Origin of the sequence: Profundibacter sp., from assembly GCF_965277155.1 — a bacterium.
Lineage (GTDB): Bacteria > Pseudomonadota > Alphaproteobacteria > Rhodobacterales > Rhodobacteraceae > Profundibacter.
In genome coordinates, this window is sequence record NZ_CBDIBV010000005.1 from 170817 (window position 1) to 397158 (window position 226342).

At 57.3% G+C, this 226342-nt stretch carries 213 protein-coding genes, 4 tRNA genes, 16 pseudogenes and 1 riboswitch (2 of these 234 only partly in view); of the genes and pseudogenes, 122 read left to right on the plus strand and 111 right to left on the minus strand.

What is annotated here, in order from left to right; all coding sequences use genetic code 11:
• Together ACQY4M_RS04895 and ACQY4M_RS04900 are read right to left on the minus strand one after the other, a co-directional pair.
• Positions 1–535, minus strand: the 5' portion of a protein-coding gene (locus ACQY4M_RS04895; RefSeq protein WP_428541527.1) for an ABCB family ABC transporter ATP-binding protein/permease. 1304 nt of this gene lie to the left of the window's left edge; only the first 535 of its 1839 coding nucleotides appear in the window; its start codon is at positions 533–535; the stop codon falls past the left edge of the window.
• A gap of 177 nt (positions 536–712) precedes the next feature.
• A complete protein-coding gene (locus ACQY4M_RS04900; RefSeq protein WP_428541530.1) occupies positions 713–2146 on the minus strand; it encodes a LysM peptidoglycan-binding domain-containing protein in 1434 nt (477 codons plus the stop codon).
• A 102-nt stretch (positions 2147–2248) separates the two neighbouring features.
• Between ACQY4M_RS04900 and ACQY4M_RS04905 the strand changes: the two genes are divergently transcribed.
• A complete protein-coding gene (locus ACQY4M_RS04905) occupies positions 2249–2818 on the plus strand; it encodes a TIGR00730 family Rossman fold protein (RefSeq protein WP_428541533.1) in 570 nt (189 codons plus the stop codon).
• Here ACQY4M_RS04905 and rarD read toward each other — a convergent pair.
• The 3 genes from rarD to ACQY4M_RS04920 form a co-directional block, all read right to left on the minus strand.
• The gene (gene rarD / locus ACQY4M_RS04910; RefSeq protein ID WP_428541536.1) at positions 2755–3699 is read right to left on the minus strand and encodes an EamA family transporter RarD; all 945 of its coding nucleotides are present in this window, start codon (positions 3697–3699) and stop codon (positions 2755–2757) included. The two genes, ACQY4M_RS04905 and rarD, sit on opposite strands and share 64 nt — an antisense overlap.
• A 67-nt stretch (positions 3700–3766) precedes the next feature.
• Positions 3767–4153, minus strand: coding sequence for a DUF302 domain-containing protein (locus ACQY4M_RS04915; protein WP_428541539.1), 387 nt, complete (start codon positions 4151–4153; stop codon positions 3767–3769).
• A 55-nt stretch (positions 4154–4208) separates the two neighbouring features.
• A complete protein-coding gene (locus ACQY4M_RS04920) occupies positions 4209–4817 on the minus strand; it encodes a superoxide dismutase (protein WP_428541542.1) in 609 nt (202 codons plus the stop codon).
• Between the two features lie 421 nt (positions 4818–5238).
• On the opposite strand from ACQY4M_RS04920, the gene ACQY4M_RS04925 reads away from it, so the two are divergent.
• Positions 5239–6371 (plus strand): IS3 family transposase gene (locus ACQY4M_RS04925; RefSeq protein WP_428539245.1). Its coding sequence is split into 2 segments (ribosomal slippage): positions 5239–5491 and positions 5491–6371, totalling 1134 coding nucleotides; the frame shifts between segments, so codons are not numbered across the junction.
• Between the two features lie 79 nt (positions 6372–6450).
• Positions 6451–7230, plus strand: a complete 780-nt coding sequence (locus tag ACQY4M_RS04930) for a dimethylarginine dimethylaminohydrolase family protein (RefSeq protein WP_428541545.1) — start codon at positions 6451–6453, stop codon at positions 7228–7230.
• On the opposite strand, the gene ACQY4M_RS04935 is transcribed toward ACQY4M_RS04930, so the two are convergent.
• Together ACQY4M_RS04935 and ACQY4M_RS04940 are read right to left on the minus strand one after the other, a co-directional pair.
• Positions 7219–7881 (minus strand): SOS response-associated peptidase, encoded by a 663-nt coding sequence (locus ACQY4M_RS04935; RefSeq protein ID WP_428541548.1) that lies wholly within the window; start codon positions 7879–7881, stop codon positions 7219–7221. The genes ACQY4M_RS04930 and ACQY4M_RS04935 overlap by 12 nt on opposite strands.
• A gap of 198 nt (positions 7882–8079) precedes the next feature.
• A complete protein-coding gene (locus ACQY4M_RS04940; protein WP_428541551.1) occupies positions 8080–9615 on the minus strand; it encodes a bifunctional metallophosphatase/5'-nucleotidase in 1536 nt (511 codons plus the stop codon).
• Between the two features lie 104 nt (positions 9616–9719).
• On the opposite strand from ACQY4M_RS04940, the gene ACQY4M_RS04945 reads away from it, so the two are divergent.
• From ACQY4M_RS04945 to arsC, 3 genes are read left to right on the plus strand one after another with little or no spacing between them, the layout of a single operon-like run.
• Entirely contained in the window at positions 9720–10058 is a 339-nt protein-coding gene (locus ACQY4M_RS04945; RefSeq protein WP_428541554.1) for a DUF952 domain-containing protein, read from the plus strand.
• On the plus strand, positions 10055–11113 hold the full coding sequence (locus tag ACQY4M_RS04950; RefSeq protein WP_428541557.1) for a quinone-dependent dihydroorotate dehydrogenase: 1059 nt from the start codon (positions 10055–10057) through the stop codon (positions 11111–11113). Before ACQY4M_RS04945 ends, ACQY4M_RS04950 begins: the two co-directional genes overlap by 4 nt.
• Positions 11110–11448, plus strand: coding sequence for an arsenate reductase (glutaredoxin) (gene arsC, locus ACQY4M_RS04955; RefSeq protein WP_428541560.1), 339 nt, complete (start codon positions 11110–11112; stop codon positions 11446–11448). The genes ACQY4M_RS04950 and arsC overlap by 4 nt, the downstream gene beginning before the upstream one ends.
• A 41-nt stretch (positions 11449–11489) precedes the next feature.
• Here the strand turns inward: arsC and ACQY4M_RS04960 are convergent, their stop codons facing one another.
• The 3 genes from ACQY4M_RS04960 to ACQY4M_RS04970 are packed head-to-tail and all read right to left on the minus strand — an operon-like array spanning position 11490 to position 13691.
• The gene (locus ACQY4M_RS04960; RefSeq protein ID WP_428541563.1) at positions 11490–12812 is read right to left on the minus strand and encodes an MATE family efflux transporter; all 1323 of its coding nucleotides are present in this window, start codon (positions 12810–12812) and stop codon (positions 11490–11492) included.
• Entirely contained in the window at positions 12805–13302 is a 498-nt protein-coding gene (locus tag ACQY4M_RS04965) for a PaaI family thioesterase (RefSeq protein ID WP_428541566.1), read from the minus strand. Before ACQY4M_RS04965 ends, ACQY4M_RS04960 begins: the two co-directional genes overlap by 8 nt.
• Positions 13299–13691, minus strand: a complete 393-nt coding sequence (locus tag ACQY4M_RS04970) for a PaaI family thioesterase (protein ID WP_428542086.1) — start codon at positions 13689–13691, stop codon at positions 13299–13301. Before ACQY4M_RS04970 ends, ACQY4M_RS04965 begins: the two co-directional genes overlap by 4 nt.
• Before the next feature lie 233 nt (positions 13692–13924).
• On the opposite strand from ACQY4M_RS04970, the gene ACQY4M_RS04975 reads away from it, so the two are divergent.
• The 8 genes from ACQY4M_RS04975 to lexA all read left to right on the plus strand — a co-directional run bounded on the left by ACQY4M_RS04975 (position 13925) and on the right by lexA (position 22047).
• A complete protein-coding gene (locus tag ACQY4M_RS04975; protein ID WP_428541569.1) occupies positions 13925–15082 on the plus strand; it encodes a putative manganese transporter in 1158 nt (385 codons plus the stop codon).
• A gap of 60 nt (positions 15083–15142) precedes the next feature.
• Complete coding sequence (locus ACQY4M_RS04980) at positions 15143–15520, plus strand: MerR family transcriptional regulator (RefSeq protein WP_428541572.1); 378 nt, start codon at positions 15143–15145, stop codon at positions 15518–15520.
• A 208-nt stretch (positions 15521–15728) separates the two neighbouring features.
• Positions 15729–16127: a MerR family transcriptional regulator gene (locus ACQY4M_RS04985; RefSeq protein WP_428541575.1), complete on the plus strand. Its 399-nt coding sequence runs from the start codon at positions 15729–15731 to the stop codon at positions 16125–16127.
• A gap of 24 nt (positions 16128–16151) precedes the next feature.
• A complete protein-coding gene (locus ACQY4M_RS04990; protein ID WP_428541578.1) occupies positions 16152–17930 on the plus strand; it encodes an acyl-CoA dehydrogenase C-terminal domain-containing protein in 1779 nt (592 codons plus the stop codon).
• A 91-nt stretch (positions 17931–18021) separates the two neighbouring features.
• Positions 18022–18234: a hypothetical protein gene (locus tag ACQY4M_RS04995; protein WP_428541581.1), complete on the plus strand. Its 213-nt coding sequence runs from the start codon at positions 18022–18024 to the stop codon at positions 18232–18234.
• Between the two features lie 269 nt (positions 18235–18503).
• Positions 18504–19547, plus strand: coding sequence for an IS5 family transposase (locus ACQY4M_RS05000; RefSeq protein WP_428539227.1), 1044 nt, complete (start codon positions 18504–18506; stop codon positions 19545–19547).
• A 349-nt stretch (positions 19548–19896) separates the two neighbouring features.
• Positions 19897–21090: a molybdopterin molybdotransferase MoeA gene (locus ACQY4M_RS05005; RefSeq protein WP_428541584.1), complete on the plus strand. Its 1194-nt coding sequence runs from the start codon at positions 19897–19899 to the stop codon at positions 21088–21090.
• 261 nt (positions 21091–21351) lie between these two features.
• Positions 21352–22047, plus strand: a complete 696-nt coding sequence (gene lexA, locus ACQY4M_RS05010; RefSeq protein WP_428541587.1) for a transcriptional repressor LexA — start codon at positions 21352–21354, stop codon at positions 22045–22047.
• Here lexA and ACQY4M_RS05015 read toward each other — a convergent pair.
• Positions 22041–24143 carry a ComEC/Rec2 family competence protein gene (locus ACQY4M_RS05015; RefSeq protein WP_428541590.1) on the minus strand — a complete coding sequence of 701 codons (2103 nt, stop codon included), beginning with the start codon at positions 24141–24143 and terminating at the stop codon, positions 22041–22043. The genes lexA and ACQY4M_RS05015 overlap by 7 nt on opposite strands.
• Positions 24144–24219: 76 nt before the next feature.
• Here ACQY4M_RS05015 and gltX point away from each other — a divergent pair, with 76 nt between their 5' ends.
• The 3 genes from gltX to ACQY4M_RS05030 all read left to right on the plus strand — a co-directional run bounded on the left by gltX (position 24220) and on the right by ACQY4M_RS05030 (position 28218).
• Positions 24220–25623, plus strand: a complete 1404-nt coding sequence (gene gltX, locus ACQY4M_RS05020; RefSeq protein ID WP_428541593.1) for a glutamate--tRNA ligase — start codon at positions 24220–24222, stop codon at positions 25621–25623.
• 74 nt (positions 25624–25697) lie between these two features.
• Complete coding sequence (gene gltA / locus ACQY4M_RS05025) at positions 25698–26993, plus strand: citrate synthase (RefSeq protein WP_428541596.1); 1296 nt, start codon at positions 25698–25700, stop codon at positions 26991–26993.
• Between the two features lie 286 nt (positions 26994–27279).
• Positions 27280–28218, plus strand: a complete 939-nt coding sequence (locus tag ACQY4M_RS05030) for a helix-turn-helix transcriptional regulator (RefSeq protein ID WP_428541599.1) — start codon at positions 27280–27282, stop codon at positions 28216–28218.
• On the opposite strand, the gene ACQY4M_RS05035 is transcribed toward ACQY4M_RS05030, so the two are convergent.
• The 9 genes from ACQY4M_RS05035 to ACQY4M_RS05075 form a co-directional block, all read right to left on the minus strand.
• Entirely contained in the window at positions 28215–28991 is a 777-nt protein-coding gene (locus tag ACQY4M_RS05035) for an enoyl-CoA hydratase-related protein (RefSeq protein ID WP_428541602.1), read from the minus strand. The genes ACQY4M_RS05030 and ACQY4M_RS05035 overlap by 4 nt on opposite strands.
• 71 nt (positions 28992–29062) lie before the next feature.
• Positions 29063–29515 carry a cytochrome c-type biogenesis protein gene (locus ACQY4M_RS05040; RefSeq protein ID WP_428541605.1) on the minus strand — a complete coding sequence of 151 codons (453 nt, stop codon included), beginning with the start codon at positions 29513–29515 and terminating at the stop codon, positions 29063–29065.
• A gap of 4 nt (positions 29516–29519) precedes the next feature.
• On the minus strand, positions 29520–31499 hold the full coding sequence (locus tag ACQY4M_RS05045) for a heme lyase CcmF/NrfE family subunit (RefSeq protein ID WP_428541608.1): 1980 nt from the start codon (positions 31497–31499) through the stop codon (positions 29520–29522).
• A gap of 104 nt (positions 31500–31603) precedes the next feature.
• Complete coding sequence (locus tag ACQY4M_RS05050; protein WP_428541611.1) at positions 31604–32158, minus strand: holin family protein; 555 nt, start codon at positions 32156–32158, stop codon at positions 31604–31606.
• Complete coding sequence (locus tag ACQY4M_RS05055) at positions 32149–32760, minus strand: holin-associated N-acetylmuramidase (protein ID WP_428541614.1); 612 nt, start codon at positions 32758–32760, stop codon at positions 32149–32151. The genes ACQY4M_RS05050 and ACQY4M_RS05055 overlap by 10 nt, the downstream gene beginning before the upstream one ends.
• 55 nt (positions 32761–32815) lie before the next feature.
• Complete coding sequence (gene ccmE, locus ACQY4M_RS05060) at positions 32816–33274, minus strand: cytochrome c maturation protein CcmE (RefSeq protein ID WP_428541617.1); 459 nt, start codon at positions 33272–33274, stop codon at positions 32816–32818.
• A 9-nt stretch (positions 33275–33283) separates the two neighbouring features.
• Positions 33284–34312 carry an N-acetyl-gamma-glutamyl-phosphate reductase gene (gene argC / locus ACQY4M_RS05065; protein ID WP_428541620.1) on the minus strand — a complete coding sequence of 343 codons (1029 nt, stop codon included), beginning with the start codon at positions 34310–34312 and terminating at the stop codon, positions 33284–33286.
• A 55-nt stretch (positions 34313–34367) separates the two neighbouring features.
• Entirely contained in the window at positions 34368–35180 is an 813-nt protein-coding gene (locus tag ACQY4M_RS05070; RefSeq protein ID WP_428541623.1) for a glutamate racemase, read from the minus strand.
• 60 nt (positions 35181–35240) lie between these two features.
• Complete coding sequence (locus ACQY4M_RS05075; protein ID WP_428541626.1) at positions 35241–38645, minus strand: indolepyruvate ferredoxin oxidoreductase family protein; 3405 nt, start codon at positions 38643–38645, stop codon at positions 35241–35243.
• A gap of 159 nt (positions 38646–38804) precedes the next feature.
• Between ACQY4M_RS05075 and ACQY4M_RS05080 the strand changes: the two genes are divergently transcribed.
• Positions 38805–39710 carry a LysR family transcriptional regulator gene (locus tag ACQY4M_RS05080; RefSeq protein ID WP_428541629.1) on the plus strand — a complete coding sequence of 302 codons (906 nt, stop codon included), beginning with the start codon at positions 38805–38807 and terminating at the stop codon, positions 39708–39710.
• Positions 39711–39819: 109 nt separating this feature from the next.
• On the opposite strand, the gene ACQY4M_RS05085 is transcribed toward ACQY4M_RS05080, so the two are convergent.
• Together ACQY4M_RS05085 and ACQY4M_RS05090 are read right to left on the minus strand one after the other, a co-directional pair.
• A complete protein-coding gene (locus ACQY4M_RS05085; RefSeq protein ID WP_428541632.1) occupies positions 39820–40983 on the minus strand; it encodes an RNA polymerase sigma factor in 1164 nt (387 codons plus the stop codon).
• Positions 40874–41110, minus strand: a complete 237-nt coding sequence (locus tag ACQY4M_RS05090) for a hypothetical protein (protein ID WP_428541635.1) — start codon at positions 41108–41110, stop codon at positions 40874–40876. The genes ACQY4M_RS05085 and ACQY4M_RS05090 overlap by 110 nt, the downstream gene beginning before the upstream one ends.
• A gap of 177 nt (positions 41111–41287) precedes the next feature.
• Between ACQY4M_RS05090 and ACQY4M_RS05095 the strand changes: the two genes are divergently transcribed.
• Positions 41288–42514 (plus strand): IS256 family transposase, encoded by a 1227-nt coding sequence (locus ACQY4M_RS05095; RefSeq protein WP_428539582.1) that lies wholly within the window; start codon positions 41288–41290, stop codon positions 42512–42514.
• Positions 42515–42551: 37 nt separating this feature from the next.
• On the opposite strand, the gene ACQY4M_RS05100 is transcribed toward ACQY4M_RS05095, so the two are convergent.
• Together ACQY4M_RS05100 and ACQY4M_RS05105 are read right to left on the minus strand one after the other, a co-directional pair.
• Positions 42552–42863 (minus strand): YciI family protein, encoded by a 312-nt coding sequence (locus ACQY4M_RS05100; RefSeq protein ID WP_428541638.1) that lies wholly within the window; start codon positions 42861–42863, stop codon positions 42552–42554.
• 124 nt (positions 42864–42987) lie between these two features.
• Positions 42988–44031 carry an IS5 family transposase gene (locus tag ACQY4M_RS05105; RefSeq protein ID WP_428539221.1) on the minus strand — a complete coding sequence of 348 codons (1044 nt, stop codon included), beginning with the start codon at positions 44029–44031 and terminating at the stop codon, positions 42988–42990.
• 163 nt (positions 44032–44194) lie between these two features.
• Here ACQY4M_RS05105 and ACQY4M_RS05110 point away from each other — a divergent pair, with 163 nt between their 5' ends.
• Both ACQY4M_RS05110 and ACQY4M_RS05115 read left to right on the plus strand, forming a co-directional pair.
• On the plus strand, positions 44195–45280 hold the full coding sequence (locus ACQY4M_RS05110; RefSeq protein ID WP_428541641.1) for an ABC transporter ATP-binding protein: 1086 nt from the start codon (positions 44195–44197) through the stop codon (positions 45278–45280).
• 21 nt (positions 45281–45301) lie between these two features.
• Positions 45302–46555 (plus strand): vWA domain-containing protein, encoded by a 1254-nt coding sequence (locus ACQY4M_RS05115; RefSeq protein WP_428541644.1) that lies wholly within the window; start codon positions 45302–45304, stop codon positions 46553–46555.
• Here ACQY4M_RS05115 and ACQY4M_RS05120 read toward each other — a convergent pair.
• The 4 genes from ACQY4M_RS05120 to ACQY4M_RS05135 all read right to left on the minus strand — a co-directional run bounded on the left by ACQY4M_RS05120 (position 46544) and on the right by ACQY4M_RS05135 (position 50242).
• Positions 46544–46939: a Hint domain-containing protein gene (locus tag ACQY4M_RS05120; protein ID WP_428541647.1), complete on the minus strand. Its 396-nt coding sequence runs from the start codon at positions 46937–46939 to the stop codon at positions 46544–46546. The genes ACQY4M_RS05115 and ACQY4M_RS05120 overlap by 12 nt on opposite strands.
• 18 nt (positions 46940–46957) lie before the next feature.
• Positions 46958–48208 carry an IS256 family transposase gene (locus ACQY4M_RS05125; RefSeq protein ID WP_428539230.1) on the minus strand — a complete coding sequence of 417 codons (1251 nt, stop codon included), beginning with the start codon at positions 48206–48208 and terminating at the stop codon, positions 46958–46960.
• A gap of 329 nt (positions 48209–48537) precedes the next feature.
• A protein-coding gene (locus ACQY4M_RS05130) for an IS3 family transposase (RefSeq protein WP_428539245.1) occupies positions 48538–49670 on the minus strand; the annotation gives its coding sequence in 2 pieces (ribosomal slippage) (positions 48538–49418 and positions 49418–49670; 1134 coding nt in all).
• 119 nt (positions 49671–49789) lie between these two features.
• On the minus strand, positions 49790–50242 hold the full coding sequence (locus tag ACQY4M_RS05135) for an Lrp/AsnC family transcriptional regulator (protein ID WP_428541650.1): 453 nt from the start codon (positions 50240–50242) through the stop codon (positions 49790–49792).
• Positions 50243–50341: 99 nt separating this feature from the next.
• Between ACQY4M_RS05135 and ACQY4M_RS05140 the strand changes: the two are divergent.
• Positions 50342–50707 (plus strand): annotated as a pseudogene (locus tag ACQY4M_RS05140) (LysE family translocator); the annotation flags it as partial.
• Positions 50708–50783: 76 nt separating this feature from the next.
• Here the strand turns inward: ACQY4M_RS05140 and ACQY4M_RS05145 are convergent.
• The 3 genes from ACQY4M_RS05145 to ACQY4M_RS05155 all read right to left on the minus strand — a co-directional run bounded on the left by ACQY4M_RS05145 (position 50784) and on the right by ACQY4M_RS05155 (position 55772).
• The gene (locus ACQY4M_RS05145; protein ID WP_428541653.1) at positions 50784–53129 is read right to left on the minus strand and encodes an ATP-dependent helicase; all 2346 of its coding nucleotides are present in this window, start codon (positions 53127–53129) and stop codon (positions 50784–50786) included.
• Positions 53130–53362: 233 nt separating this feature from the next.
• Positions 53363–54406 carry an IS5 family transposase gene (locus tag ACQY4M_RS05150; RefSeq protein WP_428539227.1) on the minus strand — a complete coding sequence of 348 codons (1044 nt, stop codon included), beginning with the start codon at positions 54404–54406 and terminating at the stop codon, positions 53363–53365.
• A 233-nt stretch (positions 54407–54639) separates the two neighbouring features.
• Positions 54640–55772, minus strand: a protein-coding gene (locus ACQY4M_RS05155) for an IS3 family transposase (RefSeq protein ID WP_428539245.1) whose coding sequence is annotated in 2 segments (ribosomal slippage) — positions 54640–55520 and positions 55520–55772 — 1134 coding nt in all. Because the reading frame shifts where the segments join, the coding sequence is not laid out codon by codon here.
• A gap of 69 nt (positions 55773–55841) precedes the next feature.
• Between ACQY4M_RS05155 and ACQY4M_RS05160 the strand changes: the two are divergent.
• Positions 55842–56177, plus strand: a pseudogene (locus ACQY4M_RS05160) (integrase core domain-containing protein); the annotation flags it as partial.
• Positions 56178–56208: 31 nt separating this feature from the next.
• Here ACQY4M_RS05160 and ACQY4M_RS05165 read toward each other — a convergent pair.
• Positions 56209–56586, minus strand: a pseudogene (locus tag ACQY4M_RS05165) (transposase); the annotation flags it as partial.
• Positions 56587–56962: 376 nt separating this feature from the next.
• Here ACQY4M_RS05165 and ACQY4M_RS05170 point away from each other — a divergent pair.
• The 3 genes from ACQY4M_RS05170 to ACQY4M_RS05180 all read left to right on the plus strand — a co-directional run bounded on the left by ACQY4M_RS05170 (position 56963) and on the right by ACQY4M_RS05180 (position 63531).
• Positions 56963–58102, plus strand: a complete 1140-nt coding sequence (locus tag ACQY4M_RS05170) for an alpha-hydroxy acid oxidase (RefSeq protein ID WP_428541656.1) — start codon at positions 56963–56965, stop codon at positions 58100–58102.
• Positions 58103–58278: 176 nt separating this feature from the next.
• Entirely contained in the window at positions 58279–61719 is a 3441-nt protein-coding gene (locus tag ACQY4M_RS05175; RefSeq protein ID WP_428541659.1) for a pyruvate carboxylase, read from the plus strand.
• A 141-nt stretch (positions 61720–61860) separates the two neighbouring features.
• On the plus strand, positions 61861–63531 hold the full coding sequence (locus ACQY4M_RS05180) for a hypothetical protein (protein ID WP_428541662.1): 1671 nt from the start codon (positions 61861–61863) through the stop codon (positions 63529–63531).
• Positions 63532–63788: 257 nt separating this feature from the next.
• Here ACQY4M_RS05180 and ACQY4M_RS05185 read toward each other — a convergent pair.
• From ACQY4M_RS05185 to ACQY4M_RS05200, 4 genes and pseudogenes are all read right to left on the minus strand, one after another.
• Positions 63789–65038 (minus strand): annotated as a pseudogene (locus ACQY4M_RS05185) (IS256 family transposase).
• An 88-nt stretch (positions 65039–65126) separates the two neighbouring features.
• Positions 65127–65513 carry a hypothetical protein gene (locus ACQY4M_RS05190; RefSeq protein WP_428541665.1) on the minus strand — a complete coding sequence of 129 codons (387 nt, stop codon included), beginning with the start codon at positions 65511–65513 and terminating at the stop codon, positions 65127–65129.
• 15 nt (positions 65514–65528) lie between these two features.
• Positions 65529–66122, minus strand: coding sequence for a hypothetical protein (locus tag ACQY4M_RS05195; protein WP_428541668.1), 594 nt, complete (start codon positions 66120–66122; stop codon positions 65529–65531).
• Entirely contained in the window at positions 66109–66822 is a 714-nt protein-coding gene (locus ACQY4M_RS05200; RefSeq protein ID WP_428541671.1) for a MotA/TolQ/ExbB proton channel family protein, read from the minus strand. Before ACQY4M_RS05200 ends, ACQY4M_RS05195 begins: the two co-directional genes overlap by 14 nt.
• A 243-nt stretch (positions 66823–67065) precedes the next feature.
• Between ACQY4M_RS05200 and ACQY4M_RS05205 the strand changes: the two genes are divergently transcribed.
• The 5 genes from ACQY4M_RS05205 (at position 67066) to ACQY4M_RS05225 (ending at position 70921) form a co-directional block, all read left to right on the plus strand.
• A tRNA-Gly gene (locus ACQY4M_RS05205) sits at positions 67066–67140 on the plus strand.
• A 131-nt stretch (positions 67141–67271) separates the two neighbouring features.
• On the plus strand, positions 67272–68261 hold the full coding sequence (locus ACQY4M_RS05210) for an ABC transporter ATP-binding protein (RefSeq protein WP_428541674.1): 990 nt from the start codon (positions 67272–67274) through the stop codon (positions 68259–68261).
• 103 nt (positions 68262–68364) lie between these two features.
• Entirely contained in the window at positions 68365–68952 is a 588-nt protein-coding gene (gene hisB / locus ACQY4M_RS05215; protein ID WP_428541677.1) for an imidazoleglycerol-phosphate dehydratase HisB, read from the plus strand.
• Positions 68953–69591, plus strand: coding sequence for an imidazole glycerol phosphate synthase subunit HisH (gene hisH / locus ACQY4M_RS05220; RefSeq protein ID WP_428541680.1), 639 nt, complete (start codon positions 68953–68955; stop codon positions 69589–69591).
• Positions 69592–69694: 103 nt separating this feature from the next.
• Positions 69695–70921 carry an IS256 family transposase gene (locus tag ACQY4M_RS05225; protein ID WP_428539582.1) on the plus strand — a complete coding sequence of 409 codons (1227 nt, stop codon included), beginning with the start codon at positions 69695–69697 and terminating at the stop codon, positions 70919–70921.
• A gap of 228 nt (positions 70922–71149) precedes the next feature.
• Here ACQY4M_RS05225 and ACQY4M_RS05230 read toward each other — a convergent pair.
• The 6 genes and pseudogenes from ACQY4M_RS05230 to ACQY4M_RS05255 form a co-directional block, all read right to left on the minus strand.
• A pseudogene (locus ACQY4M_RS05230) lies at positions 71150–71289 on the minus strand (integrase core domain-containing protein); the annotation flags it as partial.
• 183 nt (positions 71290–71472) lie between these two features.
• Complete coding sequence (locus tag ACQY4M_RS05235) at positions 71473–72891, minus strand: FGGY family carbohydrate kinase (protein WP_428541683.1); 1419 nt, start codon at positions 72889–72891, stop codon at positions 71473–71475.
• A gap of 64 nt (positions 72892–72955) precedes the next feature.
• A complete protein-coding gene (locus ACQY4M_RS05240; protein WP_428541686.1) occupies positions 72956–74476 on the minus strand; it encodes a malonate--CoA ligase in 1521 nt (506 codons plus the stop codon).
• Positions 74473–75342 carry an amidase gene (locus ACQY4M_RS05245; protein WP_428541689.1) on the minus strand — a complete coding sequence of 290 codons (870 nt, stop codon included), beginning with the start codon at positions 75340–75342 and terminating at the stop codon, positions 74473–74475. The genes ACQY4M_RS05240 and ACQY4M_RS05245 overlap by 4 nt, the downstream gene beginning before the upstream one ends.
• Positions 75343–75407: 65 nt before the next feature.
• Positions 75408–76451, minus strand: a complete 1044-nt coding sequence (locus ACQY4M_RS05250; RefSeq protein ID WP_428541692.1) for an IS5 family transposase — start codon at positions 76449–76451, stop codon at positions 75408–75410.
• A 178-nt stretch (positions 76452–76629) separates the two neighbouring features.
• On the minus strand, positions 76630–77022 hold the full coding sequence (locus ACQY4M_RS05255; protein ID WP_428541695.1) for a DUF2147 domain-containing protein: 393 nt from the start codon (positions 77020–77022) through the stop codon (positions 76630–76632).
• A 148-nt stretch (positions 77023–77170) separates the two neighbouring features.
• Between ACQY4M_RS05255 and hisA the strand changes: the two genes are divergently transcribed.
• Genes hisA through ACQY4M_RS05275 form a run of 4 tightly spaced genes read left to right on the plus strand, consistent with a single transcriptional unit; the run spans position 77171 to position 79258 of the window.
• Entirely contained in the window at positions 77171–77893 is a 723-nt protein-coding gene (hisA, locus tag ACQY4M_RS05260; protein WP_428541698.1) for a 1-(5-phosphoribosyl)-5-[(5-phosphoribosylamino)methylideneamino]imidazole-4-carboxamide isomerase, read from the plus strand.
• A gap of 3 nt (positions 77894–77896) precedes the next feature.
• Positions 77897–78340: a DUF2867 domain-containing protein gene (locus tag ACQY4M_RS05265; protein WP_428541701.1), complete on the plus strand. Its 444-nt coding sequence runs from the start codon at positions 77897–77899 to the stop codon at positions 78338–78340.
• A gap of 28 nt (positions 78341–78368) precedes the next feature.
• Positions 78369–78797 carry a YqaA family protein gene (locus tag ACQY4M_RS05270; RefSeq protein WP_428541704.1) on the plus strand — a complete coding sequence of 143 codons (429 nt, stop codon included), beginning with the start codon at positions 78369–78371 and terminating at the stop codon, positions 78795–78797.
• Between the two features lie 56 nt (positions 78798–78853).
• Positions 78854–79258, plus strand: a complete 405-nt coding sequence (locus ACQY4M_RS05275) for a hypothetical protein (protein ID WP_428541707.1) — start codon at positions 78854–78856, stop codon at positions 79256–79258.
• Between the two features lie 5 nt (positions 79259–79263).
• On the opposite strand, the gene ACQY4M_RS05280 is transcribed toward ACQY4M_RS05275, so the two are convergent.
• The gene (locus tag ACQY4M_RS05280; protein WP_428541710.1) at positions 79264–79707 is read right to left on the minus strand and encodes a DUF302 domain-containing protein; all 444 of its coding nucleotides are present in this window, start codon (positions 79705–79707) and stop codon (positions 79264–79266) included.
• 203 nt (positions 79708–79910) lie between these two features.
• Here ACQY4M_RS05280 and ACQY4M_RS05285 point away from each other — a divergent pair, with 203 nt between their 5' ends.
• The 4 genes from ACQY4M_RS05285 to ACQY4M_RS05300 all read left to right on the plus strand — a co-directional run bounded on the left by ACQY4M_RS05285 (position 79911) and on the right by ACQY4M_RS05300 (position 82666).
• Positions 79911–80087, plus strand: coding sequence for a hypothetical protein (locus ACQY4M_RS05285; RefSeq protein ID WP_428541713.1), 177 nt, complete (start codon positions 79911–79913; stop codon positions 80085–80087).
• Positions 80088–80163: 76 nt separating this feature from the next.
• A complete protein-coding gene (hisF, locus tag ACQY4M_RS05290; RefSeq protein WP_428541716.1) occupies positions 80164–80925 on the plus strand; it encodes an imidazole glycerol phosphate synthase subunit HisF in 762 nt (253 codons plus the stop codon).
• Positions 80922–81230 carry a phosphoribosyl-ATP diphosphatase gene (locus ACQY4M_RS05295; protein ID WP_428541719.1) on the plus strand — a complete coding sequence of 103 codons (309 nt, stop codon included), beginning with the start codon at positions 80922–80924 and terminating at the stop codon, positions 81228–81230. Before hisF ends, ACQY4M_RS05295 begins: the two co-directional genes overlap by 4 nt.
• A gap of 209 nt (positions 81231–81439) precedes the next feature.
• Entirely contained in the window at positions 81440–82666 is a 1227-nt protein-coding gene (locus ACQY4M_RS05300; protein WP_428539582.1) for an IS256 family transposase, read from the plus strand.
• A gap of 142 nt (positions 82667–82808) precedes the next feature.
• Here ACQY4M_RS05300 and ACQY4M_RS05305 read toward each other — a convergent pair whose 3' ends face one another.
• From ACQY4M_RS05305 to rlmB, 3 genes are all read right to left on the minus strand, one after another.
• Positions 82809–83060, minus strand: coding sequence for a hypothetical protein (locus ACQY4M_RS05305; protein ID WP_428541722.1), 252 nt, complete (start codon positions 83058–83060; stop codon positions 82809–82811).
• A 98-nt stretch (positions 83061–83158) separates the two neighbouring features.
• Complete coding sequence (locus ACQY4M_RS05310) at positions 83159–83626, minus strand: CoA-binding protein (protein WP_428541725.1); 468 nt, start codon at positions 83624–83626, stop codon at positions 83159–83161.
• 349 nt (positions 83627–83975) lie between these two features.
• Positions 83976–84752 carry a 23S rRNA (guanosine(2251)-2'-O)-methyltransferase RlmB gene (rlmB, locus tag ACQY4M_RS05315; protein ID WP_428542089.1) on the minus strand — a complete coding sequence of 259 codons (777 nt, stop codon included), beginning with the start codon at positions 84750–84752 and terminating at the stop codon, positions 83976–83978.
• Positions 84753–84876: 124 nt separating this feature from the next.
• Here rlmB and ACQY4M_RS05320 point away from each other — a divergent pair.
• The 4 genes and pseudogenes from ACQY4M_RS05320 to ACQY4M_RS05335 all read left to right on the plus strand — a co-directional run bounded on the left by ACQY4M_RS05320 (position 84877) and on the right by ACQY4M_RS05335 (position 88670).
• A tRNA-Tyr gene (locus tag ACQY4M_RS05320) sits at positions 84877–84960 on the plus strand.
• Between the two features lie 132 nt (positions 84961–85092).
• Positions 85093–85977: pseudogene (locus ACQY4M_RS05325) on the plus strand (IS256 family transposase); the annotation flags it as partial.
• Positions 85978–86696: 719 nt separating this feature from the next.
• Positions 86697–87590: a hypothetical protein gene (locus ACQY4M_RS05330; protein ID WP_428541728.1), complete on the plus strand. Its 894-nt coding sequence runs from the start codon at positions 86697–86699 to the stop codon at positions 87588–87590.
• A protein-coding gene (locus tag ACQY4M_RS05335; protein ID WP_428539245.1) for an IS3 family transposase occupies positions 87538–88670 on the plus strand; the annotation gives its coding sequence in 2 pieces (ribosomal slippage) (positions 87538–87790 and positions 87790–88670; 1134 coding nt in all). Before ACQY4M_RS05330 ends, ACQY4M_RS05335 begins: the two co-directional genes overlap by 53 nt.
• Positions 88671–89134: 464 nt before the next feature.
• On the opposite strand, the gene ACQY4M_RS05340 is transcribed toward ACQY4M_RS05335, so the two are convergent.
• From ACQY4M_RS05340 to ACQY4M_RS05355, 4 genes are all read right to left on the minus strand, one after another.
• The gene (locus ACQY4M_RS05340; RefSeq protein ID WP_428539221.1) at positions 89135–90178 is read right to left on the minus strand and encodes an IS5 family transposase; all 1044 of its coding nucleotides are present in this window, start codon (positions 90176–90178) and stop codon (positions 89135–89137) included.
• Between the two features lie 297 nt (positions 90179–90475).
• Positions 90476–91222, minus strand: coding sequence for a class I SAM-dependent methyltransferase (locus tag ACQY4M_RS05345; RefSeq protein WP_428541731.1), 747 nt, complete (start codon positions 91220–91222; stop codon positions 90476–90478).
• 64 nt (positions 91223–91286) lie between these two features.
• Complete coding sequence (locus ACQY4M_RS05350) at positions 91287–91835, minus strand: NADPH-dependent FMN reductase (protein ID WP_428541734.1); 549 nt, start codon at positions 91833–91835, stop codon at positions 91287–91289.
• A gap of 92 nt (positions 91836–91927) precedes the next feature.
• A complete protein-coding gene (locus ACQY4M_RS05355; RefSeq protein ID WP_428541737.1) occupies positions 91928–92584 on the minus strand; it encodes a DUF938 domain-containing protein in 657 nt (218 codons plus the stop codon).
• A gap of 88 nt (positions 92585–92672) precedes the next feature.
• Here ACQY4M_RS05355 and gloB point away from each other — a divergent pair, with 88 nt between their 5' ends.
• Positions 92673–93494: a hydroxyacylglutathione hydrolase gene (gene gloB, locus ACQY4M_RS05360; RefSeq protein WP_428541740.1), complete on the plus strand. Its 822-nt coding sequence runs from the start codon at positions 92673–92675 to the stop codon at positions 93492–93494.
• A 96-nt stretch (positions 93495–93590) separates the two neighbouring features.
• Positions 93591–95912: an ATP-dependent Clp protease ATP-binding subunit ClpA gene (clpA, locus tag ACQY4M_RS05365; protein WP_428541743.1), complete on the plus strand. Its 2322-nt coding sequence runs from the start codon at positions 93591–93593 to the stop codon at positions 95910–95912.
• Between the two features lie 119 nt (positions 95913–96031).
• Here the strand turns inward: clpA and ACQY4M_RS05370 are convergent, their stop codons facing one another.
• The 3 genes from ACQY4M_RS05370 to ACQY4M_RS05380 all read right to left on the minus strand — a co-directional run bounded on the left by ACQY4M_RS05370 (position 96032) and on the right by ACQY4M_RS05380 (position 99618).
• Positions 96032–97843 carry a peptidoglycan -binding protein gene (locus ACQY4M_RS05370; RefSeq protein ID WP_428541746.1) on the minus strand — a complete coding sequence of 604 codons (1812 nt, stop codon included), beginning with the start codon at positions 97841–97843 and terminating at the stop codon, positions 96032–96034.
• Positions 97843–99015: a biopolymer transporter ExbB gene (locus ACQY4M_RS05375; RefSeq protein ID WP_428541749.1), complete on the minus strand. Its 1173-nt coding sequence runs from the start codon at positions 99013–99015 to the stop codon at positions 97843–97845. Before ACQY4M_RS05375 ends, ACQY4M_RS05370 begins: the two co-directional genes overlap by 1 nt.
• A 72-nt stretch (positions 99016–99087) precedes the next feature.
• Positions 99088–99618 (minus strand): gamma-glutamylcyclotransferase, encoded by a 531-nt coding sequence (locus ACQY4M_RS05380; protein ID WP_428542092.1) that lies wholly within the window; start codon positions 99616–99618, stop codon positions 99088–99090.
• Positions 99619–99699: 81 nt separating this feature from the next.
• Here ACQY4M_RS05380 and ACQY4M_RS05385 point away from each other — a divergent pair, with 81 nt between their 5' ends.
• Positions 99700–100713 carry a DUF2125 domain-containing protein gene (locus ACQY4M_RS05385; protein WP_428541752.1) on the plus strand — a complete coding sequence of 338 codons (1014 nt, stop codon included), beginning with the start codon at positions 99700–99702 and terminating at the stop codon, positions 100711–100713.
• A gap of 26 nt (positions 100714–100739) precedes the next feature.
• Here ACQY4M_RS05385 and ACQY4M_RS05390 read toward each other — a convergent pair whose 3' ends face one another.
• On the minus strand, positions 100740–101012 hold the full coding sequence (locus tag ACQY4M_RS05390) for a hypothetical protein (RefSeq protein WP_428541755.1): 273 nt from the start codon (positions 101010–101012) through the stop codon (positions 100740–100742).
• Between the two features lie 194 nt (positions 101013–101206).
• On the opposite strand from ACQY4M_RS05390, the gene ACQY4M_RS05395 reads away from it, so the two are divergent.
• Positions 101207–102250 carry an IS5 family transposase gene (locus ACQY4M_RS05395; protein ID WP_428541758.1) on the plus strand — a complete coding sequence of 348 codons (1044 nt, stop codon included), beginning with the start codon at positions 101207–101209 and terminating at the stop codon, positions 102248–102250.
• A 137-nt stretch (positions 102251–102387) separates the two neighbouring features.
• Here ACQY4M_RS05395 and ACQY4M_RS05400 read toward each other — a convergent pair whose 3' ends face one another.
• The 5 genes from ACQY4M_RS05400 to ACQY4M_RS05420 form a co-directional block, all read right to left on the minus strand.
• Complete coding sequence (locus ACQY4M_RS05400) at positions 102388–102990, minus strand: hypothetical protein (protein WP_428541761.1); 603 nt, start codon at positions 102988–102990, stop codon at positions 102388–102390.
• Positions 102991–103431: 441 nt separating this feature from the next.
• Complete coding sequence (locus ACQY4M_RS05405; RefSeq protein WP_428541764.1) at positions 103432–104232, minus strand: extensin family protein; 801 nt, start codon at positions 104230–104232, stop codon at positions 103432–103434.
• Between the two features lie 98 nt (positions 104233–104330).
• Entirely contained in the window at positions 104331–105245 is a 915-nt protein-coding gene (locus ACQY4M_RS05410) for a prephenate/arogenate dehydrogenase family protein (RefSeq protein WP_428541767.1), read from the minus strand.
• On the minus strand, positions 105245–106330 hold the full coding sequence (gene hisC, locus ACQY4M_RS05415; protein ID WP_428541770.1) for a histidinol-phosphate transaminase: 1086 nt from the start codon (positions 106328–106330) through the stop codon (positions 105245–105247). The genes ACQY4M_RS05410 and hisC overlap by 1 nt, the downstream gene beginning before the upstream one ends.
• A gap of 88 nt (positions 106331–106418) precedes the next feature.
• The gene (locus ACQY4M_RS05420; RefSeq protein WP_428541773.1) at positions 106419–107807 is read right to left on the minus strand and encodes an aminotransferase class V-fold PLP-dependent enzyme; all 1389 of its coding nucleotides are present in this window, start codon (positions 107805–107807) and stop codon (positions 106419–106421) included.
• 99 nt (positions 107808–107906) lie between these two features.
• Between ACQY4M_RS05420 and ACQY4M_RS05425 the strand changes: the two are divergent.
• Positions 107907–108370 (plus strand): annotated as a pseudogene (locus ACQY4M_RS05425) (Lrp/AsnC family transcriptional regulator).
• A gap of 70 nt (positions 108371–108440) precedes the next feature.
• Here the strand turns inward: ACQY4M_RS05425 and rpsD are convergent.
• A complete protein-coding gene (rpsD, locus tag ACQY4M_RS05430) occupies positions 108441–109061 on the minus strand; it encodes a 30S ribosomal protein S4 (RefSeq protein ID WP_118943482.1) in 621 nt (206 codons plus the stop codon).
• A gap of 366 nt (positions 109062–109427) precedes the next feature.
• Between rpsD and ACQY4M_RS05435 the strand changes: the two genes are divergently transcribed.
• The gene (locus tag ACQY4M_RS05435) at positions 109428–109634 is read left to right on the plus strand and encodes a YgaP family membrane protein (protein ID WP_428541777.1); all 207 of its coding nucleotides are present in this window, start codon (positions 109428–109430) and stop codon (positions 109632–109634) included.
• Positions 109635–109671: 37 nt separating this feature from the next.
• Here the strand turns inward: ACQY4M_RS05435 and ACQY4M_RS05440 are convergent, their stop codons facing one another.
• Together ACQY4M_RS05440 and ACQY4M_RS05445 are read right to left on the minus strand one after the other, a co-directional pair.
• The gene (locus ACQY4M_RS05440) at positions 109672–110304 is read right to left on the minus strand and encodes a class I SAM-dependent DNA methyltransferase (protein WP_428541780.1); all 633 of its coding nucleotides are present in this window, start codon (positions 110302–110304) and stop codon (positions 109672–109674) included.
• A 14-nt stretch (positions 110305–110318) separates the two neighbouring features.
• A complete protein-coding gene (locus ACQY4M_RS05445) occupies positions 110319–110777 on the minus strand; it encodes a hypothetical protein (protein WP_428541783.1) in 459 nt (152 codons plus the stop codon).
• A gap of 146 nt (positions 110778–110923) precedes the next feature.
• On the opposite strand from ACQY4M_RS05445, the gene ACQY4M_RS05450 reads away from it, so the two are divergent.
• The 4 genes from ACQY4M_RS05450 to ACQY4M_RS05465 all read left to right on the plus strand — a co-directional run bounded on the left by ACQY4M_RS05450 (position 110924) and on the right by ACQY4M_RS05465 (position 116265).
• A complete protein-coding gene (locus ACQY4M_RS05450; protein ID WP_428539221.1) occupies positions 110924–111967 on the plus strand; it encodes an IS5 family transposase in 1044 nt (347 codons plus the stop codon).
• Positions 111968–112410: 443 nt separating this feature from the next.
• On the plus strand, positions 112411–112989 hold the full coding sequence (locus ACQY4M_RS05455; protein ID WP_428541786.1) for a thymidine kinase: 579 nt from the start codon (positions 112411–112413) through the stop codon (positions 112987–112989).
• A gap of 155 nt (positions 112990–113144) precedes the next feature.
• Positions 113145–114155 (plus strand): TAXI family TRAP transporter solute-binding subunit, encoded by a 1011-nt coding sequence (locus ACQY4M_RS05460; protein WP_428541789.1) that lies wholly within the window; start codon positions 113145–113147, stop codon positions 114153–114155.
• A 73-nt stretch (positions 114156–114228) separates the two neighbouring features.
• Positions 114229–116265, plus strand: a complete 2037-nt coding sequence (locus ACQY4M_RS05465; RefSeq protein WP_428541792.1) for a TRAP transporter permease — start codon at positions 114229–114231, stop codon at positions 116263–116265.
• A gap of 65 nt (positions 116266–116330) precedes the next feature.
• On the opposite strand, the gene ACQY4M_RS05470 is transcribed toward ACQY4M_RS05465, so the two are convergent.
• From ACQY4M_RS05470 to ACQY4M_RS05490, 5 genes are read right to left on the minus strand one after another with little or no spacing between them, the layout of a single operon-like run.
• Entirely contained in the window at positions 116331–116612 is a 282-nt protein-coding gene (locus ACQY4M_RS05470) for a hypothetical protein (RefSeq protein ID WP_428541795.1), read from the minus strand.
• Position 116613: 1 nt separating this feature from the next.
• A complete protein-coding gene (locus tag ACQY4M_RS05475) occupies positions 116614–117570 on the minus strand; it encodes a 2-hydroxyacid dehydrogenase (RefSeq protein WP_428541798.1) in 957 nt (318 codons plus the stop codon).
• Positions 117570–117911: a tRNA-binding protein gene (locus ACQY4M_RS05480; protein ID WP_428541801.1), complete on the minus strand. Its 342-nt coding sequence runs from the start codon at positions 117909–117911 to the stop codon at positions 117570–117572. The genes ACQY4M_RS05475 and ACQY4M_RS05480 overlap by 1 nt, the downstream gene beginning before the upstream one ends.
• On the minus strand, positions 117908–118729 hold the full coding sequence (proC, locus tag ACQY4M_RS05485) for a pyrroline-5-carboxylate reductase (protein ID WP_428541804.1): 822 nt from the start codon (positions 118727–118729) through the stop codon (positions 117908–117910). The genes ACQY4M_RS05480 and proC overlap by 4 nt, the downstream gene beginning before the upstream one ends.
• 36 nt (positions 118730–118765) lie before the next feature.
• Positions 118766–119269 (minus strand): YbjN domain-containing protein, encoded by a 504-nt coding sequence (locus tag ACQY4M_RS05490; protein ID WP_428541807.1) that lies wholly within the window; start codon positions 119267–119269, stop codon positions 118766–118768.
• Positions 119270–119502: 233 nt separating this feature from the next.
• Between ACQY4M_RS05490 and ACQY4M_RS05495 the strand changes: the two genes are divergently transcribed.
• Positions 119503–120510 (plus strand): MBL fold metallo-hydrolase, encoded by a 1008-nt coding sequence (locus ACQY4M_RS05495; protein WP_428541810.1) that lies wholly within the window; start codon positions 119503–119505, stop codon positions 120508–120510.
• 170 nt (positions 120511–120680) lie between these two features.
• On the opposite strand, the gene ACQY4M_RS05500 is transcribed toward ACQY4M_RS05495, so the two are convergent.
• Positions 120681–120965, minus strand: coding sequence for an accessory factor UbiK family protein (locus ACQY4M_RS05500; RefSeq protein ID WP_428541813.1), 285 nt, complete (start codon positions 120963–120965; stop codon positions 120681–120683).
• 96 nt (positions 120966–121061) lie between these two features.
• On the opposite strand from ACQY4M_RS05500, the gene lgt reads away from it, so the two are divergent.
• The 4 genes from lgt to ACQY4M_RS05520 all read left to right on the plus strand — a co-directional run bounded on the left by lgt (position 121062) and on the right by ACQY4M_RS05520 (position 124204).
• On the plus strand, positions 121062–121946 hold the full coding sequence (gene lgt / locus ACQY4M_RS05505) for a prolipoprotein diacylglyceryl transferase (RefSeq protein WP_428541816.1): 885 nt from the start codon (positions 121062–121064) through the stop codon (positions 121944–121946).
• Positions 121943–123016 carry a class I SAM-dependent methyltransferase gene (locus ACQY4M_RS05510; RefSeq protein ID WP_428541819.1) on the plus strand — a complete coding sequence of 358 codons (1074 nt, stop codon included), beginning with the start codon at positions 121943–121945 and terminating at the stop codon, positions 123014–123016. Before lgt ends, ACQY4M_RS05510 begins: the two co-directional genes overlap by 4 nt.
• Positions 123013–123771, plus strand: a complete 759-nt coding sequence (pgeF, locus tag ACQY4M_RS05515) for a peptidoglycan editing factor PgeF (protein ID WP_428541822.1) — start codon at positions 123013–123015, stop codon at positions 123769–123771. Before ACQY4M_RS05510 ends, pgeF begins: the two co-directional genes overlap by 4 nt.
• A gap of 283 nt (positions 123772–124054) precedes the next feature.
• Positions 124055–124204, plus strand: a complete 150-nt coding sequence (locus tag ACQY4M_RS05520; protein ID WP_428541825.1) for a hypothetical protein — start codon at positions 124055–124057, stop codon at positions 124202–124204.
• Positions 124205–124274: 70 nt separating this feature from the next.
• Here ACQY4M_RS05520 and ACQY4M_RS05525 read toward each other — a convergent pair whose 3' ends face one another.
• Positions 124275–124775 (minus strand): Lrp/AsnC family transcriptional regulator, encoded by a 501-nt coding sequence (locus tag ACQY4M_RS05525; RefSeq protein ID WP_428541828.1) that lies wholly within the window; start codon positions 124773–124775, stop codon positions 124275–124277.
• 197 nt (positions 124776–124972) lie between these two features.
• Here ACQY4M_RS05525 and trxB point away from each other — a divergent pair, with 197 nt between their 5' ends.
• Positions 124973–125917 (plus strand): thioredoxin-disulfide reductase, encoded by a 945-nt coding sequence (gene trxB / locus ACQY4M_RS05530; RefSeq protein ID WP_428541831.1) that lies wholly within the window; start codon positions 124973–124975, stop codon positions 125915–125917.
• Positions 125918–126134: 217 nt separating this feature from the next.
• Here trxB and ACQY4M_RS05535 read toward each other — a convergent pair whose 3' ends face one another.
• Entirely contained in the window at positions 126135–126791 is a 657-nt protein-coding gene (locus ACQY4M_RS05535) for an IS1595 family transposase (protein ID WP_428539609.1), read from the minus strand.
• A gap of 48 nt (positions 126792–126839) precedes the next feature.
• Between ACQY4M_RS05535 and ACQY4M_RS05540 the strand changes: the two genes are divergently transcribed.
• The 3 genes from ACQY4M_RS05540 to ACQY4M_RS05550 all read left to right on the plus strand — a co-directional run bounded on the left by ACQY4M_RS05540 (position 126840) and on the right by ACQY4M_RS05550 (position 131084).
• The gene (locus ACQY4M_RS05540; RefSeq protein WP_428541834.1) at positions 126840–128546 is read left to right on the plus strand and encodes a bifunctional sulfate adenylyltransferase/adenylylsulfate kinase; all 1707 of its coding nucleotides are present in this window, start codon (positions 126840–126842) and stop codon (positions 128544–128546) included.
• 122 nt (positions 128547–128668) lie between these two features.
• Complete coding sequence (gene glpD / locus ACQY4M_RS05545) at positions 128669–130249, plus strand: glycerol-3-phosphate dehydrogenase (protein ID WP_428541837.1); 1581 nt, start codon at positions 128669–128671, stop codon at positions 130247–130249.
• A 74-nt stretch (positions 130250–130323) separates the two neighbouring features.
• Positions 130324–131084, plus strand: a protein-coding gene (locus tag ACQY4M_RS05550) for an IS5 family transposase (RefSeq protein ID WP_428541840.1) whose coding sequence is annotated in 2 segments (ribosomal slippage) — positions 130324–130642 and positions 130642–131084 — 762 coding nt in all. Because the reading frame shifts where the segments join, the coding sequence is not laid out codon by codon here.
• A 113-nt stretch (positions 131085–131197) separates the two neighbouring features.
• Here ACQY4M_RS05550 and ACQY4M_RS05555 read toward each other — a convergent pair.
• The 5 genes from ACQY4M_RS05555 to gcvT all read right to left on the minus strand — a co-directional run bounded on the left by ACQY4M_RS05555 (position 131198) and on the right by gcvT (position 136278).
• Positions 131198–131273, minus strand: a tRNA-Ala gene (locus ACQY4M_RS05555).
• Between the two features lie 34 nt (positions 131274–131307).
• The gene (gene thpR / locus ACQY4M_RS05560) at positions 131308–131856 is read right to left on the minus strand and encodes an RNA 2',3'-cyclic phosphodiesterase (RefSeq protein WP_428541843.1); all 549 of its coding nucleotides are present in this window, start codon (positions 131854–131856) and stop codon (positions 131308–131310) included.
• Between the two features lie 33 nt (positions 131857–131889).
• A complete protein-coding gene (gene gcvP, locus ACQY4M_RS05565; protein ID WP_428541846.1) occupies positions 131890–134730 on the minus strand; it encodes an aminomethyl-transferring glycine dehydrogenase in 2841 nt (946 codons plus the stop codon).
• A gap of 42 nt (positions 134731–134772) precedes the next feature.
• A complete protein-coding gene (gene gcvH, locus ACQY4M_RS05570; RefSeq protein WP_428541849.1) occupies positions 134773–135132 on the minus strand; it encodes a glycine cleavage system protein GcvH in 360 nt (119 codons plus the stop codon).
• Between the two features lie 18 nt (positions 135133–135150).
• Positions 135151–136278 carry a glycine cleavage system aminomethyltransferase GcvT gene (gene gcvT / locus ACQY4M_RS05575; RefSeq protein ID WP_428541852.1) on the minus strand — a complete coding sequence of 376 codons (1128 nt, stop codon included), beginning with the start codon at positions 136276–136278 and terminating at the stop codon, positions 135151–135153.
• A 156-nt stretch (positions 136279–136434) separates the two neighbouring features.
• A riboswitch (glycine riboswitch) is annotated at positions 136435–136523 on the minus strand.
• 74 nt (positions 136524–136597) lie between these two features.
• Here gcvT and ACQY4M_RS05580 point away from each other — a divergent pair.
• Positions 136598–137149: a gamma-glutamylcyclotransferase family protein gene (locus ACQY4M_RS05580; protein ID WP_428541855.1), complete on the plus strand. Its 552-nt coding sequence runs from the start codon at positions 136598–136600 to the stop codon at positions 137147–137149.
• Position 137150: 1 nt separating this feature from the next.
• Here the strand turns inward: ACQY4M_RS05580 and ACQY4M_RS05585 are convergent, their stop codons facing one another.
• Positions 137151–137909, minus strand: coding sequence for a LytTR family DNA-binding domain-containing protein (locus tag ACQY4M_RS05585; RefSeq protein WP_428541858.1), 759 nt, complete (start codon positions 137907–137909; stop codon positions 137151–137153).
• Between the two features lie 251 nt (positions 137910–138160).
• On the opposite strand from ACQY4M_RS05585, the gene ACQY4M_RS05590 reads away from it, so the two are divergent.
• From ACQY4M_RS05590 to glmM, 18 genes and pseudogenes are all read left to right on the plus strand, one after another.
• Positions 138161–139387: an IS256 family transposase gene (locus ACQY4M_RS05590; RefSeq protein ID WP_428539582.1), complete on the plus strand. Its 1227-nt coding sequence runs from the start codon at positions 138161–138163 to the stop codon at positions 139385–139387.
• Between the two features lie 125 nt (positions 139388–139512).
• Positions 139513–140040 carry a plasmid pRiA4b ORF-3 family protein gene (locus tag ACQY4M_RS05595; RefSeq protein WP_428541861.1) on the plus strand — a complete coding sequence of 176 codons (528 nt, stop codon included), beginning with the start codon at positions 139513–139515 and terminating at the stop codon, positions 140038–140040.
• Positions 140041–140055: 15 nt separating this feature from the next.
• Positions 140056–141188 (plus strand): IS3 family transposase gene (locus ACQY4M_RS05600; RefSeq protein WP_428539245.1). Its coding sequence is split into 2 segments (ribosomal slippage): positions 140056–140308 and positions 140308–141188, totalling 1134 coding nucleotides; the frame shifts between segments, so codons are not numbered across the junction.
• Positions 141189–141261: 73 nt separating this feature from the next.
• Positions 141262–141669: pseudogene (locus tag ACQY4M_RS05605) on the plus strand (IS1595 family transposase); the annotation flags it as partial.
• Between the two features lie 89 nt (positions 141670–141758).
• A complete protein-coding gene (locus ACQY4M_RS05610) occupies positions 141759–142802 on the plus strand; it encodes an IS5 family transposase (RefSeq protein WP_428539227.1) in 1044 nt (347 codons plus the stop codon).
• A 65-nt stretch (positions 142803–142867) separates the two neighbouring features.
• Positions 142868–142993 (plus strand): hypothetical protein, encoded by a 126-nt coding sequence (locus ACQY4M_RS05615; RefSeq protein WP_428539576.1) that lies wholly within the window; start codon positions 142868–142870, stop codon positions 142991–142993.
• Positions 142953–143048: pseudogene (locus tag ACQY4M_RS05620) on the plus strand (IS1595 family transposase); the annotation flags it as partial. The gene ACQY4M_RS05615 and the pseudogene ACQY4M_RS05620, both read left to right, overlap by 41 nt.
• 148 nt (positions 143049–143196) lie before the next feature.
• Positions 143197–144822 (plus strand): U32 family peptidase, encoded by a 1626-nt coding sequence (locus tag ACQY4M_RS05625; protein WP_428541864.1) that lies wholly within the window; start codon positions 143197–143199, stop codon positions 144820–144822.
• Positions 144823–144901: 79 nt separating this feature from the next.
• Entirely contained in the window at positions 144902–145831 is a 930-nt protein-coding gene (locus tag ACQY4M_RS05630; protein ID WP_428541867.1) for a glycine--tRNA ligase subunit alpha, read from the plus strand.
• Positions 145828–146298, plus strand: coding sequence for a DUF6446 family protein (locus ACQY4M_RS05635; RefSeq protein ID WP_428541870.1), 471 nt, complete (start codon positions 145828–145830; stop codon positions 146296–146298). Before ACQY4M_RS05630 ends, ACQY4M_RS05635 begins: the two co-directional genes overlap by 4 nt.
• Positions 146299–146301: 3 nt before the next feature.
• Positions 146302–148509 carry a glycine--tRNA ligase subunit beta gene (gene glyS / locus ACQY4M_RS05640; protein ID WP_428541873.1) on the plus strand — a complete coding sequence of 736 codons (2208 nt, stop codon included), beginning with the start codon at positions 146302–146304 and terminating at the stop codon, positions 148507–148509.
• A 163-nt stretch (positions 148510–148672) separates the two neighbouring features.
• Positions 148673–151216 (plus strand): putative PEP-binding protein, encoded by a 2544-nt coding sequence (locus ACQY4M_RS05645; RefSeq protein WP_428541876.1) that lies wholly within the window; start codon positions 148673–148675, stop codon positions 151214–151216.
• Positions 151217–151418: 202 nt separating this feature from the next.
• On the plus strand, positions 151419–152129 hold the full coding sequence (locus ACQY4M_RS05650; RefSeq protein ID WP_428541879.1) for a cell wall hydrolase: 711 nt from the start codon (positions 151419–151421) through the stop codon (positions 152127–152129).
• A gap of 38 nt (positions 152130–152167) precedes the next feature.
• Complete coding sequence (locus ACQY4M_RS05655; RefSeq protein ID WP_428541882.1) at positions 152168–153133, plus strand: dihydroneopterin aldolase; 966 nt, start codon at positions 152168–152170, stop codon at positions 153131–153133.
• A gap of 52 nt (positions 153134–153185) precedes the next feature.
• Positions 153186–154229, plus strand: coding sequence for an IS5 family transposase (locus ACQY4M_RS05660; RefSeq protein WP_428539227.1), 1044 nt, complete (start codon positions 153186–153188; stop codon positions 154227–154229).
• A 172-nt stretch (positions 154230–154401) separates the two neighbouring features.
• A protein-coding gene (locus tag ACQY4M_RS05665; protein WP_428541885.1) for an IS3 family transposase occupies positions 154402–155533 on the plus strand; the annotation gives its coding sequence in 2 pieces (ribosomal slippage) (positions 154402–154673 and positions 154672–155533; 1134 coding nt in all).
• Between the two features lie 68 nt (positions 155534–155601).
• Complete coding sequence (gene folP, locus ACQY4M_RS05670; protein WP_428541888.1) at positions 155602–156606, plus strand: dihydropteroate synthase; 1005 nt, start codon at positions 155602–155604, stop codon at positions 156604–156606.
• 2 nt (positions 156607–156608) lie between these two features.
• The gene (gene glmM, locus ACQY4M_RS05675) at positions 156609–157952 is read left to right on the plus strand and encodes a phosphoglucosamine mutase (protein ID WP_428541891.1); all 1344 of its coding nucleotides are present in this window, start codon (positions 156609–156611) and stop codon (positions 157950–157952) included.
• 63 nt (positions 157953–158015) lie between these two features.
• On the opposite strand, the gene ACQY4M_RS05680 is transcribed toward glmM, so the two are convergent.
• Positions 158016–158930 (minus strand): DMT family transporter, encoded by a 915-nt coding sequence (locus tag ACQY4M_RS05680; protein WP_428541894.1) that lies wholly within the window; start codon positions 158928–158930, stop codon positions 158016–158018.
• 70 nt (positions 158931–159000) lie between these two features.
• Positions 159001–160023 (minus strand): ketol-acid reductoisomerase, encoded by a 1023-nt coding sequence (ilvC, locus tag ACQY4M_RS05685; RefSeq protein ID WP_428541897.1) that lies wholly within the window; start codon positions 160021–160023, stop codon positions 159001–159003.
• Positions 160024–160162: 139 nt separating this feature from the next.
• On the opposite strand from ilvC, the gene ACQY4M_RS05690 reads away from it, so the two are divergent.
• From ACQY4M_RS05690 to ACQY4M_RS05700, 3 genes are all read left to right on the plus strand, one after another.
• Positions 160163–160618, plus strand: coding sequence for an Lrp/AsnC family transcriptional regulator (locus tag ACQY4M_RS05690; RefSeq protein ID WP_428541900.1), 456 nt, complete (start codon positions 160163–160165; stop codon positions 160616–160618).
• Between the two features lie 193 nt (positions 160619–160811).
• Positions 160812–161273, plus strand: coding sequence for an Lrp/AsnC family transcriptional regulator (locus ACQY4M_RS05695; protein WP_428541903.1), 462 nt, complete (start codon positions 160812–160814; stop codon positions 161271–161273).
• 149 nt (positions 161274–161422) lie between these two features.
• Positions 161423–162553 (plus strand): aminotransferase class V-fold PLP-dependent enzyme, encoded by a 1131-nt coding sequence (locus tag ACQY4M_RS05700; protein ID WP_428541906.1) that lies wholly within the window; start codon positions 161423–161425, stop codon positions 162551–162553.
• Between the two features lie 80 nt (positions 162554–162633).
• Here the strand turns inward: ACQY4M_RS05700 and ACQY4M_RS05705 are convergent, their stop codons facing one another.
• Positions 162634–163566 carry a patatin-like phospholipase family protein gene (locus ACQY4M_RS05705; RefSeq protein ID WP_428541909.1) on the minus strand — a complete coding sequence of 311 codons (933 nt, stop codon included), beginning with the start codon at positions 163564–163566 and terminating at the stop codon, positions 162634–162636.
• 295 nt (positions 163567–163861) lie between these two features.
• Positions 163862–164083 carry a hypothetical protein gene (locus tag ACQY4M_RS05710; protein WP_428541912.1) on the minus strand — a complete coding sequence of 74 codons (222 nt, stop codon included), beginning with the start codon at positions 164081–164083 and terminating at the stop codon, positions 163862–163864.
• 157 nt (positions 164084–164240) lie between these two features.
• Here ACQY4M_RS05710 and ACQY4M_RS05715 point away from each other — a divergent pair.
• A protein-coding gene (locus ACQY4M_RS05715; protein ID WP_428541915.1) for an IS3 family transposase occupies positions 164241–165373 on the plus strand; the annotation gives its coding sequence in 2 pieces (ribosomal slippage) (positions 164241–164493 and positions 164493–165373; 1134 coding nt in all).
• A gap of 185 nt (positions 165374–165558) precedes the next feature.
• Here ACQY4M_RS05715 and ACQY4M_RS05720 read toward each other — a convergent pair.
• Complete coding sequence (locus ACQY4M_RS05720) at positions 165559–166209, minus strand: pyrimidine 5'-nucleotidase (protein WP_428541918.1); 651 nt, start codon at positions 166207–166209, stop codon at positions 165559–165561.
• Between the two features lie 102 nt (positions 166210–166311).
• Here ACQY4M_RS05720 and ACQY4M_RS05725 point away from each other — a divergent pair, with 102 nt between their 5' ends.
• Positions 166312–166971, plus strand: coding sequence for a GntR family transcriptional regulator (locus tag ACQY4M_RS05725; RefSeq protein ID WP_428541921.1), 660 nt, complete (start codon positions 166312–166314; stop codon positions 166969–166971).
• Between the two features lie 9 nt (positions 166972–166980).
• Here ACQY4M_RS05725 and ACQY4M_RS05730 read toward each other — a convergent pair.
• The 4 genes and pseudogenes from ACQY4M_RS05730 to ACQY4M_RS05745 all read right to left on the minus strand — a co-directional run.
• Positions 166981–167178, minus strand: a pseudogene (locus tag ACQY4M_RS05730) (IS1595 family transposase); the annotation flags it as partial.
• A gap of 49 nt (positions 167179–167227) precedes the next feature.
• Complete coding sequence (locus ACQY4M_RS05735) at positions 167228–168454, minus strand: IS256 family transposase (protein WP_428539582.1); 1227 nt, start codon at positions 168452–168454, stop codon at positions 167228–167230.
• 100 nt (positions 168455–168554) lie between these two features.
• Positions 168555–168977, minus strand: a pseudogene (locus ACQY4M_RS05740) (IS1595 family transposase); the annotation flags it as partial.
• A gap of 44 nt (positions 168978–169021) precedes the next feature.
• Positions 169022–170869, minus strand: coding sequence for a glycosyltransferase (locus tag ACQY4M_RS05745; RefSeq protein WP_428541924.1), 1848 nt, complete (start codon positions 170867–170869; stop codon positions 169022–169024).
• A gap of 185 nt (positions 170870–171054) precedes the next feature.
• Between ACQY4M_RS05745 and ACQY4M_RS05750 the strand changes: the two are divergent.
• A pseudogene (locus tag ACQY4M_RS05750) lies at positions 171055–171426 on the plus strand (transposase); the annotation flags it as partial.
• Between the two features lie 120 nt (positions 171427–171546).
• Here the strand turns inward: ACQY4M_RS05750 and istB are convergent.
• Both istB and istA read right to left on the minus strand, forming a co-directional pair.
• Complete coding sequence (gene istB, locus ACQY4M_RS05755; RefSeq protein ID WP_428539322.1) at positions 171547–172278, minus strand: IS21-like element helper ATPase IstB; 732 nt, start codon at positions 172276–172278, stop codon at positions 171547–171549.
• Positions 172275–173774 (minus strand): IS21 family transposase, encoded by a 1500-nt coding sequence (gene istA, locus ACQY4M_RS05760; RefSeq protein ID WP_428539289.1) that lies wholly within the window; start codon positions 173772–173774, stop codon positions 172275–172277. Before istA ends, istB begins: the two co-directional genes overlap by 4 nt.
• 115 nt (positions 173775–173889) lie before the next feature.
• Between istA and ACQY4M_RS05765 the strand changes: the two genes are divergently transcribed.
• Positions 173890–174210 carry a transposase gene (locus tag ACQY4M_RS05765; protein WP_428541927.1) on the plus strand — a complete coding sequence of 107 codons (321 nt, stop codon included), beginning with the start codon at positions 173890–173892 and terminating at the stop codon, positions 174208–174210.
• A gap of 319 nt (positions 174211–174529) precedes the next feature.
• Here ACQY4M_RS05765 and ACQY4M_RS05770 read toward each other — a convergent pair whose 3' ends face one another.
• Positions 174530–174781, minus strand: a complete 252-nt coding sequence (locus ACQY4M_RS05770; RefSeq protein ID WP_428541930.1) for a helix-turn-helix domain-containing protein — start codon at positions 174779–174781, stop codon at positions 174530–174532.
• A gap of 121 nt (positions 174782–174902) precedes the next feature.
• On the opposite strand from ACQY4M_RS05770, the gene ACQY4M_RS05775 reads away from it, so the two are divergent.
• Genes ACQY4M_RS05775 through ACQY4M_RS05785 form a run of 3 tightly spaced genes read left to right on the plus strand, consistent with a single transcriptional unit; the run spans position 174903 to position 176533 of the window.
• Positions 174903–175721: a hypothetical protein gene (locus ACQY4M_RS05775; RefSeq protein WP_428541933.1), complete on the plus strand. Its 819-nt coding sequence runs from the start codon at positions 174903–174905 to the stop codon at positions 175719–175721.
• A gap of 12 nt (positions 175722–175733) precedes the next feature.
• Positions 175734–176120 carry a hypothetical protein gene (locus ACQY4M_RS05780; protein WP_428541936.1) on the plus strand — a complete coding sequence of 129 codons (387 nt, stop codon included), beginning with the start codon at positions 175734–175736 and terminating at the stop codon, positions 176118–176120.
• Positions 176120–176533 carry a hypothetical protein gene (locus ACQY4M_RS05785; protein ID WP_428541939.1) on the plus strand — a complete coding sequence of 138 codons (414 nt, stop codon included), beginning with the start codon at positions 176120–176122 and terminating at the stop codon, positions 176531–176533. Before ACQY4M_RS05780 ends, ACQY4M_RS05785 begins: the two co-directional genes overlap by 1 nt.
• A 512-nt stretch (positions 176534–177045) precedes the next feature.
• Here the strand turns inward: ACQY4M_RS05785 and ACQY4M_RS05790 are convergent.
• The 3 genes from ACQY4M_RS05790 to ACQY4M_RS05800 all read right to left on the minus strand — a co-directional run bounded on the left by ACQY4M_RS05790 (position 177046) and on the right by ACQY4M_RS05800 (position 178785).
• Positions 177046–177120, minus strand: a tRNA-Phe gene (locus ACQY4M_RS05790).
• A gap of 82 nt (positions 177121–177202) precedes the next feature.
• Positions 177203–177385, minus strand: a complete 183-nt coding sequence (locus ACQY4M_RS05795) for a DNA gyrase inhibitor YacG (protein ID WP_428542095.1) — start codon at positions 177383–177385, stop codon at positions 177203–177205.
• A gap of 173 nt (positions 177386–177558) precedes the next feature.
• Positions 177559–178785: an IS256 family transposase gene (locus ACQY4M_RS05800; RefSeq protein WP_428539582.1), complete on the minus strand. Its 1227-nt coding sequence runs from the start codon at positions 178783–178785 to the stop codon at positions 177559–177561.
• Between the two features lie 140 nt (positions 178786–178925).
• On the opposite strand from ACQY4M_RS05800, the gene ACQY4M_RS05805 reads away from it, so the two are divergent.
• The 4 genes from ACQY4M_RS05805 to ACQY4M_RS05820 are packed head-to-tail and all read left to right on the plus strand — an operon-like array spanning position 178926 to position 182318.
• Complete coding sequence (locus ACQY4M_RS05805; RefSeq protein WP_428541942.1) at positions 178926–179504, plus strand: acyltransferase family protein; 579 nt, start codon at positions 178926–178928, stop codon at positions 179502–179504.
• 35 nt (positions 179505–179539) lie between these two features.
• Positions 179540–180196: an IS1595 family transposase gene (locus ACQY4M_RS05810; RefSeq protein ID WP_428539609.1), complete on the plus strand. Its 657-nt coding sequence runs from the start codon at positions 179540–179542 to the stop codon at positions 180194–180196.
• A gap of 51 nt (positions 180197–180247) precedes the next feature.
• Entirely contained in the window at positions 180248–181270 is a 1023-nt protein-coding gene (locus tag ACQY4M_RS05815; RefSeq protein WP_428541945.1) for an acyltransferase family protein, read from the plus strand.
• 4 nt (positions 181271–181274) lie between these two features.
• Positions 181275–182318 carry an IS5 family transposase gene (locus ACQY4M_RS05820; RefSeq protein ID WP_428539221.1) on the plus strand — a complete coding sequence of 348 codons (1044 nt, stop codon included), beginning with the start codon at positions 181275–181277 and terminating at the stop codon, positions 182316–182318.
• Positions 182319–182739: 421 nt separating this feature from the next.
• Here ACQY4M_RS05820 and ACQY4M_RS05825 read toward each other — a convergent pair whose 3' ends face one another.
• The 3 genes from ACQY4M_RS05825 to ACQY4M_RS05835 form a co-directional block, all read right to left on the minus strand.
• On the minus strand, positions 182740–183966 hold the full coding sequence (locus tag ACQY4M_RS05825) for an IS256 family transposase (protein WP_428539582.1): 1227 nt from the start codon (positions 183964–183966) through the stop codon (positions 182740–182742).
• 121 nt (positions 183967–184087) lie between these two features.
• On the minus strand, positions 184088–184210 hold the full coding sequence (locus tag ACQY4M_RS05830) for a hypothetical protein (RefSeq protein WP_428541948.1): 123 nt from the start codon (positions 184208–184210) through the stop codon (positions 184088–184090).
• Between the two features lie 65 nt (positions 184211–184275).
• Positions 184276–185319: an IS5 family transposase gene (locus tag ACQY4M_RS05835; RefSeq protein WP_428539227.1), complete on the minus strand. Its 1044-nt coding sequence runs from the start codon at positions 185317–185319 to the stop codon at positions 184276–184278.
• A 144-nt stretch (positions 185320–185463) separates the two neighbouring features.
• Here ACQY4M_RS05835 and ACQY4M_RS05840 point away from each other — a divergent pair, with 144 nt between their 5' ends.
• Complete coding sequence (locus ACQY4M_RS05840; RefSeq protein ID WP_428539609.1) at positions 185464–186120, plus strand: IS1595 family transposase; 657 nt, start codon at positions 185464–185466, stop codon at positions 186118–186120.
• 28 nt (positions 186121–186148) lie between these two features.
• Here ACQY4M_RS05840 and hisI read toward each other — a convergent pair whose 3' ends face one another.
• On the minus strand, positions 186149–186508 hold the full coding sequence (gene hisI, locus ACQY4M_RS05845; protein WP_428541951.1) for a phosphoribosyl-AMP cyclohydrolase: 360 nt from the start codon (positions 186506–186508) through the stop codon (positions 186149–186151).
• Positions 186509–186574: 66 nt separating this feature from the next.
• Between hisI and ACQY4M_RS05850 the strand changes: the two genes are divergently transcribed.
• The 3 genes from ACQY4M_RS05850 to ACQY4M_RS05860 all read left to right on the plus strand — a co-directional run bounded on the left by ACQY4M_RS05850 (position 186575) and on the right by ACQY4M_RS05860 (position 188488).
• On the plus strand, positions 186575–187027 hold the full coding sequence (locus ACQY4M_RS05850; RefSeq protein ID WP_428541954.1) for an iron-sulfur cluster assembly scaffold protein: 453 nt from the start codon (positions 186575–186577) through the stop codon (positions 187025–187027).
• A gap of 54 nt (positions 187028–187081) precedes the next feature.
• A complete protein-coding gene (locus ACQY4M_RS05855; RefSeq protein WP_428541957.1) occupies positions 187082–187945 on the plus strand; it encodes a methyl-accepting chemotaxis protein in 864 nt (287 codons plus the stop codon).
• A 78-nt stretch (positions 187946–188023) separates the two neighbouring features.
• Complete coding sequence (locus tag ACQY4M_RS05860) at positions 188024–188488, plus strand: hypothetical protein (protein ID WP_428541960.1); 465 nt, start codon at positions 188024–188026, stop codon at positions 188486–188488.
• Between the two features lie 186 nt (positions 188489–188674).
• Here the strand turns inward: ACQY4M_RS05860 and ACQY4M_RS05865 are convergent, their stop codons facing one another.
• From ACQY4M_RS05865 to ctrA, 4 genes are all read right to left on the minus strand, one after another.
• The gene (locus tag ACQY4M_RS05865; protein ID WP_428541963.1) at positions 188675–188797 is read right to left on the minus strand and encodes a hypothetical protein; all 123 of its coding nucleotides are present in this window, start codon (positions 188795–188797) and stop codon (positions 188675–188677) included.
• Between the two features lie 113 nt (positions 188798–188910).
• Positions 188911–191001, minus strand: coding sequence for an ATP-dependent DNA helicase RecG (recG, locus tag ACQY4M_RS05870; protein ID WP_428541966.1), 2091 nt, complete (start codon positions 190999–191001; stop codon positions 188911–188913).
• Entirely contained in the window at positions 190998–193124 is a 2127-nt protein-coding gene (gene ligA, locus ACQY4M_RS05875; protein WP_428541969.1) for an NAD-dependent DNA ligase LigA, read from the minus strand. Before ligA ends, recG begins: the two co-directional genes overlap by 4 nt.
• Before the next feature lie 112 nt (positions 193125–193236).
• Positions 193237–193950, minus strand: coding sequence for a response regulator transcription factor CtrA (ctrA, locus tag ACQY4M_RS05880; protein ID WP_428541972.1), 714 nt, complete (start codon positions 193948–193950; stop codon positions 193237–193239).
• A gap of 153 nt (positions 193951–194103) precedes the next feature.
• On the opposite strand from ctrA, the gene ACQY4M_RS05885 reads away from it, so the two are divergent.
• The gene (locus ACQY4M_RS05885) at positions 194104–195126 is read left to right on the plus strand and encodes an IS110 family transposase (RefSeq protein ID WP_428541975.1); all 1023 of its coding nucleotides are present in this window, start codon (positions 194104–194106) and stop codon (positions 195124–195126) included.
• A gap of 300 nt (positions 195127–195426) precedes the next feature.
• Here ACQY4M_RS05885 and ACQY4M_RS05890 read toward each other — a convergent pair whose 3' ends face one another.
• Complete coding sequence (locus ACQY4M_RS05890; protein WP_118942673.1) at positions 195427–195705, minus strand: DUF1153 domain-containing protein; 279 nt, start codon at positions 195703–195705, stop codon at positions 195427–195429.
• A gap of 129 nt (positions 195706–195834) precedes the next feature.
• Between ACQY4M_RS05890 and mnmA the strand changes: the two genes are divergently transcribed.
• Positions 195835–196971, plus strand: coding sequence for a tRNA 2-thiouridine(34) synthase MnmA (gene mnmA / locus ACQY4M_RS05895; RefSeq protein WP_428542099.1), 1137 nt, complete (start codon positions 195835–195837; stop codon positions 196969–196971).
• A gap of 60 nt (positions 196972–197031) precedes the next feature.
• Here the strand turns inward: mnmA and lpxB are convergent, their stop codons facing one another.
• The 4 genes from lpxB to fabZ are packed head-to-tail and all read right to left on the minus strand — an operon-like array spanning position 197032 to position 200230.
• Positions 197032–198165, minus strand: coding sequence for a lipid-A-disaccharide synthase (gene lpxB, locus ACQY4M_RS05900; RefSeq protein ID WP_428541978.1), 1134 nt, complete (start codon positions 198163–198165; stop codon positions 197032–197034).
• Positions 198165–198968: an LpxI family protein gene (locus ACQY4M_RS05905; RefSeq protein WP_428541981.1), complete on the minus strand. Its 804-nt coding sequence runs from the start codon at positions 198966–198968 to the stop codon at positions 198165–198167. Before ACQY4M_RS05905 ends, lpxB begins: the two co-directional genes overlap by 1 nt.
• Before the next feature lie 3 nt (positions 198969–198971).
• Positions 198972–199769, minus strand: coding sequence for an acyl-ACP--UDP-N-acetylglucosamine O-acyltransferase (gene lpxA, locus ACQY4M_RS05910; protein ID WP_428541984.1), 798 nt, complete (start codon positions 199767–199769; stop codon positions 198972–198974).
• Positions 199769–200230, minus strand: coding sequence for a 3-hydroxyacyl-ACP dehydratase FabZ (gene fabZ, locus ACQY4M_RS05915; RefSeq protein ID WP_428541987.1), 462 nt, complete (start codon positions 200228–200230; stop codon positions 199769–199771). The genes lpxA and fabZ overlap by 1 nt, the downstream gene beginning before the upstream one ends.
• Before the next feature lie 184 nt (positions 200231–200414).
• Between fabZ and ACQY4M_RS05920 the strand changes: the two genes are divergently transcribed.
• The 4 genes from ACQY4M_RS05920 to ACQY4M_RS05935 all read left to right on the plus strand — a co-directional run bounded on the left by ACQY4M_RS05920 (position 200415) and on the right by ACQY4M_RS05935 (position 203394).
• Positions 200415–201458 carry an IS5 family transposase gene (locus ACQY4M_RS05920; protein WP_428539227.1) on the plus strand — a complete coding sequence of 348 codons (1044 nt, stop codon included), beginning with the start codon at positions 200415–200417 and terminating at the stop codon, positions 201456–201458.
• A 65-nt stretch (positions 201459–201523) separates the two neighbouring features.
• Positions 201524–201658 (plus strand): hypothetical protein, encoded by a 135-nt coding sequence (locus tag ACQY4M_RS05925; protein ID WP_428541990.1) that lies wholly within the window; start codon positions 201524–201526, stop codon positions 201656–201658.
• A 70-nt stretch (positions 201659–201728) separates the two neighbouring features.
• The gene (locus ACQY4M_RS05930) at positions 201729–202385 is read left to right on the plus strand and encodes an IS1595 family transposase (protein ID WP_428539609.1); all 657 of its coding nucleotides are present in this window, start codon (positions 201729–201731) and stop codon (positions 202383–202385) included.
• 418 nt (positions 202386–202803) lie between these two features.
• Complete coding sequence (locus tag ACQY4M_RS05935; protein WP_428541993.1) at positions 202804–203394, plus strand: lytic transglycosylase domain-containing protein; 591 nt, start codon at positions 202804–202806, stop codon at positions 203392–203394.
• Positions 203395–203428: 34 nt separating this feature from the next.
• Here ACQY4M_RS05935 and ACQY4M_RS05940 read toward each other — a convergent pair whose 3' ends face one another.
• The 3 genes from ACQY4M_RS05940 to miaA form a co-directional block, all read right to left on the minus strand.
• A complete protein-coding gene (locus tag ACQY4M_RS05940) occupies positions 203429–203971 on the minus strand; it encodes a VOC family protein (RefSeq protein ID WP_428541996.1) in 543 nt (180 codons plus the stop codon).
• 284 nt (positions 203972–204255) lie between these two features.
• Positions 204256–205020: an AraC family transcriptional regulator gene (locus tag ACQY4M_RS05945; RefSeq protein WP_428541999.1), complete on the minus strand. Its 765-nt coding sequence runs from the start codon at positions 205018–205020 to the stop codon at positions 204256–204258.
• A 155-nt stretch (positions 205021–205175) separates the two neighbouring features.
• Entirely contained in the window at positions 205176–206024 is an 849-nt protein-coding gene (miaA, locus tag ACQY4M_RS05950) for a tRNA (adenosine(37)-N6)-dimethylallyltransferase MiaA (RefSeq protein WP_428542102.1), read from the minus strand.
• Between the two features lie 127 nt (positions 206025–206151).
• Between miaA and pyrH the strand changes: the two genes are divergently transcribed.
• The 10 genes from pyrH (at position 206152) to ACQY4M_RS06000 (ending at position 217361) form a co-directional block, all read left to right on the plus strand.
• The gene (gene pyrH / locus ACQY4M_RS05955) at positions 206152–206901 is read left to right on the plus strand and encodes a UMP kinase (protein WP_428542002.1); all 750 of its coding nucleotides are present in this window, start codon (positions 206152–206154) and stop codon (positions 206899–206901) included.
• Positions 206902–206955: 54 nt separating this feature from the next.
• Entirely contained in the window at positions 206956–207519 is a 564-nt protein-coding gene (gene frr / locus ACQY4M_RS05960; protein ID WP_428542005.1) for a ribosome recycling factor, read from the plus strand.
• 30 nt (positions 207520–207549) lie between these two features.
• Positions 207550–208275, plus strand: a complete 726-nt coding sequence (gene uppS, locus ACQY4M_RS05965; RefSeq protein ID WP_428542008.1) for a polyprenyl diphosphate synthase — start codon at positions 207550–207552, stop codon at positions 208273–208275.
• Positions 208272–209060, plus strand: coding sequence for a phosphatidate cytidylyltransferase (locus ACQY4M_RS05970; protein WP_428542011.1), 789 nt, complete (start codon positions 208272–208274; stop codon positions 209058–209060). The genes uppS and ACQY4M_RS05970 overlap by 4 nt, the downstream gene beginning before the upstream one ends.
• 4 nt (positions 209061–209064) lie before the next feature.
• Positions 209065–210237 (plus strand): 1-deoxy-D-xylulose-5-phosphate reductoisomerase, encoded by a 1173-nt coding sequence (gene dxr / locus ACQY4M_RS05975; protein ID WP_428542014.1) that lies wholly within the window; start codon positions 209065–209067, stop codon positions 210235–210237.
• A gap of 11 nt (positions 210238–210248) precedes the next feature.
• Positions 210249–211586 (plus strand): RIP metalloprotease RseP, encoded by a 1338-nt coding sequence (rseP, locus tag ACQY4M_RS05980; RefSeq protein WP_428542017.1) that lies wholly within the window; start codon positions 210249–210251, stop codon positions 211584–211586.
• 124 nt (positions 211587–211710) lie between these two features.
• The gene (locus tag ACQY4M_RS05985) at positions 211711–212754 is read left to right on the plus strand and encodes an IS5 family transposase (protein WP_428539221.1); all 1044 of its coding nucleotides are present in this window, start codon (positions 211711–211713) and stop codon (positions 212752–212754) included.
• Between the two features lie 309 nt (positions 212755–213063).
• A protein-coding gene (locus tag ACQY4M_RS05990; protein ID WP_428539245.1) for an IS3 family transposase occupies positions 213064–214196 on the plus strand; the annotation gives its coding sequence in 2 pieces (ribosomal slippage) (positions 213064–213316 and positions 213316–214196; 1134 coding nt in all).
• Between the two features lie 233 nt (positions 214197–214429).
• Positions 214430–216787, plus strand: coding sequence for an outer membrane protein assembly factor BamA (bamA, locus tag ACQY4M_RS05995; protein ID WP_428542020.1), 2358 nt, complete (start codon positions 214430–214432; stop codon positions 216785–216787).
• A gap of 1 nt (position 216788) precedes the next feature.
• A complete protein-coding gene (locus ACQY4M_RS06000) occupies positions 216789–217361 on the plus strand; it encodes an OmpH family outer membrane protein (RefSeq protein WP_428542023.1) in 573 nt (190 codons plus the stop codon).
• 156 nt (positions 217362–217517) lie between these two features.
• On the opposite strand, the gene ACQY4M_RS06005 is transcribed toward ACQY4M_RS06000, so the two are convergent.
• The gene (locus tag ACQY4M_RS06005; RefSeq protein ID WP_428542026.1) at positions 217518–218561 is read right to left on the minus strand and encodes an IS5 family transposase; all 1044 of its coding nucleotides are present in this window, start codon (positions 218559–218561) and stop codon (positions 217518–217520) included.
• A gap of 137 nt (positions 218562–218698) precedes the next feature.
• Positions 218699–219355 carry an IS1595 family transposase gene (locus tag ACQY4M_RS06010; protein ID WP_428539609.1) on the minus strand — a complete coding sequence of 219 codons (657 nt, stop codon included), beginning with the start codon at positions 219353–219355 and terminating at the stop codon, positions 218699–218701.
• Positions 219356–219424: 69 nt separating this feature from the next.
• On the opposite strand from ACQY4M_RS06010, the gene ACQY4M_RS06015 reads away from it, so the two are divergent.
• Positions 219425–219649, plus strand: a complete 225-nt coding sequence (locus ACQY4M_RS06015) for a hypothetical protein (protein WP_428542029.1) — start codon at positions 219425–219427, stop codon at positions 219647–219649.
• 70 nt (positions 219650–219719) lie between these two features.
• Here the strand turns inward: ACQY4M_RS06015 and ACQY4M_RS06020 are convergent.
• A pseudogene (locus ACQY4M_RS06020) lies at positions 219720–220946 on the minus strand (IS256 family transposase).
• A gap of 113 nt (positions 220947–221059) precedes the next feature.
• On the opposite strand from ACQY4M_RS06020, the gene ACQY4M_RS06025 reads away from it, so the two are divergent.
• From ACQY4M_RS06025 to ACQY4M_RS06040, 4 genes and pseudogenes are all read left to right on the plus strand, one after another.
• Positions 221060–221209, plus strand: coding sequence for a hypothetical protein (locus ACQY4M_RS06025; RefSeq protein WP_428542032.1), 150 nt, complete (start codon positions 221060–221062; stop codon positions 221207–221209).
• 268 nt (positions 221210–221477) lie between these two features.
• On the plus strand, positions 221478–223298 hold the full coding sequence (locus ACQY4M_RS06030; RefSeq protein ID WP_428542035.1) for an extracellular solute-binding protein: 1821 nt from the start codon (positions 221478–221480) through the stop codon (positions 223296–223298).
• A gap of 407 nt (positions 223299–223705) precedes the next feature.
• Positions 223706–223804: pseudogene (locus ACQY4M_RS06035) on the plus strand (arsenate reductase ArsC); the annotation flags it as partial.
• 148 nt (positions 223805–223952) lie between these two features.
• Positions 223953–224102: pseudogene (locus ACQY4M_RS06040) on the plus strand (aquaporin family protein); the annotation flags it as partial.
• A gap of 32 nt (positions 224103–224134) precedes the next feature.
• Here the strand turns inward: ACQY4M_RS06040 and ACQY4M_RS06045 are convergent.
• Entirely contained in the window at positions 224135–225385 is a 1251-nt protein-coding gene (locus tag ACQY4M_RS06045; protein WP_428539230.1) for an IS256 family transposase, read from the minus strand.
• 93 nt (positions 225386–225478) lie between these two features.
• Here ACQY4M_RS06045 and ACQY4M_RS06050 point away from each other — a divergent pair.
• Together ACQY4M_RS06050 and ACQY4M_RS06055 are read left to right on the plus strand one after the other, a co-directional pair.
• Positions 225479–225991: pseudogene (locus tag ACQY4M_RS06050) on the plus strand (aquaporin); the annotation flags it as partial.
• Between the two features lie 64 nt (positions 225992–226055).
• Positions 226056–226342: the 5' end (the start) of a class I adenylate-forming enzyme family protein gene (locus ACQY4M_RS06055; protein WP_428542038.1), read on the plus strand. It continues 1234 nt past the right edge of the window; the window shows 287 of its 1521 coding nt (coding positions 1–287); its start codon is at positions 226056–226058; its stop codon lies off the right edge, out of view.

Below are 226342 nucleotides of genomic sequence, written 5' to 3' on the forward strand. Positions count from 1 at the left end.
CCACACCAATCATCAGCAGTTCCAGAATCAGCGGTCCCATGCTGAACAACAGGAACCGCAGCAGGAATTCCACCCCCTTGACCCCGCGTTCAATGATCCGGCTAAGACCGCCGGTTTTGCGGGTGATATGATAGCGCATTGATAAGCGGTGCATATGTTGGAAGGTTTCCAGCGCCAGAGCCCGCAAGGCCCGTTGCGCCACCCGGGCAAAGGCCACATCGCGCAATTGCTGAAAGCCGACAGTCATCAGTTTGGCCACACCATAGGCCACCGTCAAACCGATCGCCCCTGCCCCCAGCATCCATGCCGGATTGTTGGCCTCCCCTGAAAGCGAATCCACCGCAGCCTTGTAGAAAAACGGGGTGAGCACCGAGACCAGCTTGGCCAAGACCAGCAACATCATCGCCACAACCACGCGCCGTTTCACCCAAGGCTGATCCTTGGGCCACATATAGGGGGCCACCTTGCGAATGGTGCGCCAGTTCTGGCGGCGTTCCTCGGGGGTGAATTCGGTTTTAGTGATCCGGCTGACCATATCGCGGCTTTCCTATAGGGTGGACACCCGAATGTAATGGCCCCCGCACCGGATTACCAGCACCTATAGCGTTTCGACTTAATATTGCATCATGCCCTGCCAGTGAACGCCATTGCTACGCAATCACTGCCTCGCTGGCAGGGCATGATACCTGTTTCAACAAAAAGTCGAAACGCTTTAATCGGGCACTGCAAACACTTGTCCGGGGTAGATCAGATCAGGATCGCGGATGCTGTCGCGGTTGGCCTCGAAGACACGCACATACAACATTCCATCACCATAGGTTTCCCGCGCAATCGCCCAAAGGGTAGAGCCGGGTTGCACTGTGACCGAAATTGCCGGGGCCGTTGCCGTATTCTGGGTGCTTTGCAGGGTTTCGGCTGTTTCGCGCTTGAACGGTGTTTCGGTGCGCGAAACCACGGCCCCCGTCGCATCGACCTGATCCACCCTTAGCGTATAGATGCCGCTATCGACATCGGGCAATTCGGTGTGCCAGCCACCACCGGCGTCAATCGGTGTGGTCAGCACAGGCTTGTTATCCAGATAGACCCGAACAAAGCCCTCATCAGTGCCACGCCCCGATAACTGGACTTCGCCGGCGGCATCATAAGTGATCGCGTCGATCACCACGTTGGTTGTCATTTCCGGGCTGCTGTCGGCAGGCTGCAAGACACGCACGCCGTCTTTTGTGGCCAACAGCACGGCAGGGGCTTTGGGTTCAGAAGCGTTGTCAGCCACAGAATCCGCGCCCTCAACCGGTGCAGGTGTGGTGCTAGCAGGCGATGTCGCGGTGGCCACCCGGGCTGGGTTGTCGGAACTTGCCCCAGTCGCAGTGTCAGGCGTCGTTTCGGTTGTTGTGCCTGTGACCACAGCCCCTGCAACTTCGGTTTGTTCAGGCTTGGGTTCTTCATCTGATGGGCTGTTCCGAGTTGGTTGTGCCACGGCCTGTCCATCCGTCAAAGCGGCTGTTTCAGAGGTTGCGCCCTCGGGCATAGGTGTTTGGGGGGCGTCTGTTTGATCAGGTGTTGCCGCAGCTGTGTCCGCTTGCATTGCGCTGGCAATTTGTTCTTCCGGCTCTGCCGGGCTGGTCACCGGGGCCAGAATAACGCTGTTGTCAGATGTAACAACAGCATCCCCTTCACCGGGAATGGACAGGGTAATAACACGGGCCGTATCGCTGGGTGGAAGTGTCAGAAGCGCAACGAAATTGCCTTGCTTATCAGCGGATGCACGGGTGACTTCGCTGCCATCCAGCAGGATTGTTACTTCTGTCCCCGGTTGGGCAAGTCCGGCAATAACCGAACTGCCATCCGGCTCAACCCGCACCACATCAAACTCGGGGGCTGGAATAGTGGCTGTCTCTGCCCCTTCTGAATGCGCCTCACTGGGGGCATCGGTTTGCGCGTTTTCTACAGCCGTTTGCGGCGCGGTTGCATCCTCACCGGCATTCTGCACGGTTGGGGTATCCGCAACAGGTTGCATCACCGTTACCGGTGCCTGTTTGTTGCCAAAAAACTGATAGCCCAGATAGGCCGCCAACGCCAAGGCAACAGCAGCGGCCCCTCCGGCCACCATTTGAATTCCGGACCCAAGCGCAGTCTTGTTTGTCATCTTGTTCTTCCCTTTACGCACAGCCCCCAACGGCCCCGTGCTTGCACGACCATAGCAACAGCGGTATCAGCGGTCAAAAGCCCTTTTCAAGGAATTTGTCGCATGTCTGTTCCCCCATCCCCTGCCCGCCTGTCTGTCTGCGTTTATTGCGGCTCCCGGTTTGGTGCCAACCCCGCCTATAAAGCTGCCGCAACCGAATTGGGACAGACATTGGCGCAACAGGGCTGGCGGCTGGTTTACGGTGCGGGCGATGTCGGGTTGATGGGGGCCGTGGCCTGCGGGGCGCAAGCGACAGGCGGCGAAACCTTTGGCGTGATCCCCGAACATTTGTTGAAACGCGAAGTGGGCAAGCGGGATTTGTCGCAATTCATTGTCACCGAAAACATGCACGAGCGCAAAAAGGTAATGTATATGAATTCGGACGCCATTGTGGTGTTGCCCGGCGGGGCGGGATCACTGGACGAGATGTTCGAGGTTCTGACATGGCGCCAGTTGGGCCTGCATGAAAAACCGATCTATCTGCTGAATGTCGATGGCTATTGGCAGCCCCTTTTGGCGCTAATGGACCATGTGATTGAACAGGGGTTCGCCGATACCAACCTGCGCGACTATTTCGATGTGGTGGAAACCGTGCCTGCGCTGGCCGCAGCCCTGCGCAACGCCCTTTCCTGACGCAGCGCGTTCAGCGAATAGATCGCCAACGCCAGCCAGATCAGCGGGAAGGCAATCATATGCCAGCGGCTGACCGCTTCGCCAAAGGCGACAACTGCGACGATGAATTGCAGGGTCGGGTTCAGGTAGAACAGCAACCCTTGGGTGGCGAACCCCAGCCGTTTGGTGGCATAGGAAAACAGGATCAGCGGCAAGGCTGTGATCAACCCCAGCCCCATCAGCATGACAGTGTTGTACCAGCCATCGCCAAATGCCGCGACCGTGCGCCCGTCAAAATCGTTCCAGCCCCGCGCATGAATGCCCCACAGCCAGACAATGGCCAGCGGCAACAACAGCAGCACTTCTGTGGTGACCGACACCACCGGCCCCACCGGCACCTGTTTCTTGATCACCCCGTAGGCGACAAAACTGATAGCCAGCGACAGCGATATCCAAGGCGTCACCCCCAGACCCCATGTCAGCAGGCCCACTGCGCCTGTGGCCAGCGCCACCGACAGGATTTGCACCCGGTCCAGCCGTTCATGAAACAGCACCGCCCCCAGCAAGACCGAGATCAGCGGGTAGATGTAATAGCCCAGACTGGATTCGACCGTGCGGCCGACCTGAATCGCCCAGATAAAGATGCCCCAGTTCACCGCGATCAGGATTGACGAAGCCAGCATCACCGCCAACAACCCGCGCGCGCGGAAAATCACGCCGATTTCCCCCAGCCGCCCCTGCACCGCCAGCACGATGCCAAAGAACACCAGCGACCACAGGGTGCGGTGCGACAGCACTTCCAGCGGGGGAACATATGACAGAGCCTTGTAATACAGCGGTGACAGGCCCCACAGGACGCAGGCCGCGATCATGGCGGCGATACCTTGTTGTGTGCGTGTCATCGGCTGCTCCAAATGAAAACGCCCCCCGCATCGCGAAGGGCGCCGACGATCAACACTGTTGCCGTTTTTAGATTTCGTCAACCGCTTTTTGCAGCATGCCGCGCACCACATCGGCCACTTTGGGCAGTTCAGCATTATCAACGCCCATCATCGAGGCCACAGGGTCAATCGCGCTGACCTCGACACCGTTATCCACGGCCCGCAGGATCACGTTACAAGGCAGCATCGCGCCCAGCTTCGGCTCCAGCTGGATCGCGTCATAAGCCATCTGCGGGCTACAGGCCCCCAGAATTTTATACCCCGGCATGTCCACATCCAGCTTTTTCTTCATCGTCGCGGATACGTCGATTTCTGTCAGCACGCCAAAACCGTTGGCCGTCAGCGCCGTGCGGGTGCGTTCTTCGGCTGTAGCCATGTCGGTATCGGCCAGAATGCGGTCCAGAGTATAGCTCATTTTATATCTCCTTGGATGGGTGAAAGGGGGCGGGCACAGCGCCCACCCCGGTTATTTAGGCGTTGGCCAGACGTTCGGCCACGTTTTCCCAGTTCACAAGTTTGTCAAGGAAATTGGACAGGTAAACCGGACGCTTGTTGCGGAAGTCGATATAGTAGGAATGCTCCCACACATCGCAACCCAGCAGCGCAGTTTGCCCGAAACACAGCGGGTTCACGCCGTTTTCGGTTTTTGTCACCTTCAGCGTGCCGTCGGTATCAACCACCAGCCAGCACCAGCCCGAACCGAACTGGCCCGCACCTGCAGCGGTAAACTGCGATTTGAATTCGTCGACCGTGCCAAAGGCATCCTTGATGCGGCTTTCCAGCTCGCCGGGCATGGCGCCGGAATTCGGCCCCATCATTTCCCAGAACTGGCTGTGGTTCCAGTGTTGGGATGCGTTGTTGAAAATACCGTTCTGGGCGACAGCACCGGCGTCATATGTGCCGGTGATGATGTCTTCCAGCGATTTGCCTTCCCATTCGGTGCCGGCAATCAGCTTGTTGCCGTTGTCGACATAGGCCTTGTGGTGCAGGTCGTGGTGGTATTCCAGCGTTTCCTTGGACATGCCGGCATCGGCCAGCGCATCATGTGCATAGGGTAGATCGGGAAGTGTAAAAGACATATTAGCCCCCTTGGTTGTTCGCGTGAAAATCTATGCTGATAGATGCAGCGGCCAAGGGGGGAAGGTCAAGGTTTTTCCCTATTTCAAACATAGTGACAAAAGCGCTTACTTGGTAACCCTGCACTTTCCGGAAGCACCCAAATCCCAAATATACCCCGCAGGATTGGCTCTTACGATTGCCTTGTTTCCCCGTGCTTTCAGGATCGTCAAACGGTACATAAAGCGTGACATGGTAACACCTCGTTCAGCCTTTAGACCCTTCACTTCCCACTTTACGGTCAACCGTTTGTCACTGTACACAACAACGGTCACCAAGATAGGTTTGCCATAAGCCTCTTGGATAGGCGAATCGTTCAGAGGTGGTCGCGGAAATTCGGACCAGTTGTTAAGGTGGATCGACTTATGAGAAAGACGATTCAAAATGACGAAACGAAAGAACCATTCTCCCGAATTCAAAGCCCGCGTTGCGCTTGAAGCAATCCGCGAGGAAATGACGATGGCGGAGCTGTCGAAGAAGTATGGTGTGCATCCAACCCAGATTGGCACATGGAAACGAGCAGCGATTGAAAACATGGCCACGGCATTTTCCAGACGGGGCCGTGATCCTGATCGGGTTGATGAAGCCCAGATTGAGAAGCTGCACTCCAAGATTGGTCAGCTGGTCGTGGAACGGGATTTTTTAGCCAACGCCTCGCAACAGTTGCTCGGGAAGCGAGGCAAAAAATGGTGAGCCGTGAGCATGATCTGAGTGTGCGACGACAATGCGGGCTACTTTCTCTGGCGCGCTCGAACCTGTATTACCAGCCAAAAGGCGAAAGTGCTGAAAATTTGCGGTTCATGACAATAATCGACAAGCAATTCTTGCAGACGCCGTGGTATGGATCACGGCAAATGGCCCGGCACATGCAGCGCCAAGGTTACAAGTGTGGTCGCCACAGGGTCCGCCGTTTGATGCGGCTGATGCGGTTGGTTCCGATCTACCAGACGCCCAACACGAGCAAGAAACATCCGCAGCATAAGATCTACCCGTATCTGCTGCGAGACCTGACGATTGATCGTCCAAACCATGTGTGGTGCGTAGATATCACCTACATTCCGATGCAGCGCGGGTTCCTCTATTTGGTCGCGATCATGGACTGGCACAGCCGCAAGGTTTTGAGCTGGAGATTGTCAAACAGCATGGAGGCAGATTTTTGCGTTGAAGCCCTGAAAGAGGCTATGGCCAAATACGGCAAGCCCGATATCATGAACAGCGACCAGGGCAGCCAGTTCACCGGGTTTGAATGGACGCAGGCGCTGAAAGAAGCCGACGTGAAAATCTCGATGGATGGCAAAGGTCGCTGGGTCGATAACCGGATGATCGAGCGGCTTTGGCGATCCTTGAAATACGAATGCATTTACCTCAACGCATTTGAAACGGGTTCGCAGACCCGCGCCGGGATCGGGAAATGGTTGGCTTACTACAACACCGAGCGCCCGCATTCCACCCACGGAATATTGACCCCGGATGAAGCCTATGACAGAAAAACAAAACCAATGAGTTTGGCAGCCTAAATGAAACCCTGATCCATCTTAAACTGGCTGCTGACTGGTCAAAAAAGTGGGACCACCTCTTAGCGTTTGAATACGCGGCATGAACCCGACATATCAATTCCGCCACGCCATCACCCGCAAACCCGCCGCCAGCATCACCCAAGGCCTGCGCGCAATTGACATAGGCACGCCGGATCTGGAACGCATGCAGGCCGCCCATGACGCCTATGTCGCCACCCTGCGCGAAACCGGCGCCGATGTGGTTACCCTGCCACCCCTGCCCGCCTATCCCGATAGTGTTTTCGTCGAAGACACCGCCCTGTGCCTGCCCCAAGGGGCAATTCTAATGCGCTCGGGTGCTGCCAGCCGTGCGGGCGAGGTGGACGAAATGGCCCCGACCCTGCGCAATCACTACAAAGAGGTGCGCCGCATCAAAGGCCCGGGCACAATCGAGGGCGGGGATATTCTGGTCACGGCAAAGGAAATTCTGGTTGGCCTGTCGGATCGCACCAATCAGGCAGGCGTGGACGAACTGGCCGATCTGCTGCGCGACTGGGGCTACAAGGTGCGGGCCATCACCGTTCCAAAAGGTGTTCTGCACTTCAAAACCGATTGTTCGCTGCTGGACGGGGAAACCATCCTGTCCACCCCGCGCCTTGCCCCATCGGGGTGTTTTGACGGCTACAATGTAATCCACACGGCAGACGGAGAAGAGGCCGGTGCCAACGCCATCCGTTTCAACCAATTCGTGATCATGGCTGCCGGTTTTCCAAACACAGCCAAACGCCTGCGCGATACGGGATACGAGGTGCGCGAAATCGACAATACCGAATGTGCCAAACTGGACGGCGGCATGTCCTGCCTGTCGCTACGGTTCTAGCCGCTCGATCAATGCCGGCCCTTGTGCCTTGTTGGAGTTCACGGCCATGCCAACCCGATGTTTACACAATGCCCCTTCAGGGGCTGGCCGCATCAATGTTGCAGCCCCCTTGCCTTCCTCGCCCAGCCACAGCCCCCATTGATCCGGCGGCAGGATCACCGGCATCCGGTGATGCACCGCTGCCATTTCGCCATTCGCACCCGTGGTGACAATCGCGCAGGTATCCATTGGGGCATCCCCCTTGTCCCAGCGCTGCCAGATACCGGCAAACACCACCGGCGTGCCATCCTCGCGATAGATATACCACGGCAGACGCGCACCACCTTCGCCCTTGCTCCATTCATAAAAACCGGTGGCGGGGATCAGGCACCGCCGGCTGCGACAGGCATCGCGAAAGGCGGGCTTTTCAGCCAACGTTTCCGCCCGCGCGTTGATCAGCAGCGGGCCATCGGTTGACGTTTTATACCACTGCGGCACAAACCCCCAGCGCATCGAGACCAGCCGCCGCCCTTCGCCGCTGATCACGGCAGACACGTTGTTCGTCGGGCAAATGTTGTAATTCGGGGTCACGGGCAGATTATTCGCAGGCAGCGCCGCAAACATCTGCACCATCGCATCCACCGGCATTAACAGGGAAAATCGTCCACACATGGGGCCACCCTAGAGCACATCCAATCTAATCGGAATAGTGTATTCACCGCGCAACCCGAGGCAGCGTTTGCACCCGCAAATGCGTTCGGGTTGTCTGGTGAATTCAATTGGGTTGGATTTGCCCTATCAGGCCCGCGCAAAATGCAAAACACCCCGCGACTAACGGCGCAGGGTGTTTCTGTCTGTTGTCAGTCCGGCCTAGTTGCCAACGGTTTTGATCCGGCCTTCGACCGACGCGGTCACGCCACCGTTCTTGATTACATAGTTGATCACGTCATTGGCCATCAGATTGCCGTTTGCCTTGTCAATCAGCAAGCGTCCGCCGCCAAGGGCGTTATACCCGTCACCGCCGGCCAGAATGTAATCATTGGTCGCCAGCTTATAGACCTTGTTGATATCCAGATCCTTGCCGCCAACTTTAACCGAGGCAATACGCGACCCGGCAGGCGCGCTGGGATCATAAACATAGGTCATGCCCGACACCTGCGGGAAACGGCCAGCGCCTTTTTCCACCTGACTAACACCGTTTTCCAGCGCAGCCAGAACCTGACTGCCTGGCAGTTCCGTCAGCACCGTGACGTTGCCAAAGGGCAGTTCGGTCAGAATATCACGCCGCGTCAGAACCGTGCCCGCATCATAGGTGCGATCCCCGCGGATACCGCCGCCGTTTGCGATGGCAATATCTGCCCCCGTGGCATCACGGATCGCGTCGGCAATCAAATCACCCATCGCAGATTCTTCGCCACGCACTACGTTACGTCGGGAATCCAGCGGCCCTTCTGTCGCGCCTATTTCGATATTCAGGCTCTCGTCCAACTGCTTTTCGAATTTTTCGACCACCGCCTGGGATTCCGGATCAGGAGTAACATTCGCCGTGTTGATAAAGCGGAAATTCGGGGTCCAGCGCACCTTGCGTTTGCCATGCGATTCCCCGATTGTCACCGTCAGGTCCACTGGCGACAGGAACCGCCCGTCGATCGAGGTTTCCACATAGGCCGTACGCCCGTCGTAAGAGGTGCCATAGGAATGGTCATCGCCCGACATGATCACATCAAACGCGCCACTGGCAATCAGCTTGCGGTCGTTAGACATATCGGTTTGCACCACGCCAATCACCAGATCGGCCCCTTCACCGCGCGCCGCCTTGGCCGCAGCAACACCACTGTCAACGGTTGACGCAAATTTCAGATCACCCGAACTGGTCACCTCGGGAGTGGTGTCCTGTGCTACCGGAATCAGGGCAATTTTCAGCCCTTCGATTTCCTTCCACATCACACCTCCAAGGCCGTCAACCGGTGTGCCATCGCCATTGGTGATGTTGATCGCGGCCCACGGATATTTCGAAGCGGCCATTTTCTCGAGGAAATTATCAACGCCAAAGTCAAATTCGTGATTGCCCGGAACAGCAATGTCGAACGGCACCAGATTGGTCAGATCAATGGTATTCTGGCCGTGGTCAAACCCTGACAGGATCGAAGGCGACAGCATATCGCCATCAAACACATAGATGGTATTCGGGTTGGCTGCGCGCTCGGCCTTGGCCACGGCGTTCAGGCGGGCAAAGCCGCCCTGGTCGCCTTCCCCGTCGAACTGGTAAATATCGCCAACGCCCAGAATGGTGATCTTGATTGGCTCTTCGGCATAGGCCGGCGCCAGCGTGGCCGCCGCAATTGCGGTGCCGCCCAGAATGGCTGCGGTCAGGCCGCGAAAGGTGGTATTGGTACGAGTAAGCATGGGAATCCCCCTGTTGAGTGAACTGATTCACCGCGTATCGTGGCGATGTAACAGCCAAGAGTCAAAGCCTTGACGATTGCGTTTCAAAACGGCATGTCACCCGCATGCAGATTTATAAAATTTTCCTCGGGTCCGAATGGGCCGAACTTGATGAAAACGGCGAAACCCTTGGCGCGCCGATTGATCTGGCCGACGGGTTCATCCATTTTTCCACCGCCGCACAGGCCGGTGAAACAGCGGCAAAATATTTCGCCGGTGTGGACGGGCTGATGCTGGTCGCCTTTGAAGCCGACGATATGGGCGACGCGATAAAATGGGAGCCCTCGCGCGGGGGTGATCTGTTTCCGCATCTCTACCGGCTCCTGAAACGCGCCGAAGTGTTGTGGGCCAAACCGCTGCCCTTTGAAAACGGGGCACATGTCTTTCCGGCAGAAATGACATGAGGCTGGTCGAACGCCTTGGGATAGCTGCCCTGCACCGGCTGGACCCGGAACAGGCGCACGCCCTATCGCTCAAGGCGTTGAACAGCGGGCTGGTGCCGCTGCCCGGTGTCTATACCTCGCCCCGCCTGCGCACCACGATTGCCGGGCTGAAGCTGCCCAACCCCGTTGGCCTTGCTGCCGGTTTTGACAAAAACGCTGTGGCCCTTGCGCCGCTGTCGCGCGCCGGTTTCGGTTTTATCGAAGTTGGCGCCGCCACCCCGCGCCCGCAACCGGGCAATCCCAAACCGCGGCTGTTCCGCCTTACCGAAGACAAAGCCGTGATCAACCGTTTCGGGTTCAACAATGACGGGATGCAGGCGATCGGGCGCCGACTGGTGCAATACACCGGTGATGCGGTGATCGGCCTGAACCTTGGCGCGAACAAGGACAGCGACGACCGCGCCGCCGATTTTGCCAAGGTGCTTGGCTATTGCGGCGGGGATATTGATTTTGCCACGGTGAATGTGTCGTCCCCCAACACCGAAAGGCTGCGCGATTTACAAGGCAAGGAGGCCCTGACCGCCCTGCTGAACGGCGTGCTGAAGGTGCGCGATGGCCTGCCCCGCCCGATCCCCGTATTCCTGAAAATTGCGCCTGATCTGAACGAACAGGAACTGGCGGACGTGGCAGACGTGGCCCGTGCAACCGGCATTGACGCCATCATCGCCACCAACACCACCCTGTCGCGCGACGGGCTGACCAGCCGCCACCGTGACGAAACGGGCGGCTTGTCCGGCGAGCCTTTATTTGAAAAATCCACCCGTATTCTGGCGCAGCTTTCGGAACTGACCGGCGGGGAAATTCCCCTGATCGGGGTCGGCGGCATCGGCTCGGCCGAACAGGCCTACCAGAAAATCCGCGCTGGCGCCTCGGCGGTGCAGCTTTATTCCGCGATGGTCTATCAGGGGCTGTCACTGGTCGACGAAATCACCCGCGGCCTTGACGACCTGCTGGCGCGCGACAAGTTCTACAAACTCTCCGACGCCGTCGGAACCGGACGAAAGGACTGGCTATGACAACCATCTGGCACAATCCCCGTTGCTGCAAATCCCGCGCCACGCTGGCCCTGATCGAGGAGGCCGGCATCACGCCGACCATCCGTCGCTATCTGGACGATGCCCCGTCCGAGGCCGAAATCCGCGAGGTGCTGGTGCTGCTGGGCATCCCCGCAGAAAACCTGGTCCGCAAGGGTGAAACCCTGTTCGCGGAGTTGGGCCTAAAGGATGCAGACGAGGACACATTGATCAAAGCCATGGCCGAACACCCCAAACTGGTTGAACGTCCCGTGGTGATCAAAAACGGCAAAGCCTCCCTTGGCCGTCCGCCGGAGTCCGTGCTGGACATTCTCTAGGCTTCTTCTTGCCAAAAATACCTGCGCCGCAGGCATAGATTCTATTTTCCTGCCTGTGCCTCCAGCCTCGGATATTTCAGTCCCAGCGTCACTCCGCGCGCGATGAAAGAGATCAGCAAAGACATCCACAACCCGTGGTTTCCGAACAGCGGCACCAGAACCGCAATGGACACCGCATAAACGATAAATGATACGATCATCATATTGCGCATATCGCGGGTGCGGGTGGCGCCGATAAAAATTCCGTCAAACATCCATGCGGCAATGCCGATCACCGGCGAGGAAATCATATAGACCAGATACAAACGTGCCTCGATGCGCACCTCGGGGGAGGTGGTCATGACATCGATAATCCGGCCGCCGAAAATCCAGAACACCAGCGACAGGCCGATCACACAGATCAATCCCCAAGAGCTGGTCAGCAAAGCCCCGCGCCGCAGTGCCTCGCGATTGCGTGATCCCAGGGCCTGCCCGACGATGGCTTCGGCCGCAAAGGCAAACCCGTCCAGCGCATAGGCGGTGATTTCTAGGAATTGCATCAATATCTGGTTGGCTGCCAGCGGCACATCGCCAAAATCCGCACCAAAGAACAGAAACGATATAAAGATGATCTGCAAAAACACCGAGCGGATCAGAATATCGGTGTTCACCACCGTCATCGCCTTTAGCCGCGCGACATCGAACACAACCGCCCAGTTGCGCCACATCCGGCCAACAAATGCCGGACGACACAGCCAAAGGCCCAGCGCCAGCCCGCTCCATTCCGCCAGAAAAGTAGCAAAGGCAACACCGCCAACACCCCAACCAAGGCCAAGCACGAACCACAGGTCCAGCCCGATGTTCAGCCCGTTCATCCACAATTGCAACACCAGCACCGCACGGGTGCGTTCCTGTGCGATCAGCCAGCCGTTTACACCATAGAGGGCCACAGCAGCAGGGGCCGACCACACCCTGATCCGCATATATTCCCGCGCCATGCTTTCCACCTCGGGTGATGCAGGCGAGGCTTGAAATGCCATCCAGAACAGCGGTAATTGCAACAGGATAATTCCGATGCCAGCAGCAAAGCCGATCATCAGCGCGCGTATAAGAAGGGCGACCACCTCGGCCCTGTCCCCCGCACCGTGGGCCTGCGCGGTCATACCGGTTGTGCCCATCCGCAGGAAACCGAACAGCCAATAAAGCGCGCCCAGAATAATCGCGCCGATGCCCACCGCGCCAATCGGGGCCGCCTGCCCCATTTGCCCGACCACGCCGGTATCCACCGCCCCCAGAATGGGCACCGTGGCGTTGGACAGCACGATCGGAAAGGCAATCTTCAGAACGCGGGAATGGGTCAGCTCGCCTGTCTGGGTATCACTCATCCCGCTGCGGCATCAGGAAATGCCCCGTGGCCTGCGCGAACAGACGCTGGCGGTTGTCCTGCCATCCTTCGACATGCACCGAGGCATAGCGCCGCCCCGAACGGTTCACCCGCGCCCGCGCATAGGCATCGCGCGGCAGCCCGCTGCGTAGATAATCAATGGTGAAATCAATCGTCTTGGGCATCCGCGGCAGGGTCATATCCCCGCCCGCGTCCCCGCTTTCAATGTCGTTCCACAGCATCTGCCAGCTAAGGCCGATCACCGCCGTGATTTCCAGAAAGGCCGCCGTTACCCCGCCGTGGATCGCGGGTAGCATCTGGTTGCCGATCAGCTTTTCGTCAAACGGCAGAACGGCGGTCAATTCATCCCCGCGCCGATCAAAGTGTATTCCCAGAAATTTTGCATAGGGCACACCGTCAACCAAAGAGGTCAGCGCCGCATCGCGCCGCTGTTTGATCACTTGCACGGGTTCGGGACGTCCTCGGTTCATTTCTTGCCCCCCTCTTCGCGCTGGATGGTAAAGGTGCCGGTGGCGGTGGCCACGGGGCGGGATGTATCCTCGTCCGTGGCGGTGGCCCGCACAAAGGCAACCGTGCGGGTCACATGGTAACATTCGGCATGTGCTGTGATACGCTGGCCCGGTGTGGCAGGACGCATATAGTCAATGCGCAAATCCAGCGTCGCCGTACCCATGGTGCCGGTCGGATGGCACATCACCGCCGCCCCGCAGGTGGTATCCATCAGCGCCGAAACCGCCCCGCCGGAAATCACGCCGGTTTCCGGATCACCGATAAAGCGTTCGTCATAGGCCATCGAGATTTCGGCCTTGCCATCGGCAATTTTGCCCAACTCCATGCCCAGCGCCTGAAAATGCGGCATCGCGGCAAAAGCTTGCCGGATCAGACTGCTCCGTGCCTTGCCATCAAGATGTTTCGTTGTTGTCACGCGCCCGCTCCTTGTCCTGAAAAGATGTCGCCTGTTTGTTATTCCGCCCCTCGCAGATCAGTGCAAGCCTTAAGTGCGACATTATACCCGACTGTTTTACTCGAAATAAACTTGCAACTCATTCTCATTATCCATAGGGATATTGCAACATAGATTCGGAACATCCAATGACCACGCAAACGGCAAAACTTGGCATTCCTTCACGCAGCCCTGCTGCGCTTTTGCGGAAATACAATCCACTGCACAAACCACGCACGGCGATTGTTCTGACATTGGTTATTCTGGCCCTATGGCCCGGCGCCGTCGGGCAGGTTACACGCGGGTTGATGCATGACGCCTATGTCGGCGTTTCGGTGTTTGTCGCGGCCAACCTGATGCTGGTTTATGGCAGCGAGCGGTTTTTCAACGTCAATCTGGGCGATTTCCTGCGCCGCCAGACATTCCTGCAAATCCCGATTGCCGCCCTGTTGGGCATGTCCCCCGGTTGTGCCGGGGCAATTATTGTGACCTCGGCCTATTCCTCGGGCAATGTGACGCTGGGCGCTCTGGTTGCAGCGCTGACCGGCACTATGGGGGATGCGGCGTTCCTGCTGATTGCCACCAAACCGCTGACCGCTGCCGTTATCCTGCCTCTTTCGCTGGTTGCGGGCATTGTCACCGGCCTGATTGTTGACCGCTTTCACAAAAAACATATCCCCGGTCGCGCCAACGCCAGTTGCGAACTGGGCGTGCGTATTGGCAAAATCCGCCGCCGCGATAAACTGTTTGCCGCGATTGCCGTGCCTGGTTTGGGGCTGGGCCTGCTGGATGCGTTTCAGGTTGTTCCGTCGCCTTTGATGGTAACTGTCGGTATGGCCATTGCATTGGCAGGTATGGCCCTGATCCTGCTGATCTGGCTAATTTCCCCGATGCAGGCCATTTCCCACCCCGACGACCCGGCCCTGACCCGCGCCACCGAGGAAACCGCCTTTATCACCATCTGGGTGCTGGTGGCCTATCTGGGCTATGGCTATATCGAGGCATTCTCGGGACTCGATATCGGGGCCATGTTTTCAACCGTTGCCATCGCCATGCCGCTGATTGGTGTACTTATCGGCTTTATCCCCGGCTGCGGACCACAAATTCTGGTGGCGACATTGTATATCAACGGCGTTGTGCCGTTCTCGGCCCTGATCGCCAATGCAATTTCAAACGACGGCGATGCTTTGTTCCCCGCTATCGCCCTGAACCCAAAGGCCGCGCTGCTGGCCACAATCTATACATCCTTCCCGGCGCTGGTGCTGGGCTATGCCTTCTATTTCTTCGCCCCCGGATTTTTGAACTAACCCCGATTGCATCGCGCCCCCGCATTGGTTTACCCTGCCCTTGCAAGGAGCCGTGAAACCATGTCCGAACCCAAACTCAGCTTCAAAGAGATGTGCTCTAAATTCGAGGTAACCCCGCGCACCCTGCGGTATTACGAATACATCGAACTGCTGAGCCCCGAAAAAGACGGCCGGTCCCGCCTGTATGGCCCCCGCGAAGTGGCCCGTATGGTGCTGATCCTGCGCGGCCGCCGGTTCGGTTTTTCACTGGAAGAAATCCGCCAGTGGCTGGAGATTTATGAACAGGAAGGCACCAAGGCGCAACTGGAAGCATGGGTGGAAATGGCTGACCGGCAGCTGGATGCCCTGCAAGAACAGCGCAAGCAGCTGGACGAATCAATTTCCGAATTGCAAAAACTACGAAACGACGCCGACGACGAGTTGAAGCATAAAAAATAGGGTATGGAATACCTTACCCCGCCTTAAAACCTCGACACATGCAACCGGAAGAATATTTCAAATGCCCCTACGTCATCTTTACTGACGTTTCGTCATTTTGCATGTGACGCCACGTTACGTTTACGTTCGCGTAAAGCATGGTTGTAGAGTGACAGAGTGATCCGCATGTGATGCTCATTAGCAAGTGCATTAGAAAAAGGATCGCGCCATGAAAGATGATGACGCAATGACAATTCGACAGATGTGTGACATGTTCAATGTAACGGCCCGCACATTACGCTTTTACGAATCCAAAGAGCTGCTTTCGCCTGCCCGCGACGGCCAGAGACGCCTGTATTCAAAACGTGATCGCGCCCGGCTAAAGCTGATCTTGCGCGGCAAACGTTTTGGCTTCAGTCTGGAAGAGGCCCGCCAACTGCTTGAACTGTACGAGCGTGGTGATAATGGCAAAACCCAATTGGCCCGCACATACGAGCAGGCCTGCGAACGCTTAAAGGTAATGGAAAGCCAGTATCAGGAATTGGGCGAAGCCATTATCGACCTGAAAAAACACCTTGAATGGGGTGCGCAGCAATTGGCCGCCGCAGACTTGAAAGCCGCTGAATAAAAGATAACAAGAAGGAAACCATCCATGCCCAGCTACACCGCCCCGATCAAAGACGTTCAATTCCTTCTGCATGACGTTCTGGGTGTCAGCAAAAGCGACATCCCCGGATATGACGAACTGGAAGCCGATTTCACCGGCGCGGTTCTGGAAGAGGCCGGAAAAGTGGCAAGCGAGGTTCTGGCCCCGCTGAATCCTGTTGGCGATACTGAAGGCTGCAAGCTGGAAAACGGGTTGGTGTCCACACCGACGGGGTTCAAGGATGCTTTCGAGGTGATGAAAGAAGGTGGCTGGACCGGTCTGGATTGCGACCCGGATTATGGCGGACAGAATATGCCCTATGTTCTGGGCACCGCAGTCGGTGAAATCTTCTCGGGCGCCAATCAGGCATTCACCATGTATCAGGGCCTGACCCACGGCGCCTATTCCGCCATTCACGCCCACGGCACGGATGAACAAAAGGCAAAATTCCTGCCCAAGATGGTGACCTGTGAATGGACCGGCACCATGAACCTGACGGAATCCCACTGCGGAACCGATCTGGGCCTGATGCGCACCAAAGCGGTTCCACAGGATGACGGCAGCTACAAAATTACCGGCGAGAAAATCTTTATCTCGGCAGGGGATCACGACCTGTCGGAAAATACCGTCCATCTGGTGCTGGCTAAAATCCCCGGCGGGCCGGAAGGCATCAAAGGTGTTTCCTTGTTCATCGTGCCAAAATACATCGTCAAGGATGACGGATCACTTGGCCCCGCAAACGGCGTGTCCGTGGGCAGCATCGAGGAAAAGATGGGCATCCACGGCAATGCAACCTGCGTGATGGTCTATAACGACTCCACCGGTTATTTGCTGGGGCAGGAACACAAAGGCATGCGCGCCATGTTCACCATGATGAACGAAGCCCGCATCGGTGTTGGCATGCAGGGGCTGGCACAGGCCGAAGTGGCCTATCAGAACGCCGTGATCTACGCCCAAGACCGTCTTCAGGGACGTGCCGTAACCGGCGCTGTAAACCCTGATGGTCCGGCGGACCCGATCATAGTCCACCCGGACGTCCGCCGTAGCCTGATGGACCAGAAAAGCTTTGTCGAAGGTGGCCGCGCCTTCCTGCTTTGGAGCGCCAGTCTGATCGACCGCTCGGTGCGGTCAGGCGACAAAGAGGCCGACGGGCTGGTGTCCCTGATGACTCCGGTTGTGAAAGGCTTTTTGACCGACAAGGGCTTTGACATGACGGTGCAGGCGCAACAGGTATTCGGTGGCCACGGCTATATCGAAGAACACGGGATGAGCCAGTTCGTGCGCGACGCCCGCATCACCCAGATCTACGAGGGCGCAAACGGCGTTCAGGCGCTGGACCTTGTGGGCCGAAAACTGGCGCTGGACGGCGGTAAATATGTGATGGCCTTCTTTGATATGGTCAAAGGGTTTATCAAGGAAAACTCCGGGGACGAGGCCCTGAAGGCCGACTTCCTCGAGCCGCTGAAACAGGCCAGCAAGGATTTGCAGGCGGCAGGGATGTATTTCATGCAAAACGGCATGACCAACCCGAACAACGCTCTGTCCGGCTCTTATGACTTCATGCACCTGTTCGGTCACACCTGTCTGGGGCTGATGTGGGCCCGCATGGCCAAATCGGCCAATGCCGCGCTGGCCGCCGGTGCCTCCGATACTGCCTTCTACGAAACCAAACTGGCCACAGGGCGCTACTATATGGCGCGTCAATTGCCCGCCACCGGCATGCATCTTGCCCGTATCCAGACAGGGGCCGATACGGTGATGGCATTGGACGCCGAAGCGTTCTAGACTGTGAACAATGCTCCAAGGGAGGAGCACTCAAGGCTGGTGGTCCCGCATATAGAATGCGGGGCCACCACACGACGACAGGGGGAATATTATGCCAAAACGCCTACGCCTGACCCGCCGCTTTCCGGTCGCCATGTCCGAAGACGGCTATCGCCGTTTGCGCAGCTTTGCCAAAGAGGCCGGCCTGGACGAAGGTGAAGCACTGTCATTCCTGTTCGAAAATTTCAACAGCGTGATAGACAATGACAACCTGACCCATCGTTTGCGCCTATTCAATTCCGAACTGGAGGCCCGTAAACGGTGAAAACTGCACGGGAGGAAATGCCGGATCGCCTCCGGCGGAGGTATTTAGGGCAAGAAGAAGGGGCAAACGGATTGACCCCGCTTCAACCGGCACGAATGGCGGGGTGTCACGGGGCCTTCTCCTTGCGCGGTCATCGGCTCCTCAGCCTGTACCGCATTCCCTTATCTGAAGCATTAACCTTAGGGAACCTCTAAAAATCCCCCAAAATCCGGCCTGACGGGGTAGAATCGTCATCAGGATGAAAATGATTCGACCGACGGGGTTTTGTCATGGGTCAGATGGGATTTTTTGATCTTTCCAGCCGATACGCGGGACTGGACAAATCTGGTGATCCGCTGGTGTTGCTCAACGACATGGTGCCGTTCGAGGATTACCGGGACGAGCTGAAGGCCATATGGCGCACGCCGCCCGAACAGCGCAAATCCAACGCTGGCCGCCCGCCTTGGGATGAGGTGCTGATATTCAAGACGATGGTTTTGCAGCAGCTCTACAACCTCTCTGACGATCAGATCGAGTATCAGATCCGCGACCGCCTGTCGTTCATGCGGTTTCTCGGCCTTGGCATTGAAGACAGCGTACCTGACGCCAAGACCATCTGGGCCTACCGTGAAAGGCTGGCCGGGGCCGGGAAGATGAAGGAGCTGTTTGACAAGTTCGATGCCTTTCTGCGCGAAAAGGGCTATCTGGCGATGGGCGGGCAGATTGTTGATGCGAGCATCGTTCCGGCGCCGCGCCAGCACAACAAAAGGGACGAGAACGAGAAAATCAAGGCGGGCGAAACGCCTGAAGAGTGGGAGGAAAAACCCCACAAGAAGCGCCAGAAGGACGTGGATGCGCGCTGGACGAAGAAGCACGGCAAGAGCTATTACGGCTACAAGAACCACATCAATGTCGACCGGCGGCACAAATTCATCCGCGCTTATGATGTCACCGATGCCGCCGTGCATGACAGCCAGGCGCTTGCCGGTCTGATTGATGCGAGCAACACCTCATCGGACCTGTGGGCCGACAGCGCCTATCGCTCGCAAAAGATCGAAAGCGAGCTGGAAGAGCGGGGGCTTCACAGCCATATCCATCACAAGGGCAGGCGCGGCAAGCCGCTTGGCGAGCGCCAGCAAAAGGCCAACCGGAGGCGCTCGAAAGTGCGGGTCCGGGTCGAGCATGTATTCGCTTTTCAGGAGCGCTCCATGGGCGGCAAGCTGATCCGCTCCATCGGCCTGAAGCGGGCGCGATTTCGCATCGGGATGATGAACCTGGTCTACAACATGAAGCGCTTCGTCCAGTTCGAATGCGGCCTGGCGGCGCCGGGATAAGGGTTCATGGGGTGAGGTGTGCCTGAAATACCCAAAACCGGCTTGAAACCGGTGAAAATGGGTTTATGATCCGAAGCAATCAGGCGGGACAGGCGAAAAACCGTCCACCCCGCCGCGAAGAAGGCGAAAACGGGAATTTACAGAGGTTCCCTTAAAAATGAATTATGCTCATCTAGAAGTTGCGAGGGTGGACTACTAAACTTTATTATAGTGCTGACAGCACCGATAATCGGATACTACGTAATTCAAGCTATCTTTCTGAACAGCCGTCTTTCAGAAAACAGCAAATAAACTTCAACAAATCCAAATAAATAATAGCCGCCCAATTGGCCCAACCGGACACCCCCACATGATCACCGTCAAACAAGCCCTGACCGAAGTCCTCGCCCTCGTCTCCCCGCTCCCCTCCGAAACCGTCCCCTTGCGCGAAGCCGCCGGTCGCACCCTTGCGGCCCCGGCCACAGCGCGGCGGGACCAGCCGCCGTTTGCCTCGTCTGCCATGGACGGATACGCCGTGATCGGGCTTGAGGTCGAGCCGGACGCGATGTTCAAGGTGATCGGCGAGGCCGCTGCGGGCCATGCCTTTGGCGGCGAAGTCAAAGCGGGACAGGCCGTGCGGATTTTCACCGGCGCACCAGCGCCCAAAGGCGCAACACGGGTGGTGATACAAGAGGACGTGATCCGCAAGGGCGATCTGATCACCCTGCGGCGCGATCTGGATCAGGCCACCTATATCCGGCCTGCTGGTGGCGATTTCAAATCCGGCGATCAACTCGCCGCGCCGCGCCTGCTTACCCCGTCGGACATCGCGCTGCTGGCCTCGATGAACATTGATCAGGTCACCGTCACCCGCCGCCCCGTCATCGCCCTGATGGCCACGGGCGATGAACTGGTGATGCCGGGCGAAAATCCGGTGCCGGACCAGATCATTGCCTCGAACAATTTCGGCCTTGCCGCGCTGGTGGAACAGCATGGCGGTGAAGCGCGGATGCTGCCGATTGCGCGGGACAACCGCGCGTCACTCGAGGCCGCTTTTGCCCTGTGCGAAGACGCCGATATGGTGGTGACGATCGGCGGAGCCTCGGTCGGCGATCATGATCTGGTGGCGCAAGTGGCCGGCGATCTGGGGCTGGAGCGCGCGTTCTACAAAATCGCCATGCGCCCGGGCAAGCCGCTGATGGCGGGCAAAATGATGGGCATCCCGATGCTGGGCCTTCCGGGAAACCCTGTGTCTTCAATGGTTTGCGGCCATGTTTACCTGCTGCCCGCAATCCGCGCCATGCTGGGTTTCCCGCCAGAACCCCGCCCCCGTTTGCAAGCCACGCTGACCTGCAACATGCCCGCCAATGGCCCGCGCGAACATTACATGCGGGCGCGGGTGGAAGCCGGGCAGATCACCCCGTTTGAACGTCAGGACAGCGCCCTGCTGACCGTTCTGGCCGACGCCAATGCACTGTTGATCCGGCCGGTGGATGCGCCAGCTATCAGCAATGGGGAAACGGTGGCGTATATCCCGCTTGGCCAAGCCCTATCCCCGCACTGATAACAACAGGTAAAACGCCGCAAAAACCCTCCCAATGTGGGGATGGCGCAAAGACAGTTACAACATATCTCTGCTTGGCGAGGGGATGGCGGGGCGTGATGGGGTGTGTCTGTGGCGGGCGGTCCCCGCTTGCGCGGGGATGACAGGGTTTGTGCGGATAGCATGGGTGCAGCCCATTGACACAAAACAGGAACATCTATAGAACGAAGGGGAACATGCGCGAGACGTGCGTGATATTGGGTGCCTTCGGGGAGTGTGGATATGTTAACACGCAAGCAACTGGAACTGCTGGATTTTATCAACAAACGCGTGGCGCGGGACGGGGTTCCGCCTTCGTTTGACGAAATGAAGGATGCGCTGTCGCTGCGCTCGAAATCGGGGATTCACCGGCTGATTACGGCACTGGAGGAACGCGGGTTCATCCGGCGGCTGGCGCACAGGACGCGGGCAATCGAGATTATCAAACTGCCCGAGGCGCTGGAAAAAGGCACTGTCGGCGGGTTCAAGCCGCAGGTGATCGAAGGCGACAAGGTGGCCCCGCCCCGAGATGCGATGCCGGTGGCGCTGGGTCATGCGGTGGAACTGCCCGTGATGGGGCGGATCGCGGCAGGCACCCCGATCGAGGCGATTAGCGAAGTGTCGCACAACGTATCTGTGCCCGGTGGCATGGTGGATGCGAACGCGCATCACTATGCGCTTGAAGTTAAAGGGGATTCGATGATTGACGCGGGGATTAACGATGGTGACGTCGTGGTGATCCGCGAAACCTCGGCCGCCGATAATGGCGATATTGTGGTGGCGCTGGTCGAAGGGCACGAGGCCACATTGAAACGCTACCGGCGCAAGGGCAATATGATTGCGCTCGAGGCTGCTAATCCGGCCTATGAAACCCGCATGTTGCCCGATGACAAGGTCAAGGTGCAGGGGCGTCTGGTCGGGTTGATCCGCACCTATTGATCCATTTGCCCCGTAGGGCGGGGTTTCACCCCGCCGCGCCGCATCGGTGAATTCCACAGCCGTTCACCGGCCATCTCTTTGGCTGTAACCACGCGCGGGCCTTCTGCATCCGCATAGATCGCAACGGCCCCCGTCTGTTTCAACGCATTCGCATCGAACATATGGCACCCCCCCTGCCCGTCATATTTCGCGGTGGTGACAATCCAGCGGCCGGAAACACATTCCGCCGCCAACCGCTCGCCCGCGCCTTTGCCAAACAGATGCACCCCCGCCTGCCCGCCAATCACAAACCGGCGGGTGCCTTTTGCGCCAGTGAACCCCGCGCGGGCAAAGGCTTGTGTCTGTGGCATCGGCCCTTCGCCATCATTTTCCAGCCAGTTGCGGGCCGCGAACCCGTCCCCGCGTGGTTTACTTAATGCGCGCCCCTGATCCCCGACCAATCCGACCAGCCCGCCGCTTTGCGAGATCAGCAACGCGGGGCGCTGGGTTTGCGACCACAGGAAAAACCCCGCCAGCATCACCGCGACTCCGGCAAACCGCATTGGCCCGCGCCACAGGAACAGCAACAGCCCGCCGAATGCAATCAGCGGCAACACGGCGGGGGCCGGTGTCACGACATGCGACAGCGCCCCCTCCAGCCCCGCGACCCATTTTGCCACCCCCAGGATCCACAAGATACCCCAGCGCATTGTCCCAAGCCCGATCCACGACAGGCCCAGCGGATACAGGAACGCCGCCAGCACTGCCGCCGGCATCACCAGCACCCCCATCAGTGGTACGGTCAACACATTGGCCAGCAAGCCGTAATGCGCAATCTGGTTGAAATGTGCGGCCGCCACGGGCGCGGTGGCCATGCCCTCCACAAAGGATGACAGCATCACGGTTAACACCGGACGCAGCGGGGCGGGCACGGACGAGCCATCCCAATGGCGCAGCATCCCGAACACAGCAACCAGCGCTGTGGTGGCGGCAAAGGACATCTGGAAACCGGGGCCGGTCAGGGCCTCGGGCCGGCGGACCAGCACAATAACGGCGGCCAGTGCCACTGCCCGCAAGGTCAACGCCCGCCGCCCCAGCATGACGGCTACCAGCATTACCGCCACCATGACAAAGGCGCGTTCGGTGGCGATGTTACCGCCCGACAGCAGCAGATAGGCCGCGGCGGCCAGCAGCGACAGACCCGCTGCAATTTTCTTGATCGGCCAGCGCAGGTTGATCACGGGGATCAGGGCAAGACCATAGCGCAGCGCGCCAAACACAAAGGCGGTCAACAGCCCCATATGCAGGCCTGAAATCGCCAACAGATGTGCAAGGTTCGAGGCGCGCAGTTCATCCAGCACCTGCCGGCGCATTCCGGACCTGTCGCCCGTCATGATGGCGGCCGCAAAGGCGCCGGCATCCCCGCCCAGCATATTCTGGATACCGGCAGAAATACGCATCCGTAGCCGGTGGATGAACAGGCCCGCCTTGCTTGCCTCGGCCCTTTCCAGCAACAACACCGGCGTTCGTGTGTAACCAACCGCGCCCAAGCCATCGAACCACGCTTTGCGCTGGAAATCGAACCCACCCGGTTCGACCGGCCCGTTGGGGGGCGACATGTGGGCGGTCAGGATCACCGTCTGGCTCGGTTCATAAGCGATAAAATCCCCCTTGCCATGCAGGGCGACGCGCAGTTTGGCGGGGGTGCGGGAGGGGTCCATGCGCTCCAGCACCACATTGTCCAGCGTCAGGCGCAGCTTATCCGATATCGAGCGGTCGATTTTCACGATCCGCCCCTGCACCGGCCCGTAATAGCGAAAATCCAGCACCGGCGCTTTGACCATATGCGCCCGCAGCCCCGCGACCATCACACCGGCAAGCACCAGCAAGATCGCCAGAAACATCGGTCGCCAACCCTCGCCCAGCCAGTGGGCCGCCGCCAGCAATACCAGCACAGACAGGCCAAGCACCGCATATGCCCCGCCCGCCGGCTCCACAGGCAAGGCAAAGTAGAGACCGATGCCAATCGCCAGACACACCGGCACCCAAGGGAACAAATACCCCCGCTGCCGCGCCAGAATTTCCAGCGGGTTGAACAACCGTAACAGGTCTGACACCCTTGTCCTTGCCTCCGCACAGGATTAATACATCCTTAACGCTATCCCCCTTATAGTTTCCAAAAGGTTAACGCATATGTCCGATCAACCGGTTGTCACCCGTTTTGCCCCCTCCCCGACAGGGTATCTTCATATCGGGGGCGCACGCACGGCCCTGTTCAACTGGCTGTTTGCCCGCCACCATGGCGGCCAGTTCCGCCTGCGGATCGAGGACACGGACCGCGCCCGTTCAACCGACGCCGCCACTGCCGCCATTTTGCGCGGCATGGACTGGCTGGGGCTGGACCACGATGGCGAAGTGGTCAGCCAGTTTGAACGTGCCGATCGCCACGCCGAAGTGGCGCGGCAAATGCTGGACAGTGGCCATGCCTATAAATGTTTCTCGACACAGGAGGAAATCGCCGCCTATCGCGAAACCGCCAGGGCTGAAGGCAAATCCACCCTGTTCCGCAGCCCCTGGCGCGATGTAGAAGCGGCCGACCACCCCGATGCGCCCTATGTGATCCGCATGAAGGCGCCGCGCGATGGCAAAACCGTGATCCGCGATCAGGTGCAGGGGGATGTGACATTTCGCAATGATCAACTGGACGACATGATTTGTTTACGTTCCGATGGTACGCCTACCTATATGCTGGCGGTGGTTGTGGATGATCATGATATGGGCGTGACCCATGTAATCAGGGGCGATGACCACCTGAACAATGCCGCCCGCCAGACGCTGGTCTATCAGGCGATGGGCTGGGATATTCCGGTCTGGGCGCATATCCCGCTAATCCACGGACCGGACGGCAAGAAACTGTCCAAACGCCACGGCGCGCTGGGGGTCGAGGAATATCAGGCGATGGGATATCCGGCGGGCGCCATGCGCAACTATCTGGCACGACTGGGCTGGAGCCACGGGGATGATGAATTCTTCACCACCCGGCAGGCGATCGAGTGGTTCGATCTGTCGGGAATCGGCAAATCCCCCTCTCGGTTCGATTTCAAAAAGCTGGATAATCTGTCGGGTCAGCATATCGCGGCGATGGAGGATGGCGATCTGATGCACGAGCTGACAGCGTTTTTGGCGGCTACGGATCAGCCCCCGTTAAGTGACGAACAAAATGACGTTATGTCACGAGCGATGTATTGCCTGAAAGAACGGGCCAAAAATTTTCCACAACTGCTTGAAAAAGCGGCATTTGCGCTGGCATCCCGCCCGATTGAACCGTACGAGAAGGCTGCGAAACTGCTAGACGATGTATCCCGTGGTATACTGAAACAATTGACGCCCAAGCTGCAAGATGTTAGCTGGACCCGAGACGCCCTTGAGGAAGTGGCAACCAAGGTTGCCGAGGCCAACGATGCCAAATTTGGCAAGATTGCCGGACCTCTGCGGGCTGCACTGGCTGGGCGCACCGCTACGCCAAGTGTTTTTGACATGATGCTGGTTCTGGGGCGCGAGGAAACCATCGCGCGCCTGAACGACGCAACAGGCTGAAGACCCCTTCAGGCCGCTGATTTACCGCAATTCCGCTGCGATCCGCGCAGGCAGGAAAATGAATAGGAAGAAATATGACCGGATCAAATAAGACAGCCACCCTGACCTTTGACGGAAAAACGCTTGAACTGCCAATGCTGTCCCCGACATTGGGGCCGGATGTGATTGACATTCGCAAACTCTACGGACAAGGTGGTGTGTTTACATATGATCCAGGCTTTACCTCGACTGCGGCCTGCGATTCATCAATCACCTATATTGACGGCGAAAAGGGCATTCTGCTGCATCGCGGCTACCCGATTGACCAGCTGACGGAAAAATCCCACTACCTCGAGGTTTGCTATTTGCTGCTTTATGGTGAACTGCCATCCGCCGCCGAGCTGGAAGATTTCGAAGACCGCGTCACCCATCACACCATGTTACACGAGCAAATGATGCACTTTTTTCGCGGCTTTCGCCGTGACGCACCGCCTATGGCGATTATGGTAGGTGTTGTCGGGGCGATGTCGGCTTTTTACCACGATTCCACTGACATAACCGACCCGCACCAACGCGAGGTTGCTTCGATCCGGATGGTCGCAAAAATGCCGACAATCGCGGCAATGGCGTTCAAATATTCGCAAGGACAGCCGTTTGTCTATCCGCGCAACGATCTGGACCATGCCTCGAATTTCTTGCGCATGTGTTTCTCGGTTCCGGCCGAAGAATACGAAGTGGACCCGATTTTGGCCCGCGCAATGGACCGTATTTTCACCCTGCACGCCGATCACGAACAAAACGCCTCGACCTCTACTGTGCGTCTGGCAGGATCATCGGGGGCCAACCCGTTCGCCTGTATCGCCGCCGGTATCGCCTGTCTGTGGGGGCCTGCGCATGGCGGTGCCAATCAGGCCTGTCTGGAAATGCTGGAAGAAATCGGCACGGTTGACCGCATCCCCGAATTCATCGCCCGCGCCAAGGACAAGAACGATTCATTCCGGCTGATGGGCTTTGGTCATCGCGTATACAAAAACTTTGACCCGCGCGCCAAGGTGCTGAAAGAAAGCGCCGACGAGGTGCTGGAACTGATGGGGATCGAGGACAATCCGAAACTGCAGGTCGCCAAGGAACTGGAAAAACAGGCACTGGAAGATCCGTATTTCAAAGAGAAAAAGCTGTTCCCGAATGTGGATTTCTATTCGGGCATCATCCTTGAAGCAATGGGATTCCCCACCTCTATGTTCACGCCGATCTTTGCGCTGTCGCGCACGGTGGGCTGGATTGCCCAGTGGAAGGAAATGCTGGACGATCCGAACCTGAAAATCGGTCGCCCGCGCCAGTTGTATCACGGGGCAACCATGCGTGATTATGTGGATGTCGAAAACCGCTAAGCTGCGGCAAACACATTAATAAACGGCCACCCCATTGCGGGTGGCCGTTTTCGTTTGATCCCGAAAACCTGTCTTCGGAGGACAAAATCACGAGGTCGAACATATTTGCACATAATTGTGCCACCAGCCGCCTACCACCGGAAAAGCAAGCAAGCAGCCACAAGCGCCGGAACTGTTTTGATGCAATAATTTCATCAGGATCCTGCGCCCGACTCTGATTGTGCCGTAAGGGAAAGTTCTTGTCATCTCCCCTAAAAGGGTAATTATTAACAAAAGGGGCGTGTGAATGAGTGGAAATTATGTGTCCGGCTTTCTTGAGGCCGGCGATTGTATCGGGATTGCAGAAATCTGGGCCAGTCAGGGTGCCATTGCCACATCCGAAATTACGGAAATGGCCGATGCACTGGACGGTTTGGTCAAAGATAGTATCATCGAGGGGGGATTGGTGCGCGATGGCAATAGCAAAGAGGTTTTGGTCTATGGCCTGAATGCCTTTGTGTCGGATGAAACCCGCAGCGCGGTTCATCAAAACCCCGAACCATTCCACAGCATCCGTTTCCTGCGCGATTATATCCAGACTGGCCGGAATGTGTTTTTAACGGTCGAAGAACAGGCGAAAGGCAATGCCGGTGAAGGGCTAAATGCCATATCGGTTGATTATTGGCAGAAAACCTTTGATATGACGGACCCGGAATTTTCCAAGGCGATGAATGCGTTTTTGCCCATTTTTCTGGATATGTTTAAAGGTTTCAACATCAAGACCGTAACCTTCGAAGCCGAAACCTCGCATGACCAGATCACCCGCGAGATCGGGTATACTGATCGCTTTGATCACCAGATAGGCACAAGGGCACATTATCTGGCAAACCGCGTTATAGATGGTGCGGCCTTTCACAACCAGATGATCCAGATGGCGATGATTTATCGCCAACCAAGGATGCGATTTTCCCTGTTTGAACAACGCGTTATGCGCATTGCCTTATCTGGCAGAACCGATCAGGAAATTGCGTCGATGCTGGGATGTTCGCGCGATGCTGTAAAACAATGCTGGCGCGGAATTTACGCCCATGCCACCGAAACCGTGCCCGGTTTTTTTAATCACACAGACACGGACCGCAGCCAACGCGGGCCGGAAAAGCGGCGTATTCTGTTGGCCCATATCCGCGAAAATATTCAGGAAATCCGCCCCTATTCCCTGCGACGGGATAAACGCGGTGTGGTCTAGCGCCCCTCGTAATTCGCGGGGCGTTTTTCCAGAAAGGCCAAAACACCTTCTTTGAAATCCCGTGTCTTGCCACATTCGCCTTGCAAACGGGCCTCAAGCGCCAGTTGGTCATCAAGCGAATTGTCGTATGAGCCGCGAATGGCCTCTTTTACATGGCGATAAGCGGCAGTTGGTCCCTGTGCCAGTTTGATGGCGCGCGACCACCAGTGTTCGGCGAATTCATCTTCCGGCACCGCCTCCCAGATCATGCCCCAATCGGCGGCCTGACGGGCCTTGATCGGTTCGGCAAACAGGGCGGCCCCCATTGCCCGCGCGGCGCCAATCTGACGGGGCAGCCAATAGGTGCCACCGGCATCCGGTATCAGTCCGATACGGGTAAAGGCCTGAAGGAACATCGCGGATTCCGAGGCAATCACCACATCCGTCGCCAGCGCCAGATTGGCCCCAGCCCCTGCCGCAGCCCCGTTCACAGCAGCAATGGTAGGGATCGGGCAGTCAAAGATGGCCTTTAGCATTGGCAGGTATTCGTCGCGCAGGGTGCGTTCCAGATCAATATCGGCAGCATTGGCACGGTCCCCCAGATCCTGACCCGAGCAAAACGCCCGCCCTGCCCCTGTGATCACCAGTACGCGGGCGGTTGTGCCGGCCTCTTTCACCGCATGGGCGATTTCGGCACGCATCTGGGTATTCAGCGCATTCATCACGTCAGGACGGTTCAGGGTCAGGATGGCGACATCATTTCGGACGGCCAATTTGATGGTGGTATAGTTCATATCGTGCGTCTCCCTCTGGCGTTGCCCATAGGGATACCGTTTTGAGCCGCAAATGAAAGTAAAACCGTGCGTTATTCGTTCAGGATTTCCGCAAGGCGCTGTTCTTCTTCCTTGGAAAGCGCGGCACCGGCAGGCGTTTGCGCCGTGGCACGGCCCCGCAGATAGAAGAAACCGGTGACCATGGCCAACAAAAGCAGGATAGGACCGGCTGTATAGAGGATTATATTCGCCCCTCCCCACGTCGGGCGCATCAGGACATATTCGCCATAGCGCGAAACAACAAAATCCAGTATTTCCTGATTGCTCTCGCCTTCTTTCAGACGTTTACGCACCAGAATACGCAAATCCCGTGCGATACCGGCGTTTGATTCGTCAATATTTTCGCCCTGACACACCACACAGCGCAATTCCTGCCCCAGCTCGCGCGCGCGGGCCTCGAGTACGGGATCATCCAGAATCTCGTCTGGTTGCACCGCCAAAGCGGGGCTGGCCAGAAAGGCAAGGATCAGGATCAGGTATCGCATATCGTTACTCCGCCGGTGACATGGCTGCAGGATGACGCGCCTTGCGCGCCCCTGCGGCAACGCGATAGCGCCGGTCTGTCAGGCTAAAGATGCCGCCAAGGGCCATCATGAGACACCCTAGCCAGATCCAGCTGGCAAAGGGTTTGATGTAGGTGCGCACGGCCCATCCGCCGCCGTCCTGTTCGTCTCCGATCACCAGATAGATGTCGCGGAACAACCCGTTATAGATCGCCGCCTCGGTGGTGGGCATGCCCTGCACCGGATAGACGCGTTTTTCGGGGAACAGGGTGGTGACCAGTTTGCCGTCGCGTTTTACGGTCATTTCGCCAATGGTGCTGATATAATTCGGCCCCTGTTCGCGGTGGACCTCGACCAGATTGATTTCATAATCACCCACGGTGAAAGGTTCGTTCAGATGGCCAACACGGATATCTTCTTCGGACCAGGCAGTCAGGCAAGCGATGCCAAGGATCGCAATGCCCAGTCCACCATGTGCCAGTGCTTTGCCCCAATCAGCGCGCGGCAAACGGAACATGCGTTTCAGACGCGCGCCAAACCCGTTGCGCCCTGTGCGTTTCCACAGGTCCAACATACTGCCGAATACCAGCCAAACCCCCAGCCCGATTCCGACAGGGCCAAGCGCGGAACGACCACTTTGCATCGCCCACGCCAGCAAAGCAGCAGCCAAGGCCAGAGCGAATATGCCCGACATGGTTTTCATCGCCCGCTGTAGTTTTGCCCGCTTCCATGCCAAGACGGCGCCAACCGGCAGGATCACCGCCAGCACCACCATGAAAGGTGTAAAGGCCATATTGAAGAACGGCGCACCAACCGACAGTTTTCGCCCGAACGCGATTTCAGCCACCAAAGGCCAGATCGTGCCGATGAACACCACAAATGCGGCCACAGCCAGCAGGATATTATTAACCACCAGCGCTGTTTCACGGCTGGCCATGGAAAAGACGCCTTTGGCCTCCATTGCTTGCGCGCGGATGGCATAAAGCACCAAGGCGCCGCCGGTAAAGAATGCCAGAATGAACAACACGAACACCCCACGGGACGGATCGGATGCAAAGGCATGCACCGATGTCAGCACGCCCGAGCGCACGATGAACGTGCCAATCAGCGAAAACCCGAAAGCAAGGATCGACAAAAGGATTGTCCAGCTTTTCAAGGATTCGCGTTTTTCAACCACGATTGCGGAATGCAGCAGTGCTGTTGCAATCAGCCAAGGCATGAACGAGGCATTTTCAACCGGATCCCAGAACCAGACCCCCCCCCAACCCAATTCGTAATAGGCCCACCACGACCCCATCGCGATACCGATGGTCAGGAAAATCCAAGCGGCCAATGTCCACGGGCGCACCCAACGCGCCCAGGCGGCATCAACCCGTCCTTCGATCAGCGCGGCCACAGCAAAGCTGAAGGCCATCGACAGGCCAACATAGCCCAGATAGAGAAACGGCGGATGAAAGGCGAGGCCCGGATCCTGCAACAGCGGGTTCATATCCTGCCCGTTGAACGGCGGAGTTTGCAGACGTAAAAACGGGTTCGAAGTAAACAGAATAAACCCAAAGAACGCCGCCGCGATGGATGATTGCACGGCCAGCACCCGCGCCCGCAGACCGGGGGGCAAATTGCCGCCAAACCATGCGGCACAGGCACCAAACAGCGTCAGGATCAGCACCCAAAGCAACATCGAGCCTTCGTGGTTACCCCAAACACCCGCGACTTTGTAAAGCATCGGTTTGGCGGTGTGTGAATTCAGCGTCACCAGCCGCACCGAAAAATCCGAGACCACAAAAGCGTATGTCAGCACGCCAAAGGCAAAAGCCGTCAGCAGGAACTGCGCATTGGCGGCCGGCACGGCAAAGGCCATCCAGCCCGGCCAGCGATTTTGCGCGCCAATAAGGGGAATGATCGCCTGCAGGATAGCAACGGCGAAGGCGAGGATCAGGGCAAAGTGGCCAAGTTCAATAATCATGCGCCCTTATTACGCGGTTCCGCCCGTTAGGCCAACGGTAAAACTGCAACACAAGGTGGGCGCATTGTCACAATCAGGTTAACTTTGTCGCAAAGTTGGGCTGTTCAGGATTTTGTGCGTTTCCAATCCTCGATTGCTGCATTTTTTACCTTCGTATCAGTCGTTTGATTTAAATTTTGCGCGGCCACCTTTGGGCTTAGCGCATTCAGGGTGCGAATATTTTCAACCACTTGCGGCACCCTCAGCATGGTTTCGGTAATGGATTGTTGGAATTCCTGCCCCTTGAACTGATGCCGTGCGCCGAAATAGAACGACACAATCGCGCCCAGCAGCCACCACAGCGGGTCCGGCACCAGCGCCAGCCCTTGCATGCGGCTGGAAAACCAGATCGGATCGACCATTGCCGCGATGAACAGGCCCAGAATACCGAAGGCCATCAGAGGACGCGGCAGACGGTTTACGCCATCCATAAACCGGTCAAACCCGCCCTTTTGCGGGCGGCTGAATTCGGCTCCGTGCTGGGTTATGGCCTGTGTCTGCAGGGCACTATTGCGCGCGGCCCCTGCCTCGGCGTTCTCGCGAAACACCTCGGCGGTTTCGCGCACCACATTGCGCCCGCCCCCGAAAACCAGTGTAAACAATCGTTCAATCAACCCCATGCGGCGACCCTCCTGCGGTGTTCTTCGTCTGTCTGATGATAGCGCGGCGAAATAAATTCCTCGGCCCGCCGTATCCATCCCCCTTTGCCGCCATCCTGTCGCCGCGCATATTTGCGGGACGCGGGGCGGGCATCGGCCAAGGCATAGTAATAATTGCGCCGTTCGATCCCGTAGGCATCGGCCAGATAGTCGGGGGCATCAATATAGGCGGCCTGTGCAGCGGCAATAGTTTGCGGGCCGATTGCCCCGTCCACCCCCACCGCATGGCCCATCTTTGCAAGCAATCGTTGCAGGATTTTCACCGCATTGGAGCCGGCGTTGACATACATGTCAAACACGCTTGCCTGCAGCACCTCGGGCAATTCGCCAATACGGGGGCGTTTGAAATAATGGGTGATGAAAATATCCACCGCCTGTGCGCGGGTCAGCGCCCGCACATCAGCCAGTGAAACCCGCCCGTCGCCGGTTAGATCCAGTCCCAGACGGCGCATGGTTTGGATGGTCACACCGTATTTCGTCGCCCCGCCCGGATCAGATGGGTCATTCACAAAGCCACCTTCACGGGCGACAATTTCACTGGCAATCTGATGAACCGTTTGCATAACACCCCCGCAGTTATCTCGCTGCGAGGGTGTGTAAAATTGGTTAAGTTAGCCCTTAACTACCGTTCGCCTCATCCTTTGGATCAACGTAGTAGCCTTGCTCTTTCAACGCATCCACAACCTCTTTGGGCATGTAGTTTTCGTCATGTTTGGCAAGAATTTCAGTAGCTTGGAACACCCCATCCACATAGCTGCCGGTAGCAACCGTACCCTGTCCCTCTTTAAACAGATCTGGCAACACACCTGCATAGCTGGCCTTGATCGTGGCACCGCCATCGGTGATATTAAAGGTAATCACTTCCCCCTGACCACGCTTCAATGACCCCTCCTCCACCAGCCCGCCAACGCGCAACACCTGTGTTGGCGGCGGCGTATCTTCAACGATCTGGCTCGGGCTTTTGAAAAAGTTGATCCCGTCGCGCATCGCATAGCCAATCAGCGCCGTGGATATCGCCAAAGCGACGAAAGCCACGATGATAACCTGTATCCGGCGTTTTTTCTTTAGTCCCTTCATGACACTCCTTTAAGGGAAAACCGGCGCGGCCATCAGACCGGCTGTTTCCACCTCTCCCAACATGATGTTTGCGTTTTGCAGCGCCTGACCGGATGACCCTTTGGTCAGATTGTCCAGCGCTGCGACGATAATTGTGCGTCCTTCGATGCGGTCCGCGACCACCCCGATATGACAGAAGTTCGAACCGCGAATATGGCGGGTTGACGGAGCCTCGCCAAATGGCAAGGTCAGGATGAATGGTTCGTCCCGATAGGCATCCTCCAAGGCGGCATGCACCTTTTGGGCCTCGCCCTTGACATAAACCGTGGCCAGAATACCGCGGTTGGCAGGGATCAGATGCGGGGTGAACTGCACCCGTATTTCCCGCCCTGCAACGCGCGAAAACTCCTGATCGAACTCGGCCAGATGCCGGTGCGTGCCACCAATAGCATAGGGGTGATACCCCTCGGACAATTCGGCGTGCAGCAGGTTTTCCTTCAGCGCCCTGCCCGCCCCCGACACGGCGGCCTTCAGATCAATCACGATATCATCCAGATCAATCAGCCCGCCCGCCATCAGCGGGCGCAGCGCATATTGGCCGGTCGCAGCATTACAGCCGGTGCCCGCCACCAGCCGTGCGGCGCGGATTTCATCGCGGTAAAATTCGGTCAGCCCGTAAACGGCTTCGGGTTGCAGATGCGGCGCGCCGTGGGGCTTGCCATACCATTTTTCATACTCATCCAGATCGCGCAGCCGGAAATCGGCGGACAGATCAACGATGCGCAGATCGGCAGGCAATTCACGGATCACGGCTTGTGATGTGGCATGTGGCAAGGCACAGAACGCCAGATCAACACCGGAAAAGTCGATTTCATCAATCTTTACCAGATCGGGCAGGTCCAGATGGCGCAGGTGCGGGAAGACATCGCGGTAGGCCATGCCGGCCTTGCGTTCGCCGGACAGGGCAACGATTTCCATATTGGGGTGGCCGGCAATCAGGCGCACCAGTTCAGCGCCTGTATAGCCGCTGGCACCAAGGATCGCGATTTTATGGGTCATGGGTGACCTCTTTCATGTTCATCAGGAATATAGGCAGGGTTGGGGCCGCCTGCAATCACGCAGACTGAAAGGTGATCTTTCGTCGCAGGAACTGCGTGGCCCGATCAGAAACCGAGGCCGGGTCACCTGTGGTCAGAAACAGCGATTTATTGCCCGGCCCTTGCATATTCGGGTGGCGGGTCAGGTAATCGGCCAGACTTTCAGCCACCAGATCGGCTTGGGAAAACACCTTCACATCCGGGCCCAAAGCCGCCTGAAAGGTGCTTTCCATCAGCGGATAATGGGTGCAGCCCAGAATCGCTGCCTGCGGCGCTGGCATTTTGCGCTTCAAGGCATCCACATGACTGCGCACCAGCGCTTCGGCCAAAATCTCGTCGCCATCCTCGATTGCGTCCACAACACCACCGCAGGCTTGCGCCTCGACATCGACACCGATCGCCCGAAACGCCAGTTCCCGCTGAAAGGCGCGGCTGGCGACGGTGGCAGGGGTGGCAAACAGCGCAACGTGTTTCACAGCCACTTCGCGCGGCGGGGAATTGTCGCCCCAATCGCGTTCTGTCAGCGCCTCGATCAGGGGCACGAACACGCCCAGCACCCGCTTGCCATCGGGCAACCCTTCCTCCTGCATCCGGCGCAGGGCGGCTGCGGAAGCGGTATTACAGGCCAGAATAACCAGATCGCAACCAGCGTCCCACAGACGGGCCACGGCGGCTTTGGTCAGGGTATAGACATCCTCGGCATCGCGCACGCCATAAGGGGCATGGGCGCTGTCGCCCAGATAGACAAAAGGCACATCGGGCAGGCGTTTGGTGACGGCATCCAGCACCGTCAGCCCGCCCAGACCTGAATCAAAAATTCCGACTGCCATGTTCCGCTCCGTTTCGCGTTCGGCTTGTAAATACGCAGGTTTTGGGTGGAAATCTATGGCTTATTCGGCAGCATCCACAATATCCGCCCCGCCCGCGCGAAAGGCCGCCAATAGCGCCTCGCGCCGTTTGGTGGCGGTGGTTTCATTGGCCATTTTCACAGGTCCAAAGCCACGGACAGACAGTGGCAATTCGGCCAGTTCCACCGCAATATCAAGGGTTTGCGGCGTGACATTTGGCAGGATTTCGGCCATGTCCGCCTCGTATTGTGCAATCAACGCCCGTTCCATTTTGCGTTCCCTAGTGCGCCCGAACAGATCAAACGCCGTGCCGCGCAGCCCCTTCAAACGCGCCAGCAGGCGATAAACTGGCATGATCCAGCCGCCAAATTCGCGTTTCTTTGGTCGCCCGTTGGCGTCCATACCAGACAGGATCGGAGGCGCCAGATGGAAGCGCATGGTGAAATCGCCGTCAAATTCCGCCTTGGCCATTTCCCGCACATCCAGCATCAGGCGGGCAACCTCGTATTCGTCCTTATAGGCCAGCAGTTTGTGATACCCCTTGGCCACGGCCTGTTTCAGCCGCGGATCCTGCACCTGATCGACCAGCGACAGATAGCGGGATTTCAGCGCCTCGTTCTGGTAATCCACCAGATAATCCGCACGATAGGCGATAATCTCCTCCAGCGATTTAGGCTTGCCCACCACCACCGGCGCTATGGCCTTGGCCGCATCCTCGGGGAATTCCACCGCCCAGCGACCAATTTCAAAAGCACGCTTGTTGCCCTCGACAGCCGCCTTGTTCAATTCAATCGCCGCCATGATCGCATCATAGGACAGTGGCAACAGCCCGCGCTGCCACGCCGCCCCGACGATCATCATGTTGGAAAAGATACTGTCGCCCAGCAAGGCCCGCGCCAGTTCCGAGGCATCGAATTCCACCAGATTTCCGGCCAAACGCGCCTCGAGCTGCAATTCCAGCCGGTCAAACGGCAGTTTGAATTCGGTGTCGCGGGTGAAATCGCCGGTGATTATCTGATGGCTGTTCACCACCGCCCCCGTGCGCCCCGTTTTCATCAACCCGATGGTTTTTGCCCCCGCAGTGGTGACCAGATCCCCCCCCAGAACCGCATCCGCCTCGCCCAAAGCCACGCGAATGGCGTCGATATCCTCGGGCGCGTTGGCCAGCCGCAGGTGGATATGCACCGCACCGCCCTTTTGCGCGAGGCCCGCCATTTCCATCATACCGGCCCCCTTGCCGTCGATATGCGCGGCCTGCGCAAGGATCGCGCCGATGGTGACAACGCCGGTGCCGCCAACGCCGGTGATCACCACGTTGTGGGTGCCGTCAATAGCGGGCACGGTTGGCTCGGGCAGGTCCGGCAGATCGATCTGCGCGGTCGCGGATTTTTTCGGGGTGGCGCCCTGTAGCGTCACAAAAGAGGGGCAAAAGCCGTTTATGCAACTAAAATCCTTGTTGCAGGACGACTGGTCAATCGCCCGTTTGCGCCCCAGTTCGGTTTCAACCGGCACGATCGACACACAGTTGGATTGCACACCGCAATCGCCGCAACCCTCGCAGACATCGGGGTTGATAAACACCCGCTTGTCAGGGTCGGGAAACAGCCCGCGCTTGCGGCGGCGGCGCTTTTCAGCGGCGCAGGTCTGGACATAAAGAATGACCGTCACACCTTTGATTTTACTGTATTTACGCTGAACATCCATCAGCTCGGCACGCTCGTACCACTCCAGCCCCGCTGGAAACGCACCACGGTCAATATCCTCTTTTTCGTCATAGACTACGGCAATGTGTTTCACCCCCATCGCCTGAACCTCGCGGGCAATGCGCGGGGCGTCCAGATCGCCTTCGTTCGCCTGTCCGCCGGTCATCGCCACCGCGTCATTGTACAGAATTTTGTAGGTCATCGTGGTGCCCGCCGCCACGGCCGAGCGGATCGCCATAATGCCCGAATGGTTATAGGTGCCATCGCCGATGTTCTGGAACACGTGATCCGTGTTGGAAAACAACGATTCACCGACCCAGTTTGCCCCCTCGCCACCCATCTGGGTAAAACCGATGGTGGAACGGTCCATCCATTGCACCATGTAATGGCAGCCAATCCCTGCATAGGCGCGGCTGCCTTCGGGCACTTTGGTCGAGGAATTATGCGGGCAACCCGAGCAGAAATAGGGTAAACGGGCCGCGATTTCTTCGGCGTTATCGGCTGTGCGGGCCTCGTCCAGCAGTTGCAGACCAGCCTTGATCCGGTCCGTGCCGCGTCCTTCGTCAATCAGGATGCCGCCGATCTTTTCGGCAATCATAATCGGGTCCAATGCCATGCGGGTGGGGAACAATTCATTACCCCGATCATCCCGCCAGCCGTAAACCCGCCGCCCGCGCCGGTCATCAAAGATCGCTTCCTTGATCTGCACCTCCAGCAGCTTGCGCTTTTCCTCGACCACCACAATCAGGTCCAGCCCCTCGGCCCAGTCGCGAAAACTGTCCATATCCAGCGGCCAGGTCTGGCCGATTTTGTAAGTGGTGATGCCCAGCCGATCGGCCTCATTGGCATCCATCCCCAGCAATTCCATCGCATGAGTCAGATCCAGCCAGTTTTTCCCAGCCGCCACAAAGCCGATTTTCGAACCCGCTTTTCCCCAAACCCGTTTGTCTATTTTATTCGCCTTTGCAAAGGCTTCTGCGGCGACCCTCTTGTAGTCGATCATCCGCGCTTCTTGCAAAACCGGCGTATCGATCAGGCGAATATTCAGTCCCCCTTGGGGCATCTCGAATTTTGGTTTGACAAACTGCATCCGGTCGGGATGGCCATCAACCACGCTTGTGACCTCGATGGTATCTTTCATCACTTTCAGACCGGTCCAGACACCGGCAAAGCGGCTTAGCGCCCAGCCATACAGCCCGTAATCCAGAATTTCCTGCACTCCGGCAGGTGATACGATCGGCATATAAGCGTCCACCATCGCCCAATCGGACTGGTGCAAGGTGGTCGAACTTTCGCCTGTATGATCATCGCCCATCGCCATCACCACCCCGCCATGCGGGCTGGTTCCGGCCATATTGGCGTGGCGCATTACATCACCCGAACGGTCCACACCGGGGCCTTTGCCATACCACAGCGAAAACACGCCATCATATTTGCCCTCGCCGCGCAGTTCAGCCTGTTGCGTGCCCCAGATCGCTGTGGCGGCCAGATCCTCGTTCATGCCGGGCTGAAAGGTGATGTTGGACGCCTCAAGCACCTTTTGCGCTCGCTGCATTTGCAGATCCACGGCTCCAAGAGGCGATCCGCGATAACCGGTGCAATAGCCCGCCGTATTCAGCCCCGCAGCCGCATCCCGCGCCTGCTGCATCAGCATCAGCCGAACCAGCGCCTGCGTGCCGTTTAACAGAACAGGCGACTTCTCAAGATCGAAACGATCATTCAGACTGATGTTTTGAGCGGTCATCGTGCGGCTTCTCCCCTTAGACGCAGTATAGCACAACAATAGGTCATAAACTTTGACCTACCAAGCAAAAAATAGTGATGGTTTGCACTTTCCTTTCCTGATGCTTCAGTGGATAATTCTGTTTCAAAATCTGGCATTATCAGTAATTGTTGGGGCGTTATGGACTGGGACAAGCTAAGAATATTTCACGCAGTGGCCGATGCGGGCAGCCTGACACGCGCTGGCGAGGTTCTGAATCTGTCGCAATCAGCCGTCAGCCGACAAATTCGCGCGCTTGAAGAAAGCCTGAACGCCACCCTGTTCCACCGCCATGCACGCGGGCTGATTCTAACGGAACAGGGCGAATTGCTGTTTGATGCCACCAAATCAATTGATCATCGGCTAGAAGCGGCGACCGCCCGCATCCGCGACAGCGCCGACGAGGTTTTCGGCGAATTGCGCGTCACCACCACGATGGGTTTCGGCCTGTTGTGGCTGGCCCCGCGCCTGTCACAACTATACGAAAACTATCCTGACCTGCGTATTGACCTGATCCTGAAGGAACGCGTGCTGGATCTGCCCATGCGCGAGGCCGACGTGGCCATCCGTATGAAAGAGCCGTCACAGGCCGACCTGATCCGCAAACGCCTGATGAATGTAAACATGCGCCTTTACGCAACCCGCAAATATCTGGACGAACACGGCACACCGGAAAAACCCGAAGATTTGCAAACGCACCGTTTGATTTGCCAAAGCACAACCGCCCAGCAGGTCAGCGCAAGTTCGATTTTCACACACAAACTGTTAAGCGGCGGTGTGCGCTCGCTGCTGACGGTGAACAACTACTTTGGTATTCTTCAAGCCATGCGAAGCCACCTTGGAATCGGGGCATTGCCGGATTATGTAACCGAAGATTTCCCCGATCTGGTGCGGGTATTGCCCGAGATGGAATCCAGTGACATCCCTGTTTTCCTTGCCTACCCCGAGGAATTGCGCCACTCCAAACGCATTGCTGCGTTTCGTGATTTCGTGACTGAAGAAATCATTGCACGCCGCAAAAGGATGCGCGCCGAGATTAAAAAATAAGCTATGCGTTGAATGCATAGCGGGTTTTCAACCATATCCCTTGAAAGCGCCGGTTGGCCAACCTAAATAACACTCATGAAGGCAGTAATCGAGGCAACTCTTGCTGGTTTCATACCTCCCTGTTGGACTTCGGCCGAGCTTTATAGCTCGGCCTTTTTTTTGGCAAATCGGCAGGTATTGATCTGCGGCTTTGAAGAAATGCACGGTCGGCTTCATTTTCTGTCAGGGTCAGTGCCTGTTCATAAGCCGCATGTGCCAATTCAACATGCCCGGCGCGCCGAAACATATCCGCCGTTGCGGCGTGGTAGGGTTGGTAATTTTCCAAACGCTGCGCCATCGGTTCCAGCATTTCCAGCGCCTGTTCCACCCCGTCCGAATAGGAAACCGCCACCGCCAGATTCAGTTGCACGATATCGCTGGGCAACATTTGCGCCAGCAACCGGTATAGGGCGGCAATCTGGGGCCAATCGGTATCTTTGGCGCTTGCCGCCTCGCAATGCAGGGCGGCGATAGCGGCCTGTAACTGATACGGTCCCACCTGCCCCCGTTTCATTGTCGCTTCCAGAACGCCCTGCCCTTCGGCAATCCGTTTCCCATCCCAAAGGGTTCGGTCCTGTTCGTCTAGCGGCACATAGGCCCCAGCCCGATAGCGCGCCTTTCGCCGGGCATGGGTCAGCAGGATCAGCGCCAGCAATCCCGCGGCCTCGGGCGCATCCGGGCATAGCTGCACCATCAGGCGTGCCAGAAAAATCGCCTCGTCACACAGGTCAACCCGGATCGGGGCATCCCCGCTGCTGGCGGCATAGCCTTCGTTAAAGATCAGATAGATCACCGACAAAACGGAATTGATCCGCTCCTCCAACGCCTCGCCATCCGGAATTTCGAATGGAATCCCCGCCTTGCTGATCTTGCTACGCGCGCGGGCCAGTCGCTGCCCCATCGTCGCGGGCTTATCCAGATAGGCGCGGGCGATTTCCTCGGTCGTCAAACCGCCAAGGGTGCGCAGGGTCAGGGCCACGCGGCTCTTTTCATCCAGCGCCGGGTGGCAACATGTGAATATCAACCGCAGACGATGATCAGGGATGTCGTGGGTCTCGGCGGGGGCGTCTGCCTCGGCCTGCTCCAGCACTGCAATTTGCGCGGATTTCTCTTTCAGCGCCTTGTCACGCCGGAACCGGTCCAGCGCCTTGCGCCGCGCCACCTGCAACAGCCAGCCACGGCGCGATTTCGGTATCCCGCTGTCGAGCCATTTCCAAAGCGGTTTCAATCGCATCCTGCAAACATTCCTCGGCCAGCTCGAAATCGCCAATTGCGGCCGTCAAAGCCGCAATCAGCCGCCCCCTGTCCTGACGCAGGGTATAGTCAATCGCCGTATGCACGACATCGGGGGCGGCTATCATATCAGTCGAATGTCATAACCGGACGGACCTCGACCGTGCCGTATTCGGCGGTCGGGATCATCTTGGCGTATTTGATCGGGTAGTGTCGCGAGTTTGGTGGAAATTCGAGGACGGCGTAATCTCCGGGTGCATCGAAGCCACCCAACCGGCGGCTAGAACCGCCAAGGAGATCACGCCATGACAAAGAATACAGCAACATCGACATCCGCGCTACTGGCCAATGAAGCAGGCTATGACCCGATTGAAGACCGGCTGCGCCAGAACATCCGCGCGACGATCGAGGCGGTTTTCGAAGAGGAGCTGGAGCAGTTTCTGGGCCGTTGCCGGTATGGCCGCAGCGGCGGGGCAAAGGCCGGATACCGCCACGGGCATCGCGAGCGGCAACTGGTCGGAACATTTGGAACCGAAACGGTGCGCGTGCCGCGTGCGCGGATCACAGGCGAGGCCGGCAAGGCCAGAGAATGGCGCTCGAAGGCATTGCCCCGCTACCAGCGGCTGACGAAGAAGGCCGAGGCGCTGATCGCTGCTGTCTACCTTTCGGGCACCAACACACGGCGGGTAAAACGCGCCCTGTTCGGCCTGTTTCAGGGGGCGGTCAGCAAGGATGTGGTGAGCCGCGCCTGGCGCAAGGTGAAGGTGGACTGGCAGGCGTGGTGCGCCCGCAGCCTTGCGGATGAAGACATCGTGCGGCTGATCCTGGACGGCACCGTGATCAAAACGCGGATTGACAGGAAGGCCACCAATATCTCGGTTCTGGCCGCGATTGGCGTGCGCCGGGATGGGCAGAAGGTCTTGTTATCACTGATGAACATGGGCGGCGAAAGCACCTCCGCCTGGCGTCAGTTCATCAACGATCTGGATGCGCGCGGGTTGAAACGGCCCGAATTTGTCATCGTGGACGGGGCACCGGGACTTGAGGTCGCTCTCATTGCCCTCTGGGGTGAAGATCTGCCGATCCAGAGGTGCACGGTGCACAAGCACCGCAACCTTCTGGCCAAGGCACCCAAGCGTATGCATGATGAGTTGACAGAAGATTACCGCGACATGATCTACGCCAAAACACCCGAGGAAATCGCCACCCGCCGCAAGGCATTTCTGCGAAAATGGCGGCTGAAATGCAAGGCCGTCGCTGACAGCTTGGAAGAAGCAGGAGATAAGCTTTTCACCTTCACGCGTCTGCCACAAGGCCAGTGGAAATCGGCCAGAACGACAAATGCGATCGAACGCCTGAACGAGGAATTCCGCCGCCGCATCAAGACCCAGACCGTGCTGCCATGCGCCGAGACCGTGCCGATGCTGCTTTGGGCTCTGATGGCCTCGGGGCAGATCGTCATGCGAAAGGTCGATGGCTGGGAAACGCTCGCTCAGCCCGTCGCCGACGCAACCCTTGACCAAGCCGCCTGACCGGCGCATAACTCAACCCGCTCGGAGGTGCCTGAAATCAATTTCCACCACTTTCGAGACACAACCGTTTGATCGCGTCATCCAGTGTGTCGCATTCAAACAGATAAAACCCGCCCAACTGTTCCTTGGTTTCAGCAAAAGGGCCGTCCATCAATTCGGCCTTGCCATCGCGGATGCGAATGCTGGTGGCGGTTTCGACCGGTTGCAGGGCCTCGCCTGCCAGCATCACACCATCCTCGGCATATTTCTTGCCGGCGGCTTGATACCCGCCCATCAACTGCCCGAATTCCGGTGTATTGGGTTGCGGGCCGGCATCCTGTGCAGAATAGATCAAAGCAAGATATTTCATAGCGTTTCCTTTACTATTAATAAGACCTCTGCATGAGGCCATGGCTTTCGGTTGAAGCAAGATTTCGGCCGCCCACCTTGCGCCCCTGCGGGTCCGGCGGACAGACGGGTGGCGGGGTTTGGGGCTATGCGATTGCGGGGGTTTGCGGGTTGAGGGTGATCCTGTTTGCGGCCTTGAGCAGGTTTTGCGCGATGGCGGCCATGACCATCTGGGCATGCACCCTGGCGCGCCCGAAATATCTCGCCCGCTGCAGGCCGAAGAGGCGTTTCATCGTGCCGAAAGTCTGCTCGATGCGGAAGCGGCGTTTCGAAATCAGCCGGTTGAAGCGTTTCTCCGATTGCCGCAGGGGGCGGCCGCGCGCTGCCTTGCGCAGGATGCCGTCGCGGTATTTGCCGCGCAGCATCTGGCGGTTGGCCTTGCTCGCATAGGCCTTGTCGGCCAGCACCCGCTGCGCCTTTGCGCCCGCGATCATGGTGGCGAATTCGGGGCTTTCGGCGGCATTGGCGGGCGTGGTGTGCACCTTGTCGATAAAGCCCTCTTCGTCGCAGCGGGCAAAGCCCTTGTAGCCGAGCGTGCTCTTGCGGCCCTTCTTGACCCAGCGGGCATCAGGGTCGGCGCTGAAATGCAGCTGTGCCCCGTCGGGTGAGACCTCGGGCGGATCATCCGGCGTCCCTTCCCTTGCCCCGTCCTCTGCCCGGTCCTGCGGGGCGTCGATATGGGTGCGCGGGCGCGCCGCCGCCGCGATCAGGGTCGCATCAATGATCGCCGCCTCAGCCTCTTTCAGCTTCAGCCCATGCGCCTCGATCTGGCGGCAGACCTCGGCCAGCAGCTCATCGTAAACGCCACCCCGGACCAGCGCATTGCGGAACCGGCAGTGGGTCGTCTCATCCGGCACCGACGCGTGCAGATCGAGCCCGCAGAACAGCATGAAATCCAGCCGCACCTTCAAGGCCCGCTCCAGCTTCGGGTCGCTCAGCCCGTGCCACTGGCCAACCAGAAGACACTTGAACAGAACCAGCGGATCATAGCCCTGAGGCCCGATCCCCGAGCGCCCCAGACCGCGCCGCAGGATCGGCAAAAACGAGTTCCAATCCATCAGCGCGTCGATCTTCGACAGAACGTCATCCGCGCCGATCCGTGCCGCCGCTTCGTGCAGGAAAAGGTCCATCTATTCACCCCAGAGATTTCCCGGCTAGCTTACCAAAACGGCCAACCCGGGGGAATCCCGATGTTATGCAGAGGTCTTTGTTAAGTCTTGTCGTAACCACGGCAGGCTGATAGCTGTTTTTCAATCCCGATGGTTTTGATCGGGTTTGAAAGGGAAACGGCACTTGGTACAGACACCTCCACGTCTTGAAATCAGGAATATCATCCGCAGCTATGATGGCCGGCGGGTGGTTGATGGTGTGTCCCTAAGGGTCGAGCCGGGGCAGGTGACCTGTCTGCTTGGCCCTTCGGGCTGCGGCAAATCCACCACCTTGCGCATCATTGCGGGCGTCGAAATGCAGGACAGCGGCGAAATATACGCCGATGGTGAACTGGTGTGTGACACCGTATTCCGCATCCCGCCCGAGGGGCGATCGATCGGGTTGATGTTTCAGGATTTCGCGCTGTTCCCGCATCTAAGCGTGGCGCAAAACGTGGGCTTTGGCCTGCCGCGCAAAGGCGCCGGGGTTGATGCGCGGATCATGGAACTGCTGGAACGGGTCGGGCTGGCGCATCACGCCCAAGATTACCCGCACCAACTGTCGGGCGGCGAACAACAGCGGGTGGCGCTGGCTCGCGCCTTGGCCCCGCGCCCGAAAATCATGCTAATGGACGAGCCGTTTTCCGGCCTTGATAACCGCTTGCGCGACGGCATCCGCGACGAAACACTGGACCTGTTGAAAGAAGAAGGCACTGCCGTTTTGCTGGTCACACACGAGCCGGACGAGGCCATGCGCATGGCCGATGAAATTGCCCTGATGCGTGATGGCAAGATCATCCAGCAGGGCGCACCCTATAACATCTACAACAGCCCGCGCGACAAAAAAGCGGCGGCATTTTTCTCGGATATCAATGTGATAGAGGGCACTGTTAAAGGGGCGCTGACGGAAACGCCCTTTGGCCAGTTCCTTGCCCCCGGCGTGCCCGATGGCACCAAAGTGGAAATCGTTTCCCGCCCGCAGCATATCCGCATTGATTTTGATCGCGGCGGACGTGGCCCAAACCCGACCGCCAGCGATGGCGTGGCGGCGCGGGCCAGCGTGATGCGAGCCCGGTTCATGGGGCGCGAGAGCCTTGTGGAATTCCGCATGGATGCCGACGGCTCGGTTCTGAAGGCGACCGTGCCGTCAGTGTTTCTGCCCGCCGAGGGAACCGTGATGTGGTTGACCCTGCCACGCGCGCGGTGTTTCGTGTTTCCCAAGACGGCGTAAACATAGAAAGCAACCGTGCTGATGGCTGAATACCTGCCCCTTGAAATTCCCGAAGACGGCAAGCTGGTGCATAACATCACCCGCTTTGCCCGTGCCTTGCGGGCCGCCGGTGTGCCGGTGGGGGCGGGGCGGCTGATCGGGGCGATCCATGCGGTGCAAGCCACGGGGTTTTCGGACCAGCGCGATTTCTACTGGTGTCTGCACGCCTGTTTCGTTTCCAAACCCGAACAGCGTGCGACCTTCCATCAGGTATTTCGCCTGTTCTGGCGCGATCCGCGCTATCTGGAACATATGATGGCAATGATGCTGCCTGCCGTGCGCGGGGTTCAGGAAGAACGCGCCGCCAAATCCGCCGAGAAACGCGCCGCCGAGGCCCTGCTGGATGGCGTCACCCGCGATGTGCCAGAGGTGGGCGAAGAAGGCGAAAGCGAGATCGAGATCGACGCCAGCCTGACCATGTCGCCCGAGGAACGGCTGCGCACGCTGGATTTCGAACAGATGAGCGTGGCGGAAATGGCACAGGCAAAACGGATGCTGGCGCGGCTGACCCTGCCGGTGAATCCGCTGCAATCGCGGCGCACACAGGCGGATGCGCGCGGGCGGGTGCTGGACTGGCGGCGCACGATGCGGGATGCGATGCGGCAGGGTGGCGAGGTGCAGGCGCTGGCGGTGAAAAAGCGCCGTGTGCGCTGGCCCAATCTGGTGGTGATCTGCGATATATCCGGGTCCATGTCGCACTATTCCCGCGCGGTGCTGCATTTTCTGCATGCTGTGGCCAATCAAAAGGGCGCGGGGTGGTCCAGGGTTTACGGGTTCACCTTTGGCACCCGCCTGACCAATATCACCCGCCATCTGGCCACGCGTGATGTGGATGCGGCACTGGCGGCGGCGGGGGCCGAGGCGCAGGACTGGGAAGGCGGCACGCGGATCGGGGCCTGTCTGCATACGTTTAACCGCGACTGGTCGCGGCGGGTGTTGGGGCAGGGGGCGGTGGTGCTGTTGATCACTGATGGGCTGGACCGCGACGATGCGGGGGCGCTGGGGCGTGAAATGGAGCGCCTGCACCTGTCTGCCCGCCGCCTGATCTGGCTAAACCCGCTGCTGCGCTGGGATGGCTTTGCCCCCAAGGCCCGCGGGATCGCGGCGATGCTGCCGCATGTGGACAGCTTTCGCGCGGGGCATAATATTGCGTCATTAGAGGCACTGGCGCAGGCGATTTCACGACCTGATGACATGGGCGAAAAATCCCGCCTCATGGCTGCGCTACAGGGTTAGGGCCGGCTGGTTGTTCTTGCGGTGCCGCCCCGCCATGTTGCGCGCCTTTTGGCCGCTCACCAACAGGCGTGCCGAGACCGGGCTTTCGATAAAATGATCCCACCCATTCCCGAAAATCAGACGTAATTCGGTGCGGGCTGCGGGCGTGATCGCATGCAGGGTCTGGGTGCCCAGATACAGGCTTTCTGCGGGCGCTCCTTCCGCAATCAGGATCTCGTGCTTGTCCATCAGGATATGATAATAGGTTATGTCACCAGTTATAGGTGCCACATCGATGCCTTCGATTGCGGTCAGGTCTTTTGCGGGGGCCAGAACCTCGGGCATGCCATACATCCGTTTGGCAATTTTAGAGCAAATCAGCAAACGGTGGTGAGCTATGCCCAAAAGTTGGTGACGCAGTAATCAGGCGGCATGTTTTTCCTGCTTGATCCCGTCCTTAAATTCAACCCCTTCGATGATTTCCGGCAATCGGAATGCGCCGTCGAGTTTACGCCATTTCTTCTTTGCCGACATCATCAGGCGGAAGGTCATTGCCAAGGCGGTCTTGCGCCCGAGGCAGCCTTTGGTCTTCTTCGTTCGGTGCCGCACGGTGGCAAATATGCTTTCGATGGGGTTGGATGTGCGGATGTGTTTCCAGTGCTCGGCAGGGAAGTCGTAGAAGGTCAGCAGCACGTCCCGGTCCTTGGTCAGCTTCCCCACGGCACGCTCGTATTTCACGCCATAGGCTTCGATGAAGAAATTGAACGCGGCCTCGGCGTCCCGTTTGTTCTCGGCCATCCAGATGTCCTGTAGATGGCCCTTGGCTTTGGCTTGCAGCGACTTCGGCATGGCATTCAGGACGTTGCCGGTTTTATGCACCCAGCAGCGCTGCTCCCGGGTCTCACCGAACACCTCCCGCAAGGCGTTCCAGAAGCCGAGCGCGCCATCACCAACGGCCAGATCAGGGGCTTTTCTGAGGCCACGACGTTGCAAGTCCAGCAGCAGTTCACGCCAGCTCTGGCTGCTTTCTCGATACCCGTCCACGAGGCCCAGAACATCCTTGTTACCCCACTCGTCCGCGCCGATGATCACCAGCATGCATTGCTTGTCAGCATCCGTGCGCGGCTTGAAATAAACCCCGTCGGCCCAGAAATACACATAGCGTTTGGCCGACAGGTCACGCCGGTTCCAACGCTCGTATTCTGCCCACCACTCCGCCTTCAGGCGCGAAATCGTGCTCGATGTCAAACCACCCGCATCAGGCCCCAGAAGGGCCGCCAGTGCTTCGCCGAAATCACCCGTGGAAATACCTTTGAGATAGAGCCAGGGCAACAACTCCTCGACCGACTTTGCCCGGCGCAGATACGGCGGCAGAAGCGTCGAGGTGAACCTGATCTTCTCCGCCCCCGTGCCACGATCACGCACCCGAGGCACATTCACCGGGACAGGGCCGATCCCCGTCATCACCTCGCGCTCCGGCAGGTATCCGTGGCGAACAAGGCGCTGGCGACCGGCCGAATCCCTCAAATGCGCGTGTTGCGCCATCAGATCACAAACCTCGGCCTCGACCGCCTGTGCCAACAGATCCCGCGCGCCTTTGCGCAAGATATCCGTCAGCGGATCAGGTGAAATTCCGGCTGGATCGGTAAACTCCAAAATAGTATCGTCTTCCATGTGGCATATCCTTTTCTCTCTGAGAATCGCGGCGCGTCAACACCGCCATGATATGCCACCCAATCACCCCATCACCAACTTTCGGGCATTACTCAAAGACTCATTGAAACCACCTTTCCAACCGCACGGGCAATACCATCGTTCGGAGCCTATTGGAGCCCGTCTTAATGCTTAAGATCGTCTGTTTATCGCTCCGTGTCCAGCCCGATTGAAGTCAGCCGTAATTTACGAGCCACTACAGACTTGAACTGTTTACTAATTGCGAAACAAGAGGTGGTCCCACTTTTTTGACCAGTCAGCAGCCAGTTTAAGATGGATCAGGGTTTCATTTAGGCTGCCAAACTCATTGGTTTTGTTTTTCTGTCATAGGCTTCATCCGGGGTCAATATTCCGTGGGTGGAATGCGGGCGCTCGGTGTTGTAGTAAGCCAACCATTTCCCGATCCCGGCGCGGGTCTGCGAACCCGTTTCAAATGCGTTGAGGTAAATGCATTCGTATTTCAAGGATCGCCAAAGCCGCTCGATCATCCGGTTATCGACCCAGCGACCTTTGCCATCCATCGAGATTTTCACGTCGGCTTCTTTCAGCGCCTGCGTCCATTCAAACCCGGTGAACTGGCTGCCCTGGTCGCTGTTCATGATATCGGGCTTGCCGTATTTGGCCATAGCCTCTTTCAGGGCTTCAACGCAAAAATCTGCCTCCATGCTGTTTGACAATCTCCAGCTCAAAACCTTGCGGCTGTGCCAGTCCATGATCGCGACCAAATAGAGGAACCCGCGCTGCATCGGAATGTAGGTGATATCTACGCACCACACATGGTTTGGACGATCAATCGTCAGGTCTCGCAGCAGATACGGGTAGATCTTATGCTGCGGATGTTTCTTGCTCGTGTTGGGCGTCTGGTAGATCGGAACCAACCGCATCAGCCGCATCAAACGGCGGACCCTGTGGCGACCACACTTGTAACCTTGGCGCTGCATGTGCCGGGCCATTTGCCGTGATCCATACCACGGCGTCTGCAAGAATTGCTTGTCGATTATTGTCATGAACCGCAAATTTTCAGCACTTTCGCCTTTTGGCTGGTAATACAGGTTCGAGCGCGCCAGAGAAAGTAGCCCGCATTGTCGTCGCACACTCAGATCATGCTCACGGCTCACCATTTTTTGCCTCGCTTCCCGAGCAACTGTTGCGAGGCGTTGGCTAAAAAATCCCGTTCCACGACCAGCTGACCAATCTTGGAGTGCAGCTTCTCAATCTGGGCTTCATCAACCCGATCAGGATCACGGCCCCGTCTGGAAAATGCCGTGGCCATGTTTTCAATCGCTGCTCGTTTCCATGTGCCAATCTGGGTTGGATGCACACCATACTTCTTCGACAGCTCCGCCATCGTCATTTCCTCGCGGATTGCTTCAAGCGCAACGCGGGCTTTGAATTCGGGAGAATGGTTCTTTCGTTTCGTCATTTTGAATCGTCTTTCTCATAAGTCGATCCACCTTAACAACTGGTCCGAATTTCCGCGACCACCTCTACACGACCAAATGTCTTATCGCCCGCAACCGACACACCCCAAGCGCCCCCCCCTCAACCCCGTTCATCCTTTGGCGACCCCATCACCACATAAGACGTGATCGAATTCACCTGCGGCACGGTTCCCAGAATATCGGTATGAAAGGTCTTGTAGCTGGCCAGATCCGGCACCTCGACCCGTAGCAGGTATTCGTACACCCCCGCCACATTGTGACACTCGCGCACCTGCGGGGCGAGGGCCATCGAGCGTTCAAACGCCTCTTGCGATTTCTTGGAATGGTCCGACAGCCCCACCGCCACATAGGCGGTGAACCCGTTGCCCAGTTTTTCACGGTCCACCACGGCGCGATAGCCCTTGATCACCCCGCGCCGCTCCAGCTCCTGCACCCGGCGCAGACAGGCCGAGGGCGACAGTGCCACCCGTTCGGCCAGATCAATATTGCTGATCCGACCGTCACGCTGAAGGATGCGCAATATTTCTTCGCTTTTTGCATCTATTTCGGGCATATATTGCTAAACTTTCTGATCATAAGGGATTTTAGACGCACTATTGCGCTGGTTTTTAAAACATAGTTGCCGAACGAATACAGCAAAGGCAACCCCGCAATGACACTCGACCTGATCCTCGCCCTGATCGCCTTTGCGCTGGTCAGCTCTATCACCCCGGGGCCGAACAACCTGATGCTGATGGCCTCGGGCGCCAATTTCGGCCTGAAACGCACCGTCCCGCATATGCTGGGGGTGTCGATCGGCTTTGTGTTTATGGTAGTGCTGGTGGGGGCCGGACTGGTGCAGGTGTTTGACGCCTATCCGGTCAGCTATACGGTGCTGAAAGTGGTCAGCGTGGCCTATCTGCTGTATCTGGCATGGAAAATCGGCTCCAACCGCAAACCGCCCAAGGGGGCCAAAACCGGCAGCAAACAGATGACCTTCCTGCAGGCGGCGGCGTTTCAATGGGTCAATCCAAAGGCGTGCCTGCGGCACACACTATTTTTGGCCCCTTCGGGGCGATGCGCGGGTCGGCGGGCGTTAGCCCGACGAAACCGGATCAAAACGGCACATCATCCGCCCGATCAGCCGGTACCACAAACCGCGCAACAATCTTTTTTGCGCCGGCGCGCTCAAACTCGATATCCAGCTTGTCGCCCTCGATCCCCATCACATAGCCATAACCGAATTTCTGATGGAACACCCGTTCCCCTTTGGAAAACTCCGCATTTGCCGTAATGTCGATCACCACTTTACTGGCCTCGCGCGATTGTCCCATGCCATGGCCCGCCTTGCGCGCCTGCATCCGTCGCCAACCCGGTGAATTATAGGCGTCCGCCCGCTGCGCCTTGTCCTCCATCGCCACACTGGGCGACGCCGCCCCATAGCCGCCGCCATAAAGGCCCGGCGGGGTCAGCACCTCGACATGTTCCTCGGGAAGCTCATCAATAAACCGCGAGGGCAGTTGCGATTGCCATTGCCCGTAAACTCGCCGGTTGGCGGCAAAGGAAATGGTGCACAATTCTTCGGCCCGGGTGATACCGACATAGGCCAGCCGCCGTTCTTCCTCCAGCCCTTTCAGCCCGCTTTCATCCATGCTGCGCTGGCTTGGGAACAGACCGTCTTCCCACCCCGGCAGGAACACGGCGGGGAATTCCAGCCCCTTGGCCGCGTGCAGGGTCATAATGGTCAGTTTTTCCTCGGAATCCTCGGACGCATTGTCCATGATCAGCGCGATATGTTCCAGAAATCCTTGCAGGTTCTCGAACTGCTCCAGCGCCTTGACCAGTTCCTTCAGGTTTTCCAGCCTTCCTGCGGCTTCGGGCGATTTGTCCTTTAGCCACATATCGGTATAGCCGCTTTCCTCAAGGATCACCTCGGCCAGCTCCACATGGCTGGCACTTTCATCCGCAGCCACCCGCGCCCAACGCGCAAAACCACCGACCAGTGCCTGCAACGCGCCCTTGGCCTTGCCCTTGATCTCGCCGGCCTCAAGCAGCATCCGTGTGGCCATCAGCAAAGGCACACCATTGTCCCGCGCCGCCCGCTGGATAGTTTGCAACGCCTTGTCCCCCACCCCGCGCCGCGGCGTGTTGACGATGCGCTCGAACGCCAGATCATCCTCGGGGCTGACCGTGACGCGGAAATAGGCCATCGCGTCGCGGATCTCCACGCGTTCATAAAACCGTGGCCCACCGATCACGCGGTACGGCAGGCCGATGGTCAGAAACCGGTCCTCGAAGGCGCGCATCTGGTGACTGGCGCGCACAAGGATCGCCATATCGTCCAGTGACATCGGCGCCTGCCCGCGGGTGCCGCGCTGCATCGCCTCAACCTCGTCGCCGATCCAGCGCGCCTCTTCCTCGCCGTCCCAATGGCCGATCAGGCGCACCCTGTCGCCCTCGTTCTTCTCGGTCCACAGTGTCTTGCCCAAGCGCCCCTCATTGGCGGCGATCACGCCCGAGGCCGCGCCAAGGATGTGGTGGGTCGAGCGGTAATTCTGCTCCAGCTTCACCACCACCGCGCCGGGGAAATCCTGCTCGAACCGCAGGATATTGCCCACCTCGGCCCCGCGCCAGCCATAGATCGACTGGTCATCATCCCCCACACAGCAGATATTCTTGTGCCCGCCCGCCAGCAGCCGCAGCCACAGGTATTGGGCCACGTTGGTGTCCTGATATTCATCCACCAGAATGTATTTGAACCAGCGCTGGTATTGTTCCAGCACATCCGGCTGCGTTTGGAAAATCGTCACCACATGCAACAACAGATCCCCGAAATCCACCGCATTCAGGGTTTTCAGGCGGGTCTGATAAGCGGCATACAGCTCGCCCCCCATGTTGTTAAACGCACCGGCCTCGGCCGCAGGCACCTTTTCGGGCGTCCAGGCGCGGTTCTTCCAGCCGTCAATCACCGAGGCAAGCGCCCGGGCGGGCCAGCGTTTATCGTCGATATTCGCCGCCGCCAGAAGCTGTTTCAACAGGCGGATCTGGTCGTCTGTGTCCAGAATGGTGAAATTGCTTTTCAGCCCCACCAGTTCGGCATGACGGCGCAGCAGTTTGACGCAGATCGCATGGAAGGTGCCCAGCCACGGCATCCCCTCGACCGTTTCGCCCAGCATCTGCCCGACGCGGTCTTTCATTTCGCGCGCAGCCTTGTTGGTAAAGGTCACGGCCAGCACCTCGTTCGGGCGCGCGCGGCCGGTGTTCAGCAGATGCACAATCCGCGAGGTCAGCGCCTTGGTCTTGCCGGTGCCCGCGCCTGCCAGCATCAGGACCGGCCCGTCCATGGCTTCGACCGCGCGGCGCTGTTCGGGGTTCAGCCCGTCCAGATAGGGCGCAGGGCGCGCCGCCATCGCGCGTGCGGCAAGGCCGGTCGGGGCGGGGATATCGTCAGAAGGACTCATGCGGATGTGGGTAAACGAAATGGCGCGCGAGATAAAGGGGTGTTCATATTATGTTCTGGCCCATCAAATGCAATAAACTCAAGGGAACCTCTGTAAATTCCCGTTTTCGCCTTCTTCGCGGCGGGGTGGACGGTTTTTCGCCTGTCCCGCCTGATTGCTTCGGATCATAAACCCATTTTCACCGGTTTCAAGCCGGTTTTGGGTATTTCAGGCACACCTCACCCCATGAACCCTTATCCCGGCGCCGCCAGGCCGCATTCGAACTGGACGAAGCGCTTCATGTTGTAGACCAGGTTCATCATCCCGATGCGAAATCGCGCCCGCTTCAGGCCGATGGAGCGGATCAGCTTGCCGCCCATGGAGCGCTCCTGAAAAGCGAATACATGCTCGACCCGGACCCGCACTTTCGAGCGCCTCCGGTTGGCCTTTTGCTGGCGCTCGCCAAGCGGCTTGCCGCGCCTGCCCTTGTGATGGATATGGCTGTGAAGCCCCCGCTCTTCCAGCTCGCTTTCGATCTTTTGCGAGCGATAGGCGCTGTCGGCCCACAGGTCCGATGAGGTGTTGCTCGCATCAATCAGACCGGCAAGCGCCTGGCTGTCATGCACGGCGGCATCGGTGACATCATAAGCGCGGATGAATTTGTGCCGCCGGTCGACATTGATGTGGTTCTTGTAGCCGTAATAGCTCTTGCCGTGCTTCTTCGTCCAGCGCGCATCCACGTCCTTCTGGCGCTTCTTGTGGGGTTTTTCCTCCCACTCTTCAGGCGTTTCGCCCGCCTTGATTTTCTCGTTCTCGTCCCTTTTGTTGTGCTGGCGCGGCGCCGGAACGATGCTCGCATCAACAATCTGCCCGCCCATCGCCAGATAGCCCTTTTCGCGCAGAAAGGCATCGAACTTGTCAAACAGCTCCTTCATCTTCCCGGCCCCGGCCAGCCTTTCACGGTAGGCCCAGATGGTCTTGGCGTCAGGTACGCTGTCTTCAATGCCAAGGCCGAGAAACCGCATGAACGACAGGCGGTCGCGGATCTGATACTCGATCTGATCGTCAGAGAGGTTGTAGAGCTGCTGCAAAACCATCGTCTTGAATATCAGCACCTCATCCCAAGGCGGGCGGCCAGCGTTGGATTTGCGCTGTTCGGGCGGCGTGCGCCATATGGCCTTCAGCTCGTCCCGGTAATCCTCGAACGGCACCATGTCGTTGAGCAACACCAGCGGATCACCAGATTTGTCCAGTCCCGCGTATCGGCTGGAAAGATCAAAAAATCCCATCTGACCCATGACAAAACCCCGTCGGTCGAATCATTTTCATCCTGATGACGATTCTACCCCGTCAGGCCGGATTTTGGGGGATTTTTAGAGGTTCCCTCAAACTACTGAAATTTAGAAATTCCATTTCCATAGCTTGAAATACCTCACGTGCCACCTTAAGTTGCGATCATCGATTCAAATTCAGAGGTGGTCCCACTTTTTTGACCAGTCAGCAGCCAGTTTAAGATGGATCAGGGTTTCATTTAGGCTGCCAAACTCATTGGTTTTGTTTTTCTGTCATAGGCTTCATCCGGGGTCAATATTCCGTGGGTGGAATGCGGGCGCTCGGTGTTGTAGTAAGCCAACCATTTCCCGATCCCGGCGCGGGTCTGCGAACCCGTTTCAAATGCGTTGAGGTAAATGCATTCGTATTTCAAGGATCGCCAAAGCCGCTCGATCATCCGGTTATCGACCCAGCGACCTTTGCCATCCATCGAGATTTTCACGTCGGCTTCTTTCAGCGCCTGCGTCCATTCAAACCCGGTGAACTGGCTGCCCTGGTCGCTGTTCATGATATCGGGCTTGCCGTATTTGGCCATAGCCTCTTTCAGGGCTTCAACGCAAAAATCTGCCTCCATGCTGTTTGACAATCTCCAGCTCAAAACCTTGCGGCTGTGCCAGTCCATGATCGCGACCAAATAGAGGAACCCGCGCTGCATCGGAATGTAGGTGATATCTACGCACCACACATGGTTTGGACGATCAATCGTCAGGTCTCGCAGCAGATACGGGTAGATCTTATGCTGCGGATGTTTCTTGCTCGTGTTGGGCGTCTGGTAGATCGGAACCAACCGCATCAGCCGCATCAAACGGCGGACCCTGTGGCGACCACACTTGTAACCTTGGCGCTGCATGTGCCGGGCCATTTGCCGTGATCCATACCACGGCGTCTGCAAGAATTGCTTGTCGATTATTGTCATGAACCGCAAATTTTCAGCACTTTCGCCTTTTGGCTGGTAATACAGGTTCGAGCGCGCCAGAGAAAGTAGCCCGCATTGTCGTCGCACACTCAGATCATGCTCACGGCTCACCATTTTTTGCCTCGCTTCCCGAGCAACTGTTGCGAGGCGTTGGCTAAAAAATCCCGTTCCACGACCAGCTGACCAATCTTGGAGTGCAGCTTCTCAATCTGGGCTTCATCAACCCGATCAGGATCACGGCCCCGTCTGGAAAATGCCGTGGCCATGTTTTCAATCGCTGCTCGTTTCCATGTGCCAATCTGGGTTGGATGCACACCATACTTCTTCGACAGCTCCGCCATCGTCATTTCCTCGCGGATTGCTTCAAGCGCAACGCGGGCTTTGAATTCGGGAGAATGGTTCTTTCGTTTCGTCATTTTGAATCGTCTTTCTCATAAGTCGATCCACCTTAACAACTGGTCCGAATTTCCGCGACCACCTCTCACAAAGGCGGCCTCATTCATCATTCGGATCGCGGCGGGCAATATTTGTCCATTCGCTATACCGAGAGATTGGCCCTGGCGGGGATTGAGCCCTCTGTTGGCAGCGTTGGCGATTCCTATGACAACGCCTTGGCTGAAACCATAAATGGCCTCTACAAAGCAGAAGTCATCCACCGGCTTGGCCCATGGAAAACCATGGCCGCGGTCGAATGGGAAACACTCAAATGGGTCGATTGGTTCAACAATCGCCGCTTGCTTGAGCCCATCGGATACATCCCACCAGCAGAAGCAGAAGAGAGGTACTATGCACAGTTAAACACATTAGATATGGTCGCATGACATGAAGTAATCAGCCTCCGGTAAACAAGGGGCGGTTCATGGTGCCCGAAAGGTAGACAGCAGCGATCAGCGCCTCGGCCTTCTTCGTCAGCCGCTGGTAGCGGGGCAATGCCTTCGAGCGCCATTCTCTGGCCTTGCCGGCCTCGCCTGTGATCCGCGCACGCGGCACGCGCACCGTTTCGGTTCCAAATGTTCCGACCAGTTGCCGCTCGCGATGCCCGTGGCGGTATCCGGCCTTTGCCCCGCCGCTGCGGCCATACCGGCAACGGCCCAGAAACTGCTCCAGCTCCTCTTCGAAAACCGCCTCGATCGTCGCGCGGATGTTCTGGCGCAGCCGGTCTTCAATCGGGTCATAGCCTGCTTCATTGGCCAGTAGCGCGGATGTCGATGTTGCTGTATTCTTTGTCATGGCGTGATCTCCTTGGCGGTTCCAGCCGCCGGTTGGGTGGCTTCGATGCACCCGGAGATTACGCCGTCCTCGAATTTCCACCAAACTCGCGACACTACCGAAAATTATTGAATTGTCCTTAAGTGTTTTGAATATAGGGATTCGCCCACACCTTACAAAATGGCAAGCTAAGTTTCGTCGTTGGTATAAAGCGGAGTGCATTAAAGATATAGAAAGCTCCCCCCAAGAAATTCAACGAAAGTTCAAAGAGTATGATGCACTTGTTTCTGACATGTCGAAAATTAACAAAAACCTAATGGAATATCGAAAGAAAATGAAAGAGGTCATTTCCTAATTCATCTTCCCCATTTTGGGTCAACCCGCTAACACTCCCCCTATGGCCCTGCACAGCACTCACCCCTCCCTGACCGATCTGCGCCGCCGCGCGCGCAAGCGCATTCCGCATTTTGTGTGGGAGTATCTGGACAGCGCCACAGGCGACGAGGCGACCAAGCATCGCAACCGGGCAGCACTTGACGATATCCTGCTGAAACCCGGCATCCTGCATGGCGAATTCACGCCCGATCTGACCACCCCCCTGATGGGCCGCAGCTATCCCCTGCCCTTTGGTATTGCGCCGGTGGGCATGTCGGGGCTGATCTGGCCGGGGGCGGAACAGATGCTGGCCACACTGGCCGCGCAAACCGGCATTCCCTACACCCTGTCCACTGTCGCCAGCCAGCCGCCCGAGGCCGTGGCGGGCCGCATCGGCGATCAGGGCTGGTTCCAGCTTTACCCGCCGCGCGATCCGTTGATCCGCACCGACATCCTGAACCGCGCCAAAGCCGCCGGATTTCACACGCTGGTGCTGACCGTTGACGTGCCCGTGGCCAGCCGCCGCGAACGGCAGGTGCGCAGCGGGTTGACCAACCCGCCACGCCTGACACCCCGTCTGTTGGCTCAGATGGCGCGGTGCCCCGCATGGGCGCTTGGTACGCTGAAACACGGGATGCCGCGTTTGCGGCTGATGGAAAGCTATCAGAAATCCGCTGCCGCGCTGTCGTCCACCGAACATATCGGCTATCTGCTGCGCACCTCGCCCGATTGGGACTATCTGCGCGAATTGCGCAGCGAGTGGGACGGGCCGCTGGTGGTCAAGGGGGTGCTGAACCCCGAGGACGCCCAGCGCCTGCAAAACGAGGGTGTGGATGCCGTTTGGGTATCAAACCACTCCGGTCGCCAGTTTGCCGGAGCGCCTGCATCCGTCACCGCCCTGCCCCTGATCCGCGCCGATGTGGGGCCGGATTATCCGCTGATTTTCGATAGCGGCATCAACGGCGGGCTGGATATTCTGCGGGCCATCGCGCTGGGGGCTGATTTCGTGATGCTGGGGCGGGCGTTTCATTATGGCCTTGGGGCGTTTGGTGCCAAAGGGGCGGCGCATGTGGTGGATATTCTGCGGGCCGATCTGGAATCGAACATGGGCCAGATCGGGGCGCGGTGTCTGAAAGATGTGAAACAGCGCCTTTGGGTATAGCCGGAACGGTTCGGTTTCGTAGAAATGACGGGGAGAACAAGAAAACCGGCGTTTTTGTTGAGCCCTTTTTCCGCAATAAACAACACACTCTAGTCAAATCCTTTCACAAACCTTACAACCCCCTCGAACCCTGTCCTTCGTCAGGGGAGCAGCGACCAGACCCACAGGGAGGCCACATGCCGGAATTCAACAAAATCCTGATTGCCAATCGCGGCGAAATCGCCATCCGCATCATGCGGGCCGCAAACGAGATGGGCAAGAAAACCGTCGCCGGCTTTGCCGAAGAGGACAAGCTGGGCCTGCACCGTTTCAAAGCCGACGAAGCCTACCGCATTGGCGAAGGCATGGGACCGGTCGCCGCCTATCTATCCATCGAGGAAATCATCCGGGTTGCGAAAATGTCGGGCGCCGATGCGATCCACCCGGGCTATGGCCTGCTATCGGAAAACCCCGATTTCGTCGATGCCTGCACTGCGGCGGGCATCACATTCATCGGACCCAAGGCAAAAACCATGCGCCAGCTGGGCGACAAGGCCTCGGCCCGCGATGTGGCGATCGAGGCCGGTGTGCCGGTGATCCCCGCCACCGACGTTCTGGGCGATGATATGGACAAAATCCGCAAACAGGCGGCCGAAGTTGGCTATCCGCTGATGCTCAAGGCGTCATGGGGCGGTGGCGGGCGCGGCATGCGCGCCATCATGTCCGAGGACGAGTTGGAAGAGAAAGTTCTGGAAGGTCGCCGCGAGGCCGATGCCGCCTTTGGCAATGACGAGGGCTATCTGGAAAAAATGATCCAGCGCGCCCGCCATGTCGAGGTGCAGATACTGGGCGATCAGGCCGGCGAGATTTACCACCTGTATGAACGCGACTGTTCAGTGCAGCGCCGTAATCAAAAGGTGGTCGAACGCGCCCCCGCCCCTTACCTGAGTGACGAACAACGCGCCGAAATCTGCGACCTTGGCGTGCGTATCTGCAAACATGTCGGCTATGAATGTGCGGGCACGGTCGAATTCCTGATGGATATGGACAGTGGCACCTTCCATTTTATCGAGGTAAATCCCCGCGTGCAGGTGGAACACACCGTCACCGAAGAAGTCACCGGCATCGACATCGTGCAGGCCCAGATCAAAATTGCCGAAGGGAAATCCCTATCCGAGGCCACCGGCAAGGCATCCCAGAACGAGGTGCGCCTGAACGGCCATGCCCTGCAATGCCGCATCACCACCGAGGATCCGCAAAACAACTTCATCCCCGATTACGGCCGCATTACCGCCTATCGTTCCGCCACCGGCATGGGCATCCGTCTGGACGGCGGCACGGCCTATGCGGGCGGGGTGATCACCCGCTATTACGACAGCCTGCTGGTGAAAATCACCGCCCATGCCCAGACCCCCGAGGCCGCCATCCGGCGGATGGACCGCGCCCTTCGCGAATTCCGCGTGCGTGGTGTGTCGACCAACATCGCCTTTGTCGAAAACCTGTTGCGTCATCCGACCTTTCTGGACAACAGCTATACCACCAAATTCATCGACAACACGCCCGAGCTGTTCAAATTCAAAAAACGCCGCGACCGCGCCACGAAAATCCTGACCTATATCGCCGATATCACGGTGAATGGTCACCCCGAAACCGAAGGCCGCGCCGAGCCTTCCGCACAGGTGAAAACCCCGCATCCCCCTGCCCCCAAGCATGATCCGGCGGCAGGCACCCGCACTCTGCTGGAGCAAAAAGGCCCGCAGGCCGTGGCCGACTGGATGGCCGCGCAAAAACAACTGCTGCTGACCGACACCACCATGCGGGACGGGCACCAGTCCCTGCTGGCCACAAGGATGCGCAGCATCGACATGATCCGCGTTGCCCCCACCTATGCCGCCAACCTGCCGCAACTGTTTTCGGTGGAATGCTGGGGCGGGGCGACTTTCGATGTGGCCTACCGTTTCCTGCAGGAATGCCCGTGGCAACGACTGCGTGATCTGCGCAAGGCCCTGCCAAACGTAATGTCGCAAATGCTGCTGCGTGCCAGCAACGGCGTTGGCTATACCAATTACCCCGACAACGTGGTGCAAGCCTTTGTTGCGCAGGCCGCGGCCAGCGGTGTTGATGTGTTCCGGGTGTTCGACAGCCTGAACTGGGTGGAAAACATGCGCGTGGCGATGGATGCGGTGATTGCGACCGACAAGGTTTGCGAAGGCACCATCTGCTATACCGGCGACATCCTGAATCCGGACCGCGCCAAATACGATCTGAAATATTATGTCGAAATGGGCAAAGACCTGAAAGCGGCAGGCGCGCATATTCTGGGGCTAAAGGATATGGCCGGCCTGCTGAAACCGGCCTCGGCCACGGTGCTGGTCAAAGCGCTAAAAGAAGAGGTCGGCCTGCCGATCCATTTCCACACGCATGATACGTCCGGCATCGCAGGCGCAACCATCCTTGCAGCTTCGGACGCAGGGGTAGATGCGGTGGACGTGGCGATGGACGCCTTTTCCGGCGGCACCTCGCAGGCCTGCCTTGGCTCGATTGTCGAGGCCCTGCGCCACACCGACCGCGACACGGGGCTGGACATCGGCGCGGTGCGCGAGGTTTCCGATTACTGGGAAACCGTGCGCGCCCAGTATGTGGCGTTTGAATCAGGCCTTGCCGCGCCAGCCTCCGAGGTCTACCTGCACGAAATGCCCGGTGGCCAGTTCACCAACCTGAAGGCACAGGCGCGCTCGCTTGGGCTAGAGGATCGCTGGCACGAAGTGGCCCAAACCTATGCCGATGTGAACCGGATGTTCGGCGATATCGTCAAGGTTACGCCCTCCTCCAAGGTGGTCGGTGATATGGCGCTGATGATGGTCAGCCAGAACCTGACCCGCGAACAGGTCGAAGACCCCGATATCGACGTATCCTTCCCCGACAGCGTGATCGACATGATGCGCGGCAATCTGGGCCAGCCCCCCGGCGGCTTTCCCAAGGCGCTGATCAAAAAGGTGCTGAAAGGCGAAAAACCCGATACCTCCCGCCCCGGCGCCCACCTGCCGCCCGTCGATCTGGAACAGACCCGCGCCGATCTGTCCAAAGAACTGGAAGGGTTCGAGGTGGATGACGAGGATCTGAACGGATATCTGATGTATCCCAAGGTGTTTCTGGATTACATGGGCCGCCACCGCCAATACGGCCCCGTGCGCACCCTGCCCACCCGTGCCTTTTTCTACGGCATGGAACCGGGCGAGGAAATCACCGCCGAAATCGACCCCGGCAAAACGCTGGAAATCCGCCTTCAGGCCGTTGGCGAAACCAACGAGGACGGCGACGTGAAGGTATTCTTCGAACTGAACGGCCAACCCCGCACCATCCGCGTGCCCAACCGGCTGATCAAATCGCAAACTGCCCAGCGCCCAAAAGCCGAAGAAGGCAACCCCAACCACATCGGCGCCCCCATGCCCGGCGTGGTGGCCACGGTGGCGGTGACAACCGGCCAACAGGTGCACGAGGGTGACCTGCTGCTGACCATCGAGGCGATGAAAATGGAAACCGGCATCCACGCCGAACGCGACGCGGTGGTCAAGGCGCTGCATGTGCAGGCGGGTGGACAGATCGACGCCAAAGATTTGCTGGTCGAACTGGAATAGCCAGTCATACAGGGCACAAAGAAGCTGCTTTTGGCACGCATTTGCACGCAAATCACTACAGGGTCGACCTGTAGCCGATGGGATATTATAATAACCTGATTAAGCAATACCGTTTTTTATCGCTTTTCAGGGAGGCAAGCCATGTTGTTCAGGCTTCAACAACAAGCCATTGTCGTGTTTGTTTGGCTTATTGGGTTGATGGTTCCTGCATATGCCTGCCCGACTGCAGCGGATTTGGCAGCCACAGGAACCGTGCCGGGCGCCGCAATCCTGGCCGACTGTCTGGAACTTGCCCGTTTTGACATCCCCACTGGACGCGGTGTGGTGCAGGGTTCGATTTATGGCACACCTGAAACCGACCTGAACAATGTGCGCGAGATCGAAGAAGCCCTGGTCAGGTCAGGCAATACCTTGCAACGGTTTCTCGCTCTGGGAACGGAACCGATAGACGTCTTTGTTTCGGCAACACCGTATATTTCGGATGACACAGCAAGTGACACAGGCGCCACAGCGGCCCGTTCGGTTACAACTGGTCCTGACAATCCGCCAAAATGTGTGATTTCGGTATTTCCCCAGGCAGAATCGGCCCAGTACAAATACACCATTGCGCATGAATTTTTTCACTGCGTCCAGTTCAGCGATTTCAGCCATGCCGAAGGACAGCTTGGCACGGCATGGTGGGTCGAAGGCACTGCTGAATGGTTTGCCAGCATGGTTTATCAGGGCACCCCCTATTCGGATGATTGGGTCGCGGGTTTTGACAGTGATTCAGCAACAACCCCGATCACAGAGATGGAGTACGAAACCGTTGTCTTTTTCTGGTGGCTCAGCCAGACCTATGGACCCGACAGGGTGGTCGACCTGATGGAGGCCATGCCGCGTAGCAGAGGATCACAGGAGGATGCTCTGGCACGCGTGCTCAATGATTCAGAGTTCCTGAAGTTCGTTAAGGATTATCTGGAACGCAAGATCACCCAGCCCGGTGGCCGATCGTCGGTCTCTACCCCGCTAGAAGGCGAGCGGTACAAGATTGACAGTGAAACCGAGATGGTGCTGGAAGCCCCAAGATTTGTGACCTATCGGGCGCATCTGGAATTTGCATGCGGAGGCTGGACCACGAAAACCTATGATCTAAAAGGACAATACGCCACCATACGCCAGCCCGAGATCGAATGGAAGGAACTGCCGGTTGATTTCCGTTCCAATAGCGAAGGCGCGATCCGCTTTCTGGTTGCCGGTGCAGCCACCACTGAACCGGGGTTTCGCATTGGCCTACAGGCCAGAAAAACCCCGTGCATCCCCTGCCAGACCCCGGAATACAGCGACGGGCCACAGGCCTGCCTGATCGGCGAATGGCATCTGGCAAGCGGCGGTATGGGGGCAAAAATAGGGAAAATGCTGCAGGATTCACCAGCTTTGGGAATGGTGGATTACCCCGATCTGGATGGCTTGTTGATATTCAGACCGGACGGAACCTTTACGTTGCGCGCCGACGATAATGGCAGCATGGAAACCAAGACCCCAAGTGGCGGGATATTCAGCGCGGAAATATCGTTGCGGCTGGAAAAAGAAGGCACCTGGTCCGTGGAAGGTGATAAATTGATCCAGTGTTACATGCCAATCAAATCAATAGAGATTGAACAGACGGTAACAACTCCGGAAGGCCTTACAGAAAAGATTGAAGCCAACCGCTATCTGGGGCCACCCCTTTCCTATACGGAAAAACGCCAATTCACCTGCACAGACAACCGTCTGGATATCATCCAAAAGGCTTTTCTGGCTCCGACAATAGAATGGGGTTATGAAAAGTGATATTGGAGAGAAAGAGATCGTATTCACGGGACACGCCTGCCTTTTTCTTTTGACAGCATTCCAGTGACCGGCAAGACATGCAACCACAAACAGGACTACACCACCCCGCTTTATGCAGGTATGGGGCGCATCACGTTTTTGGCGGCAGCGGTGGCGGTGGTGGCGCATAGAATTGTTGCATTGTCCCGCCTTCTGATTGCCGAAAAGGGGTTCGCATCCGGACTTCGAGCTATGCCCAAAAGTTGGTGACGCAGTAATCAGGCGGCATGTTTTTCCTGCTTGATCCCGTCCTTAAATTCAACCCCTTCGATGATTTCCGGCAATCGGAATGCGCCGTCGAGTTTACGCCATTTCTTCTTTGCCGACATCATCAGGCGGAAGGTCATTGCCAAGGCGGTCTTGCGCCCGAGGCAGCCTTTGGTCTTCTTCGTTCGGTGCCGCACGGTGGCAAATATGCTTTCGATGGGGTTGGATGTGCGGATGTGTTTCCAGTGCTCGGCAGGGAAGTCGTAGAAGGTCAGCAGCACGTCCCGGTCCTTGGTCAGCTTCCCCACGGCACGCTCGTATTTCACGCCATAGGCTTCGATGAAGAAATTGAACGCGGCCTCGGCGTCCCGTTTGTTCTCGGCCATCCAGATGTCCTGTAGATGGCCCTTGGCTTTGGCTTGCAGCGACTTCGGCATGGCATTCAGGACGTTGCCGGTTTTATGCACCCAGCAGCGCTGCTCCCGGGTCTCACCGAACACCTCCCGCAAGGCGTTCCAGAAGCCGAGCGCGCCATCACCAACGGCCAGATCAGGGGCTTTTCTGAGGCCACGACGTTGCAAGTCCGCAGCAGTTCACGCCAGCTCTGGCTGCTTTCTCGATACCCGTCCACGAGGCCCAGAACATCCTTGTTACCCCACTCGTCCGCGCCGATGATCACCAGCATGCATTGCTTGTCAGCATCCGTGCGCGGCTTGAAATAAACCCCGTCGGCCCAGAAATACACATAGCGTTTGGCCGACAGGTCACGCCGGTTCCAACGCTCGTATTCTGCCCACCACTCCGCCTTCAGGCGCGAAATCGTGCTCGATGTCAAACCACCCGCATCAGGCCCCAGAAGGGCCGCCAGTGCTTCGCCGAAATCACCCGTGGAAATACCTTTGAGATAGAGCCAGGGCAACAACTCCTCGACCGACTTTGCCCGGCGCAGATACGGCGGCAGAAGCGTCGAGGTGAACCTGATCTTCTCCGCCCCCGTGCCACGATCACGCACCCGAGGCACATTCACCGGGACAGGGCCGATCCCCGTCATCACCTCGCGCTCCGGCAGGTATCCGTGGCGAACAAGGCGCTGGCGACCGGCCGAATCCCTCAAATGCGCGTGTTGCGCCATCAGATCACAAACCTCGGCCTCGACCGCCTGTGCCAACAGATCCCGCGCGCCTTTGCGCAAGATATCCGTCAGCGGATCAGGTGAAATTTCGGCTGGATCGGTAAACTCCAAAATAGTATCGTCTTCCATGTGGCATATCCTTTTCTCTCTGAGAATCGCGGCGCGTCAACACCGCCATGATATGCCACCCAATCACCCCATCACCAACTTTCGGGCATTACTCCCGGACTTCTGTGCCATTGTTTTCCGCCTGAACCTGCGCCTGACGCAGGGCCTCGGCGGTTTTTTGTGACCAAGGCAGACTATAAGCCCGTGGCGAATTGGTCTGCGGCAGGATCAGCCACAAATAGATGGCTTTGCCCTCAACATTCAACGATGCGACAACGACCACCTCGTCGCTGGCGCTCTCCAATAGGGCCAAGCGGGCCGGTTTGGGTTGGCCGAGCAATGCAGTTCCTGCCAGATAACTGGCGGCAAGTAGTCCGGCAGCGATGCCCAGCGCCAGAACTTTCATGCCGATATGGGTCGGCGCCTTGATGACCAGCGCGGCCAATGCCAGTATCGGCACCAGTATCAGCAGGAAATACAAAAACAGCTCCAGCATCCGTGCACCCCTTTTCTATCCCAAGTTCCGCAAGTGTCTTTGCAATTGATTCAGGCTGCCGGACACCAGCGCACCATGTGCATCAAGTCGAAACCGCTGAACCGTCACTTCCTCGCCCTCGCGGCGCAGTGTTACTTGTCGCGATGTGATTTTGGTCAGTGCGCCGGTGGCCGCATTACGTAAAGAAATAACCACACTCACGGTGATCGGCGGAGGGTCGTTTCCAAGCCTGAACAGATGCAGGTTGACGATATATTCCCCGGCCGGCGCCCCGTGGCTGAAGGCAAATTCATAATTCAGATTGGTCAGATCACGACTGAGACCCAGATCATCACGCAACAGATCAAACGCAACGCCGTTCTTGCGCGAATATCCCACCGGTCTGTCCCCCGGCCCCATGACCCACAGGTCGACATCGCTTTGCAGACCGTCGCCCCAGCGGGCCTCGACCACGACATTACCGGCTGGCCGCGCGCTTTCCTTTGCTGCAGGCGGGTTCAAATGCGGCAACAACAGCACGACAATGGTTACAAACCCCAGCAAGGTCAGCATCAATACGTCGCGAAAAACCGTGGCATCGCCTTCGCCGGTGGGGTCAAGATCGTTCATTGTCTTCTCCCAGCGCCACCAGACCATTGATCAGCCCGGCCGCCCCTGCCGCCAACATCCGGTAATTCGCAATCAGCCAGAGGTTCAGAATCGCACCTTCCAGTGTTGTATATAGCGCCACCGACATCCCCGAGATCAGCCTGGATACCATTGCGGAGGTTTCCGAAAGATTGGTCGCGCTTTGGGCCGACACACCGGACAGGGCAATGATAAAACCCAGCACCGTGCCGATAAGGCCAAGCAAAACAAGGCTGCTTGCTACATGAAAAACGGGCGAAATCCGCGACCCTATCTGGAACCGCAGTGTCGAGGCCGAAATCGCCCGGCTGCCTGCACTTCTGCCGCGAACATTCTCGATATACTCTGCTGCCAGCGTTCCCGAACAGGGGTTATGCGCACATACACAGTTGGTTTCGCAAGCAACTTTCCAGGTTTTGATAAAACTCATACCCAGACCGAACAGGAAAACGGTGGCAATGATATAGGTCAGGCCGGTTATATCCGAACTGAAGACAAGCTGTGCCCAGCCATGCACAAAAGCGACGGCAACCAGTGCTACAGCTGCCAGATTAAAAAGGGCCATCCACAAAACAGTTGTATAACCACTCGATGGCGGGCGGATATCTTGGATTTGTTTGGTCTCTCCGTTAAGCCCGAACGCGCCGGACTTGTTATCAAGCGGCAGAACATCAACTTTCATCTTCCGGCTCCTTGTATGGCGTCCTTTGTTAAACGTGGGGACGGGATTGGGCCGTGAAAATAGCTGTTCTTGCGAACGTGTATAACCGTGAGCACACGAAACTGTAACCCGGTCCGTGTCATTTCCGGTCTACATCGCAATTCAAACCGAATATCCTGACCGGGATAAAAAATTTTCGAAATCCCGTCATTTCCCCCTTGCGGCCCGACGCGTCCGCGCTATATATCGCCTCACGATTGGTTAGCGGGCGTAGCTCAGGGGTAGAGCATAACCTTGCCAAGGTTAGGGTCGTGAGTTCGAATCTCATCGCCCGCTCCAATTGGAAACAAAACGGCGTCACCTACGGGTGGCGCCGTTTGTTATTTACGCCCCGGCACTGATCACACCATCGTTAAAAGTGTTTGATTGCCGCCGCCCTGCCCCTATGCCACCAAAACAGCATGGAAAAAATGCCCAACTCTGTTTACCGCTACATCTTTCAAAAATCATTTTGGCAACAAGTCATCGTAATTTCGCTTACGCTGGTTTTGTTACCGCTGGCCCCGGTGCCACTGGAATTGCAGCGCCGGATTCTGGATGATGCGATTTTGCAAAAGGATACGGACCTGCTGTTCAAACTGGCAGGATTCTATCTGCTAGCAATGCTTGTCGCCGCCGGATTCAAATTCGCCATGCGCACCCAGCGTGAATTGATCTCGGCCCGAGTGGTGCGCTCTTTGCGCCAATCCGTGTTCTTTTGCATGTACACATTTGTGCCCAAACTGCACCCCGTAACCAAACCCGCCGATGTTGAACATGTTGACGAAGGGGCCGTGGTCTCGATGTTGTCGTCCGAAGTGGAAAAACTGGGCGGCTTTGCCGGGTCCGCCATTTCCGGCCCCCTGCTGGCGATTGGCACATTGGTGTCGGTTCTGGGCTATATGTTCTGGGTCGAACCCCTTGTCGCATCGATCGCGCTGGCGCTTTACTCACCGCAATTCATCATCGTGCCATTCTTTCAGGCCCGCATGAACCACCTGTCGCGTAAAAAGTCCCTGAAAATGCGCGAGTTGGGATCCTTTATCATGGAAAACCCCGAAGAAGACCTGCGCAACTCTGATCCGCCGCCCCTGTTCAACACATTGGTCGAGGATATTCTGGGCCTGCGCACCCGTTTTATCGTCAACAAGAACGTGATGAAAACCATCAACAACCTGCTGATTTCGCTTGGCCCCTTTGGTGTCATCACCTTTGGCGGCTATATGGCAATTCAGGGCAAGGTCGATGTCGGCGTGATCCTTGCGTTTATATCCGGTCTGGAACGTCTGGGCGGCCCGATCCGCGATATTGTCGGATCTTACAGCCAGATCACGGACGCACGGATGCGCTATGCCACCCTGCTGGATGCCTTCTCGGATGAACATATTGATAGCGCGGGGATGATGGGGGTGCGAGCCTAAGGCTGGCAGGAAAACCGCACCCGTCCCAAGAACCGCCGCACAATGCTTGGCATCGTCCCCCGCCGCGCTTATAGAGACGCGAACACTTTGTTTGGAGGCGACAATGCGCACAGCCAAAATCACCCGTAAAACGGCGGAAACGGATATTTCGGTTGAAATCAATCTGGACGGCACCGGCCAATACAGCAATGAAACCGGCGTCGGGTTCTTTGACCACATGCTGGACCAGCTGTCGCGCCATTCGTTGGTGGATATGACCGTGCGTGCCAAGGGCGATCTGCACATTGATGATCACCACACGGTCGAGGATGTGGGCATCGCGCTGGGGCAGGCTCTGGTCGCCGCTGTGGGTGATAAAAAGGGCATCCGGCGTTACGGCGAATGTCACTTGCCGATGGATGACGCACAGGTCGCCTGTGCGCTGGACCTGTCCGCGCGTCCGTTTCTGGTGTGGAATGTCGATATGCCCACGGCCAAGATCGGCACATTTGACACCGAACTGGTGCGCGAGTTTTTTCAGGCGCTGTCCACACACGGCGGCATCACCCTGCACATCGATATGATCCACGGTTTCAACAGCCACCACATCGCCGAGGCGGCGTTCAAGGCGGTCGCGCGTGCCCTGCGCATCGCGCTGGAAACCGATCCGCGCAAGGCTGATGCGGTGCCCTCGACCAAAGGGATGCTGTAGGTGCTGACGGTTCTGATTGACTACGAAAGCGGTAATCTGCACTCGGCCGAAAAGGCGTTTCAGCGGATGGCGGGCGAGGTTGATGCGGGCGAGGTGATTGTCACCTCGAACCCCGATGACGTGCTGCGCGCCGATCGCATCGTGCTGCCCGGTGACGGCGCCTTTCCGGCCTGTAAAAAGGCCCTGTTCGACCATTCCGGCCTGTTCGAGGCCACCCGCGAAATGGTGATCGACAAGGGGCGCCCGTTTCTGGGGATTTGCGTTGGCATGCAGATGATGGCCACCTGGGGCCGCGAATACGAGGATACCCAAGGCTTTGACTGGATCGGTGGCGAGATCGTGAAGATCGAGCCATCAGACCCTGCGCTGAAGGTGCCGCATATGGGCTGGAACGATCTGGTGATCGACAATCCGCACACTGCCCTTACCGGTGTTAACACCGGCGATCACGCCTATTTCGTGCACAGCTACAAATATGTGGTGGATGATCCGGCGCAACGTCTGGCGCATGTGGATTACGGTGGCGATATCACCGCGATCATCGGACGCGACAACATGCTGGGCATGCAATTCCACCCCGAGAAAAGCCAGAGCGCGGGGCTGCGGCTGATCTCGAATTTTCTGGCGTGGAAACCGTGAGGCAGGTAGTGTCGCGAGTTTGGTGGAAATTCGAGGACGGCGTAATCTCCGGGTGCATCGAAGCCACCCAACCGGCGGCTGGAACCGCCAAGGAGATCACGCCATGACAAAGAATACAGCAACATCGACATCCGCGCTACTGGCCAATGAAGCAGGCTATGACCCGATTGAAGACCGGCTGCGCCAGAACATCCGCGCGACGATCGAGGCGGTTTTCGAAGAGGAGCTGGAGCAGTTTCTGGGCCGTTGCCGGTATGGCCGCAGCGGCGGGGCAAAGGCCGGATACCGCCACGGGCATCGCGAGCGGCAACTGGTCGGAACATTTGGAACCGAAACGGTGCGCGTGCCGCGTGCGCGGATCACAGGCGAGGCCGGCAAGGCCAGAGAATGGCGCTCGAAGGCATTGCCCCGCTACCAGCGGCTGACGAAGAAGGCCGAGGCGCTGATCGCTGCTGTCTACCTTTCGGGCACCAACACACGGCGGGTAAAACGCGCCCTGTTCGGCCTGTTTCAGGGGGCGGTCAGCAAGGATGTGGTGAGCCGCGCCTGGCGCAAGGTGAAGGTGGACTGGCAGGCGTGGTGCGCCCGCAGCCTTGCGGATGAAGACATCGTGCGGCTGATCCTGGACGGCACCGTGATCAAAACGCGGATTGACAGGAAGGCCACCAATATCTCGGTTCTGGCCGCGATTGGCGTGCGCCGGGATGGGCAGAAGGTCTTGTTATCACTGATGAACATGGGCGGCGAAAGCACCTCCGCCTGGCGTCAGTTCATCAACGATCTGGATGCGCGCGGGTTGAAACGGCCCGAATTTGTCATCGTGGACGGGGCACCGGGACTTGAGGTCGCTCTCATTGCCCTCTGGGGTGAAGATCTGCCGATCCAGAGGTGCACGGTGCACAAGCACCGCAACCTTCTGGCCAAGGCACCCAAGCGTATGCATGATGAGTTGACAGAAGATTACCGCGACATGATCTACGCCAAAACACCCGAGGAAATCGCCACCCGCCGCAAGGCATTTCTGCGAAAATGGCGGCTGAAATGCAAGGCCGTCGCTGACAGCTTGGAAGAAGCAGGAGATAAGCTTTTCACCTTCACGCGTCTGCCACAAGGCCAGTGGAAATCGGCCAGAACGACAAATGCGATCGAACGCCTGAACGAGGAATTCCGCCGCCGCATCAAGACCCAGACCGTGCTGCCATGCGCCGAGACCGTGCCGATGCTGCTTTGGGCTCTGATGGCCTCGGGGCAGATCGTCATGCGAAAGGTCGATGGCTGGGAAACGCTCGCTCAGCCCGTCGCCGACGCAACCCTTGACCAAGCCGCCTGACCGGCGCATAACTCAACCCGCTCGGAGGTGCCTGAAATCAATTTCCACCACTTTCGAGACACAACCGGACGTCTATCGCGCGCTCGAGTTGTGGCCGTCGCTTCACAGGTTTTACTTGAAGCATTCTCACGGAAAATTTTGCCAACGCGGGCCGCGTTCAACGCGCAGATATGACGATCAAGGGATTGTCCGAGACTGGGTCTGACCTGCTTCCCAATAAATCCGCGTTCATAGGTTAGCTCTGTACAGGTTTAGGTCCATGATGGATCGTTAATATATTCCCATGGTGTTAATCCACCCAGGCTCGAATGCGGGCGGATCAGGTTGTAGTCGTGGCGCCATGCCGCAATCAAATGGCGGTCAGGCCGCCCCCCTACCACGGGCATCAAGGTGCAGAGATAATGCGCTTTCCGCACCAGGAAGGTTTGGCTGATTTGCCCCCTGAATGCGTTGCAATACCATGAACACCATTCCTGCGTGATTTCGCCTGTTCAGCGGACAAAGCAGTCAAACCGCGAGCGTGGGATAAATGGGTCCTGCTAAACTACAGGCTACCAGTTTCGGCAACGTGACACCGCCTTGGAAAAAAGTGCTTTCCCATCGATATGGATTGCCTGGGGATCATAACTTATGCGTTGCGTATTCTGCATCTGGTTAAAGTTAAAATGACCGGCGGCCATCATCGCTGTACCGAATGCAGTCAGTTCTCCGCCGGATTGAACGGTGATGGTCTTTTGCAGAACATCGGCAAGGAACTGGCAAAACCAGGGATTGTTCGACAGGCCCCCGTCTATGGATATAGTTTGCCCGACCGGGGTTAACTGTTGCATCGCGTCGATAACCTCGGCCGCGCGAAATGCGACGCCTTCTAGAATTGACTGCACCATATTAATCGCGGTGGTATCGAGCGACAGGCCAATCCACATACCTGCGGCAGACCCATCCCAGTGCGGGCACCCCAAACCCGTCAAAGCGGGCACAAATGCAAGGTTTCGTGAAATCGCAGGCGGTGCATCAAATGCGTTTATTTCGGCAAAGTTGTTAAATAGTCCCAGCGACCTGGCCCAGTTTAACGCAGATGCCGCGCTATAGACCCCACCATCCAGCGCGAAAACAGCTGGCTTTCCTGATTGCTGCCAGGCGACGGTGGGCAGCAACCCTTTCTCGGGGGCCCGCACAATTGCACTACCGGTTGTCGCAAGCGCAAAGGCACCGGTGCCAAAGGTAATTTTTTCGTCCCCCGTATTACGGCAACCATGCCCGAAAAGTGATGCCTGTTGATCCACGACACAGGCCGTCAACCGGATATGTCGCTCTCTGACATGAACAGTGCCAAAATCACTCATCGTTGGTTTGATCTCGGGCAGGATTTCAAGCGGAATTCCAAATAGATCACAAAGTTCACTATCCCACTGCCCCGTTTCAAGATTAACAAGCGATGTGCGAGATGCAGTTGTTATATCGGTTGTGTAATTTCCGGTTAGCCGGTCGATAAAAAAGGCATCGGTTGTTCCCAATCGCAATTTACCTTGCGCCAGAAGAATGCGCGCCTCTGGAATATTCTGGAGAATCCATGCCAATTTTGAAGCTGAAAAATAAGGATCCAGCGGAAGTCCGGCCTTTGCCAATGTAAGTTCTTCGGCCCCGTCACTTTTCAGTCGGGCGATGGTGCTTTCGGTACGGCGGTCCTGCCAGACAAGAACCGGAGATATCGCCTCGCCGGTTTCGGCATGCCATGCCAGACAACTTTCACCTTGGTTGGCTATCCCTATGGCATCAACCACTCCGGCAGCTTCGATACATTTCAACACATTGCCAAGCAATTCTTCGGGATCGTGTTCTACCCACCCTGTTTGCGGATAAATCTGCCGGTGTTTGCGGCTACAGACAATGCCCCCTGTTCCAGATTCATCCAGAACATATCCCCGGGTACTGGTGGTGCCCTGATCAATCGCCGCAAATCGTTTCATACCAACGGGTTCCCAAGATTGCTTTCTAAACAGTCACGAATCTAATGAATGAATAAACATCCGACTAATAGGTGTCAGCATATTGTTCCCGCAACACTTTTTTCTGCACTTTACCCATTGTATTGCGCGGCAGTTCGGAAACGATGAAAACCTGTTTTGGCTGTTTGAACCGCGCCAGCTTCCCACCAAGAAAGGTCTGGACCGTATCTGTGTCGATCTGCGCGCCATCATTGGTGACAATCACGGCTGTTACAGCCTCGCCAAAATCTGGATGCGGCACACCGATCACGGCAGATTCAATTACGTCGGGCATTTCATCAATGATTGATTCAACCTCTTTTGGATAGACATTATACCCTCCCGAGATTACCAAATCTTTTGCCCGCCCCACGATTGAAATGCGCCGGTTTTTGTCCATCTCGGCCATATCTCCGGTAATGAAATATCCGTCTGCGCGAAATTCTTCGGCGGTTTTTTCCGGCATCTGCCAGTAGCCGGCAAATACATTCGGGCCGGCAATTTCCAGAACGCCAACCTCGCCATAGGGCAGTTCGTTCCCGTTCTGATCTGCGATGCGTGCTTTGACACCGGGCAGCGCAAAGCCCACGCTACCTGCAATGCGTTCCCCGTCATATGGATTGGACGTGATCATGCCCGCTTCGGTCATACCGTAACGTTCAAGGATTTTGTGCCCTGTCAGGTTTTCGAATGCGTTGAAGCTCTCGGCTAACAAGGGGGCAGATCCGGAAATAAACAAACGGATATTACGACAGGTATGTCGATCAAAATCCGGTGTTTCCAGCAATCGGGTATAAAAGGTCGGAACACCCATCATAACGGTCACATGTGGTAAGGCTTTGATGATCTGATCTGTGTCAAATTTGTTATGGAAAACCACCTTCGAGGCATTTAACAACGCACAGTGAAGGGCCACAAACAGGCCATGAACATGAAAGATCGGCAGGGCATGAAGCAGCACATCACCGGGCACCCAGCCCCAGTAATCGTGTAGCACCAACGCATTGCTGGAAAGGTTGCCATGGGTCAGCATCGCCCCTTTTGAACGCCCTGTGGTTCCCGATGTATACAGAATGGCCGCCACATCATCTGCATTGTTATTTGCGATAGTGTGATCGGGCACCAATTTCAAAGCCCGATTGATAAAACTACCAGTGCCATCACCGGCCAACGTCAGGATCGTGATGGCAATTTCGTCTGTAAATGCTTTGACAAATTGCTCTTTCGAATTCGGATCGCACACGATTAATCGTGGCTTTGCATCTTCGACGAAATAGCGAACCTCGGTCAGAGTGTAGGCAGTGTTCAAGGGGATATACACCGCCCCTGCACGCAGACAGGCCAGATAAAGCAACACGGCTTCGGGTGATTTTTTCACCTGCACAACCACACGATCCCCTTTGTTGACACCGCATGATTTTAGAACAGCCGCATAACGCCCTGACAAAATTTCAAGGTCAGCATATGACAGCTCTCCACGGGCATGTTCCAGAAATACGTCGCTTGTATCTTTCGGGAACCGCGATTGGAAAAGCCCGAACAGGTTATGGCCGATATGTTTTGTCATGCGGGTATCCCCTCAGTGGGAACGGAAGCGGGTTTTGGTTCGATTGGACGCAAGTCCAGCCCGAGAGCTTCCTCCAACACCAATGCTGATGACAGCAATGCATGTTCCCCCCGTGGCCGCCCGACCATCTGCAATCCGACAGGCAACCCGTCGCGGGTAAATCCGCAAGGCAGCGACAGCGTTGGCAGCGATACCAAAGTGATGGCATAGGCGATCGCCAGCCAATCAATATAGGACTTAAACGTCTGGCCATTGCAGGACGTAACAAAGCGTTGCTCGACCGGATAAGGGCCGACTATGGTGGTGGGCACAAGCAACAGATCATAGGTTTCGAAAAATTCTAGAATTCGTTTTCGGATGACAGCCCTTGTTTTGGTTGCTTTGGCGATATCCTTGAAACTTTGCCGTCTGCCGATCTCAAGGTTTTCCGCCAGTTCCGGTTTCAGCTGGGCCATAATGCCATCTGGCATGTCGTTCATTGACAGGCTGAATTCATGGGCGCGTAGAGTGTGATAACATTCATGCACACCAGAAAAATCCGGAGATGCTTCCTCAACGGCCACACCCAATTCCACAAACCTCTGCGCGGCACTCTGACAAATCTCGGCTATTTCGGAATCGACAGGTGTGATCCCCAGATCGGCACTGAAGGCCACCTTTAACGGTTTCATTCGCGATTGCGCCGCCGTCAGATATGATATTTTTGGTGCCGGTACAGAAAGCGGGTCACGCATATCCTGCCCTGCCATAGCATCGAGAAACAAGGCTACATCTTCTACAGGGAACCTCTGTAAATTCCCGTTTTCGCCTTCTTCGCGGCGGGGTGGACGGTTTTTCGCCTGTCCCGCCTGATTGCTTCGGATCATAAACCCATTTTCACCGGTTTCAAGCCGGTTTTGGGTATTTCAGGCACACCTCACCCCATGAACCCTTATCCCGGCGCCGCCAGGCCGCATTCGAACTGGACGAAGCGCTTCATGTTGTAGACCAGGTTCATCATCCCGATGCGAAATCGCGCCCGCTTCAGGCCGATGGAGCGGATCAGCTTGCCGCCCATGGAGCGCTCCTGAAAAGCGAATACATGCTCGACCCGGACCCGCACTTTCGAGCGCCTCCGGTTGGCCTTTTGCTGGCGCTCGCCAAGCGGCTTGCCGCGCCTGCCCTTGTGATGGATATGGCTGTGAAGCCCCCGCTCTTCCAGCTCGCTTTCGATCTTTTGCGAGCGATAGGCGCTGTCGGCCCACAGGTCCGATGAGGTGTTGCTCGCATCAATCAGACCGGCAAGCGCCTGGCTGTCATGCACGGCGGCATCGGTGACATCATAAGCGCGGATGAATTTGTGCCGCCGGTCGACATTGATGTGGTTCTTGTAGCCGTAATAGCTCTTGCCGTGCTTCTTCGTCCAGCGCGCATCCACGTCCTTCTGGCGCTTCTTGTGGGGTTTTTCCTCCCACTCTTCAGGCGTTTCGCCCGCCTTGATTTTCTCGTTCTCGTCCCTTTTGTTGTGCTGGCGCGGCGCCGGAACGATGCTCGCATCAACAATCTGCCCGCCCATCGCCAGATAGCCCTTTTCGCGCAGAAAGGCATCGAACTTGTCAAACAGCTCCTTCATCTTCCCGGCCCCGGCCAGCCTTTCACGGTAGGCCCAGATGGTCTTGGCGTTAGGTACGCTGTCTTCAATGCCAAGGCCGAGAAACCGCATGAACGACAGGCGGTCGCGGATCTGATACTCGATCTGATCGTCAGAGAGGTTGTAGAGCTGCTGCAAAACCATCGTCTTGAATATCAGCACCTCATCCCAAGGCGGGCGGCCAGCGTTGGATTTGCGCTGTTCGGGCGGCGTGCGCCATATGGCCTTCAGCTCGTCCCGGTAATCCTCGAACGGCACCATGTCGTTGAGCAACACCAGCGGATCACCAGATTTGTCCAGTCCCGCGTATCGGCTGGAAAGATCAAAAAATCCCATCTGACCCATGACAAAACCCCGTCGGTCGAATCATTTTCATCCTGATGACGATTCTACCCCGTCAGGCCGGATTTTGGGGGATTTTTAGAGGTTCCCTAAAAACAATACCCACTATAACTGGTTAACGCGGTTAAGAACAGCGTCGCAAATTCCGTGTGTCACAGCAAACGCAGTTATTTTAGCTCGTTTACTTGATCCGCACCCAAGTGCCGCCATTACGGCAAATCCCGAATACACAGCCCTTGATGGTCAGCTTATTGCCGTTCATCGTCATCTTGGAACTATAGGTCTTGTCCCGATCCGGCGCCCAAACCTTGCCGCTGTCGTAATAGCCGTCGCCTTCGGGCACCATATTCCAGATGATCCGCTTGCCGATGTTTTCCGACGCCAGCGGCGCGCCATTACTATCGAAAGATTTGATTAAAACACCGCATACCTTGTCCCCGCACATCGAAATCTTGATGTGGCCAAAGTTGCCGTTGTCGTCTTTGGCGGTTTTCCAGATGCCTTCAACCGGATCAGCAAACCCGGGGGTTGCCAGTGCGATTACAAACGCAGAAATCAGTCCCAGTTTTTTCATTTTATATCCTCCCTTGGGTAATAACCTCTATCCTGCGCGGGACGCGTATCCATAGCAAGCCTTACGTTGGGACGCCGCAAGCGCTTTGCATTTCCTGCTGCTTCATGCAAAACAGCCCTGAAACATCTGCAAAGCAAGGTTTGACCCCATGATCCTTTACCCCGCGATTGACCTGAAAGACGGAAACTGTGTGCGCCTGATCCGTGGTGACATGGCGCAATCCACCGTGTTCAACAACAGCCCCGATGCGCAGGCCCGTGCCTTTCAGGATGCCGGCTGCGAATGGCTGCATCTGGTCGATCTGAACGGTGCTTTTGCGGGTGAACCAGTGAACGGTGCGGCGGTTCAGGCGATCCTTGCCGCAACCGATGTCCCTGCCCAACTGGGCGGCGGTATCCGCGATATGGCGACGATTGAAATGTGGGTGACAAAAGGGATTGCGCGGGTGATCCTTGGCACCGTGGCGGTGGAAAACCCCGATCTGGTGCGTGAGGCCGCCAAAGCGTTTCCCGGCAAGGTGGCCGTGGGGATCGATGCCCGCGACGGGCGCGTGGCCACCAAGGGCTGGGCCGAGGAAACCGACGTGATGGTCACCGATCTGGCGCGATCGTTCGAGGACGCTGGCGTGGCCGCGATCATCTACACCGACATCAACCGCGACGGCGCGATGCAGGGTCCGAACGTAGAGGCCACCGCGGCGCTGGCAAATGCGGTGGACATTCCGGTGATTGCCTCGGGCGGGGTCAGCTCGATGGCCGACCTTGAGGCCCTGCGCGATTGTGGTGCGCCGCTGAACGGGGCGATTTCGGGGCGGGCGCTTTATGACGGAGCGATTGACTTGGGGGCGGCACTGGCGCTGTTGAGGGGATAACACGTGTCGAAAGTTGTCAGGGCCAGTTTACCGCCGCAAAGTATGCTGCACGGGATCAAACAACCCGACGACTTTCTGGATTGCTATAGATGCGAAACCACGGTTGATGTGGATCAGGCAGCGAACCGCGCAATGGATTTCCCAATGTGGGTTACATGGCTTATGAAAATCCGTAACATTGTGGTCACGCCATTCGGGCTGCGAACCGATCTGGGCGAAGGCGAAACCATCGGCTTTTTCCCGATTGTGCAGCGCAATGACACTGAAATCATCCTGGGCTTTGACGACAAGCATCTAGATTTTCGCATCTCGATCCTGACCGATGGGCACCATGCTTACGGGGCCACATGGGTGCGGCGGCACAACCGGCTGGGGCGTATGTATCTAGCTGCGATAATACCGTTCCATGTAGTGATCATGCGCAATGCTATCGGGCGGATAGAATAATGGGCGCCGATTTCTCTGGGTTTGCCAGATGACCTCCCTCACCACCCTGTTCCTGCTGGCCTTTTCTGCCGCCACCCTGCTGCCCGGCGGATCCGAAGCGGCACTAGTGGCGATGGCGGCGCTGTCCGAACACACCACCCTGACGCTGCTGCTGGTGGCCAGTGCGGGCAATATCCTCGGCTCGGTGCTGAACTACGCCCTTGGCCGCCTTGCCCTGCATTATCAGAACCGCAAATGGTTCCCCGCCACCCCCGCAGCACTGGACAAGGCGCGGGGCTGGTTTACCCGTTGGGGGCAATGGGCGGTGCTGCTGGCATGGGTGCCCATTATTGGCGATCCGATCACCGTGGCGGCAGGTGTGATGCGGATGAACTTTGCGCTGTTTCTGATACTGGTCACAATCTCGAAAACCCTGCGTTATATGGTGGTGCTGGGGGTGGTCGGAGTGTTTTTCTAGCGGACTTGACCCGTCACGCATTCTGCAAAAGGCTGCCACATCAAAGGAGCGCCTGTATGGAGATGCAAGCAATACTTATGATTTTCGTGTATGTCGCGCCGATGGCGGGCCTGGTGATCTGGGCTTTTGCAACGATGCACCCCCGCTATTGCACAGAAAAAACCTTGTTCCTGCGTAACAGGGCCGTTGCGGTCGGAATCATAACGATGTGCCTTGTAGCGGTCATTGTTCTGATCACATGGCAGGCATTTGAACTGGGCTGGTGCAACAGCGGATTACTGTCACCCGTGGAATGCAGCGACCTGCCTGATGAAATCGGCAGATACCTGTTTATAATCTACTTTCCGGGCGCAGTATATCTGGTCGCTGTCTGCCTGCCTGCATTGCTTTTGTTTGCCATTGCCGAGTGGATAACCCGCCGCAAATTTCGCAATCACTTGGAAGAAAACGCGGCGGGGTAATCGGTTTACTCGGCCACAGCCTTGCCGGTCAGGGCGCCCAGCACCTTGGTCAGTTTCATCACGATCGGCGCATCTGCCGGAATGTCGTATGGGGCCAGCATATCGGCGGGGTTTTCATAGGCCAGCCAGACTTTGCCATCGGCGTCCTGATAGGCCAGCACACGGGCGGGCAGCACCAGACCGGCCAGCGGGTTCATCTGCATGGCGGGCGTGCCCACCTCGGGTTTGCCGAAAATCAGTAACGCTTCGGGCGCCAGTTCTTCGCCGATCATCTTCGCCCCTTTGGCGTGTTCCACACGGGCAAACACCTTGGCCCCCGCCCCTTCGACAACGCCTGTCAAACGGTCCAGCGATTCAGCCACCGAATAAGGGCTGGCAACTTTGATGATTTCGGCATTGGCAAGGGTGGCCGCCAGCGAAATAGCGGCAGCAAGGGCAAATTTAAACATTGGTAAACTCCGTATAAGGTTGTGTTGCGCGTGTCCGTGCGACCCTCGTCAATGCATCCGCTTCTGTCAAAACAGAATACATAACTTCCCCGTGATCACGCAAAAAACCGCCCATGATCAATGCAATAGCGTGACCCCTTGTCGATATTGACATCCCGCCATAATCCGTCATCATCCGCAAATTCATTATTGGAGTATTCATTGTGAAATTTTTCCCAGCTTTGATCCTGGCCCTGCTCCCCACCTTTGCCCATGCCGAGGCCACAGGCGGCTATGGCGGCAGCTATGAAGGTGATATCGGCGGCGCGATTCTGGTTGGCGTGCTTATTCTGGTGGCCATCATCGGCATTATCCGGATGACACGCAAAGGGCGCAAATAACCGCCGCCTGCAACAAAACCGGATCAGATGCAAACCCGCCATTGTCACGGGCGCGCGGGCCTTTTATGACAGGGGCATGTTGAAAACCCGTATCATACCCTGCCTGGACGTTGCCGAGGGCCGCGTTGTCAAAGGCGTGAATTTCGTCGATCTGGTGGATGCCGGCGATCCGGTGGATGCCGCTCGCGCCTATGACGCCGCCGGTGCGGACGAGCTGTGCTTTCTGGATATCAAGGCCACACATGAAAACCGCGGCACCATGTTTGATCTGGCCACCCGCACGGCGGAACAGTGTTTCATGCCGCTGACCATAGGCGGGGGCGTGCGTAACTCGGACGATGTGCGCAACCTGCTGCTGGCGGGGGCCGACAAGGTGTCGTTCAATTCCGCCGCCGTGGCCAACCCCGATGTGATTGCCGATGCGGCCAACCATTTCGGGTCGCAATGCATCGTCGTGGCGATTGACGCCAAAACCGTTTCGCCGGGAAAATGGGAAATATTCACCCACGGCGGGCGCAAAGCGACAGGCATCGACGCTGTGGAATTTGCCAAATTGGTCGTGTCCAAAGGGGCCGGAGAAATCCTGCTGACCAGCATGGACCGCGACGGCACCAAACAGGGCTTCAACCTGCCCCTGACCCGCGCCATATCAGACGCGGTGCCGGTGCCGGTGATTGCGTCGGGCGGGGTGGGCACTCTGGATCATCTGGTCGAAGGCGTGACGATCGGCGGCGCCTCGGCGGTGCTGGCCGCCAGCATCTTTCACTTTGGCACCTACACCATTGCCGAGGCCAAACAACACATGGCCGACGCAGGCATCCCGATGAGGCTGACATGAGCATTCTTGAACGACTGGCCGCCACGATTGACGCCCGCAAAGGCGCTGATCCCGACAGTTCCTGGACCGCAAAACTGCTGGCCAAGGGGCCGGAAAAATGCGCCGAGAAGTTCGGCGAAGAGGCGGTGGAAGCGATTATCGCAGCGGTTCGGGATGACAAGGCGAACCTGACGTATGAGGCGGCAGATGTGCTCTATCATCTGCTGGTGATGCTGGCAGCGCGGGACGTGGATTTGGCGGATGTTCTGGCCGAGTTGGAACGGCGCGAAGGGGTGTCGGGGATCGAGGAGAAGGCGGGGAGGTGAATATAGGGGCCCACCCTACACCTGCACATGCCAGCAGAAAGTCCTGTAAACCTTCAATATGAGCTTATGAAATATAACAAAGACAATACTCGAACGTTGTGTTGCAAGCAGGTAGTGTCGCGAGTTTGGTGGAAATTCGAGGACGGCGTAATCTCCGGGTGCATCGAAGCCACCCAACCGGCGGCTGGAACCGCCAAGGAGATCACGCCATGACAAAGAATACAGCAACATCGACATCCGCGCTACTGGCCAATGAAGCAGGCTATGACCCGATTGAAGACCGGCTGCGCCAGAACATCCGCGCGACGATCGAGGCGGTTTTCGAAGAGGAGCTGGAGCAGTTTCTGGGCCGTTGCCGGTATGGCCGCAGCGGCGGGGCAAAGGCCGGATACCGCCACGGGCATCGCGAGCGGCAACTGGTCGGAACATTTGGAACCGAAACGGTGCGCGTGCCGCGTGCGCGGATCACAGGCGAGGCCGGCAAGGCCAGAGAATGGCGCTCGAAGGCATTGCCCCGCTACCAGCGGCTGACGAAGAAGGCCGAGGCGCTGATCGCTGCTGTCTACCTTTCGGGCACCAACACACGGCGGGTAAAACGCGCCCTGTTCGGCCTGTTTCAGGGGGCGGTCAGCAAGGATGTGGTGAGCCGCGCCTGGCGCAAGGTGAAGGTGGACTGGCAGGCGTGGTGCGCCCGCAGCCTTGCGGATGAAGACATCGTGCGGCTGATCCTGGACGGCACCGTGATCAAAACGCGGATTGACAGGAAGGCCACCAATATCTCGGTTCTGGCCGCGATTGGCGTGCGCCGGGATGGGCAGAAGGTCTTGTTATCACTGATGAACATGGGCGGCGAAAGCACCTCCGCCTGGCGTCAGTTCATCAACGATCTGGATGCGCGCGGGTTGAAACGGCCCGAATTTGTCATCGTGGACGGGGCACCGGGACTTGAGGTCGCTCTCATTGCCCTCTGGGGTGAAGATCTGCCGATCCAGAGGTGCACGGTGCACAAGCACCGCAACCTTCTGGCCAAGGCACCCAAGCGTATGCATGATGAGTTGACAGAAGATTACCGCGACATGATCTACGCCAAAACACCCGAGGAAATCGCCACCCGCCGCAAGGCATTTCTGCGAAAATGGCGGCTGAAATGCAAGGCCGTCGCTGACAGCTTGGAAGAAGCAGGAGATAAGCTTTTCACCTTCACGCGTCTGCCACAAGGCCAGTGGAAATCGGCCAGAACGACAAATGCGATCGAACGCCTGAACGAGGAATTCCGCCGCCGCATCAAGACCCAGACCGTGCTGCCATGCGCCGAGACCGTGCCGATGCTGCTTTGGGCTCTGATGGCCTCGGGGCAGATCGTCATGCGAAAGGTCGATGGCTGGGAAACGCTCGCTCAGCCCGTCGCCGACGCAACCCTTGACCAAGCCGCCTGACCGGCGCATAACTCAACCCGCTCGGAGGTGCCTGAAATCAATTTCCACCACTTTCGAGACACAACCTGCAAGCACACCTTTGGTGTGACGTAGAGTATACCTAGCCAGTTTGTTGCGGATTGCAGCCAATGGGCCGCTAAGCCTAGCCCTTTCGCTCATTGGCTGCGTCAACACCTGCCTTTATCTTGCTGCGTTTCAACCAGAACGTCAGCACAATGCCCAAACCGCCTGCAATCATCCATATCGGGTCAATCTTTTCAAATGATCGCCCCATGTCAATTTTATCAAAATAGCCGGCGATCCCCATACCGATGAAGGCAATACCGCAAAGCATTCCGATGATGGCTGTAAAATTGAAAAGGGGATAAAATCGGATCAACAGACGATCGAACATGGTAAAACTCCTGAAATCTTTTGGAATTCCTAACACACGTGCCAGATTACACAATTATTTCGATGTGTGTGGCACACCTTGTGCGGATATCCGCCTCCTCACAACTTCGAGCTGATCACACCCGTATTAAACCCGCCCATCCGCAACTCTCCAAACAATCGCTGATATTCGATCTTAGGGCAGCGGTTCATCACCACCTGCACACCGCGATCCTCGGCCAATTTGGCGGCTTCCTCGTTCTCGACCCCGATCTGCATCCAGACGGTTTTCAGATCGGGAAAGGCATCCAGAGCAGCCTCGACAATCGGCGTTACGAACTCCGAGCGGCGGAAAATGTCGACCATATCCACAGGCCGGTCAATCGAGGCCAGATCAGGCACAATTTCCTGCCCGAACAGCATTTTGCCCGCGTGGCCCGGGTTCACGGGGATCACCGTAAAGCCCTTCATCGACAGGTAACGCGCCACGAAATAGCTGGGGCGCACAGGGTTCATGGACACGCCGACACAAGCAATCACCTTGGTGTCTTGCAGGATTTTCTTCAGATATTCATCGGTATAGGTCATGCCCCTCTTTACCAAGCAATCCATGCTAAAGAAAGGCGACAAAAAAGCGCCCGATCCTTGGGCAAGGACGGGCGCCAGTTACGGAACGAGGGACAGTGAAAGTGAGGCGTGCGCGTTCCGGGCGCTGTGCCTCTGCTTATAAAGATAGGGTGCAGTTACGTAGTTTCCAGAGGTGGTAATAAATTTGTGATCACAGCATTGCCCGGTATCACCGGGCAGCGCCCGACCCTCCCCACGGGAGGGCGCTTTTGCAACCTTCCCGATGGCAATAACTTGTGGCTTGTTCACTGACTTGTGCCAAACACCGTTTCAATGCCCATCCAGTGTCGGGCGCTGCCCTATGTCAGCGTCACTCGCGCGAGGCATAAAGCGCCACGGCGGCCGCGTTTGACACATTCAGCGAGCCGAACGCGCCCGCCGCATCAATTTTCACCAGTTGGTCACAAGTTTCACGGGTTTTCTGGCGCAACCCCGGCCCCTCGGCCCCCAGCACCAGCGCGATCGCGCGGTCCCGCCGGCCCTCGACCGCTTGTGCAACCGTCTGTTCCGCCTCGCCATCCAGACCCAGAACCAGATAGCCCATGGATTTCAACGTTTCCATCGCATCGGCCAGATTTTTGATCCGCAAATAGGGCTGCCGTTCCAGCGCCCCTGACGCCGTTTTCGCCAAAGCCCCCGTTTCGGGAGCGGAATGGCGATGCGGGGCAATTACGGCCCGCGCGCCGAACACCTCGGCCGAGCGCAGGATCGCCCCCACATTATGCGGATCGGTCACACGGTCCAGCAGCACCACACGGGGCACCTGCCCGTCTGCGGCCATGCATACCTCTTGCAAATCACCCCAATCCAGCGGCTTGACCTCAAGCGCCGCGCCTTGGTGCACCGATTGCGGGTCCAGCGGGGCGGGGAATTTGCGCGGGTCGGCCATTTCCGGCTCGATCCCGCTGACGACTATATCCTCGGCCAATTTGTCATAGGCGTTTTTGGTCACCAGCAGGCGCAATTTGGTGCGCGCCGGATTGCGCAGCGCATCGCGCACCGCATGCAGCCCGAACAACCACACAGTTGCCGCCGCCGACGCGCGCCGCCCCTGTTCTTTTTCAATCACCCATTTGGGTTTTTTCATCGCTAAAACACCTTGTAATTTGCGCCCGCCCGACAATGCGCCGCCCCGCGCCGCGATACAAGCCGAATTCATGCCGATTTGCGCTTGACGGGTCCGCATTGCCCGAGTATCCACCCCGAGTGTTGGGCGACAGGCCGCAAGGTGTGGCAGGGGACTGTAACTCCCTCGAGGCGACTCACGCCTGGTTCGATTCCAGGGTCGCCCACCATTTCTCGAAACAGTTACGGCATCAGGATATCCGGGTAGTGTCGCGAGTTTGGTGGAAATTCGAGGACGGCGTAATCTCCGGGTGCATCGAAGCCACCCAACCGGCGGCTGGAACCGCCAAGGAGATCACGCCATGACAAAGAATACAGCAACATCGACATCCGCGCTACTGGCCAATGAAGCAGGCTATGACCCGATTGAAGACCGGCTGCGCCAGAACATCCGCGCGACGATCGAGGCGGTTTTCGAAGAGGAGCTGGAGCAGTTTCTGGGCCGTTGCCGGTATGGCCGCAGCGGCGGGGCAAAGGCCGGATACCGCCACGGGCATCGCGAGCGGCAACTGGTCGGAACATTTGGAACCGAAACGGTGCGCGTGCCGCGTGCGCGGATCACAGGCGAGGCCGGCAAGGCCAGAGAATGGCGCTCGAAGGCATTGCCCCGCTACCAGCGGCTGACGAAGAAGGCCGAGGCGCTGATCGCTGCTGTCTACCTTTCGGGCACCAACACACGGCGGGTAAAACGCGCCCTGTTCGGCCTGTTTCAGGGGGCGGTCAGCAAGGATGTGGTGAGCCGCGCCTGGCGCAAGGTGAAGGTGGACTGGCAGGCGTGGTGCGCCCGCAGCCTTGCGGATGAAGACATCGTGCGGCTGATCCTGGACGGCACCGTGATCAAAACGCGGATTGACAGGAAGGCCACCAATATCTCGGTTCTGGCCGCGATTGGCGTGCGCCGGGATGGGCAGAAGGTCTTGTTATCACAGATGAACATGGGCGGCGAAAGCACCTCCGCCTGGCGTCAGTTCATCAACGATCTGGATGCGCGCGGGTTGAAACGGCCCGAATTTGTCATCGTGGACGGGGCACCGGGACTTGAGGTCGCTCTCATTGCCCTCTGGGGTGAAGATCTGCCGATCCAGAGGTGCACGGTGCACAAGCACCGCAACCTTCTGGCCAAGGCACCCAAGCGTATGCATGATGAGTTGACAGAAGATTACCGCGACATGATCTACGCCAAAACACCCGAGGAAATCGCCAGGTAGTGTCGCGGTGTCGGTGGTTCCGTCGTCATAGATGACTGTCACCGACAGGCTGTCAACGGACCCCGCATCAAGCGTCACAAACGGCATTTTTGTTTCCATTGTCAGCGCGTTGGGTTGCCCCGTATCCAGATGGCATTCCTCGAATTCCAGCGGCTGTTCCGCCGCCCCGTTCACCCCGTAGCTGACCTGATGCAAGCCGCAACGCCACGCCAGCAGGTTGGTGAAATACAAAAGGTCCTTACCGTTATAATCACGCACCGCCACCCAGTTGGGTTTGGTCATCGACAGGATCGGTTTGACTTCGGTTGCGGTGGTGAATTTGCCGGTCGGGGTCTGGTCCTCGGGCTGCCAGTCATCTTTTACGGCCTCCACCATGCTTTCAGCAGTGCCATCCAATAAGGCCCCGGCCCCGCTGCTGGTCCCCTCCAGCAAAGACAAGGTGGCGCCGTTCGCGCCGTCTTCTGTTTTAACTGCATACTTGCCGCTGGCCCCAAGACCGGCCCCGATTGCGATGGTGAAAATCAATACAAGGTGGAACATATACCTCTCCTTTTGATATCAATGATTGTTCTTTTTGCAATATCCTAAAGAAACCTGTTCATATTCCTAACCAAACCCGCGCTTTGAAACAATAACACCTTTTTACGGCCCGTATTTCGGCCTATAGTTTCACGAAACAATTACGGGCAAAGACACAGATGGCCAAAGCGCAGAACACCTCGCAGGATTTCAATATTGTTATTGTCGGCCAAAGCGGGCGACTGCAATACGAGGCGGTGATGTTCGCGGCCTCCCTGCGCCACAGCGACCCAGATTTCAAGGGCCGCCTGTTTGTTGCCGAGCCGCAGCCTGGGCCAAAATGGTCCAAAGACCCACGCATGACCGATGATGTGCGCGCGTTGCTCGAGCATTTGGGGGCGAAAATCCTGCCGTTTGAAAGTAGACATTTCGGGCAGGACTACCCCTATGGCAACAAGATCGAGGCACTGGCCGCCCTGCCCAAGGGCGAGCCGTTCGTGTTTTTTGACTCCGATACCCTGATCACCGGCCCGCTGTCCAAGGTGGCGTTCGACTTTGACCACCCTGCCGCCTCGATGCGGCGCGAAGGAACGTGGCCGGAACTGGAACTCTACGGGCCGGGATATAGCGAAACGTGGAAATCGCTGTATGACCGCTTCGGGCTGGATTTCGACAGCTCGCTGGACACCAGCCAGCCGGATGAATATTGGGAACGCTACCTCTATTTCAACGCCGGCTGGTTCTATTACCGCTGCCCGCATAAATTCGGCGCACGTTTTACCGAATACGCACTGGAAATCCGCGATAATGCACCCGAACCGCTGGTTTGTCAGGAACTGGACCCGTGGCTGGATCAGGTGGCGCTGCCGCTGGTGATCCATTCCCTTGGTGGCGGGCGGCCGGGGCCGGAACTGGACGGGCTGGATGGCGATATTACCTGCCATTACCGCGTGCAGAGGTGGTCGCGGAAATTCGGACCAGTTGTTAAGGTGGATCGACTTATGAGAAAGACGATTCAAAATGACGAAACGAAAGAACCATTCTCCCGAATTCAAAGCCCGCGTTGCGCTTGAAGCAATCCGCGAGGAAATGACGATGGCGGAGCTGTCGAAGAAGTATGGTGTGCATCCAACCCAGATTGGCACATGGAAACGAGCAGCGATTGAAAACATGGCCACGGCATTTTCCAGACGGGGCCGTGATCCTGATCGGGTTGATGAAGCCCAGATTGAGAAGCTGCACTCCAAGATTGGTCAGCTGGTCGTGGAACGGGATTTTTTAGCCAACGCCTCGCAACAGTTGCTCGGGAAGCGAGGCAAAAAATGGTGAGCCGTGAGCATGATCTGAGTGTGCGACGACAATGCGGGCTACTTTCTCTGGCGCGCTCGAACCTGTATTACCAGCCAAAAGGCGAAAGTGCTGAAAATTTGCGGTTCATGACAATAATCGACAAGCAATTCTTGCAGACGCCGTGGTATGGATCACGGCAAATGGCCCGGCACATGCAGCGCCAAGGTTACAAGTGTGGTCGCCACAGGGTCCGCCGTTTGATGCGGCTGATGCGGTTGGTTCCGATCTACCAGACGCCCAACACGAGCAAGAAACATCCGCAGCATAAGATCTACCCGTATCTGCTGCGAGACCTGACGATTGATCGTCCAAACCATGTGTGGTGCGTAGATATCACCTACATTCCGATGCAGCGCGGGTTCCTCTATTTGGTCGCGATCATGGACTGGCACAGCCGCAAGGTTTTGAGCTGGAGATTGTCAAACAGCATGGAGGCAGATTTTTGCGTTGAAGCCCTGAAAGAGGCTATGGCCAAATACGGCAAGCCCGATATCATGAACAGCGACCAGGGCAGCCAGTTCACCGGGTTTGAATGGACGCAGGCGCTGAAAGAAGCCGACGTGAAAATCTCGATGGATGGCAAAGGTCGCTGGGTCGATAACCGGATGATCGAGCGGCTTTGGCGATCCTTGAAATACGAATGCATTTACCTCAACGCATTTGAAACGGGTTCGCAGACCCGCGCCGGGATCGGGAAATGGTTGGCTTACTACAACACCGAGCGCCCGCATTCCACCCACGGAATATTGACCCCGGATGAAGCCTATGACAGAAAAACAAAACCAATGAGTTTGGCAGCCTAAATGAAACCCTGATCCATCTTAAACTGGCTGCTGACTGGTCAAAAAAGTGGGACCACCTCTAACGGGAGACCCAATCAAACGCAGACGGACGCGCGATTTTTGGTTGTCGGGTGGAGTGGATTTGGAGACCGTGAAGAGAAGTGAGAAGTATTGGTTGAACACTATTTTGGTAGATGGGGTAGAAGTAGAGGGTGGGTTTATCCGGCATATCCCAGATTCTCCCGATAAAAAAACATATGGGGCATTCCTTTTCCCAGACAATTACCGATCGCCACTGGGATTGCCCATAACGATATCCTGCCCGTGGAAAGTATGCTATATTGAATATCGCTTTACTGAACGAGTAATAATTCATTATAAAAAGACCTCTGCATGAGGCCATGGCTTTCGGTTGAAGCAAGATTTCGGCCGCCCACCTTGCGCCCCTGCGGGTCCGGCGGACAGACGGGTGGCGGGGTTTGGGGCTATGCGATTGCGGGGGTTTGCGGGTTGAGGGTGATCCTGTTTGCGGCCTTGAGCAGGTTTTGCGCGATGGCGGCCATGACCATCTGGGCATGCACCCTGGCGCGCCCGAAATATCTCGCCCGCTGCAGGCCGAAGAGGCGTTTCATCGTGCCGAAAGTCTGCTCGATGCGGAAGCGGCGTTTCGAAATCAGCCGGTTGAAGCGTTTCTCCGATTGCCGCAGGGGGCGGCCGCGCGCTGCCTTGCGCAGGATGCCGTCGCGGTATTTGCCGCGCAGCATCTGGCGGTTGGCCTTGCTCGCATAGGCCTTGTCGGCCAGCACCCGCTGCGCCTTTGCGCCCGCGATCATGGTGGCGAATTCGGGGCTTTCGGCGGCATTGGCGGGCGTGGTGTGCACCTTGTCGATAAAGCCCTCTTCGTCGCAGCGGGCAAAGCCCTTGTAGCCGAGCGTGCTCTTGCGGCCCTTCTTGACCCAGCGGGCATCAGGGTCGGCGCTGAAATGCAGCTGTGCCCCGTCGGGTGAGACCTCGGGCGGATCATCCGGCGTCCCTTCCCTTGCCCCGTCCTCTGCCCGGTCCTGCGGGGCGTCGATATGGGTGCGCGGGCGCGCCGCCGCCGCGATCAGGGTCGCATCAATGATCGCCGCCTCAGCCTCTTTCAGCTTCAGCCCATGCGCCTCGATCTGGCGGCAGACCTCGGCCAGCAGCTCATCGTAAACGCCACCCCGGACCAGCGCATTGCGGAACCGGCAGTGGGTCGTCTCATCCGGCACCGACGCGTGCAGATCGAGCCCGCAGAACAGCATGAAATCCAGCCGCACCTTCAAGGCCCGCTCCAGCTTCGGGTCGCTCAGCCCGTGCCACTGGCCAACCAGAAGACACTTGAACAGAACCAGCGGATCATAGCCCTGAGGCCCGATCCCCGAGCGCCCCAGACCGCGCCGCAGGATCGGCAAAAACGAGTTCCAATCCATCAGCGCGTCGATCTTCGACAGAACGTCATCCGCGCCGATCCGTGCCGCCGCTTCGTGCAGGAAAAGGTCCATCTATTCACCCCAGAGATTTCCCGGCTAGCTTACCAAAACGGCCAACCCGGGGGAATCCCGATGTTATGCAGAGGTCTTTATAAATTCTGGAATACAGAAGAATACAACCCTGACTGGATTGTTCTGGACCAAGCGGTGCGCGAAATTTTGAATGAATGGATTGTTGAGTAATAGGAGTACATATGGCTTTGTCAGGTCGTTATGCCGCGCCTTGACCATCCGTTCCATCCTATCCTGACCAGATATCTTCACCCAGACAACCTGCCACCCCACCTTCCAGACGCCGATCGCCCCCCCTCAAACCGGTTTCGCCTCGGGTGTCCGCACCCCTTCCAGTATCCGCAAGGGCCGTCGAACCGCCTCGCTCAACCCCGGGCGTTTGGGGGCCGGGATCTGTTTGCTGACCTCGACCAGCAGCACCCCGCCCGCCACCATGGTCGGAATACGCCGCCCCGCCTTTTCCCAGAAATTCCCCGTCCGCAGCCAGAACCGTTTTTGCGATGGCGGGGTATAGAGCGCGCCAACGTGGCGTTCGGGGATCAACCCGTGGCTTTTCAACTGCGCCTCGAGCTGGCCCAGACTGTAGGGGTGGCCGTAGCCAAACGGCGTGCGGTCGCTACGCGCCCAAAGGCCCACGCGGTTTGGCACGATGAACAGTCCACGCCCCCCCGGCCCCAGCACGCGGTAACATTCCTGTAGCAGCTCCCATGGGTGTTCGCTGGTTTCCAGCCCATGCATCACCACCAGTTTGTCCACCGATCCGGTTTCCAGCGGCCACATGGTTTCTTCGCTTAAAACGGCAACATTTTTCTCGCCAACGGGCCAGGCCATCACCCCTTGCGGCCCCGGCATCAATCCGGTCACGCGGCGGGCATCCTTTAGAAACGGGCGCAGCAGCGGCACGGCAAAGCCAAAACCGACAACGGTTTGCCCCTTGGCCTCGGGCCACAGTTCGACCACGCGGTCCCGCACCGCCCGCTGCGCCGCACGGCCCAATGCCGAGCGGTAATAAAAAGCCTTCAGGTCAAGCACATCAAGGTGCATATGCGGGAACTCGTGTTGGTGTTGTTGATCAGACCATAGCCGATTTACACGAAAATGCCACGGCTTATGCGACCAGCGCGGCCTCGGCCTTTAGCAGTTTCATCAACACCTTTAGCGAACGCTCGTAAATTTCGTCCTCGGCCAGTTTGCCGTTGGTGAACTGATCCTGCGCAGCGGCCACCATCACTTCGGGTCCCATCAACAGCCGTGGCCGGAACGGCGTCATCGCCAGCCGCAACGCATATTGCGCCCGCGCGCCCCCTGCCCGTCCGGCAGCGGCGGATATCAGCGCCACCGGCTTGCCTTTCCAAGGCGCCCCTTCGGTGCGGCTGACCCAATCCAGCGCATTTTTCAGCACGCCCGAGAAGGATTGGTTATATTCCGGTGTGGAAATCACAACAGCATCGGCGGCTGCGATCTGGTCGGCCAGCACCTGCACTTTGGCTGGAATGCCGTGGGTATCCTCGACATCCCCGTTATACAGCGGCAGGTCTATATCGGCTTCGGTTAATTTGGCGCCTTCCATCAATCGACCCGCCTCGCGGATCAAATGCCGGTTGAACGACCCTTGCCGCAAGGATCCCGATATTCCCAATAGGTTAAACTGTATCATGTCGCGTGCTTCCTTTTCCTGTGGCGCTCAGGATGTGGCAAAACAGGGATGCACACAAGGGCGGCTGTCGCACAGCATCTGTGCACTTTACGCTAGGCCGGTTTCTGCGCAACGATCACCAGATTGTTCGCGGGCAATTCGTGAACAGCGACAATAGACAGGCCTGCGGCACACAGCTCGGCCTCAACCCATTCCAGATCCTTATAGCCAATCAACGGGTTTTGCGCGGTCAGGCTGGCGTGGAATCTGGCATCCCCTTCGCTGCGAAAGGTGCCATCGGTGCGAAACGGCCCGTAGATAAAGAAATGCCCGCCTGTCGCAAGCGCCCCCGCCGCACCACGGATCACTGCCACGACGTCCTGTTGCGGGATCAGGTGGAACAGGTTGACCACATAGGCCAGTCGAAAATCGGGAAAATCCGGCCACGGTTTGCTGGCGTTCAGCAACACAGGGTCGCGCAGATTGTCTGCCCCCGTATGCGCCCGCCATGCGTTGATACTGTCCATCCGTTCATCAGACGCATCGCTGGGTTGCCACGCCACATCGGGATACATCCCGGCCAGCGCCGCGATATGTTGCCCCGTCCCACTAGCCAGTTCCAGTACCATGCCGTGATCGGGCACATACTCCGCCAGCCGTTCGAATATCGGGGCGGCGTTGCGCTCGGCGGACGGCGCCACCAATCGCCCATCGGGCAAAGCATGGCTGCTCGGCCCGCTATCCGGCAGTTTCAGCGGAGGCTGTGTCATTTTGCACCTGTCCTGTTTATAAGCCAATATTGCGCCCACCCGCGCAATCGGCAAGAGTGGTGCGAACACTTTACCAAAAGGACTCGCCATGTCTCTGCAAATCGCCACCATCCCTTGCCGCGAAGACAACTACGCCTTTCTGCTGCACGACAAGGACAGCGGCGAAACCGCGCTGGTCGATGCGCCTGAAGCCGCACCCATCATCGAGGTGCTGGAAAGCCGTGGCTGGACCCTGACACATATCCTGATCACCCATCACCACTATGACCATATCGACGGGGTGGAAGAACTGCGCACGAAATACGGGGCCAAGGTGGTTGGTGCCAAAGCCGACGCCGACCGCCTGCCTGCGCTGGATATTGCCGTTACCGAAGGCGATACCATCAAAATCGGTAAAAACGAGGGCACCGTGCTGGATGTGTCCGGCCATTGCCAAAATCACCTCGCCTTTCACTTCCCACGCAGCTTTGCCGTGTTCACCGGTGACAGCCTGATGGCGCTGGGATGCGGCCGCCTGTTCGAGGGCACGCCGGATCAAATGTGGGAGAGCCTGTCGAAAATCGCCGCCCTGCCGGAAATGACCATCGTCTATTCCGGCCATGAATACACCGCCGCCAATGCGACATTCGCCTACACGATCGAACTGGGAAATCCGGCGCTAAAAGACCGCATCCTGCAAATTATCGAGGCACGCGCGCAAAAGATGCCAACCGTGCCGTCGCTTTTGACCGACGAACTGGCCACAAACCCCTTTCTGCGCCCCCAAAGCGCCGAAATCCGGCAGCGTCTGGGGATGGAATCAGCGACCGATACCGAAGTATTTGCCGAAATCCGCCGCCGCAAAGACAATTTTAAAGGCTCCGAAATGCCCGATATCACAGAAGAACCATGTAATTGTGCCTATGAGTGATCAAAAAGCACTTGAAGTTGCGGCCAATCACACCGAACTTTAAGGATATCAGGTCATAGGTGGATCATCCGCCTGAACTGCAAAGGAACAAATCGCGTGCCGTCATTCTCAAATACCCTCGAACAGGCAATCCATTCCGCACTGGCCTTGGCCAATGCCCGCCGCCATGAACTGGCGACGCTGGAACATCTGTTGTTGTCCCTGATTGACGAACCGGACGCCGCCAAAGTGATGCAGGCCTGCAATGTCGATCTGGAAGCGTTGCGTAAATCCCTGATCGAATTCATTGACGATGATCTGGCCACGCTGGAAACCACCATCGAAGGGTCCGAAGCGGTGCCAACGGCCGCCTTCCAGCGGGTGATCCAGCGCGCAGCGATCCATGTGCAATCCTCGGGCCGGACCGAAGTGACGGGCGCCAATGTGCTGGTCGCCATCTTTGCCGAACGCGAATCCAATGCTGCGTTCTTTTTGCAAGAACAGGACATGACCCGCTATGACGCGGTGAATTTCATCGCCCACGGCGTGGCCAAGAACGAGGATTTCAGCGAATCCCGCCCCCTGACCGGTGCGGATGAATTCGGCGAAGAAGCGTTTGAAATCGATGGCGAAGGCGAAAAAGAAACCGCGCTGGCGAAATACTGCGTCGATCTGAACGAAAAATCCGCCAAGGGCGATATTGATCCGCTGATCGGCCGTAATCACGAGGTTGAGCGCTGCATTCAGGTGCTGTGCCGCCGTCGCAAGAACAACCCGCTGCTGGTGGGCGATCCCGGCGTTGGCAAAACCGCGATTGCCGAAGGGCTGGCGCGCAAGATCGTGCATGGCGAAACACCCGAGGTTCTGGCCCACACCACGATCTATTCGCTTGATATGGGCGCATTGCTGGCCGGCACCCGTTATCGTGGTGATTTCGAGGAACGGCTAAAGGCCGTGATGAACGAACTTGAAGAACACGACAATGCGGTGCTGTTCATCGACGAAATTCACACCATCATCGGTGCTGGTGCCACATCCGGCGGGGCGATGGATGCCTCCAACTTGCTAAAACCGGCCTTGCAAGGCGGCAAGCTGCGCTGCATGGGGTCGACCACCTACAAGGAATTCCGCCAGCATTTTGAAAAGGACCGCGCATTGTCACGCCGGTTCCAGAAGATCGACGTGAACGAGCCATCTGTCGAGGATACGATCAAAATCCTGAAAGGCGTGAAATCCTACTTCGAGGAACACCACGGCATCCGCTACACGATGGATGCGATCAAAACCGCGGTGGAGCTGTCGGCCCGCTATATGACCGACCGCAAGCTGCCCGACAAAGCCATCGATGTGATCGATGAGGCCGGTGCGGCGCAACATCTGGTGATCGAAAGCAAACGGCGCAAGACGATTGGCGTTAAAGAAATCGAAGCGGTTGTTTCAAAACTGGCGCGGATTCCGGCAAAAAACGTGTCCAAGGATGACACGGAAATCCTGCGCGATCTGGAAAAATCGCTAAAACGCGTTGTGTTCGGACAGGATCCGGCGATCGAGGCGCTGGCCTCGGCCATCAAACTGGCCCGTGCGGGTCTGCGTGAACCGGAAAAACCCATCGGTAACTATCTGTTTGCCGGCCCGACGGGTGTGGGCAAGACCGAGGTTGCCAAACAACTGGCCGATGTGCTGGGCGTGGAAATGCTGCGCTTTGATATGTCTGAATACATGGAAAAACACGCGGTTTCGCGCCTGATCGGCGCGCCTCCGGGTTATGTCGGGTTTGATCAGGGCGGTATGCTGACCGATGGTGTCGACCAACACCCCCATTGCGTTCTGCTATTGGACGAAATGGAAAAGGCGCATCCGGATGTCTACAACATCCTGTTGCAAGTGATGGATCATGGCAAACTGACCGACCATAACGGACGCACGGTGGATTTTCGCAATGTGATCCTGATCATGACAACCAACGCCGGTGCATCCGAAATGGCGAAAGAGGCGATCGGCTTTGGTCGCGAGCGTCGCGAGGGTGAAGATACCGCCGCGATTGAGCGCACCTTTACGCCGGAATTCCGCAACCGTCTGGACGCGGTCGTCAGCTTTGCCCCGCTGGGCAAGGATGTAATTGCGCAGGTGGTCGAGAAATTCGTGCTGCAACTGGAAGCGCAACTGATGGACCGCAATGTGTCGATCGAACTGACCAAAGCCGCCGCCGACTGGCTGGGCGACAAGGGCTATGACAACAAGATGGGCGCCCGCCCCTTGGCCCGTGTCATTCAGGAACACGTCAAGAAACCGCTGGCCGAGGAACTGTTGTTTGGCAAACTGGCCAAAGGTGGTCTGGTCAAGGTTGGCGTCAAGGGTGGTAAGCTGAATATCGAAATCCTGCCGATCCAGAAACCGCGCCTGTCCGGCAATAAACCCCCGTTGCTAACCGCCGAATAGGCCTACCTACAGCGCTTTGCGTTTCATTTGAGACAAGTACCGGCAGGACCACCGAGGCAGCGATTGCCAGAGCAATGGCGTTCGGTGGTCATGCCGATTCAGATCAAAAGCAAAGCGCTTTAGCGCTCGGTCAGTTTCAACTCGATCCGCCGGTTCTGGGCGCGGGCTTCGGGTGTATTGGCCGGATTGATCGGCTGATATTCCCCGAACCCGTTCGCGGCCAGACGGTTTGGCGGGAAATCCAATTGCTCCACCATGTAGCGCACCACGGACAGGGCGCGGCCCTGACTAAGTTCCCAGTTGTCATGGTAACGCCCCGTCCCTGACAGCGGCACATTATCGGTGTGCCCGTCGACACGAACGATCCAGTTAATTTCCGGCGGTATTTTATCGGCGACCTGACGCAATATGCCGGCAATCTTGGCAATCTGCGCCTTACCCTCGGCAGACAAGACAGCCGAAGCCGGTTCAAACAGAACCTCGGACGAGAACACAAAACGGTCCCCGACCACCCGCACGCCCTCTTGCGTGGCAAGCAAATCCCGCAGCCGGCCAAAGAATTCGGATTTGTAATGCTCCAGATCCTGTGCTTCGGCTGCCAGTCGCGCGCTTTCTTCTTCCAGCCGTTTACGCTCGGCCTCTTCCAACTCGCGACGGCGCTTTTCTTCTGATGCGACACGGGCCAAAGCGGTGTTCAACTGTGTCCCCAGCGTCTGGATCTGGATATTTGCCTGCACATCATTGGCCGCTGATTGATCCAGCAGGGATTGCAGCGATGTCAATTGCTTGCGCAACTCGGCAACCTGCGCATTCAACAAGGCCAGTTTGCGCTGTGCCTCGGCCGACTGTTCTTTTTGATCGGCCAAGGAATTTTGCGCCGACAGCAACAGAATTGCCCGCTCCTCGGCCACCGACATCTGTTCTTTGGCACGCTCTTCGGCAGCCAGTTTCTCGGCCAATGCCTTGGACAGCTTGGCCTGAATTTCCTCTTGTGTGCCCTCGACTTCGCTTGCAGCAAGAACCGCGGCGGCCAGTTTGGCATTCAAATCACTCTTCGCGGCTTTTGCCGCGGCCAACAAGGTCAGGGTTTCCTCGGCGCGCTTGCGCTCTTCTTCCAGCGCTAGTGTCATCGCTGTCAGTTCGGTATCGGCATTTTTCAACCTCTCGCGCAAAGCCTCGGCGGCGGCGGCATCCGCCAGCTTTGCCTTTTCCGCTTCGCTTAACTGTGCTTCCAACTCGCTTTGGCGGGCAGTTTGGGCTTCAAGTTGCGCCCGGGTCTGGGCAAGGGTTGCTTCCTGCCCTTCGTTTTTCGTGCGCAGGTCGGCGATCAATGCTTCCAGCGCCTCTTTGCGGGCTGCTGCCAGACGCGCAATTTCGGCCTGTGCATCCACTTCATCCCGTGCGGTGGCCAGCGCCAGATTCAAGGCTTCCTGATCCGAAACCAGCTTGGCCTGTTCTTCTTTGGCCGCCTCCAGTTCGGCAGTCAGCGCCGCGCCCTCATTGCGGGCGGCGTCGCGTTCGGCCAACAGGGTTGCCACTTGTGCCTCGAAACTGGTGATCGAGGCGCGCTGCTGTTCCAGTTCCGCCGCCTGCGCATCCCGCTGCGAGGTCAGGGTAGCAATCAGTGCCGATTGGCTATCGGCATCCTTACGGGCCTGTTCAAGCGTGCTGTCCAACCGCGCCACATCCTGTTCAAGCGCGGTTGCCCGCTGGCGTTCCAGCCCCAGTGAATCGGCCAGGCTGACGATTTGTGCGTTCAGGTCATCCAGTTCGGTGGCTTGACCGCTGATGGTTTCCCGCAGGAAAAACTGGATCACCATGAAAATGGTCAGCACGAACATCAGCACCAGCAAAAGCGCCGTCATCGCATCCACGAACCCCGGCCAGATCGAGGCCTGAAACCGCTGTCCTGATCGACGGCTAAGCGCCATTAGCCCTGCCTCCGCCCTTTGGGGGTGATATCGCGCAGCGCCTGCGTCAGGGCGGCCATTTCGCCACGCAATTCGGCGGTGACCTCTTGACGACCGGCTGACATTTCTTCGAGCACGCGCAGCAATTGCACATCAATCGAGCGCAGGCGCATCCGGCTTTCGGCATCAACGCTACTGGCACCTTCTTCGGCCTGTGTCGCCAGCAACTGAACTAGCGCATCCTGCCCCTCGGCCACCTTCAACAGTGAATCCGAAACATTGGCATCCTTGGCCATACGGTCGGTCAACCGTTCGACCGACACCGCCAATGCCCCCAGCTTTTCATCGACTGCGGCCCGGCCCGCGTCGCTTTGCATGAACAATTCGCGCATGGTTTCCATTTGCTCAGACATGTGGTCCAGCACACCGGCAACAACGCTTTGCTCGCCGCCTTCGCCATCGGAAAACCCGACGCGGGTGATCGTTGACAGCCATTCCTCAAGGTCGCGGTAAAACCGGTTCTGGCCGTGGCTGGCAAACAGTTCCAGCAGCCCCACCAGCAATGACCCCGCCAAACCCAGCAATGAAGACGAGAACGCCGTGCCCATACCGCCCAGCTGTTTTTCCAGCCCGGTCATCAAACGGGTAAAACCGCTGGCCGCGTCACCGGTGTTGTCGGTGGCCAGTGAACGGATGGTATCGACCAGTGCCGGAACGGTTGTGGCCAGCCCGTAAAATGTGCCCAGCAGGCCCAGAAAGATCAGTAGATTAACGATATAGCGGGTAATGTCGCGGGCTTCGTCAATCCGTGTGGCCACTGAATCAAGGATAGATCGCGATGATGAGGCCCCGATCTGCATCCGTGCACCCCGAGAGCGCAGCAAAGCAGCCAACGGGGCGAGCAGACGCGGTGCCTTGGGCATTTCGCTGTCGTCCTGTTGTAGCGCGAAACCTTCGATCCACTTCACCGAAGACACCAGTTGCAGCACCTGCCAGAAACAGGCCAACACACCAATGGCGAACACCGACAGGATAAGTCCGTTCAAAACGGGGTTGGCGTCATAGAACGCCTCGACCCGTGAAAATGTCATATAGGCCCCAAAACCCACCGCCCCAACAACGGCAAGCATCGTCAAAAACTGGCTTACCGGCTGGGTGAAATGTGCTTTGGCCTGTTGATCTGGCTGGTCCATCTGGACATTCCCTGACCTGATTGTTGTTTTCATGCACGATAGTGCGATGTGGCCCAGATGCCAACCTACAATTTATTGCTGTTCTGTCAGGGCTTTTACTCGCGCGGACAGCCAGTCCAGATCATCGTCGGAAATGCCCAGCTCGTGTAGGTGGCCGGCGGTGTTGTGCAGGTATTCATCATTCGGCCCGCGCCCGCCAACGGCTGTGGCGATAATCCCGGCTTGTTCTGCCAGTGGCAAGCCGCCGCAATACTGCACATGATCCGCATCCACCACATAGGTCACGGCCTGCACCTGCCGTCCGTCCCGCAGGGTGATGGGCAACACGGCCTCGACATAGGCCGAGGATATCAGCTCGCGTTCACGCAGATAGTTCAGCACGCTTTCGGCCTTACCTGCCGCCACCTTCAACGCCAGCCCGTCGCAACACGCCCCCTCCGCAGCATCCAGCGCCAGCACCAGACCCGGATGCGCATCTGTGCCGCGATGGTGGATCGAGCGCATACAGAACGAGCGGTGATAGCCCTCTAGCGTCGCGATCTGCCGGTCAAAATATTCAAACCCCGGATTCCACATCAACGATCCGTATCCGAACACCCACATCGGGGAATTTGCCATGTGTCTGATCCTTTTTGCCTCAGCCTTTATAAACACCAATACCGGACAGGAAAGAAAGGCCGAAATATGCGCAAACTGATCAGCCTGATTGTGGTGATGGCGGGGCTTTGGGGCGGTTACTGGTTTGTAGGGTCAAGCAAGCTGGAACAGGGGTTCAAGGACTATCTGGCACAGGAATTGGGGCCGGATGACCCCATCCGCCTGTCCTATTCCGACCTGACCGTGCAGGGGTTTCCCAACCGCTTTGACACCCGTATCACGGATGTGGACCTGACCAATACGATCAACGGCATCCGCTGGCAGGCCCCGTTTTTCCTGATTTACGCGCTTAGCTACAAACCCTATCACATCATCGCCGCCTTGGCGCCGCAGCAGGTTGTGACCCTGCCCAAACAGGAATTCACCATCCGCAGCGAGATGATAAGGGGCAGCGTGGTGTTCCTGCCAAAGCCCCTGTTCAGCGGCGATGTGATCATTGATCGCAGCAGCTTCGAGATGAAGAATGTGACCGCATCTTCGAACAAAGGCTGGGAAACGACGATCAAGGCAGGGAACGTGGCCCTGCGCCAGACCCCGACCAAACCGCTGTTTTACGATCTGGCCATTTCGGCACAGGGCATTGATCTGCCCGACCAGTTGCGCGCCCTGATTGACCCCGCGCACCAGCAATCGGCGCTGTTTGACAGTTTCAAGCTGGACAGCACACTGGGCCTGTCCCACCCGCTGGACCTGACCGCCGACCGTGGCGAACATCCCAAAGTCACCGAAATCGAGGTGAAAGACCTGACAATCCACTGGGACGACATCCGCTTTCTGGCCGAAGGCACCTTGCAGGTCGGCACGGATGGCTATCCGGTAGGCAAGCTGAACCTGACAGCGATCAACTGGCAGAAAATGTATGAACTGGCGGATCAAAGCGGCGCGGTTGACCCGGAATTCGCCCCGACCATCCAGAACGGGTTAAAGGTGCTGGCGGGCATGTCCGAGGGTGAGGACGTGATCAAAATTGCGTTGAATTTTGCCGATGGCCAGATGTCGCTGGGGCCGTTCCCGATAGGGCCTGCGCCGCGTTTGTATTGAGGGCGGACGGCGGGGTGAACCCCGCCCTACAATGCCGCATCCGTGCCCCGATACGAGATCACGGTTTTACCGGCCAGCCCCGAGGGACCACTCCCGTCAACATCATAGGCGATGGCGTAGAAACCGGCGGCTTGGGCTTCGCTTCCGAAAGTGTCAGAAACGTCTTGAATTCTTTTGCCAATTTTTGCGGCACCAATTTTGGTATCAACCGCGTCAGAAAGCTCAATACCAGTTCCATATCCCCGATTGTAGGAATCCATAGAAAGTATGGCTAAGAATAAGTCTTTTGAAATGGTCATTGCAATTTCCTCGCGATGAAGTCGCTGTCTGTCAATATTGTGGTGGTGCCATTAGGGTTTGGAATTCTCATGGGGAAAGTTGAACAATCTCCAACTGAACATCAGTAGGGAACCTCTAAAAATCCCCCAAAATCCGGCCTGACGGGGTAGAATCGTCATCAGGATGAAAATGATTCGACCGACGGGGTTTTGTCATGGGTCAGATGGGATTTTTTGATCTTTCCAGCCGATACGCGGGACTGGACAAATCTGGTGATCCGCTGGTGTTGCTCAACGACATGGTGCCGTTCGAGGATTACCGGGACGAGCTGAAGGCCATATGGCGCACGCCGCCCGAACAGCGCAAATCCAACGCTGGCCGCCCGCCTTGGGATGAGGTGCTGATATTCAAGACGATGGTTTTGCAGCAGCTCTACAACCTCTCTGACGATCAGATCGAGTATCAGATCCGCGACCGCCTGTCGTTCATGCGGTTTCTCGGCCTTGGCATTGAAGACAGCGTACCTGACGCCAAGACCATCTGGGCCTACCGTGAAAGGCTGGCCGGGGCCGGGAAGATGAAGGAGCTGTTTGACAAGTTCGATGCCTTTCTGCGCGAAAAGGGCTATCTGGCGATGGGCGGGCAGATTGTTGATGCGAGCATCGTTCCGGCGCCGCGCCAGCACAACAAAAGGGACGAGAACGAGAAAATCAAGGCGAGCGAAACGCCTGAAGAGTGGGAGGAAAAACCCCACAAGAAGCGCCAGAAGGACGTGGATGCGCGCTGGACGAAGAAGCACGGCAAGAGCTATTACGGCTACAAGAACCACATCAATGTCGACCGGCGGCACAAATTCATCCGCGCTTATGATGTCACCGATGCCGCCGTGCATGACAGCCAGGCGCTTGCCGGTCTGATTGATGCGAGCAACACCTCATCGGACCTGTGGGCCGACAGCGCCTATCGCTCGCAAAAGATCGAAAGCGAGCTGGAAGAGCGGGGGCTTCACAGCCATATCCATCACAAGGGCAGGCGCGGCAAGCCGCTTGGCGAGCGCCAGCAAAAGGCCAACCGGAGGCGCTCGAAAGTGCGGGTCCGAGTCGAGCATGTATTCGCTTTTCAGGAGCGCTCCATGGGCGGCAAGCTGATCCGCTCCATCGGCCTGAAGCGGGCGCGATTTCGCATCGGGATGATGAACCTGGTCTACAACATGAAGCGCTTCGTCCAGTTCGAATGCGGCCTGGCGGCGCCGGGATAAGGGTTCATGGGGTGAGGTGTGCCTGAAATACCCAAAACCGGCTTGAAACCGGTGAAAATGGGTTTATGATCCGAAGCAATCAGGCGGGACAGGCGAAAAACCGTCCACCCCGCCGCGAAGAAGGCGAAAACGGGAATTTACAGAGGTTCCCTGTAATCTTTGCGCTTCTCTTTAGGCCAAGTGAAATAATCAAACACCCCCTCAACCACACCCTCGGTGACCGGCTCGTCCGTCACCTCCAGCGTGATCTCGCGCAAGGCATAGCCCGCGCCAAACGTCGCCGCCAAATCCGCCGGATCAACCCGCTTCACCGAAGCCGGATCAGACAGATCGCCAAACGTCACCAGCAGCGGCGCGTCCGGTAGCGGCACAGGGGCCGCGCCGTCCAGCTGTTTCACTGCAAAGTGCAGCCTTTGATCTGCGGGTATCCGGTCTGCAAACGCCGCCCGCTCCAGCCCTTTGCGCCCGTTGAGCAGCGCAAACAGATAGCGCCCATCCCCCAGATCAACCACCGTCGCCTCGCCGCGCAGGCTGTGGGAAATGCTGCCCACATCCGCAAGACCAAAGGTCGGCTGTTTTCGGACAATATGCCTGGTAACCGAAGCGCCGCTGCGCACCCCGTCCGGCGTCTCGACCACCAGCGTCAGTTTCTGGTGCCAGCTGTAGGTCGGAAAGGTCAGCCTGAAGCAGCCATAGAGCATCAGGATGGGGAGCAGGATGACGAGGGCGAGGCGTTTCATTTCGTGTCACCGTAAAACTATTACATCTTTCGTTTTGGATGACAGGGTGCATGGTTTCCCGGACCGATTGCAATAGGCAAGGGTGGAAATATCGGGAATTGCGCTGTGTCGGATTAGCGGGTTGGTCCCCTAGGGTCAGGACCTATTAATCCTGTGCCACTGGTTTGACAGATTTTTGTGCTGACAAGGCACAATGACGCAGGAATAGTGGTTGTTCGCCGGGAAAACCTTCCCCCAGAAGGTTTTCTTTTCCGGCTCACTTCAAGGCATTGTAACGCAGCTCGGCGCGAAAATCCGTCAAATCCGAAGGACGCTGTTTTCCCTTCATCTCAGCGGCTCGCGCCGCTTGTGAACAGAACCACTGTTGACGGCGCGTCCCGAACCGCTGATATTTCGGGAAAACGGCGCCAGTGGCACAGGATTAATAGGTCCTGACCCTAGCTATCGGCAATAGGAACCGCTGCGATATCGCGCCGTGTCGAAATGGAAATGGTCCTGATGGTAGCGGTTGGCGTTTGGTCCCAGAACGGTGCCGAACGGGCCACAGGCAGCGCGGTGCATGCGTTTCAGAACCGGCCCTTGGCGACGGTCGCGCCAGCCATTCAATACAGTCAGCGAGGTGCCGTTCTTAAGGTTGATCGCGGCGATGTCCACCGCATGGCCATAGGCGTGTTCGGAAATCTTGGCGCCCGCATGACTGTTGCGGGTACGGCAGGCATAGCTGGCGACCACCCGCAACGATTTGATACCGCCACCCATCCGCCCGACCGCCGGTTTTGCGCCGCTATGAACCCAGCGTTTCAGCGCCTTGGCAGTGGTGCAGTCGATGGTTGCAGGGGTGGTCAGGAAAACGCCATCCACAGCCGTCACCTTGACCGGATTGGGAATACCGCAAGCCCCGCGTCCACGCACCGGCGCAATCGCCTGCCCGCGAATGGCACGATCACCGCAAACCGACCCACGACGCGGCCCGCGCACTTCACGGCCAACGCGGGCCGGTGTGACCATTTCGGGCGCCGTATTGGCCCGCGCGATAATCCGGCGCATATTGCGGGGGCGCGGCAGGGGGCGCAAGGATTTGGCAAGACCCGGCGGGCCGATAAAGATTGCGACATCGGGGCGCAAATCGGGGGCGACCATTGGTGATGCACTCTGCGTCGCATAGGGGCGTGGCACGGGGCGTATGCGGGCGTAATAATAAACCGGAACCGTTGTCGGACGCGGAATATAGCCCGTTGCCATGGGCCGCGCCATTGGCCGCAATGATCGCGAAGGCGCATTGGCCAGTGCCATTTGCGCCGATAAAACCAACGTCAGCAGGACTCCGAACAGCCGCAACATCAATTTTTTACCCGTCCGAAATCGGGCGCATCGGTATCCTGCCCTGCCTCGATAATACCGCGACGGATGGCGCGGGTGCGGGTGAAATAATCATACAGGTGATCCCCGTCACCGGTGCGGATGGCCCGTTGCAGGGCAAACAGTTCCTCGGTGAAGCGGCCCAGAATTTCCAATGTGGCGTCCTTGTTATTCAGGAACACATCACGCCACATGGTCGGGTCTGATGCGGCAATCCGGGTGAAATCACGAAAACCGGCTGCGGAGTAATTCACCACTTCGGTATCGGTCACCCGCCCCAGATCATCTGCCACGCCAACCATCGTATAGGCAATCAGATGTGGGGCATGACTGGTGACGGCCAGCACCAGATCGTGGTGGTCGGCCTCCATTTCATCGGTTCTGGCCCCCATACCCTGCCACAGGCTTTCCAGCCGGTCGATTGCAACGCGATCACTGCCATCAACCGGCACGATCAGGCACCAGCGGTCATCAAACAATTCGGCAAAGCCCGAGTGCGGCCCCGACTTCTCGGTCCCCGCCAGCGGGTGCGCCGGAATGAAATGCACCCCTTCGGGAATATGCGGCCCCACCGCCTCGATCACCGCCCGCTTGACCGAGCCGACATCGGACACCGTTACGCCCTTGTCCAGATGCGGGGCAATTTCGGCGGCAACAGCCCCCATTGCGCCAACCGGCACACACAGCACCACCAGATCGGCACCCTTAACGGCCTCGGCCGCGCTATCGCACACGCGATCCACCAGCCCGATTTCCGCCGCCACCTTGCGGGTTTCCCCGGAACGGGCGTAGCCCGTGATCTCGCCGGCCAACCCGTCGCGGCGCATGGCATGGGCCATGGAACCGGCAATCAGCCCCAACCCGATCAGGGCGACACGTTCGTAAATCTGCGTCATTACCGCGCCTCCTTGAAGCCTGCGACCGCATGGGCAACACGGCGGCACGACGCTTCGTCACCAACCGTGATACGCAGGCAGTTGGGCAATTTATACCCTTTCACCAGACGCACAATTAGGCCTTGGGATTTCAGATAGGCATCACAGGCCACGGCTTCTTCTTCGCTTGCGAAACGGGCCAGAATGAAGTTGGCGGTCGAGGTGTCCGAAGGCACACCCAGTTCGGCCAAGGCTTCGGCCAGCCACGCCCGCAAACGGGTGTTTTCCGCGCGGCATTTGGTGACGTATTCTTGATCGCGCACTGCCGCAATCGCCGCTGCCATCTGTGCCTGTGACAGGTTGAACGGCCCGCGCACGCGGTTCAGGATGTCGATCAATGGTTTGGGACCATAGCCCCAGCCAATCCGCAACCCACCCAACCCGTAGATTTTGGAAAAGGTGCGGGTCATCACCACATTATCACGGCTGTCCACCAACCCTGCGCCACCGTCAAACCCTTCGACATATTCGGCATAGGCCCCGTCCAGCACCAGCAGCGCCTTGGGCGGCAAGCCATCGGCAAGGCGGGCAATTTCATTGCCGCCGATCATGGTGCCGGTCGGATTGTTCGGGTTGGCGACAAACACCAGACGGGTTTTATCGGTGCAGGCATTCAGCAAGGCGTCAACGTCGGTGACACGCTCGCGTTCTTTGGCCTCGACCGGGATTGCCCCGGCTGCCAAGGCGGAAATGCGATACATGGAAAACCCGTGTTCGGTGAACAAAACCTCGTCGCCAACACCGGCAAAGGCCTGACACAGAAACGCGATGATTTCATCCGAACCCGCCCCGCAGATGATCCGGCCAGCATCCAGATTATGCACCTCGGCAATCGCCTGACGCAATTCGGCGTGGTCGGTTGACGGGTAGCGGTGCAATTCATGGGCCGCGCGCGCGAATGCCTCTTGTGCGGCCTCGGAGGGGCCAAAGGGGTTTTCGTTCGAGGACAGTTTCACCACATCCGACACGCCATCCACTGTGGCTTTGCCGCTTTGGTAAAGGTCTATCTGCATGATCCCGGGCTGCGGGGTAATATTGGCCGTCATAGCTACAACACTCCTGTTAAGAAGGGTTCTAACCGAGCAGATGGGGCAATGCCAGACGCATTAGTTGTGCATTTTGCAACCGTTGCGCTTATGCGGCGTAGCGGGCGACGGTTTCCTCGAAAGTGGCGGCCAGTTCATTCACGGATTCGATGATGTACTGCACGGTTTGATCCGTCATCAGATAGCCGAAATTCAGACGCACCCAGCCGGGTTTATGTACCTCGTTTCCGGTCAGGATTTCATGTCGGAGCTGGTCGGAATACTCGTGGTTGATGTTCAGCAAGCGGTGGCCGTAAGGGCCGGCGCAGGCACAGCCACCACGGGCCTGAATGCCGTAAATATCACTCAGCAGGCGGGTAAATACCTGCTCGGAAACCAGTTTACCGGCGCTGTCGCGCACCAGAAAGGAAAAGATCGGCAGACGATGGGCGGTCGGGTGACCCAGCAGGGTCAGACGCGGGTTGTTGGCCCAGCCACGGCGGGCCATTTGTACGAATTCGGCTTCGCGGGCGGCGATACGGTCTTCTCCGATGGCTTCCTTGATCAGGAATACCAGTGCTGCGCGGATGTCGCCGATGACGTTGGGCGTGCCCGCCTCTTCGCGTTCGGACAGGTTGCCGGTGTAGTCGTGGTTCCACGGCGAAACAAAACAGACGGTGCCGCCGCCAAGGGCTGTGGGCACATTGCGGTGCACCACGGATTTGCGCAGGATCAACACGCCCGAGGCCGCAGGGCCACCGGGGAATTTATGGGCCGAGACCACTACCGCGTCTTTTTCAACGTCCGTGCCGCTGCACATATCAATCGGAAGATACGGCCCGCCACCGGCATAATCCCAAACCGATAAGGCACCGTGTTTCTTTAACAGCCGCGTGACCGGATCAGGCGCCGTGATAATGCCGGTGACATTCGAGGCCGCCGAAAAGCTGCCGATCATCAGGTCTGCATCAGCGTGGTCTTGCAAGGCCTGCTCCAGAACGCCCAGATCAGGCCCGCCATTGGCGCTTTCGGGGATTTCAACCACTTCGGCCTTGCTCTCTCGCCACGGCAGCATGTTCGAGTGATGCTCGTAGGGGCCGATAAACACCACCGGATTTTGCGCCTCGTTCACCCCCAGCAGGGCCACCAGACGATTCAGCCCCGCCGTTGCGCCCGATCCCGTGTAAATCACCGCGCAATCTTCGCCTGCCTTGGTGACGCGGGCAATCTCGCCACGGGCCTGTTCGCGTAGACGGGTCATAAAGCCACCACAATAGGACGCTTCGGTGTGGCTGTTGGCATAATAGGGCAGCACCTGTTCGGAAATGAATTCCTCGACCTGCCGCAGGGCACGGCCCGAAGCGACGTAATCGGCATAAACCAGCGGCACGGGACCATCGGCACCGGGGATCATCGCGCCTTCACCGATCAATCCGGCACTTATGTCGGCAATCGGGGTTTCACTGGACAGCATGGATTTGAAAGCATTCAGAGGCATGGGATAATTCCTATTCTTTTCCCAATAATGCACCCGTTTGCTTGCAATTATCATCTTAGTTTACTTGTTTTTATCCTGATTTAGTTGTCATATGACCACATGAAACAAGGAATTGTAGATCATATAGACAGGCAGCTATTGAAACAGCTACAGGAAAACGCCGACCTGTCGCAACGCGAATTGGCCGACCGGATCGGCATTTCGCAAAACGCCTGTTGGCGGCGGTTGCAGGCGTTGACAGCGGCCGGCGTGTTGCGCGGAGCAACCGCACGGCTTGACCGGCAACAACTGGGTTTGGGGCTGGTGGTATTTGTGATGTTGCGCACGCGGCACCATTCGGCGGATTGGCTGGCGCAATTTCGTCGCCATGTACTGACCATCCCCGAGGTGGTGGATTTCCACCGGATCGGTGGTGATTACGACTATCAGCTAAAGGTCGTGACCGAAGACATGGCCAGTTATGACCGTGTTTACCAGCGGCTGATGAAAAGGTGGAACTGGATTCAGTCACATCCTATTTCGCGATGGAATCGATTGCCGAAGGACGGCCGCTGCCCCTGTAATACAGCCCAACAGCAAAAGGGCCGCGCAAACCGCACAGCCCTTTTGTAAATTCGGTTATTTCGGCCAAGATTAGTTCTTGGCGTAGAATTCCACCACCAGGTTCGGCTCCATCATCACAGGATAAGGCACATCGCCCAATGTCGGTGTGCGCAGGAACGTCGCGGTCATTTTCGAGTGGTCCACTTCGATGTATTCCGGCACATCGCGTTCGGCCAGTTGAGTGGCCTCAAGCAGAACAGCCATCTGTTTCGAGCGATCCCGCACTTCGATCACGTCGCCTTCTTTAACGCGGTAGGACGGGATGTTCACTTTCTTGCCGTTCACACGGACGTGGCCGTGGTTTACGAACTGGCGGGCAGCAAATACGGTTGCCACGAATTTGGCGCGGTAAACTACGGCGTCCAGACGACGCTCAAGCAGACCGATCAGGTTTTCACCTGTATCGCCTTTTACACGCTCGGCTTCACCATAGATGCGGCGGAACTGTTTTTCGGTCAGGTCGCCGTAGTACCCCTTCAGCTTTTGCTTGGCGCGCAGCTGGATGCCGAAATCCGACAGTTTCTGCTTACGGCGCTGACCGTGCTGGCCGGGGCCATATTCGCGACGGTTAACGGGGGATTTGGGGCGGCCCCAAATGTTTTCGCCCATGCGGCGATCTAGTTTGTGCTTGGCAGCTGTGCGTTTGGTCACGGCTGATCTCCTTCGGTCTGTGTGCGCCATAAGCGCGGGAAGGGCGTTGTCCTTTCCCTCCCCTAAAAACAGGTTCGGGCGACAGGCATCCTTTTGCAAGGGCCACCAACACCAAATGAATGCCCCAGCCGGTGAGGGCTGGGAACCTGGCGCTTTTAGGGGGCGGACACGCCAGAGTCAACAACGATTGGCGAATATCAGTGCCGATAATGACGCTTCGGATTTGTCGCACCCGAATCTGCCAGATTTCTATGCAACACCCCCCGAATATGCCAATAAAGGCTTGCATATGGCACAACATATTCCTAAATACGAATATGTTCTTCACCGGCACCTATGTGCCTGCTCAACCGAAAGGAATGAAATATGACTTCTGAACGCGCTGTGCTGGCCTTTGCCGGCTTTATGGTCATCCTGTCCGTGATCCTGACAAACTATGTTCACCCGGGCTTTATGTGGCTGACAATCTTTGTCGGGGCAAACCTGTTTCAATCTGCTTTCACCGGCTTTTGCCCAGCTGGCAAGATTTTCCAGAAACTGGGTTTCAAACCTTCCGAAGGCAGCTGCTGCTAATGATTGCTGGCGCACCCCCTGTTATCGGGGTGCGCCGCTAGCGCTTGCGAAACAGCGCCACAGATGATCGTGTTTGTTGCAACGCGGCCTCGGCTTGTTTGCCATACCCGTAGGTCTCGACAATCTCAAAACCGTCAATCCTGTTTTTCAAAGTTTCGAATTTTTCAGCGAACCCGTCAGCTTCGTAAAACTCGGCATTAATTCCCAAAGCGAACAATGCCCCTGATCGGGCAACCCGTAACAATTCGTCTATCGCCTCCGGTCCGACATGGCCGTGGGTAAAGGTGCCAACCGATATCACCCCCCCATAGACCGTGTCCGCGATTCCAACCTGTCCGGTTAAATCCGCATGAATGGTATTACGATAACATCCTTTGGACTGCGCAACGGCCAGCATATCAGGTGAAATGTCCAACGCATCTACGGGGGCTAATCCATGCGCGGTAAGTGCCTGACCTACCAGCCCCGTACCTGCCCCCACATCCAGAACAGGCGTATCCCTGTCGCACCGTTTTACGAACAGTTCGGCAATCAGTTGCGGGTTGCGGTAATCATTGGCTTTGGCAAAATCCTGATCATAGGTTTTCGCCCACTCCCGATACAACTCGATCGAATCCTCGGGCGTTTTCAGCGCATAGGCTGCATCACGATCCGGTTTTGAATCTGCCATACTTCCCCGATACCCTATACCGCATCATCCTCCAGATGCAGCTTCATATCCATTAGCACATGCTGTAGCGCCAGCGTTTCGCGCAACAAGCGCTTGGCCTCGTTAATGGTAATCACGCCATCCTCGATGGCCTGACCGTATTCCGTCATCAACATGGCAAACCGTTGCGACAGGGCGACCACATCCGCATTTACCCCGCCACCTTCCGGCATGTTTCGTTTTTCCACATGGAAGGAAATTGTAACACCTGCCAGATCCGCCAATGCCGAAGTAACATGCGGATAACCGGCTTCCTGCTCGAGCGCAGCAGCGGCATCAAGCGGCATAAAGCGATCAGCGTGTTCAACAGCATCGGAATAGTACCGCCCAAGCGTCGCCTTTGACTTGCCCGTCATCCGGCAGGCATTTTCGATACCTACATCTTTGACCAAGGCTTCGGTGTGCTTCTTTAGGTACTTCTTCACATCAACCATTTAAGACTCCTTACAGGATTCCCAATTTAGGGGGAAATGCCCTTTTCTTTTCCCATTAATCATTTCGAAAGACCTCTGCATAACATCGGGATTCCCCCGGGTTGGCCGTTTTGGTAAGCTAGCCGGGAAATCTCTGGGGTGAATAGATGGACCTTTTCCTGCACGAAGCGGCGGCACGGATCGGCGCGGATGACGTTCTGTCGAAGATCGACGCGCTGATGGATTGGAACTCGTTTTTGCCGATCCTGCGGCGCGGTCTGGGGCGCTCGGGGATCGGGCCTCAGGGCTATGATCCGCTGGTTCTGTTCAAGTGTCTTCTGGTTGGCCAGTGGCACGGGCTGAGCGACCCGAAGCTGGAGCGGGCCTTGAAGGTGCGGCTGGATTTCATGCTGTTCTGCGGGCTCGATCTGCACGCGTCGGTGCCGGATGAGACGACCCACTGCCGGTTCCGCAATGCGCTGGTCCGGGGTGGCGTTTACGATGAGCTGCTGGCCGAGGTCTGCCGCCAGATCGAGGCGCATGGGCTGAAGCTGAAAGAGGCTGAGGCGGCGATCATTGATGCGACCCTGATCGCGGCGGCGGCGCGCCCGCGCACCCATATCGACGCCCCGCAGGACCGGGCAGAGGACGGGGCAAGGGAAGGGACGCCGGATGATCCGCCCGAGGTCTCACCCGACGGGGCACAGCTGCATTTCAGCGCCGACCCTGATGCCCGCTGGGTCAAGAAGGGCCGCAAGAGCACGCTCGGCTACAAGGGCTTTGCCCGCTGCGACGAAGAGGGCTTTATCGACAAGGTGCACACCACGCCCGCCAATGCCGCCGAAAGCCCCGAATTCGCCACCATGATCGCGGGCGCAAAGGCGCAGCGGGTGCTGGCCGACAAGGCCTATGCGAGCAAGGCCAACCGCCAGATGCTGCGCGGCAAATACCGCGACGGCATCCTGCGCAAGGCAGCGCGCGGCCGCCCCCTGCGGCAATCGGAGAAACGCTTCAACCGGCTGATTTCGAAACGCCGCTTCCGCATCGAGCAGACTTTCGGCACGATGAAACGCCTCTTCGGCCTGCAGCGGGCGAGATATTTCGGGCGCGCCAGGGTGCATGCCCAGATGGTCATGGCCGCCATCGCGCAAAACCTGCTCAAGGCCGCAAACAGGATCACCCTCAACCCGCAAACCCCCGCAATCGCATAGCCCCAAACCCCGCCACCCGTCTGTCCGCCGGACCCGCAGGGGCGCAAGGTGGGCGGCCGATATCTTGCTTCAACCGAAAGCCATGGCCTCATGCAGAGGTCTTTTCGAACAGGTTTGTCATATAGAAATCCAGTCCCGCGTTTTGGGATTGCAGTGAGTGACTGGCGTACCCGGCGTCGGTATTGGGTGGGGTCTTCGTGTTTCTGTTGTGTGGGAGTGGCAGAGCCGGAGCAATCCGGCAGCGACGCGAAAACCCTTTTCTGTTTGTACAGGTGCAGAGGTCCGGTTCATCCCCAGGCGTGAGCCAGTTCCAGACCTCTTATTTCCCTGAACACCTTTATACATTGGCTTTTTGCCGACTTTTTCAACAGCTTTCCCTTTCAGAAACACTGTGAAACAAACCCGTCTTGCACATTTATTGCGGTTACGGCAAAACTGCGTTCATGGCTAAACTATATTTCCATTTCTCGACGATGAATGCCGGCAAATCTACGATTTTGCTACAGGCCTCATACAACTATCGCGAACGCGGAATGCAGACCTATCTTATTACGGCCCGTTTGGACAATCGGGCCGGTGAGGCAAAGATCGCTTCGCGAATCGGTATTGATGACGAGGCCGATACATTCGAGACAGGCGAAGATCTGTTTGCCAAGATCAAGGCGCGGCAGGAACAAGGCCCTTGCGCCTGCGTCTTTATCGACGAAGCACAATTCCTGACCAAAGAACAAGTCTGGCAACTGGCCCGTGCAGTGGATGATTTGAATGTTCCGGTGATGTGTTACGGCCTGCGTGTCGATTTTCAGGGCGAGCTGTTCCCCGGCTCTGCCGCCTTGCTGGCCTTGGCCGACGAGATGCGCGAGGCCCGCACGATCTGCCATTGCGGCAAGAAGGCAACGATGGTTGTGCGCATGGACGGGGATGGAAATGTGATCACCGACGGCGACCAGGTGCAGATCGGCGGCAACGAAAGTTATTTGTCGCTGTGCCGCAAACACTGGCGGGAAGCGACAGGAAATTAGCAATTTCCGACAGTTGCCCCTTGGCAACTGGCCCAAAGGTCGCTTTACTGCAAATCTGGAACGAAAAACCACAGGGGCAAACTTAACAACCTATTCCTGACCTGACCTTGTGAAATACGCGGACAAAACCACGAAACTATCTACGGGAGAGAGACATGAAATTTACCAAAGGCATCAAAGCCGCCCTTTTGGGTGCGGCACTTGTTGCGGGGGCTGCCACAATGGCCGCTGCACAAGATTTGAAATTCTTTACCATCGGCACAGGCGGCACCGCCTATACATATTATCCGGTTGGCGGCGTTATCGCCAACGCGATTTCCAAGCCCCCCGGATCACGCCCCTGCGAAGAAGGCGGCAGCTGTGGTGTGGACGGTCTGATTGCATCGGCAGTTTCGTCGCGCGGTTCGGTTGATAATATCAACGCAATCATTTCCGGCCTGCGCAACAGTGGGTTCGCACAATCCGACGTGGCATACTGGGCCTATACCGGCACCGGCACACGCGAAGGCAAACCGCCCGCAGAAGACCTGCGTGCCATCGCAGCCCTGTTCCCTGAGCACATCCATCTGGTTGCGCTGAAAGACAGCGGCATCAACTCGGTTGCCGATCTGAAAGGCAAGCGTGTTTCTCTGGATGAGCCGGGTTCGGGCACCTATGTGGATGCAAACCTTATCCTGGAATCTGCCGGCCTGAGCGCCGACGACGTTCAAGCCGAAGCCCTGAAGGGTGGCGCTGCATCGGAAGCGCTGCGTAACGGCAAAATCGACGCCTTCTTTGTTGTTGCCGGCTACCCGACAGGTTCACTGGTTGAACTGGCCTCGGCCGTACCGGTCAAGCTGGTCCCGATTGACGGCGCAGCCGCCAAGACCCTGACTGACAAATACGGCTTTTTTGCCAGCAGCGATATTCCGGCTGGCACTTACAAAGACGTTGACGCGGTTACCACCGTGGCTGTTGGCGCCCAATGGCTGACCAGCGCCAAGGAAGATGATGAACTGATTTACCAGATCACCAAAGCGCTGTGGAACGACAAAACCCGCAAGCTGCTGGATGTGGGCCATGCCAAAGGTAAAACCATCACGCTGGAAACCGCTCTGGACGGGATCGGCATTCCGCTGCACCCGGGCGCCGAGCGTTTCTACAAAGAAGCCGGGCTGATCAAATAAGCCTGCTTTAACCAAAATACCGGCCCGGGCGCAGCATTGTGTCCGGGCTTTTTACATATGCCGGAGCCGAATAATGTCCTCTGATAACATGCCCGAGCTAACACCCGAACAGCTTGCCGCAATCGAACGGGAATATGATCCCGAAATGGCCTTCCGCCAAACCGGCAAAGGCCTTGCCATGTTCATCACCACCGCGCTGGTGGCGATGTCGGTTTATCATTTCTATGCCGCAGGCTTTGGTCTGGTGCGTGAATTATTGCATCGCGGGATTCACCTGTCTTTTGTACTGGGGCTGGTTTTTCTGCTGTTTTCATGGCGTAAATCAGGTGCAAACAAACTTGCCGCGCCCGCATGGTACCGGATTGGCGGGGTGACAATCCTTGATATCATCCTGTCCGTTCTGGCCGTCGGAGCATCGCTATACCTGCCGTTGCTGCCGCCAGAGGTGGTGTCGGAACGGGTTGGCAACCCCTCGCAAGGGGATATCTTTATGGGCACCGCCCTGCTGGTTCTGGTGCTGGAGGCCGCACGCCGCTCTGTTGGCCCGACCCTGCCAATCATTGCCCTGATTTTTATTGCCTTCGCCGTCTTTGGCCCCTATGCGCCCGGCGCGCTGAAACATGGTGGCACCAGCTGGCTGGGTCTGATCAACCACCTGTATATGACCAATCAAGGCATCTATGGCGTCGCAATCGGCGTGATGGCGCAATATGTGTTTCTGTTCATCCTGTTCGGCGTGCTGGCCACGCGGATCGGACTTGGACAGTTGTTCATTGACATCGCGATGGTGATCGCCGGTCGCTATTCCGGCGGCCCTGCCAAGGTGGCGATCTTCTCGTCCGCCTTTATGGGCACCATATCAGGATCATCCATTGCCAACACCGTAACCACCGGCGCGCTGACTATTCCGGCGATGAAAAAGGTCGGCTACCCCGCCCATTTCGCCGGCGCTGTCGAGGCCACGTCCTCGACCGGTGGCCAGATCACCCCGCCGATTCTGGGGGCAGCGGCGTTTATCATGGTGGAATACCTTGAAATCCCGCTACGCGATGTTCTGGCGGCCGCATTGTTTCCTGCCTTGCTGCACTATTTCGGCATCTTCACTATGGTTCACCTTGAGGCCAAAAAACTGGGCCTGCGCGGTCTAAAGGCAGAAGAGCTTCCGAAAATGGGCATCGTGCTGAAACAGCACTGGCTGTCAATCATCCCGCTGGGCATTCTGGTTTATCTGATCATGTCCGGCCGCACGCCGGATTTTGCCGCAGTTTACGGTATCATTGCCTGCGTGGTTGTCGGCGTTCTTAATCCGGTCAACCGCCTGACAATCATGGATCTATGGAACACGCTGGCCGCAGGGGCCAAGAATACCCTAGCCGTCGGGGCCGCCGCAGCCTGCGTTGGCATCATCGTTGGGGTCGTCACCCTGACAGGGGTCGGTTTTCGTCTGGGCTATGTTGTGGTGCAAACCGCCACGGATATCGGCCAAAGCGTTAGCACGATCTACCCGTTCAGTTATTTCGAAGTCGGGCAATGGGCGCTGTTTGTGTCGCTGGTCCTGATCGCATTTTCCTGCATCATCATGGGGGCCGGCATCCCGACCACGGCGACCTATATCATCCTTGTGGCCGTTGCAGCCCCCGCGCTGGCGGTTTTGCAAGTGCAACCGTTGGTGTCGCATTTCTTTGTGTTCTACTACGGGGTTCTGGCGGATATTACCCCGCCTGTGGCATTGGCCGCCTATGCGGCGGCAGGGATTGCAGGGTCAAACCCGTTCAAGACAGGGAACACCGCGTTCCGGCTGGGGATTGCCAAGGCACTGGTGCCATTCGTGTTCGTTTATTCACCGTCTTTGTTGATGGTGGCGGACGGATTCACATGGCAGGCCTTCTTTGTCACATTGGTTGGTGCAATATTGGGGATCGGCAGCATGGGCACCGCCTTTGCGGGCTATTTCATCGCCCCGCTGACCAAGCTTGAGCGCTGGTGGATTGCCCTAACCTCCTTCCTGTTCATCGCGCCGGGTCTGGTGACAATGGGCGTTGGCCTTGTGCTGCTATTGCCAATCTTCCTGCTGCAAATCAAGCGCCGCAATACGCTGGCAATGGCCTAAAACAATAATGGCGCAGCGGGGAAACCTGCTGCGCCGTTGTCAAATTTCCGCAAAGAATGGCTTGCCTACAACAAAGCGGCCCGAAGAATACCAAAGCATCCGATCAGCAACAGCGCCCAATTACTAGCTGTAATATGCAGATACCATTTTCCAAGTATCGCCAAAATGATCCACATAACCGCCAATACCATCAACGTTCCACCAACCCCGCCCAACAAAAAGTAATTCAACATACTATCCGTGCCGTGCCCCAATAGATATTTGGGCAGCGCATTGCTAAAGCCGAAAAAGCCGGCCAGCCATAGGGTTGTTATTTTTGACGACATATCGAATTTCAAATGTGACATACTAAACCTTGTTTGATGGTTCGCTTCCTGCGAAAAATTCCCGCAGGTTTTCAACCACCATCATCCCCATATTCGCGCGCACCTCTTCGGCATTGGTGCCCAGATGTGGCAACAGCACCACGTTCTCAAGCGTCTTCAGTCCGTCGGGCACATGCGGTTCCTGCTCGTATACATCCAGCCCCGCACCGGCTATCCGCCGTTCCTGCAAGGTGGCAATCAGGGCCGCTTCGTCAATCACATCCCCGCGCGAGATGTTGACCAGATAGGCGTGCGGCTGCATCGCCTTTAGCGCAGCCGCGTCAATCAGGTGATGCGTTTCGGGGCTGCCCGGCACGGCCAGAACAACCACATCCGCCGTGGCCATCACATCGGCCAAAGATCCCAACTGTTCCGCAGGCACCCCCGCATCCGCCACTTTCGAGCGGTTATGAAACACCACCTTCATCCCGAACCCGTCATGGCAACGTTTTGCAATCGCCTTGCCAATCCGGCCCATGCCGATAATCCCGACGGTTTTACCGCCAATATGCATCCCCAGCATCTGCACCGGATGCCAGCCCGTCCATTGCCCCGAGCGCACCAGCCGTTCCCCTTCGCCCGCCCGCCGCGCAGCCATCAGGATCAGTGTCATGGCAATGTCAGCGGTAGCATCGGTCACGGCCCCCGGTGTGTTGGTCACGGTGATGCCCTTGGCTGTGGCCGCCCCCACATCAATGTGGTTATACCCCACCCCGAAATTCGCCAGTATCTTGCAGCGCGGTTCATCAACCCGCCCAATTGCATCTGCCGTAAACCCGTCCCCCAGCGTGGGCAACACCGCGTCATAACCCATCAGGGCAGCCGCTGCTTCATCCTCGCTCATCGGCTGCGTAGTGGGGCGCAGGGTCACGTCATACTCTGCCTGCAAAACCTGCATCACGGAATCAGGCAATGCGCGGGATACCAGCAAACGTTTCATCAGTGCATCCTTCCGCCATTTGGCACCACCTGATCCGGTGCCAAAAGCACAATCGCGCCATCAGCATCCGGCACACCCAGAACCAGAACCTCGGACATGAATTTACCGATCTGGCGCGGCGGGAAATTCACCACCGCCACCACCTGCCGCCCGATAAGGGTTTGTGGCGTGTAATGGTCGGTGATCTGTGCCGAGGTCTTGCGCTCGCCAATCTCGCCGCCAAAATCCACCCACAGCTTGATCGCCGGTTTGCGCGCCTCGGGATAGGGTTCGGCCCGCAGCACCGTGCCGACCCGGATATCCACCTTTAGGAAATCGTCAAAACTTAACTCATTGCTCATTTCGACAACTCCTTTGAACGGTCGGTTGACGCCGACACAGCGCGTTTCATCAAAGGGGTCAATCCGGTCTCGGGGTCCATCAGAACCTCCAGCGCGGCGGCTGTGGTACCCTGCGGGCTGGTCACATTCACCCGCAATTGCGCCGGGTCCTCCTCCGCCGTTTCGGCCAGTTGTCCCGCGCCCGAAACCGTCGCCTTGGCCAGTTGCATCGCCATATCTGCGGGCAATCCCTGTTCCACACCGGCCGCTGCCAGTGCCTCGATCATCAGGAACACATAAGCGGGGCCGGAACCGGAAACCCCCGTCACCGCATCAATCTGCGCCTCGTTCTCCAGCCGCACGGTCTGCCCCACGGCCTGCAACAGCGATTCCGCCAGCGCCAGTTCCGCATCGCCAGTATTGCCGTTGCCAACCAGCGCCGTGATCCCGCGTGAAATGGCCGCCGGAGTATTCGGCATGGCACGAATGACCGGGGTTTTATCGCCCAGCGCCTGTTCATAAAACGCCAGTGATTTGCCGGCAGCCACCGACATGAACTGCGTCTTGCCATTGCCCAGCGGGGTCAGCACCGGCAGGGCCTCCTCCATCATCTGCGGCTTGACGGCTATCAGAACAATCGCCGGATCATCAGGCAGATCCGTGTTCAGATGCAGCCCTTCCCCCGCCAGCCCCTGAACCCAGCCGTTTGGGTGCGGATCCAGAACCCAGGTTGATGCAGCAGGCAGCCCTTGCCCCAGCCAGCCCTGCAACATGGCCGATCCCATCTTGCCGCAGCCCAGCATCACCAGCCCGCGATTCTTTACGTCATTCATATCCATTAGGTTCGTCCCTGTTATCCAAGTTTGGAAAACAGGTTAGGCCCGACCGTAAGCCTCTGCAATGGCAACCTGCATCGCATCTTCAACCGATTGGTCGCCCCAGACGACCAGCTGGAACGCCGGATAGAACCGTTCGGCCGACAACACAGCGGCATTGATCAGGGTCGAAATCTGCTCGGCCCCTGCCATCTGCCCGCCCGAAAGCACCAGCCCGTAACGATACACCATCAGTCGCTGTTCCTGCCAATAAGTGAACGCCCCCGACCAGCAACGGTCATTCACCGCGTTCAAGGCCTCGTAAAGCCGTGGCAGTTTTTCATCGGGTGGCTCCATTTCAAAGGTGCAGATCAGGCGCAGGGCCTCGTCCGCAACCGACCACGCCAGCGTGATGGAATAGGTGCGCCACTGCCCCTCGACCGCCATAGCGATCTGGTCATCGGCCACGCGGTCAAAATCCCATGCATGGTGTTCAGCCAGCGTTTCGACGATATCGATCGGATGCAGATCATCTGCATCCAGAAACTGCTCGGATAGCGACATGTGCCTGACCTCTACTGCTTAAATTCCTGCGGGTGGCAGCCCACAACAATTAGGCCTCGATACCAGAACCGGTGGATGTTACCGCCTGTTCTTACTAGATATGGTGATGCATAGGGGCGACCCTGTAAAGATTTTTCTTCGGGTTATCCCCAGATTATTTCTGGTTGTACATGTTGAAAGCCGCCCGACCACCCCACATCTGTTCAGAACCAACTTGAACCCGAAAGCGCCCAATGCCCCCCAAAAACGATACCGAAATCCATAAAAACGGCAGCTATCACAACGCCCCGCCTTTTGCCCAACTGCGCAATCCGATGGGTCGCGCGGCGCAGATCAGGCAATTCCTGTTCAAACGCACCCCGAATGCTGTGCCCGATGGCAATATCCCGATTGTCGCAATGAATCGGTGCAATCTCGAGGCGCAGCGCCAGAATGACGAAATCCACCTTTACCGAATGGGCCATTCCACCGTGCTGCTAAAACTGGGGGCGGATTACTGGCTGACCGATCCGGTCTTTTCCAACCGCGTTTCGCCCAGCCAGTTTGCCGGACCAAAACGGTTTCACAACACACCGATTTCCATCGCCGATCTGCCCGATATCAAAGGTGTCATTGTCTCGCACAACCACTATGACCACCTGGACAAATCCGCGATCAAACAGTTGAGCGGCAAGGTTGAACATTTCATCACCACCCGTGGCACAGGTAAATACCTGAAACGCTGGGGCGTTGCGGAAACCCGCATCACCGAACTGGGCTGGTGGCAATCACACAGCCACGGCGACACCACCCTGACCGCCACCCCGTCGCAGCATTTCTCGGGGCGCGGGCTGTTTGATAACAACAAATCCCTTTGGGCGTCTTTCGTGCTGCAACACAACGGCAGACAAATCTTCTTTGGCTCGGATTCAGGTTATTTCGACGGGTTCAGGCAAATTGGCGAACATTTCGGCGGCTTTGATATCACCCTGATGGAAACCGGCGCCTACAGCGCGTTGTGGCCCTATGTGCATATGACCCCGGACCAGAGCTTTCAGGCCCACAAGGACCTGCGCGGCAAAACCCTGATGCCGATCCATAATTCCACCTTCAAACTGGCGTTTCATCCATGGAAGGAGCCACTGGACCGGATCACCGAACTGGCCGATCGGGAAAAAATCCCCCTGCTCACCCCGCAAATCGGTGAACGCGTCACACTGGGCCAAACCACATCCACAAATCGCTGGTGGCAATCGGTCTAGCCTGATCCTTCCAAATGGCCCAAATATCCCCGCCGGAGGCATCCGCCCCCGAACCATCCACCACACGACCAAATTGATAAACAGCCCCATCCGCTATCGCCTCCCCCTTCAGGGGGACCAGAGGGGGTTTTGCCAATATTAGAGCGTGGGCGTCAGCCCACTCCGCCGGATCAGGCCTTTTTCGTGCGGGCCGCAGGCTTTTTCTTTTTAGGGGTCGCCTTGGCCTCCAGCGCATCCAGCCGTGCCTTTAGCGCTTCGTTTTCCTCGCGCGCTTTCTGCGCCATCGCCCGCACCGCGTCGAACTCGTCACGCGATACGAAATCATGCTCGGCCATCCAGCGGTCAACCCAGCTTTTCATCGCTGTATTGACTTCGTCTTTGGCCCCCTGCGCCACCCCCATAGCGTTGGTGAACAGATGGGAAATATCATCAAGTACTTTGTTACGAGTTTGCATGGAGGTCTCCAAATTTTACTGTTAACGCATATATGAGGTGACAATCGGCAAATCACAAGGTTGACTTCGCCATAAAACAACAGGCAGGAAACAAACATGCAATTCGTCATCCCCTTCCCCGGCATCGGCAATGAAATCTTTTCCATCGACATCGGCGGTTTCGATTTTGCCCTGCGCTGGTATGCGCTGGCCTATATCGTCGGCATCATCATCGGCTATCGCATCGTGTTGCGCGCCGTGCGTGCGCCGCACCTGTGGCGCGATGAAACTCCGCCCACCACACCGGAATTGCTCGAAGCATTCCTGACTTGGGCGATCCTTGGCATCATCCTTGGCGGTCGCCTTGGTTTTGTGCTGTTTTACCAGCCCGCCTATTACCTGCAAAACCCTGCCGAAATTCTGCAAGTGTGGAATGGCGGCATGTCGTTCCATGGCGGATTTCTGGGCGTGGTGATTGCCGGTCTGATTTTCTGCAAAAAACACGGTATCAAAATGCTGTCCTTTGGTGATCTGATGGCAATGGCGGCCCCGATCGGTCTATTTTTGGGCCGTCTGGCCAATTTCAACAGCGCCGAATTATGGGGCCGCCCCTCAACCCTGCCTTGGGCCGTTATTTTCCCCGGGCGCGCCGCGCAAGATTGCCCCGGTGTGATCGGTGCCTGCGCCCGCCATCCCTCACAACTGTACGAGGCCACAATGGAAGGGCTGATCCTTGGCGCATTGGTGCTGTTCCTTGCATGGCGTCGCGACTGGCTGAAAAAGCCGGGCCAGTTGATGGGTCTGTTCATCGCCGGTTACGGTGTATCGCGATTTGTCGTTGAATTCTTCCGGCAGGCTGATGCACAATTCATCACCGCCACCAACCCGATGGGCTATGTCATGCAGTTTGGCGATTTCGGCCTGACCAAGGGCCAGCAATTGTCCCTGCCCATGATCGCCATTGGCCTGATATTCATCCTTTATGCAAGGAAACGCACATGACGACGCCACTGGCAAAAATCCTGATTGACCGCATCACCAACACCGGCCCTATCAGCATTGCCGATTATATGGCCGAATGTCTGCTGCACCCGAAACACGGCTATTACACCACCCGCGATCCGTTCGGCGCGGATGGCGATTTCACCACGGCACCGGAAATCAGCCAGATGTTCGGCGAACTGCTGGGCCTGTGTCTGGCACAATCCTGGCTGGAACAGGGATCGCCCAAGGAATTCGTGCTGGCCGAACTTGGCCCGGGTCGCGGCACCTTGATGGCCGATGTTCTGCGCGCCACCCAAGGCGTGTCCGGCTTTCACACGGCGGCCAATATCACTCTGGTCGAGGCCTCCCCCGCCCTGACCGATATCCAGCGCGAAACACTGGACGGCTATGACGTGAACTGGGTGCAAACCAGCGGCAATATTCCCGATGGCCCGCTTTACCTGCTGGCCAATGAATTCTTTGACGCCTTGCCGATCCGCCAGTTTATCTTTGCAGGCGAGGCCGGCTGGCGCGAACGCCGTGTCGGGGTCAAGGAGGACGCATTGGTGTTCGGCGCGGGCGATGCTGCCGATGTCCCTGCCCTGACCCACCGCGTCAAGGATTGCCGCGAAGGCGATCTGGTCGAGGTCTGTGCAGCGGCCGGCGCCATTTCAGAAGACATTGCCAAACAGATTGCCCGTTTCGGCGGGGCTGCAATATTCATCGACTATGGCGACTGGCGGTCCTTGGGCGACACATTGCAAGCCCTGCGCGGCCACGCATTCGACAGCGTTCTTGCCCACCCCGGCGAGGCCGACATCACCGCGCATGTTGATTTCGAGGCCCTTGCCGTGGCCGCCGTTTCACACACCCCAGTCAGCAAACTGATCCCGCAGGGCGAATTGCTGGCCCGCCTTGGCATTGCCCAGCGCGCCGAGGTTCTGGCGCAAGGGTTAAGCGGTGAACAGCTTGAAACCCACATGAGCGCGTTGAAACGCTTGACCGACCCCACAGAAATGGGGACGCTGTTCAAGGCAATCGCCCTATACCCCAATGGGCATACACCTCCAGCCGGATTCAGCGCATGACCCTTGAAATCCTGACCGCCGACAGCCTGTCCGATACCCGCCACGGGTTTTTTACCCGCCGCGGCGGTGCGTCCAGCGGTATCTATCAGGGGCTGAACTGCGGCTTTGGCTCGACCGACCAGACCGAAGCCGTCACCCTGAACCGCACCCGCGTGGCCGAGGCGATGGAGATTGCACCGGACGATCTGGCCACGGTATTCCAGTATCATTCCGCCGAAGTATTAGCCCTGACCAAAGCCCCGCATGGGCAGCGCCCCAAGGCCGACGCGATGGTTACCGCAACCCCCGGACTGGCGCTGGGTATCCTGACCGCCGATTGCGCGCCCGTGCTGTTTGCCGATACCGATGCAGGTGTTGTCGGGGCGGCCCATGCCGGATGGAAGGGGGCCTTGGGTGGTGTGCTGGAGAACACGCTAGATGCAATGGAGGCCTTGGGAGCCGACCGCAGCAATACAGTGGCAGTGATTGGCCCTTGCATCAGTCAGGCCGCTTACGAAGTCGGGCCGGAATTCATGGATACCTTTATGGACCATAACCCCGATTATTCCCGTTTCTTCGCCGGTGGCAATGAGGATCGCGTGCAATTCGATCTGCCCCTTTTTGCCCTGCACCGCCTGCGCGAAGCGGGGATTGGCGATGCCGAATGGACCCGCTATTGCACATACTCGGATGCAGATCGTTTCTATTCCTATCGCCGCAGCGTACATCAAAAAGAGGCCGACTATGGCCGCCTGATTTCGGTAATCCGCATCTAGCCCCATTTTTTCATAATCTGCCGTAAACATGGCAGTTTTCGCCAAATTTTGGCCCAAATCTATGGTTTTCAATATATGGCAGGTGCACTCCCGACATTTAACCCTTAGTATTTACAGGATTTTTAGGATTTGATGCAGGTATAAAATAAAACTGCTAAATTTCGAGCCATACCCGATATTTCCTGCAATCAGCCATTCTGCTGCCCCAATACCCGTTCATATTATCAATAACGGTTCACCAAAGAGCCAAAGATCAAGAGATTAACAATTGAAAGTGTGCGACATGAAAAAGCAGAAAAGCCTGATTGGCAACATTATCGCCGAAACAGCCAAGAACGAAATCGCCCTGCCTTGGGCCCGCGGCGCACGCCGCGCCGAATGGATCGCCAAACGGGCCATGCAATCCATGTCGCCTAAATCTGCCAACGCATAAGGCAAAACCTGTCGAGAACAAAAACGGCCACCCATTGCGGGTGGCCTTTTTGTTTGTCTTGCCCGTTCGTTCAGGCGGATTTGTTCAGGCGCTTTTCCAGCACTTCAAACGGCACACCCGGCAGATCCTTGGCACAACGGATCACCAGCGATGTTTTCACACTGGCCACATTATCCGCCGATGTCAGATCTTCGGTCAGAAACCGCTGGAAGGTGGATAAATCGGGGGCCACACATTTCAGGATAAAATCCACCTCGCCATTCAGCATGTGACACTCGCGCACCAGTGGCCAGTCCTGACATTTGGCCTCGAATGCTGACAGGTCCACCTCGGCCTGGCTTTGCAAACCGACCATCGCGAATACCTGCACTTCGAACCCCAGTTGGCGGGCGTCCACGTCAGCATGATAGCCGCGAATAAATCCGTTTTCTTCAAGCGTGCGCACACGGCGCAGGCAGGGCGGAGCCGAAATGCCGACCCGCTTGGCCAATTCCACATTGGTCATCCGCCCGTCGGCCTGAAGTTCGGCCAAAATCATCCGGTCAATCGGATCCAGTTTCGAATTTGCCATCATATTCCTCTATCGGTATTTTCGCGGATTGTATGCGCGCTAACATTCAGGCGCAACAATATTTCACAAAAGCGTAATTTTCTTGCCAAACCGGCAATTCCCGCGTCATTTGCTCGCGATGGGTGTCACGGGGGGTTTTCCTGCCTGCCGCCTGCGCCTATATCTGGCCCAACCACAGTTTTTACAAGGGGGCAATCATGTCCGAGACACGCCATACCAAAGTTCTGATCATCGGCTCCGGCCCTGCCGGATACACCGCCGGAATCTATGCCAGCCGCGCCATGCTGGAACCTATTCTGGTGCAAGGGATCGAACCGGGCGGGCAGTTGACCACCACCACGGATGTTGAAAACTTCCCCGGTTTCACCGAGGTCCAGGGGCCCGACCTGATGATGAAAATGCAGGAACACGCGGCCGCAATGGGCACCGAGATCATTGCCGACATCATCACCGATCTGGACCTAGGCAAACGCCCCTTCACCGCTAAGGGTGATAGCGGCACCACCTACACTGCGGATGCCGTCATTCTGGCTACCGGCGCACGCGCCAAATGGCTTGGCCTGCCATCCGAAGATGAATTCAAGGGCTTTGGCGTTTCCGCCTGCGCCACCTGTGACGGCTTCTTTTATCGCGGCATGGAAATTGTCGTGGTTGGCGGTGGCAACACTGCCGTGGAAGAGGCGCTGTTCCTGACCAACTTTGCCAGCAAAGTGACCCTGATCCATCGCCGCGACGAATTGCGGGCAGAAAAGATCCTGATCAACCGACTGATGAAAAACGAAAAGATCGTGCCGCTGTGGGATAACGAGCTGGTCGAGGTCGTAGGCGACGAAGACCCCAAAGGCGTCACCGGCGTACGCGCCAAAAACGTCAAAACCGGCGAGATCACCGAGATTCCGGCCAAAGGCGTGTTCATCGCCATCGGCCATGCGCCTGCCAACGAGTTGGTCAAGGACACGCTGGAAACCCACATGGGCGGCTATGTTGTGACCAAACCCGACAGCACGGCCACCTCGGTCCCCGGTGTATTCGCGGCGGGTGACCTGACCGATTACAAATTCCGTCAGGCGGTCACATCGGCCGGTATGGGCTGCATGGCCGCGCTTGAGGCCGAGCATTTTCTAGCCGAACAGGAAGACTGACAACCATCGCCGAACAAACCCTTCCCGCAGATTCAGCGGGAAGGGGAATAATGTTCTGCCCCGCAACAAAATCGAAACTTTTTTGCCCGATTTCATGAATCTTTCAAGCCTTTGCTTGTATTTGGTCACAATCCGGCGCTATTTGCGCGAAAACCTTCCTGCCGTAGCGACCCAGTAACAGATCGAGAGTAATTTATATGGGGGCTGACCCAGATAACTACTTCAAGTAACGCTTAACCCATTGTCTTAGCTGCAATAACTGAGCTGAAGGGTCACTGTTGTTGAAACGCCACTCGCATTCCTTCAAATATAGCCCAAATTGGGCCTTGGGGACACCGTTAAATCGGCGCATGTGGCGCTTGGCTTGGTTCCAGAAATTCTCGATGCCATTGATGTGGTTGTGACGGTCTGCAAAGAGCTTGGAATGGTTGATGCGAAAGTGGTGGAAGTCTGACACATCCAGCACATTATAACCGCGCCAACAATCGGAATAGACGATGGAATCCGGCACGACTTTGCGCTCTATGATCGGGATCAGAGTGGCGGATTTGGCGTCCGGGATGATCTTGGTGTAAACCTTCCCACCCCTTTTTAATATACCAAAAACGGGAATTTTACCTGCCGCACCACGCCCGCGTTTACCTTTGCGTTTGCCGCCAAAGTAGCTTTCGTCCACTTCTATTTCTCCGCCGAACATAGCTTGGCTTTCCGCCTCCAGCTCATAGGCGATTATCTCGCGCAGGCGTAGAAAATAAAACGCTGCGGTCTTGCGGTTTACACCACACAAACTGGCTGCTGTTCGTGCTGTCGATCCCGAAACAAAATGCTCCGTAAGACGGTCTTGCTTGTAGTGGCTCAGGCGACTCTTTCTCATGCTTCCCATCATAACCTCTTTTTAGGTTATCTGGGTCAGCCCCTTTATATGTCCATGTCCATCCTCGCCCCCATCCCCGAGTTATATGTTTCCTATGAAAGCGCGCAGAAACTAAAGGTCGAGGCCGGTGATCTGCCATCCTGGGATCTGACCCCGCGCCAGATCTGCGATATCGAATTGCTGATGAACGGCGGTTTCAACCCGCTCAAGGGGTTTTTGGGCAAGGATGACTATGAGGGCGTTGTTGAAAACATGCGTCTGGCCGGTGGCACCCTATGGCCGATGCCGATCACACTGGATGTGGACGAAAAATTCGCTGAAGTGATTAAAGAAGGGCAGGACATTGCCCTGCGTGATCAGGAAGGTGTTATTCTGGCGATCATGTCGGTAACCGACAAATGGGAACCCAACAAATCGGTTGAGGCCGAAAAGGTTTTCGGCGCCGATGATACCGCCCACCCCGCTGTGAATTATCTGCATAACACCGCTGGCAAAATCTATCTGGGCGGCCCCGTTACTGGCATCCAGCCCCCCGTTCATTACGATTTCAAAGCCCGCCGCGATACTCCCAACGAATTGCGCGCCTATTTCCGCAAGCTGGGCTGGCGTAAAGTGGTGGCATTCCAAACCCGCAACCCGTTGCACCGTGCCCATCAGGAACTAACCTTCCGCGCCGCACGCGAAGCACAGGCCAACCTGCTGATCCACCCGATCGTCGGCATGACCAAACCGGGCGACATCGACCATTTCACCCGCGTGCGCTGTTACGAGGCAGTGCTGGACCAGTATCAGCAATCCACCACCACGATGAGCCTGCTGAACCTTGCCATGCGCATGGCTGGCCCCCGCGAAGCAGTGTGGCACGGCCTGATCCGTAAAAATCACGGCTGTACCCATTTCATCGTTGGCCGCGACCACGCGGGCCCCGGCAAAAACTCGGCGGGCGAGGATTTCTACGGCCCCTATGACGCGCAGGAACTGTTCCGCGCCCATCAGGACGAAATGGGCATCGAAATGGTGCCGTTCAAACATATGGTCTATGTGCAGGAACGCGCCCAATACGAACCCGCCGACGAAATCAAGGGTGACGTCACCATCCTGAACATTTCCGGTACGGAACTGCGCCGCCGCCTGTCCGAAGGGCTGGAAATACCGGAATGGTTTTCCTTCCCGGCCGTGGTCGAGGAACTGCGCAAAACCAAACCCGCCCGCCACAAACAGGGCTTTACCGTGTTTTTCACCGGCTTTTCCGGTTCAGGCAAATCCACCATTGCAAACGCGTTGATGGTGAAACTGATGGAAATGGGCGGCCGCCCTGTGACGCTGCTGGATGGTGATGTGGTGCGTAAAAACCTGTCGTCCGAACTGGGTTTCTCGAAAGAACACCGCGATCTGAACATCCGCCGGATTGGCTATGTCGCCTCTGAAATTACCAAAAACGGCGGCATCGCCATATGCGCCCCGATCGCCCCATACACCGCTACCCGTCGCGCCGTGCGTGAAGATGTCGAACAATTCGGCGCCTTCATCGAAGTTCACGTTGCCACCAGCATCGAAGAATGCGAACGCCGCGACCGCAAGGGCCTGTACAAACTGGCCCGCGAAGGCAAGATCAAGGAATTCACCGGTATTTCCGACCCCTACGAAGTGCCGGAAAGTCCTGAATTGCGGGTCGAAACCGAAAACGTCGAGGTCGATAACTGCGCCCATCAGGTGTTGTTGAAACTCGAAAGCATGGGGCTGATCAAAAGCTGATCGCGGGCGGGTATTCTCCTTGCAACAATGCGTAACGTCACCGGGGCAATGCTCTGGTGACACCTGCAATCCTGTGCTAGTCATTCCTTCTGTAACCGCCCGCAAATGGTCAGGAAATCCAGATGACAACGCCAGAAACAGCCTCGCAAACCACCCCCTATGACCTGTTCATTATTGGTGGCGGGATCAACGGTTGCGGCATTGCCCGCGATGCAGCCGGGCGCGGGATGTCGGTGGCGCTGGCGGAAATGAACGATCTGGCCTCGGCCACCTCATCGGCTTCAACCAAACTGTTTCACGGCGGCTTGCGCTATCTGGAATATTTCGAATTCCGGCTGGTGCGCGAAGCCCTGAAAGAACGCGAAGTTCTGCTGCGTGCCATGCCGCATATCTCGTGGCCCATGCGTTTCGTCTTGCCCTATCACAAGGACATGCGTTTCGAAAACGACACACCCACCTCAAAATTGCTGTCCTTTGTGATGCCGTGGATGAAGGGCCGCCGGCCCGCATGGCTGATCCGGCTGGGGCTGTTCATGTATGATCACATGGGCCATCGCAAAATCCTGCCCGGCACCCGCACGCTGGACCTGACCAAAGATCCGGCAGGCAAACCGTTAAAACCGAAGTTCCACAAGGCTTATGAATACTCTGACTGCTGGGTCGAGGATTCCCGCCTTGTCACCCTGAACGCTGTCGATGCCGCCAACCGCGGCGCGCAAATCATGACCCGCGCCAAGGTGATCAAGGCCGAGCGGGTGAATGATCTGTGGCAGATCACCACCGAAAACACCCAAACCGGCGAAACCCGAACCCACAGCGCCCGCGCCCTGATCAACGCCGGTGGCCCGTGGGTCAAAGACCTGCTGACCGGCCCTTTGCACCACCAGACCCGTCAAAGCATTCGCCTTGTGCGGGGCAGCCACATCGTTGTGCCGCGCCTGTTTGACCATGATCGCGCCTATTTCTTTCAGGGCACGGATGGGCGGATCATTTTCGCCATCCCTTACGAGACCGATTTCACCCTGATCGGCACAACAGACGCACCACATGATCACGCCGACGACCCTGCCGTTTGCACCCCACAGGAGCAGGAATATCTCTGTGCCTTTGCCTCGAACTATTTCAAACAACCCGTAACAACCGATCAGATCGTCTGGACCTACTCGGGCGTGCGCCCGCTTTATGATGACGGGGCCTCCTCGGCCACCGCCGCCACCCGTGATTACGTTATCACACTGGCTGACGATTCCCCCGTGGCACCACTGCTGAACATCTTTGGCGGCAAGATCACTACCTACCGCAAACTAGCCGAAACCTCGCTTGCCAAATTCACCCCCTTCTTCCCTGACATGCCCGGCAAATGGACCGAAGGCGTCCCCCTGCCCGGCGGTGATTTTCCGGTGGATGGCGTGGATGATCTACTGGCCGACATCCGAAAACGCTATCCGTTTCTGGATGAAAAATGGGCCAAACGCCTGTTGCGCGCCTATGGCACGGATGTGTTTGAAATGATGGGAGATGCCTCTTCTCCAAACAGCCTCGGACAACACTTCGGCTGGAACCTCTATGCCCGCGAAGTTGACTGGCTGCGGGATCGGGAATTTGCGAAATCAGCCGATGACATCCTGTGGCGCCGCTCCAAAATTGGCCTGCGCCTGAATGAACAGGAAACCAAAGCCCTTGCAGATTATCTTTCTGCCTAGGGTCAGGACCTATTAATCTGCTTGCGTTTCCGATGGTGTTCTGAATCAATGCTTTCCAAAACAGGGAGGGCAGCATGTCGGATCAGTTTTGGCTCAGCGAGGCACAGTTGGCGCGGATCAAGCCGTATTTCCCCTTGTCCCATGGCGTGCCTCGGGTGGACGATCGGAAAGTGACCAGCGGCATCATTCACGTGATCCGAAACGGGTTGCGCTGGCGGGATGCGCCCGTGGTCTACGGACCGCATAAAACGTTGTATAACAGGTTCATACGCTGGTCGAAGATGGGCATTTTCGACCATATTTTCACGGCGTTGGTCGAGGAAGAAGGTCCGCCTGACCGCCTGATGATTGACGCCACGCATCTCAAAGCCCACCGCACGGCGTGCAGTCTGCTAAAAGGGGGGCTGTTCCCCGGCGTATCGGCCGCACCAAGGGCGGCCTGAACTCCAAGCTGCATGCGGTTTGCGACGGCGAGGGGCGCCCGGTTCGGCTGTTGCTGACCGAGGGCCAGCAATCGGATCACAAGGGCGCGGCGACTTTGCTGCCTGATTTGCCGCCCGCCCGTGAGATGCTTGGCGACAAGGGCTATGACTGCGATGCCTTCCGAGCAGCTCTGCTTGAGCGCGGCATCACGCCATGCATCCCACCAAGGGCCAAACGCAAACACCCCGCAACCTACTGCAAAAACTTATACAAACAACGTCACAAGGTCGAAAACATGTTCGCCAAACTCAAGGACTGGCGACGCATCGCCATGCGCTTCGACCGCTGCGCTCATGCTTTCCACTCTGCCATACAAATCGCAGCAGTCGTCATCTTCTGGATCAATCAATGAGTCCTGACCCTAGCTTCTTCTTGCCTAAAATACCTGCGCCGCAGGCATCCCGAAGCCCCTTCATGGGGCCGAGATATAAAGCGGCCCGCAAGGGCCTCTGCTAAACTGAAATCTGGTGGAGCCGATCGGGATCGAACCGACGACCTCGTCATTGCGAACGACGCGCTCTCCCAACTGAGCTACGGCCCCGTGATGGGCAAAATTCACCCTCGCCCGAGTCGTGTCAAGACCAGGCCAACGGATAACGCGCCAATTCGTCATGCCGCGCCCCTTGCGGGTGCAGCGTGGATTGAAACAGCACAAAGGATGCGACCGAAAATGCTGGCGGGGCAAATCCTTCGTGCATCATTAGATATTCCCCCAAATGCGCCAACTCGCGCGCATCCACCGCACGATGAAACCGCGCCAAGGTGACATGAGGGTGATACTTGTCCTTTGGTGCAGGCAAGCCAGAGCGCCGGATCGCCGACACCACCTTGCGCTGCAATTCTGCCAGCGCCGGATTTACCGCAACACCCGCATACAGCAACGTCGGGCTGCTTTTGCCAAACGTCCCCAGCCCCGATAATTGCACATCAAACGCAGCCGCCTTTATCAGCGACAATTCTTCGTGCAGGGCTTCAACCTGTTCCTGCGGGTGATCCCCCGCAAAAGCCAATGTCAGATGTAATGTTTCGCGCTTTGAAGGCGCACCGGCGGGCAGCCCCGCCTGCAATGCTGTCAGTTGATCCAGCAACGGGTCGGGCAAATCGAGGGCAATGAATATACGCATTGCCCTCGCTATAGATCGTTTCAGATCGTCTGCCTAGCCCTCGTCGCTGTAGCTGTCCAGCGGCGGGCAGGTACAAACCAGATGCCGGTCGCCATAGACATTATCGACCCGTCCAACCGGCGGCCAGTATTTGTCAACGCGGAAGGATCCCGGCGGGAAACAGCCCTGTTCACGGCTATAGGGCCGGTCCCAATCGGCCACCAGATCGTTCACCGTATGTGGCGCGTGTTTCAGCGGGTTGTTTTCAGCGTCCATTTCACCGCTTTCAACCGCGGCAATCTCCTCGCGGATTGACAGCATCGCCTTGATAAAGCGGTCCAGCTCGGCCTTGGTTTCGCTTTCGGTCGGTTCCACCATCAGGGTGCCCGCCACCGGCCAGCTCATCGTCGGGGCGTGAAAACCGGAATCAATCAACCGCTTGGCAATATCGTCCACCGTGATATGGGCGCTTTCGTCAAACGGGCGGGTGTCCAGAATACATTCATGCGCAACACGCCCGCCTTTGCCCTTGAACAGCACGTCAAACGCGCCTTCCAGACGTTTGGCGATGTAGTTGGCGTTCAGGATGGCAACCTTTGTCGCCTGCGTCAGACCCGCGCCGCCCATCATCAGCACATAGGCCCAGCTGATCACCAGAACCGAGGCCGAGCCGAAATCCGCCCCCGAAACAGCGCCTTCACCGCCGACCGGATGGCCGGGTAAATGCGGGGCCAGATGCGCCTTAACACCAATCGGTCCCATGCCGGGACCACCGCCGCCGTGCGGGATGGCAAATGTTTTATGCAGGTTCAGGTGGCTGACATCGCCGCCCACATCGCCCGGTTTGGCCAAACCGACCATCGCATTCAGGTTCGCCCCGTCAATATAGACCTGCCCGCCAAATTCATGGGTGATGTCGCAAATCTCGCGCACGGTTTCCTCGAACACACCGTGGGTCGATGGATAGGTGATCATGCAGGCGGCCAGGTTTTCGCCCGCCGCTTCGGCCTTGGCGCGGAAATCCTCAACGTCAATATCGCCGTTTTCGGCCGATTTCACCACGACCACCTTCATCCCCGCCATATGCGCCGACGCCGGATTGGTGCCATGTGCCGACACGGGGATCAGACAGATATTGCGGTGTCCTTCGCCATTGGCGCGGTGATAGCCGTTGATGGTCAGCAGACCGGCATATTCGCCCTGCGCGCCGGAATTGGGTTGCATCGACATCGCGTCATAACCGGTGATCAGGCACAGCTTGTCCGACAGATCCTCGACCAGTTCGGTATAGCCCGCCACCTGATCGACAGGCGCCAACGGGTGGATGTTGGCAAATTCGGGCCATGACAGCGGCATCATTTCCGCCGCTGCGTTCAGCTTCATTGTGCAAGACCCCAGCGGGATCATCGCCCGGTCTAGCGCCAGATCACGGTCCGCCAGACGGCGCATATAACGCATCATTTCGGTTTCAGCGCGGTTCATGTGGAACACTGGATGGGTCAGGTAATCCGAAGTCCGCAACAATGTTTCGGGGATACGGTATTCCGGCGACAGGTCTTCGTCCGTGCGTTCAATCCCGAACGCCCGCCACAGCCGTTTCAACGTGTCCGAACGGGTGGTTTCATCCAGTGAAATGCCCAGCTTGGTCTTGCCAATTTTGCGCAGGTTGATCCGCTGGTCCGCCGCCGCTTTGAAAATTGCACCTTGCAGGGGGCCAACCTCGACGGTGATGGTATCAAAGAAATTTTGCGGCTCGATCACATAACCCGCATCCTCAAGCCCGCGCACCATACGCACGGTTTTACGGTGGATCCGTTGGGCAATTGCCTTTAGGCCCTTTGGCCCGTGGAACACCGCATAAAGCGAAGCCATAACGGCCAGCAAAGCTTGCGCGGTGCAGACGTTCGACGTGGCCTTTTCGCGGCGGATATGCTGTTCGCGGGTTTGCAGCGACAATCGGTAGGCAGGTTTGCCGTGGCTGTCGATCGACACGCCGATAATCCGGCCCGGCATTGAACGCTTCATCTTGTCCTTGCAGGCCATATAGGCGGCGTGCGGGCCACCATAGCCCAAAGGAATCCCGAACCGTTGGGTCGATCCAACAGCAATATCGGCCCCCATCGCGCCGGGTTCTTTCAGCAGAGTCAGGGCCATCGGGTCGGCAATGACGATGCCAATCGCCTTGGCTTCGTGCAGTGCGTCCATTTCGGCAGTGAAATCGCGCAGATGGCCATAGGTGCCGGGGTATTGGAACACCGCGCCAAACACCTGCGAGGCATCCAGATCGTCAGGCTTGCCCACGATCACCTCGATATCCAATGGCTGGGCGCGGGTTTTGATCACCGCGATGTTTTGCGGGTGACAGTTTTCATCGACGAAAAATGCCGTTGCCTTGGATTTGGCCACCCGCTGCGCCATGGTCATGGCTTCGGCGGCGGCGGTGGCTTCGTCCAGCAGAGATGCGTTGGCAATTTCAAGGCCGGTCAGATCGGAAACCATGGTCTGGAAGTTCAGCAACGCCTCAAGACGCCCCTGCGAAATCTCGGGCTGATAGGGGGTATAGGCGGTGTACCACGCCGGATTTTCCAGAATATTGCGCTGGATTGCCGGCGGGGTAATCGCCCCGTAATACCCCTGCCCGATCATGGTAGTGAATACTTTGTTTTTCTTTGCCACCTGCCGCACAAACCACAGCCATTCGCGCTCGGATTTGGGTTTGCCGAATTCCAGCGGCTCTTTGGTGCGGATGGATTTTGGCACGGTCTGGTCGATCAGCTCGTCCAGCGTCTCCACCCCCAGTACCTGCAACATCTCGGCCATTTCCTCGGGCGAGGGGCCAATATGGCGGCGGTTGGCAAAGTCATAGGGCAGGTAATCGGTCGGGGTGAAAGGCATGGTTCTTCTCCGAAATTGGGTCGGCAAATGTAAAAGCTCGGGTTACCCGATAAAGGCTTTGTAAGCGGCTTCATCCATCATATCGTCCAGTTGCGACAGATCGGCGGCTTTCATTTTAAAGAACCACGCATCCCCCTGCGGATCCTCGTTCACCTTGCCGGGATCATCCACTATTGCCTCGTTTACTTCGACGATTTCGCCGTCAATCGGCGCCAGAATGTCTGACGCGGCCTTGACCGATTCAATCACCACAACTTCGTCGTCCTTGACCACTTCGGTTTCGGTATCGGGCAGTTCGACAAACACCACGTCACCCAGTTGTTCGGCGGCGTGTTCGGTGATGCCCACGACCACAACATCCCCTTCGACGCGCAGCCATTCGTGTTCTTCTGTATACTTCATTATCATTTCTCCTGTTGATTAGCGTTTATAGGTCGAGGGCCGGAACGGCATATCCGCAATGGTGGCGGGCAGGCGTTTGCCGCGCACCTCGGCATAGATTTTAGTGCCGGTTTCGGCAAATTCTGTGGCGACATATCCCATCGACATGGGCCGTCCGATGGTGGGGCCAAAGGCGCCTGATGTGACTTCGCCCATCGGCTCGGCCGCGGTTTCATCCGCAAACAGCATGGTATGCGCGCGCATCGGCGCGCGGCCATCGGGTAGAATACCAACGCGGCGGCGTGATGTGCCGTTTTCCAGCTCGTTCAGGATACGGTCAGCACCTGGGAAGCCGCCCTCGCGTTCGCCCCCTTTGCGGCGAACCTTTTGCATCGCCCATTCCAGTGCGGCCTCGATGGGGGAGGTGGTTTCGTCGATGTCATTGCCATAAAGGCAAAGTCCTGCCTCTAGGCGCAAACTGTCGCGTGCGCCAAGGCCGATCGGCTCTACCCCGTCCGCCGCCAACAAAGCGCGGGCAAAGGCAACCGCCTGATCATCGGCGACGGAAATCTCGAACCCGTCCTCGCCGGTATAGCCCGAGCGCGACACCCAAAGGTCGCCAAATGCGGATGGCAAAACGGTCACATCCATGAATTTCATATCGGCCACAGGGGCAATGCTGTTCAGCGCGGCTTCGGCCAATGGCCCTTGCAACGCCAGCAATGCGCGATCGCCGATCACCTCGATTTCGCAACTGTCCGACAGGTTCGCCCGCATATGCGCGATGTCGGCGTCCTTGCAGGCCGCGTTCACCACAACGAACAGGTGATCGCCACGGTTGGCCACCATCAGGTCATCCATGATCCCGCCCGCATCATTGGTGAACATCGCGTACCGCTGACGCCCCTCTTTCAGCGCCAGCAGCGATACCGGCACAAGGGTTTCAAACGCCAGCGCCGCATCGGCCACATCGCCGGATTTGGGCCGCACCAGAACCTGCCCCATATGGCTGACATCGAACAGACCGGCATTCTCGCGGGTATGGATATGTTCCTTCATCACGCCCAGCGGATATTGCACGGGCATTTCATAGCCCGCAAAAGGCACCATTTTCGCGCCCAGTTCCAGATGCAGATCATAAAGACCGGTTCGTTTCAGATCAGACATGCGTCGCCCCCAATATATCGCCAACCGGATGGTAAATGCGTCCGGCATCAATTTAAGCGGTCAAATAACCACCCGTTGATGCCCCCTCTGTCCGTTTGCCTGAGATCGCTATCCCTTCGGCGGGCACCACGCGGCACCACTCTCCAGAGTCTTCACAGTCAACCGTCGGTCCATTGGGCCTGAGAGTTTAGCGGGGCGCATGCTCCTTCGGCACTGGTAACACCAGATTCTCCCGACGTTGACGGAAGGCACGTTAGACCAGCAAACCGACCTTCGCAAGGGGTTGTATTCAGGTGTATACAAATGCAAAACATTCCCTATGAAAGACCCGTTTTTCTTTGGCTACGGCTCATTGGTGAACCGCAAAACGCATGAGTACGAACAGGCCCATCCGGCACAGATTACCGGCTGGCGGCGGGCGTGGCGGCGCAGCCCCCTGCGTGATCTATGCTACCTGACGGCGGTACCGGATGCGGATTGCACCATCGACGGGCTGATTGCCGCAGTGCCGGATGGTGACTGGCAGGCGCTGGACATCCGTGAACGCGCCTATCTGCGGCAGGATGCCACCCATCAGGTCCACCACGAGGTAAACCACGACCCCGAGGTGGCGATCTACGCGATCGAGGCCAACGCCCACCAGCCCCCGACCACAAAAAACCCGATCCTGCTGTCCTATCTTGATGTTGTCGTTCAGGGCTATTTCAATGAATTCGGTGAAGAAGGCGTTGCACGGTTTTTTGACACCACCGATGGCTGGCACGCGCCAATTCTGGATGATCGGGACGCGCCCATTTACCCACGCGCGATTACGCCTGATAAAACCGAAATCGTGCGGGTCGCATGGCATCTTGCCAATCTTGATGTGTAAATCAGGTGTTCAAAACCGCTTTTACCGTTGCTGCATACGTACGGCTTACAGGTAAAGAACGCCCATCGCTTAATTCCAGCAACAGCTTGCCGTTGTCCCTTTTGGTGCGGCGCATGGCGTTGATTGCCGCCCAGTGCGAACGATGGATCTGCACACCACTTGCATCGGGCAATTCGGAAATCGCATCGCTCAACCGCATCAAGATCAGGGCTGATCCTTTTGTTGTTGTGGCCTCGACATAGTGATCCTGCATCGAAAGGGATATCAAATCCGTCCCCAATTCGAACGGAAGACGTTTGAAAAAATCCTGTGCCGGTGTTTGCGGCGCGGGGGTCGCGACGCCCAAACGGGACTGGATGCGCAAGCTGATAATCCCGCCAATCAGGGCGCAAACAAAGAAAACCCTGACAACAATCTGCGGGCCAAGGCCATTTCCGCGAATGAGCCATTCAATTTGAACGACCGTATAACTGATCGGAAGGGTTGCAGCCAAAACCGCCAGCCCGATCCTGATGAAACTGGGCCATTCATCCATGGCCGGATTGCGAACGAACAAGGTTAAAAAGGCCAAAACCAAGATCCACCCGATCCCGATATCCAGCCCCCAATAAAGAAGCCGCGTGCCAAAAGACATGTCCGATGTCGAAAACGGCCCCAAATATGCAAAGGCTAAAATGGTTAACCCCAATGCAATCAGCTGTTCGCGCCAGTGCCAGAAATTCAGCACACGAAAAACCGATGCCTTGAATGTGTTATTCACGAATAAATCCCTGTCGTTCACGCATCCACAATTCCTAACGTGATATTTCACTGCGAAAAGAATTCAAGTTGAAACTCGAACCTTTTTGCAGGAGAAAACCATGCTTTCAAATATTCTAAACGGCGCACCAGTCTGGGTTTGGCCATTGCTTGGGTAGTGTCGCGAGTTTGGTGGAAATTCGAGGACGGCGTAATCTCCGGGTGCATCGAAGCCACCCAACCGGCGGCTGGAACCGCCAAGGAGATCACGCCATGACAAAGAATACAGCAACATCGACATCCGCGCTACTGGCCAATGAAGCAGGCTATGACCCGATTGAAGACCGGCTGCGCCAGAACATCCGCGCGACGATCGAGGCGGTTTTCGAAGAGGAGCTGGAGCAGTTTCTGGGCCGTTGCCGGTATGGCCGCAGCGGCGGGGCAAAGGCCGGATACCGCCACGGGCATCGCGAGCGGCAACTGGTCGGAACATTTGGAACCGAAACGGTGCGCGTGCCGCGTGCGCGGATCACAGGCGAGGCCGGCAAGGCCAGAGAATGGCGCTCGAAGGCATTGCCCCGCTACCAGCGGCTGACGAAGAAGGCCGAGGCGCTGATCGCTGCTGTCTACCTTTCGGGCACCAACACACGGCGGGTAAAACGCGCCCTGTTCGGCCTGTTTCAGGGGGCGGTCAGCAAGGATGTGGTGAGCCGCGCCTGGCGCAAGGTGAAGGTGGACTGGCAGGCGTGGTGCGCCCGCAGCCTTGCGGATGAAGACATCGTGCGGCTGATCCTGGACGGCACCGTGATCAAAACGCGGATTGACAGGAAGGCCACCAATATCTCGGTTCTGGCCGCGATTGGCGTGCGCCGGGATGGGCAGAAGGTCTTGTTATCACTGATGAACATGGGCGGCGAAAGCACCTCCGCCTGGCGTCAGTTCATCAACGATCTGGATGCGCGCGGGTTGAAACGGCCCGAATTTGTCATCGTGGACGGGGCACCGGGACTTGAGGTCGCTCTCATTGCCCTCTGGGGTGAAGATCTGCCGATCCAGAGGTGCACGGTGCACAAGCACCGCAACCTTCTGGCCAAGGCACCCAAGCGTATGCATGATGAGTTGACAGAAGATTACCGCGACATGATCTACGCCAAAACACCCGAGGAAATCGCCACCCGCCGCAAGGCATTTCTGCGAAAATGGCGGCTGAAATGCAAGGCCGTCGCTGACAGCTTGGAAGAAGCAGGAGATAAGCTTTTCACCTTCACGCGTCTGCCACAAGGCCAGTGGAAATCGGCCAGAACGACAAATGCGATCGAACGCCTGAACGAGGAATTCCGCCGCCGCATCAAGACCCAGACCGTGCTGCCATGCGCCGAGACCGTGCCGATGCTGCTTTGGGCTCTGATGGCCTCGGGGCAGATCGTCATGCGAAAGGTCGATGGCTGGGAAACGCTCGCTCAGCCCGTCGCCGACGCAACCCTTGACCAAGCCGCCTGACCGGCGCATAACTCAACCCGCTCGGAGGTGCCTGAAATCAATTTCCACCACTTTCGAGACACAACCGATTTTATCTACTGAAAATACAACTGCTTGATATCGAACCGGCAATATGGCGTCGCTTTGTGGTGCCAGCCAGCATCACGCTGGATCGGCTGCACGATGTGATTCAGATTGTCATGGGCTGGACCGACAGTCACCTGCACGAATTTACCATTGGGAAAAAACGCTACACCGAATATCCGGAATCCAAAGAAGACGGGTTGGTATGTGGAAAATACCGGCTTGGAGATTTGATCAAACAGAAAGGCCGAACATTCAGTTATCTGTATGATTTCGGGGACAGCTGGGAACATGAACTTCTCTTGGAGGAGAACCGCTATTTCAATCCTGAATTGAGAACGGAGCTGGCCTGTCTTGAGGGTGAACGGGCTTGTCCACCTGAGGATGTGGGTGGTGTACCCGGTTACTTTGAATTCTGCAACGCCCTGAAGGATCCGAGCCATGAAGAGCACGAAAGCTATATGGAGTGGTCCGGAGGCGATTACGATAGTGAACAATTTGATTCCGACTCGGTAAATTGGGAATTGATGAAATACCTCAGAGGTGGTCGCGGAAATTCGGACCAGTTGTTAAGGTGGATCGACTTATGAGAAAGACGATTCAAAATGACGAAACGAAAGAACCATTCTCCCGAATTCAAAGCCCGCGTTGCGCTTGAAGCAATCCGCGAGGAAATGACGATGGCGGAGCTGTCGAAGAAGTATGGTGTGCATCCAACCCAGATTGGCACATGGAAACGAGCAGCGATTGAAAACATGGCCACGGCATTTTCCAGACGGGGCCGTGATCCTGATCGGGTTGATGAAGCCCAGATTGAGAAGCTGCACTCCAAGATTGGTCAGCTGGTCGTGGAACGGGATTTTTTAGCCAACGCCTCGCAACAGTTGCTCGGGAAGCGAGGCAAAAAATGGTGAGCCGTGAGCATGATCTGAGTGTGCGACGACAATGCGGGCTACTTTCTCTGGCGCGCTCGAACCTGTATTACCAGCCAAAAGGCGAAAGTGCTGAAAATTTGCGGTTCATGACAATAATCGACAAGCAATTCTTGCAGACGCCGTGGTATGGATCACGGCAAATGGCCCGGCACATGCAGCGCCAAGGTTACAAGTGTGGTCGCCACAGGGTCCGCCGTTTGATGCGGCTGATGCGGTTGGTTCCGATCTACCAGACGCCCAACACGAGCAAGAAACATCCGCAGCATAAGATCTACCCGTATCTGCTGCGAGACCTGACGATTGATCGTCCAAACCATGTGTGGTGCGTAGATATCACCTACATTCCGATGCAGCGCGGGTTCCTCTATTTGGTCGCGATCATGGACTGGCACAGCCGCAAGGTTTTGAGCTGGAGATTGTCAAACAGCATGGAGGCAGATTTTTGCGTTGAAGCCCTGAAAGAGGCTATGGCCAAATACGGCAAGCCCGATATCATGAACAGCGACCAGGGCAGCCAGTTCACCGGGTTTGAATGGACGCAGGCGCTGAAAGAAGCCGACGTGAAAATCTCGATGGATGGCAAAGGTCGCTGGGTCGATAACCGGATGATCGAGCGGCTTTGGCGATCCTTGAAATACGAATGCATTTACCTCAACGCATTTGAAACGGGTTCGCAGACCCGCGCCGGGATCGGGAAATGGTTGGCTTACTACAACACCGAGCGCCCGCATTCCACCCACGGAATATTGACCCCGGATGAAGCCTATGACAGAAAAACAAAACCAATGAGTTTGGCAGCCTAAATGAAACCCTGATCCATCTTAAACTGGCTGCTGACTGGTCAAAAAAGTGGGACCACCTCTAATCGCCTATGAGCTGGAGGCGGAAAGCCAAGCTATGTTCGGCGGAGAAATAGAAGTGGACGAAAGCTACTTTGGCGGCAAACGCAAAGGTAAACGCGGGCGTGGTGCGGCAGGTAAAATTCCCGTTTTTGGTATATTAAAAAGGGGTGGGAAGGTTTACACCAAGATCATCCCGGACGCCAAATCCGCCACTCTGATCCCGATCATAGAGCGCAAAGTCGTGCCGGATTCCATCGTCTATTCCGATTGTTGGCGCGGTTATAATGTGCTGGATGTGTCAGACTTCCACCACTTTCGCATCAACCATTCCAAGCTCTTTGCAGACCGTCACAACCACATCAATGGCATCGAGAATTTCTGGAACCAAGCCAAGCGCCACATGCGCCGATTTAACGGTGTCCCCAAGGCCCAATTTGGGCTATAGGGAACCTCTAAAAATCCCCCAAAATCCGGCCTGACGGGGTAGAATCGTCATCAGGATGAAAATGATTCGACCGACGGGGTTTTGTCATGGGTCAGATGGGATTTTTTGATCTTTCCAGCCGATACGCGGGACTGGACAAATCTGGTGATCCGCTGGTGTTGCTCAACGACATGGTGCCGTTCGAGGATTACCGGGACGAGCTGAAGGCCATATGGCGCACGCCGCCCGAACAGCGCAAATCCAACGCTGGCCGCCCGCCTTGGGATGAGGTGCTGATATTCAAGACGATGGTTTTGCAGCAGCTCTACAACCTCTCTGACGATCAGATCGAGTATCAGATCCGCGACCGCCTGTCGTTCATGCGGTTTCTCGGCCTTGGCATTGAAGACAGCGTACCTGACGCCAAGACCATCTGGGCCTACCGTGAAAGGCTGGCCGGGGCCGGGAAGATGAAGGAGCTGTTTGACAAGTTCGATGCCTTTCTGCGCGAAAAGGGCTATCTGGCGATGGGCGGGCAGATTGTTGATGCGAGCATCGTTCCGGCGCCGCGCCAGCACAACAAAAGGGACGAGAACGAGAAAATCAAGGCGGGCGAAACGCCTGAAGAGTGGGAGGAAAAACCCCACAAGAAGCGCCAGAAGGACGTGGATGCGCGCTGGACGAAGAAGCACGGCAAGAGCTATTACGGCTACAAGAACCACATCAATGTCGACCGGCGGCACAAATTCATCCGCGCTTATGATGTCACCGATGCCGCCGTGCATGACAGCCAGGCGCTTGCCGGTCTGATTGATGCGAGCAACACCTCATCGGACCTGTGGGCCGACAGCGCCTATCGCTCGCAAAAGATCGAAAGCGAGCTGGAAGAGCGGGGGCTTCACAGCCATATCCATCACAAGGGCAGGCGCGGCAAGCCGCTTGGCGAGCGCCAGCAAAAGGCCAACCGGAGGCGCTCGAAAGTGCGGGTCCGGGTCGAGCATGTATTCGCTTTTCAGGAGCGCTCCATGGGCGGCAAGCTGATCCGCTCCATCGGCCTGAAGCGGGCGCGATTTCGCATCGGGATGATGAACCTGGTCTACAACATGAAGCGCTTCGTCCAGTTCGAATGCGGCCTGGCGGCGCCGGGATAAGGGTTCATGGGGTGAGGTGTGCCTGAAATACCCAAAACCGGCTTGAAACCGGTGAAAATGGGTTTATGATCCGAAGCAATCAGGCGGGACAGGCGAAAAACCGTCCACCCCGCCGCGAAGAAGGCGAAAACGGGAATTTACAGAGGTTCCCTATATTTGAAGGAATGCGAGTGGCGTTTCAACAACAGTGACCCTTCAGCTCAGTTATTGCAGCTAAGACAATGGGTTAAGCGTTACTTGAAGTAGTTATCTGGGTCAGCCCCATAAAATTTAATCTGCTTGCAGGCATTTGTTCCACCGATTGGCAAAGTCGGGAAACCCGTGTAAAAGGCCCTGAATTCCCCTGATTTATGGCACCCACACGATGACGCAACCGCACCGTTCCGAACTTCTTATGCCCGCAGGAAACCTGCGCAAACTGAAAATGGCAATCCTTTACGGGGCCGATGCCGTGTATCTGGGCACGCCGGATATGTCCCTGCGCACCAAATCGCAGTTTTCGCTCGAGGACGTGATCGAGGGGGTGGAGTTTTGCCATGCCCACGGTAAACGCGCCTATCTTACGCTAAACCTGTTTTCCCATAACAAGGATATCCCGAAACTGCACGAATACGTCGAAACTGTTCGAAAAGTGAAACCCGACGGCTTGATCATTGCCGACCCCGGTGTGTTCCAATTCGTCAAAACCCACGCGCCGGAATTGCCGCTACACATCTCGACCCAAAGCAATGTATCGTCATGGCTGTCGGTGAAATTCTGGCAGGATCTGGGGGCTGAACTGGTGGTTCTAGCCCGTGAAGTATCCTTCAGCGAACTCTGTGAAATCCGCAAAGAATGCCCTGATATCAAGCTGGAAGCCTTTGTTCATGGCGCCATGTGCATGACCTATTCGGGCCGCTGCCTGCTGTCCAACTTCATGTCCGAACGTGGCGCCAATCAGGGCAATTGCGCCAATTCCTGCCGCTGGAATTACAAATTCCACCTGCGTCTGAAAGACGGCACCGTGCAGGAATTGAATGTCACGGACGAAAACGCCGATATGTTCGAATTTCTATTGGAAGAAGGCTGCCGCCCCGGTGACCTTTTGCCAATCGAGGAGGACTCGCGCGGTTCCTACATCCTGAATTCCAAAGACCTGTGCATCATGCCCAAACTGGACGAATATCTGCGTATCGGCGTGGACAGCCTGAAGGTCGAGGGGCGCGGCAAGTCGGAATATTACGCCGCCATCGTCGCGCGGGCCTACCGGATGGCGATCGACGATTATTACGCAGATCCCGAAAACTGGAACCCCCTGCCCTATATGCGCGAGCTGGAATCGGTCGGCAACCGCGGCTACACACTGGCCTTCCACGATGGCCGCCTGACCAATTATGCGCACGACTATGAACACACCGCCGCCATGGCGCAGTGGGAATATGCCGGCGTGGTCTCGGAAGTGACCGAAGACGCCTTTCTGGTCGAAGTGAAAAACAAACTGGAAGCGGGCGAAGTGCTGGATTTCGTATCCCCCATTGCGCGGGAAACCGTGCTGCTGCGAATGTATGATTTCGAGGACGCCGCGACCGGCGAGAAAAAGGACGTGATCCACGGCGGCACCCGCACCACCGTCCGCATCCCGTTTTCCCTGTTTGACCACGAAGACCCCGAGGTGCTGCGCGCCCGCTTCCCGCAATATAGCGTGATGCGCAAGGAACGCGCCCTAACCGAAGAACAATGGGCCCGCATCCGGCTGGACAAGCTGACGCAAGGCTTGGAAATCAACGGCAAGGAAAACGAAAAGGCTTATAGCAAACGCCGTGATGAATTGGTTGAAAAGATTGAGGAAAACACCAACGACCGCCGTTTCAAAACCAACCGCATCGGGGTTGAAGGGTGCTGCGGCAAGGGCTGCAACGGCTGCATGATGTTCTGGCAGGATGACCAATACGCCCGCGCCCGCGAGGTCCTGATGAAACGCAAACAGGGCGAACAACTGACCCGTGCCGAAGCGGCAGAGTTTGTGTTGCCGGTGGAATAGGGGCAAACTCCCCAATTGACCCCCCCCGTCACATTGCCTATTTGGAACCAACCCAAGCGAAACCCGATCCGAGGCCATGATGACCGATCAACAAGCCAAACCACGCAGCTTTCAGGAAATCATCCTGCGCCTGCAGTCCTATTGGGCCTCCAAAGGCTGTGCCATGCTACAGCCTTACGACATGGAGGTGGGGGCCGGCACCTTCCACCCCGCCACCACCCTGCGCAGCCTTGGAACCAAACCCTGGGCCGCCGCCTATGTGCAACCCTCGCGTCGCCCCACCGACGGGCGCTATGGTGAAAATCCCAACCGGTTGCAGCATTATTACCAGTATCAGGTGCTGATCAAACCCTCGCCGCCCGACCTTCAGGCGCTCTATCTGGGCAGTCTTGAGGCCATCGGCATCGACATGGAGCTGCACGACATCCGCTTTGTCGAGGACGACTGGGAATCCCCCACGCTGGGCGCATGGGGTCTGGGCTGGGAAGTGTGGTGTGACGGCATGGAAGTTTCGCAATTCACCTATTTTCAGCAGGTTGGCGGGCATGATTGCCATCCGGTTTCCGGCGAACTGACCTACGGGCTGGAACGGCTGGCGATGTATGTTCTGGGCGTCGATCATGTGATGGACATGCCCTATAACGACCCCGACGCGCCAATCCCGCTGAAATACGGTGATGTGTTCAAACAGACCGAGCAGGAATATTCCCGCTGGAATTTCGACGTGGCCAATACCGACGTGTTGCTGAAACAGTTTGAAGAGGCCGAAGCCGCCTGCGCCGATATTCTGGACCACCCCTATGACGACCCCAAAACCGGCAAGCGCATCGTGATGGTGCATCCGGCCTATGATCAGGCGATCAAGGCCAGCCACCTGTTCAACCTGCTGGACGCGCGCGGGGTGATTTCGGTGACCGAGCGTCAGGCCTATATCGGCCGTGTGCGCGCGCTGACCAAAAAATGCGCCGATGCTTTTGTTGAAACCGAAGCAGGCGGGTGGGTGCAATGACAGGACGAATAGTAGGACTTGGTATCATGTTCATCGCATTAACCGCAGGCGCGGTTCTGTATTACCTTCAGGTTTACGCCTTTTATGACGAGGTCGCGGCCAAGGACGTCACCATCGAGTTGACCTCGGTTGTTACAAATGAACCCGAAGAAATCATCGCCGATAATTTTGAAGGCATCGACAGTCAATCCTCGCCCATCCGGTTTCGCGGCTGTTTCACCACGCCGATGTCGCAATCCATGCTGACCGAAACCTATGTCGCCTATGAACACGCCGAGCCACTGATCGGCCCCGGCTGGTTCACCTGCTATGACGCCAAAACCATTGGGGCAGATCTGGAAGCGGGCATCGCCCTGCCGTTTCTGGGGCAGAAAAATATCTCTGACGGTGTTGACCGCGTGGTCGCCATCTACCCCGACGGGCGCGCCTTTATCTGGCACCAACTTAATGAAAAATATGCGGAATAACCCATGCCCGACCTTCTGATCGAACTGTTTAGCGAAGAAATCCCCGCCCGTATGCAGGCCCGCGCGGCGGCTGATCTGAAACGTCTGGTCACCGACGGGCTGGTGGATGCGGGGCTGACCTATGCGTCCGCCGGTGCGTTTTCCACCCCGCGCCGTCTGGCGCTGTCGGTCGAGGGTGTGTTGAGCGAAAGCCCCACCATCCGCGAAGAACGCAAAGGCCCCCGCGTAGATGCGCCGGACAAGGCGATCGAAGGCTTCCTGCGCGGTGCCGGTGTATCGCGCGACGATCTGGAAGTGCGCGACGATAAAAAGGGGCAGGTCTACTTTGCCATCATCGAAAAGCCGGGCCGCCCCGCCGCTGACATCATCGCGCAAGTGCTGGAAACAACCATCCGCAATTTCCCCTGGCCCAAATCCATGCGCTGGGGCGCTGGCACCCTGCGCTGGGTGCGCCCGCTACATTCGATCCTGTGCATTCTAAGCGACGAGACCGGCGCAACTGTTGTGCCGCTGGACATCGACGGCATCAAATCCGGCGATAGCACCGAAGGCCACCGTTTCATGGCCCCTGCCCGTTTCAGTGTCACGTCCTTTGACGATTATTCCGCCAAACTGGCCAAGGCGCATGTTGTTTTGAGCGCACAGGAACGCGCCGATCACATCTGGAACGACGCTACAAATCAGGCTTTTGCCCAGGGGTTGGAAGTGGTCGAAGACAAAGGGCTTTTGTCCGAAGTCGCAGGGCTGGTTGAATGGCCCGTGGTGCTGATGGGCGACATTGCCGAGGATTTCATGGGCCTGCCGCCCGAAGTGCTGCAAACCTCGATGCGCGAACACCAGAAGTTTTTCAGCGTGCGGAACCCGAAAACCGACCGGATTGAAAAATTCGTCACCGTGGCCAACCGCGAAACCACGGATCACGGCAAAACCATCCTTGCGGGCAACCAGAAGGTGCTGTTTGCACGGCTGTCGGATGCGAAATTCTTCTGGGAAAACGACCTGCGCACGCCGCTGGCCGATATGGTTGCGAAACTGGAAAACGTCACCTTCCACAGCAAACTGGGCACACAGGCCGAACGGGTGGCACGCATCGCCGCCTTGGCCGCGGAAATCGCCCCGATGGTCGGGGCCGACCCCGCATTGGCCAAACAGGCCGCCGAGGTCTGCAAGGCCGATCTGTCCAGCGAAATGGTCTATGAGTTCCCCGAGCTGCAAGGGCTGATGGGCCGCTATTACGCACAGGCCGCCGGCCTGCCGCAAGAGGTGGCAAACGCCTGTCAGGCACATTACGCGCCGCTTGGTCCTTCGGACGACGTGCCCACCGAACCTGTTTCCGTCGCCGTGGCGCTGGCCGACAAGATCGACACGCTGACGGGGTTCTGGGCGATTGACGAGAAACCGACGGGGTCTAAAGATCCGTTTGCGTTGCGCCGTGCTGCGCTCGGGGTGATCCGGCTGGTGCAGGAGAATGGGGTGAGGTTAAATCTTCATCCCATATTTTCTCCTAGAATTGGTGCGCATTTAGGCAAAAGGAGCGGAGCAGAGCGCGGCAAACAAGCTAGTTCAGCAATTAAAGCACTTCATGCTCTTGGACTGGATGATGAAGCAAATTCAATAACTGAATTTGTTTCAGTTCCTGAACACGATTCCGTAGAGTTAAATACAAGAATTGCATTGTATCTTGCCAAAACCCTCCTCACCTTCTTCCACGACCGCCTGAAGGTTTACCTCAAAGACAAAGGCGTCACCCACGATGTGATCGACGCCTGCCTTGCTATGCCGAACAATGATGACCTGACCCTGCTGGTCAAACGGGCCGAGGCACTGCAAGCCTTCCTGAAAACCGATGATGGCGAAAACCTGTTGCAGGGTTATAAACGCGCCTCCAACATCCTGTCGGCCGAAGAAAAGAAAGACGGCGTGGAATATTCCTTTGGCGCCGACATCAAATTCGCCGAGACCGACGAGGAACGCGCGCTGTTCAAGGCGCTGGACGCCGCCGAAGCCGCCATCACGCCTGCGCTTAAGAAAGAGGATTTTGCCACCGCCATGTCCGAAATGGCCAAACTGCGCGCGCCCATTGATGCGTTTTTCGAGGCCGTTCAGGTCAACACCGACAATGCCACCCTGCGCCGCAACCGGCTGAACCTGCTGTCCCAAATCCGCAAAACCTGCACCTCGGTCGCCGACCTGACCAAAGTCGAAGGCTAACCCCTCTCATCTTTTTCCCATGGGCTATCGCCCGTTTTACGCCTGAAACGCTCCCCCGGAGCGTTTCCAAGACGGCTAAAACTCCGCGCCGCAGGCATAGAATCTCTTTTGCCTCGACTTTCACAAACGCTATGCTACCCATAGCGCAAGGAAAGGCGGCACCGTGCAACAGCAATCCAACATCCCCGGGTTCACCGAAATCACCCAGACCGCCCCGATCGCCAACAATACCCACGGCGGACGGGCGAAATGCCTGCAACGGCTGATCCGGCTGGACATGCCCGTGCCCAAAACCCTTGCCCTGTCATTTGACGCCGTGCACGCCATCGCCGCCGGTGATCCCGCCAACACCGACGCGATGATCGACAGTTTTGATGATGCGCTGGTCTCGGTGCGCCCCAGTTCAGAAGACCCCGACTGGGGCGGCCCCGGCGCGATCCTGAATATCGGCATGAACACCCGGCGCCATATGGAACTGGCTCAAGAACTGGGCGAACCAGCCGCCAACGCGCTTTACCTGCGCTTCATTCAGGCCTTTGCCGTCCACGTCGCCCGTCTGGACCCGGATATGTTCGAACTGCCGGACAACCCGACCAGTGACGCGTTGCAAGATATGTTGCACGCATATCAGGACGAAACCGACGCCGAATTCCCGCAAGACCCGGCAAAACAGCTGTCCGATGTGCTGCGATCCATGGCGCGGGCGTGGGAAGGCACCACCGCCCGCCTGCTGCGACAGGCCAAAGGCGCGCCCGCCGACGCGGGGCTGGGGCTGATCGTGCAGCAAATGGCATTGGGGGTGGGCAAGGGCGAATGTGGCTCGGGCGTGATCCAGTTTGCCGATGACATCACCGGATTGCCACGGATCAAAGGGCGCTACCTTAGCCAGAGCCAGGGACGCGATGCGCTGACACAGGAAAAGGGTGCGCTCTATCTGACCCATGACGAGCGCGGGCCATCGCTTGAGGATCTATGCCCCGATTGCTTTGCCAAACTCAAACAATACGGCGACATTTCCCGCCAGCGCCTGCGCGAGGAAATGCAGATCGAATTCACCATTTCCAAGAACTGCCTGAACATTCTGGACGCCGTGCGTATCCCCCGCCGTTCCCGCGCTGCGGTGCGCATTGCCGTGGCGCTGGCCAAGGACGGGATCATCAGCCGCGAAGAAGCCTTGATGCGGATCGAACCGCGTGCCTTAAGCGAATTGTTGCACCACCAGATTGACCCCGAAGGCCCGCGTGATGTGTTCCAGCAAGGCATCGCCGCCAGCCCCGGTGCCGCCAGCGGCCATATCGTGTTTTCCGCCAATGCCGCGCAGGCCAGTCAGGCCCGTGGCGAGGATTGCATCCTTGTGCGCCGCGAAACCACCCCCGAAGATGTGCGCGGCATGAACGCCGCCGTCGGGGTGCTGACGGCCAAGGGCGGCATGACCAGCCACGCCGCCGTGATTGCCCGTGGTTTGGGCCTGCCCTGCGTGGTTGGTGCCATGGGGATGGAGGTTGACCGCCGCGAAAAAACCATCACCGCCGAAGACGGGCGCATATTCAAGGAAGGCGACGTGATCACCATCGACGGCACTGCCGGTCAGGCGCTGGCGGGCGCGGCCAAAATGCTGGAACCCGCGCTGGATGGCGCGTTTCGCCAATTGATGGAGTGGGCCGATCAGGCCTGCGATATGGGCATTCGCGCCAACGCCGACACCCCCGCGGATGCCCGCATTGCCCGCAAATTCAACGCACAGGGCATCGGGCTGTGCCGCACCGAACATATGTTCTTTGAACAGGAACGCCTGACGGTAATGCGCGAAATGATCTTTGCCGACACATCGGAAGATCGGGCCGAGGCTTTGGATCAACTTCTGCCCATGCAACGCGCCGATTTTGTCGAACTGTTCGGCATCATGCAGGGTAAACCCGTCTGCATCCGCCTGCTGGACCCGCCCCTGCACGAATTTCTGCCAGCCCACCGCGAAGGCCAGCGCGAATTGGCCGAGGCGCTGGATTTACCTGTGTCCGATGTGACCCGCCGTGTGGATGCGCTGCGCGAATACAACCCGATGCTGGGCATGCGTGGCGTGCGGTTGGGGATCACCGTGCCGGAAATCTACGACATGCAGGCCCGCGCAATTTTCGAGGCCACGGTGATTGCCAGCAAAAACGGTGCCCCCGTGGTGCCGGAAATCATGCTTCCGCTGGTCAGCGCCACTCACGAGGTCGATCTGGTCAAAACCCGCGTTGATGCAGTCGCGGCCGCCGTTCGGGTCGAGCAGGGCCGCGATTTCGACTATCGCCTTGGTGTAATGGTCGAAACCCCGCGGGCCGCGTTGCGGGCGGGGGATATTGCGCAAAATGCTGCATTCCTTAGCTTTGGCACAAATGACCTGACCCAGATGGCTTACGGGATGTCACGCGATGACGCGGGGCGGTTCATGTCGAATTATGTGCAACAGGGCGTCTTCCCCGAAGACCCGTTCCACATGCTGGATACCGAGGGCGTAGGTGAACTGCTGACCATCGGCGCCGAACGTGGCCGCGCGGCGCGCAAGGACGTGGTTTTGTTGATTTGCGGTGAACATGGCGGCAACCCCGAATCTATCGCATTTTGTCGCAGTGCCGGGTTCGACTATGTTTCCTGCTCGCCTTATCGGGTGCCGGTCGCCCGTCTGGCTGCTGCGCAACTGGCAGTTGAGATTCCGAAACGATAGCTATCACGCTGATAATAATAACTAATTCGAATTCCATTCGTGTTGCTACATGACTTGGACCTAAATACAATCCCGACCACAACCCAGCATTGTTGCCAAATTACCACAAGGTATGGACTCGTATGTCCCGTTGGAGTATGACCTCTGACGATCGCGGCCTGGGGGCTGGATCCGACACGAACAGTATTGATTTGGGAATGTTATGCGGTCTTATATTAAATTTTTCCAGACTGCGGTCTGGGTCTTCGCCTTTGCTTTGGTAAATGCAGCAGGATCGGCCTACGCCGACATGCGGCTAAGCACATCCACTGACCCGGGCGCTGAACAAAAACCGGATTTAAACAATCAGCTAACCAATCTACTGGGACAGGAACATCAGGCCCTTCGCCAGATCAATATCGACCGCATGCGCGTCATCACAGCGGCGCCCAAGATCAGCCTGCGGCCGGTGAAACGTGGTGAAACCCCAAACATCCCGAAAATCAGCTATACTCGCGAATGGCTGAACAGTCAGCCGGTTGCCAGCGGTGGCGCCGAATGGGAATGCCTAACGCAAGCACTGTATTTTGAGGCCCGTGGCGAAAGCGTCCAAGGACAATTCGCTGTTGCCGAAGTCATCCTGAATCGTGTTGATTCCAACCGCTTCCCGAACACGGTTTGTGCCGTGGTCAATCAGGGCACCGGCAAACGCAACCAGTGCCAGTTTTCCTATACCTGCGATGGCAAGGCCGAAGTGGTGAACGAACCTGCCGCCTATAACAACGTCGGCAAAATCGCCCGCGCCCTTCTGGATGGTGCGCCGCGAAATCTGACCGTCGGGGCAACCTATTACCATAATCGCTCGGTCCGCCCGCGCTGGTCGCGTAAATTTACCCGAACAGCCAGTATCGACGGACACTTCTTTTACCGCTAGACAGGCAACGAAAACCGTTCCTGTTCTAGGATTTGCAGATGAGCAATGATACAGGTCTTGCCTTTGGTGCGCTGGAAATGCGTGCGCATGCGATGGCCGACCCCGACATCCCCGACCGCATTTCCCTGCGCGATCACCTGACCGAAGTCGAAATCGGTGCCTTTCAGGTGGAACGCGGCACCACCCAGCGGCTGCGTTTTGACGTGGTGGTCGAGGTCTCGCCTGCGCCCGAGCCGCTGGACGATGATGTGGATCGCATCCTGTCCTATGACACCCTGACCGAAGCGATTGCCCATGAACTGGCCGCAGAACGTCTGAACCTGCTGGAAACACTGGCCGAACGGGTGGCCGAACGTATCCTGCATGAACCCCAAGCGATGCGGGTTTTTGTACGAATCGAAAAACTGGATCGCGGCCCCGGCGCCCTGGGCGTTGAAATCGTGCGCAAACGGGCCGGTGATATTGACGTTTCCGATGACACCCCGCTGCACCCGCTGATCGCCTATCTGGACAATACCGCCCTGCACAGCGACACCCTGCGCGACTGGATCGATACACTCACCGCACAGGACACCCCCGCAATCATCTGCGTTGGCCTGCCCGACGATGCACCCCTGCAAACCGGCCACGGCCCGACCCAGCGACGGATTGATCTGCTGGAGATCGAGCAAAACGCATGGTTGCTGGCCAGCAAAGACGACCGCTGCGTGGTGATTGACAGCCGCACCGAACTGGACTGGGCGATGAAGCAAGGCAATCTGAGCGTCTGGGCGCCGTCCAAGATCGTGCTGGACGCGGTGGATGGTCCGCCCGCCGCTGCGGATGGTCTGGCGCTGGCGCATTGGCTGGCCGAACAGATGGACGCTGCCCGTCTGGTGGTGGTTGGCAAAGGCGGGTTTGATCCTTCAAAGCCCGAAGATAGAGGTGGTCGCGGAAATTCGGACCAGTTGTTAAGGTGGATCGACTTATGGGAACCTCTAAAAATCCCCCAAAATCCGGCCTGACGGGGTAGAATCGTCATCAGGATGAAAATGATTCGACCGACGGGGTTTTGTCATGGGTCAGATGGGATTTTTTGATCTTTCCAGCCGATACGCGGGACTGGACAAATCTGGTGATCCGCTGGTGTTGCTCAACGACATGGTGCCGTTCGAGGATTACCGGGACGAGCTGAAGGCCATATGGCGCACGCCGCCCGAACAGCGCAAATCCAACGCTGGCCGCCCGCCTTGGGATGAGGTGCTGATATTCAAGACGATGGTTTTGCAGCAGCTCTACAACCTCTCTGACGATCAGATCGAGTATCAGATCCGCGACCGCCTGTCGTTCATGCGGTTTCTCGGCCTTGGCATTGAAGACAGCGTACCTGACGCCAAGACCATCTGGGCCTACCGTGAAAGGCTGGCCGGGGCCGGGAAGATGAAGGAGCTGTTTGACAAGTTCGATGCCTTTCTGCGCGAAAAGGGCTATCTGGCGATGGGCGGGCAGATTGTTGATGCGAGCATCGTTCCGGCGCCGCGCCAGCACAACAAAAGGGACGAGAACGAGAAAATCAAGGCGGGCGAAACGCCTGAAGAGTGGGAGGAAAAACCCCACAAGAAGCGCCAGAAGGACGTGGATGCGCGCTGGACGAAGAAGCACGGCAAGAGCTATTACGGCTACAAGAACCACATCAATGTCGACCGGCGGCACAAATTCATCCGCGCTTATGATGTCACCGATGCCGCCGTGCATGACAGCCAGGCGCTTGCCGGTCTGATTGATGCGAGCAACACCTCATCGGACCTGTGGGCCGACAGCGCCTATCGCTCGCAAAAGATCGAAAGCGAGCTGGAAGAGCGGGGGCTTCACAGCCATATCCATCACAAGGGCAGGCGCGGCAAGCCGCTTGGCGAGCGCCAGCAAAAGGCCAACCGGAGGCGCTCGAAAGTGCGGGTCCGGGTCGAGCATGTATTCGCTTTTCAGGAGCGCTCCATGGGCGGCAAGCTGATCCGCTCCATCGGCCTGAAGCGGGCGCGATTTCGCATCGGGATGATGAACCTGGTCTACAACATGAAGCGCTTCGTCCAGTTCGAATGCGGCCTGGCGGCGCCGGGATAAGGGTTCATGGGGTGAGGTGTGCCTGAAATACCCAAAACCGGCTTGAAACCGGTGAAAATGGGTTTATGATCCGAAGCAATCAGGCGGGACAGGCGAAAAACCGTCCACCCCGCCGCGAAGAAGGCGAAAACGGGAATTTACAGAGGTTCCCTTATGAGAAAGACGATTCAAAATGACGAAACGAAAGAACCATTCTCCCGAATTCAAAGCCCGCGTTGCGCTTGAAGCAATCCGCGAGGAAATGACGATGGCGGAGCTGTCGAAGAAGTATGGTGTGCATCCAACCCAGATTGGCACATGGAAACGAGCAGCGATTGAAAACATGGCCACGGCATTTTCCAGACGGGGCCGTGATCCTGATCGGGTTGATGAAGCCCAGATTGAGAAGCTGCACTCCAAGATTGGTCAGCTGGTCGTGGAACGGGATTTTTTAGCCAACGCCTCGCAACAGTGCTCGGGAAGCGAGGCAAAAAATGGTGAGCCGTGAGCATGATCTGAGTGTGCGACGACAATGCGGGCTACTTTCTCTGGCGCGCTCGAACCTGTATTACCAGCCAAAAGGCGAAAGTGCTGAAAATTTGCGGTTCATGACAATAATCGACAAGCAATTCTTGCAGACGCCGTGGTATGGATCACGGCAAATGGCCCGGCACATGCAGCGCCAAGGTTACAAGTGTGGTCGCCACAGGGTCCGCCGTTTGATGCGGCTGATGCGGTTGGTTCCGATCTACCAGACGCCCAACACGAGCAAGAAACATCCGCAGCATAAGATCTACCCGTATCTGCTGCGAGACCTGACGATTGATCGTCCAAACCATGTGTGGTGCGTAGATATCACCTACATTCCGATGCAGCGCGGGTTCCTCTATTTGGTCGCGATCATGGACTGGCACAGCCGCAAGGTTTTGAGCTGGAGATTGTCAAACAGCATGGAGGCAGATTTTTGCGTTGAAGCCCTGAAAGAGGCTATGGCCAAATACGGCAAGCCCGATATCATGAACAGCGACCAGGGCAGCCAGTTCACTGGGTTTGAATGGACGCAGGCGCTGAAAGAAGCCGACGTGAAAATCTCGATGGATGGCAAAGGTCGCTGGGTCGATAACCGGATGATCGAGCGGCTTTGGCGATCCTTGAAATACGAATGCATTTACCTCAACGCATTTGAAACGGGTTCGCAGACCCGCGCCGGGATCGGGAAATGGTTGGCTTACTACAACACCGAGCGCCCGCATTCCACCCACGGAATATTGACCCCGGATGAAGCCTATGACAGAAAAACAAAACCAATGAGTTTGGCAGCCTAAATGAAACCCTGATCCATCTTAAACTGGCTGCTGACTGGTCAAAAAAGTGGGACCACCTCTGATTTCACATGACCGCCTATTTCCGCCCGATCCCGATGCAGGACGCCACCCGCCCTGCCAATGCCCGATCCATTGCCGGTGGCTGGTGCTGGTTCGACCGCGCCGAACGCATCACGCGGGATGGTGCTCGCGAACTGGTGGGGATAGCCGACATTCCCGCCGATGTGCTGGAGCGGATCACCGCCCCCCGCGCCCCGATGGCGGGGCTGACCTTTGATGCCCCGCGCATCATGGGCATCCTGAATGTGACGCCTGACAGTTTCTCGGACGGGGGCGATTTCACTGCACCGGACGCCGCCGTGGCCCATGCCCTTAAGATGGTTGAAGAAGGCGCTGATATGATTGACATCGGCGGCGAATCCACCCGCCCCGGTGCGGATTTTGTGCCGGTGGACGAGGAAATCCGCCGCACCGCCCCCGTTATCAAAGCCATTCGCGCCGCATTGACCACGCCCGTTTCCATCGACACACGCAAAGCCCCCGTGGCCAAGGCGGCGTTAGAGGCAGGCGCAAACCTGATCAACGATGTGGCGGCCTTCACCCATGATCCTGCGCTGGCCGATGTGGCAGCACAAAGCAACGCGCCCCTGTGCCTGATGCATGCACAGGGGGATCCGAAAACCATGCAGGACAATCCCGACTACAGCAACGCATTGCTGGACGTTTACGACTTCCTGTCCGAACGGATTGAAAACGCTGTAGCCGCCGGCATCCCGCGCAACCGTATCATGATTGACCCCGGCATCGGTTTTGGCAAAACCATGCAGCACAATCTGACCCTGCTACGTGACATCAGCCTGTTTCACGCGCTTGGCTGTCCGATCCTGCTGGGGGCCTCACGCAAAAAATTCATTGGTGTCATATCGGGCGCCCAATCGGCAAAAGACCGCGTATCGGGGTCGGTTTCCGTGGCGTTAGACGCAGTGGCGCAGGGTGTTCAGATGGTCAGGGTCCATGATATACAGGCCACAAAGCAGGCGCTCAGCCTGCAAACAGCAATACGGGGGCAGTGATAATGAGTGGCAAACTTTTTGGAACCGACGGGGTGCGCGGACGCGCCAACAGCTATCCGATGACCGCCGAAATTGCGCTAAAGCTGGGCGCGGCGGCGGGGCGGTATTTCCGCACGGACGGGCAAAACCGCCACCGCGTTGTGATCGGTAAAGATACCCGTCTGTCGGGCTATATGCTGGAAAACGCACTGACCGCAGGGCTGGCCAGCACGGGGATGAATGTGCTGCTGCTGGGACCGGTGCCCACCCCCGCCGTTGGCTTTTTGACCCGTAGCATGCGCGCTGATCTGGGCATCATGATTTCCGCAAGCCACAACCCGCATCAGGACAACGGCATCAAGTTTTTCGGCCCCGACGGCTTCAAACTGTCGGACGAGGCACAGGATGAAATCGAACACATTCTGGCCGGCACGATTGAGCCGACCCAGCCCCAGAATATCGGCCGTGCCAAACGGATTGATGACGCGCGCGGGCGCTATGTGGAATATGCCAAAACCACCTTTCCGGTGCTGGGCGGTCTGGCGGGGCTGAAGGTGGTTGTGGACTGCGCCAACGGTGCTGCCTACCGCGCTGCGCCCGAAGTTCTGTGGGAGCTGGGCGCCGAGGTGATCCCCGTGGGGGTGTCGCCGGACGGGTTCAATATCAATCAGGAATGTGGCTCGACCTACACGCAAACCGCCGCCGAAGCGGTGGTGCAGCATGGCGCCGATATGGGCATCTGTCTGGATGGTGACGCAGATCGCGTGATGATCATTGATGAAAACGGACAGGTGGCGGATGGTGACCAGATCATGGCACTGATGGCCAGTCGCTGGGCCGCCAATGATACGCTGAAGGGCGGTACTCTGGTGGCTACGGTGATGTCCAATCTGGGGCTGGAACGCTATCTGCAAGGTCAGGGTTTGAACCTGCACCGCACAGCGGTCGGCGACCGATATGTGGTCGAGGCGATGCGGGCAAACGGCTGGAATCTGGGCGGCGAGCAATCGGGCCATATCGTGATGACCGATTATGCCACCACCGGCGACGGGCTGATTGCCGGATTGCAGTTTCTGGCGGCGATGGTGGACACCGGCAAACCGGCCAGCGAACTGACACAAAGCTTTGAAACCGTGCCGCAAAAGCTGACCAATGTGCGCTATGCCGCCGGTCAGGAACCTTTAAGCACCGAGACCGTCAAGGCGGCGATTGCAGCGGGCGAGGAAAAGCTGAAGGCCAACGGTCGTTTGTTGATCCGCAAATCCGGCACCGAACCCCTGATCCGCGTGATGGGCGAATGCGAGGATCAGGCGCTGCTGGATGCCGTGATCGGCGACATCGTTACGGCTGTGGAACGGGCGGTCTAATAACCTGTCCCGCACTTGATGCGGGACCTCGTGGATAAGGCAAAACCGGCAAAAGGTCCCGGATCAGGTCCGGGACAACGCGCCGCGCCTTTTCCAACGCTGGCTGATGGCCAATCCTGTCAGGATCAGCCCCAAGGCTATGAATATGCGCGTCGGCAGGGTTTCCGACAGGAACAAAGCGCCGAATATCACGGACCAGACCGGCACCTGATAATTGACCAGAGACATGAACGACGGGCCTGCGCTGCGGATGACCGAGACCAGCAGAAGGTTGGCAAGGGCCGTTGGCACGATACCCAAATACAGCACCGCCATCAGCGAAACCGTTGGCCACTCTTGCGGGATTCCCTCAAGAACGATTGCAGTCGGCACGATGATCAGCGCCGCCAATGTTGTGGCCGTCGCGGCAAAGGCAAACGGGTCTACCCTTGGGGCCAGTTTGGTGATGATACTGCCAAAGGCATAACAGGCCGCCGCCCCGAAACAGGCCAGTCGCGCCAGCGGTTCCAGCCCCAAACCACTGCTTTTGAACGCATCCAGCCCGATCAGCACCACCACACCGGCAAATCCGATCAGAAAGCCGAAAACCTTGCGGTCGGTCATCTGTTCACCCCTGATCAGGAAATGCGCCAGCGGCAGCACCAGCAGGGGCACAGCGGCCATGGTAACCCCAGCAAAACCCGACGTCACATAGCCCTGCCCCCAGCTAAGCAAAAAGAACGGCAGCGCCATCGAGCAAATGCCAAACCCCAGCGCGGCCAGCCAGACCTTGCGCCCCTCGGGCCCGCGCATCGTGGGCAGTTTCACCCCCATCACACGGATCAGGATTTGCAGGATCACAGCCCCCAGCGCAATCCGCCCGGCAGCAACCGTAACAGGGCCAAACCCGCGAATGGCCACGGTGACGGCCATGAATGACGACCCCCAGATAATGCCAAGCGCGCAAAGGCGCAGCCAGTTGATCAGCCCTGCTTCCATCTTTGATCTATCCCTGAAAAAAAAGGCGCCCCAAGGTCGGGGCGCCTTTGGTAAGATATGGAAAAGACGCCTAGTTCTTGGCTTTGTCAACCATTTTACCGGCCGAAATCCACGGCATCATATCGCGCAGCTTTTCACCAATCTGTTCGATCTGGTGTTCGTCATTCAGACGGCGCGTTGCCTTGAACGACGGCTGGCCAACGGCGTTTTCCAGCATGAAATCACGCACGAATTTGCCGTTCTGGATATCGGTCAGAACCGCCTTCATCCGCGCCTTAGTTTCGTCATAGGGCAGGATGCGCGGACCGGAAACATATTCGCCGTATTCCGCCGTGTTACTGATGGAATAGTTCATGTTGGCGATGCCGCCTTCATAGATCAGATCGACGATCAGTTTCACTTCGTGAAGACACTCGAAATAGGCCATTTCCGGTGCGTAACCGGCCTCGACCAGTGTCTCAAAGCCCATGCGGATCAGTTCAACCAAACCGCCACACAGAACCGCCTGTTCGCCAAACAGATCGGTTTCGCATTCCTCGCGGAAGTTGGTTTCAATGATGCCCGAGCGCCCGCCACCAATGGCCGAGCAATAGGACAGGCCGATTTCCAGCGCCTTGCCGGAGGCGTCCTGATCAACCGCCACCAGACAGGGAACACCGCCGCCTTTGGTATATTCGCCGCGTACGGTGTGGCCGGGGCCTTTGGGGGCCATCATAATCACGTCAACGCCGGGTTTGGGCTCAATCAAGCCGAAATGCACGTTCAGACCATGGGCAAAAGCAATCGCTGCACCATCTTTCAGATTGTCATGGACGTATTTCTTGTAGGTGTCGGCCTGCAGTTCGTCGGGCATGGTGAACATGATCAGGTCGCACCAGGCCGCGGCTTCGGCAATGCCCATCACCTTCAGACCTTCGCCCTCGGCTTTGGCGGCACTGGGCGAGCCTTCGCGCAGTGCGACGACAACCTCTTTGGTGCCGGAATCACGCAGGTTCAGCGCATGGGCGTGGCCTTGGGAGCCATAACCCAGAATCGCCACTTTCATGCCCTTGATCAGGTTCACATCGCAATCGCGGTCATAATAAACGCGCATAAGTATCATCCTTTTGTTTGGAACGGGTTGGATTAAGGCTGTGATATGCGGGTTTTGGTGAATAAGGTGGTTTATTGTGATGTATTTTTCTGGTAACAAGGAATAATCATTCGCAGAACAATTAAATATACAAATTATCATGCTTGATGACACCGACCGCCGCATCCTGCGCCACATGCAGGCCGACCCCGCGTTGCCCACAGCCGAACTGGCGGTGCGGGCTGGCGTCAGTGCGGCTGTTTGCTGGCGGCGGCTGGAAAAGCTGCGGGCGGGCGGGGTGCTGTTGGGGCAACAGGCAGTGATCGACTGGCAGGCGTTGGGCTATGCGGTCGAGGTGTCGCTACGCTTTACCCTGGACAAAACCCAGCGCGGGGCGTTTGACGAATTCCTGACCGAGGCCCGCAAGGTGCCCGAGGTGATCGAGATACAGACATTTCTGGGCCGTGTTGACGTGCGTCTGAACGTGCTGGCCCGCGACATGGCGCATTATCAGGACCTGTACCGCACCCGCATCCTGACCCTGCCGCATATCGCGGATATCGAGGCATTGATGCATATCGCAACGATCAAATCGGGCGAGGTGCTGCCGGTATGATGTATGTTCAACCCTTTCGCCCGGCGGCACCGCCGGGCAGCGCCCGACCCTCCCCACGGGAGGGCGCTTTTTGCAACGCTGCACCCAATGAAATGCTTGCAATGATTTTCCCCGCCTCGCCTCATAAACCGTATGCGCGCCCACCCAGGGTCGGGCGCTGCCCTTATCTCTTTGACCGTGACGGAGGGTCTTAATGTCAATTTCTCTCGACGAAACTGACCGCAACCTGCTGCGCGCCCTTGCCAAAGACGCCACCACCAGCGCTGGTGCCTTGGGTCGCCGTTTTGACCTAAGCCAGCCCGCAACGTGGCGTCGGATCAAGCGACTGCAAGACACCGGCATCATAAAAGGTCGCCGCGTGGTGCTGAATGCCGAAGCCGTTGGCTTTGGCGTTACCGTGTTTCTGGGGGTGAAGCTGGCCACCAAGGGCCGCGTGTCGCTTGAGGATTTCGAGCGCGCGGTGACCGCCATTCCCGAGGTGCAACGGGTGCAGCATGTGCTGGGGATGTATGATTACCGCCTGCGGGTGGTGGCGCGCGATATTTCCGATTTTGAACGTGTGCTGCGCCGCCGGATCATGACATTGCCGGGGGTTGGCGATGTCGAGGCCAATGTGCTGCTAAGCGAAGAACGCAGGCCCGGCCCGCTGGGATAGAGCTATGCTGTCCCGCACTTGATGCGGGGCCTCTTGGTCGTTGCAGAAGGCCCCGCATCAAGTGCGGGACAGGCGCGCAAAGGGCAGATAGGTTTTGCCAAGCGTTCTTTGGCGCGATAACAAGTCCATAAACAACCAGAGGATACCCCATGACAGCCCTTTTGCCCGATGTAGACCCCGATGGCATGCTTGAATTTTCGGTCGTATTCACCGACCGCTCGCTAAACCACATGTCCGCTGCTTTTCAACAGGTGATGCGCGATATTTCGACCACGCTTCAGGATGTTTACAACGCCGGTCATGTGGTCGTTGTCCCCGGTGGCGGTACCTATGCGATGGAATCCGTGGCGCGGCAACTGGCGACTGGCAAAAAGACATTGGTTGTGCGCAACGGGTTCTTTTCCTTCCGCTGGTCGCAGATTTTCGAAATGGGTCAGATACCGGCATCCGAAACCGTGATGATGGCGCGACGGGTCGGCAATGCTTCTGACGCCCCCTTTGCCCCCGCCCCGATTGGCGATGTGGTTGCCAAGATCGCCGAGGAGCGCCCCGATGTGGTATTCGCCCCGCATGTGGAAACCGCCTCGGGCATCATCCTGCCGGATGATTATCTGAAGGCCGTCAGCAATGCTGTGCATGAATACGGCGGCTTGTTCGTGCTGGACTGCATCGCCTCTGGCTGTGCATGGGTAGATATGAAGGAAACCGGTGTCGATGTTCTGATTTCGGCACCGCAAAAGGGCTGGTCGGCGCAACCTTCGGCCGGTTTGGTGATGCTGAATGATGCGGCACACGCGCGGGTCAAGGAAACCCAATCCACCAGTTTTGCGCTGGATCTGGGCAAATGGCTAACCATCATGGAGGCCTATACAGGTGGCGGCCACGCCTATCACGCCACCATGCCCACGGATGCGCTAAAGGCGTTCCGCGACACCATGCTGGAAACCCGCGACTACGGCTTTGACAAATTGCGCGATGCGCAATGGGAACAGGGCAACCGCGTGCGGGCGTTGCTGGCCGATCGTGGCATCAAATCGGTCGCCGCCGAAGGGTTCGGCGCACCGGGGGTGGTTGTCAGCTATACCGATGATCCCGAGATACAGACCGGCAAGAAATTCGCCGCCCTTGGCGTGCAGATTGCCGCCGGTGTGCCGCTGATGTGTGACGAGGGGCCGGATTACAAATCCTTCCGGCTGGGCCTGTTCGGGCTGGACAAATTATATGATGTGGACGCCAGCGTGGCGCGGCTGACAGCGGCGCTGGATCAGGTGCTGAAATAAGCGAAAGGTTGCTGCAGGCAAGAAACATCTGCAACAGTTTCACAGAATACTATACCTGACCCTTTTGGGCCTGATGCCATTCATCCTAACCGGCGATATAAAAATGGCAGGGCTTCCTGAACAATTCTGCGCCCTTCGGCAATCGCTTCTGCTGCACGATTGAATTCTATCGTGCCAAATGGTCCAAGTTGCGGATCCAGCATAATATGCGGGGGTTCGCCAGCCAGTCGGCTTCGCATAATCTGGTCGGTCATGATGTCAATAGAGGACGACAGCACTGTCATATAACCCATGGGTTTTGTATTTGCCGTCAAAAATCCGGGGGTCATGGCTTTGATCCGCTCTTTGACTGCGACAGGAACTGTATCAAGCATCCGCCTCATAAGTTCTGTATGGGGCCCTTCCGAAGGGTCGGGTTTGGTTTTCTTGTCATTTCCTTCTTGTACATATTTCAGGATATCTGCATTGGGATTCACGGCAATTATAAAATCTGCCCCGAGAGCATGACAAGCCGAGACCGGAACCGGATTGGTCAAACCGCCATCGACCAACCATTTACCGTCCAGATTATACGGCCGCAAAAAACCGGGGATAGAAACCGAGGCCCTGACCGCATCAAAAATCGACCCCTCTCTCAGCCATACTTCCCGCCCTGTCGTCAGATTGCTGGCAATGGCCATATAAGGTTTTTCCAGATCCTCAATAAGAGCATCCCCTTTGAAGCCACGTAAAAACTCCATGACACGAGAGCCGTCAATCAAACCACCATTCAACAGGCTGATATCCAGCAGACGGACAATATCACTGCGGGTGATCGTAACAGCCCATTCTTCCAGTTCGTCCAGCCAGCCAGCGGCAAAAGCCGCCCCAACCAGCGCCCCCATGGAACATCCGGCTACGATATCCGGTTCAAACCCTTCATCTTTCAAGGCTTGTAAAACGCCGACATGTATCCAGCCCCGGGCACCACCGCTACCCAGAGCAATACCGATTTTCGGTTTTGGTTTTGGCATAGATTTCCTCTTTTGACAGGCACCACAGCTGCTTGGCGCAGTAACATCGAGAAATGAATACCGGTTGACCTGCGCGGTATTTGGCGCTTTCCGGCACCATAACAGTTATTGTATATCCTGCCTTGCCACAAATGGCTATTGATCCGCGCAAGGACGCCCTTGGATCGGGGCGTAAACACCGGCCACGGCCTGCAACCGGTCATTTATTAACCGTAGAAGAACAACGATCAACTGCAAATTCCCAAGGCATAGGTCCATGAACCCCACCGCCCGGGTATGCCAACCCCTTGTATATTCAGCCCAGTGTCAGCAGGACCATGATCACAAAGATCACAGGAACAGCGGCCACAGCGGGAACGATAAATCCGGCAAGACCGAATAACGCGCTGGACGTTGCCCAACCGCCAAGGATGGCAACGATCGCCGCATAGGTGATATTTGTTGCCCGTTTTTCGGCCACGTCATTCTTGGTTACAGTTTCAAAGGTATCGTCCGCTACCGCGGGGTGTTGGCTCATGTCCATCGGGATTCTCCTGTTTGCTCTCTGGCTGCGGTATATGATGCGGAAAGGGTAAAGATACGATGTGTATATTCGCGCAGTGCCAAATAGAGGTGGTCGCGGAAATTCGGACCAGTTGTTAAGGTGGATCGACTTATGAGAAAGACGATTCAAAATGACGAAACGAAAGAACCATTCTCCCGAATTCAAAGCCCGCGTTGCGCTTGAAGCAATCCGCGAGGAAATGACGATGGCGGAGCTGTCGAAGAAGTATGGTGTGCATCCAACCCAGATTGGCACATGGAAACGAGCAGCGATTGAAAACATGGCCACGGCATTTTCCAGACGGGGCCGTGATCCTGATCGGGTTGATGAAGCCCAGATTGAGAAGCTGCACTCCAAGATTGGTCAGCTGGTCGTGGAACGGGATTTTTTAGCCAACGCCTCGCAACAGTTGCTCGGGAAGCGAGGCAAAAAATGGTGAGCCGTGAGCATGATCTGAGTGTGCGACGACAATGCGGGCTACTTTCTCTGGCGCGCTCGAACCTGTATTACCAGCCAAAAGGCGAAAGTGCTGAAAATTTGCGGTTCATGACAATAATCGACAAGCAATTCTTGCAGACGCCGTGGTATGGATCACGGCAAATGGCCCGGCACATGCAGCGCCAAGGTTACAAGTGTGGTCGCCACAGGGTCCGCCGTTTGATGCGGCTGATGCGGTTGGTTCCGATCTACCAGACGCCCAACACGAGCAAGAAACATCCGCAGCATAAGATCTACCCGTATCTGCTGCGAGACCTGACGATTGATCGTCCAAACCATGTGTGGTGCGTAGATATCACCTACATTCCGATGCAGCGCGGGTTCCTCTATTTGGTCGCGATCATGGACTGGCACAGCCGCAAGGTTTTGAGCTGGAGATTGTCAAACAGCATGGAGGCAGATTTTTGCGTTGAAGCCCTGAAAGAGGCTATGGCCAAATACGGCAAGCCCGATATCATGAACAGCGACCAGGGCAGCCAGTTCACCGGGTTTGAATGGACGCAGGCGCTGAAAGAAGCCGACGTGAAAATCTCGATGGATGGCAAAGGTCGCTGGGTCGATAACCGGATGATCGAGCGGCTTTGGCGATCCTTGAAATACGAATGCATTTACCTCAACGCATTTGAAACGGGTTCGCAGACCCGCGCCGGGATCGGGAAATGGTTGGCTTACTACAACACCGAGCGCCCGCATTCCACCCACGTAATATTGACCCCGGATGAAGCCTATGACAGAAAAACAAAACCAATGAGTTTGGCAGCCTAAATGAAACCCTGATCCATCTTAAACTGGCTGCTGACTGGTCAAAAAAGTGGGACCACCTCTAAGTGACGCATCTAAAGCGTTTCGACTTTTCAGTGAAACACTTGTCATGCCCTGCCAGTGAGGCAGTGATTGCGCAGCAATGGCGTTCACTGGCAGGGCATGACCCAATATTAAGTCGGAACGCTTTATTTACGGAGAGTTTGAAGAAAACCTGCCAGATCGTTGGTATGGTGATGGATATGCGGGGCCGGTTCGGCCCTTTCGGGCGCGACATGGACGCATTGCATCCCCATCTCGTGCGGCACAGCCAGATTGCGGGTATCATCCTCGAACATCGCGCCGGTTTTCGGGTTCACCCCGTCTGTTGCAAACACTGTTTCAAACGCCGCACGGTCCGGTTTTGGATGAAACCCCGCGTGTTCGACCCCGTAAATCGCATCGAACACACCCGCCAGGCCGCGCGCCTCAAGCACCCGTTCCCCATAAGGGGCCGAGCCATTGGTATAGACGATCTTGCGCCCCGGCAGGGCACAGATTACGGCGGCAAGTGCGTCGTCCCGTTCCAGATGATCCAGCGAGATTTCATGCACATGGGTCAGGTAAGGCGTCGGATCAACATCATGTTCGCGCATCAGACCGGCCAGCGTGGTGCCGTAGGTATGCCAGTAATGGCGGCGCAGATGATCCGCCTTGGTGCGGTCCACATTCAGGGACTGCATCACATATTCGGTCATCTTCACCTCGATCTGGTCAAACAGACGGGCGCTGGGATGATACAGCGTGTTGTCCAGATCAAAGACCCAGTGGCGAACATGTGAAAAGCGTTTGGCAACCATAGTGCCATCCATAGGGCGCGGCGGACGATGTTTCAACGCATTTGCTTGATTGCAGGGGCGTCGCGGGATTAGGGTGCGGGCAATCAGTTTCGGAGACAAACAATGAGCGAGATTCGGCCCCAGAACAAAGACGCCTACGGGCTGATCCTGGAAGCGATTGATGTGGGGGTCTACAAACCCGGAAGCCGGCTGGTGGAAAGCGAACTGGCTGAACGGTTCGGCGTATCACGCACCCCGATCCGCGAGGCGCTACAAAGGCTGGAAACGCAAGCCTTGCTGATCCGCGACGGGCGCAGCCTGATTGTCGCGTCTCTGGACCATAACCAACTGGCCGAACTCTATGCGGTGCGATCCGAACTCGAAGGGCTGGCGGCGCGCCTGGCGGCACAACATGCGGCGCCCGAAGAGGTGCGCGTTTTGCGCAAGATGGTCGAGGATGATCGCAAGCTGGTGGACGATCCCGAAGCATTATCGCGGGCGAACCGGCGGTTTCACAAACAGATCCATCTGGCCTCGCATAACCGCTATCTGGTGCTGCAACTGGACCTTGTGCATCGCACGATGGCGCTGCTGGCTACCACATCGCTGGCGGTCGAGGGGCGTAGCGAAGGGTCACTGGCCGAACATGACGCGATTGTCAGTGCAATTGAAAACACAGATGGCGATGCGGCCTATGCTGCGTTGAAAACCCATATCTCCAAGGCGTTTGAAACCCGTCTGGAACTGGACGCGGGCCAGCCGGAATTCTCAGATAGGGGCTGACCCAGATAACTACTTCAAGTAACGCTTAACCCATTGTCTTAGCTGCAATAACTGAGCTGAAGGGTCACTGTTGTTGAAACGCCACTCGCATTCCTTCAAATATAGCCCAAATTGGGCCTTGGGGACACCGTTAAATCGGCGCATGTGGCGCTTGGAATGGTTGATGCGAAAGTGGTGGAAGTCTGACACAGGTTGTGTCTCGAAAGTGGTGGAAATTGATTTCAGGCACCTCCGAGCGGGTTGAGTTATGCGCCGGTCAGGCGGCTTGGTCAAGGGTTGCGTCGGCGACGGGCTGAGCGAGCGTTTCCCAGCCATCGACCTTTCGCATGACGATCTGCCCCGAGGCCATCAGAGCCCAAAGCAGCATCGGCACGGTCTCGGCGCATGGCAGCACGGTCTGGGTCTTGATGCGGCGGCGGAATTCCTCGTTCAGGCGTTCGATCGCATTTGTCGTTCTGGCCGATTTCCACTGGCCTTGTGGCAGACGCGTGAAGGTGAAAAGCTTATCTCCTGCTTCTTCCAAGCTGTCAGCGACGGCCTTGCATTTCAGCCGCCATTTTCGCAGAAATGCCTTGCGGCGGGTGGCGATTTCCTCGGGTGTTTTGGCGTAGATCATGTCGCGGTAATCTTCTGTCAACTCATCATGCATACGCTTGGGTGCCTTGGCCAGAAGGTTGCGGTGCTTGTGCACCGTGCACCTCTGGATCGGCAGATCTTCACCCCAGAGGGCAATGAGAGCGACCTCAAGTCCCGGTGCCCCGTCCACGATGACAAATTCGGGCCGTTTCAACCCGCGCGCATCCAGATCGTTGATGAACTGACGCCAGGCGGAGGTGCTTTCGCCGCCCATGTTCATCAGTGATAACAAGACCTTCTGCCCATCCCGGCGCACGCCAATCGCGGCCAGAACCGAGATATTGGTGGCCTTCCTGTCAATCCGCGTTTTGATCACGGTGCCGTCCAGGATCAGCCGCACGATGTCTTCATCCGCAAGGCTGCGGGCGCACCACGCCTGCCAGTCCACCTTCACCTTGCGCCAGGCGCGGCTCACCACATCCTTGCTGACCGCCCCCTGAAACAGGCCGAACAGGGCGCGTTTTACCCGCCGTGTGTTGGTGCCCGAAAGGTAGACAGCAGCGATCAGCGCCTCGGCCTTCTTCGTCAGCCGCTGGTAGCGGGGCAATGCCTTCGAGCGCCATTCTCTGGCCTTGCCGGCCTCGCCTGTGATCCGCGCACGCGGCACGCGCACCGTTTCGGTTCCAAATGTTCCGACCAGTTGCCGCTCGCGATGCCCGTGGCGGTATCCGGCCTTTGCCCCGCCGCTGCGGCCATACCGGCAACGGCCCAGAAACTGCTCCAGCTCCTCTTCGAAAACCGCCTCGATCGTCGCGCGGATGTTCTGGCGCAGCCGGTCTTCAATCGGGTCATAGCCTGCTTCATTGGCCAGTAGCGCGGATGTCGATGTTGCTGTATTCTTTGTCATGGCGTGATCTCCTTGGCGGTTCCAGCCGCCGGTTGGGTGGCTTCGATGCACCCGGAGATTACGCCGTCCTCGAATTTCCACCAAACTCGCGACACTACCCTGACACATCCAGCACATTATAACCGCGCCAACAATCGGAATAGACGATGGAATCCGGCACGACTTTGCGCTCTATGATCGGGATCAGAGTGGCGGATTTGGCGTCCGGGATGATCTTGGTGTAAACCTTCCCACCCCTTTTTAATATACCAAAAACGGGAATTTTACCTGCCGCACCACGCCCGCGTTTACCTTTGCATTTGCCGCCAAAGTAGCTTTCGTCCACTTCTATTTCTCCGCCGAACATAGCTTGGCTTTCCGCCTCCAGCTCATAGGCGATTATCTCGCGCAGGCGTAGAAAATAAAACGCTGCGGTCTTGCGGTTTACACCACACAAACTGGCTGCTGTTCGTGCTGTCGATCCCGAAACAAAATGCTCCGTAAGACGGTCTTGCTTGTAGTGGCTCAGGCGACTCTTTCTCATGCTTCCCATCATAACCTCTTTTTAGGTTATCTGGGTCAGCCCCCTCAGATATCCTGTAGCGTGGCCGTTTCCAACGCTTCGGTGCGTTTGAAAATACCATGGCTGGTTTTGTCCCAATAGAACGGGCGGGTCAGCAGTTCATAAAACGCCTTGTAGGCCGCCAAAGTGCCCAGCGGGTAATAGAAATGCAGCGTTGGCACCCAAGGGATCAGATAGCGGTGCTTCTTGTCTGACACCGCAAAGGCGCTGACGGATATGGTGATGGCCTCGGCCAGCAAAAAGGTTGCACCAAGGGTCATCAATGCGGGTGCGGGAACCACGGACAGCATCGGATGGCCCAGCCCCAGCGGGATCAGCCAGAATGACCACAGCAGCGGGGCCAGCAACGCCTGAAACCATGTGCCAAGGAACAGGATTTGCACGCCAAGGAATTTACGCGCACCCAGATCGCGGTATAATTTCAACGGGTTGCGCATATGCACGGCCCATGTCATCGCAAAGCCCTTTAACCAGCGCGACCGCTGCTTGATCCACGGGAACGCGCGACAGTTTGCCTCTTCTTCGGTCACCGTATGCACGATTTCGGTGCGATACCCGTGGCGCGCCAGACGGATGCCCAGATCGGCGTCTTCGGTCACGTTATGGGCGTCCCAACCGCCCAGTTTTTCCAGCGCATCGCGGCGGAAAAACAGTGTAGTGCCGCCCAGTGGAACGGCAAAGCCCAGCCGCTCCAGACCCGGCAGGAACATGCGAAACCATGTATTGTATTCCACCGTGAAACAGCGCGACAGCCAGTTGGTGCGCGGGTTATAGAAATCCAGCAGCCCTTGCAAACAGGCCACCTGCGACCCGCGTTCATGGAACCGGCGCACGATCTGGTGAATCTGGTCGGGGTGCGGGGCGTCTTCGGCGTCATAAACCCCGATGATCGAGCCACGGCAAAAATCCAGCGCGAAATTCATCGCCCGCGGTTTGGTGCGCACGGTGCCGGCGGGCACTTCGGTCACGCGCACCCAATGCGGCAGATGGGTGCGGCGCAGGGTTTCGCGGGTGGTGTCATCGTCGGCCTCGACCACCAGACAGATATCCAGCAGCTCTTTCGGGTAGTTCAGGCGTTTCAGGCGCGTGATCAGGCGGCTGGCGACCTCGCGCTCCCTGAACAGCGGCACCATGATTGACACGGTGGGCAAACGGAAACTTTCGGTGCGTGGTGGCAGGGGCGGGGTTTTGCTGTGGTGGCGGCGGATGAAGGGGTGGATCTGGCTGATGGATGTGGCCAGCTTCAGCCCCATATTGAACAGCAGGGTCAGGATCGCCACACCGCACAGGGCCGTGAAACTGGCGGTGGGCGCCAGCAAAACACAGGCCAGCAACACAAGGACAAAAGCAGCGGTATAGCGGGTCATTTTGCCCGCATCCCAAGTGCGGCAGCTTTCGGTTTCGGACACCAGCGTTTCGGCCTTGTCCACCAGTTGGGCGCGATGCAGATCACTTAGCGCCTGATCGATATCCTGCTCGGGCGCAATCGCCATCAGCACTTTGCCCAGTTCTGGCGGGAAGCCATCGCGCAAATGCTCGAACCGGTCCGGACGGGCGGTGGCGAATACAGTAGCGCCGCCAACATCCTGCCAAGGAACGATTTTTTCCTTCAGGGATAACGCGGGATCAATCACATCCTTCAGACGCGGATTCGGCGGGGTTTGCTGCAAATCCGCCAATCTAACCCCGAATTGCTGTGCCAGCGCACCATAGAGATCAGCCTCGGAAATCATGCCGTGACTGACCATAATTTGCCCCAGCAGCGCCTCTTCGCGGTTGCGCAGCGCTACGGCTTTTAACAGATCATCCTGCCGCAACGCACCGGACTGCACCAGCAACGATCCAATCGGCACCCGCTGTGCCTGCGCCGCCGGTTGGTCCTGCGGGCGGGGTTGCTGGCGCGGAAAGGCCAGAACGTTGGATGGGTGGATGGATTGCAGGTAGTGTCGCGAGTTTGGTGGAAATTCGAGGACGGCGTAATCTCCGGGTGCATCGAAGCCACCCAACCGGCGGCTGGAACCGCCAAGGAGATCACGCCATGACAAAGAATACAGCAACATCGACATCCGCGCTACTGGCCAATGAAGCAGGCTATGACCCGATTGAAGACCGGCTGCACCAGAACATCCGCGCGACGATCGAGGCGGTTTTCGAAGAGGAGCTGGAGCAGTTTCTGGGCCGTTGCCGGTATGGCCGCAGCGGCGGGGCAAAGGCCGGATACCGCCACGGGCATCGCGAGCGGCAACTGGTCGGAACATTTGGAACCGAAACGGTGCGCGTGCCGCGTGCGCGGATCACAGGCGAGGCCGGCAAGGCCAGAGAATGGCGCTCGAAGGCATTGCCCCGCTACCAGCGGCTGACGAAGAAGGCCGAGGCGCTGATCGCTGCTGTCTACCTTTCGGGTGTCAATGAGCATTTAAAACTGACCCGGTTTCGGCATTTAAATTTGCCCCCCCCTTTGTGGCGCAAAGCCCCCAGTCGGGCCGCCTTCATGTAGCGAGTCCGTCTGGGGGCTTTGCTTGCGGAACGGCTAGTTTTTTCTACGGCGTTTACTCTGGGCGAACCGGTATGAGGTATTGCCGGTTTCGATGATGTTGCAGTGATGAGTGACGCGATCCAGAAGGGCGGTTGTCATCTTGGCATCCCCGAAGACCGAGACCCATTCACCGAACTCAAGGTTGGTTGTGATGATGATGCTGGTCTTCTCGTAGAGCTTGCTGATCAGATGGAAGAGCAACGCGCCACCGGATTTGGGAAACGGGATGTAGCCCAGCTCGTCGATGATGACGCAGTCCAAAGCCGAGAGCTGCCGGATGATCTTCCCTGCATTGCCGTCGGCCTGTTCCTTGATCAGGGCGTTGATCAGATCGACGGCGTTGAAGAAGCGCGCCTTCTTGCCGTTGTTGATCAGCGTCGTTCCCAGCGCGATGGCGATGTGGGTTTTGCCCGTGCCGGTTCCGCCCACCAGGATGAGGTTATGGGCCTCCTCTGTGAACTGGCCGGTGCAGAATGGTTCGATCTGGGCCTGGGTGAGGGCGGCGGCGCTGTAATCGAAGGTTGCGAAGTCCTTGTGATGGGGGAACTTCGCAACCCTCATTTGATACTGGATGGAGCGCACCCGGCGCTCTACAGTCTCGGCGTCGATCAGTTGCCTTATCGCTGTGGTCAGACTTGGCGGCTTGCGCGCGGACAGCAGATCATGGGCGCAAGCTGCCATTCCATGCAACCTGAGGGCTGTCAGTTGGTCGATCAAGGCATTCATACGGCAACCTCCTCAGCCGAGCACAGGGTCTCATAGCGTTTGCAATCGGCTTCGGGCCGCAAGGTCAGCTGCGGATAAGCGCAGGCATCGCTGAGCGGTGTGATGACCGGTTCCACCAACTGGTTGATCAGATTGATGATGGCGGGCAGCCGCAGGGTGTTTTGTGCCACCGCCAGATTGCAGGCCGTCTCGACCACCTCGATCCCGTGATCCTGTGCCAGCAGGAGCAGGTCGACGAACTCCCGATCCCCGCCTTTACCAGCCATGTAATGTTCCCTGATCCGATGCATGGCCTCGGGCAGTTCCCAGCCCACAAAGGGGGCGCCATTGCGCAGGGCACCAGGCTTGCGGTCCAGCAGGGGAACGTAATGCCAGGGCTCGAAATAGCTGATATTGCGGGTAAAATGACGCCTGTGCTCGGCAATCACATCCTGACCGGAGACCACCACGATCCGGCCGGCATAGGCGCGTAGCGACACATGATGCCCGGCAAAGCGGGAGGGCACGCTGTAGCGATTGCTGGCATATTGAACCAGGCAGGTGGAGCGGACACGGACGGTCTTTTCCACGTAGCCGTCGAAGGCCCGACCCAGGGGGCGCAGTTCGGCGCGCTCGTCTTCGAACACTTCGGTAATCGTGCGATCCTGCTGCTCGGGATGGGGACGCTCTGCCAGATCTTCGCAACGCAGACGCAGCCACGCGTTCAGCGCCTCGAGATCATCAAAGGCCGGTTCGGGAACGAACAACCGGCCCCGCAAGAACTGGACCTGGTTCTCGACCTGTCCCTTCTCCCAGCCCGCAGCGGGCGTGCAGGCCACCGGCTCCATCACATAGTGGTTCATCAAGGCCAGGAACCGGGGATGGAATATCCGCTCCTTCGAGCGCGAAACGTAGGTCACCATGGTCTTGGGGTTGTCGATGATCACCCTGCGCGGAACGCCTCCGTAAAAGGACAGCGCCTGCACGAAAGCATCCAGCACCATCTCCTGGGCTTCACCGGGATAGGCAATCACGAAAGGCTTGCGGCTGTGACACAGGCGGAAATGAGCGACCTTCACCTTCTGCTCGACACCACCCAGTACGACCCGTTCTTCGCTCCAGTCAAATTGCAGCGCGTCACCCGCCGCAAAATGCAGCGGGATAAACGCATCTCCCGAACAGGCCCCGGCGCGCTTCAACTCACGAACAAAACGCTGAACCGGCGAATAGGACCCGGTATAGCCCTCTGCCACAAGCTGCTCGTATAGCTTCTGGGCCGTCCGCCGCTCCCGGCGTGGTCGCCTCGAGTCCTGATCAAACAGTTCCTGCAGCCGAAGATCAAACCCATTGCACAGTTTGTGCCGAACTGGCGGCGCATGGCGCTGGTAGCTCGGCGGATTCTCGTCCTTCAAATACTTCTTGATCGTGTTCCGCGACAGTCCCGTCGCCCGCGCCACAGACCGGATGCTGCGCCCTTCAACCAGCACCCAGCGCCGGATCTTCGATACGCTTTCCATCAATATCACCTGCTCTTTCCTCCGCACAATTTTGCGCGGATGTTAACGAAACAGGTGGGTCAATTTTACTCGCTCATAACCCACCCAAGTGGGTCAGTTTTGCACGCCGATTCACATGCTGGCCGACAAGGCCTATGCGAGCAAGGCCAACCGCCAGATGCTGCGCGGCAAATACCGCGACGGCATCCTGCGCAAGGCAGCGCGCGGCCGCCCCCTGCGGCAATCGGAGAAACGCTTCAACCGGCTGATTTCGAAACGCCGCTTCCGCATCGAGCAGACTTTCGGCACGATGAAACGCCTCTTCGGCCTGCAGCGGGCGAGATATTTCGGGCGCGCCAGGGTGCATGCCCAGATGGTCATGGCCGCCATCGCGCAAAACCTGCTCAAGGCCGCAAACAGGATCACCCTCAACCCGCAAACCCCCGCAATCGCATAGCCCCAAACCCCGCCACCCGTCTGTCCGCCGGACCCGCAGGGGCGCAAGGTGGGCGGCCGAAATCTTGCTTCAACCGAAAGCCATGGCCTCATGCAGAGGTCTTTATAAAGCTTTATTTAGCATAGCTTAACAGCCCTTGGCCCATCGGTCTATGGGCTTTTGAACGGAGAGGCCGAACACCGCAGGTCAAAAGAAACCCTGGTGCTGGCACTGTGCAACGGCCCCAGCCTCACCTGTTTGCGATGCTTTCTGGGTTAGTTTTCGTTGTCGCCAAGACCTTGCGCCACAAGCGCCAAAACGAAGCCCCGCAGCAATGCTGTTACAAGGTTCTCGCAGCCTTCCCCAAACACCCCTCCAAGAACCCCGCCGGTTCCTCGCCCAGCGCGTTCAGGATCACGAAGGTTTCCACCACGTCCAGACGCCGTTCGCCCAGTTCGCATTTCCCCACGAATGACGCCGGTTTCCCGAGCAGGTTGGCGAGGTCGGCCTGGGACAGGCCTTTGGCCTTCCGCAGGTCCACAAGGGCTGCAAGGAAATTCTGATAGGCCTCCGTTCTGACTGCTCCCGCCACTGCCGGTATCCCCTCTCTGATACCGGCTGTTACCCCTATTAAGGGTTTACCCCCAAAATGGGGGTGCTATTATGGGCGCAACGGGTAACTGATTGCCCTTAAAGGATTTTTGGAGGGATACATGAAAACAGCCAGAAAGCTGATTATTGGGATATTGAAACTTGTCGCAGCACTTTTGCTGTTGGTGGTGGTTCTGGGCTTTGCCAGCCTGATCAGCCACAAGGCCCTGATGATCACCGGCGGGATCATCGCCGCCTCAGCCTTCGCGGTGATCTTCAGCAAGGACGCTGCGGCGACCAAAACCAACAAGGCGATTGCAAGCGTTGTTTTCGTTCTGGCTGCCTTGATGGCCTTTGGCGGCTATGTTGAGGGTCAGAAGGAGCAGAAACGCATTGCCGCGCTGCGCGCAACCGACCCTGCCGCCTATCTTCTGGAGATCGAGGAAAGCGATCCCGACCTGTGGCTTGCCGAACTGGAGCAACTCGACCCGGAGGCCTATCAGGCCGAAATGGCCCGGCGCGCGCAGGAAGCCGCAGAGGCCGCCGCCCGGCAGCGGGAGCAGGAAGAACGGGAGCGCCGGGCAGAAGCCGCCAGACAGGAAGCCGAACGCCGGGCAGCCGAGGCAAAGCGCGAGGCTGACCGCCGGGCAGCAGAAGCAGCGGCGGCACTGGAGCGGGCACAGGCGCTCGCGCCCAGGCGTATCACCGGGGCTTATGTCGGCTGCATGACCAAGGCCGCGCTGGATGAATTCGTCACGGCCGCCAGCAACAACGACCTGCGCCAGATACAGGCGCTGACCAGCACGACCTGCACCTCTATCGAGGGGCTGGAATATTCCATCGTGGACCGGGGCTGGATGACCTCGCAGATACGGGTTTATGGCAACGGCACATCCGCCGTGCTCTGGACCGTCAGCGAAGCCCTCAAATCCGGCCAGTAAAGGAGCACGCCCATGCGAAACCTGATCCGCCTCGCCCTTCTGGCCGCAATCCTTCCTACTGCGCTGGCCGCCAATCCGGCCGATGATGCACGGGAAATTCTCGCCATGTGGGAACCCAAATCCGTGACGTTCCGCAAGGGCACCCTGACAATCATACTGCCCCAGCGCGCCATCACCCCGGACCTCTATTCGGGTGTGCTTGCGGCCGGGATTTGCCTCATGGGGAGTGGGTTGAGCAAGGATTTCTCGGCCGTGCGCGAGCTGGTGGTGCTGAACGAGTTTGCCCGTCAGGGCTATGTCAATGCGCATGGCGCGGCGGATTGTGACCGGATCAACGCGGCCCCTGCGGGCAGCGGCACGTGGCGCTCGATCATCTTCGGGGCGACGCACGGTTATTGATGTCAGACCTTCGCATGACCCCGGCCGATCTTTTGCGCCAGATTGAAAATCTGCCTCGTGACACGCCGCGCCACAAGGAACTGGAGCAGGCCTTGCAAATCGGCGTGGGCTTTGGCCGGGCGTGGTATGGCTCGCAAAAGGAGCACTGGCAGCGCTGGCTGGCGGAATATTCCGGCCCCGGAGCCTATGGCCGCGCACCACGGGGTGAGAGACCGGCCAGCTATGTCTATAACCACATCCGCTGCGCCCCCATGCTGTTCTGGCTGGCCGAGGCGGCCGCTGTGCCGGATGATCTGCTGGAACGGGGCTACAAGGCCGTGGTGCAGCACAAGTCCTCAGACGGCGGCACCCAATGCGCGGCCCTGCGCCGAGTGATCCCGTGGGCCGAAATATTGGCGACGCTCAAGGCCTGAAAGTTGCAACTGGTTGCAACGGGAATGGTGATCTTGCTCCAAGACCTGAAATTTCCCGCCAATAATGATACCTTTGCCTGAATTTATCCCCCTTATTTATAAGGGTTTCCCGGATTTAAACCCGCGATTTTGCAACGGGTTGCAATTTTCCAGTAAGCGGCATCCACTGACACGATCCGTTTCCGCCACGGCCTTTTGCAAACGGGGGTTCTCGTGCAACCCGTTGCAAAATCCGGTTGTGTGAAAGGCCCGCGCCTGGACTTTTTTAGAACGGCAAATCAAGTTGCATGGCAGGTTTCAAAAAAGCCGGGCGCGAGCGTTTTCAGGCCTCAACCCTTTTCCCGGTAGTGAGGGGATTTGCGAAAATACCCGGACAGAAGCCCCTTCGACGAACAGAGCCTCAATGTCATGTTAAATGCAGGCAACCAGCGGCACAGGGTGGATTGAGGGGTGGACAGGATTTCTCAAGATACGTATATCTGTTTGGTTTTATTTGTTTTTTATGATTTAAATGGTGCCCGGGGGCGGATTTGAACCACCGACACGAGGATTTTCAGTCCACTGCTCTACCCCTGAGCTACCCGGGCACGGGTGAACGAATTTCACGTTCGGGTCGCGGTGTTCTAGACGTGGCACCGGCGGGTGTCCAGAGGCTTTTCAAGAAAAATATCAATGCGGCGCAAGATTGGACTTTTCCATCTCGGCTGTGGCTTCATCCATGTCTTCGGGCGTATCGGCCGGAACCGCGTAAGCGCCATTAAACCAGCGCCCAAGGTCCACATCTGCACAGTGTTTCGAGCAGAACGGGCGGTATTTGATATCCGTTTTCTTATCGCATATAGGACATGACATAACGCTTTCTTGCATGTTCCTTGAAAATTTCCAAGCTGGAAAAGAAAGCACATAAAAACGAAGGGGAGGCGAGCGTGAATACTGGACAGAATAAAGCAATGTGGTCCGGTTGTGTCTCGAAAGTGGTGGAAATTGATTTCAGGCACCTCCGAGCGGGTTGAGTTATGCGCCGGTCAGGCGGCTTGGTCAAGGGTTGCGTCGGCGACGGGCTGAGCGAGCGTTTCCCAGCCATCGACCTTTCGCATGACGATCTGCCCCGAGGCCATCAGAGCCCAAAGCAGCATCGGCACGGTCTCGGCGCATGGCAGCACGGTCTGGGTCTTGATGCGGCGGCGGAATTCCTCGTTCAGGCGTTCGATCGCATTTGTCGTTCTGGCCGATTTCCACTGGCCTTGTGGCAGACGCGTGAAGGTGAAAAGCTTATCTCCTGCTTCTTCCAAGCTGTCAGCGACGGCCTTGCATTTCAGCCGCCATTTTCGCAGAAATGCCTTGCGGCGGGTGGCGATTTCCTCGGGTGTTTTGGCGTAGATCATGTCGCGGTAATCTTCTGTCAACTCATCATGCATACGCTTGGGTGCCTTGGCCAGAAGGTTGCGGTGCTTGTGCACCGTGCACCTCTGGATCGGCAGATCTTCACCCCAGAGGGCAATGAGAGCGACCTCAAGTCCCGGTGCCCCGTCCACGATGACAAATTCGGGCCGTTTCAACCCGCGCGCATCCAGATCGTTGATGAACTGACGCCAGGCGGAGGTGCTTTCGCCGCCCATGTTCATCAGTGATAACAAGACCTTCTGCCCATCCCGGCGCACGCCAATCGCGGCCAGAACCGAGATATTGGTGGCCTTCCTGTCAATCCGCGTTTTGATCACGGTGCCGTCCAGGATCAGCCGCACGATGTCTTCATCCGCAAGGCTGCGGGCGCACCACGCCTGCCAGTCCACCTTCACCTTGCGCCAGGCGCGGCTCACCACATCCTTGCTGACCGCCCCCTGAAACAGGCCGAACAGGGCGCGTTTTACCCGCCGTGTGTTGGTGCCCGAAAGGTAGACAGCAGCGATCAGCGCCTCGGCCTTCTTCGTCAGCCGCTGGTAGCGGGGCAATGCCTTCGAGCGCCATTCTCTGGCCTTGCCGGCCTCGCCTGTGATCCGCGCACGCGGCACGCGCACCGTTTCGGTTCCAAATGTTCCGACCAGTTGCCGCTCGCGATGCCCGTGGCGGTATCCGGCCTTTGCCCCGCCGCTGCGGCCATACCGGCAACGGCCCAGAAACTGCTCCAGCTCCTCTTCGAAAACCGCCTCGATCGTCGCGCGGATGTTCTGGCGCAGCCGGTCTTCAATCGGGTCATAGCCTGCTTCATTGGCCAGTAGCGCGGATGTCGATGTTGCTGTATTCTTTGTCATGGCGTGATCTCCTTGGCGGTTCCAGCCGCCGGTTGGGTGGCTTCGATGCACCCGGAGATTACGCCGTCCTCGAATTTCCACCAAACTCGCGACACTACCCTGTGGTCCCAATCCCCGGTAATCAGCCACGCCTTTCCTCTATGAACTATAGACGGGAAATTGACGGCCTGCGGGCAATCGCGGTTTTGCCGGTGATTTTATATCACGCGGGTTTTTCGGTGTTTCAGGGCGGCTATGTCGGGGTTGATGTATTTTTTGTGATCAGCGGCTTTCTGATCACCACAATCATCCTGAATGACCTGAAACAGGGCCGGTTTTCGATCCTGCGATTTTACGAACGGCGGGCGCGGCGTATTTTACCGGCGCTTTTCACCGTGGTCGCCGCCTGCCTGCCTTTTGCCTGGGTCTGGATGACACCTGTGCAGATGGATAAATTCTCGCAAAGCGTTCTGGCGACGTTCCTGTTCCTATCCAATATCTATTTCTGGCGTGACAGCGGCTATTTCGCCGCCGCTGCTGATGAAAAGCCGCTGATCCACACCTGGAGCCTGGCCGTGGAAGAACAGTTCTATCTGCTATTCCCGCTGCTTTTACTGTTACTGTGGAAAAGGGGCGGGCGCCCCGGAACATTCTGGATATCCGTACTGGCCGTGGCCAGTTTGCTGTTTTCGCAATGGGCAAGCGCGATTGATCCGGAAAAGAACTTCTTTTGGGGCTGACCCAGATAACCTAAAAAGAGGTTATGATGGGAAGCATGAGAAAGAGTCGCCTGAGCCACTACAAGCAAGACCGTCTTACGGAGCATTTTGTTTCGGGATCGACAGCACGAACAGCAGCCAGTTTGTGTGGTGTAAACCGCAAGACCGCAGCGTTTTATTTTCTACGCCTGCGCGAGATAATCGCCTATGAGCTGGAGGCGGAAAGCCAAGCTATGTTCGGCGGAGAAATAGAAGTGGACGAAAGCTACTTTGGCGGCAAACGCAAAGGTAAACGCGGGCGTGGTGCGGCAGGTAAAATTCCCGTTTTTGGTATATTAAAAAGGGGTGGGAAGGTTTACACCAAGATCATCCCGGACGCCAAATCCGCCACTCTGATCCCGATCATAGAGCGCAAAGTCGTGCCGGATTCCATCGTCTATTCCGATTGTTGGCGCGGTTATAATGTGCTGGATGTGTCAGACTTCCACCACTTTCGCATCAACCATTCCAAGCTCTTTGCAGACCGTCACAACCACATCAATGGCATCGAGAATTTCTGGAACCAAGCCAAGCGCCACATGCGCCGATTTAACGGTGTCCCCAAGGCCCAATTTGGGCTATATTTGAAGGAATGCGAGTGGCGTTTCAACAACAGTGACCCTTCAGCTCAGTTATTGCAGCTAAGACAATGGGTTAAGCGTTACTTGAAGTAGTTATCTGGGTCAGCCCCCTTCTTTTTCACAGGGTCACGCATCTGGGAATTGATGATCGGTTCGATTGCGGCCTGTATCATGGTGAAATGCCCCCCCGCCCCCAAAGACGGTATTGCGGCCCTCGGGTTTCTGATGATTGTCTTTGCAATTTTCGCTTATAACGATGCAACCCCCTTTCCATCGTTCTATACGCTGGTGCCGGTATTGGGCACGGCGTTTATCCTTGTTTTTGCTGACAAAAACACAATGACCGGGCGCCTGTTGTCGCTGCCATTCTTTGTCGGTATCGGGTTGATCAGTTACAGCGCGTATTTGTGGCACCAGCCTATTTTCGCCTTTGCCCGTATTTATAACATCACCCCGCCGCCGCAGATGTTGATGCTGGCACTGGCCTTGCTGTCCATTGTGCTTGCCTATCTGTCGTGGAGTTTTGTCGAGCAACCCTTCCGCCGCACAAAAACCGGCCCCCTGAAAAGCAGAAAAAGCGTGTTTCTGGCCTCGGGTATCGGCATGGCATTGTTTTTGGCGTTTGGCGTCTACGGGGACAAAAGCGATGGGATTCCAAACCGTTTGCCCGCCAATGTAGCATCGTTTTATGCAACCAATGAATGGGACAAAAGCTGTCTTTACCAACGCCGCGACGGGCAACCGGATTGGCCAAACGAGCGGTGCATTTTCAACAAAGGGGAGCCGTTAAAGATTGCCATATGGGGGGATTCCATTGCCGCATCTTTAACTCCGAGCATCACCCGTATTGTGCAAGAGAACAGTGTTGAAGTGCACCAACTCACATATGGTTCGTGCATGCCGGTTAAAGGGCTTCATCGTGCCGCTGTGGAGGGCCAAGACCCTTGCATAGAATTTGTAAAACGGGCCCATTCCTATATTCAGAAGGCTGGCTTTGACGCGGTTGTTATTGTCGCCAACTGGCCGACATATCTGGAATCTCCATCTTCAATGGAACCTGTCGGCATATCCCCGAAAGCTGAATTTACCGATAAAGACCTCTGCATAACATCGGGATTCCCCCGGGTTGGCCGTTTTGGTAAGCTAGCCGGGAAATCTCTGGGGTGAATAGATGGACCTTTTCCTGCACGAAGCGGCGGCACGGATCGGCGCGGATGACGTTCTGTCGAAGATCGACGCGCTGATGGATTGGAACTCGTTTTTGCCGATCCTGCGGCGCGGTCTGGGGCGCTCGGGGATCGGGCCTCAGGGCTATGATCCGCTGGTTCTGTTCAAGTGTCTTCTGGTTGGCCAGTGGCACGGGCTGAGCGACCCGAAGCTGGAGCGGGCCTTGAAGGTGCGGCTGGATTTCATGCTGTTCTGCGGGCTCGATCTGCACGCGTCGGTGCCGGATGAGACGACCCACTGCCGGTTCCGCAATGCGCTGGTCCGGGGTGGCGTTTACGATGAGCTGCTGGCCGAGGTCTGCCGCCAGATCGAGGCGCATGGGCTGAAGCTGAAAGAGGCTGAGGCGGCGATCATTGATGCGACCCTGATCGCGGCGGCGGCGCGCCCGCGCACCCATATCGACGCCCCGCAGGACCGGGCAGAGGACGGGGCAAGGGAAGGGACGCCGGATGATCCGCCCGAGGTCTCACCCGACGGGGCACAGCTGCATTTCAGCGCCGACCCTGATGCCCGCTGGGTCAAGAAGGGCCGCAAGAGCACGCTCGGCTACAAGGGCTTTGCCCGCTGCGACGAAGAGGGCTTTATCGACAAGGTGCACACCACGCCCGCCAATGCCGCCGAAAGCCCCGAATTCGCCACCATGATCGCGGGCGCAAAGGCGCAGCGGGTGCTGGCCGACAAGGCCTATGCGAGCAAGGCCAACCGCCAGATGCTGCGCGGCAAATACCGCGACGGCATCCTGCGCAAGGCAGCGCGCGGCCGCCCCCTGCGGCAATCGGAGAAACGCTTCAACCGGCTGATTTCGAAACGCCGCTTCCGCATCGAGCAGACTTTCGGCACGATGAAACGCCTCTTCGGCCTGCAGCGGGCGAGATATTTCGGGCGCGCCAGGGTGCATGCCCAGATGGTCATGGCCGCCATCGCGCAAAACCTGCTCAAGGCCGCAAACAGGATCACCCTCAACCCGCAAACCCCCGCAATCGCATAGCCCCAAACCCCGCCACCCGTCTGTCCGCCGGACCCGCAGGGGCGCAAGGTGGGCGGCCGAAATCTTGCTTCAACCGAAAGCCATGGCCTCATGCAGAGGTCTTCGATATTTTCAAACAAAGTATGGATCAGCTTGGCGTGCCCGTACTCTTGCTTTTGACCCATCCAAGCGCAAGATACGAGGTAGTCGACGCTGCGGGCAGGGTGTTATTGCACGACAATCAAGTGCCAAAACTGGGTATCTCGATTCAGGAATTTCACGATAGAACCCAACGCACCCGACCCGTTCTGGAAAAGGCCGCCAATGTTGCCGGTGTTCAGACACTTTCAATGGAGAATCTGTTCTGTAACACCTAGGTTGTGTCTCGAAAGTGGTGGAAATTGATTTCAGGCACCTCCGAGCGGGTTGAGTTATGCGCCGGTCAGGCGGCTTGGTCAAGGGTTGCGTCGGCGACGGGCTGAGCGAGCGTTTCCCAGCCATCGACCTTTCGCATGACGATCTGCCCCGAGGCCATCAGAGCCCAAAGCAGCATCGGCACGGTCTCGGCGCATGGCAGCACGGTCTGGGTCTTGATGCGGCGGCGGAATTCCTCGTTCAGGCGTTCGATCGCATTTGTCGTTCTGGCCGATTTCCACTGGCCTTGTGGCAGACGCGTGAAGGTGAAAAGCTTATCTCCTGCTTCTTCCAAGCTGTCAGCGACGGCCTTGCATTTCAGCCGCCATTTTCGCAGAAATGCCTTGCGGCGGGTGGCGATTTCCTCGGGTGTTTTGGCGTAGATCATGTCGCGGTAATCTTCTGTCAACTCATCATGCATACGCTTGGGTGCCTTGGCCAGAAGGTTGCGGTGCTTGTGCACCGTGCACCTCTGGATCGGCAGATCTTCACCCCAGAGGGCAATGAGAGCGACCTCAAGTCCCGGTGCCCCGTCCACGATGACAAATTCGGGCCGTTTCAACCCGCGCGCATCCAGATCGTTGATGAACTGACGCCAGGCGGAGGTGCTTTCGCCGCCCATGTTCATCAGTGATAACAAGACCTTCTGCCCATCCCGGCGCACGCCAATCGCGGCCAGAACCGAGATATTGGTGGCCTTCCTGTCAATCCGCGTTTTGATCACGGTGCCGTCCAGGATCAGCCGCACGATGTCTTCATCCGCAAGGCTGCGGGCGCACCACGCCTGCCAGTCCACCTTCACCTTGCGCCAGGCGCGGCTCACCACATCCTTGCTGACCGCCCCCTGAAACAGGCCGAACAGGGCGCGTTTTACCCGCCGTGTGTTGGTGCCCGAAAGGTAGACAGCAGCGATCAGCGCCTCGGCCTTCTTCGTCAGCCGCTGGTAGCGGGGCAATGCCTTCGAGCGCCATTCTCTGGCCTTGCCGGCCTCGCCTGTGATCCGCGCACGCGGCACGCGCACCGTTTCGGTTCCAAATGTTCCGACCAGTTGCCGCTCGCGATGCCCGTGGCGGTATCCGGCCTTTGCCCCGCCGCTGCGGCCATACCGGCAACGGCCCAGAAACTGCTCCAGCTCCTCTTCGAAAACCGCCTCGATCGTCGCGCGGATGTTCTGGCGCAGCCGGTCTTCAATCGGGTCATAGCCTGCTTCATTGGCCAGTAGCGCGGATGTCGATGTTGCTGTATTCTTTGTCATGGCGTGATCTCCTTGGCGGTTCCAGCCGCCGGTTGGGTGGCTTCGATGCACCCGGAGATTACGCCGTCCTCGAATTTCCACCAAACTCGCGACACTACCGCATAAACGGCTCATCGGATAATCACGTTGGGCCGTTTTTCCTTGTGTTTAATACTCCTGGGAACCTCTGTAAATTCCCGTTTTCGCCTTCTTCGCGGCGGGGTGGACGGTTTTTCGCCTGTCCCGCCTGATTGCTTCGGATCATAAACCCATTTTCACCGGTTTCAAGCCGGTTTTGGGTATTTCAGGCACACCTCACCCCATGAACCCTTATCCCGGCGCCGCCAGGCCGCATTCGAACTGGACGAAGCGCTTCATGTTGTAGACCAGGTTCATCATCCCGATGCGAAATCGCGCCCGCTTCAGGCCGATGGAGCGGATCAGCTTGCCGCCCATGGAGCGCTCCTGAAAAGCGAATACATGCTCGACCCGGACCCGCACTTTCGAGCGCCTCCGGTTGGCCTTTTGCTGGCGCTCGCCAAGCGGCTTGCCGCGCCTGCCCTTGTGATGGATATGGCTGTGAAGCCCCCGCTCTTCCAGCTCGCTTTCGATCTTTTGCGAGCGATAGGCGCTGTCGGCCCACAGGTCCGATGAGGTGTTGCTCGCATCAATCAGACCGGCAAGCGCCTGGCTGTCATGCACGGCGGCATCGGTGACATCATAAGCGCGGATGAATTTGTGCCGCCGGTCGACATTGATGTGGTTCTTGTAGCCGTAATAGCTCTTGCCGTGCTTCTTCGTCCAGCGCGCATCCACGTCCTTCTGGCGCTTCTTGTGGGGTTTTTCCTCCCACTCTTCAGGCGTTTCGCCCGCCTTGATTTTCTCGTTCTCGTCCCTTTTGTTGTGCTGGCGCGGCGCCGGAACGATGCTCGCATCAACAATCTGCCCGCCCATCGCCAGATAGCCCTTTTCGCGCAGAAAGGCATCGAACTTGTCAAACAGCTCCTTCATCTTCCCGGCCCCGGCCAGCCTTTCACGGTAGGCCCAGATGGTCTTGGCGTCAGGTACGCTGTCTTCAATGCCAAGGCCGAGAAACCGCATGAACGACAGGCGGTCGCGGATCTGATACTCGATCTGATCGTCAGAGAGGTTGTAGAGCTGCTGCAAAACCATCGTCTTGAATATCAGCACCTCATCCCAAGGCGGGCGGCCAGCGTTGGATTTGCGCTGTTCGGGCGGCGTGCGCCATATGGCCTTCAGCTCGTCCCGGTAATCCTCGAACGGCACCATGTCGTTGAGCAACACCAGCGGATCACCAGATTTGTCCAGTCCCGCGTATCGGCTGGAAAGATCAAAAAATCCCATCTGACCCATGACAAAACCCCGTCGGTCGAATCATTTTCATCCTGATGACGATTCTACCCCGTCAGGCCGGATTTTGGGGGATTTTTAGAGGTTCCCTATAGTTTTTTTGAGGGGCTGACCCAGATAACCTAAAAAGAGGTTATGATGGGAAGCATGAGAAAGAGTCGCCTGAGCCACTACAAGCAAGACCGTCTTACGGAGCATTTTGTTTCGGGATCGACAGCACGAACAGCAGCCAGTTTGTGTGGTGTAAACCGCAAGACCGCAGCGTTTTATTTTCTACGCCTGCGCGAGATAATCGCCTATGAGCTGGAGGCGGAAAGCCAAGCTATGTTCGGCGGAGAAATAGAAGTGGACGAAAGCTACTTTGGCGGCAAACGCAAAGGTAAACGCGGGCGTGGTGCGGCAGGTAAAATTCCCGTTTTTGGTATATTAAAAAGGGGTGGGAAGGTTTACACCAAGATCATCCCGGACGCCAAATCCGCCACTCTGATCCCGATCATAGAGCGCAAAGTCGTGCCGGATTCCATCGTCTATTCCGATTGTTGGCGCGGTTATAATGTGCTGGATGTGTCAGACTTCCACCACTTTCGCATCAACCATTCCAAGCTCTTTGCAGACCGTCACAACCACATCAATGGCATCGAGAATTTCTGGAACCAAGCCAAGCGCCACATGCGCCGATTTAACGGTGTCCCCAAGGCCCAATTTGGGCTATATTTGAAGGAATGCGAGTGGCGTTTCAACAACAGTGACCCTTCAGCTCAGTTATTGCAGCTAAGACAATGGGTTAAGCGTTACTTGAAGTAGTTATCTGGGTCAGCCCCTATGGTTATTATTAACCCATCGGCAGCATCACTTCAACTTCTTCGCCATCCCGCACCGCCGTGTAAAAACAGCTTCGCCGGTTGGTATGACAGGCCGGCCCTGTCTGGCGCACCACCACCAGCAGGCAATCACGGTCACAATCCACGCGCAGTTCCACCAGTTCCTGCACATGGCCCGATGTCTCGCCCTTGACCCAATACGCTTGCCGCGAGCGCGACCAATAGGTCACCTTGCCCGTTTCCAATGTGCGCGCCACCGCCTCGGCGTTCATCCATGCCATCATCAGCACTTCGCCGCTGTCATGGTCCTGTGCAATTGCCGGGATCAAGCCATTGTTATCAAAACGTAGTGTTGCAGGGTCGAATGACATATGGAATCCTTTGCATATCCGCTGTAGACGCCTATCTAGAATACCAGCAGCCAAAAGGGAAAGCCAATGAGCGATAATGCCGAGCTGATAAAACTTTATTCCGGCCAGATTCTGGCGCTGGCGGCCGATATTCCCCTGACCGACCGGCTGGACAATCCCCAAGCCACCGTAAAACGCCGCGCGCCCCTGTGCGGGTCCACCGTGACGGTCGATATTGTGCTGGAAGATGGCAAAATCGCACAGTTCGGTCAGGATGTAAAAGCCTGCGCATTGGGTCAGGCGGCGGCCTCGGTGGTGGCAAGCCGGATCATCGGGCGCACCGCGCCCGAAATCACCAAGGCCCGCGATCAACTCTCCGCCATGCTGCGCGACGGTGGCCCTGCCCCCGACGTGCCCTTTGACGGGCTAAAGGTGCTGGAACCCGCGCGCGAATTCAAGAACCGCCACGCCTCGATCCTGTTGGCGCTGGAAGCCACGGTCGAAGCTATCGAAACTGCCCAAAAAACCGCCTGCGCTTAACGTCACGGAAATGATTGGGCCTTAGCGTCCCTGTTTCATCCACAGGAGACGTTTATGATTCCCGCCGCCGATTTTACTGATTCCAGCCCCGCCAATGATCAGATGGACAGGCTTTCGCATATTGCGTCCCGGCTTAGTCTGGAATTGGTCGATATTGCCGGTGCGCTGGACCAGATCGATGACAGCACCAGCCAGCAATTACAGTCATTGGACCATGTGCGCAGAAATGCAGACAGGATGGTGCAGGGCAACACCAGCGTGCGCAAGGCGATTGATCTGATAAATGAAACCACCACCGAAACGCTCGAGGCGGTAATATCATCGGTTGAAAACATCCAGAGTGCGGGCAACCGCACCCAAAAGTTGGCCAACTGGGTGCGTTCGCTGGATGCGCGCATCACGGAAATCGAGGATACGATCGCCTCGGCGCGCTCCAATAATGACGATATTGCCTCGATTGCGGCGCAGGTGAATATACTTGCCATCAATGCCAAGATCGAAGCGGCGCGGGCCGGCGAAGCAGGGCGCGGCTTTGCCGTGGTTGCCGAAGCGATTAACGAATTGTCACGCAAAACCGCAGGGGCGGCCGAGGCGATCTCTGACAGCATCCTGACTCTGGGTGACTGGATCGATGCCTTGCGTGGCGAAGCCAGTGTCGCCGCCGAAGATGCCGAAGGGGTGCTGGCCGAAGCGGATGACACCGACATATCCTTGTCCGGCATCGCGGAACATGTGCGGATGATCAATTCCGAAGCCAAACAGATCAAAGAAAATGCCGGGAATGTCGGCACCGCTATTTCCGAATTTGGCGAAAGTTTTGATCGGATGGGCACCGCACTGGAAGGCACGGCCACCGGCATCCATCAGGTGCGTGACCGCGCCGATACTATGGTCGAGCAGGCCGAATGCCTGGTATAAAGCAGCGTATCCCTGGGGGGAGCCACTCAGGATTCCCGTTTTATTGACGAGGTGCAGGCACGGGCTTCGCTGATTTCGATGGCATTTGAAGAAGCTGTCGCAAACGGCACAATCACCCGCGATGATTTGTTCAAACCGACATATAAACCGATCCCCGGCAGTGACCCGCAACAGTTCTTGACCGCGTTCACCGATCTAACCGATACCATCTTACCCCCGATTCAGGAACCGGCGCTGGATTTCGATCCATCGGTGGTGTTTTGTGCTGCGATTGACCGCAATGGGTATATTCCGACCCATAACAACAAGTTCTCGCAACCGATGGGGGATGATCCGGTCTGGAACACGGCCAATTGTCGAAACCGGCGTATTTTTGACGACAAGGTCGGCCTGAAAGCGGGCAACAACAAGCAGCCCTTTCTGTTGCAGGTATACCGCCGCAATATGGGGGGCGGCGAATTTGTTACGATGAAGGATGTCTCGGCCCCGATCATTGTTGGCGGGCAATTGTGGGGCGGATTGCGGCTGGCCTATACATTATAAAAAACCGCCGCACTTCTGGGACAGAAGGCGGCGGCAAGTGGCCATGTCTGATGTGGTCCGGTTCCGCTTGGACGAGAAAGAGGCAATCTTCTCATATCTGGGATAGATGTGTCATCGTGCAGCTGTGGGGACATATTGCACGCGGATTTTCCGGCATAAGACGGCAGGCAAAGTCAGTAATTCTGTTCAGAACACCCCCGGCAGATAAAGAGCAGCGCCCAGCATAACGATCAGGGCAGCGGCGCCAGCAGCATCCTGAAGAAGGGTTGCGCCGGATCGGGCATAAACGGTTTTGATTTCAGCGAGCATTGTGTGGCTCCTTTGATGTTCACGTTCTGTCTGTTGCCCCTTTGTTCCTATATTTGCGTTAACTTGTAAAGAACTTTTTAAGAACATTTGCGAACAAAACGGCAGAAATATTGCTAACCCACTGATATTAATCGAATTGCCTTATCCTGTTCCATTAACCATAACAGCACCCGCGCCGCCTTGCCGCGTTCCCCGTCCAGCGTTGGATCCTCGGCCAGCAATTTGCGCGCATCACTTTGTGCCACCGCCATCAAGCCCGCCTGCCGTTCAAGATCGGCAATCCGGAACCTTGGCAGTCCGGATTGCGCTGTGCCAATCAAATCCCCTGCCCCGCGCATTGCCAAATCTTCTTCGGCAATGCGAAACCCGTCCTCGGTCTCGCGCAGAATTTCCAGCCGCCGCGCCGCCGTCTCGGAAAGGGGCGGCTGATACATCAATAAACATGTCGATTGCTCGCTCCCGCGCCCGACCCGCCCGCGCAACTGGTGCAACTGCGCCAACCCGAAACTTTCGGCCCGCTCAACCACCATGATCGTTGCGTTGGGCACATCCACGCCCACCTCGATCACCGTGGTGGCGACCAGAACTTTGGTTTCGCCCGCCTCGAACCGTTTCATCGCCGCGTCCTTATCGGCAGGCGGCATCTGCCCATGCACCAGTCCGACCACGCCTTCGCCAAGGGCGGCGCGCAACATTTTGAACCGTTCTTCCGCCGCAACCATATCAACGACTTCGCTTTCCTCGACCAGCGGACAAACCCAATAGGCCTGCCGCCCCTCGGCCAGCGCTTTGCGCAGATGATCAACCACCTCGTCCACCCGTCCGGTCGACACCATCGCCGTGCGGATCGGTTTTCGCCCGGGCGGTTTTTCATCCAGAACCGACACATCCATATCACCATATTGCGCCAGCGACAGCGAGCGCGGGATCGGCGTAGCCGTCATCACCAACACATCCGCATGCACCCCCTTTGCCGACAATTCCAGCCTTTGCCGCACCCCGAACCGGTGCTGTTCATCCACCACCGCCAGCCGCAAATCGGCAAATTCAACGTCCTTCTGGAACACCGCATGGGTGCCCACCAGTATCTGTATCTTGCCCGATTTCAGCGCCGCCAGTTTCGCCGCACGCTCGCCCCCCTTATCACGACCGGTCAGAATTTCCAGCACCACACCCGCGGCTTCGGCCAAGGGCTGTAACCCCGCCAGATGCTGACGCGCCAGAATTTCCGTCGGGGCCATCATCACCCCCTGCCCGCCCGCCTCGACCGCGATCAGCAAAGCCATCAGCGCCACAAGCGTTTTGCCCGCGCCCACATCGCCCTGCAACAACCGGTTCATCCGCTTGGGACCGGCCATATCGGCCTCGATTTCCTTGATCGCGCGGGCCTGTGCACCGGTTGGTTTGTAAGGTAGCGACGCCAGAACCTTTTCCCGCAACACCCCCGTTCCGATGGAAACCTGCCCCTTGCCCCGCCTCTCCACCGCACGGGCCAGCGCCAGAGTTAACTGGTGGGCGAACAATTCATCATAAGCCAGCCGTTCACGCGCTGGCGATTCAGCCGCCAGATCGGCATGGGTTTGGGGCGCATGCGCCGTCGTCAGGGCATCTCCCCAGTCCGGCCATTTCGCCTTTTTCTTTTGCCCCGCATCAATCCATTCCGCCACTACAGGCACCCGTGCCAAAGCCGAGTGCATAGCTTTGGTCATAAGCCGCTGGGTAATCCCCGAGGTCAGCGGATATACCGGTTCAAACGCAGGAATTTCATCAGCTTCATCAACCCGCAAAACGTGGTCGGGATGCACGATCTGCGCTATTCCGTCAAAGATTTCAACCTTGCCCGACACCACACGCCGCTGGCCTGTCGGCAGGATTTTCTGCAAATAATCCGGGTGCGCGTGGAAAAACACCAGTTGAAAAGTGGTTTTCGCATCCGTCATTTCCACCCGATAAGGCCGCCCCCGCGCCGAGGGCGGAATATGCCGCCCCACCACCCCTTCGACCGTCACCACCGCAGGCGCGGTCACATCGCGGACACTTTCGCGACGCTGGCGATCAATGCCGCTGTTGGGCAGCGTGAAAATCAGGTCACGCGGTTTTTCCACCCCCATCTGGGCAAAATGCGCCGCGGTTTTAGGGCCAACGCCGTCCAGCGTTTCCAAATCCGCAAATAGCGGAAACAGGATTTCTGGCCGCCCGCTCATAGATCACCGATCAGGGCCAACCAGTCGTCCTCGTTGATCATTTCCACACCCAGACTTTCGGCCTTTTTCGCCTTTGATCCCGCCCCAGGTCCGGCCACAACCAGATCGGTTTTCTTCGAGACCGAACCGGACACCTTGGCCCCCAAAGCCTCGGCACGGGCCTTGGCCTCGGCGCGGGTCATTTTCTCAAGGCTGCCGGTGAATACTATGGTTTTGCCAGCAACCGGGCTGTCGACAGGCGCCTGTATCACAGCGTCCTGTGGCTCAAGCTGGGCAACCAACCGGTCGATCGAAGCGCGTTCGTTTTCCTGATGAAAGGCGGTGATCAGTGATGTGGCCATCACCGCGCCCACACCATCAATCCCAATCAGATCGTCCCATTCCGGCCCGTCATTCAGGGTGGCGCGGGTGATGGCAGTTTCGAAATTTTTCCATGATCCATAGTGTTCGGCCAACAGCTTTGCCGCACTTTCACCCACATGGCGGATACCCAGCGAATAAATCAGCCGATCCAGCGGCATTTTGCGTTTTTCTTCAATCGCGCGAAACAGGTTTTGCGCCGATTTTTCACCCCAGCCTTCACGGTTCTTCAGCTTGGTCAGATTGGCTTCATCACGGGCCTGAAGGGTGAAAATATCGGCCGGTTCGCGGATCGGCAGTTGTTCGTCATGATAAAACATTTCGATCTGTTTTGCGCCCAGCCCATCAATGTCAAACGCACCGCGACTGACAAAATGTTTCAGTTTTTCAACGGCCTGCGCGGGGCAAATGATACCGCCCGTGCAACGGCGCACGGCATCACCTTCCTCGCGCACCGCGTCCGAGCCACACTCGGGGCATTTGACGGGAAATTCATAAGGTTTGGCATCCGCGGGGCGTTTGGCCAGATCGACATCGGCAATTTTCGGGATCACGTCACCGGCGCGATAGACCTGAACCCAGTCGCCGATGCGGATATCTTTACCGTCGCGGATCACGTTGCCTTTGGAATCCATCCCCTTGATGTAATCCTCGTTATGCAGGGTCGCGTTGGACACCACGACACCGCCAACCGTCACAGGGGTAAGGCGGGCAACAGGGGACAAGGCGCCGGTGCGACCGACCTGGATGTCGATGTCTTCCAACCACGTCCAGGCCTTTTCGGCGGGAAATTTATGGGCGATGGCCCAGCGGGGGGTGGTTGAGCGAAAGCCGAGCCGGTGTTGCAAGGCAAGATCGTTCACCTTGTAAACGACGCCATCAATGTCATAGCCAAGTGTGGCGCGCTGACTTTCAATGTTGCGGTAATGGGCGAGCATTTCTGCAGGGCCATTGCACAGACGGGTCAACGGGTTTGTTGAAAAGCCAAGACTGGCCAGTCGCTCAATCGCGTCCATCTGATTTTTTGCCAGCGGTTCTGAAAGTTCGCCCCAGGCATAGGCAAAGAATTTCAACGGGCGGGTTTTGGTTATGCTGGCGTCCAGTTGACGAAGCGATCCGGCAGCTGCATTGCGCGGATTGGCAAAGGGTTTTTCGCCCTTTTCAAGTTGGCGTTCATTCAGCGCTTCGAAATCGGCATGGGTCATATAAACCTCGCCGCGCACCTCCAGAATTTCGGGGGCGTTTGTCAGAGAATGGGGAATATCCTGAACCGTCATTGCATTGCGGGTCACGTTTTCCCCGACCTCGCCATCGCCACGTGTGGCAGCCTGTACCAGTTTGCCTTGCTCATATCGCAAGGAAAGCGACAGGCCATCAATTTTAGGCTCGGCCGTATAGGCCAGATCCGCATCTGCATCCAACCCCAGAAACTTGCGGATACGGGCGTCAAAATCATAGACATCTTCATCGGTAAAGGCATTACCCAGTGACAGCATCCGAACCGCATGGGTAACTTTGGAAAAGCCTTCGGCCGGCGCGGCGCCCACAACATCGCTGGGACTATCAGCCCTTTTCAGGTGGGGAAAGCGGGCTTCGATGGCCGCATTGCGCCGTTTCAGCGCATCATATTCGGCATCCGATATCTCGGGCGCATCCCGGGTGTGATAAGCCAGATTGGCACGGTTCAGGATATCGGCCAGCCGCGCCAGTTCGGCGCGGGCCTGATCCTCGTCCAGTTGATCAACTTCGATCTGCGATCCCATCCCGACCTCTTTGTGTTTCCCTTATTGATAAGTGGGCACCACAAAGAGGTCCAGAGGAAGAGTGGTGGTCTGCCGTATGATTTCGCACCGCGCGTTGGCGGAGCGAAACCGGTCAGGCCCCGACGGCCAATGCTTCGTCCATCTCGGCCGCCACAGGATCACGCAGCACATAGCCCCGGCCCCAGACGGTTTCGATATAGTTTTCGCCATCCGTGGCCTCGCACAGCTTTTTGCGCAATTTACAGATAAACACGTCGATAATTTTCAACTCGGGCTCATCCATGCCGCCATATAGGTGGTTCAGGAACATTTCCTTGGTCAGGGTCGTGCCCTTGCGCAAAGACAGCAGTTCCAGCATCTGGTATTCCTTGCCGGTCAGATGCACAGGTTTACTGTCCACCTCGACTGTTTTGGCATCCAGATTAATACCGATTTTTCCAGTGTGGATGATCGATTGCGAATGTCCCTTGGAACGGCGGATGATCGCATGGATCCGCGCCACAAGTTCCTCGCGATGGAACGGTTTGGTCAGATAGTCATCCGCACCAAATCCGAATGCCTTGATCTTGTTTTCGGTGTCATCCGAGCCTGTCAAAATCAGGATCGGTGTATCCACCCGCGCCAGCCGCAATTGGCGCAGCACCTCGTTGCCATTCATATCCGGCAAACCGAGATCCAAAAGGATCAAATCGTAATCATAAAGTTTGGCCAGATCGATGCCTTCTTCACCCAGATCGGTGCAGTAAACATTCAGGTTGGCATGAGTCAGCATCATTTCGATACTTTTGGAGGTCGTTGGATCGTCCTCAACCAGCAGTACACGCATTCTAGTTTTCTCCGCTTCTTTTACCCTTCAGCAATATGGTTAACCTGCCCCCAATTGGTTAACTACATGATGGGGTGGATGGCTCCACCCGCCGGCATCGCAATGTGCCATATTGGTGCTGTCGCAAACCAATAAGAGAAGGAGCCATCCACAATGGAGATTACAACACTCGGGATCGATCTGGCAAAGTCTGTTTTTCAGCTTCACGGCGTTGATGCTGCAGGACAGATTGTGCTGATGAAGAAATTGCGCCGCAATGCCGTTCTGGAGTTCATGAGCGCGTTGCCGCCTTGTCTTGTGGGAATAGAAGCTTGCGGTACCTCCCATTTCTGGGCGCGGGAGATTGCGGCGCTCGGCCATGATGTGCGGCTGATCCCGCCCGCCTATGTCAAACCCTATGTCAAACGGCAAAAGAACGACATGGCAGATGCCGAGGCGATCTGCGAGGCCGTAACACGCCCGAACATGCGCTTTGTACCGATCAAGACGCCTGGGCAACAGGGTGTCATGGTGCTGCACCGGACGCGAAAGTTGCTGATCCGGCAACGGACCATGATGCTCAATTCGTTTCGCAGCCATCTGGCCGAATTCGGCATCATTGCGCCACAGGGGCCGCAACATGTCGTAAGAATGGCGAAGGCCATGAAGGACGGAGAGCATGACGACCTGCCGGAGGTCGCGCGTACGGCGTTGCTGGGTTTTGCCCGTCAGCTTGAGACGCTCACCGTAGAAATCCGTTCGCTCGATAATCAGCTGCGTGCCTGGCATCGACAAAGTGCGGTGAGCCAGCGGTTACAGACGATCCCGGGCGTCGGGTTCATCACGGCAACCGCTATGGCCGCAAGCGTTCCGGACCCGGCTGCCTTCGCGTCGGGGCGCCAGTTCGCGGCCTTCCTCGGGCTCGTACCAAGGCAGAATTCGTCAGGAGGCAAGGACAGGCTCGGCCGAATATCCAAAATGGGCGATCCCTATCTGCGAACTCTGCTGGTAAATGGTGCCACATCGATCATTCGCAGAGTCGGACGCGACGACAGCGCCACCGGCATCTGGATCCGCAGATTGCTTGATAAAAAGCCCGCGCGTGTGGTCACGGTTGCCATTGCCAACAAAACAGCGCGCATCATCTGGGCCGTGCTGTTGCGCGGAGATGTTTATCGCCGCCCGGCAGTCAACTGACAGGAATCGCAGCGACCGGGATACGGGTTCGCCGCACCGAGTTGCGAGGGCAAAGATGAATGATGATGATCAACGAAAGCCGCCGCCGGGACACCCCGTATCGGTAGCCCGGGCATAAAAGCTCGTCTCCATGATTGGGACCCAGGCGACGCGGACTTCATCAGGGCCAGCGGTCAAACGTACCGCGCCAACAGGCCGAACACATGACCGCAACCGCAATGATCAAAACTTCAAATTAACCCTTGCAAAAAAGGAGCCATCCACACAAGTTACTATAGCGGAACATTTGTAGAATTCTTCCTAAAGTTGTCGATACTTTTGTAAAGATGTGGTTTTCAGGGCGTTCTCGCCATGATTTTCGATAGCAGAGCGCCAAGAATCGTATTCTTCCTGGCTAAGACCATAGAGTTTCAGGGCCTCTTTTAAGGGAATCAGGCCGAAAACCACCCCCTTGACCACCGCTGCCTTGCGGCTGGCCACCCATCGGCGTGTGCTGGCAGGCGGCAAATCGGCGCGGGTCATGATACTGCCGTCCGGCAGGGTAACGGCGCGCGGACCATCAACTTTCTTTAGATACATCACTTGTCCCTCTTGCTGGTTTCGCCCAATCTGCGACAACGTGATTAAAGAGGCGTGAAACGCGGCCTTGTTAATAGTTCGCATTTTCCTATATTCCGAAATACTCTGCTAACCCTTATGAACGGCCCTCTGATGACCCACCCAGTTAATTCGCTTGGTTTTACCAAGCCCCCCAAAGATACCCGCGTGGTTGTGGCCATGTCCGGCGGTGTTGACAGCTCGGTCGTGGCGGCCGAACTGGCGGCCGAAGGCTATGATGTGGTCGGGGTAACCTTGCAGTTGTATGATCACGGGGCGGCGCTGGCCAAAAAGGGGGCGTGTTGTGCCGGTATCGACATCCATGATGCCCGCCGCGTGGCCGAGGAAATGGGATTCCCGCATTACGTGCTGGATTACGAAAACATCTTCAAGGAAACGGTGATCGACGAGTTTGCCGACAGTTATCTGGCGGGGGCGACACCGGTGCCGTGTATCCGCTGCAACGAGCGGGTGAAATTCAAGGATCTGCTGGCCACAGCCCGTGATCTGGACGCCGATTGCATGGCGACGGGGCATTATATCCAGCGCAAGGGGGGCGTGAGTGGGGCCGAGCTACATATGGCGGCCGACCCGATGCGCGACCAGAGCTATTTCCTGTTTCCCACCACGCAAGAGCAGCTGGATTTCCTGCGCTTTCCTTTGGGACATCTGGAATCCAAAGCCGCAACGCGGGCCCTTGCGGTGAAACACGGGCTGGCGGTGGCGGATAAACCCGACAGTCAGGACATTTGTTTCGTGCCCGATGGCAATTACGCAGCCCTGATCGAAAAGCTGCGCCCCGAGGCGGCAAGCCCGGGCAAGATTGTGGATATGGAGGGCAACGTGCTGGGCGACCATCGCGGGGTGATCCATTATACCATTGGCCAGCGGCGCGGCCTTGGCATTGGCGGGTTGGAAGACCCGTTATATGTGGTGCGGCTGGATGCGGACTCGCGCGAGGTTGTGGTGGGGCCGAAAGAGGCGCTGACCACGCGGATCATTCCAGTGCGTGAAATCAACTGGCTGGGGGATGCGCCGTTTGACAGCCAGGACGAATGGCATCTGGCGGTCAAGGTGCGCTCGACCCGTCCGCCACGGGCGGCGATTGTGCGGCCATTGTCTGCGACCACGGCAGAGGTGGAATTGCTGGAGCCGGAAGAAGGCGTTTCGCCGGGTCAGGCTTGTGTATTTTACGAGGATGGGGGCAGCCGGATCTTTGGCGGGGGCTGGATCTGGCGGGGGGAATAGGCTGAGCGGGGCGTAAGAGATTCTGTGCCTCCGGCGGGGATATTTAGGGAACAGTAATGGCTAAAGGGTTTGCAATATCGCCCGGGCTGCGCGCAATCCTGGGGGTTCCCGATCGCGGCCAAGGCGTTCCATTGTCAGGCGCATTGCGTCTTGTTGGGCCTTCGGGTTGTTCAGCACTTTTAGCACTGCAGGCGCAATTTTATCCGGCACGCAGTTCCTGCCCAGAAATTCCGGCACCACGCGGGTTTCGGAAACCAGATTGACCAGCGTCACCGTGTCCACCTTCAACATCCGGCCAATCAGCAGGCGTGATATCCAGTTCATATCATAGGCGATCACCATCGGGGTATTGGCGGCGGCCAGTTCCAGCGACACCGTGCCCGACGCGGCTAGTGCCACATCGGCGGCGGCAAAAGCGACGCGTTTTTCGGGCAGGTCTGCGGCATCCAGAACCATTGGGGGGATTGACCAGTCCGCAGCCAATTCCCGCACCCGTTTGGCAACGGAAGGGGCAGCAGGCAGGGTAATGCGCAGGTCGGGGCGCTCATTGTGCAACTGGCGGATGGTTTCGCCAAAGATCGGCATCAAGCGTTCGACTTCGCCACGTCGCGACCCGGGTAATGCCAACAGCAGCGGCGCGTCGATCATGCCATGGCGTGTGCGAAAATCCTGCGCTTGTTCGGGCGTGGCCTGTGGTTCGGCCACTACTGGATGGCCAACAAAATCACAGCCCATGCCCGCAGCCTGCATCAGCGGGGGTTCAAATGGCAGCAGGGCCAGCACATGATCAATCTCGCGGGCCATTTTCGCAGCGCGCCCTTCGCGCCACGCCCAGACGGACGGGGCGACATAGTGGATGGTTTTCAGATTGCTTTGCGCCTTAACGATTTTGGCCACCCGCAGGCAGAAATCGGGGCTGTCGATGGTGATCAGCGCATCGGGTTTCTGCGCCAGTACCACATCGGCACATTCGCCAATGCGGCGTTTCAGAGCGCGGTATTTCGGCAGCACCTCGGCCAGCCCCATCACCGAGAGTTCATCCATCGGGAACTGGCTGGCCAGCCCCTGCGCCTGCATCAGCGGGCCACCGACACCGGAAAATTCCGCATCAGGCTGCAATTCTTTCAGCCCTGCCATCAGAGCCGCGCCCAAGGCATCGCCCGAAGGTTCGCCCGCGATCAGGTAGAACCGCATCAGCGTGCTTGCAGGAACAGGCCGGTTTCGGCCAGCGCCTGTTCCAGTTCATCACGCTGCAATACATTCACCCCGCCCGCCGGAATATAGATGCCTGCCAGACCGGCAGCGGCGGCGGCTCGGATGGTGTCGGGACCGATGGTCGGCACATCAAAGCGCATGTCCTGCCCGGGTTTCGGCCCCTTCACCAGTACCCCTTTGGCGCGGCGCAAATGGGTAGGGGTTTGGGCGACAAAGCCCAGCATGGCATCTGTGCCCTGAATAGTTTCGACCCCCAGCACCTGACCGCCCGCAACAACCGCCGCTTGGGACACATCCATCGGTGCAAGGGCGATCAGAATATCCAGCCCCTTTTGTGCATCCGCCACATCCTGTTTGTCGGGGATTGGCCCAATGCGGGTATTGGCGGGCAGCATCAGGGCGGGGGCAACCTCGTGTGCGGCTTTGAAGGCGAAACCGTCTTCGGTAAACACCGCGGCCACCTCGCGCAGCAGGGCGTCATCCCCCTGCCCCATCGCGGCCATCAGACGCGGCGCAAGGGCCATCATTTTTGCATCAAAATTTTCGGGATTCAGCGCAGGGCGGCTCATCGCGCCGGCAAAAACCACTTCGGTTACGCCGTGGCTGTGCAGATCCTCAAACAGGGTGCCCAGTTTATCAAAACTGGCCGGCTGATGGATCAGACTATCCGGCACCTCCACATCGACACCAGCAAATGTGACAAACACCGCCTGCGGATCGCCCGCCGCCAATATCTGCGGCAAGGCGCCGGTTCCGGCGAGTATGGCAAGGCGCGGTTCCATCTGCTATTTCGGCGTCAGAAACGAGCGGTCAGTGGCGCCCAGAATGAAGTCGGTGATTTCCTGCACATAAGCACTGTCGTTTTCCACTGCCAGACGGGCGGCACGTTCCTGAAAGGCCCCCTCGCCCTGGGCCAGCATCTGGTAAGCGGCCCGCAGGGCGGTAATGTCGGCACGATCCACCCCGCGCCGTTTCAGACCAACAAGGTTCAACCCGTCCAGCGCCCCGCGCGAAGATTGCACCAGCCCGTAAGGGATCACATCATTGGTGACCATGGTCACGGCGCCAATGATGGCCCCTTTGCCGATGCGCACAAACTGGTGAATACCCGAAAGCCCGCCGATGATCACATCGTCATCGATCACACAATGACCGGCGATGGCGACCTGATTGGCCATCACAACGTTGTTGCCAACCGTCGCGTCATGGGCCACATGGGCACCGGTCATGATCAGGCAATCATCGCCAACCCGCGTTACCCCACCGCCACCCTCGGTCCCGGTATTCAACGTCGCGCCTTCGCGGATGCGGTTGCGTTTGCCGATGATCAGGCGGGTTTCCTCACCTTTGAATTTCAGATCCTGCGGGATTTCCCCGACCGTGGCAAAAGGAAAGATCACAGTTTCCTCGCCCACTTCGGTGATGCCTGTAACGACCACATGGCTTTTCAAATGTACCTTTGGACCCAAAACCACCTTTGGACCAACACAGCAGAACGGGCCGATCTTGCAGCCTTCGCCTATCACCGCCCCGTCTTCTATGACAGCACTGACGTGGATCTTTGCTGTGGGGTGAACCGCCATTATTTATCCTCGAGAAGGTCGATCATCGCGACGATTTCGGCTTCGGCCGCAACTTCGCCGTCCACCTTGGCCACGCCACGGAATTTCCATATTTTCTTGGAACCGCGCAGCACCTCGACATGCAGTTCCAACACATCGCCCGGCACCACCTTGCGGCGGAATTTGCATTTGTCGATGCTCATGAAATAGACCAGCAAGGGCTTGTCGACCAGATCAAGCGTAATGCCAACCAGAATGGCCGAGGTCTGGGCGATAGCCTCGACCACCATCACACCGGGGAAAATCGGCGCACCCGGGAAATGGCCCTGAAACTGTGGCTCGTTAAAGGTGATATTCTTGATACCAACCGCGCTTTCGTTGGTCTTAATATCCACCACTTTGTCGATCAGCAAAAACGGATAGCGATGCGGAATAATCCGCTGAATGATATCCAGATCGGCTTCGGTCATCTGCTCGGCCATGTCCCTCGGTCCTATGAGTTATTTTGTTTCACTGCCTGATTAACAACTCCGCCACGCCCAGACAAGCAGCCAGTGCAACAATGCAAGACGATCTGATGGGAACCTCTAAAAATCCCCCAAAATCCGGCCTGACGGGGTAGAATCGTCATCAGGATGAAAATGATTCGACCGACGGGGTTTTGTCATGGGTCAGATGGGATTTTTTGATCTTTCCAGCCGATACGCGGGACTGGACAAATCTGGTGATCCGCTGGTGTTGCTCAACGACATGGTGCCGTTCGAGGATTACCGGGACGAGCTGAAGGCCATATGGCGCACGCCGCCCGAACAGCGCAAATCCAACGCTGGCCGCCCGCCTTGGGATGAGGTGCTGATATTCAAGACGATGGTTTTGCAGCAGCTCTACAACCTCTCTGACGATCAGATCGAGTATCAGATCCGCGACCGCCTGTCGTTCATGCGGTTTCTCGGCCTTGGCATTGAAGACAGCGTACCTGACGCCAAGACCATCTGGGCCTACCGTGAAAGGCTGGCCGGGGCCGGGAAGATGAAGGAGCTGTTTGACAAGTTCGATGCCTTTCTGCGCGAAAAGGGCTATCTGGCGATGGGCGGGCAGATTGTTGATGCGAGCATCGTTCCGGCGCCGCGCCAGCACAACAAAAGGGACGAGAACGAGAAAATCAAGGCGGGCGAAACGCCTGAAGAGTGGGAGGAAAAACCCCACAAGAAGCGCCAGAAGGACGTGGATGCGCGCTGGACGAAGAAGCACGGCAAGAGCTATTACGGCTACAAGAACCACATCAATGTCGACCGGCGGCACAAATTCATCCGCGCTTATGATGTCACCGATGCCGCCGTGCATGACAGCCAGGCGCTTGCCGGTCTGATTGATGCGAGCAACACCTCATCGGACCTGTGGGCCGACAGCGCCTATCGCTCGCAAAAGATCGAAAGCGAGCTGGAAGAGCGGGGGCTTCACAGCCATATCCATCACAAGGGCAGGCGCGGCAAGCCGCTTGGCGAGCGCCAGCAAAAGGCCAACCGGAGGCGCTCGAAAGTGCGGGTCCGGGTCGAGCATGTATTCGCTTTTCAGGAGCGCTCCATGGGCGGCAAGCTGATCCGCTCCATCGGCCTGAAGCGGGCGCGATTTCGCATCGGGATGATGAACCTGGTCTACAACATGAAGCGCTTCGTCCAGTTCGAATGCGGCCTGGCGGCGCCGGGATAAGGGTTCATGGGGTGAGGTGTGCCTGAAATACCCAAAACCGGCTTGAAACCGGTGAAAATGGGTTTATGATCCGAAGCAATCAGGCGGGACAGGCGAAAAACCGTCCACCCCGCCGCGAAGAAGGCGAAAACGGGAATTTACAGAGGTTCCCATTAGTTGTATGTGAATATATCCCAATATATCCCTCGGCCTATGGTTAACAAAGACGGCTAAAGACTATAATTGTTGGGGCTGACCCAGATAACCTAAAAAGAGGTTATGATGGGAAGCATGAGAAAGAGTCGCCTGAGCCACTACAAGCAAGACCGTCTTACGGAGCATTTTGTTTCGGGATCGACAGCACGAACAGCAGCCAGTTTGTGTGGTGTAAACCGCAAGACCGCAGCGTTTTATTTTCTACGCCTGCGCGAGATAATCGCCTATGAGCTGGAGGCGGAAAGCCAAGCTATGTTCGGCGGAGAAATAGAAGTGGACGAAAGCTACTTTGGCGGCAAACGCAAAGGTAAACGCGGGCGTGGTGCGGCAGGTAAAATTCCCGTTTTTGGTATATTAAAAAGGGGTGGGAAGGTTTACACCAAGATCATCCCGGACGCCAAATCCGCCACTCTGATCCCGATCATAGAGCGCAAAGTCGTGCCGGATTCCATCGTCTATTCCGATTGTTGGCGCGGTTATAATGTGCTGGATGTGTCAGACTTCCACCACTTTCGCATCAACCATTCCAAGCTCTTTGCAGACCGTCACAACCACATCAATGGCATCGAGAATTTCTGGAACCAAGCCAAGCGCCACATGCGCCGATTTAACGGTGTCCCCAAGGCCCAATTTGGGCTATATTTGAAGGAATGCGAGTGGCGTTTCAACAACAGTGACCCTTCAGCTCAGTTATTGCAGCTAAGACAATGGGTTAAGCGTTACTTGAAGTAGTTATCTGGGTCAGCCCCTAATTGTTTACATCCGGTGGGGGAAATTAGCCGTGCGTTGCAATCCGACGTAATGCTTTTCCGGCTGGACGGCAGCATTGGCTCAGAGCATGTGTACTGACCAGCATATGCGATAGGGCTGATGCCATAAACCGCTTTTGCGGGGCGGGAAGCCGAGTTAAATATTAGGTGTTTTTTACCCTACGGATACCTAATGACCCTTCATTGTGCTTCCCGCCAACCTTTTCGTCTATACAAGCGAATTGAATGATCTAATCCTATTGGTTTTTATTTCACCTTTTCATTTTATTTCCAGATATTTAGCCGATCTTTTCATTTATTAAGAAGTACAGCATCTGGTAGGGTTGGAATTCCCGAAGAATTTAACTATATTGATGCGGATCAGCACCGGGATTTTGAGTATGAATAAGATTATTGGGACAGCTGCCATCATATTGATAGGGATAACCGGACTGGCCGAGGCCAAGCCATTAAAACTGTCGACCAAATCCCGCGTGGGTCTGTTTCGCTCGCAAACTTCTGTGCTGGATGGACGTGCCGCCAGCCAATATTCAAACTCTGTACGCTTGCAGCCAAAACCAGTGATCACCCCAGGCAAAGGTGGCTCACTAAGTTATTCCGGCCGTTATAGCGGCCCATATCTGGATATGGCGCGTTCAGCGGCGCGGCGACACGGGGTTCCAGAAGATCTGTTCTTGCGCCTTATTCAGCAAGAATCCGGCTGGAACCACCGCGCCAAATCGCACAAGGGGGCCTTGGGGCTGGCGCAGTTGATGCCTGCCACTGCGCGGCGCCTGAATGTGAACCCGCGGGTGCCACGGGAAAATCTGGACGGCGGGGCACGGTATCTGCGCCAGCAATATGACCGGTTCCGCTCGTGGCGGCTAGCCCTTGCGGCCTATAATGCCGGTCCCGAGGCTGTGCAGAAATACGGTGGTATTCCACCCTATCGCGAGACCAAGAATTACGTTCGCAAAATCTGGGGCAGCTAAGGCGCTTGCGGTTTAAAACAAGCGCCCGAGTGTATTAAACTTCTGAAAGTTCTTTTTCGTGCATCCATGCCGCGTGGCGTGGGGCCTTTTTGGTGCGGTCCCATTCGTTCAGCATATCCCATTTCACCGCATCCAGTTTGGCCAGCATCGCGTCTTCTTCTGGGTCGGGGCAAGCCAGCTCCAGACGATGACCGCTGGGGTCAAAGAAATAGATCGAGTGAAAGATCGAGTGATCCGTCACGCCCAGAACCTCGACGCCGTTGGCCTCTAGGTGATCCTTGAATTTCAGTAGTTCTTCACGGTCCTTCACTTTGAAGGCCAGATGCTGGGTCCAGATCGGGGTATTCGGGTCGCGGCCCATTTCGGGCAGGGTGGGTAGTTCAAAGAAGGCCAGTACATTGCCGTTCCCGGCATCCATGAACACATGCATGTAAGGATCCGGATCATGGGTTGACGGGACATGGTCTTCGGCAATCGCCAGAACGAAATCCATGTTCAGCATTTTGCTATACCATTCAACGGTTTCCTTGGCGTTTTTACAACGATAGGCGACGTGGTGGATTTGTTCGATTTTCATCTTTGGTATCCTTTAATGGTCCTGATCGGGGCAGGGTATTTCACAATCGTTGCATATGCAACGAATATTTGAAGAGCCATTATGGTGGTATTGTGCCGCCTAACGGCGTCACCCAACGCGCCCCTTTGGGGCGCGCGGGCCTGCGGCGCAGGTATTTGGGAAAAGAAGAAGTTATAGCGTTTCGACTTGATATTGAATCATGCCCTGCCATTGAACGCCATTGCTGCGCAATCACTGCCGCACTGGCTGGGCATGGTAGTATTTCAACGAAAAGCCGAAACGCTTTAGCGTTCGCGCCTGAATGCTGACGGGGTTTGCCCTGTGTGATGCTGGAAGGCGCGGGTGAAATAGGCGGGCGAGGTGAAGCCCAGATCAGCCGCAACCTGCTGGATCGGGGTTTTGGTTTCGCGCAGCAGGCGGCGCGCCTCGAATATCACACGATCACTCAGTAGGGCCGAAGCAGGTCGACCACATGCCTGATTGCAGACACGCGATAGATGGGTGGGGGTAACGCCCAATGCCTCGGCATATTCGGCGATATTCATGCCGGATTTATATTCGGATTCAATCATTTCAGTGAATCGGGTGGTCAGGCGTTGGGCCGCATCGGGGGCTTTATTCTCCGCCTCGTGCAGCAAAATTTGCCGGCGCATCCAGACGGCCAGCAAGCCGGTGTGGTGGTGGATGGCGCGTACACGTTCTGGCTGGCTGCCTTCCAGTTCGCGTTGCAGATTGTCCAGAATGCCGGTGACTTCGGCTTGCGGAATCGCATCGCGGATGCGCAGGTGGGTGGGCATGACCGGCAAGGGAAAGCCCAGATCGCGCGGGATGAAGATGGCGGTGCCAAACACCTGTGTCGACACCTCGAACCCGTGCATCACGCCCGATGGTATGAACACTGCGTTATGAGCCCCGTATCCACGGGTGGTGCCGGCAACTGTAATACGCCCCTGACCGCGGGTGAACCACAGCAACAGGTTGGAGCTGTAGCTGCGCATTGCCTCGACGCGCCAACGCCCGCCTTGGGCCAGTCGCGGAATCGGAGTCATACGGACTTCGGGGAGTTTGTTTGCTATTTCTGTCATCACTTGCCTCGAACGATGGGCATTTTGCCCTTGTTTTCGGCCAGCCTACGCCGGTAAGCCGCCGTGTCCAAACAAAAAATGCACGTTTAGGCAGAACTGCGCGGATCGTGGCCTATGGGTTACGCCACGTCATGTGTTAGCCAGCCCTTCATGCGAGCGCGAAACCATGTGCGCTGGCGTTTGGCGTATTGGTGGCTGGCGGTGCAGGCGGCGTTACGGGCCTCTTCCAGCAACAATTCCCCGCGGATATGGGCAATCAGTTCCGGTGCGCCAATGGCTTTTGACGACAAATATGCGGGATTCCAGAGGGGTTCCATCGCGCGGGCCTCGTCCAGCGCGCCATTTTCAAGCATCAGGTCAAAGCGCCGGTTGATCCTGCCATTCAGCCAGTCACGATCTGTATTGATTACGATCGGGGTGACCTTGTTCAGCGACAACAACGGCGGCGGTGTGGCGTCCTGCCAGTCTGCAAGGGTGCGGCCGGTGGCATGCAGCACCTCCCATGCGCGCTGCACCCGCATCGGGTTTTGCATATCAATGCGGGTGCGGGTGGCATCGTCCAGTTCAGCCAGCAACGCAGGCAGGCCCCCGGTGGCCAGCAGGGCATCGGCTTGCGCGCGGATATCGGGTGGGATGCGCGGGATATCGGCCAGACCCTCGGTCAGGGCGCGAAAATACAGACCGGTGCCACCAACAATGATCGGGCGGGCAGGGGGATTGGTCAGAATTTCCCCCACCTGCCGCAACCAATGCCCGACAGAATAATCCGCATCAAACGGGACGTGGCCGTAGAGCAGATGCGGTGCGCGGGCCAGATCGGCATCATCGGGCCGCGCGGTCAGCACCCGCCAACCGTCAAACACCTGCAGGGCATCGGCATTGATGATCACCCCGCCGCTGTTTTGCGCGATCTGAAGCGCCAGAGCCGATTTACCCGAAGCCGTTGGCCCCGCGATCAGAACCGGCATATCCGCCGGTATGGAATTAATATCGTCCAAATGCCGCGCCTTTCACGGTTTGCCGTTGAACCCCCCCGCTTTTTGCGACATTTTAACCAAAACGCAAACACCAAGATTTTCGCGGGGGCAAATCATCATGAGCGATAGTGACAACAGCACAGAAACCGAAGGCGAAAAACCGGCCTTTAAACGGGTGATGCTAAAAATTTCCGGCGAGGCCTTGATGGGTGATCAGGGTTATGGCCTGCACCCGCCGACCGTCGAGCGCATCGCCCGCGAGGTCAAGTCGGTGCATGATATGGGTACCGAAATCTGCATGGTGATCGGTGGCGGCAACATTTTTCGCGGCCTGCAAGGGTCCGCACAAGGTATGGAGCGAACCACGGCAGACTATATGGGTATGCTGGCCACCGTGATGAACGCGCTGGCGATGCAGGCCGCGCTTGAGAGCCTTGGTGTGTTTACCCGGGTGATCAGTGCCATTCCGATGGATCAGGTCTGCGAGCCTTACATCCGCCGCCGCGCTGTGCGCCACCTTGAGAAAAAGCGTGTGGTGATCTTTGCAGCCGGCACCGGTAATCCTTATTTCACCACCGACACTGCCGCTACATTGCGCGCCAATGAAATGGCCTGCGAGGCGATCTTCAAGGGCACCAAAGTGGATGGCGTTTACGACAAGGATCCGGCGAAATTCGAGGATGCCAAACGGTATGATCGGGTGTCTTATGACGAGGTGCTGCAAAAACATTTGGGCGTGATGGACGCCAGCGCGATTGCGCTGGCCCGTGACAACAACCTGCCAATCATCGTGTTTTCATTGGACGAGCCGGGCGGCTTTCGCGGAATTCTGGCCGGGGAAGGCACCTATACAACGGTTCATAGTTAACCCTATATTAGCGATAACGCGCCACAAGCGGAACGAAGAAAAGAGTGAACAGCCATGTCAGATGAAATCGAAATCGACCTAGATGATCTTGAACGCCGGATGGAAGGGGCGCTTGCCTCGCTTCGAACTGAATTTGCCAGCTTGCGTACCGGTCGGGCCTCGGCCTCGATGCTTGAACCGGTGATGGTCGAGGCATACGGTCAGAAAACCCCGATCAATCAGGTGGGCACGGTGAACGTGCCGGAACCGCGCATGGTGACGATCAATGTCTGGGACAAATCCATGGTGCAGGCGGTGGAAAAGGCGATCCGCGAAAGTGGTCTCGGGATTAATCCGCAACTGAACGGCACCATCATTATGCTGCCGATCCCCGAGCTGAACGAAGAACGCCGCCGTGAACTATCCAAAGTGGCCGCGCAATACGCAGAACACGCCCGCGTGGCGGTGCGCAATGTGCGCCGTGACGGTATGGACCAGCTGAAAAAGGCGCTGAATGACGGCATGTCCGAAGACGACAACAAGATTTGGCACGACGAGGTGCAATCGCTGACCGACAAGGCGATTGCGGCAATTGATGCGGCGCTTGAGAACAAGCAAGAAGAGATTATGCAAGTATAGGTTCACGGTTTAATTGTGAGAGGTAACATATTGGCTGAAAAGGGAAAACCGGCAGGTGGCCCAGCCCATGTAGCAATCATCATGGACGGGAATGGCCGCTGGGCACAATCGCGCGGCAAGCCGCGCCTGTTCGGCCATCGCGCCGGTGCGCGCCGCGTGCGCCAGATTGTCGAGGCGTGTCCTGATCTGGGGGTGAAATACCTGACCATCTTTGCCTTTTCGACCGAGAACTGGAAGCGCACGCAGGCCGAGGTTTCCGGCCTGATGCTGCTGTTTCGCCGCTATATCCAGAAGGAAACGAAGACGCTGGTCGATAATGGCATCCGCGTGCGGTTTATCGGTGATCGGGTGAAGCTGGACAAGAAACTGGTCTGCCTGATGGACGAGCTGGAGCGCGTCACAGCGCATAACGAGTTGGTTAATATGACGGTTGCACTGAACTATGGTGGTCGTGACGAAGTGGCCCGTGCCACCAAACGGTTGGCCGAAGAGGTGGCTGCGGGGCGCCTGAACCCCGAAGATGTGGACGAAGAAACCCTGCCGCGATTTCTGGATACCTATGTATTACCCGACCCCGATCTGGTGATCCGCACTTCGGGCGAGGCGCGCGTATCCAACTTCCTGCTGTGGCAGTCGGCCTATTCGGAATATGAATTCATTGATACGCTATGGCCCGATTTCACACCGGAAATCTTTGCCGAGGTATTGAATAAATACGGTACCCGTGAACGCCGGTTTGGGGCCGTTCCAGCATGAGCAACAGCAAATGGGATGACCTGAAGCCGCGGGTGCTGTCGGCAATTGTTATGGCGCTGGTGGCAGGCGGTGCGGTCTGGGCCGGTGGGTATTGGTTCATTGCCCTGATCGCGATTTCCAGTGGTTTGATGTCATGGGAACTGGCGCGGATGCTGGTGCCCGATCAAGTGGAACGCCATCTTAGCTATGGGACAAACGCGGCCTTTGCGGTGGCACTGGCCGCTTTTGTGCCGCCCTATCTGGCGGTTATCGCGCTGTTTGCGCCGGTGTTATATGGCCTGATTGTGATCAAACAAAAACGCCTGATGTTCGGGTCCTATTCACTGCTGATCATGTTGGCCGGATACGGGTTTATCTATTTGCGTCAGGATCTTGGGCTGATCTGGATGATCTGGTTGCTGCTGGTGGTCGTGGCCAGCGACATCGGCGGCTATGTAGCCGGTCGTCTGCTGGGCGGGCCGAAATTCTGGCCGGCGATCAGCCCCAAGAAAACTTGGTCCGGCACCATTGCCGGATGGGTCGGGGCCGCTTTGGTCGGCTGGTATTTCAGCGCCTTTCAGGGATTGTGGGGCGGTCTGCCGCTGTTTTCGGTTCTGGTGGCCTTTGCCGCGCAGATGGGCGATATCGCCGAAAGCGCGATCAAACGCAAAACCGGCATCAAGGACAGTTCCAACCTGATCCCTGGTCACGGTGGGTTCATGGACCGGTTTGACGGGATGTTGGGGGCCTCGGTTGTGGTGCTGGTCGCGGTGGTTCTGACGGGCTTTCCTTTCGGGGCCGGATAGGGATATGCGCAGGGTCAGCATATTTGGCGCGACCGGCTCGATCGGGCAAAGCGCGATTGACCTGATTGCGCGGGACCCTGACAAATATCAGGTGGTGGCGCTGACGGGCGGGCGCAATATCGCGCAACTGGCCAAGGATGCGCGCATGTTGCGGGCCGAAGTGGCCGTCACCGCCTTTCCTGAATATCTGGGCGATTTACAGGCGGCGCTGTCCGGTAGTGGCATTGAGGCCACAGCGGGCGAGGCGGCCTTGATCGAGGCGGCGGATCGGCCTGCGGACTGGATTTTATCGGCGATTGTCGGTGCGGCGGGGTTGGCGCCGGGGTTGCGGGCCTTGCAACAGGGCACCACTTTGGCGCTGGCAAACAAGGAAAGTCTGGTCGCCGCAGGGCCGTTACTGATGCGCGAGGCGCGTAAACACGGCGCGACCATCCTGCCGGTGGATAGTGAACATTCGGCCATCTTTCAGGCATTGGTGGGCGAGGACATCACCAAGGTCGAGCGCATTATCATCACCGCATCCGGCGGTGCATTCCGCGACTGGCCACTGGAAAAACTGGCCACCGCCACCCTGAAACAGGCCCAGACCCATCCCAATTGGGATATGGGCCAGCGCATCACCATCGACAGTGCCAGCATGTTCAACAAAGCGCTTGAGGTGATTGAAACCAATGAGTATTTCGACGTAAGGCCCGATCAGATCGAGGTGATCGTCCACCCGCAATCCATGGTTCACGCCCTTGTCGGATTTATTGATGGCGGCCTGATGGCCCACGTTGGCCCCGCCGATATGCGCCATGCCATCGGTTACGCCCTGCATTGGCCTAAGCGCGGGCATGTTCCTGTGGAACGGCTGGACCTGGCCAAACTGGGCAAACTGGAATTCCGCGCCCCGGACGAGGTGCGCTGGCCTGCCCTGCGGCTGGCCCGTGAAGTGATCGAATCCGGCGGGCTGACGGGGGCCACATTCAACGCTGCCAAGGAGGTTGCGCTGGATGCCTTCATCGGCGGACAGATTGGATTTATGGACATGGCCGAAGTGGTGGAAGAGGTGTTAAATCGCACGTCAAACGACAATCGCCTTGATAATGCCGTGATCACCCTTGATATGGTGCGCAAGACAGACCATCTGGCACGACAGACCGCCAAAGATATCATTCGCCAGCGGCAGGCATAAAGGACACCACCTTGGATTTCGCAAGCATACTTCCGGTTTTCGGCAACTTTGCCTTTACGGTTGCGGCCTTTATTGTCGCCTTGTCGGTTATTGTCACAATCCACGAATACGGCCATTACATTGTTGGCCGCTGGTCCGGCATCCATGCCGAGGTGTTTTCACTGGGCTTTGGGCCGACCCTGTGGTCACGGGTCGATAAACGCGGCACCAAATGGCAAATCGCGGCACTGCCCTTTGGCGGCTATGTCAAGTTTCTGGGCGATGCGGACGCCGCCAGCGGCAAAGACGGCGAAACCATCAGCACCCTGTCGGACGAGGAAAAGCGCCACACCATGCACGGCGCCCCCCTTTGGGCGCGGTTCCTGACGGTTTTGGCGGGGCCGGTGTTCAACTTTATTCTGGCGATTGTCGTCTTTGCCGGATTGGCACTGGTGGATGGTATTTCCACTTATCCACCCAAAATTGCAACGGTATACGAATTGCCTGCAGGGCTGTCCGAGCTGGAGCCGGGGGATACACTGGTTGCGATCGAGGGCGTGCGGTTCCCCGATGAGGAAGGGTATGGCGCTTTCCTTGACGCGCTGCCCAGCAAGCCGAAATTGTCCTACACCGTTTTGCGCGATGGTAAAGAAGTTACTGTTGACGGCCCCCCGCTGTCCCCGACACGGGTCAATGCGGTAACGCCGGGCTGGGCGGCAGACAAGGCCGGTATCCAGGTGGATGATGTCATTCTGGAAATCGGTGGCACCAAGGTTTACGAATTTGGCCAGATGATCCCTTTGATCAATGACAGTGCGGGCAAGCCGACGGTGATCAAACTGTGGCGCGACGGTCAGGTTCTGGAATACACCATCGAGGCGCAGAAACGCGATTTGCCAATTGCCGATAACCAGTTCGAGACCCGTTACATTATGGGGATCAGCGGTAGCCTGTTTTTTGAATCCGCCCGTGAACGTCCCGGCGTTGGCGAGGCCTTGATGATCGGTGTCAAAGGCACTTGGGGAACAATCACCCAGTCGATTTCCGGCCTGACCCATATGATAGCCGGCAAAATCAGCAGCTGTAACCTGTCCGGCCCTGTTGGAATTGCCACGATTTCCGGTAAACTTGCACGGCAAGGTGTGCTGGCATTCCTGTATTTCATTGCCATGCTGTCCACGGCTGTTGGTTTGATGAATCTGTTCCCTGTACCGGTGCTGGATGGCGGGCATCTGGTGTTCTTCACTTACGAGGCCATTGCGGGCAAACCGCCCAGCGACAAGGCGTTGAATATTTTAATGACAGCGGGGTTCGCTCTGATCCTGATGTTGATGGGGTTTGCCTTGTATAATGACTTTATGTGCCCCTAAGGGGGCAGAAATTCCCGCCCTATTCTTGCCTTATTTCAATATTACAAAGACCTCTGCATAACATCGGGATTCCCCCGGGTTGGCCGTTTTGGTAAGCTAGCCGGGAAATCTCTGGGGTGAATAGATGGACCTTTTCCTGCACGAAGCGGCGGCACGGATCGGCGCGGATGACGTTCTGTCGAAGATCGACGCGCTGATGGATTGGAACTCGTTTTTGCCGATCCTGCGGCGCGGTCTGGGGCGCTCGGGGATCGGGCCTCAGGGCTATGATCCGCTGGTTCTGTTCAAGTGTCTTCTGGTTGGCCAGTGGCACGGGCTGAGCGACCCGAAGCTGGAGCGGGCCTTGAAGGTGCGGCTGGATTTCATGCTGTTCTGCGGGCTCGATCTGCACGCGTCGGTGCCGGATGAGACGACCCACTGCCGGTTCCGCAATGCGCTGGTCCGGGGTGGCGTTTACGATGAGCTGCTGGCCGAGGTCTGCCGCCAGATCGAGGCGCATGGGCTGAAGCTGAAAGAGGCTGAGGCGGCGATCATTGATGCGACCCTGATCGCGGCGGCGGCGCGCCCGCGCACCCATATCGACGCCCCGCAGGACCGGGCAGAGGACGGGGCAAGGGAAGGGACGCCGGATGATCCGCCCGAGGTCTCACCCGACGGGGCACAGCTGCATTTCAGCGCCGACCCTGATGCCCGCTGGGTCAAGAAGGGCCGCAAGAGCACGCTCGGCTACAAGGGCTTTGCCCGCTGCGACGAAGAGGGCTTTATCGACAAGGTGCACACCACGCCCGCCAATGCCGCCGAAAGCCCCGAATTCGCCACCATGATCGCGGGCGCAAAGGCGCAGCGGGTGCTGGCCGACAAGGCCTATGCGAGCAAGGCCAACCGCCAGATGCTGCGCGGCAAATACCGCGACGGCATCCTGCGCAAGGCAGCGCGCGGCCGCCCCCTGCGGCAATCGGAGAAACGCTTCAACCGGCTGATTTCGAAACGCCGCTTCCGCATCGAGCAGACTTTCGGCACGATGAAACGCCTCTTCGGCCTGCAGCGGGCGAGATATTTCGGGCGCGCCAGGGTGCATGCCCAGATGGTCATGGCCGCCATCGCGCAAAACCTGCTCAAGGCCGCAAACAGGATCACCCTCAACCCGCAAACCCCCGCAATCGCATAGCCCCAAACCCCGCCACCCGTCTGTCCGCCGGACCCGCAGGGGCGCAAGGTGGGCGGCCGAAATCTTGCTTCAACCGAAAGCCATGGCCTCATGCAGAGGTCTTTTACATTGAAGTTATCGTATGTTTGAGTCTGGGATTGGCCCTATGGAAATGATCCAAAACAGTTATCGCGGTTTGTCGCTTTTGATTGATATCAATTGGGATCGTTTGTTGTATCTGGCCACAATTATTGGTGCGTTGTGAGAGGTGGTCGCGGAAATTCGGACCAGTTGTTAAGGTGGATCGACTTATGAGAAAGACGATTCAAAATGACGAAACGAAAGAACCATTCTCCCGAATTCAAAGCCCGCGTTGCGCTTGAAGCAATCCGCGAGGAAATGACGATGGCGGAGCTGTCGAAGAAGTATGGTGTGCATCCAACCCAGATTGGCACATGGAAACGAGCAGCGATTGAAAACATGGCCACGGCATTTTCCAGACGGGGCCGTGATCCTGATCGGGTTGATGAAGCCCAGATTGAGAAGCTGCACTCCAAGATTGGTCAGCTGGTCGTGGAACGGGATTTTTTAGCCAACGCCTCGCAACAGTTGCTCGGGAAGCGAGGCAAAAAATGGTGAGCCGTGAGCATGATCTGAGTGTGCGACGACAATGCGGGCTACTTTCTCTGGCGCGCTCGAACCTGTATTACCAGCCAAAAGGCGAAAGTGCTGAAAATTTGCGGTTCATGACAATAATCGACAAGCAATTCTTGCAGACGCCGTGGTATGGATCACGGCAAATGGCCCGGCACATGCAGCGCCAAGGTTACAAGTGTGGTCGCCACAGGGTCCGCCGTTTGATGCGGCTGATGCGGTTGGTTCCGATCTACCAGACGCCCAACACGAGCAAGAAACATCCGCAGCATAAGATCTACCCGTATCTGCTGCGAGACCTGACGATTGATCGTCCAAACCATGTGTGGTGCGTAGATATCACCTACATTCCGATGCAGCGCGGGTTCCTCTATTTGGTCGCGATCATGGACTGGCACAGCCGCAAGGTTTTGAGCTGGAGATTGTCAAACAGCATGGAGGCAGATTTTTGCGTTGAAGCCCTGAAAGAGGCTATGGCCAAATACGGCAAGCCCGATATCATGAACAGCGACCAGGGCAGCCAGTTCACCGGGTTTGAATGGACGCAGGCGCTGAAAGAAGCCGACGTGAAAATCTCGATGGATGGCAAAGGTCGCTGGGTCGATAACCGGATGATCGAGCGGCTTTGGCGATCCTTGAAATACGAATGCATTTACCTCAACGCATTTGAAACGGGTTCGCAGACCCGCGCCGGGATCGGGAAATGGTTGGCTTACTACAACACCGAGCGCCCGCATTCCACCCACGGAATATTGACCCCGGATGAAGCCTATGACAGAAAAACAAAACCAATGAGTTTGGCAGCCTAAATGAAACCCTGATCCATCTTAAACTGGCTGCTGACTGGTCAAAAAAGTGGGACCACCTCTGTGGGGCGGTGCATTTTTCGGCTCTCTCGCGCTTAATTGACTTTTCCTACCCAAAACTGCATTTATGATAATCGAATGGTTTAGTTTATTCGGTTCAATGGTATTTGGCCTTTTGACAAGCCATTAGCGACCCGTTAGCTAGGTATCAGGGATATCTAAACGGATTGGGTTTCATGACCGATATAAAAGCCGGTAGAGCAGTGACATATAATGCAGTTAAAGCAGTGATTTGTCGTGTTTCACTAATATTATTTTTAGCATTATCAATGACATATGTTGCCTTGCCCAATGCGGCGCAAGCGCAATCATACCGATTTAACCAAGTCAAGATCGAGGGAAACCAGCGGATCGAACCCGCTACCATCCTGACTTATGCAGGAATCGCCCGCGGAGAAACGGTGTCGGCGGCGCAGTTGAACGACGCTTATCAGCGGATTTTGAACAGTGGATTGTTTGAATCCGTTTCGGTCGAGCCGCGTGGTGGCACACTGGTGATCACGGTGAAGGAATTCCCGACAATCAACAGGATCAGTTTTGAAGGCAACAAGCGGTTGAAAGATGCCGATCTGGCACAAATTGTCCAATCCCAGTCCCGCCATGTCTATAGCCCTTCGACGGCCGAGGCCGATGCGGCTGTACTGACCGAGGCATACAGCCAGCAGGGACGTTATTCGGCAACTGTAACGCCCAAGATTATCCGCCGATCGGAAAACCGGGTCGATCTGGTCTTTGAAATTGTCGAAGGCAAGGTTGTCGAGATCGAGCGCCTCAGCTTTGTTGGCAACCGCGCGTATTCGGATCGCCGTCTGCGGCGTGTTCTGGAAACCAAACAGGCCGGTATCTTCCGGGCTATTATCCAGAAAGATACATTCATTGCCGATCGTGTTGAATTCGACAAACAGGTCCTGCGCGATTTCTACTTGTCGCGCGGTTATTTTGATTTTCGCGTACTATCGGTAAATTCGGAAATTGCCCGTGAACGGAACGGCTTTTTCCTGACCTTTAATGTGCGCGAAGGGCAGCGTTTCAAATTCGGCGAAATATCAGCCGTTAGCGACCTTCCCGAGGTGGACGCAGAAGAATTCATGCGTGCGGTCAAGATCAAATCGGGCAAGACATATACACCGGTTGCCGTTGAAACCACGATTGCCCGGATGGAACGCCTTGCTATTCAGAAAGGGTTGAATTTCATTCGGGTCGAGCCGCGCGTGACCCGCAATGATCGCGATCTGACACTGGATATCGAATTCGTCATCAGCCGCGGCCCGCGCGTCTTTGTCGAGCGCATCGACATCGAGGGCAATGCAACAACACTGGACCGGGTTATTCGCCGCCAGTTCAAAGTGGTCGAGGGTGACCCCTTCAACCCGCGCCAGATCCGCGAAGCGGCAGAGCGCATCCGAAACCTCGGGTTCTTTAGTAAAGCGGATGTAAACGCCCGCGAGGGGACGGGGCCGGATCAGGTCATTGTGGATGTAAATGTTGCCGAACAACCGACGGGCAGCCTTGACCTTGGGGCGTCTTATGGCACCGATGGTGGACTCGGGTTTAACATTGGTTTTCAGGAAAGCAATTTTCTGGGCCGCGGGCAAAGCTTCGATTTTTCATTGAATACAGCAAGCGAAACAAACTCGGTTGGGTTCAGATTTGTTGAACCGGCGCTGTTGGGACGTAACGTGCGCCTAAGGTTTAGCGGCAACTACGCAACAACCCAAGGGTTCAATTCAACATTTGATACCCGCAAGGCCAGTTTCGGTATCGGGCTTGAATTCCCGATTAGTGAAAATGGCCGGCTTGAGCTGCGCTATAGAATTGGTACCGACAAGATTTTCAATCTGGCGACACCGGTTGCGCCCCTGATCATATCCCCAATTCTACAGGCCGAAGAAGCCGAAGGAACAGTCGTAACCAGCCAGTTGGGCTATGGATTTAGCTACGACACACGCCGCACGGGGTTGAACCCCAATGCCGGTATTGTACTGCGGTTTGGTCAGGACTTTGCCGGACTGGGTGGAGATTCCCAATTTATCAAGACGACAGCACTGGTTGGGGCAGAAACCAAGGTCTATAACGAAGAGGTGACTCTGCGGGCTGTATTTGAAGGTGGGGCGATTGCATCGCTATCCGGAACAAACAGCCGAGTAAACAATAGGTTCTTCTTGAACGGTGCAAAAATGCGCGGGTTTGAATCCCTTGGGATAGGACCGCGTAATGGCAATGACATCAATGGAAACGCCTTGGGTGGCAATATGTTTGCAGTGGCCCGGTTCGACGCCGAATTCCCGCTGGGTCTTCCCGAAGAATACGGCATCAAAGGCGGTTTGTTTTTGGATGTCGGATCGGTATGGGGGCTGGATAATACTTATGGGTCCGGCGTCGATGATACCTTGCACTGGCGCTCCTCTATCGGGTTCTCGATTCTGTGGACCACAGGTATTGGACCGTTGCGGTTCAATTTCTCTAAAGCATTGCAAAAAGAGGATTACGACCGCGACCGTTCGTTCGAGCTGACGATCCAGACCAAATTCTGATATGACGTTGCGCGGGTTCATTCTGGCGGTGCTGTTTGTGACAGGGCTGGGGCTGGGATGGTCCGGGCAGGGGGCTGCGCAGACGGTATCAGACTCTCCACAAGCGATCCTTACGATTGATCCAGAGCGCCTGTTTGCTGACTCGTTGTTTGGGGAAAGGGTCGTTGCCGAAATTGCGGCTGACACAGAAGCGCTGCAAAAAGAGTTCCAGCGGCTGGAAGCAGATTTGACCGCCGAGGAAAAAGACATCACCGAAAAACGGGCCACAATGGCGCCCGATGATTTCCGGATTTTAGCGGATGCTTTTGACGCGAAGGTTCAGGAAATCCGACGGGAACAAGACGCAAAAGCGCGTGAGCTTGAGAGCCGACTGGATCAGGAACGGGCGGCGTTTCTGAATCTGGTTCTGCCGATATTGGGCGAGTTGATGAATGAACGTGGCGCTGCGATAGTTCTGGATCACCGGATGGTTTTTGCGGTGGCCAGTGGTGTCGATATTACCGACGAGGCTTTGCAGCGGATCGACGCCACATTGGGCGATGGTAAAACGCAGGATACAACACCACAAGAATAGCATCAGGGAACCTCTGTAAATTCCCGTTTTCGCCTTCTTCGCGGCGGGGTGGACGGTTTTTCGCCTGTCCCGCCTGATTGCTTCGGATCATAAACCCATTTTCACCGGTTTCAAGCCGGTTTTGGGTATTTCAGGCACACCTCACCCCATGAACCCTTATCCCGGCGCCGCCAGGCCGCATTCGAACTGGACGAAGCGCTTCATGTTGTAGACCAGGTTCATCATCCCGATGCGAAATCGCGCCCGCTTCAGGCCGATGGAGCGGATCAGCTTGCCGCCCATGGAGCGCTCCTGAAAAGCGAATACATGCTCGACCCGGACCCGCACTTTCGAGCGCCTCCGGTTGGCCTTTTGCTGGCGCTCGCCAAGCGGCTTGCCGCGCCTGCCCTTGTGATGGATATGGCTGTGAAGCCCCCGCTCTTCCAGCTCGCTTTCGATCTTTTGCGAGCGATAGGCGCTGTCGGCCCACAGGTCCGATGAGGTGTTGCTCGCATCAATCAGACCGGCAAGCGCCTGGCTGTCATGCACGGCGGCATCGGTGACATCATAAGCGCGGATGAATTTGTGCCGCCGGTCGACATTGATGTGGTTCTTGTAGCCGTAATAGCTCTTGCCGTGCTTCTTCGTCCAGCGCGCATCCACGTCCTTCTGGCGCTTCTTGTGGGGTTTTTCCTCCCACTCTTCAGGCGTTTCGCCCGCCTTGATTTTCTCGTTCTCGTCCCTTTTGTTGTGCTGGCGCGGCGCCGGAACGATGCTCGCATCAACAATCTGCCCGCCCATCGCCAGATAGCCCTTTTCGCGCAGAAAGGCATCGAACTTGTCAAACAGCTCCTTCATCTTCCCGGCCTCGGCCAGCCTTTCACGGTAGGCCCAGATGGTCTTGGCGTCAGGTACGCTGTCTTCAATGCCAAGGCCGAGAAACCGCATGAACGACAGGCGGTCGCGGATCTGATACTCGATCTGATCGTCAGAGAGGTTGTAGAGCTGCTGCAAAACCATCGTCTTGAATATCAGCACCTCATCCCAAGGCGGGCGGCCAGCGTTGGATTTGCGCTGTTCGGGCGGCGTGCGCCATATGGCCTTCAGCTCGTCCCGGTAATCCTCGAACGGCACCATGTCGTTGAGCAACACCAGCGGATCACCAGATTTGTCCAGTCCCGCGTATCGGCTGGAAAGATCAAAAAATCCCATCTGACCCATGACAAAACCCCGTCGGTCGAATCATTTTCATCCTGATGACGATTCTACCCCGTCAGGCCGGATTTTGGGGGATTTTTAGAGGTTCCCTCCTAATGAGTAGCCCTTATTCATTATTAAATTGGGGCTGACCCAGATAACTACTTCAAGTAACGCTTAACCCATTGTCTTAGCTGCAATAACTGAGCTGAAGGGTCACTGTTGTTGAAACGCCACTCGCATTCCTTCAAATATAGCCCAAATTGGGCCTTGGGGACACCGTTAAATCGGCGCATGTGGCGCTTGGCTTGGTTCCAGAAATTCTCGATGCCATTGATGTGGTTGTGACGGTCTGCAAAGAGCTTGGAATGGTTGATGCGAAAGTGGTGGAAGTCTGACACATCCAGCACATTATAACCGCGCCAACAATCGGAATAGACGATGGAATCCGGCACGACTTTGCGCTCTATGATCGGGATCAGAGTGGCGGATTTGGCGTCCGGGATGATCTTGGTGTAAACCTTCCCACCCCTTTTTAATATACCAAAAACGGGAATTTTACCTGCCGCACCACGCCCGCGTTTACCTTTGCGTTTGCCGCCAAAGTAGCTTTCGTCCACTTCTATTTCTCCGCCGAACATAGCTTGGCTTTCCGCCTCCAGCTCATAGGCGATTATCTCGCGCAGGCGTAGAAAATAAAACGCTGCGGTCTTGCGGTTTACACCACACAAACTGGCTGCTGTTCGTGCTGTCGATCCCGAAACAAAATGCTCCGTAAGACGGTCTTGCTTGTAGTGGCTCAGGCGACTCTTTCTCATGCTTCCCATCATAACCTCTTTTTAGGTTATCTGGGTCAGCCCCATTAAATTTATTAAGGGATGTTTAGAATGAAAAAACTGGCAATTTTCACGACTGTGCTTTTTTCCTCGTCTCAAGTATTCGCTGGCAACCTTGTAGAACCGATGATGGAACCGGAGGTCGTCGAAGCGGCCACTGGCAGTTCCGGCGGGGCGATGCTTGTTCCGATCCTGCTGATTGTGCTGATGGCGGCTGTGATTGCAAGCGGGGGCGGTGATAATGCTCCACTGCCTGCGAATGGTGCTGTAAATTAATCTGGGTTGTGTCTCGAAAGTGGTGGAAATTGATTTCAGGCACCTCCGAGCGGGTTGAGTTATGCGCCGGTCAGGCGGCTTGGTCAAGGGTTGCGTCGGCGACGGGCTGAGCGAGCGTTTCCCAGCCATCGACCTTTCGCATGACGATCTGCCCCGAGGCCATCAGAGCCCAAAGCAGCATCGGCACGGTCTCGGCGCATGGCAGCACGGTCTGGGTCTTGATGCGGCGGCGGAATTCCTCGTTCAGGCGTTCGATCGCATTTGTCGTTCTGGCCGATTTCCACTGGCCTTGTGGCAGACGCGTGAAGGTGAAAAGCTTATCTCCTGCTTCTTCCAAGCTGTCAGCGACGGCCTTGCATTTCAGCCGCCATTTTCGCAGAAATGCCTTGCGGCGGGTGGCGATTTCCTCGGGTGTTTTGGCGTAGATCATGTCGCGGTAATCTTCTGTCAACTCATCATGCATACGCTTGGGTGCCTTGGCCAGAAGGTTGCGGTGCTTGTGCACCGTGCACCTCTGGATCGGCAGATCTTCACCCCAGAGGGCAATGAGAGCGACCTCAAGTCCCGGTGCCCCGTCCACGATGACAAATTCGGGCCGTTTCAACCCGCGCGCATCCAGATCGTTGATGAACTGACGCTAGGCGGAGGTGCTTTCGCCGCCCATGTTCATCAGTGATAACAAGACCTTCTGCCCATCCCGGCGCACGCCAATCGCGGCCAGAACCGAGATATTGGTGGCCTTCCTGTCAATCCGCGTTTTGATCACGGTGCCGTCCAGGATCAGCCGCACGATGTCTTCATCCGCAAGGCTGCGGGCGCACCACGCCTGCCAGTCCACCTTCACCTTGCGCCAGGCGCGGCTCACCACATCCTTGCTGACCGCCCCCTGAAACAGGCCGAACAGGGCGCGTTTTACCCGCCGTGTGTTGGTGCCCGAAAGGTAGACAGCAGCGATCAGCGCCTCGGCCTTCTTCGTCAGCCGCTGGTAGCGGGGCAATGCCTTCGAGCGCCATTCTCTGGCCTTGCCGGCCTCGCCTGTGATCCGCGCACGCGGCACGCGCACCGTTTCGGTTCCAAATGTTCCGACCAGTTGCCGCTCGCGATGCCCGTGGCGGTATCCGGCCTTTGCCCCGCCGCTGCGGCCATACCGGCAACGGCCCAGAAACTGCTCCAGCTCCTCTTCGAAAACCGCCTCGATCGTCGCGCGGATGTTCTGGCGCAGCCGGTCTTCAATCGGGTCATAGCCTGCTTCATTGGCCAGTAGCGCGGATGTCGATGTTGCTGTATTCTTTGTCATGGCGTGATCTCCTTGGCGGTTCCAGCCGCCGGTTGGGTGGCTTCGATGCACCCGGAGATTACGCCGTCCTCGAATTTCCACCAAACTCGCGACACTACCACCTTGTCGAACCAATGATGGAGCCTGAAGTTGTCGAAGCGGCCACCGGCAGTTCCGGTGGGGCGATGCTTGTTCCGATCCTGATGCTTGTGCTTATGGCAGCAGTTGTTGCCAGCGGCGGCGGTGGTGGTGGTGGCTACGTGCCCGGAGGGAATGATTTATAAGCAATCACAAATTAGAGCAACTAAATGTAACTGCACAAAGGCTCGGAGAAATTTTTCCGGGCCTTTGTTTAACCGCACAAAAAAAACGCCAGCGCGAAGCTGGCGTTAAGTTATTGAGGCAGGTTTCATACAGGCAAGAAACCTATCGAGCAGTGATTACTTTATACGCAATCTCTTGCCACCCGCCAAGCTAAAAGTTTGAATTGGTTGCATTTGCCCGTTACCATCAACCGTAACGAAACAAGGCGCGTGAAGGATTGTTGCCAAAATGAGATCAATAAATTTCGCGTGGCTAAGGCAAATTGCCTGCACCGCCAGCCTGATTCTGTCCGCAGGATTCGCGCAGGCCGAACCGCAGCATGGCATAGCTATGTATGGCTCCCCTGCTCTACCACATGATTTTGTGTCCCTACCCTACGCCAACCCGGATGCGCCCAAAGGCGGGCGGATTATTCTGGGCGAGGTCGGCAGCTTTGATTCCCTGAACCCCTTCATCCTGAAGGGCCGTGTACCATGGCAATTTCGCTATCTGGGATACGAGAGTTTGATGGGTCGAAATTGGGACGAACCCTTCTCGCTTTACGGTCTTTTGGCCGAATCGATTGATGTCGGGCCGAATCGCCAATGGGTCGAATTCACCCTGCGCCCCGAGGCAAAGTTCTCGGATGGCAGCCCAGTCACCATCGAGGATGTGATGTGGTCCTATGAAACACTCGGCACCAAAGGGCACCCGAAATATCTGGGGGCCTGGCAAAAGGTTGCAAAGATGGAGCAAACCGGCGAGCGCAAGATCCGCTTTACCTTCAACACCGATGACCGGGAGTTGGCGCTGATCATCGGCATGCGCCCGATCCTGAAAAAATCGCAATATGAAGACAAGGATTTTGCCGCATCGTCCCTTGAGGCGCCGATCGGCACCGGCCCCTATGTGGTGGATGATCTGGAACAGGGCCGCTATCTGGTTCTGAAACGCAATCCCGACTATTGGGGCAAGGATCTGCCATTTCGTCGCGGCACCCACAACTTCGACGAAATCCGCATGGAGTTTTTCACCGACGCCAACGTCCTTTTCGAGGCATTCAAAGCCGGTGAAATCGATGTCATGCGCGAAGGCAACGCCGGAAAATGGGAAACACTGTATGATTTTCCCGCCATGCGCGCGGGCGAAGTTGTCAAATCCGAAATCCCGCACCAGCGCCCTACCGGCCTGAAGGGGCTGGTGATGAATACCCGCAACCCGATCTTTGCCGACTTGCGTGTACGGCAAGCGATGATACAGGCGTTCAACTATGAATTCATCAGCCAGACGGTGAACGGCCGCGCCGCGCCGCGCATCAAATCCTATTTCGACAATTCAGAACTGGCGATGAAACCCGGCCCCGCCAAGGGCCACGTAGCAGAATTGCTGGCCCCATATGCCGAGCAACTTCCCCCCGACACGATTGAGGGCTACACCCTGCCCGTCTCGAATGGATCGGAACGCAATCGCAAGAACTTCCGCAAGGCCATGGCCCTGCTGGCGCAGGCCGGATGGGATGTTGAAAATGGCGTGATGCAAAACAGCGCGGGTCAGCCTTTTGCCTTTGAAATTGTGCTGAAACAGGGATCGTCCGAAGTTCGCAGCATTGTTGACCTCTATGTCGAGGCATTGAAACGGCTGGGAATGCAGCCCACTGTCACAGTGATCGACAAGGCCCAGTACAAGGAACGCACAAACGCCTATGATTTCGACATGGCGTTCTATGCCCGTGGCGCGTCGCTGTCACCGGGAAATGAGCAGATGCTTTATTGGGGCGCTGATGGTGTCACCCGCCCGGGCACCCGCAACTGGATGGGGATGAACTCACCCGCTGCCGAGGCGATGATCAACGCCATGCTGAACGCCCGGGATCGGGAAGAACTTGGCATCGCCGCCCATGCGCTGGACCGGATACTAACGGCGGGGCGCTATGTGATCCCGATCTGGGCCGACGGGCCATCGCGCATTGCACATAAAAGCTACTTGCATTATCCGGCGGAACATCTGCCGATCTATGGCGACTGGATCGGCTTTATGCCGGATGTCTGGTGGTCTGAAAAGGAAAACTGAACATGACAAAAACAATCTTGTTACTTGCAGTCCTAACTCTCGCAGCCTGTGCAACAGTCGAAGGATTGGGGCGTGATATCTCCGCTGGCGCACGCAAAGTTAACAATGCTCTGTAATACAGCGGCCGTTTCACATTTTGGTTTGCACATTAATGTGAATTGAAAATCGATCGTAATAGTTTACCCAAGTTCCCTAAACGCCAAGCAATGCTTTGTGGTGTTGCAAATTATACGAGGGAGCCAAAATGATGTTACGAATTGTACTGATGGTTACTGCACTGGGTTTATCGGCTTGTTCTGCCCCCGGTTATACTGACGAAAATGGCGATCGAATTCACGGCATGTAGCAAACAGCTAAAAGCTGCCTATGAGACGTAGTTGTTGCAATTAAGCGGTTCATTTTGCGGTATGAATATAATTGCCCTTTGTACCGGAAATTCGGCGCGCTCGATTCTACTGGAAAGCATCCTGAACCACACAAGCGGCGGCCGCGTGATGGCCTATTCCACTAGATTGCATACAGGATTGTGAACAGGCGTTCAGGTCACTTATGATAGCCTGCCCCGACAGGCGGAGCGGGTTCTGGCGCTGCTGCTGGACGGGATGGGATAATACAGCTCTGCAATCGGCGCTGGATAAAATCGGGCGGGATTGAATGAAACAAAAATTGCTGGCGGAATTTATTGGCACCGCAATGTTGCTGATCGGCGTTGTCGGCTCGGGTATCATGGCCGAAAATATGTCGGGCGGAAATGACGGTATTGCCCTGCTGGCCAACGCGATTGCCACCGGCGCTATGCTCTATGGAGCTATGCCCAAAAGTTGGTGACGCAGTAATCAGGCGGCATGTTTTTCCTGCTTGATCCCGTCCTTAAATTCAACCCCTTCGATGATTTCCGGCAATCGGAATGCGCCGTCGAGTTTACGCCATTTCTTCTTTGCCGACATCATCAGGCGGAAGGTCATTGCCAAGGCGGTCTTGCGCCCGAGGCAGCCTTTGGTCTTCTTCGTTCGGTGCCGCACGGTGGCAAATATGCTTTCGATGGGGTTGGATGTGCGGATGTGTTTCCAGTGCTCGGCAGGGAAGTCGTAGAAGGTCAGCAGCACGTCCCGGTCCTTGGTCAGCTTCCCCACGGCACGCTCGTATTTCACGCCATAGGCTTCGATGAAGAAATTGAACGCGGCCTCGGCGTCCCGTTTGTTCTCGGCCATCCAGATGTCCTGTAGATGGCCCTTGGCTTTGGCTTGCAGCGACTTCGGCATGGCATTCAGGACGTTGCCGGTTTTATGCACCCAGCAGCGCTGCTCCCGGGTCTCACCGAACACCTCCCGCAAGGCGTTCCAGAAGCCGAGCGCGCCATCACCAACGGCCAGATCAGGGGCTTTTCTGAGGCCACGACGTTGCAAGTCCAGCAGCAGTTCACGCCAGCTCTGGCTGCTTTCTCGATACCCGTCCACGAGGCCCAGAACATCCTTGTTACCCCACTCGTCCGCGCCGATGATCACCAGCATGCATTGCTTGTCAGCATCCGTGCGCGGCTTGAAATAAACCCCGTCGGCCCAGAAATACACATAGCGTTTGGCCGACAGGTCACGCCGGTTCCAACGCTCGTATTCTGCCCACCACTCCGCCTTCAGGCGCGAAATCGTGCTCGATGTCAAACCACCCGCATCAGGCCCCAGAAGGGCCGCCAGTGCTTCGCCGAAATCACCCGTGGAAATACCTTTGAGATAGAGCCAGGGCAACAACTCCTCGACCGACTTTGCCCGGCGCAGATACGGCGGCAGAAGCGTCGAGGTGAACCTGATCTTCTCCGCCCCCGTGCCACGATCACGCACCCGAGGCACATTCACCGGGACAGGGCCGATCCCCGTCATCACCTCGCGCTCCGGCAGGTATCCGTGGCGAACAAGGCGCTGGCGACCGGCCGAATCCCTCAAATGCGCGTGTTGCGCCATCAGATCACAAACCTCGGCCTCGACCGCCTGTGCCAACAGATCCCGCGCGCCTTTGCGCAAGATATCCGTCAGCGGATCAGGTGAAATTCCGGCTGGATCGGTAAACTCCAAAATAGTATCGTCTTCCATGTGGCATATCCTTTTCTCTCTGAGAATCGCGGCGCGTCAACACCGCCATGATATGCCACCCAATCACCCCATCACCAACTTTCGGGCATTACTCTGCTCTATGTGCTGATCACCACCCTTGGCCCCGTCTCCGGCGCCCACTTCAACCCCGCCGTGACGCTCGCCTTCGCCCTGCGTCGCGAACATCCGCCCGGGCAAATCCTGCCCTATGTGGTGGTGCAAATCATCGGTGGCATCCTTGGCGTCTGGTTCACCCACATCATGTTCGACCTGCCAATCCTGCAAACCTCGACCCACGCCCGCACCGGCATCCCGCTCTGGAGCAGCGAAATTTTTGCCACTTTCGGCCTGCTGTTCGTAATATTCGGTGGCATCAAACACAAACCCGATACCGTCCCGACCCTTGTTGCGCTTTATATAACCGGTGCTTACTGGTTTACCTCGTCCACCAGTTTCGCCAACCCCGCCGTCACCATCGCCCGCAGCCATTCGGACACATTCGCAGGCATTTACCCCGCCCATATGCCGATGTTCATCGTGATGCAGCTGATCGGTGTCGCCGCCGCGTCCTTGATCCTGCCCCAACTGTTCAAAGACCAAACCTGAGCCCTTCTTCTTGCCTTAAATACCTGTCTTGCCAAAAACACACGCTGCCCCTAGCAAGGTGCGCATGACCTCGATCTTTGATAATGGCGCCCCCGCGCCCTGCCCCGCCCCCTTCAATCTGGCGCAATATGTGCTGTCGCTTGCCCCTGCTCTGGGCGACAAATGTGCCCTGTCGGTTTTACACGCCGACCACACCGACGACTGGACCTATGCCCGCTTTGAAGCCGCCGTGCGCGGCACCGCAACCGGCCTGTTACAACAGGGGTTAAAACCGGGTGATCGCATATTGATGCGGCTTGGCAATACCGTGGAATTCCCGATTCTGTTTCTGGCCGCCATCACCGCCGGACT

Excerpts from the sequence above, each read along its gene's own strand:
- ACQY4M_RS04900 (WP_428541530.1), bottom strand. The coding sequence starts at position 2,146 with ATGACAAACAAGACTGCGCTTGGGTCCGGAATTCAAATGGTGGCCGGA.
- ACQY4M_RS04905 (WP_428541533.1), top strand. The coding sequence starts at position 2,249 with ATGTCTGTTCCCCCATCCCCTGCCCGCCTGTCTGTCTGCGTTTATTGC.
- rarD (WP_428541536.1), bottom strand. The coding sequence starts at position 3,699 with ATGACACGCACACAACAAGGTATCGCCGCCATGATCGCGGCCTGCGTC.
- ACQY4M_RS04915 (WP_428541539.1), bottom strand. The coding sequence starts at position 4,153 with ATGAGCTATACTCTGGACCGCATTCTGGCCGATACCGACATGGCTACA.
- ACQY4M_RS04920 (WP_428541542.1), bottom strand. The coding sequence starts at position 4,817 with ATGTCTTTTACACTTCCCGATCTACCCTATGCACATGATGCGCTGGCC.
- ACQY4M_RS04930 (WP_428541545.1), top strand. The coding sequence starts at position 6,451 with ATGAACCCGACATATCAATTCCGCCACGCCATCACCCGCAAACCCGCC.
- ACQY4M_RS04935 (WP_428541548.1), bottom strand. The coding sequence starts at position 7,881 with ATGTGTGGACGATTTTCCCTGTTAATGCCGGTGGATGCGATGGTGCAG.
- ACQY4M_RS04940 (WP_428541551.1), bottom strand. The coding sequence starts at position 9,615 with ATGCTTACTCGTACCAATACCACCTTTCGCGGCCTGACCGCAGCCATT.
- ACQY4M_RS04945 (WP_428541554.1), top strand. The coding sequence starts at position 9,720 with ATGCAGATTTATAAAATTTTCCTCGGGTCCGAATGGGCCGAACTTGAT.
- ACQY4M_RS04950 (WP_428541557.1), top strand. The coding sequence starts at position 10,055 with ATGAGGCTGGTCGAACGCCTTGGGATAGCTGCCCTGCACCGGCTGGAC.
- arsC (WP_428541560.1), top strand. The coding sequence starts at position 11,110 with ATGACAACCATCTGGCACAATCCCCGTTGCTGCAAATCCCGCGCCACG.
- ACQY4M_RS04960 (WP_428541563.1), bottom strand. The coding sequence starts at position 12,812 with ATGAGTGATACCCAGACAGGCGAGCTGACCCATTCCCGCGTTCTGAAG.
- ACQY4M_RS04965 (WP_428541566.1), bottom strand. The coding sequence starts at position 13,302 with ATGAACCGAGGACGTCCCGAACCCGTGCAAGTGATCAAACAGCGGCGC.
- ACQY4M_RS04970 (WP_428542086.1), bottom strand. The coding sequence starts at position 13,691 with ATGCCGCATTTTCAGGCGCTGGGCATGGAGTTGGGCAAAATTGCCGAT.
- ACQY4M_RS04975 (WP_428541569.1), top strand. The coding sequence starts at position 13,925 with ATGACCACGCAAACGGCAAAACTTGGCATTCCTTCACGCAGCCCTGCT.
- ACQY4M_RS04980 (WP_428541572.1), top strand. The coding sequence starts at position 15,143 with ATGTCCGAACCCAAACTCAGCTTCAAAGAGATGTGCTCTAAATTCGAG.
- ACQY4M_RS04985 (WP_428541575.1), top strand. The coding sequence starts at position 15,729 with ATGAAAGATGATGACGCAATGACAATTCGACAGATGTGTGACATGTTC.
- ACQY4M_RS04990 (WP_428541578.1), top strand. The coding sequence starts at position 16,152 with ATGCCCAGCTACACCGCCCCGATCAAAGACGTTCAATTCCTTCTGCAT.
- ACQY4M_RS04995 (WP_428541581.1), top strand. The coding sequence starts at position 18,022 with ATGCCAAAACGCCTACGCCTGACCCGCCGCTTTCCGGTCGCCATGTCC.
- ACQY4M_RS05000 (WP_428539227.1), top strand. The coding sequence starts at position 18,504 with ATGGGTCAGATGGGATTTTTTGATCTTTCCAGCCGATACGCGGGACTG.
- ACQY4M_RS05005 (WP_428541584.1), top strand. The coding sequence starts at position 19,897 with ATGATCACCGTCAAACAAGCCCTGACCGAAGTCCTCGCCCTCGTCTCC.
- lexA (WP_428541587.1), top strand. The coding sequence starts at position 21,352 with ATGTTAACACGCAAGCAACTGGAACTGCTGGATTTTATCAACAAACGC.
- gltX (WP_428541593.1), top strand. The coding sequence starts at position 24,220 with ATGTCCGATCAACCGGTTGTCACCCGTTTTGCCCCCTCCCCGACAGGG.
- gltA (WP_428541596.1), top strand. The coding sequence starts at position 25,698 with ATGACCGGATCAAATAAGACAGCCACCCTGACCTTTGACGGAAAAACG.
- ACQY4M_RS05030 (WP_428541599.1), top strand. The coding sequence starts at position 27,280 with ATGAGTGGAAATTATGTGTCCGGCTTTCTTGAGGCCGGCGATTGTATC.
- ACQY4M_RS05035 (WP_428541602.1), bottom strand. The coding sequence starts at position 28,991 with ATGAACTATACCACCATCAAATTGGCCGTCCGAAATGATGTCGCCATC.
- ACQY4M_RS05040 (WP_428541605.1), bottom strand. The coding sequence starts at position 29,515 with ATGCGATACCTGATCCTGATCCTTGCCTTTCTGGCCAGCCCCGCTTTG.
- ACQY4M_RS05045 (WP_428541608.1), bottom strand. The coding sequence starts at position 31,499 with ATGATTATTGAACTTGGCCACTTTGCCCTGATCCTCGCCTTCGCCGTT.
- ACQY4M_RS05050 (WP_428541611.1), bottom strand. The coding sequence starts at position 32,158 with ATGGGGTTGATTGAACGATTGTTTACACTGGTTTTCGGGGGCGGGCGC.
- ACQY4M_RS05055 (WP_428541614.1), bottom strand. The coding sequence starts at position 32,760 with ATGCAAACGGTTCATCAGATTGCCAGTGAAATTGTCGCCCGTGAAGGT.
- ccmE (WP_428541617.1), bottom strand. The coding sequence starts at position 33,274 with ATGAAGGGACTAAAGAAAAAACGCCGGATACAGGTTATCATCGTGGCT.
- argC (WP_428541620.1), bottom strand. The coding sequence starts at position 34,312 with ATGACCCATAAAATCGCGATCCTTGGTGCCAGCGGCTATACAGGCGCT.
- ACQY4M_RS05070 (WP_428541623.1), bottom strand. The coding sequence starts at position 35,180 with ATGGCAGTCGGAATTTTTGATTCAGGTCTGGGCGGGCTGACGGTGCTG.
- ACQY4M_RS05075 (WP_428541626.1), bottom strand. The coding sequence starts at position 38,645 with ATGACCGCTCAAAACATCAGTCTGAATGATCGTTTCGATCTTGAGAAG.
- ACQY4M_RS05080 (WP_428541629.1), top strand. The coding sequence starts at position 38,805 with ATGGACTGGGACAAGCTAAGAATATTTCACGCAGTGGCCGATGCGGGC.
- ACQY4M_RS05085 (WP_428541632.1), bottom strand. The coding sequence starts at position 40,983 with ATGCGATTGAAACCGCTTTGGAAATGGCTCGACAGCGGGATACCGAAA.
- ACQY4M_RS05090 (WP_428541635.1), bottom strand. The coding sequence starts at position 41,110 with ATGATAGCCGCCCCCGATGTCGTGCATACGGCGATTGACTATACCCTG.
- ACQY4M_RS05095 (WP_428539582.1), top strand. The coding sequence starts at position 41,288 with ATGACAAAGAATACAGCAACATCGACATCCGCGCTACTGGCCAATGAA.
- ACQY4M_RS05100 (WP_428541638.1), bottom strand. The coding sequence starts at position 42,863 with ATGAAATATCTTGCTTTGATCTATTCTGCACAGGATGCCGGCCCGCAA.
- ACQY4M_RS05105 (WP_428539221.1), bottom strand. The coding sequence starts at position 44,031 with ATGGACCTTTTCCTGCACGAAGCGGCGGCACGGATCGGCGCGGATGAC.
- ACQY4M_RS05115 (WP_428541644.1), top strand. The coding sequence starts at position 45,302 with ATGGCTGAATACCTGCCCCTTGAAATTCCCGAAGACGGCAAGCTGGTG.
- ACQY4M_RS05125 (WP_428539230.1), bottom strand. The coding sequence starts at position 48,208 with ATGGAAGACGATACTATTTTGGAGTTTACCGATCCAGCCGGAATTTCA.
- ACQY4M_RS05135 (WP_428541650.1), bottom strand. The coding sequence starts at position 50,242 with ATGCCCGAAATAGATGCAAAAAGCGAAGAAATATTGCGCATCCTTCAG.
- ACQY4M_RS05145 (WP_428541653.1), bottom strand. The coding sequence starts at position 53,129 with ATGAGTCCTTCTGACGATATCCCCGCCCCGACCGGCCTTGCCGCACGC.
- ACQY4M_RS05150 (WP_428539227.1), bottom strand. The coding sequence starts at position 54,406 with ATGGGTCAGATGGGATTTTTTGATCTTTCCAGCCGATACGCGGGACTG.
- ACQY4M_RS05170 (WP_428541656.1), top strand. The coding sequence starts at position 56,963 with ATGGCCCTGCACAGCACTCACCCCTCCCTGACCGATCTGCGCCGCCGC.
- ACQY4M_RS05175 (WP_428541659.1), top strand. The coding sequence starts at position 58,279 with ATGCCGGAATTCAACAAAATCCTGATTGCCAATCGCGGCGAAATCGCC.
- ACQY4M_RS05180 (WP_428541662.1), top strand. The coding sequence starts at position 61,861 with ATGTTGTTCAGGCTTCAACAACAAGCCATTGTCGTGTTTGTTTGGCTT.
- ACQY4M_RS05190 (WP_428541665.1), bottom strand. The coding sequence starts at position 65,513 with ATGCTGGAGCTGTTTTTGTATTTCCTGCTGATACTGGTGCCGATACTG.
- ACQY4M_RS05195 (WP_428541668.1), bottom strand. The coding sequence starts at position 66,122 with ATGAACGATCTTGACCCCACCGGCGAAGGCGATGCCACGGTTTTTCGC.
- ACQY4M_RS05200 (WP_428541671.1), bottom strand. The coding sequence starts at position 66,822 with ATGAAAGTTGATGTTCTGCCGCTTGATAACAAGTCCGGCGCGTTCGGG.
- ACQY4M_RS05210 (WP_428541674.1), top strand. The coding sequence starts at position 67,272 with ATGCCCAACTCTGTTTACCGCTACATCTTTCAAAAATCATTTTGGCAA.
- hisB (WP_428541677.1), top strand. The coding sequence starts at position 68,365 with ATGCGCACAGCCAAAATCACCCGTAAAACGGCGGAAACGGATATTTCG.
- ACQY4M_RS05225 (WP_428539582.1), top strand. The coding sequence starts at position 69,695 with ATGACAAAGAATACAGCAACATCGACATCCGCGCTACTGGCCAATGAA.
- ACQY4M_RS05235 (WP_428541683.1), bottom strand. The coding sequence starts at position 72,891 with ATGAAACGATTTGCGGCGATTGATCAGGGCACCACCAGTACCCGGGGA.
- ACQY4M_RS05240 (WP_428541686.1), bottom strand. The coding sequence starts at position 74,476 with ATGACAAAACATATCGGCCATAACCTGTTCGGGCTTTTCCAATCGCGG.
- ACQY4M_RS05245 (WP_428541689.1), bottom strand. The coding sequence starts at position 75,342 with ATGATCCGAAGCAATCAGGCGGGACAGGCGAAAAACCGTCCACCCCGC.
- ACQY4M_RS05250 (WP_428541692.1), bottom strand. The coding sequence starts at position 76,451 with ATGGGTCAGATGGGATTTTTTGATCTTTCCAGCCGATACGCGGGACTG.
- ACQY4M_RS05255 (WP_428541695.1), bottom strand. The coding sequence starts at position 77,022 with ATGAAAAAACTGGGACTGATTTCTGCGTTTGTAATCGCACTGGCAACC.
- hisA (WP_428541698.1), top strand. The coding sequence starts at position 77,171 with ATGATCCTTTACCCCGCGATTGACCTGAAAGACGGAAACTGTGTGCGC.
- ACQY4M_RS05270 (WP_428541704.1), top strand. The coding sequence starts at position 78,369 with ATGACCTCCCTCACCACCCTGTTCCTGCTGGCCTTTTCTGCCGCCACC.
- ACQY4M_RS05275 (WP_428541707.1), top strand. The coding sequence starts at position 78,854 with ATGGAGATGCAAGCAATACTTATGATTTTCGTGTATGTCGCGCCGATG.
- ACQY4M_RS05280 (WP_428541710.1), bottom strand. The coding sequence starts at position 79,707 with ATGTTTAAATTTGCCCTTGCTGCCGCTATTTCGCTGGCGGCCACCCTT.
- hisF (WP_428541716.1), top strand. The coding sequence starts at position 80,164 with ATGTTGAAAACCCGTATCATACCCTGCCTGGACGTTGCCGAGGGCCGC.
- ACQY4M_RS05295 (WP_428541719.1), top strand. The coding sequence starts at position 80,922 with ATGAGCATTCTTGAACGACTGGCCGCCACGATTGACGCCCGCAAAGGC.
- ACQY4M_RS05300 (WP_428539582.1), top strand. The coding sequence starts at position 81,440 with ATGACAAAGAATACAGCAACATCGACATCCGCGCTACTGGCCAATGAA.
- ACQY4M_RS05305 (WP_428541722.1), bottom strand. The coding sequence starts at position 83,060 with ATGTTCGATCGTCTGTTGATCCGATTTTATCCCCTTTTCAATTTTACA.
- ACQY4M_RS05310 (WP_428541725.1), bottom strand. The coding sequence starts at position 83,626 with ATGACCTATACCGATGAATATCTGAAGAAAATCCTGCAAGACACCAAG.
- rlmB (WP_428542089.1), bottom strand. The coding sequence starts at position 84,752 with ATGAAAAAACCCAAATGGGTGATTGAAAAAGAACAGGGGCGGCGCGCG.
- ACQY4M_RS05330 (WP_428541728.1), top strand. The coding sequence starts at position 86,697 with ATGGCCAAAGCGCAGAACACCTCGCAGGATTTCAATATTGTTATTGTC.
- ACQY4M_RS05340 (WP_428539221.1), bottom strand. The coding sequence starts at position 90,178 with ATGGACCTTTTCCTGCACGAAGCGGCGGCACGGATCGGCGCGGATGAC.
- ACQY4M_RS05345 (WP_428541731.1), bottom strand. The coding sequence starts at position 91,222 with ATGCACCTTGATGTGCTTGACCTGAAGGCTTTTTATTACCGCTCGGCA.
- ACQY4M_RS05350 (WP_428541734.1), bottom strand. The coding sequence starts at position 91,835 with ATGATACAGTTTAACCTATTGGGAATATCGGGATCCTTGCGGCAAGGG.
- ACQY4M_RS05355 (WP_428541737.1), bottom strand. The coding sequence starts at position 92,584 with ATGACACAGCCTCCGCTGAAACTGCCGGATAGCGGGCCGAGCAGCCAT.
- gloB (WP_428541740.1), top strand. The coding sequence starts at position 92,673 with ATGTCTCTGCAAATCGCCACCATCCCTTGCCGCGAAGACAACTACGCC.
- ACQY4M_RS05370 (WP_428541746.1), bottom strand. The coding sequence starts at position 97,843 with ATGGCGCTTAGCCGTCGATCAGGACAGCGGTTTCAGGCCTCGATCTGG.
- ACQY4M_RS05375 (WP_428541749.1), bottom strand. The coding sequence starts at position 99,015 with ATGGACCAGCCAGATCAACAGGCCAAAGCACATTTCACCCAGCCGGTA.
- ACQY4M_RS05380 (WP_428542092.1), bottom strand. The coding sequence starts at position 99,618 with ATGTGGGTGTTCGGATACGGATCGTTGATGTGGAATCCGGGGTTTGAA.
- ACQY4M_RS05385 (WP_428541752.1), top strand. The coding sequence starts at position 99,700 with ATGCGCAAACTGATCAGCCTGATTGTGGTGATGGCGGGGCTTTGGGGC.
- ACQY4M_RS05390 (WP_428541755.1), bottom strand. The coding sequence starts at position 101,012 with ATGACCATTTCAAAAGACTTATTCTTAGCCATACTTTCTATGGATTCC.
- ACQY4M_RS05395 (WP_428541758.1), top strand. The coding sequence starts at position 101,207 with ATGGGTCAGATGGGATTTTTTGATCTTTCCAGCCGATACGCGGGACTG.
- ACQY4M_RS05400 (WP_428541761.1), bottom strand. The coding sequence starts at position 102,990 with ATGAAACGCCTCGCCCTCGTCATCCTGCTCCCCATCCTGATGCTCTAT.
- ACQY4M_RS05405 (WP_428541764.1), bottom strand. The coding sequence starts at position 104,232 with ATGGCAACGGGCTATATTCCGCGTCCGACAACGGTTCCGGTTTATTAT.
- ACQY4M_RS05410 (WP_428541767.1), bottom strand. The coding sequence starts at position 105,245 with ATGACGCAGATTTACGAACGTGTCGCCCTGATCGGGTTGGGGCTGATT.
- hisC (WP_428541770.1), bottom strand. The coding sequence starts at position 106,330 with ATGACGGCCAATATTACCCCGCAGCCCGGGATCATGCAGATAGACCTT.
- ACQY4M_RS05420 (WP_428541773.1), bottom strand. The coding sequence starts at position 107,807 with ATGCCTCTGAATGCTTTCAAATCCATGCTGTCCAGTGAAACCCCGATT.
- ACQY4M_RS05435 (WP_428541777.1), top strand. The coding sequence starts at position 109,428 with ATGACTTCTGAACGCGCTGTGCTGGCCTTTGCCGGCTTTATGGTCATC.
- ACQY4M_RS05440 (WP_428541780.1), bottom strand. The coding sequence starts at position 110,304 with ATGGCAGATTCAAAACCGGATCGTGATGCAGCCTATGCGCTGAAAACG.
- ACQY4M_RS05445 (WP_428541783.1), bottom strand. The coding sequence starts at position 110,777 with ATGGTTGATGTGAAGAAGTACCTAAAGAAGCACACCGAAGCCTTGGTC.
- ACQY4M_RS05450 (WP_428539221.1), top strand. The coding sequence starts at position 110,924 with ATGGACCTTTTCCTGCACGAAGCGGCGGCACGGATCGGCGCGGATGAC.
- ACQY4M_RS05455 (WP_428541786.1), top strand. The coding sequence starts at position 112,411 with ATGGCTAAACTATATTTCCATTTCTCGACGATGAATGCCGGCAAATCT.
- ACQY4M_RS05460 (WP_428541789.1), top strand. The coding sequence starts at position 113,145 with ATGAAATTTACCAAAGGCATCAAAGCCGCCCTTTTGGGTGCGGCACTT.
- ACQY4M_RS05465 (WP_428541792.1), top strand. The coding sequence starts at position 114,229 with ATGTCCTCTGATAACATGCCCGAGCTAACACCCGAACAGCTTGCCGCA.
- ACQY4M_RS05470 (WP_428541795.1), bottom strand. The coding sequence starts at position 116,612 with ATGTCACATTTGAAATTCGATATGTCGTCAAAAATAACAACCCTATGG.
- ACQY4M_RS05475 (WP_428541798.1), bottom strand. The coding sequence starts at position 117,570 with ATGAAACGTTTGCTGGTATCCCGCGCATTGCCTGATTCCGTGATGCAG.
- ACQY4M_RS05480 (WP_428541801.1), bottom strand. The coding sequence starts at position 117,911 with ATGAGCAATGAGTTAAGTTTTGACGATTTCCTAAAGGTGGATATCCGG.
- proC (WP_428541804.1), bottom strand. The coding sequence starts at position 118,729 with ATGGATATGAATGACGTAAAGAATCGCGGGCTGGTGATGCTGGGCTGC.
- ACQY4M_RS05490 (WP_428541807.1), bottom strand. The coding sequence starts at position 119,269 with ATGTCGCTATCCGAGCAGTTTCTGGATGCAGATGATCTGCATCCGATC.
- ACQY4M_RS05495 (WP_428541810.1), top strand. The coding sequence starts at position 119,503 with ATGCCCCCCAAAAACGATACCGAAATCCATAAAAACGGCAGCTATCAC.
- ACQY4M_RS05500 (WP_428541813.1), bottom strand. The coding sequence starts at position 120,965 with ATGCAAACTCGTAACAAAGTACTTGATGATATTTCCCATCTGTTCACC.
- lgt (WP_428541816.1), top strand. The coding sequence starts at position 121,062 with ATGCAATTCGTCATCCCCTTCCCCGGCATCGGCAATGAAATCTTTTCC.
- ACQY4M_RS05510 (WP_428541819.1), top strand. The coding sequence starts at position 121,943 with ATGACGACGCCACTGGCAAAAATCCTGATTGACCGCATCACCAACACC.
- pgeF (WP_428541822.1), top strand. The coding sequence starts at position 123,013 with ATGACCCTTGAAATCCTGACCGCCGACAGCCTGTCCGATACCCGCCAC.
- ACQY4M_RS05520 (WP_428541825.1), top strand. The coding sequence starts at position 124,055 with ATGAAAAAGCAGAAAAGCCTGATTGGCAACATTATCGCCGAAACAGCC.
- ACQY4M_RS05525 (WP_428541828.1), bottom strand. The coding sequence starts at position 124,775 with ATGGCAAATTCGAAACTGGATCCGATTGACCGGATGATTTTGGCCGAA.
- trxB (WP_428541831.1), top strand. The coding sequence starts at position 124,973 with ATGTCCGAGACACGCCATACCAAAGTTCTGATCATCGGCTCCGGCCCT.
- ACQY4M_RS05535 (WP_428539609.1), bottom strand. The coding sequence starts at position 126,791 with ATGAGAAAGAGTCGCCTGAGCCACTACAAGCAAGACCGTCTTACGGAG.
- ACQY4M_RS05540 (WP_428541834.1), top strand. The coding sequence starts at position 126,840 with ATGTCCATGTCCATCCTCGCCCCCATCCCCGAGTTATATGTTTCCTAT.
- glpD (WP_428541837.1), top strand. The coding sequence starts at position 128,669 with ATGACAACGCCAGAAACAGCCTCGCAAACCACCCCCTATGACCTGTTC.
- thpR (WP_428541843.1), bottom strand. The coding sequence starts at position 131,856 with ATGCGTATATTCATTGCCCTCGATTTGCCCGACCCGTTGCTGGATCAA.
- gcvP (WP_428541846.1), bottom strand. The coding sequence starts at position 134,730 with ATGCCTTTCACCCCGACCGATTACCTGCCCTATGACTTTGCCAACCGC.
- gcvH (WP_428541849.1), bottom strand. The coding sequence starts at position 135,132 with ATGAAGTATACAGAAGAACACGAATGGCTGCGCGTCGAAGGGGATGTT.
- gcvT (WP_428541852.1), bottom strand. The coding sequence starts at position 136,278 with ATGTCTGATCTGAAACGAACCGGTCTTTATGATCTGCATCTGGAACTG.
- ACQY4M_RS05580 (WP_428541855.1), top strand. The coding sequence starts at position 136,598 with ATGAAAGACCCGTTTTTCTTTGGCTACGGCTCATTGGTGAACCGCAAA.
- ACQY4M_RS05590 (WP_428539582.1), top strand. The coding sequence starts at position 138,161 with ATGACAAAGAATACAGCAACATCGACATCCGCGCTACTGGCCAATGAA.
- ACQY4M_RS05610 (WP_428539227.1), top strand. The coding sequence starts at position 141,759 with ATGGGTCAGATGGGATTTTTTGATCTTTCCAGCCGATACGCGGGACTG.
- ACQY4M_RS05615 (WP_428539576.1), top strand. The coding sequence starts at position 142,868 with ATGATCCGAAGCAATCAGGCGGGACAGGCGAAAAACCGTCCACCCCGC.
- ACQY4M_RS05625 (WP_428541864.1), top strand. The coding sequence starts at position 143,197 with ATGCCCGCAGGAAACCTGCGCAAACTGAAAATGGCAATCCTTTACGGG.
- ACQY4M_RS05630 (WP_428541867.1), top strand. The coding sequence starts at position 144,902 with ATGACCGATCAACAAGCCAAACCACGCAGCTTTCAGGAAATCATCCTG.
- ACQY4M_RS05635 (WP_428541870.1), top strand. The coding sequence starts at position 145,828 with ATGACAGGACGAATAGTAGGACTTGGTATCATGTTCATCGCATTAACC.
- glyS (WP_428541873.1), top strand. The coding sequence starts at position 146,302 with ATGCCCGACCTTCTGATCGAACTGTTTAGCGAAGAAATCCCCGCCCGT.
- ACQY4M_RS05650 (WP_428541879.1), top strand. The coding sequence starts at position 151,419 with ATGCGGTCTTATATTAAATTTTTCCAGACTGCGGTCTGGGTCTTCGCC.
- ACQY4M_RS05655 (WP_428541882.1), top strand. The coding sequence starts at position 152,168 with ATGAGCAATGATACAGGTCTTGCCTTTGGTGCGCTGGAAATGCGTGCG.
- ACQY4M_RS05660 (WP_428539227.1), top strand. The coding sequence starts at position 153,186 with ATGGGTCAGATGGGATTTTTTGATCTTTCCAGCCGATACGCGGGACTG.
- folP (WP_428541888.1), top strand. The coding sequence starts at position 155,602 with ATGACCGCCTATTTCCGCCCGATCCCGATGCAGGACGCCACCCGCCCT.
- glmM (WP_428541891.1), top strand. The coding sequence starts at position 156,609 with ATGAGTGGCAAACTTTTTGGAACCGACGGGGTGCGCGGACGCGCCAAC.
- ACQY4M_RS05680 (WP_428541894.1), bottom strand. The coding sequence starts at position 158,930 with ATGGAAGCAGGGCTGATCAACTGGCTGCGCCTTTGCGCGCTTGGCATT.
- ilvC (WP_428541897.1), bottom strand. The coding sequence starts at position 160,023 with ATGCGCGTTTATTATGACCGCGATTGCGATGTGAACCTGATCAAGGGC.
- ACQY4M_RS05690 (WP_428541900.1), top strand. The coding sequence starts at position 160,163 with ATGCTTGATGACACCGACCGCCGCATCCTGCGCCACATGCAGGCCGAC.
- ACQY4M_RS05695 (WP_428541903.1), top strand. The coding sequence starts at position 160,812 with ATGTCAATTTCTCTCGACGAAACTGACCGCAACCTGCTGCGCGCCCTT.
- ACQY4M_RS05700 (WP_428541906.1), top strand. The coding sequence starts at position 161,423 with ATGACAGCCCTTTTGCCCGATGTAGACCCCGATGGCATGCTTGAATTT.
- ACQY4M_RS05705 (WP_428541909.1), bottom strand. The coding sequence starts at position 163,566 with ATGCCAAAACCAAAACCGAAAATCGGTATTGCTCTGGGTAGCGGTGGT.
- ACQY4M_RS05710 (WP_428541912.1), bottom strand. The coding sequence starts at position 164,083 with ATGAGCCAACACCCCGCGGTAGCGGACGATACCTTTGAAACTGTAACC.
- ACQY4M_RS05720 (WP_428541918.1), bottom strand. The coding sequence starts at position 166,209 with ATGGTTGCCAAACGCTTTTCACATGTTCGCCACTGGGTCTTTGATCTG.
- ACQY4M_RS05725 (WP_428541921.1), top strand. The coding sequence starts at position 166,312 with ATGAGCGAGATTCGGCCCCAGAACAAAGACGCCTACGGGCTGATCCTG.
- ACQY4M_RS05735 (WP_428539582.1), bottom strand. The coding sequence starts at position 168,454 with ATGACAAAGAATACAGCAACATCGACATCCGCGCTACTGGCCAATGAA.
- istB (WP_428539322.1), bottom strand. The coding sequence starts at position 172,278 with ATGAATGCCTTGATCGACCAACTGACAGCCCTCAGGTTGCATGGAATG.
- istA (WP_428539289.1), bottom strand. The coding sequence starts at position 173,774 with ATGGAAAGCGTATCGAAGATCCGGCGCTGGGTGCTGGTTGAAGGGCGC.
- ACQY4M_RS05765 (WP_428541927.1), top strand. The coding sequence starts at position 173,890 with ATGCTGGCCGACAAGGCCTATGCGAGCAAGGCCAACCGCCAGATGCTG.
- ACQY4M_RS05775 (WP_428541933.1), top strand. The coding sequence starts at position 174,903 with ATGAAAACAGCCAGAAAGCTGATTATTGGGATATTGAAACTTGTCGCA.
- ACQY4M_RS05780 (WP_428541936.1), top strand. The coding sequence starts at position 175,734 with ATGCGAAACCTGATCCGCCTCGCCCTTCTGGCCGCAATCCTTCCTACT.
- ACQY4M_RS05785 (WP_428541939.1), top strand. The coding sequence starts at position 176,120 with ATGTCAGACCTTCGCATGACCCCGGCCGATCTTTTGCGCCAGATTGAA.
- ACQY4M_RS05795 (WP_428542095.1), bottom strand. The coding sequence starts at position 177,385 with ATGTCATGTCCTATATGCGATAAGAAAACGGATATCAAATACCGCCCG.
- ACQY4M_RS05800 (WP_428539582.1), bottom strand. The coding sequence starts at position 178,785 with ATGACAAAGAATACAGCAACATCGACATCCGCGCTACTGGCCAATGAA.
- ACQY4M_RS05805 (WP_428541942.1), top strand. The coding sequence starts at position 178,926 with ATGAACTATAGACGGGAAATTGACGGCCTGCGGGCAATCGCGGTTTTG.
- ACQY4M_RS05810 (WP_428539609.1), top strand. The coding sequence starts at position 179,540 with ATGAGAAAGAGTCGCCTGAGCCACTACAAGCAAGACCGTCTTACGGAG.
- ACQY4M_RS05815 (WP_428541945.1), top strand. The coding sequence starts at position 180,248 with ATGATCGGTTCGATTGCGGCCTGTATCATGGTGAAATGCCCCCCCGCC.
- ACQY4M_RS05820 (WP_428539221.1), top strand. The coding sequence starts at position 181,275 with ATGGACCTTTTCCTGCACGAAGCGGCGGCACGGATCGGCGCGGATGAC.
- ACQY4M_RS05825 (WP_428539582.1), bottom strand. The coding sequence starts at position 183,966 with ATGACAAAGAATACAGCAACATCGACATCCGCGCTACTGGCCAATGAA.
- ACQY4M_RS05830 (WP_428541948.1), bottom strand. The coding sequence starts at position 184,210 with ATGATCCGAAGCAATCAGGCGGGACAGGCGAAAAACCGTCCACCCCGC.
- ACQY4M_RS05835 (WP_428539227.1), bottom strand. The coding sequence starts at position 185,319 with ATGGGTCAGATGGGATTTTTTGATCTTTCCAGCCGATACGCGGGACTG.
- ACQY4M_RS05840 (WP_428539609.1), top strand. The coding sequence starts at position 185,464 with ATGAGAAAGAGTCGCCTGAGCCACTACAAGCAAGACCGTCTTACGGAG.
- hisI (WP_428541951.1), bottom strand. The coding sequence starts at position 186,508 with ATGTCATTCGACCCTGCAACACTACGTTTTGATAACAATGGCTTGATC.
- ACQY4M_RS05850 (WP_428541954.1), top strand. The coding sequence starts at position 186,575 with ATGAGCGATAATGCCGAGCTGATAAAACTTTATTCCGGCCAGATTCTG.
- ACQY4M_RS05855 (WP_428541957.1), top strand. The coding sequence starts at position 187,082 with ATGATTCCCGCCGCCGATTTTACTGATTCCAGCCCCGCCAATGATCAG.
- ACQY4M_RS05860 (WP_428541960.1), top strand. The coding sequence starts at position 188,024 with ATGGCATTTGAAGAAGCTGTCGCAAACGGCACAATCACCCGCGATGAT.
- ACQY4M_RS05865 (WP_428541963.1), bottom strand. The coding sequence starts at position 188,797 with ATGCTCGCTGAAATCAAAACCGTTTATGCCCGATCCGGCGCAACCCTT.
- recG (WP_428541966.1), bottom strand. The coding sequence starts at position 191,001 with ATGAGCGGGCGGCCAGAAATCCTGTTTCCGCTATTTGCGGATTTGGAA.
- ligA (WP_428541969.1), bottom strand. The coding sequence starts at position 193,124 with ATGGGATCGCAGATCGAAGTTGATCAACTGGACGAGGATCAGGCCCGC.
- ctrA (WP_428541972.1), bottom strand. The coding sequence starts at position 193,950 with ATGCGTGTACTGCTGGTTGAGGACGATCCAACGACCTCCAAAAGTATC.
- ACQY4M_RS05885 (WP_428541975.1), top strand. The coding sequence starts at position 194,104 with ATGGAGATTACAACACTCGGGATCGATCTGGCAAAGTCTGTTTTTCAG.
- ACQY4M_RS05890 (WP_118942673.1), bottom strand. The coding sequence starts at position 195,705 with ATGTATCTAAAGAAAGTTGATGGTCCGCGCGCCGTTACCCTGCCGGAC.
- lpxB (WP_428541978.1), bottom strand. The coding sequence starts at position 198,165 with ATGCGGTTCTACCTGATCGCGGGCGAACCTTCGGGCGATGCCTTGGGC.
- ACQY4M_RS05905 (WP_428541981.1), bottom strand. The coding sequence starts at position 198,968 with ATGGAACCGCGCCTTGCCATACTCGCCGGAACCGGCGCCTTGCCGCAG.
- lpxA (WP_428541984.1), bottom strand. The coding sequence starts at position 199,769 with ATGGCGGTTCACCCCACAGCAAAGATCCACGTCAGTGCTGTCATAGAA.
- fabZ (WP_428541987.1), bottom strand. The coding sequence starts at position 200,230 with ATGGCCGAGCAGATGACCGAAGCCGATCTGGATATCATTCAGCGGATT.
- ACQY4M_RS05920 (WP_428539227.1), top strand. The coding sequence starts at position 200,415 with ATGGGTCAGATGGGATTTTTTGATCTTTCCAGCCGATACGCGGGACTG.
- ACQY4M_RS05925 (WP_428541990.1), top strand. The coding sequence starts at position 201,524 with ATGATCCGAAGCAATCAGGCGGGACAGGCGAAAAACCGTCCACCCCGC.
- ACQY4M_RS05930 (WP_428539609.1), top strand. The coding sequence starts at position 201,729 with ATGAGAAAGAGTCGCCTGAGCCACTACAAGCAAGACCGTCTTACGGAG.
- ACQY4M_RS05935 (WP_428541993.1), top strand. The coding sequence starts at position 202,804 with ATGAATAAGATTATTGGGACAGCTGCCATCATATTGATAGGGATAACC.
- ACQY4M_RS05940 (WP_428541996.1), bottom strand. The coding sequence starts at position 203,971 with ATGAAAATCGAACAAATCCACCACGTCGCCTATCGTTGTAAAAACGCC.
- ACQY4M_RS05945 (WP_428541999.1), bottom strand. The coding sequence starts at position 205,020 with ATGACTCCGATTCCGCGACTGGCCCAAGGCGGGCGTTGGCGCGTCGAG.
- miaA (WP_428542102.1), bottom strand. The coding sequence starts at position 206,024 with ATGCCGGTTCTGATCGCGGGGCCAACGGCTTCGGGTAAATCGGCTCTG.
- pyrH (WP_428542002.1), top strand. The coding sequence starts at position 206,152 with ATGAGCGATAGTGACAACAGCACAGAAACCGAAGGCGAAAAACCGGCC.
- frr (WP_428542005.1), top strand. The coding sequence starts at position 206,956 with ATGTCAGATGAAATCGAAATCGACCTAGATGATCTTGAACGCCGGATG.
- ACQY4M_RS05970 (WP_428542011.1), top strand. The coding sequence starts at position 208,272 with ATGAGCAACAGCAAATGGGATGACCTGAAGCCGCGGGTGCTGTCGGCA.
- dxr (WP_428542014.1), top strand. The coding sequence starts at position 209,065 with ATGCGCAGGGTCAGCATATTTGGCGCGACCGGCTCGATCGGGCAAAGC.
- ACQY4M_RS05985 (WP_428539221.1), top strand. The coding sequence starts at position 211,711 with ATGGACCTTTTCCTGCACGAAGCGGCGGCACGGATCGGCGCGGATGAC.
- bamA (WP_428542020.1), top strand. The coding sequence starts at position 214,430 with ATGACCGATATAAAAGCCGGTAGAGCAGTGACATATAATGCAGTTAAA.
- ACQY4M_RS06000 (WP_428542023.1), top strand. The coding sequence starts at position 216,789 with ATGACGTTGCGCGGGTTCATTCTGGCGGTGCTGTTTGTGACAGGGCTG.
- ACQY4M_RS06005 (WP_428542026.1), bottom strand. The coding sequence starts at position 218,561 with ATGGGTCAGATGGGATTTTTTGATCTTTCCAGCCGATACGCGGGACTG.
- ACQY4M_RS06010 (WP_428539609.1), bottom strand. The coding sequence starts at position 219,355 with ATGAGAAAGAGTCGCCTGAGCCACTACAAGCAAGACCGTCTTACGGAG.
- ACQY4M_RS06015 (WP_428542029.1), top strand. The coding sequence starts at position 219,425 with ATGAAAAAACTGGCAATTTTCACGACTGTGCTTTTTTCCTCGTCTCAA.
- ACQY4M_RS06025 (WP_428542032.1), top strand. The coding sequence starts at position 221,060 with ATGATGGAGCCTGAAGTTGTCGAAGCGGCCACCGGCAGTTCCGGTGGG.
- ACQY4M_RS06030 (WP_428542035.1), top strand. The coding sequence starts at position 221,478 with ATGAGATCAATAAATTTCGCGTGGCTAAGGCAAATTGCCTGCACCGCC.
- ACQY4M_RS06045 (WP_428539230.1), bottom strand. The coding sequence starts at position 225,385 with ATGGAAGACGATACTATTTTGGAGTTTACCGATCCAGCCGGAATTTCA.